Annotated in this window: 163 protein-coding genes, 1 other RNA gene and 1 pseudogene (1 of these 165 cut by a window edge); 96 read left to right on the top strand and 69 right to left on the bottom strand. The window is 54.7% G+C overall.

Annotation, left to right across the window (positions count from 1 at the left end; genetic code table 11):
* The 3 genes from C5Y83_RS02320 to C5Y83_RS02310 form a co-directional block, all read left to right on the top strand.
* A protein-coding gene (locus C5Y83_RS02320; protein ID WP_105328038.1) for a c-type cytochrome crosses the window boundary here: on the top strand, positions 1-3512 show its 3' portion. 712 nt of this gene lie to the left of the window's left edge; only the last 3512 of its 4224 coding nucleotides appear in the window; its start codon lies beyond the left edge, outside the window; the stop codon is at positions 3510-3512.
* A 246-nt stretch (positions 3513-3758) separates the two neighbouring features.
* Positions 3759-4826: a DUF1559 domain-containing protein gene (locus C5Y83_RS02315; protein ID WP_105328037.1), complete on the top strand. Its 1068-nt coding sequence runs from the start codon at positions 3759-3761 to the stop codon at positions 4824-4826.
* Between the two features lie 118 nt (positions 4827-4944).
* Positions 4945-5385 carry a carboxypeptidase-like regulatory domain-containing protein gene (locus C5Y83_RS02310; protein ID WP_105328036.1) on the top strand — a complete coding sequence of 147 codons (441 nt, stop codon included), beginning with the start codon at positions 4945-4947 and terminating at the stop codon, positions 5383-5385.
* Between the two features lie 113 nt (positions 5386-5498).
* On the opposite strand, the gene speA is transcribed toward C5Y83_RS02310, so the two are convergent.
* Complete coding sequence (gene speA, locus C5Y83_RS02305) at positions 5499-7403, bottom strand: biosynthetic arginine decarboxylase (RefSeq protein ID WP_105328035.1); 1905 nt, start codon at positions 7401-7403, stop codon at positions 5499-5501.
* Between the two features lie 152 nt (positions 7404-7555).
* On the opposite strand from speA, the gene C5Y83_RS02300 reads away from it, so the two are divergent.
* Positions 7556-8443 carry a hypothetical protein gene (locus C5Y83_RS02300; protein WP_105328034.1) on the top strand — a complete coding sequence of 296 codons (888 nt, stop codon included), beginning with the start codon at positions 7556-7558 and terminating at the stop codon, positions 8441-8443.
* Between the two features lie 3 nt (positions 8444-8446).
* Here the strand turns inward: C5Y83_RS02300 and C5Y83_RS02295 are convergent, their stop codons facing one another.
* Complete coding sequence (locus C5Y83_RS02295; RefSeq protein ID WP_105328033.1) at positions 8447-8893, bottom strand: DUF6314 family protein; 447 nt, start codon at positions 8891-8893, stop codon at positions 8447-8449.
* 221 nt (positions 8894-9114) lie between these two features.
* Between C5Y83_RS02295 and C5Y83_RS02290 the strand changes: the two genes are divergently transcribed.
* Positions 9115-10056, top strand: coding sequence for a DUF1559 domain-containing protein (locus C5Y83_RS02290; RefSeq protein WP_105328032.1), 942 nt, complete (start codon positions 9115-9117; stop codon positions 10054-10056).
* A 51-nt stretch (positions 10057-10107) separates the two neighbouring features.
* The gene (locus C5Y83_RS02285; protein WP_146117597.1) at positions 10108-10518 is read left to right on the top strand and encodes a hypothetical protein; all 411 of its coding nucleotides are present in this window, start codon (positions 10108-10110) and stop codon (positions 10516-10518) included.
* A gap of 22 nt (positions 10519-10540) precedes the next feature.
* Here C5Y83_RS02285 and C5Y83_RS02280 read toward each other — a convergent pair whose 3' ends face one another.
* Positions 10541-11758: a hypothetical protein gene (locus tag C5Y83_RS02280; RefSeq protein ID WP_105328030.1), complete on the bottom strand. Its 1218-nt coding sequence runs from the start codon at positions 11756-11758 to the stop codon at positions 10541-10543.
* Positions 11759-12225: 467 nt separating this feature from the next.
* Here C5Y83_RS02280 and C5Y83_RS02275 point away from each other — a divergent pair, with 467 nt between their 5' ends.
* The gene (locus C5Y83_RS02275) at positions 12226-13686 is read left to right on the top strand and encodes a TolC family protein (protein ID WP_105328029.1); all 1461 of its coding nucleotides are present in this window, start codon (positions 12226-12228) and stop codon (positions 13684-13686) included.
* 390 nt (positions 13687-14076) lie between these two features.
* Here the strand turns inward: C5Y83_RS02275 and C5Y83_RS29050 are convergent, their stop codons facing one another.
* Complete coding sequence (locus tag C5Y83_RS29050; protein ID WP_146117596.1) at positions 14077-14262, bottom strand: hypothetical protein; 186 nt, start codon at positions 14260-14262, stop codon at positions 14077-14079.
* Between the two features lie 166 nt (positions 14263-14428).
* Between C5Y83_RS29050 and C5Y83_RS02270 the strand changes: the two genes are divergently transcribed.
* From C5Y83_RS02270 to C5Y83_RS02260, 3 genes are all read left to right on the top strand, one after another.
* Complete coding sequence (locus tag C5Y83_RS02270) at positions 14429-14698, top strand: hypothetical protein (protein ID WP_105328028.1); 270 nt, start codon at positions 14429-14431, stop codon at positions 14696-14698.
* Between the two features lie 122 nt (positions 14699-14820).
* Positions 14821-16866, top strand: a complete 2046-nt coding sequence (locus C5Y83_RS02265) for an efflux RND transporter periplasmic adaptor subunit (protein WP_105328027.1) — start codon at positions 14821-14823, stop codon at positions 16864-16866.
* Position 16867: 1 nt separating this feature from the next.
* The gene (locus C5Y83_RS02260) at positions 16868-20332 is read left to right on the top strand and encodes an efflux RND transporter permease subunit (RefSeq protein ID WP_105328026.1); all 3465 of its coding nucleotides are present in this window, start codon (positions 16868-16870) and stop codon (positions 20330-20332) included.
* 17 nt (positions 20333-20349) lie between these two features.
* Here C5Y83_RS02260 and C5Y83_RS02255 read toward each other — a convergent pair whose 3' ends face one another.
* The 9 genes from C5Y83_RS02255 to C5Y83_RS02210 all read right to left on the bottom strand — a co-directional run bounded on the left by C5Y83_RS02255 (position 20350) and on the right by C5Y83_RS02210 (position 32623).
* Positions 20350-21525 carry a hypothetical protein gene (locus tag C5Y83_RS02255; RefSeq protein WP_146117595.1) on the bottom strand — a complete coding sequence of 392 codons (1176 nt, stop codon included), beginning with the start codon at positions 21523-21525 and terminating at the stop codon, positions 20350-20352.
* 569 nt (positions 21526-22094) lie between these two features.
* Positions 22095-23624 (bottom strand): TolC family protein, encoded by a 1530-nt coding sequence (locus C5Y83_RS02250; RefSeq protein WP_105328024.1) that lies wholly within the window; start codon positions 23622-23624, stop codon positions 22095-22097.
* A 205-nt stretch (positions 23625-23829) separates the two neighbouring features.
* A complete protein-coding gene (locus tag C5Y83_RS02245) occupies positions 23830-24537 on the bottom strand; it encodes an ABC transporter ATP-binding protein (protein ID WP_105328023.1) in 708 nt (235 codons plus the stop codon).
* Positions 24538-24540: 3 nt separating this feature from the next.
* Entirely contained in the window at positions 24541-25767 is a 1227-nt protein-coding gene (locus C5Y83_RS02240) for an ABC transporter permease (protein WP_105328022.1), read from the bottom strand.
* A 23-nt stretch (positions 25768-25790) separates the two neighbouring features.
* Complete coding sequence (locus C5Y83_RS02235; protein ID WP_105328021.1) at positions 25791-26564, bottom strand: hypothetical protein; 774 nt, start codon at positions 26562-26564, stop codon at positions 25791-25793.
* Positions 26565-27677: 1113 nt separating this feature from the next.
* Positions 27678-28952 carry an NAD(P)/FAD-dependent oxidoreductase gene (locus tag C5Y83_RS02225; RefSeq protein WP_105328019.1) on the bottom strand — a complete coding sequence of 425 codons (1275 nt, stop codon included), beginning with the start codon at positions 28950-28952 and terminating at the stop codon, positions 27678-27680.
* Positions 28953-28960: 8 nt separating this feature from the next.
* Positions 28961-29515: a DUF427 domain-containing protein gene (locus C5Y83_RS30105; RefSeq protein ID WP_105328018.1), complete on the bottom strand. Its 555-nt coding sequence runs from the start codon at positions 29513-29515 to the stop codon at positions 28961-28963.
* 81 nt (positions 29516-29596) lie between these two features.
* Positions 29597-30958 carry a PQQ-binding-like beta-propeller repeat protein gene (locus C5Y83_RS02215; protein WP_233207047.1) on the bottom strand — a complete coding sequence of 454 codons (1362 nt, stop codon included), beginning with the start codon at positions 30956-30958 and terminating at the stop codon, positions 29597-29599.
* Between the two features lie 180 nt (positions 30959-31138).
* On the bottom strand, positions 31139-32623 hold the full coding sequence (locus C5Y83_RS02210; protein WP_105328017.1) for an aminopeptidase C: 1485 nt from the start codon (positions 32621-32623) through the stop codon (positions 31139-31141).
* Positions 32624-33313: 690 nt separating this feature from the next.
* On the opposite strand from C5Y83_RS02210, the gene C5Y83_RS02205 reads away from it, so the two are divergent.
* On the top strand, positions 33314-33877 hold the full coding sequence (locus C5Y83_RS02205; RefSeq protein WP_105328016.1) for a hypothetical protein: 564 nt from the start codon (positions 33314-33316) through the stop codon (positions 33875-33877).
* Positions 33878-34556: 679 nt separating this feature from the next.
* Here the strand turns inward: C5Y83_RS02205 and ssrA are convergent.
* Positions 34557-34917: a transfer-messenger RNA gene (gene ssrA, locus C5Y83_RS02200) on the bottom strand.
* Between the two features lie 148 nt (positions 34918-35065).
* On the opposite strand from ssrA, the gene C5Y83_RS02195 reads away from it, so the two are divergent.
* Complete coding sequence (locus tag C5Y83_RS02195; RefSeq protein ID WP_105328015.1) at positions 35066-36103, top strand: MBL fold metallo-hydrolase RNA specificity domain-containing protein; 1038 nt, start codon at positions 35066-35068, stop codon at positions 36101-36103.
* A gap of 63 nt (positions 36104-36166) precedes the next feature.
* Here the strand turns inward: C5Y83_RS02195 and C5Y83_RS02190 are convergent, their stop codons facing one another.
* A complete protein-coding gene (locus C5Y83_RS02190) occupies positions 36167-44374 on the bottom strand; it encodes a tetratricopeptide repeat protein (protein ID WP_105328014.1) in 8208 nt (2735 codons plus the stop codon).
* Positions 44375-44676: 302 nt separating this feature from the next.
* Here C5Y83_RS02190 and C5Y83_RS02185 point away from each other — a divergent pair, with 302 nt between their 5' ends.
* The 3 genes and pseudogenes from C5Y83_RS02185 to C5Y83_RS02180 all read left to right on the top strand — a co-directional run bounded on the left by C5Y83_RS02185 (position 44677) and on the right by C5Y83_RS02180 (position 47747).
* Positions 44677-46416: an alpha/beta hydrolase gene (locus tag C5Y83_RS02185; protein ID WP_105328013.1), complete on the top strand. Its 1740-nt coding sequence runs from the start codon at positions 44677-44679 to the stop codon at positions 46414-46416.
* A 113-nt stretch (positions 46417-46529) separates the two neighbouring features.
* Positions 46530-46841, top strand: a pseudogene (locus C5Y83_RS30100) (hypothetical protein); the annotation flags it as partial.
* A gap of 39 nt (positions 46842-46880) precedes the next feature.
* Positions 46881-47747, top strand: coding sequence for a substrate-binding domain-containing protein (locus C5Y83_RS02180; protein ID WP_158262194.1), 867 nt, complete (start codon positions 46881-46883; stop codon positions 47745-47747).
* 25 nt (positions 47748-47772) lie between these two features.
* Here the strand turns inward: C5Y83_RS02180 and C5Y83_RS02175 are convergent, their stop codons facing one another.
* Positions 47773-49458: a hypothetical protein gene (locus C5Y83_RS02175; protein WP_233207045.1), complete on the bottom strand. Its 1686-nt coding sequence runs from the start codon at positions 49456-49458 to the stop codon at positions 47773-47775.
* A 486-nt stretch (positions 49459-49944) separates the two neighbouring features.
* Here C5Y83_RS02175 and ftsH point away from each other — a divergent pair, with 486 nt between their 5' ends.
* Positions 49945-52014, top strand: coding sequence for an ATP-dependent zinc metalloprotease FtsH (gene ftsH / locus C5Y83_RS02170; RefSeq protein WP_105328011.1), 2070 nt, complete (start codon positions 49945-49947; stop codon positions 52012-52014).
* 166 nt (positions 52015-52180) lie between these two features.
* Positions 52181-52660, top strand: coding sequence for a hypothetical protein (locus tag C5Y83_RS02165; protein ID WP_105328010.1), 480 nt, complete (start codon positions 52181-52183; stop codon positions 52658-52660).
* A 10-nt stretch (positions 52661-52670) separates the two neighbouring features.
* On the opposite strand, the gene C5Y83_RS02160 is transcribed toward C5Y83_RS02165, so the two are convergent.
* Positions 52671-53072, bottom strand: coding sequence for a response regulator (locus C5Y83_RS02160; protein WP_105328009.1), 402 nt, complete (start codon positions 53070-53072; stop codon positions 52671-52673).
* A gap of 501 nt (positions 53073-53573) precedes the next feature.
* Between C5Y83_RS02160 and C5Y83_RS02155 the strand changes: the two genes are divergently transcribed.
* The 4 genes from C5Y83_RS02155 to C5Y83_RS02140 all read left to right on the top strand — a co-directional run bounded on the left by C5Y83_RS02155 (position 53574) and on the right by C5Y83_RS02140 (position 58445).
* Positions 53574-54380: a succinate dehydrogenase cytochrome b558 subunit gene (locus C5Y83_RS02155; RefSeq protein WP_233207044.1), complete on the top strand. Its 807-nt coding sequence runs from the start codon at positions 53574-53576 to the stop codon at positions 54378-54380.
* Between the two features lie 79 nt (positions 54381-54459).
* The gene (gene sdhA / locus C5Y83_RS02150) at positions 54460-56442 is read left to right on the top strand and encodes a succinate dehydrogenase flavoprotein subunit (protein WP_105328360.1); all 1983 of its coding nucleotides are present in this window, start codon (positions 54460-54462) and stop codon (positions 56440-56442) included.
* A gap of 106 nt (positions 56443-56548) precedes the next feature.
* Positions 56549-57403 carry a succinate dehydrogenase iron-sulfur subunit gene (sdhB, locus tag C5Y83_RS02145; protein ID WP_105328007.1) on the top strand — a complete coding sequence of 285 codons (855 nt, stop codon included), beginning with the start codon at positions 56549-56551 and terminating at the stop codon, positions 57401-57403.
* A gap of 232 nt (positions 57404-57635) precedes the next feature.
* A complete protein-coding gene (locus tag C5Y83_RS02140; RefSeq protein WP_105328006.1) occupies positions 57636-58445 on the top strand; it encodes an SDR family NAD(P)-dependent oxidoreductase in 810 nt (269 codons plus the stop codon).
* A gap of 38 nt (positions 58446-58483) precedes the next feature.
* Here the strand turns inward: C5Y83_RS02140 and C5Y83_RS02135 are convergent, their stop codons facing one another.
* The 11 genes from C5Y83_RS02135 to ispE form a co-directional block, all read right to left on the bottom strand.
* Complete coding sequence (locus C5Y83_RS02135) at positions 58484-59284, bottom strand: alpha/beta fold hydrolase (protein WP_105328005.1); 801 nt, start codon at positions 59282-59284, stop codon at positions 58484-58486.
* A 72-nt stretch (positions 59285-59356) separates the two neighbouring features.
* On the bottom strand, positions 59357-60514 hold the full coding sequence (locus tag C5Y83_RS02130) for an LLM class flavin-dependent oxidoreductase (RefSeq protein WP_105328004.1): 1158 nt from the start codon (positions 60512-60514) through the stop codon (positions 59357-59359).
* A gap of 243 nt (positions 60515-60757) precedes the next feature.
* Positions 60758-62851, bottom strand: coding sequence for an elongation factor G (fusA, locus tag C5Y83_RS02125; RefSeq protein ID WP_105328003.1), 2094 nt, complete (start codon positions 62849-62851; stop codon positions 60758-60760).
* A 635-nt stretch (positions 62852-63486) separates the two neighbouring features.
* On the bottom strand, positions 63487-64206 hold the full coding sequence (locus tag C5Y83_RS02120) for a TlpA family protein disulfide reductase (RefSeq protein ID WP_233207042.1): 720 nt from the start codon (positions 64204-64206) through the stop codon (positions 63487-63489).
* A 76-nt stretch (positions 64207-64282) separates the two neighbouring features.
* Entirely contained in the window at positions 64283-65341 is a 1059-nt protein-coding gene (locus C5Y83_RS02115) for a tetratricopeptide repeat protein (RefSeq protein WP_105328001.1), read from the bottom strand.
* 135 nt (positions 65342-65476) lie between these two features.
* Positions 65477-66421: a signal peptidase I gene (gene lepB, locus C5Y83_RS02110; protein WP_158262193.1), complete on the bottom strand. Its 945-nt coding sequence runs from the start codon at positions 66419-66421 to the stop codon at positions 65477-65479.
* Positions 66422-66617: 196 nt separating this feature from the next.
* The gene (locus tag C5Y83_RS02105) at positions 66618-67064 is read right to left on the bottom strand and encodes a hypothetical protein (RefSeq protein WP_105327999.1); all 447 of its coding nucleotides are present in this window, start codon (positions 67062-67064) and stop codon (positions 66618-66620) included.
* Positions 67065-67158: 94 nt separating this feature from the next.
* On the bottom strand, positions 67159-67890 hold the full coding sequence (locus tag C5Y83_RS02100) for a hypothetical protein (RefSeq protein ID WP_105327998.1): 732 nt from the start codon (positions 67888-67890) through the stop codon (positions 67159-67161).
* A 97-nt stretch (positions 67891-67987) separates the two neighbouring features.
* Positions 67988-69412: a class II fumarate hydratase gene (locus C5Y83_RS02095; protein ID WP_105327997.1), complete on the bottom strand. Its 1425-nt coding sequence runs from the start codon at positions 69410-69412 to the stop codon at positions 67988-67990.
* Between the two features lie 357 nt (positions 69413-69769).
* The gene (locus C5Y83_RS02090; protein WP_105327996.1) at positions 69770-70393 is read right to left on the bottom strand and encodes a SpoVG family protein; all 624 of its coding nucleotides are present in this window, start codon (positions 70391-70393) and stop codon (positions 69770-69772) included.
* Between the two features lie 32 nt (positions 70394-70425).
* On the bottom strand, positions 70426-71382 hold the full coding sequence (gene ispE / locus C5Y83_RS02085) for a 4-(cytidine 5'-diphospho)-2-C-methyl-D-erythritol kinase (RefSeq protein ID WP_105327995.1): 957 nt from the start codon (positions 71380-71382) through the stop codon (positions 70426-70428).
* 421 nt (positions 71383-71803) lie between these two features.
* Between ispE and C5Y83_RS02080 the strand changes: the two genes are divergently transcribed.
* From C5Y83_RS02080 to C5Y83_RS02070, 3 genes are all read left to right on the top strand, one after another.
* Positions 71804-72742: a DUF368 domain-containing protein gene (locus C5Y83_RS02080; protein WP_105327994.1), complete on the top strand. Its 939-nt coding sequence runs from the start codon at positions 71804-71806 to the stop codon at positions 72740-72742.
* Between the two features lie 199 nt (positions 72743-72941).
* Entirely contained in the window at positions 72942-74300 is a 1359-nt protein-coding gene (locus tag C5Y83_RS02075) for a PQQ-binding-like beta-propeller repeat protein (protein WP_105327993.1), read from the top strand.
* Positions 74301-74342: 42 nt separating this feature from the next.
* Positions 74343-75350 carry an aldo/keto reductase gene (locus C5Y83_RS02070; protein ID WP_105327992.1) on the top strand — a complete coding sequence of 336 codons (1008 nt, stop codon included), beginning with the start codon at positions 74343-74345 and terminating at the stop codon, positions 75348-75350.
* A 32-nt stretch (positions 75351-75382) separates the two neighbouring features.
* Here C5Y83_RS02070 and C5Y83_RS02065 read toward each other — a convergent pair whose 3' ends face one another.
* Positions 75383-76426, bottom strand: coding sequence for an aldo/keto reductase (locus C5Y83_RS02065; protein ID WP_105327991.1), 1044 nt, complete (start codon positions 76424-76426; stop codon positions 75383-75385).
* Between the two features lie 378 nt (positions 76427-76804).
* Between C5Y83_RS02065 and C5Y83_RS02060 the strand changes: the two genes are divergently transcribed.
* The 7 genes from C5Y83_RS02060 to C5Y83_RS02035 all read left to right on the top strand — a co-directional run bounded on the left by C5Y83_RS02060 (position 76805) and on the right by C5Y83_RS02035 (position 85070).
* The gene (locus C5Y83_RS02060) at positions 76805-77005 is read left to right on the top strand and encodes a hypothetical protein (RefSeq protein ID WP_105327990.1); all 201 of its coding nucleotides are present in this window, start codon (positions 76805-76807) and stop codon (positions 77003-77005) included.
* Positions 77006-77586: 581 nt separating this feature from the next.
* The gene (locus tag C5Y83_RS02055) at positions 77587-78561 is read left to right on the top strand and encodes a DUF1559 domain-containing protein (RefSeq protein WP_105327989.1); all 975 of its coding nucleotides are present in this window, start codon (positions 77587-77589) and stop codon (positions 78559-78561) included.
* 21 nt (positions 78562-78582) lie between these two features.
* Entirely contained in the window at positions 78583-78999 is a 417-nt protein-coding gene (locus tag C5Y83_RS02050; protein WP_105327988.1) for a hypothetical protein, read from the top strand.
* Entirely contained in the window at positions 78999-79751 is a 753-nt protein-coding gene (locus tag C5Y83_RS29295; RefSeq protein WP_158262192.1) for a hypothetical protein, read from the top strand. The genes C5Y83_RS02050 and C5Y83_RS29295 overlap by 1 nt, the downstream gene beginning before the upstream one ends.
* Entirely contained in the window at positions 79748-80410 is a 663-nt protein-coding gene (locus C5Y83_RS29290; protein WP_158262191.1) for a MotA/TolQ/ExbB proton channel family protein, read from the top strand. The genes C5Y83_RS29295 and C5Y83_RS29290 overlap by 4 nt, the downstream gene beginning before the upstream one ends.
* Entirely contained in the window at positions 80403-80810 is a 408-nt protein-coding gene (locus tag C5Y83_RS02040; RefSeq protein ID WP_105327986.1) for a DUF2149 domain-containing protein, read from the top strand. The genes C5Y83_RS29290 and C5Y83_RS02040 overlap by 8 nt, the downstream gene beginning before the upstream one ends.
* Before the next feature lie 36 nt (positions 80811-80846).
* On the top strand, positions 80847-85070 hold the full coding sequence (locus C5Y83_RS02035; protein ID WP_105327985.1) for a cobaltochelatase subunit CobN: 4224 nt from the start codon (positions 80847-80849) through the stop codon (positions 85068-85070).
* A 9-nt stretch (positions 85071-85079) separates the two neighbouring features.
* Here C5Y83_RS02035 and C5Y83_RS02030 read toward each other — a convergent pair whose 3' ends face one another.
* Both C5Y83_RS02030 and C5Y83_RS02025 read right to left on the bottom strand, forming a co-directional pair.
* Positions 85080-86516 (bottom strand): DUF1501 domain-containing protein, encoded by a 1437-nt coding sequence (locus C5Y83_RS02030; RefSeq protein WP_105327984.1) that lies wholly within the window; start codon positions 86514-86516, stop codon positions 85080-85082.
* A 38-nt stretch (positions 86517-86554) separates the two neighbouring features.
* The gene (locus C5Y83_RS02025) at positions 86555-89860 is read right to left on the bottom strand and encodes a PSD1 and planctomycete cytochrome C domain-containing protein (protein ID WP_105327983.1); all 3306 of its coding nucleotides are present in this window, start codon (positions 89858-89860) and stop codon (positions 86555-86557) included.
* 460 nt (positions 89861-90320) lie between these two features.
* On the opposite strand from C5Y83_RS02025, the gene C5Y83_RS02020 reads away from it, so the two are divergent.
* The 8 genes from C5Y83_RS02020 (at position 90321) to C5Y83_RS01985 (ending at position 103624) form a co-directional block, all read left to right on the top strand.
* Positions 90321-92093, top strand: a complete 1773-nt coding sequence (locus tag C5Y83_RS02020; protein WP_105327982.1) for an FG-GAP repeat domain-containing protein — start codon at positions 90321-90323, stop codon at positions 92091-92093.
* A 327-nt stretch (positions 92094-92420) separates the two neighbouring features.
* A complete protein-coding gene (locus tag C5Y83_RS02015; protein ID WP_105327981.1) occupies positions 92421-93065 on the top strand; it encodes a hypothetical protein in 645 nt (214 codons plus the stop codon).
* Positions 93062-94240: an AAA family ATPase gene (locus tag C5Y83_RS02010; protein ID WP_233207040.1), complete on the top strand. Its 1179-nt coding sequence runs from the start codon at positions 93062-93064 to the stop codon at positions 94238-94240. The genes C5Y83_RS02015 and C5Y83_RS02010 overlap by 4 nt, the downstream gene beginning before the upstream one ends.
* Positions 94237-94956, top strand: coding sequence for a hypothetical protein (locus C5Y83_RS02005; protein WP_105327979.1), 720 nt, complete (start codon positions 94237-94239; stop codon positions 94954-94956). The genes C5Y83_RS02010 and C5Y83_RS02005 overlap by 4 nt, the downstream gene beginning before the upstream one ends.
* Positions 94946-97699, top strand: coding sequence for a hypothetical protein (locus tag C5Y83_RS02000; protein ID WP_105327978.1), 2754 nt, complete (start codon positions 94946-94948; stop codon positions 97697-97699). Before C5Y83_RS02005 ends, C5Y83_RS02000 begins: the two co-directional genes overlap by 11 nt.
* Positions 97699-100530, top strand: coding sequence for a hypothetical protein (locus C5Y83_RS01995; RefSeq protein ID WP_105327977.1), 2832 nt, complete (start codon positions 97699-97701; stop codon positions 100528-100530). Before C5Y83_RS02000 ends, C5Y83_RS01995 begins: the two co-directional genes overlap by 1 nt.
* 140 nt (positions 100531-100670) lie before the next feature.
* The gene (locus C5Y83_RS01990; protein WP_105327976.1) at positions 100671-102077 is read left to right on the top strand and encodes a DUF1501 domain-containing protein; all 1407 of its coding nucleotides are present in this window, start codon (positions 100671-100673) and stop codon (positions 102075-102077) included.
* 107 nt (positions 102078-102184) lie between these two features.
* Positions 102185-103624, top strand: coding sequence for a DUF1501 domain-containing protein (locus tag C5Y83_RS01985; protein ID WP_199194965.1), 1440 nt, complete (start codon positions 102185-102187; stop codon positions 103622-103624).
* A gap of 27 nt (positions 103625-103651) precedes the next feature.
* On the opposite strand, the gene C5Y83_RS01980 is transcribed toward C5Y83_RS01985, so the two are convergent.
* From C5Y83_RS01980 to C5Y83_RS01940, 9 genes are all read right to left on the bottom strand, one after another.
* On the bottom strand, positions 103652-104998 hold the full coding sequence (locus C5Y83_RS01980) for a c-type cytochrome domain-containing protein (RefSeq protein WP_105327974.1): 1347 nt from the start codon (positions 104996-104998) through the stop codon (positions 103652-103654).
* A gap of 80 nt (positions 104999-105078) precedes the next feature.
* Positions 105079-109683, bottom strand: coding sequence for a DUF1549 domain-containing protein (locus tag C5Y83_RS01975; protein ID WP_158262190.1), 4605 nt, complete (start codon positions 109681-109683; stop codon positions 105079-105081).
* Positions 109684-109754: 71 nt separating this feature from the next.
* On the bottom strand, positions 109755-111176 hold the full coding sequence (locus C5Y83_RS01970) for a DUF1501 domain-containing protein (protein ID WP_105327972.1): 1422 nt from the start codon (positions 111174-111176) through the stop codon (positions 109755-109757).
* Between the two features lie 102 nt (positions 111177-111278).
* Positions 111279-112754 carry a DUF1501 domain-containing protein gene (locus C5Y83_RS01965; RefSeq protein ID WP_105327971.1) on the bottom strand — a complete coding sequence of 492 codons (1476 nt, stop codon included), beginning with the start codon at positions 112752-112754 and terminating at the stop codon, positions 111279-111281.
* Entirely contained in the window at positions 112751-114142 is a 1392-nt protein-coding gene (locus C5Y83_RS01960; protein WP_105327970.1) for a DUF1501 domain-containing protein, read from the bottom strand. The genes C5Y83_RS01965 and C5Y83_RS01960 overlap by 4 nt, the downstream gene beginning before the upstream one ends.
* A 447-nt stretch (positions 114143-114589) precedes the next feature.
* Positions 114590-116338: a TolC family protein gene (locus tag C5Y83_RS01955; protein WP_233207039.1), complete on the bottom strand. Its 1749-nt coding sequence runs from the start codon at positions 116336-116338 to the stop codon at positions 114590-114592.
* Positions 116339-117080: 742 nt separating this feature from the next.
* Positions 117081-120551 (bottom strand): efflux RND transporter permease subunit, encoded by a 3471-nt coding sequence (locus C5Y83_RS01950; protein WP_105327968.1) that lies wholly within the window; start codon positions 120549-120551, stop codon positions 117081-117083.
* Positions 120552-120564: 13 nt separating this feature from the next.
* Positions 120565-121764 (bottom strand): efflux RND transporter periplasmic adaptor subunit, encoded by a 1200-nt coding sequence (locus tag C5Y83_RS01945; RefSeq protein ID WP_105327967.1) that lies wholly within the window; start codon positions 121762-121764, stop codon positions 120565-120567.
* Positions 121765-122044: 280 nt separating this feature from the next.
* The gene (locus C5Y83_RS01940; RefSeq protein ID WP_146117594.1) at positions 122045-122404 is read right to left on the bottom strand and encodes a hypothetical protein; all 360 of its coding nucleotides are present in this window, start codon (positions 122402-122404) and stop codon (positions 122045-122047) included.
* A 675-nt stretch (positions 122405-123079) separates the two neighbouring features.
* On the opposite strand from C5Y83_RS01940, the gene C5Y83_RS01935 reads away from it, so the two are divergent.
* From C5Y83_RS01935 to rdgB, 10 genes are all read left to right on the top strand, one after another.
* A complete protein-coding gene (locus C5Y83_RS01935; RefSeq protein ID WP_105327965.1) occupies positions 123080-124534 on the top strand; it encodes a sensor histidine kinase in 1455 nt (484 codons plus the stop codon).
* Positions 124535-125908, top strand: coding sequence for a sigma-54-dependent transcriptional regulator (locus tag C5Y83_RS01930; protein WP_105327964.1), 1374 nt, complete (start codon positions 124535-124537; stop codon positions 125906-125908).
* A gap of 563 nt (positions 125909-126471) precedes the next feature.
* On the top strand, positions 126472-127422 hold the full coding sequence (locus C5Y83_RS01925) for an AAA family ATPase (protein WP_409994579.1): 951 nt from the start codon (positions 126472-126474) through the stop codon (positions 127420-127422).
* A 109-nt stretch (positions 127423-127531) separates the two neighbouring features.
* Positions 127532-128407 carry a DUF58 domain-containing protein gene (locus C5Y83_RS01920; protein WP_105327963.1) on the top strand — a complete coding sequence of 292 codons (876 nt, stop codon included), beginning with the start codon at positions 127532-127534 and terminating at the stop codon, positions 128405-128407.
* The gene (locus C5Y83_RS01915; protein ID WP_105327962.1) at positions 128404-129462 is read left to right on the top strand and encodes a hypothetical protein; all 1059 of its coding nucleotides are present in this window, start codon (positions 128404-128406) and stop codon (positions 129460-129462) included. Before C5Y83_RS01920 ends, C5Y83_RS01915 begins: the two co-directional genes overlap by 4 nt.
* The gene (locus C5Y83_RS01910) at positions 129462-130541 is read left to right on the top strand and encodes a vWA domain-containing protein (RefSeq protein ID WP_105327961.1); all 1080 of its coding nucleotides are present in this window, start codon (positions 129462-129464) and stop codon (positions 130539-130541) included. Before C5Y83_RS01915 ends, C5Y83_RS01910 begins: the two co-directional genes overlap by 1 nt.
* 7 nt (positions 130542-130548) lie before the next feature.
* Positions 130549-132663, top strand: coding sequence for a VWA domain-containing protein (locus C5Y83_RS01905; protein ID WP_105327960.1), 2115 nt, complete (start codon positions 130549-130551; stop codon positions 132661-132663).
* A gap of 66 nt (positions 132664-132729) precedes the next feature.
* Entirely contained in the window at positions 132730-135483 is a 2754-nt protein-coding gene (locus C5Y83_RS01900; protein ID WP_158262189.1) for a BatD family protein, read from the top strand.
* Between the two features lie 250 nt (positions 135484-135733).
* Entirely contained in the window at positions 135734-138268 is a 2535-nt protein-coding gene (locus C5Y83_RS01895; RefSeq protein ID WP_105327958.1) for a U32 family peptidase, read from the top strand.
* A 13-nt stretch (positions 138269-138281) separates the two neighbouring features.
* On the top strand, positions 138282-138896 hold the full coding sequence (gene rdgB, locus C5Y83_RS01890) for an RdgB/HAM1 family non-canonical purine NTP pyrophosphatase (protein ID WP_105327957.1): 615 nt from the start codon (positions 138282-138284) through the stop codon (positions 138894-138896).
* Between the two features lie 34 nt (positions 138897-138930).
* Here rdgB and C5Y83_RS01885 read toward each other — a convergent pair whose 3' ends face one another.
* The 4 genes from C5Y83_RS01885 to C5Y83_RS01870 all read right to left on the bottom strand — a co-directional run bounded on the left by C5Y83_RS01885 (position 138931) and on the right by C5Y83_RS01870 (position 142173).
* Complete coding sequence (locus C5Y83_RS01885) at positions 138931-139509, bottom strand: hypothetical protein (RefSeq protein ID WP_105327956.1); 579 nt, start codon at positions 139507-139509, stop codon at positions 138931-138933.
* Positions 139510-140002: 493 nt separating this feature from the next.
* Positions 140003-140701: a hypothetical protein gene (locus C5Y83_RS01880; protein ID WP_146117593.1), complete on the bottom strand. Its 699-nt coding sequence runs from the start codon at positions 140699-140701 to the stop codon at positions 140003-140005.
* A 2-nt stretch (positions 140702-140703) separates the two neighbouring features.
* Positions 140704-141405, bottom strand: a complete 702-nt coding sequence (locus C5Y83_RS01875; protein WP_105327954.1) for a hypothetical protein — start codon at positions 141403-141405, stop codon at positions 140704-140706.
* An 18-nt stretch (positions 141406-141423) separates the two neighbouring features.
* Entirely contained in the window at positions 141424-142173 is a 750-nt protein-coding gene (locus C5Y83_RS01870) for a hypothetical protein (RefSeq protein ID WP_105327953.1), read from the bottom strand.
* 95 nt (positions 142174-142268) lie between these two features.
* Here C5Y83_RS01870 and C5Y83_RS01865 point away from each other — a divergent pair, with 95 nt between their 5' ends.
* From C5Y83_RS01865 to C5Y83_RS01835, 7 genes are all read left to right on the top strand, one after another.
* Positions 142269-143531 (top strand): glycosyltransferase family 4 protein, encoded by a 1263-nt coding sequence (locus C5Y83_RS01865; protein WP_158262188.1) that lies wholly within the window; start codon positions 142269-142271, stop codon positions 143529-143531.
* Between the two features lie 122 nt (positions 143532-143653).
* Positions 143654-144958 (top strand): Glu/Leu/Phe/Val family dehydrogenase, encoded by a 1305-nt coding sequence (locus C5Y83_RS01860; protein WP_105327951.1) that lies wholly within the window; start codon positions 143654-143656, stop codon positions 144956-144958.
* A gap of 114 nt (positions 144959-145072) precedes the next feature.
* On the top strand, positions 145073-146860 hold the full coding sequence (locus tag C5Y83_RS01855; RefSeq protein ID WP_105327950.1) for a DUF885 domain-containing protein: 1788 nt from the start codon (positions 145073-145075) through the stop codon (positions 146858-146860).
* Positions 146861-146947: 87 nt separating this feature from the next.
* Positions 146948-147802 carry a DUF1295 domain-containing protein gene (locus C5Y83_RS01850; RefSeq protein ID WP_233207036.1) on the top strand — a complete coding sequence of 285 codons (855 nt, stop codon included), beginning with the start codon at positions 146948-146950 and terminating at the stop codon, positions 147800-147802.
* Positions 147799-149139 (top strand): NAD(P)/FAD-dependent oxidoreductase, encoded by a 1341-nt coding sequence (locus C5Y83_RS01845; protein WP_105327949.1) that lies wholly within the window; start codon positions 147799-147801, stop codon positions 149137-149139. The genes C5Y83_RS01850 and C5Y83_RS01845 overlap by 4 nt, the downstream gene beginning before the upstream one ends.
* Entirely contained in the window at positions 149061-149801 is a 741-nt protein-coding gene (locus C5Y83_RS01840; RefSeq protein ID WP_105327948.1) for a DUF1365 domain-containing protein, read from the top strand. Before C5Y83_RS01845 ends, C5Y83_RS01840 begins: the two co-directional genes overlap by 79 nt.
* On the top strand, positions 149777-151141 hold the full coding sequence (locus tag C5Y83_RS01835) for an SAM-dependent methyltransferase (protein WP_199194964.1): 1365 nt from the start codon (positions 149777-149779) through the stop codon (positions 151139-151141). The genes C5Y83_RS01840 and C5Y83_RS01835 overlap by 25 nt, the downstream gene beginning before the upstream one ends.
* A 17-nt stretch (positions 151142-151158) precedes the next feature.
* Here C5Y83_RS01835 and C5Y83_RS01830 read toward each other — a convergent pair whose 3' ends face one another.
* Positions 151159-152694 (bottom strand): lipopolysaccharide biosynthesis protein, encoded by a 1536-nt coding sequence (locus tag C5Y83_RS01830; RefSeq protein ID WP_105327946.1) that lies wholly within the window; start codon positions 152692-152694, stop codon positions 151159-151161.
* Between the two features lie 39 nt (positions 152695-152733).
* Entirely contained in the window at positions 152734-153573 is an 840-nt protein-coding gene (locus tag C5Y83_RS01825; protein ID WP_105327945.1) for a glycosyltransferase family 2 protein, read from the bottom strand.
* A gap of 123 nt (positions 153574-153696) precedes the next feature.
* On the opposite strand from C5Y83_RS01825, the gene C5Y83_RS01820 reads away from it, so the two are divergent.
* Both C5Y83_RS01820 and folK read left to right on the top strand, forming a co-directional pair.
* Positions 153697-154512, top strand: a complete 816-nt coding sequence (locus C5Y83_RS01820; RefSeq protein ID WP_158262187.1) for a carbon-nitrogen hydrolase family protein — start codon at positions 153697-153699, stop codon at positions 154510-154512.
* A 687-nt stretch (positions 154513-155199) separates the two neighbouring features.
* Complete coding sequence (gene folK, locus C5Y83_RS01815; RefSeq protein ID WP_105327943.1) at positions 155200-156144, top strand: 2-amino-4-hydroxy-6-hydroxymethyldihydropteridine diphosphokinase; 945 nt, start codon at positions 155200-155202, stop codon at positions 156142-156144.
* A gap of 19 nt (positions 156145-156163) precedes the next feature.
* Here the strand turns inward: folK and C5Y83_RS01810 are convergent, their stop codons facing one another.
* Positions 156164-156376 carry a DUF2007 domain-containing protein gene (locus tag C5Y83_RS01810; RefSeq protein WP_105327942.1) on the bottom strand — a complete coding sequence of 71 codons (213 nt, stop codon included), beginning with the start codon at positions 156374-156376 and terminating at the stop codon, positions 156164-156166.
* A gap of 151 nt (positions 156377-156527) precedes the next feature.
* On the opposite strand from C5Y83_RS01810, the gene C5Y83_RS01805 reads away from it, so the two are divergent.
* The 4 genes from C5Y83_RS01805 (at position 156528) to C5Y83_RS01790 (ending at position 164385) form a co-directional block, all read left to right on the top strand.
* A complete protein-coding gene (locus C5Y83_RS01805) occupies positions 156528-156956 on the top strand; it encodes a response regulator (RefSeq protein WP_233207034.1) in 429 nt (142 codons plus the stop codon).
* Positions 156957-157292: 336 nt separating this feature from the next.
* Positions 157293-159494, top strand: a complete 2202-nt coding sequence (locus C5Y83_RS01800; RefSeq protein WP_105327941.1) for an esterase/lipase family protein — start codon at positions 157293-157295, stop codon at positions 159492-159494.
* Between the two features lie 413 nt (positions 159495-159907).
* Entirely contained in the window at positions 159908-162514 is a 2607-nt protein-coding gene (locus C5Y83_RS01795) for a PVC-type heme-binding CxxCH protein (protein WP_105327940.1), read from the top strand.
* A 101-nt stretch (positions 162515-162615) separates the two neighbouring features.
* Entirely contained in the window at positions 162616-164385 is a 1770-nt protein-coding gene (locus C5Y83_RS01790) for a hypothetical protein (RefSeq protein ID WP_105327939.1), read from the top strand.
* 28 nt (positions 164386-164413) lie between these two features.
* On the opposite strand, the gene C5Y83_RS01785 is transcribed toward C5Y83_RS01790, so the two are convergent.
* From C5Y83_RS01785 to C5Y83_RS01775, 3 genes are all read right to left on the bottom strand, one after another.
* Complete coding sequence (locus C5Y83_RS01785; protein ID WP_146117592.1) at positions 164414-164830, bottom strand: hypothetical protein; 417 nt, start codon at positions 164828-164830, stop codon at positions 164414-164416.
* Between the two features lie 238 nt (positions 164831-165068).
* Positions 165069-166727 carry a serine/threonine-protein kinase gene (locus tag C5Y83_RS01780; RefSeq protein ID WP_105327937.1) on the bottom strand — a complete coding sequence of 553 codons (1659 nt, stop codon included), beginning with the start codon at positions 166725-166727 and terminating at the stop codon, positions 165069-165071.
* 10 nt (positions 166728-166737) lie between these two features.
* Positions 166738-167316 (bottom strand): sigma-70 family RNA polymerase sigma factor, encoded by a 579-nt coding sequence (locus C5Y83_RS01775; RefSeq protein ID WP_105327936.1) that lies wholly within the window; start codon positions 167314-167316, stop codon positions 166738-166740.
* A 135-nt stretch (positions 167317-167451) separates the two neighbouring features.
* Between C5Y83_RS01775 and C5Y83_RS01770 the strand changes: the two genes are divergently transcribed.
* The 5 genes from C5Y83_RS01770 to C5Y83_RS01750 all read left to right on the top strand — a co-directional run bounded on the left by C5Y83_RS01770 (position 167452) and on the right by C5Y83_RS01750 (position 174256).
* Positions 167452-169023 carry a hypothetical protein gene (locus C5Y83_RS01770; RefSeq protein ID WP_105327935.1) on the top strand — a complete coding sequence of 524 codons (1572 nt, stop codon included), beginning with the start codon at positions 167452-167454 and terminating at the stop codon, positions 169021-169023.
* Complete coding sequence (locus tag C5Y83_RS01765; RefSeq protein ID WP_105327934.1) at positions 169020-169901, top strand: HAD family hydrolase; 882 nt, start codon at positions 169020-169022, stop codon at positions 169899-169901. Before C5Y83_RS01770 ends, C5Y83_RS01765 begins: the two co-directional genes overlap by 4 nt.
* A gap of 6 nt (positions 169902-169907) precedes the next feature.
* Complete coding sequence (locus C5Y83_RS01760) at positions 169908-171188, top strand: glycosyltransferase family 4 protein (RefSeq protein WP_105327933.1); 1281 nt, start codon at positions 169908-169910, stop codon at positions 171186-171188.
* Between the two features lie 43 nt (positions 171189-171231).
* Positions 171232-172971, top strand: a complete 1740-nt coding sequence (locus C5Y83_RS01755) for an alpha-amylase family glycosyl hydrolase (protein WP_105327932.1) — start codon at positions 171232-171234, stop codon at positions 172969-172971.
* A 64-nt stretch (positions 172972-173035) separates the two neighbouring features.
* Complete coding sequence (locus C5Y83_RS01750; protein ID WP_105327931.1) at positions 173036-174256, top strand: glycosyl transferase; 1221 nt, start codon at positions 173036-173038, stop codon at positions 174254-174256.
* A 104-nt stretch (positions 174257-174360) separates the two neighbouring features.
* Here C5Y83_RS01750 and C5Y83_RS01745 read toward each other — a convergent pair whose 3' ends face one another.
* Entirely contained in the window at positions 174361-174990 is a 630-nt protein-coding gene (locus C5Y83_RS01745; RefSeq protein WP_105327930.1) for a DUF1080 domain-containing protein, read from the bottom strand.
* A 401-nt stretch (positions 174991-175391) separates the two neighbouring features.
* Between C5Y83_RS01745 and C5Y83_RS01740 the strand changes: the two genes are divergently transcribed.
* Entirely contained in the window at positions 175392-176180 is a 789-nt protein-coding gene (locus C5Y83_RS01740) for a hypothetical protein (protein ID WP_105327929.1), read from the top strand.
* Between the two features lie 8 nt (positions 176181-176188).
* On the opposite strand, the gene C5Y83_RS01735 is transcribed toward C5Y83_RS01740, so the two are convergent.
* Complete coding sequence (locus tag C5Y83_RS01735; RefSeq protein ID WP_105327928.1) at positions 176189-177193, bottom strand: ZIP family metal transporter; 1005 nt, start codon at positions 177191-177193, stop codon at positions 176189-176191.
* 187 nt (positions 177194-177380) lie between these two features.
* On the opposite strand from C5Y83_RS01735, the gene C5Y83_RS01730 reads away from it, so the two are divergent.
* The 5 genes from C5Y83_RS01730 to C5Y83_RS01710 all read left to right on the top strand — a co-directional run bounded on the left by C5Y83_RS01730 (position 177381) and on the right by C5Y83_RS01710 (position 183738).
* The gene (locus tag C5Y83_RS01730; protein ID WP_105327927.1) at positions 177381-179573 is read left to right on the top strand and encodes a heavy metal translocating P-type ATPase; all 2193 of its coding nucleotides are present in this window, start codon (positions 177381-177383) and stop codon (positions 179571-179573) included.
* 101 nt (positions 179574-179674) lie between these two features.
* The gene (locus C5Y83_RS01725) at positions 179675-180862 is read left to right on the top strand and encodes a phosphoglycerate kinase (RefSeq protein WP_105327926.1); all 1188 of its coding nucleotides are present in this window, start codon (positions 179675-179677) and stop codon (positions 180860-180862) included.
* Positions 180863-180940: 78 nt separating this feature from the next.
* Positions 180941-181495, top strand: coding sequence for a DinB family protein (locus C5Y83_RS01720; protein WP_199194963.1), 555 nt, complete (start codon positions 180941-180943; stop codon positions 181493-181495).
* 49 nt (positions 181496-181544) lie between these two features.
* Complete coding sequence (locus C5Y83_RS01715) at positions 181545-181958, top strand: fluoride efflux transporter FluC (RefSeq protein WP_146117591.1); 414 nt, start codon at positions 181545-181547, stop codon at positions 181956-181958.
* A gap of 154 nt (positions 181959-182112) precedes the next feature.
* The gene (locus C5Y83_RS01710) at positions 182113-183738 is read left to right on the top strand and encodes a phytoene desaturase family protein (RefSeq protein WP_105327924.1); all 1626 of its coding nucleotides are present in this window, start codon (positions 182113-182115) and stop codon (positions 183736-183738) included.
* A gap of 8 nt (positions 183739-183746) precedes the next feature.
* Here the strand turns inward: C5Y83_RS01710 and C5Y83_RS01705 are convergent, their stop codons facing one another.
* The 9 genes from C5Y83_RS01705 to C5Y83_RS01665 form a co-directional block, all read right to left on the bottom strand.
* Positions 183747-184412 (bottom strand): hypothetical protein, encoded by a 666-nt coding sequence (locus C5Y83_RS01705; RefSeq protein ID WP_233207033.1) that lies wholly within the window; start codon positions 184410-184412, stop codon positions 183747-183749.
* Positions 184413-184480: 68 nt separating this feature from the next.
* Entirely contained in the window at positions 184481-185215 is a 735-nt protein-coding gene (locus C5Y83_RS01700; RefSeq protein ID WP_105327923.1) for a class I SAM-dependent methyltransferase, read from the bottom strand.
* 32 nt (positions 185216-185247) lie between these two features.
* The gene (locus C5Y83_RS01695; RefSeq protein WP_105327922.1) at positions 185248-186447 is read right to left on the bottom strand and encodes a DUF3419 family protein; all 1200 of its coding nucleotides are present in this window, start codon (positions 186445-186447) and stop codon (positions 185248-185250) included.
* A 255-nt stretch (positions 186448-186702) separates the two neighbouring features.
* Positions 186703-187590 carry a DNA-binding domain-containing protein gene (locus C5Y83_RS01690; RefSeq protein WP_105327921.1) on the bottom strand — a complete coding sequence of 296 codons (888 nt, stop codon included), beginning with the start codon at positions 187588-187590 and terminating at the stop codon, positions 186703-186705.
* Between the two features lie 4 nt (positions 187591-187594).
* Positions 187595-188545, bottom strand: coding sequence for a DUF692 domain-containing protein (locus tag C5Y83_RS01685; RefSeq protein WP_105327920.1), 951 nt, complete (start codon positions 188543-188545; stop codon positions 187595-187597).
* Between the two features lie 19 nt (positions 188546-188564).
* Positions 188565-189035 carry a hypothetical protein gene (locus C5Y83_RS01680; protein ID WP_105327919.1) on the bottom strand — a complete coding sequence of 157 codons (471 nt, stop codon included), beginning with the start codon at positions 189033-189035 and terminating at the stop codon, positions 188565-188567.
* A gap of 105 nt (positions 189036-189140) precedes the next feature.
* On the bottom strand, positions 189141-190388 hold the full coding sequence (locus C5Y83_RS01675; RefSeq protein ID WP_105327918.1) for an aminotransferase class V-fold PLP-dependent enzyme: 1248 nt from the start codon (positions 190386-190388) through the stop codon (positions 189141-189143).
* 114 nt (positions 190389-190502) lie between these two features.
* Positions 190503-191471: a hypothetical protein gene (locus C5Y83_RS01670; protein WP_105327917.1), complete on the bottom strand. Its 969-nt coding sequence runs from the start codon at positions 191469-191471 to the stop codon at positions 190503-190505.
* Positions 191472-191527: 56 nt separating this feature from the next.
* Positions 191528-194608 (bottom strand): YCF48-related protein, encoded by a 3081-nt coding sequence (locus C5Y83_RS01665; RefSeq protein WP_105327916.1) that lies wholly within the window; start codon positions 194606-194608, stop codon positions 191528-191530.
* 175 nt (positions 194609-194783) lie between these two features.
* On the opposite strand from C5Y83_RS01665, the gene C5Y83_RS01660 reads away from it, so the two are divergent.
* From C5Y83_RS01660 to C5Y83_RS01650, 3 genes are all read left to right on the top strand, one after another.
* Positions 194784-195560 carry a hypothetical protein gene (locus tag C5Y83_RS01660; protein ID WP_105327915.1) on the top strand — a complete coding sequence of 259 codons (777 nt, stop codon included), beginning with the start codon at positions 194784-194786 and terminating at the stop codon, positions 195558-195560.
* A gap of 79 nt (positions 195561-195639) precedes the next feature.
* The gene (bioF, locus tag C5Y83_RS01655) at positions 195640-196806 is read left to right on the top strand and encodes an 8-amino-7-oxononanoate synthase (RefSeq protein ID WP_105327914.1); all 1167 of its coding nucleotides are present in this window, start codon (positions 195640-195642) and stop codon (positions 196804-196806) included.
* Between the two features lie 100 nt (positions 196807-196906).
* Positions 196907-197368, top strand: coding sequence for an FxsA family protein (locus tag C5Y83_RS01650; protein ID WP_105327913.1), 462 nt, complete (start codon positions 196907-196909; stop codon positions 197366-197368).
* Between the two features lie 11 nt (positions 197369-197379).
* On the opposite strand, the gene C5Y83_RS01645 is transcribed toward C5Y83_RS01650, so the two are convergent.
* Entirely contained in the window at positions 197380-198888 is a 1509-nt protein-coding gene (locus tag C5Y83_RS01645; RefSeq protein WP_105327912.1) for an FHIPEP family type III secretion protein, read from the bottom strand.
* A gap of 506 nt (positions 198889-199394) precedes the next feature.
* Between C5Y83_RS01645 and C5Y83_RS01640 the strand changes: the two genes are divergently transcribed.
* From C5Y83_RS01640 to C5Y83_RS01620, 5 genes are all read left to right on the top strand, one after another.
* Entirely contained in the window at positions 199395-200738 is a 1344-nt protein-coding gene (locus C5Y83_RS01640) for a PhoH family protein (protein WP_105327911.1), read from the top strand.
* A 297-nt stretch (positions 200739-201035) separates the two neighbouring features.
* A complete protein-coding gene (locus C5Y83_RS01635; protein ID WP_233207032.1) occupies positions 201036-202166 on the top strand; it encodes a dienelactone hydrolase family protein in 1131 nt (376 codons plus the stop codon).
* Between the two features lie 138 nt (positions 202167-202304).
* Positions 202305-202940 (top strand): adenylate kinase family protein, encoded by a 636-nt coding sequence (locus C5Y83_RS01630; RefSeq protein WP_105327910.1) that lies wholly within the window; start codon positions 202305-202307, stop codon positions 202938-202940.
* Positions 202941-203203: 263 nt separating this feature from the next.
* Positions 203204-204061 carry a branched-chain-amino-acid transaminase gene (gene ilvE, locus C5Y83_RS01625; RefSeq protein WP_105328353.1) on the top strand — a complete coding sequence of 286 codons (858 nt, stop codon included), beginning with the start codon at positions 203204-203206 and terminating at the stop codon, positions 204059-204061.
* Positions 204062-204148: 87 nt separating this feature from the next.
* The gene (locus C5Y83_RS01620) at positions 204149-204847 is read left to right on the top strand and encodes a DUF1080 domain-containing protein (protein WP_105327909.1); all 699 of its coding nucleotides are present in this window, start codon (positions 204149-204151) and stop codon (positions 204845-204847) included.
* On the opposite strand, the gene C5Y83_RS01615 is transcribed toward C5Y83_RS01620, so the two are convergent.
* Positions 204844-205764 carry a hypothetical protein gene (locus C5Y83_RS01615; protein ID WP_105327908.1) on the bottom strand — a complete coding sequence of 307 codons (921 nt, stop codon included), beginning with the start codon at positions 205762-205764 and terminating at the stop codon, positions 204844-204846. The two genes, C5Y83_RS01620 and C5Y83_RS01615, sit on opposite strands and share 4 nt — an antisense overlap.
* A 175-nt stretch (positions 205765-205939) precedes the next feature.
* Here C5Y83_RS01615 and C5Y83_RS01610 point away from each other — a divergent pair, with 175 nt between their 5' ends.
* Positions 205940-206422 (top strand): EVE domain-containing protein, encoded by a 483-nt coding sequence (locus tag C5Y83_RS01610; protein WP_233207030.1) that lies wholly within the window; start codon positions 205940-205942, stop codon positions 206420-206422.
* 13 nt (positions 206423-206435) lie between these two features.
* Here C5Y83_RS01610 and C5Y83_RS01605 read toward each other — a convergent pair whose 3' ends face one another.
* A complete protein-coding gene (locus tag C5Y83_RS01605; RefSeq protein WP_105327907.1) occupies positions 206436-207401 on the bottom strand; it encodes an SGNH/GDSL hydrolase family protein in 966 nt (321 codons plus the stop codon).
* Between the two features lie 106 nt (positions 207402-207507).
* Positions 207508-208503 (bottom strand): 2-hydroxyacid dehydrogenase, encoded by a 996-nt coding sequence (locus C5Y83_RS01600; protein WP_105327906.1) that lies wholly within the window; start codon positions 208501-208503, stop codon positions 207508-207510.
* 30 nt (positions 208504-208533) lie between these two features.
* Between C5Y83_RS01600 and C5Y83_RS01595 the strand changes: the two genes are divergently transcribed.
* The 8 genes from C5Y83_RS01595 (at position 208534) to C5Y83_RS01560 (ending at position 216656) form a co-directional block, all read left to right on the top strand.
* Entirely contained in the window at positions 208534-209151 is a 618-nt protein-coding gene (locus tag C5Y83_RS01595) for an HAD family hydrolase (RefSeq protein ID WP_105327905.1), read from the top strand.
* Positions 209152-209247: 96 nt separating this feature from the next.
* Positions 209248-210294 (top strand): hypothetical protein, encoded by a 1047-nt coding sequence (locus tag C5Y83_RS01590; RefSeq protein ID WP_105327904.1) that lies wholly within the window; start codon positions 209248-209250, stop codon positions 210292-210294.
* Between the two features lie 172 nt (positions 210295-210466).
* On the top strand, positions 210467-212653 hold the full coding sequence (locus C5Y83_RS01585; protein ID WP_158262186.1) for an NfeD family protein: 2187 nt from the start codon (positions 210467-210469) through the stop codon (positions 212651-212653).
* Positions 212654-212693: 40 nt separating this feature from the next.
* Positions 212694-213275: an NfeD family protein gene (locus C5Y83_RS01580; RefSeq protein WP_105327902.1), complete on the top strand. Its 582-nt coding sequence runs from the start codon at positions 212694-212696 to the stop codon at positions 213273-213275.
* A 71-nt stretch (positions 213276-213346) separates the two neighbouring features.
* Positions 213347-214414: a flotillin-like protein FloA gene (floA, locus tag C5Y83_RS01575; protein WP_105327901.1), complete on the top strand. Its 1068-nt coding sequence runs from the start codon at positions 213347-213349 to the stop codon at positions 214412-214414.
* Positions 214415-214436: 22 nt separating this feature from the next.
* Positions 214437-215030 (top strand): hypothetical protein, encoded by a 594-nt coding sequence (locus C5Y83_RS01570; RefSeq protein WP_105327900.1) that lies wholly within the window; start codon positions 214437-214439, stop codon positions 215028-215030.
* 122 nt (positions 215031-215152) lie between these two features.
* Entirely contained in the window at positions 215153-216070 is a 918-nt protein-coding gene (locus tag C5Y83_RS01565) for an NAD(P)-dependent oxidoreductase (RefSeq protein WP_105327899.1), read from the top strand.
* Positions 216071-216227: 157 nt separating this feature from the next.
* Positions 216228-216656 carry a response regulator gene (locus C5Y83_RS01560; protein ID WP_105327898.1) on the top strand — a complete coding sequence of 143 codons (429 nt, stop codon included), beginning with the start codon at positions 216228-216230 and terminating at the stop codon, positions 216654-216656.
* Between the two features lie 44 nt (positions 216657-216700).
* On the opposite strand, the gene C5Y83_RS01555 is transcribed toward C5Y83_RS01560, so the two are convergent.
* On the bottom strand, positions 216701-217354 hold the full coding sequence (locus C5Y83_RS01555; protein ID WP_105327897.1) for a CerR family C-terminal domain-containing protein: 654 nt from the start codon (positions 217352-217354) through the stop codon (positions 216701-216703).
* 131 nt (positions 217355-217485) lie between these two features.
* On the opposite strand from C5Y83_RS01555, the gene C5Y83_RS01550 reads away from it, so the two are divergent.
* From C5Y83_RS01550 to C5Y83_RS01535, 4 genes are all read left to right on the top strand, one after another.
* Positions 217486-218862, top strand: a complete 1377-nt coding sequence (locus C5Y83_RS01550) for an efflux RND transporter periplasmic adaptor subunit (RefSeq protein ID WP_105327896.1) — start codon at positions 217486-217488, stop codon at positions 218860-218862.
* A 2-nt stretch (positions 218863-218864) separates the two neighbouring features.
* Positions 218865-222179, top strand: a complete 3315-nt coding sequence (locus C5Y83_RS01545) for an efflux RND transporter permease subunit (protein WP_105327895.1) — start codon at positions 218865-218867, stop codon at positions 222177-222179.
* Between the two features lie 70 nt (positions 222180-222249).
* A complete protein-coding gene (locus C5Y83_RS01540; protein WP_105327894.1) occupies positions 222250-223026 on the top strand; it encodes an SDR family NAD(P)-dependent oxidoreductase in 777 nt (258 codons plus the stop codon).
* A 74-nt stretch (positions 223027-223100) separates the two neighbouring features.
* On the top strand, positions 223101-224081 hold the full coding sequence (locus C5Y83_RS01535; protein ID WP_105327893.1) for an alpha/beta hydrolase family esterase: 981 nt from the start codon (positions 223101-223103) through the stop codon (positions 224079-224081).
* Positions 224082-224090: 9 nt separating this feature from the next.
* On the opposite strand, the gene C5Y83_RS01530 is transcribed toward C5Y83_RS01535, so the two are convergent.
* Positions 224091-227438, bottom strand: a complete 3348-nt coding sequence (locus C5Y83_RS01530; protein ID WP_233207028.1) for a PVC-type heme-binding CxxCH protein — start codon at positions 227436-227438, stop codon at positions 224091-224093.
* Positions 227439-227681: 243 nt separating this feature from the next.
* Between C5Y83_RS01530 and C5Y83_RS29285 the strand changes: the two genes are divergently transcribed.
* Both C5Y83_RS29285 and C5Y83_RS01525 read left to right on the top strand, forming a co-directional pair.
* Positions 227682-228239 carry a hypothetical protein gene (locus tag C5Y83_RS29285; protein WP_158262185.1) on the top strand — a complete coding sequence of 186 codons (558 nt, stop codon included), beginning with the start codon at positions 227682-227684 and terminating at the stop codon, positions 228237-228239.
* A complete protein-coding gene (locus C5Y83_RS01525) occupies positions 228236-228832 on the top strand; it encodes a 5-formyltetrahydrofolate cyclo-ligase (RefSeq protein ID WP_158262184.1) in 597 nt (198 codons plus the stop codon). The genes C5Y83_RS29285 and C5Y83_RS01525 overlap by 4 nt, the downstream gene beginning before the upstream one ends.
* A gap of 51 nt (positions 228833-228883) precedes the next feature.
* Here the strand turns inward: C5Y83_RS01525 and aroH are convergent, their stop codons facing one another.
* Both aroH and C5Y83_RS01515 read right to left on the bottom strand, forming a co-directional pair.
* Positions 228884-229309, bottom strand: a complete 426-nt coding sequence (aroH, locus tag C5Y83_RS01520; RefSeq protein ID WP_105327891.1) for a chorismate mutase — start codon at positions 229307-229309, stop codon at positions 228884-228886.
* A gap of 130 nt (positions 229310-229439) precedes the next feature.
* Positions 229440-230282, bottom strand: a complete 843-nt coding sequence (locus C5Y83_RS01515) for a peptidoglycan-binding domain-containing protein (protein ID WP_105327890.1) — start codon at positions 230280-230282, stop codon at positions 229440-229442.
* Positions 230283-230686: the final 404 nt, after the last annotated feature.

Genomic DNA, 230686 nt, shown 5'->3' with positions numbered 1-230686 from the left:
ACTTCGACTTATCGGCCGACGATGTCGAGGCGGTCGTTGAGTATTTGCTTTCGGAATCGAAACCACGCACGAAAGAGAAGTCGCTACCAGCAAAGGGCTCGGCCGCCAGTGGTCGAAACCTGGTGCTTACGCTCGGTTGTACCGCATGCCATAAGATTGGCGAACTCGGTACGGCGAACGTCATGGGTGGCCCAGAGCTGACCAACATCGCCGAGAAACGCCCACAAGGTTACTTTCAAACCTGGCTAAAGGATCCAGCGAAGCTAAATGCGGATCACCGGATGCCAGTCTACGACCTTAATCCCAAAGAACGTGATGATATCGCCCAGTTCTTGGCTTCGCTCAGCCGTGAGAATGGTAAAGCACGAACTCCGATTCGTGATTTCGATCCACGTAAAGTGAAGCGGGGCAGGGAGGTTGTTGCCGCGAACCGTTGTAATGCCTGTCATCAAATGCCGGGTGCCGCGATACTGCCCCCCGGAGAGGAAATTACTCCGCTTGGTCCCGGCAATCTTTGGCGTGAGGCCTGTCTCACCGATCCGGTTGCCGAGACCGGACAGCCAGGATACAAGCTGGCGGAGGAAGACCGCGAAGCAATCAAGACGTACATTCGACAGCGCTCGCGCGCGATCCATCAAGCGAAAGAGCAGGTTGATGCCGCTTGGGTCTTGACGAAGAACAACTGCCTCTCTTGCCATCCACGTGGCGTCGAAGGAGGCTTATCGGACGTCGCCAAACATGTCAGTGATGTCCATGGTAAGTTGGCTTCATTGCTGCCAGCCATGGTGCCTCCTTCCTTAAATAGCGTGGGAGACAAACTTCACAACGATGCGCTGCTTGCGGCAATTCGCCGTAATGAACCGACGCACCGGCCTTGGCTCAAGGTCCGTATGCCGAAGTTCGATTTGACCGAGCAGGAACAAGCAGCCCTAGTTGATTTCTTTGTCGCTCAGGACCGCATCCCGGAGAATGGGCCGGCGATGATCGACGTTCCGCAGAGCGACGGCTTGGCGGCCACGGTCGCTGGGTCTCGTCTTGTGACGACCGATGGCTTCGGTTGTACCAGTTGTCACCAGGTCGGCCAGATGGTGCCTCCCAAAGCACCGCTGAACGCCAAAGGGCCTGACTTGTCGATGCTTGGCAAAAGAATTCGAGAACCATGGTTCTATCGCTGGGTGCACGATCCTGCACGAATCGTTCCGCGCATGGAGATGCCCAGTGTCAAACTGCCTGTACAAGGCATCCTCGATAACGATGTCGACACCCAACTGGCGGCTGTCTGGCATGTACTGAATACGCCAGACTTCACCCCGCCGAAACCTGATCCGGTCCGAATTGTTCGACATGACGGTCGACGAGAAGCCGCCGTTCGACCGATTGTGCTGACCGATGTGATGAAACTGGATGCGAAGCAGGTATTGATCAAACCTCTACTGGTTGGTCTCCCCAATCGAAACAATGTCTTGTACGACCTCGAATCCGCCTCGCTCAAACAGTGGTGGGTTGGAGACATCGCACGACAACGCAGCGAGGGCAAAACGTGGCACTGGGAAGCTGGTGGTCGCGGCCTCTTGCAAGAGACTGCCAATGGACCGGAGATTCTTCTTAAGGATGCCGCTGGGAAGCTGCGGAAACCGATTCGCGATGGTCAGTTCTTCACCCGTTTTAAGGAGATTGACTATGAAGGGGAGCGTGTTTCTTGGACGCACGACTTAAAGTTCGGTGGTTCAGATGCCGTGCCCCTCAGCGTTCGGCAAATGCTCTCGCCCGAATGGACGAGCGAGGATCAACCCATCAATTCGTTCCGCCGCGTACTGACGTTTGCAGACATCCCCGCAGGTAGCAAGGTCGGCTTGCAACTTCCCAAACAGTCGCTCGCTGGACCATTCGAGCGAGATACCTCGATCAGCGAATCATTCCGCTTTACCTCCGGCGATGTGCGTATCGACGTCGACAAGTCACCTGGAGTCAGCGTGGACGACCAAGGTGTGGTTTGGATTTCCTCGGGCGACGACTCGACGATCTCGATGACATTTCATTTGGATCTGCCAGGTGAGATTCTGCAGCCTACGCCGGAGATTCCAGAACGCAAGTCGGCAGCCGTGCAGTTGGATATCATCCCCGGTTGGAATGCGGCCCGGCTTCCGATTACGACCGAAATGATGCCGATTGCGATGGACTGGCAACCCGATGGAAGCCTGATTGCCGCATCGTTAAAGGGACGCATATGGAAACTTACCGACACCGATGGAGACGGGCTGGAAGACACCTACCAGCAGTTCGGGGATGAGTACGCAGCCCCTTACGGCTTGAAGGCGCACGAGAAGTATATCGACGTCGTCAACAAATACGCTTTGCTGCGGCTGTGGGATGAGAATGGTGATGGAAAAATTGAACGCGTGACTACCTTAGCCGACGGCTGGGGACATACCGATGACTATCACGACTGGGCGGTTGGCCTGCCTCAGGATGAAGAAGGGAACTACTACGTCGCAATTCCCTGCCAACAGGACGACCGTAGTGCAGAGGCAGCCAAGTATCGTGGAACCGTCTTAAAGCTGATCCCCGAATCGTCCAATCCAGAAGGGCAATCGTTCCGCATCGAAGAACTGACTGCCGGACATCGTTTTCCGATGGGAATCGCCCGTAACAAGGCAGGCGACTTGTTCGTGACCGACAACCAAGGCAACTGGAATCCATTCAACGAATTGAACCATGTCGTCCCTGGCCTCCGGTATGGATTCATCAACAAGATCGATCGTGTTCCAGGGTTTGCCCCTGAAGAGACTCCTCCGTCAATTGCCATTCCGCATCCTTGGACACGTAGTGTGAACGGCATCTGCTTTCTCGAAACTCCCGCGAACGAGCGGGAGAAACTAGGCTACGACCTCTACGGTCCCTGGGAAGGCGATATGATCGGCTGCGAATACGACACCAGACGTCTTGTCCGGATGAGCTTTGAACATGTGGGAGATGTCATCCAAGGTGCGGTCTACCCGCTGACAGTCGATCCACCCAAGGAGGCGGAAAAAGGTCTTCTAGGACCCATCAGCTGTGCCGTCGCTCCGGACGGAGATGTCTACGTCGGTAACATCCGTGATGCCGGGTGGGGAGGTGGTAACAACGTTGGTGCGTTTACCCGCATGCGGCCGAAGTCAGTTCATCTCCCCATGGGGATCGATGAAGTGACTTTGACACCGACTGGCTTTCAAATTCGCTTTACACAGCAAGTCGATGTGGCGTTAGGTACCCTTCCGTCGAACTATACTGTTGCGTCATATACCCGCGAATCCACACCTGCTTATGGTGGGGACGACAAAAAACGTCAACTAGAAAACGTAACTTCTGTCCAACTGTCCAATGATCGTCTCGTGGCCACCATCACTCTTGAATCCCCACTTCGAGAAGGGTTCGTGTACGAGATATTTCTCGATGATGAGGTCGCAGGCCAGGGTAAAACCCTTTGGCCCAAGGAAGCTCACTACACCATTCGAAGGGCTGCTGTCAACTAAAAGAAAATTGTCGCTACCTTTACAATTTCTTGGTGTTACTATAAAAGTTGGACGCACACTCAATTCATTTCCCCACATCTGAGTTGAGTGCCCACATCCTGCCCCAACGCAGAGGCCAGACACTTCCGACAGAAGTGTTTAATTTTTGCGGAATTATTTCTCAGGAACATGCCAGCAGTCGCGACAACGCTTGTCGCCGATAGCTGTCTTTTTACATCCCATCCATCATCTTCCAGGAACTTTGAAATGCAGTCTCAAGTTCAGCGCAACCGATTTGCGCGCACCGCGAATACACGCGGTTTCACACTCGTCGAATTGCTTGTGGTAATCGCCATCATCGGCGTTCTTATTGCCTTGCTTCTGCCGGCGGTTCAGCAGGCTCGTGAAGCGGCTCGCCGCATGCAGTGCTCGAACAACATGAAGCAACTTGGGTTGTCGTTACACAACTATCACGACACCTACGGTAAGTTCCCAGCTCGTAACATGGGCACCGGTACACCGGGATCTGGCTATCAGCGAACACGTATCAGCGGCATGATGGCCTTGCTACCGTTCTTCGAGCAGGAAGCGCTTTACAATCAGTTGATCCAGCCGGGTCAACTGGCTCCTTGGGACGGTGCTTTCGCTGGATTCAAACTGGACGCCCTGCTTTGTCCATCCGATGGCAGCACGGGCGTTCCAGCTGGCTCAGAGCGAGGGATTTACAACTACGTCTTCTGTGGTGGCGACAGCCTGAACGGCACAGCGACCGGCAGCGAAACCGCCCCCACACCACGCCCATCTCGTGGCCTTTTCGGATCGTATCAATGCTACGGCTTCCGTGATATGACCGACGGTACTTCCAATACGATCGCCCTGTCGGAGCTCGTTCGCCCGCTTGGTACCAGCGACATCGGCATGGTGTCCAGCAGCACCGGAATCACGACTCCTTCGGCTTGTAAAGCGACCTACGACTACACCAATCGTGCATACTACTCTGGTGGTTGGACCAGCGATACATCGCGTGGCTTCCGCTTCGCTGACGGTGCCGAGTACTTCTCCGGCTTTAACACCATCATGCCTCCGAACTCGCCTTCCTGCTTCAGCAGCAGTGGAAGTCACTGGTACCCAGGCATGTACAGTGCTGGCAGCCGCCACCCAGGCGGTGTGCTTTGCACCATGGGGGACGGTTCAACCAAGTTCGTCTCGGAAACGGTCGATACCGGCAACCAATCGGCAACTCCTCCAGCGTACAACGGATCGGGCTATTCCCCGTTCGGTGTCTGGGGTGCGATGGGCACTCGCAACGGTGGCGAAACCTACACTGCCAACTAGTGGTCTAACGCACCATGATTGGCTGACCAACGAACAAAGAGCGGGACAAATCAACGGCCCGCTTACTTGCCGACACGCGCTTGATTTTCTCTTTGAATTTCCGTTGGAGATTTCTCCCATGTTGATACGCACCACGATGCTTTGCTTGCTGGCCGTTGCCCTGGCTGGATGTACGTCAAGCGAAACTCCGCTCCCCGAAGGAGCACCACCGCTTTATAACGTTTCAGGACAGGTGACTTACCACAACAGTCCCGTGGCGGAAGCAATCGTCGTCTTTGCCCCAAAGAACGGCAAAGTCGGCGCGTCCGCACGTACTGACGCCGAAGGTCGATTCACCGCTCAGGCTTTTCCTCCTCACAAAGGCATGCCCGAAGGCGATTTTGCTGTGACCGTCACCAAGACCGAGTCGGTCGATGTGTCGGGTGGCGACCCAGATAACAAACAAACCAAGACCAAGTACATCATTCCCCAGAAGTTCGGCAATGCCAGCAAGTCGGGATTGAGTGTGAAGGTTACTTCTGCTGGTAATGACAACTTGGTACTAGAACTCAAGGATTAGTTCCCAGTTCGTATCTCGCCAACAGAAATGCCCTGCGAACATTGCCGGTAAACCGGGAATGCTCCAGGGCATTTTTCTTCCTTGAATCATGTGGCGAGCGGTCGCGATTTTGGCTATTCCAGATAGGTGTAGCCACGCAGCCCTGACTCGTAAAACTTCATGATCGCGCCTGCTTCCCGCTGCTCAATCACGCCCTTCTTGATCGACTGCTCGACGCTCCGCTGCATCTGTCGCGTGAGCTCTTCTTCGTTGTATTGCATGTAATGCAGCACTTCCTGCACTGTATCCCCCTTGATGATGTGGGTGAACGTGGGCTCACCTTGGTCATCCAGTTCCACGTGCACGGCGTTGGTATCGCCGAACAGGTTGTGCAGGTCGCCGAGTACCTCTTGGTAAGCCCCTACGAGGAACGCAGCCATGTAATAAGGCTTTCCATCATAACGATGCAATTGCAACGTTCGCTTGATGTGACGGCGGTCGATGAACTGGTCGATCTTGCCATCGCTATCGCACGTGATGTCGCCGATCACCGCATGTCTTTGTGGTTCTTCATCCAGGCGATGGATCGGCATGATCGGGAATAGCTGACTAATTGCCCAGTTGTCCGGCAGCGACTGGAAAAGCGAGAAGTTACAGAAGTAGGTGTCGCACAACATGCGATCGAGCCCTTCGAACTCTTCCGGTACATGATCCAGCTCCGAGATCAAACCGCGAATCTTAAAGCAGAGATTCCAGTAAAGCGTCTCCGCCTCACTTCGCTCTTCCAAAGTCAGATTGCCGTTGCCGAACATGGATAACGCCATGTCCAAAGCCATTTGAGCATCGTGAAAACTCTCGAGCACCGTTCGTGGGCTGACTGAAGCGTATGCTTCTTTCAAATCGCGAAGGGGGGTCGGCGTATCCGCATCGATCTCTTTTTTCAGCTCGCCGAGCCCTTGTTCCGCAACCCCCAAGGTGCCAAACACGAGCACGCTATGGAAAGCAACGACCGCACGGCCGCTTTCCGACAACAAGTGCGGATGAGGAACCTCCGCCTCGTTGCAGATCGATTGAACGTGCGATACGACGTCGCGGGCATATTCTTCCAACGTATAATTCATGCTGGAATGGAAGTCCGTTTGCGAGCCATCGTAGTCGACCCCCAAACCACCGCCGACATCCAGATATTTCAGCCCAGCACCACGTTTCGATAAGTCGACGTAGATGCGGGCCGCTTCGATCAGTGCAGCTTTCACGTAACGAATGTTGCTCACTTGGCTGCCCTGATGGTAATGCAGCAACTGGAAACAATCTTCCATCCCCCGCGATTTTAGTTCGTCCAGGGCTCGTAAGACTTCGGTCACGGTCAGGCCAAATTTACTGTGATAGCCGCCACTTGCCGACCAGCGTCCCTTACCACGCGAGGCCAGCTTGACGCGGAACCCAATCTTGGGCCGCACACCAATCTGTTCGGCGGTGCGAAGGATCAAATCGAGCTCGGTGTACTTTTCCACAACCGGAATGATTGTGCGTCCCAGCTTTTGACCATACATCGCAATTTCGATGTATTCGGCGTCTTTAAAGCCGTTGCAGATAATCGGGGTCGTATCGTCCGTCATTGCGATCACGGCAAGTAGCTCAGGCTTGCTACCTGCTTCCAGCCCGAAACCATAGGGACGACCGTAATCGAGCACTTCCTCAACTACGTGACGCTGCTGATTCACCTTGATCGGATAGATACACGAATACTTGTTCTGGTATTCGTAGTCATTGATCGCCGTGGCAAAAGCATCGTGGATTTCCTTCAGACGATTTTGCAGGATCTCGCTGAATCGAAGCAAGATCGGCAAGTCGATTCCTCGATCTTCCATGCGATCGACAACGGCTTTCAGGTCGATGCCATGTTCTGTCGACTTGGAGGGGTGAACAACAACGTTTCCAGATTCGTTAATACTGAAATAGTTCTTTCCCCAACGGTCGATTTCGTACAAATCGGTAGAATCGCCGATCGACCATCGGTTTCCGTTTTCTTTCAGCATGAGTTCCACTCTCCCTGGGCGCGTGTAGAACATAGAGTTGGGGTATCAGGCCGACATCTCGCAGGAAGCAATCTCCCTAATCGTTTGCGGCCAGCCTGGATGAAAGAGATGATTTTAGAACAAACTCCCGCCCCAACGGAAGGAACCTAAGGATGAATCTGGAACTTCGCTGGCAAGAAAATAGCTGGACAAGTTGCTTGCATGCGGCCCAAATTCTGTCCGGGAAAGCCCCAGAAAATGCCTCGGAAAGTCTTGTCACCCATGTTGCACCGGCTGCAAAGCGGCTTATTCAAGAGGTCGAACGAGCTGCGATCGCGCCGAAACTGTTCTGGCGACACGCTTTGCCGCTTTCGGCCCAGATGACCGGAAAGAGCGAACTGGCTGGCGTGGTATTGCGGAAAACGCGTGGCTTGGATGTGAGCGAATCTTCACATCGAGCGACAATCAGCGGTGCACTTGCGGATTTAGCCGTAGCGTACCAATCCGCCGTTCCCAAAGTGAACGAAGAGCTATCTTTGCGCCGCCGGCCGCTACAAGAGGCCTGGGAAGCTCGCGGTCCAGGTTTGATGTACTTTCTTAATCGCGTCCTTCCAGAAGAGTTCATCCCCGACCTTGCCTCGGTGATCCTCGTCCTTCCGGTCAGCGGTGGCCGGGGAACGGCTCACTTAAGCTACAACAGCCTCCGCATGGAAGCGATGCTATATGACCCTCACCCTCAACTGCCCGAAGTGGTACGTTTGGGATGGTTGATTTCACAACTGAATATCGATCTTCCCAAGTACAGTGAATTGATCGAACCCGACCGAATACCGATGGTCGCTCGACTGGCGACTCTGCCCGCAATACTGTACGCGGCAGAAGAGGTAGAACTGGTCAGGCCAGGAACGGTTTCCCTGGCTGAAGCGCTGAAGCTTTGGCAAGTCGCTCATGCTGGCCATGAAGCCCTTGCTGAAATCGTCACTCAGTGGTGGCAAACGCAAGAATCACGCCGAGCCGCTTGGCATGTCGCGCTCGCCGGCCTCGATCGCATGTTAGGTTAGAATTCACTCATAAATGTAGTGAATGGTTTCATCTTTCTTAGGACCAGTGATCCTCCACGTAAGTTCGATCGAACTAGAACCGATGACCAGGTCGGCCTGGTAGCAGTCCTCACGGCAAACGTGTGGACTGCGCGAGATCCACTGGCTCATGCTAATCGGGAGCAAATCAAACAGATAAACCGGCTGGTCTGGGCCAAATCGTAAGTGCTCGAGTCGAATCCCATCGACTACATCGCTCCAGCGGTAGATGTTGCGGAAATCGATCTGCCGCCCCTCTTCCGTTTTCCAGCTTCCTGTTTCGGTAAACAGAACCGAGCTCGAATCAAGTGAGGCGACCGAAACAGCCCCTCGGCCATTCCCTTGCCATCCACTCTTTTGCCCGTTCGTTACCGCACGAAATTCTAGACGAGTGACCTCGGCCAATCGCTTCATTAGTTCGTCGGAATTCATTACTTCTCTGCTCAACAGCTTGCAAACGCCACTCTTAGGAAGGGACGAACCGGCTCCCAGGAACCGCTTTTGATGTTATCCGATGGACAGAAAATGACCTATCTCCGAATCGTCGTTTAAGAACATTAGCTTGCTGTGAAAATGATCATGGTCTGCGCAATCCAGTATGCCTAGGATTGACTTTCAAAATTAATTCTTAGTCATTTCTTAGGACTAACGAAATGAAAACGAAGACACTTCGTGGTTTCACGCTCGTTGAATTGCTGGTCGTGATCGCAATTATTGGGGTGCTGGTTTCTCTCCTACTACCGGCCGTTCAGCAAGCCCGCGAAGCTGCTCGGCGAATGTCTTGCAGCAATAATTTGAAGCAAATCGGTATCGCGATGCATACCTATCACGATTCGATGCGCAGCTTTCCGCCCGGTTACTTTCAAACTTTAGGCTACGACGTTCGCCCTTTTAACACATCGGGACACCAATTCCGTTATTGCTACGCCCGCAGCATTCTTCCTTTTCTAGAGCAAGAAGCATTATGGGAGAAGCTCGATGCGGGTCAAAAGATCAATCAGCCGTCATGGGTCATTCCCGAAGTGACAACGATCGTGCCTGGATACATGTGCCCGTCTGACGGATCGAGTCCAAAGGTTTCCAAAGAAGGCTTTGGCGGCAACTATCTAGGGGTGCATGGGAACACGCGTTACTACGACCAAGCCGGTAACGCCGACGAACGGATGAACGGAATGTTCTTTGCCTTGTCGAAGGTTCGCATCGCCGATGTTCTGGACGGTACCAGCCACACGCTCATGGTGAGTGAAATCAACCTGATCCCAGAAGGTGGCGTGAATGCTTCCGTGACCGATCGACGTGGGATGTACAACATGTGCTACACCGGCAACGCAACGATCTCCGCTTACGTTACGCCCAACTCGGCTACACCGGATGTGCAAGAAGCAGGTCGCTTTGTGAACAACGAACAATTCGCACCAGCGGTGAGTGCAGGTTCGGGCGGAGTCTACGCAACGTACGCACGCAGCCATCATCCAGGCGGTGTGCAAGCGTTGCGCGTCGATGGTTCAGTAAGCTTCGTCGGCGAGACCATCGATAGTGCAACTTGGCAAGCCGCTGGCACGCGTGCCGGTGGCGAAGTCACGCTTGAGTGGTAATCGATCGCTCCCGTGCTTTCCTTCTATCCGAATCCTGATTGAGACATGCTCATGTTCGTCCCACGTTCTTTCCTGACAGGCTCGGTGATTGCCTGTTTTATGCTTACAGGTTGCGGTACGTCGGGTGACGGATTGACGCGTTTTCCTGTTTCGGGAACGGTAACCTACCAAGGTCAACCGATCGAAGAAGGCAAGCTGGTTCTCCTTCCTACTATGAATGAAACAGGGGGCGGACCAACACAGGTCATCATGATTGCGGAGGGACGTTTTGATGGTGAATCGACACCAGGTCACAAGCGAGTCGAGTTTTACGCCAGTTGGCCCAATGGCAAGACAATCACATTGGAAGATGGTCGACACGTGCCAGACACTGACACTTTGCCACCATCATGCAATGTGAACAGTAAGCTCGAACTCGACGTGAAAGCCGAACCCAACGTCAATCTGAACTGGGATCTATAACCGGCGATCAATTCACAAGGCTCTACTGAAACCAGATCGCGAACACGGTGAATCGCCCTCCGAACGTTTGCTGAAGCGTTCGAGCGGTCTCCGGAGAGACTTTGCTGCCTTCTTCGAGGTAGGGAATCGCCGAGACCCCATGTGCCCAGCCGACCAGATCAAACCGGGTTGGCTCAGTAAAGACCCGCTTCAAATTGATTCCTCGTCCATCGGAAACTCGCCAGTGGGGCAACAGCTTCTTCCCTTCTAACACAGTTTCGGCTTCGTCCAAGAAGGTCGCCCATCCTTGGATTCTAGCGTCATTCACGGTCAATGGAGTCAAGCTGGTTTGCTTCGCATTAGGTATCCATTCACGATCATCATCCGTCTCTTTCGTACAATAAGCCCAAACCAAGCGACTATGCGAGATCATCGTCAAAAGATGCTGACGAGCGACTTCCATCCTTCGAGGTTCGGCGACATCGAAGTTGAACATGTGAATCGCAAGGATTCCATCGGCGAATTGATCCATGAACCGGTTTTGTTGATTGGCCTTAAATTGCGCCAGGGGTGAGTCGATTCCATCAAAGAAGATGGCGGCGGTATTATTAAAGAAGCCTTCGGTGTCGTAAGCCAAGTACGCTTCGCCCATCGCTCTCAGCAGATGGGTATACCCAATAAGCCAATGGACATCGGCTTTGTCGAAACCGATATCAAATCGCTGCTGATCTTCATCCAACTTGGCAGCTCGCCAGGCAACCGCCGTAAACACTTTCCAAAAGGTCTCGCCATCTTCGGACTTGCCGTCCCCGTTCAGGTCGAGCCGAACCAGACCGACTGGCAGCTTCAATTTCACATTTGGATCATCTACCTTCGATAGTTCCGCATCGGCAACGGCCAGGTCATCGATGAACTGCTGCATGATCGCCCGCCACTTCAAATACGTCAACGGCTCAGGATTAGGGTTGACAGGAACCGGTAGACGCACAAAAGGAACGCGAGGACTTTGTGGCCTAAGTCCATAGCGGTATAGATTCTGAGAAAGATTCTCGACCGCCTCCAATGTTGAGAAGATCCCTAACGCAAATTGAGCCTCAGCATCGGTCGGGGCCGCTTTCAAACGCTGCTTCATCGCTGCGATGCCGTCATCGATTCGTCCTTCCACCAGAAACGGCTCGACATCCGCCGTAGTCGTTTCCGCAAATACGGGTGAAGCAGCGAAGGTAACGATAAACAGGGAGACGAGCGGGAGGTGACGCACGATAATCTCCTTCGAGATGAGGGGAGGACAATTTAGGTGGAGGAAGCAATCGTGGATTAGTTGACCACAAGTGGTTCGTGGCTAGGGAGCATTCATAAGGCTTACGCGTAGACCGACGGAGATTAGGTCAGAAAACTTGAGAGGAATTTATCGAATTCGAGAACTTCCCTATCCTCAGCCACGAATGCAATGCCTGCGTTCACTGCAACTTGTTTTGGCACAACATGTTACAAAATCAGAAGAGATTCATAGATGTTGACGAGCAGAACTTAATCGCTCTCCAAATCTACCTAACCCGCATAAACCGACCGTTGCACTTAGAAAAATAGATCCAAGCGTCATATTCGGCCGTGCTGTGAGTTACGAGGCTTCCGATCAATTTGCTGGACCGTGCCCTAATTCGACTCTCTTAGCGAACCGATAGTAACCTGCTATTTGGGATCGCGCATGCATGGTGAGACTGCCGAATGTTGGCACTTCGCTCGAAGAAACTGTTCCCGCTTGCGACTCTTTTGGTTATTGGTGGCTGCTCTACCACCGAGCCTTCACGCACAGCCCCGATCGCTGGCCCACTCGATTTTGCAGCGGAACCGACTTACCATCTCCCGAGCGATGAAAAATTATTGGCTCACGGCCGCGAGAATCGCGAGCTTAACTCAATCGATCAACCACCCCCACCTATCGCACTCACGGCATATCAAGAAGCGACCAATACAGCATCGCTGATCATGCTGGAACAGATGGCTCGCGACCGCAACCCGCGGCTGACGCGTCTTTATCACGAATACCAAGCAGCCCTTGCCAAGTCGCAATACGCGGACAAGTTGCCTGATCCTCGGTTTGGGGTCAACGTGTTCGGAAACGCACTCGAAACTGCTGCCGGATCGCAACGAGCCAACATGGCTTTTAGCCAGGCCTTACCATGGTTGGCTCGACTCCAAGCGGATGAGCAGCGAGCAATCTTCGAGGCCTACGCGATTCACGCGGAACTGGAAGCGGAATCACTTCGTGTCGAGGCCGCCGTACGTGCGAATTGGTATCGCTTGTACGTTCTCGACAAGCAAATTGAAATTGCGAAAGCAAATCAAGAGTTGCTTCAATCGCTGATCGATGTCGCCAATGCACGAATCGCAACCGGAGCGGCCTCGCAAGGTGACGTTTTATTGGGCACCTTGGAACTATCTCAATTGGAAGAACGGTTGTTGACCTATCGTCGGCAACGCGAGGGCGTTCAAGCGGAACTGAATCGTTTGGTTGGCCGCCCGGCGGAAACCGTCGTGGCATCTCCCAAAATGTTGACGCCACATCTGCCAGGAATGAGCGCCGAAGAAATCTCGCAAGTGGCGATCAACAATCAACCAGAAATTGAAGCAGCACAAATGCGTACGCACGCTTCGCGTTGGGGCGTCGAAGTTGCCCGACTCATGCGTCGACCTGAGTTCGTGTTATCGGCCAGCTACTATCCAACCGACGACAATCGTCCGCCGAGCACCGTTGTTGATGTCGGGCAAGATCCTTGGGCTTTAGGAGCGCAGGTCAGTATTCCAATTTGGCGTGATAAATACGACGCCATCGAGAATGAGGCCAAATGGAAGCACCAGGCAGCTCATGCGTCCGTCGAAGAATTGACCGATCGTTATGAATCCCTTATTGTTGATCTTTTGGCCGAAGGTCGTCGATCGCAGGAAACGGCGACACTCTATCAGGCAACTATCCTTCCTCAAGCTCGGCAAACCCTAGATGCCGACCAAGCTGCCTATAGCAACGGAACGGTCGAGTTCGATCGTGTAATTCGTGATTACCGCAACTTGCTTACGCTTGAAGTTGGCTACCACCAGGCAATTGGTGACCTCGCTACCGCCATCGCCAAACTTTCGCAAGCTGCGGGGCAAGATGTCGCCCTAAACGCTTCTTCTAACTCGAATTAGCCGATTCTCAACAGATTCCCTTCGTCGGACAACACGCGTCCGACATTGACGCCAGTGGGTTGTCGACCTAGACTTCTAGGATGCTCTACGTTTTAGAAGCAACTTGCTTGCTGCGTAGAGGTTACTGAAGCATTGCAGAGATATTTACGTGTTTCGCTTACTTGGCAAATCAACTGTACTCACAGCAACGATCATGTTGTTGCTACAGACGGTATGCCTTGCCGAAGCATTTTCCTGCTCTTGCTCACAGGCCGATACCTCGATGTCGGCCTGCCAATGCTGTTGCGGGGATCCAACGCAAGCCGCAAATTTAGGCTGTCCCCACTGCCACCAAGACGTGGCACGCAAATCTTGTGACGGAACGGACTCAGTTTCCGCGGATTCGTCCTGTCATTGCCAGCTGAGTGTGCCGCCGTCGGAAGTTTCTCTTTTCAATTTGGAAAGCACCGATGCCGCGACTACGGCATTGCCATTCTTTGACGCATGCACACCTTCTTTCATGGTGGTTTGCCAAGCTTCACCGTCGAGGCCCGCTTCGACGAATCTTCCTTTGCCAGACACTAGCTTTCGGCGCATCGTTCTCTGCGTCTGGTTGACCTAAACAGGGTGCATCCCTCCGTATCCCTTTCTTCAACGAATCGCTCAGCGAAATCTCTACGCCAATTGATCGATTCATGATGCACACTTTCCTGTTGTTTACGTTAGGTTAACGATGCGCTATTTGCTTGCTTCAATTGTCCTTATGAGTCTTGTTGTTGGTTGTGCTCAAACCTCGAGCCAACCGACTACGGAATCGACTGCTGCCGTGAATTCTCACTGCCCCATCATGGGTGGCGACGTCACGGAGGATGGCGGTCGCGCGGAATGGAATGGAAAAACGATCGGCTTCTGCTGCCCTGATTGCGAACCGAAATGGGAAGCATTGTCGGATGAAGAGAAGGCCGAAAAGCTTGCCGCTGCTGACGGCGGCCACGCGGATTCACACGACCATAGCGATCACGATCACTCGTAATTGCCTTATGGTTTGACATGCGAGCGGCTGGCCGAAGCAATTTCCGGCGCGGTCCAAACGTCAGGTAGGCGTCTCGGCTCAGCCGCTCCTTTTCCTGAACTTCCTGTACCAGGAATAACTAAATGGTGATGCAATCCCCCAATCCTTCTGCTCCTTCTCCCGAAGGCCAAACGCTTAGTTGGTGGGTCGGACGACTCATTCCGTTCGGCTTGTTCTTTGCGACTGGTGTCCTGCTGATCGTGCTGCTGGGAATCGCCCAAAGAGTCGGTTGGATTGGAACGGCAGATTCGACCCAGGCGGCTTCCAGCGGGGACGCACAGCAAATCTTTACGTGCCCAATGCATCCACAAATCCGTCAACCAGGACCGGGGCGATGCCCGATCTGTGGTATGGCCTTAGTGCCGGCTTCGTCCGGATCAGCCGATCTCGATGAATTCGCGGTTCAGATCGAACCGGCACAGCGACGGCTAGCACAGATCCAGACTGCGCCAGTCTTGTCGGAGCCCGTTTCTACCACCATCGAATCGATCGGTGTGATTGAGATCGACGAAAGTCGCCAAGCAACGATTGCTTCGTACATCAACGGACGCGTCGAACGGTTGTTTGCCGACTACACAGGCGTGGTCGTGGAGCGGGGCGATCACTTGGCGGTTGTATACAGCCCACAGTTATTTGCGGCGCAGGCCGAATACCTTGAAGCCCGTGCGACGGTCGAGCGAATGTCCAACACTTCGCTGGCGGCCGTCCGCGAGGCCCAACAAAAGCTGCTGCAAAACGCACGTCAGAAACTGGTCGAGTTGGGCATGACCGAACCTCAACTGGACGAACTCGAAACCAGTGGTAAGGCAGAATCGCGGATGACGATTTATGCCCCGATCGGCGGAACGGTCATTCAGAAATTGGCGGAGGAAGGAAAATACATCTCGGCTGGCGAGCCAATATACCGTATTGCGAACCTCTCCACGATCTGGCTAATGCTCGAACTTTACCCCGAAGATGCATCACGAATCCGCTTCGGACAGGAAGTGCAAGCCGAATTGACCGCACGTCCTGGCGAGACACTTACCGGACGTGTCGCGTTTATCGATCCCGAGGTTGATAAGAAGAATCGCACCGTGGGTGTACGCGTCGAACTGAAGAACGACGACGGTCGGCTGCGGCCAGGTGACTATGCCGAGGCAAGAATTGAAATCCCGATTACGCCTCAGGGGCAAGTCTATGACGAAGAACTTGCAGGCAAGTGGATCAGTCCCATGCATCCGCAAATCATTCGTGATGCACCTGGACCATGTCCCATTTGTGGTATGGATCTAGTTCCTACCTCGCGATACGGATTCTCCAACGAACCGATCGGACGTCAAGCTTCGACGGTCATTCCACGCTCCGCTCTCTTAACTGCCGGCAAGAACAGCGTTGCCTACGTCGAGACAGATCCTGGCCGCTTCGAAATTCGCAACCTCAAGCTAGGTCCAATCCTAAAGGACAAAGCGGTTGTTCTGGATGGAGTCAAGCCTGGCGAAATGGTGGCAACCTCTGGCAACTTTCTCATCGACTCGCAAATGCAACTCGCTGGTAAGCCTAGCCTTATTGATCCAACTCGCTATGTGCAACCCAAGGTTCGCAACACGCCCATGAAATTCGACTCGATTGACATCGCTCGTATCGAAGGGCTTGGCGGCGAGGAACTAGAGTCGCTTTATCAAGCTTATTTCGCCATTCAAAACCAGTTGGCTTCCGACAAAAAGCCGACAGGCGAAGCGGCAAGTCAGTTATTCCAGCTATCCCAGAAGTTATCCTCTGATTCGCAGTTTAACGAAACGGTTCACGAGTTGTTAGCAACGATCGCTAAGAACTCCGAACACTTGCATCATCTGTCTTTAGCCGAGGCCCGCAAGAACTTTAAACCAATCAGCCACGCCGTACTTCAACTGGCGACAGAAGTTCGCGGTAGCCGCGCAACTAATTCCTTTCACCAGTTCTTCTGCCCGATGGTCAAGGGTGGGGGAGGGGACTGGGTTCAACCAAACGACCAACTATTGAATCCCTACTACGGCAGCGAGATGCTTCGCTGTGGGGAGCACGTTCAGGAAATTCCATCCGAAATAACGGCAAACACGGCGCCGTTGCCAAGCAGTGATGCTGCAAGTAACCCAGAAGGAGTTCGCTAATATGATGCGCGGAATTATTTCCTTCTGCATACGCGAACCACTGGTCATGTTTGTCGTAACGGCTGTCATGATCATTTCTGGCTGGTATGCCACGCAACATGTTCCGATCGATGCTATTCCCAATATCGGCGAAAACCAAGTCATCATTTTCACGGCCTGGCCTGGCCGATCGCCTAAGGATATCGAAGATCAAATTACGTATCCTTTGTCGGTTGCCATGTTGGCAGTTCCTGATGCGGAGTCGGTCCGAGGAAAAAGCTTGTTCGGCTACAGCTTCGTGCAAGTGACCTTTCATGATAGTACCGATTTTTACTGGGCCCGTTCGCGCGTTGCCGAACAACTCGGGACGGCCGCCTCAATTCTTCCAGAAGGCGTCGTTCCAACTCTAGGGCCCGACGCAACCGGCTTGGGGCAAGTTCTTTATTACACGCTTGACCCGCCTGAAGGAATGAACCTGTCGGAGGTTCGTTCCTTGCAAGACTTCGTGGTGAAATACGAACTGCAGTCCGTGCTCGGCGTTAGCGAGGTGGCCAGCGTTGGTGGCTATGTGCGGCAATACCAGATCGAAATCGATCCCGATCGCCTACGTTTTCATAATGTCCCACTAGATCAACTCGTCGAGGCCGTTCGTAAGTCGAACATAGACGTCGGGGCAAAAACCATCGAGTCCGGCGGCATGGAATTCATCATTCGTGGCCGCGGCTTCATTGGAGAAAATCAGGATAGCGCATCCGCAATTGAAGACATTGAACAAACCGTTGTTCGATCACGTGATGGCATACCACTCCGCATTCGTGATCTCGGTCACGTCCAACTTGGCCCAGAGTTCCGCCGCGGGGCGATTGACTTGAATGGCACGGAAGCTGTTGGCGGCGTGGTTGTGATGCGTTACGGCGAGAACCCACGTGCTGTGATCGATCGTGTGAAAGAAAAGATCGAGCAAATTGAACCAAGCCTGCACGGTGTCAAAGTAAACATCGTTTACGACCGTACTGGCTTAATCAATGAAACGATCGCTACGTTGACGTCTGCGCTCACACAAGAGATCATGATCACCGCCCTGGTAATCCTCTTGTTTCTGTTGCACGTGCGGGCCAGTTTGGTCGTGGCACTGACTTTACCGATCGCCGTGTTAATGGCGTTTGTCGCGATGTATGTTTTCGGCATCGATGCCAACATCATGTCGCTGGCGGGGATCGCCATTGCGATTGGCACAATGGTCGATATGGGAATTATCGTTTCGGAAACGATTTATGACCAACTGGCCGATTGGGAACGCGATGGCCGACCAGGTGGAAATCCGCGACGCCTGGAAATCATTCGGGAGGCAGCTAGCGAAGTTGCTCCAGCGGTCGTGACGGCCGTGATGACTACGGTCGTGAGCTTTCTGCCTGTCTTCATGCTCACAGGACGGGACTATAAACTGTTCGCTCCATTGGCTTGGACGAAAACCTTTTCGCTGATTGCGGCCTTGATTGTGGCGGTTACGTTAGTGCCGCTACTGAGTCGGTTTCTTCTGCGAACCTCCCAAGCAAAACAACGGACTCGCGTGTTCGCTGGTATTGGTCTTGCCGTTCTGGGACTTACGTTGGGTCTATTCATTGGCGACACGCTACAAGCCGCAACAGGACTATCGAAGATCTTGCTTTCAATCGTGATGGCAGCAGTTTTTGGCGGGCTCGGATACTGGATGGCCAGCGAACGCCTGCGGCCGGTCGACGAGAACCCAACGAGCCGTTTAATCCTTTGGATTTACGAACCTCTTCTGAGGCTGTTCTTGGCACGGAAGGGGGCGTTCCTGCTGATTCCCTCGCTAGTCATTTTGCTCGGCATCGGAGCCTGGATCGGTCTCCCCACAGTTCTTAAACCAGCTGAACAAGGCGCGAAGCTCCTCGGTGCAAATCTGGATGAAGTCCCCGGTTACGTCGAGCTGAAACATACCTTTACCGGGCTCGAGTCTGACGACTGGATCGCCTTGGACGAAGGAAGCTGGTTTTACATGCCCTCGCTCTATCCAGCCGCCAGCTTCTCGCAAGCGATGGAAGTCTTACAAACGCAGGATGCATTGATCAAAGAGATCCCTGAAGTGAAGGATGTACTTGGGAAAATCGGGCGTGTTGAATCCGCGCTCGACCCTGCTCCCGCGGCAATGATCGAAACGTACGTGATGCTGAAGCCAACTAGCGAGTGGCGGGAAGGGGTGACCACACAAGACATCTGGGAACAAATCAACGCCGTCGCGACTTTGCCAGGTGTAACCCCTGCTTCTCCACTTCAACCAATCGAAGGGCGCGTGGTGATGCTGCAAAGCGGAATCAAGGCGTCGATGGCGATTCGTATTTATGGAGATAGCCTGGACGGTCTTGCCGATGCTTCCCTGCAAGTTGCCAAGCATTTGAAAACGCTCCCTCAGGTTAATGCCTCTACGGTGAACCCTGATATCGTGCTGGGCAAACCGTACGTCGAGTTTAAGGTGAACCGCGATATCGCGGCCCGCTACGGGATGTCGACGTCGATGGTCAACCAAGTGATCGAAACGGCGCTCGGGGGAGCGAACGTGACCCAAACGGTCGAAGGTCGCGAGCGTTATCCGGTTCGAGTCCGCTACGAACGACAACTACGAGAACAACTCTACGAAATGGACGACCTTCCCGTTGTGAGCCCATCGGGCGAAGTGATCCCGTTGTCGAACCTAGCTACGATGGATACCACCTGGGGCCCTGGTGTAATTAACAGCGAAGACGCAAGACTTGTCGCACACGTCTCGTTTCAACCGTCCGGAGCGATGGGTGACCTGGAAACTGCGGAGTCGGTTGAGCAAAGTTTGCTGGCCGCCCAGCAAGAGAATCAATTGAAGCTTCCCAAAGGGTACTCGATGGAACCTGTGGGATCTTTCCAAAACCAAATCGAGGCGAACCGTCGCCTGATGTGGGTCATACCGCTCGTGATCTTTATCAATTTGTTCATCATCTATCTGCAGTTTCGACACATCCCAATCTCCCTAGCCGTGTTCGCAGGCATCCCGGTTGCCTTCGCAGGAGGCATGCTTTGTCTTGCGTTCAACTCGGTCGAAGTGAACACCGCGGTTTGGGTCGGGTTCATCGCATTATTTGGAATAGCGGTGGATGACGGTGTGGTGATGGCAACCTACTTGGACCAAGTCTTCACGCGAAAACGACTCGAAACGGTAGAGGACATTCGAAACGCGACCGTCGAGGCAGGTATGAAGCGAATTCGTCCCTGTTTGATGACGACATTCACTACCATCATCGCACTGGTGCCAGTTATCGTTTCAACCGGTCGTGGCAGCGATGTCGCCAAGGCCATGGCCTGGCCGGTGGTGGGTGGTATGACTGTAGAACTATTGACCCTATTCGTCGTGCCGGTCGTCTTTGCAGGCTTCAAAGAGTTCAAAATGAATCTAGGTCTTCACGATCGCCACTGGGCAGGTACTGAGGAAGGGTAATTACCTAATCATTAACATCAGGATTTGTCCGCATTCGTCGATATCGCCTGCGCAATCCCAGCTTGCACATCGAGATGGTCGACTTCCCGCAACCACCCCATTTCAGGAAAATAAATCCCGGCTTGGTCGAGGGAGTCCAACAACTGAATATGAAACGCCCAGGTAACCGCAGGCTCGTCGGATAACAATTCAGGCAACCTCGGTATTTGATTTAGAGCTCCGAGATTCCTAAGATGTTGCAATGCAGTACATCGGATCTCTTCACGCTGCGAACAATCGGTAAGTAGCGATTGCAGTCGAGTTACCGCTTCTTCCTGATCAGCATGATGGACGTAGGTCGCCAGCGTCTCACCCGCATGAATTCCTAATGTGCTCGCATCTTGCAAGTGATTCCAAGCGAAATCTGCAATAGCGTAATTCTTTGACACATGACCGAGCTCGTACATTGCACTCTTGCGAACTAGAAAAGTCGTGTCCTCCGTTAGTTCCAAAAGACCTTGCGTATCGCCCCAAACACGAAACGCTTTTGCCGAGGCATCGCGTACGATAACGTCAGCATGGCTAAGAAAGTGACGACGTAGTATCGCGTGTTGTTTGGAGCCATAGTGACTCCAATCAATCGCACTCAAAAGCGTCTGCAAAGATTGTGTCGGGTAATCAGGATTCGACAGGACGTTCACCAAATCATCAAACTTCATGACAGTCTTCTCTTTCGCAAGAGAATAGGCCGAAGCGTCAACATCAACACCCGGAGCAAATTCATCCTTCGTCAAGTCGAGTATCTCCCAAATAGGTCGACACCATTGTTGGAGATATCGCTGGGCATCCGGATTGGCACTACGCAGAACATCAGTAAATTGGAGTCGCAGTTCGCGAAGTGTACTTTCGGCAACTTCTGCGATCCCAGAATCACCATTTGTTCGCAGATCGGCCAGTCTCCGAATCACTCGCTGCGTGGGATAGTATTTGAGCGTCTCGCAAGCGGCAATGACCGAGTCAGAATCGTTATCAAACGTTAATTCCCAAAGGCTCATTTCAGCAAGGATTGGCTCATCCCACAATAGAACTTTAGCGGCAGTTCGACGTATCATCGGTGAACGATGACGAAGTGCCGCGATCTTAATCGCCTGGTACTTGTGTTCGTCAAAGAAGAACTCCATCCGAAGCAAGGCATCTACTTGAAGTGGTTGCACAGGGTCTGATGCAACCTGGACAATTATTTCCCGACCACATAACCCCATGCAGCGTAAAGCATGGCGCCGAGTGATCAGATCTCCCGTCTTCCACCATCGTTCGATATCACTTGGATTCGGATCGTTTCCCCAATCAAGTCTCGTCAAAGCCGATGAAGCTGCTTCTCTGATGCTAGGCGACTGATCTACGTCCAGTATCAATTCACGGAGCGCCAATTCCGAACGCGGGTCAGATAATCTAATTAACGAAACGACCAGATCGGTCAACTCATCGTCTGAACATTGATCACTTGCCAATCTGTCGATAAGCCGAGTAGTCCATGCGAGATTACCATTTTCGATAATTCGCTCATAAGGGATCATCTCTGAAAATCCACGCTCGCTGTAGTGTCGTTGGCAGGTTTACCTGATCGTGCTACTTAAATGGACGGTTGTCTCCGATGGCGGTTCACTTTTCTTGGGGATAATGAACCGCCATGCCATTGCTCCGGGCAGGGATAAGCGTATTTCCAGACTTATCCATGCCGTGCTTCAAGTTTAATATTCACGTCGCTTTATTTTCAGCGACACTATTGTTGACTAAATGTCTGTCCGCGCAGGGAATCTCCGAGGGAATTGGTATTGGCGGCATCCAAGGCACCGGTCAGCAACAGTCCGTCAACTTTCGCTTGCGCCTGGGCTAGATCTCCTAGAGAGGTCAGATAGTTGAGGTTCGTATCGAAGTAAGTTCGCCGGGCGATGAGCGTTTGAATGAAAGAAAACTCGCCCGCCTGATATGCAGTCTCCGCTAAATCCAAAGTCTTTTGAGCGCGGGGCAGGATAGCCTGCTCGTAACGTTGAACGGCGACCTGCGATGAATTGTACTCTTGAGACACCTGTGCCAGGCGAGCCTTCAAGGACATCTCGATCCGTTTGACTTCGTGCGTGGCTCGACTGTATAGGTTGAACGCGGCGGAAGTATTCCCTTGATTGTTATTAAAAACGGGGATTGCACCGCCGACCTGCACCTGAATCATGCCCGATCCAGTTGCGTTATCAACACCACCTTGAAGATTAGCCGTGAGGTTGGGAATGGCCTGGATCTCTTGCCGCGACAAATTAGCTCGGGCCTGACATACGCGACTGTGGGCGGCGTGCAGTTCCGGACTTTGACTAAGAAGCTCGTTGAAGACAACTTCCCAGTCCAGCGACTCTTGAGCAGCATTCAAGTCGCCATGCAACTTCGATAGTTGCATATTTGGAACACCTGCGGCCGCCGCCATTTCCTGCCAAGCAGCATTCCAGCGATACTCGGCCTGTTGCCGCATCACCTCCACTTCGTTGAGCTGAATCTCCGCTTGAAGGAGATCGGCCTGAGGCGATTCTTCCGCCTGAAAACGACGCTGAGCTAGTTCCGCGCCCTTCTGAATCACCCCATGAAAGTTGTCGATTACTTCCATTTGCCGCTGGGCGACCAGCGCCTGAATAAACTTCATCCGTACATCGGTTAGCACACGCATCCGTTGAGATTCCACATCCCAGCGCTGAGCTTCAGCGGAATGCCCTACTACGTCCTGATTAAGTTTCAGTTTCCCAGCTGTCACGAAGGTCTGCTCGACATAGGCGAGATGTTGGTCCGTTTGCTGATCAGCCAATTGATTGCCAGCATAACCGACACTCGGATTCGCCCACCGCCCGACCTGGTACTGATAGTCCGATTCTGCTAGAGCCGATGCCGATAATGCTCGGATCGCCGGGTTGTTTGCGAGCGCGATATTTTGAATCGACTCCAAGGTCAGAGACGTTTGCTCAACGTTTGGGATCGGCACTGGTGCTGTCACGTTGGCAAGTGATGTATCTTGCAGTGGCGAGGAAGCTTGGAACCCCACAAGCTCAATCTTGTTCGTGTTGTCGCTTGCTGCAGCCGTTTCGAGTTGCAGCTGGATCGGTTCAGGCGAAGGCCGTATGGTCGCATCGTTCCTTAGAGCGACATCGGTAGCAATCGGCCCATCGAACGGCGGGACCTCGTTACTGGAGCTTCCCGTGCGACAACCTAGCCAGCTGGTACATCCGATCGCAATCAGCAATAGCGAACGCATCGTGGTGTGTGACATCTTCATTTCAACATCCTTGTTGGATCGGTCATTTTCTTGCTTGGGTCTAGATACGGAGCGTTCGCTATTCTGAAAAAGACTTGAAGCGATGTTTGCGGGTCAAACTTTGAATTCAATGAGGCGCAGTTGATAATCGCTTTAGAAGACTGCTAATGATCAAGGAGAAGCGAGCCAGCGAACGCTCACTTCTCCTTTGGGAACAGTACGACGACTACGCCGCGGAGGCCGTTTGTGATGTCGCCATCACCAGTTGGTCACTCTCTACGAGCGATCCGTCAACTAAGGTGAGACGTCGCGTTGCTCGCTCGGCGACACTTGGATCATGTGTCACAACGACCAAGGTTCGCCCTTGCTGATGACAATCGTCAAACGTTTTCAACACGACCTCACGGCTGGTCGGGTCAAGATTGCCAGTCGGTTCGTCAGCCAAAATAATCCGCGGATCGTTGACCAACGTTCGAGCCAAAGCGACTCGTTGCTGTTGGCCAACACTCAATTCCGACGGCTTGTGCTGCAAACGCTCTGCTAGGCCCAAACGGCCCAGAAGATCAATGGCTCGTTTCTGCTGAATGTCCGCAGGTAAGGCGGAGAAGCTTAGCGGTACTTGTACATTCTGTACCGCTGAGAGGTAAGGAATGAGATTAAAGCTCTGAAAAACGAATCCCATCTTTTCTCCACGCAATGCCGATCTGCGCGCCACGGATGCGTCGTAGAGGGAAACGTCATCAACGACAATCCGACCCGCAGTCGGCGAGAGCATTCCCCCAAGCAGCGAAAGCAAGGTCGTCTTGCCACTTCCACTTGGACCGACAATAGTCACGTATTCGCCTTCCTCGATCCGCATGGCTTCACACTGAAAGGCGGTTAGTGTTTGACCATGTCGTGAGTAGTCCTTACGGACACTTTCAAGTTGAATCATGTGTTACACCTCCCGAAAACAGATGCATGGATCAAGTTGCGCCGCGCGCTGTGCTGGCCACCAAGCCGCCAATAGCGCGACCAAAGTGGCAACAAGAACGGAAAGAACCGACGTCCCGATGAGTGGCGTTATCGCCACGCCCGCCCAGACCGGGCCAGCGATTACCGCACCGACAATTCCGATCACGCAACCAATGGAACCCGCAGCGAGTCCTAGTATCAGGGCTTTGCCGAGAAATAATCGCTGGATATAGCTCGGTGTCGCCCCCATCGCCATCAAAGTGCCGATTTCGCGACGACGTTCTCGCACGTTCGCCGCGATCGCGCCGGCCAAACCAACGCCACCCACCACGATCAACACCGCCAACACAATCCAAGACGTCTTGGCCATCAACGTATTGACGCCAACCTGGGTCTCAACGACCTGAGAGATCGTCACGACCTTGGCGTTCGGCAATAGTTCGCGAAGTTGCGGCACCAAGCTGCCTGCTGCATCTTCGCAGCAGCCGACGATCTCGATCGCGTTGCAAGTGGCTCCTTGCTCCCAGATTCGTTGAACCGAATGCAGGTGAGCAAAGATCCGCCCGTCATCCACCGTGCCAGTTTCAGGCAAGACGCCGATTACTGTGAACGTATCGTTCTTCAGGCTCAATTGATCCGCGACTTGGCAATTCAGTTTTCTCGCAATATCAGCTCCGAGCACGAGAGCATTCTTATCGAGATCTTGAATCGCTCGATGTTTTACCAGGGCATCTGGGGCCTTCAGTTCATCGGTCGTGGCCACGTTTGCCTTTTGACAGCAACCGGTATCGGTTGCGTTCATGAACATTGCCGTGGCCTGCCAACTTGCTAAGGTGTCGACTTCGGACTGAGGAAGTATGCCGGTGACGGCGACCGAGTGTCCCTGAATTTCCGTCGATACATTAAGTCGGGGTGAAACTTGTTCGACACCTGACAAACCAGCGAGAAAGATTTCAGCCACGTACTCTTCCGGTATCGTGCCACCGTTCTGATCAGCAGCATAATAGTCTTGCAGCGTTGCCTCTTCCGGCAGGACGAGGATATTTGCGCCGAGATTTGTCAATTGATTGGCCACGGCCTCTTCCGAGTAAACCGTGACGTGCCGGATGGCCACCAGTGCGGCGACCCCGAGCAATATCGTTAGGCTATTGAACGCAACCGCTGCCGGGCGCGACTTTAACTCATGCCATATCATTAAACGAAGATTCATCGCTTCTCCTCTTTAAGACAGACTTAGCGACGCGAAGTGCTGACAGACGACGCTTGAGTGGACGTGGCGTGCTTGCAGTTTGGATCGTCACAACACTTGCCTGCCTTATGGATTGCAGCAGCAATTTGCTCCGCCGTCGACGTTCCGGTGAAGTGGCCAACCAATACGCCTGGCGGAGCGATCAACGCCGCATATGGTCCTTGAACCTGCTTGGCATCCACCTTCAACTGCTGCATCAGACGAGCTTCCTCGACACTACGAACGTTCAAGGCTATCAACGCCATGCGATCTTTGAACAGCGGATCAAGTTGCAGTGCTCGTACACCCGCTGGGACGGCTGCTTGGTCCGACTCGGTTAGGCAGACGAAGACAAGCTTCTGGTCCTGCAGCTGCTTCATACACTCCATCATCACGGGCGGAACGATTGCTGCATCGATATTGGCCTTCGCGACCTGGCGTGAAAAGAGACCGGTCACAGCTCCGTTCGGGGCGACCGCCACGGTCATTGGCATCGGGGCTCGGCTGACCTTGAACTGCTCGGCCAACGCCTGCCCTTCGGGAGTTGCCATACTGGCCGTAGTCATCGTCGCCCGTTCACCGTGACTTGCCGCGGCTTGCTGGACTACGCTGAGCATCTTTTGAGTGGGCGATGTGTTATCGCGATAGAAAACAACAAACGTAAATTGGCCCGCTTGTTGCGACTTCTCCAGGGCAGCATTCGCCTGCGCAAAGCTCTTACTACAGGCGACACTCATAAGGCAGGCAACTGCCAGACAAAAATGAATCACAATTTTCATCTTGGTTCCCCTAGGATGAAATGGTTTACTTTTCATGCAAATGGATACGCTTCTCCCGATCCCAATTAGGATGGAATGAGCCACAGACTGGTCGCGGTGATCTACGCGAAACGCTCGATCACAATGACCGATTAGCAAATCGATACGAACGAATGGTAAATCAACGACCTTCGACAGAAGGTCAATTCACCTACGCGGCCTTAGAGCGATAGAACCGTCAATGCAAGATGAAGGCGCAGCGCCGCCTTGGGGTAGGGGGATGTTAGCCGCAAGAAACGGTTTGCAGGTCGTTCTGGCTGATACGAATCGGAAATCATCGCCCCACTGTGTGTGGGAAGCCAGACTGGCGAAAGAAGCATCTGCTGCAGGCTATCACAGGACGAGTCGCTTAAGATGAAAGCACACTTGTGCTTCACACATCCAACGCAATCATGCTCGTTATGCTGTTCCGAATCGAAGGCATGCACTACTTCGACGGACGTTCGAGCTGGCTGACAACAAAGTTCGAACTCGAAGTCATGATCGTGCTCAGTACAACAGGTGCAGTATGCGGCAGAACACTCGTGGACATGAACACAATCGCAAGCATTCAGACAACGCACACAACAGCCAATCACACAGTGAACGATCACTGCGACGACTGCTATCAGTGCTGTCGCTCGCCGAGGCATAGCGATGAATTCCGTCAAAAACGTTACGATTGGTTCCAACGGACTTATCGACGCCTGACCAACCGAGTCTGAATGAATTTTTGCTCACGATTTCCTCTGCCATAGTCAGCGAGTCAACTTAAACCGAATCGGGGTACGCACCCCATTACTGTCACTTCCTACCGAACGTCACCAGAGACTTCGCAATCGCCTTGCTGCGATTTCTTGCGATCACCTCAACCCTGACTAAAGATTCGGAGCCGGTCAGGATGCACATTCAGACACTGATCAACAAGGGAATCTGTGCACCTTCCACGTCGTTATGCTCTAAAAAAGGTCGCAGGCGAAGAGAGAATCGACATGCGTTGCCATCATCATCGTAGTAGACACCTACCGGAGCGGCCTCGAACGCGTAGTAAGCAAAGCAGTTCGATCCCGCCTGAGAAGCTAAGATCGATATAACTTACTCATTCAAGACGCTCATCTTTTCGACCGTCTTGCCAAGATCATCCAACATAGCCTCGGCAGCTCGTCTCCCTGAACTCATGGCTCCGTTGATTGAGGCGGTGTCACAATAGTCACCGCAGCGGTAGATGCCGGTTGCGAGGCGAGAGTCCTTTTCGACGGGATCAAGCAGTGGAGGAACCTGTTGGGGTAGGGCGTAATGAATTGGGTAAGTCCTCAAGTGCCGCCAATCGTCAACAACCGAGCCGAACCACTCGCGTAGCTGCTTCAATACGGTATCGACTTGCGGTTCTCGATCGGCCTCAGGTAGAGACGTCACGGAGATCAAAGATTGCCCCTTCGGCGCATAGTTATTGGCGACTTGACTTGGTACACAAACATTGTTCACCGGACCACGCCCTTCACCATTGAGCATGAGGATTGGCTCGTCAATCGGTGGTTTGTCGGCAGCGAAGTACATGCAGACGACGCGATTCGCTTTGTCGCGAGTTGGATTTCCCATGAGCCTATTGGCAGATGGTTCATCAGTTGCCACAACGATCTGTTTGGCGGATAACTGCTCGCCAGAAGAGAGTTCCACAACGCCTTCACGAACTTCTTTTACTGGTGAGTTGAATCGAAGTGCGCCTTCAGGAAGTCGGCTAGCCAATTGATTAGGTATCGCGTTCATTCCATTAGCGGGCAAGGCAGCATCACCATTCGAGAACATGCGAAACACGAATTCACACAGCCTGCGTGACGTCTTCAACTCGTTATCTAGAAATACACCGCCCAGAAATGGACGAAAGAACCTTTCGATAACTATTGGAGAAAAGCCCCGCTGCTGGAGCATCTCAATGGTTGGAATGTCCGGACGCTCGTAGAGCCGTGTCAGGTCGTCTTTGGTAGTTTCGCTACGAAACTTTGCAATGCGCACCTTGTCTAGGGTGGAAGCAACCGGTGATAGGGCCGTCGAAAGTAAGTCGCTAGGTTTACGCCAAGGATCCGTAAAACGATGAAACTTACCGTCAAACCAAACGAGGGCGCCCGGCGTGAAACAACGCAGTTCTAAATCGGTATAATTGAGGACTCTCGTCGCCTCTGGGTACGCAGTCAGAAGAACTTGAAAACCTCGGTCAAGCAGAAAGCCCTGATGCTCATCGGTAGCGATCCTCCCGCCTGGGGCATTGCCAGACTCTAGCACGAGAAATTTGAGCCCCCGAGACCGGAGTTCCTCCGCACAGGTCAACCCCGAAATGCCTGCCCCGACGATAATTACGTCCCATTCTGCCATAACAATTCTCACCACCCTAAGGTACCCGACTCGCCCTTAAACGGCCCCACAATCTCCGGCGTGATCCACCCTCCGTAGAAATCGCCGGGCTGTGACAGAACGGTGTTTCCATCCACCGTACAGTTAAGTCGACCGGGATAGAATGCAAAGAAGCCTTTAATCGGTTCAAATTCCGCAAGAGGCTGCTCATAAGACCAGCCGACGTCAACGTGTACTTCCTGTTCTGATATCTCCAGCGACCAATATGTTGCCTGTCCTTTCCACTCGCAGAATGTGCTGCTCTTGGATCGCCTGAGGAAATTTTGGTCTACGTCTGTAGGTGGCAGGTAAAATGTTGGCGGACTCGCTGTTTCGCAGATTCGCAAGCTCCGTGTGGTGCGTGCAACGATGATCTCGTCAAAGCGAACAATTACCTCGCGGTTGTCCTCCACAATCGCCGGAGGCCTTGGGTAATCCCAAACTGATTCTTGGCCTCCACGAGGATCGATCGCAAACGGCGGACGTTGTTGCCCGTTGTTCTTCCATTGCCCTCTAGCCAGTCTGACCCCGTCGGCATGATCCATAATTCTAAGGCTTCTCGATGATGTTGGTTGATCGCGTACTTCGCCCCACCAACTTCGGCTGCCCGCTCCATAGGAAAACGTTCAGTCTTTATTGGCAATGCAGTACAAGTGTTCAACTGTGCGAAGATAGATTCGCCCATCGGCCAGTGCCGGCGTTCCCCAGGCTTGTTGGTCGAGTACATTCACGGAGACCACCCTAAGTTCGTCGCCTGCGGAGATGACATGCGTGTTCCCGTTGGAATCCATTGCATAGACATGTTCACCATCGGACCATGGTGAAGCCCAGAATGCAGGAGCACGACCAACCCGACGCTTGTATTCCAGACGCCCACTTTCCGCATCTACGCAGCGGACGATTCCAAGACGACGTTCGAAGAAGTACAGATTTCCGTCCAAGTATGTGGGAGATGCCATTTGAATGCCTGACTCATCCATTCTCCACTGGACAAATTCGCTACTCATTTGATCATCGGGCGGGGTTATATCACCGATTCCGCCAGGCTTGATTGCATAAAGCCGTCCTCCTCCATCATCATCGCCACCTCGGTTTCGCAACTCATTACCGATGTAAAGACGATCGCCGACTGCCAATGGCGTTGCGGAAGAACGTCCTTTGTTCATGTCGATCTTCCATAGAAGTCTTCCGGTAGAAGGGTCATATGAGCGATACGTCGTACCGCCGACGATCAATTCATTCCGCAATGAATTCTTCCATATGAAAGGACTACTGTACTGGGAAGACTCATCACGATTGACCCTCCAGATCTCTTCGCCTGTAGTTGCCTCTAGGGCTACGAGAAACGATTGTTGCTGATTGTCGACTTGTACGAACAATCGATTATCAAGAATAGTCGGAGAACTCGCCGTACCCCAACCGGCTCGCATTTCGTAGATGCCTAGATCCTTTTGCCATAAAATGTTGCCATCCATATCAAGACAAAAGACGCCATTCATTCCGAAGTATGCGTAAATCCGTTCTCCATCAGTCACTGGCGTTTCGGTCGCATAAGTGTTCGTGCTATGCCGCGGGAGCGGTGGTTTTCCCGTCTTGACGGTCTTACGCCAGATGACCTCTCCGTTCTCACAATCGATGCAAACGACTTCGTAGTGATAAACCACATTTACCAAGTCATCGCGATCCCGTCCGTAGCCGCCGTTGTTGGACTCGGGTCGAGTTGTTTTTTCCCGGGCAACATCCGAGGGAATCGCGGCCGTGAGGTAAACGCGATCTTCCCAGACGATCGGCTGCGACCATCCTTCACCCTGTAGCGGAACCTTCCAGCGGATGTTCTTTTGAGCGCCGTTCTCGTCAGACCAAGTAACGGGAAGCTGTGAAGGGGAAATCGCGTTCGAGCCCGCACCGCGAAATTGCGGATAATTATCAGCGACACCGACGCTCGCAATGAGAAGAGACAAGAAAAGTGCTGCTATGGAGAGTTTCATTTTCTTGATCCTTTTTCTCATTGATTTGCCGTCCGGAGTGCAGGACCGATAATCAAGTCGGGTGTTAACTAAGAATTCGACAAAAATCGAATTAACGAAGATACGTGGTGGAGAGGAATCGTTTAAAAACCAGGGAACAAGGAAGTTCAATGCCAACCAATTCGTTCAGACGCTCACTCACTAACGAGCACCGGGGGCTCCTGGATACCAGGGAGGCAATTCAGTCGCTTGTTCGTCAAACACCTTGAGTAAATCTTCCTGAACATATCGCTTGTTAACGATGATTGTGTAGACGTGATGATCAAACCAGTCGTCGTAAAGCGTCCAGGTCCCTTTGTCGCCGCGTTTTTCTCCCCAGCTGTTCTCAACAAGCCATTTCAGGGGCTTTCCATCACGAACATCGACACCCATGAACGCCATGGCGTGATTGGATCCTCCATCGCGCATTCTCAAGCTGTCAGCTCGACTGATCTGGGTGTTGATTCCGAACAATGGATCATAATCGAAAAGACGATAACCCATGATTCCCAGCTCTGATGATTGATCTTTGCCTACGTCTGCAGCGAACCAGACGGGCTCATTTTCAACGATCGATTGCATGGCAACTTGCTTGAGATCATTGATCGGCACGTTGACAAAGTTCATGTCGGACTTGCCGTAGATGTTTTTGGCACGTTTGAAACGAAAGTGCTTTTGAAACTCCTGCAGTGGGTCGTTGTACAGGCAGACATAATCTTGCAATGAGACACCGACGAACTCTTTGTAAAACGATTGTGGCGTGTATGTGATCAGCGGCGTCAGATCGTCAACTTTCGCGTCCGCTGAATCCTCAGAGATTTCGGATTCGCTAGATTCTTCGTTCGAGTCTTCTTCCTTGGTTCTCGCGACGTAACGCCACTGAAATTCAGTGGGAGGTTCACCAAGGTTGATGACCAGAAATCGATAGACTTCACTGAGTGCCTGCTTCTTGAATGCACGTAGCTCCTTAAGATTGGAACCATTTTCGTGCATTTTTCTGATCGTTACAGCGTCTGCCCGCAACTTGCGATCAAGAATGGTATTCATCGTGCGTGTGTTTTCACTACTTTGCGTTTCAGGCATGACATCTTTCGGTACGACGCCATATTTCTCGATTAAATCGACAACAAAGTTCCACCACCCGCCATCACTCATTGTCCACTTGTGAACCTGCTCCCATTCGCGGTCGAGATAGTCTGTTTCACGCATCTCAATCATCGCTTCGAGAAACAAGTTTGATTTCTCCATCTTGTCCCAAAACTGAAGGTAGGAGGTCGAGAACTCAAACTCGGGTAGCTTCTTATCGCGAATGACTCTCGGCCTCATTGTGTTGAGCCCGGCAAACATCCAGCAGCGACCGCTCGATTCTTGGTTGGTGATCCCCTTGGATTCAATCTTATGACTAAAGTACCCATCTTTGCCGGCGACAATCCCGCGATTCAACGCGAGGTCATTGATCTTGTTATTCGTGACAGCGTTGTGACGGACTCTCGTCTGATCATCCATCTCAAACGATCCGCGAATGTCATTGAGCAGTTCAGGCGATAGCGCGCCGGGTATCGAGGAAAGGTCTTCGCTGAAGGATAAGTTAGGCATGTTCATGGCGATCAGCAGTAGAGCGAACTTGAGACATTTGTCGAATTGCATGGAAGTAAGTCCTTAACGATGATTCGTGACACCCATCGCGTGATCCGATCTAGTGAGGGAGGGTGATAGCCGAAGGAACGACGATCGATAATCCTGAAATCGCGATGGTCACCGACTTGCTACACAATGGTACCGCAATTCATCGTACACTGTATGTCTGGCTTATCCTTACAGGATCCGATTCTCGTTACCAGCTTCAACCAGAAAACTCATGATCTTCGTGTGACAAGATGTCCCTTTTTGGCATCCGCTTTAGACGGACTGCCAGTAGAACGACAAGATCAGGAGCAGAACCACGATCAGCGTTACGCCATTCAATCGCACGATGGCTGAGGCTCTTACACTGGCTTCACGCCCAGCAACGAGCAGGTGTTGATGGGGCTATTCTGCCCAAACCTTGTCGCATTTCACTTTGATATTGAAGGCGACCTGCTCAGATGCAGCCATTGTGGTGAAGAAATTCTTTTCGTCGGATCACGATATCAGCATCGAAGATTACCCATCACGCTTCCAGGAGATCCTTTCCGATCAGCGATCAGACTTCAGATGATGAGGAAAAAGCCCATGTTCAAGAGACAGGGGAGTTGTGGGATAAGGACGGGCAGTTCGTATTGCATTGGGTCAATGATTACTTGCTTGATGACTCCGGTAACCGAGCCAGCAGTTTAAAATTGAAACTGAGTGAATCGCATGATAATCGAGAAAATGGAAACGGTGATATATGTGACTGGTGTCGTCGATACCCAGAAGCGTCTCAGGTCGGGGGCGTATGAGCCGTCGCTGGGCGACCGTTCGTTTGCTTCAACAAATGCCACCGAGTTTCATTTGAATCGAGGAAGGCCATCTCCAAAACGACAATTTCGGCTGCGCAGCCCTCGAGCACAGGAAGAGTGCTTCAATGCCGTCGAAGCAGCGATCGGAGGTCGCGAGGCTCTGCTGTTTTTGCGAGCAGCCGAAACGGGGGAGGTCTGGCAAATCGATGTCTCGTCCGTAAGGTACGAGATTAGACTTAAAGGACAGAAAGAAGAGGGACTTACCGGCGTACATAACTGCGAACTCTTCGCCGCCGATACGTCATTAGGCCAGTTCAAGGTGAACGTACTGGAATCCATGAGCGAATTGGTGGAGGCAATTGTCCTCGAATCGGAGAACCTGACACCGTCAGACCTCCAAGCTGCACTGGGAAGAAACGAGAAATGCCGTCTTACATTTTCTCCACCATCTCCCTCACCTTCCGAACCCGATAAAAACTAGGAGCATGCAACTTGTCCCCGCCTAGTAAAACAGAAGGGCAAGTCCCCGACACGAAGCAATCCCACACCGCCACCCCTTAACCCACCAACCTTTGCCATGATGATGTTCCCTACATTGGCTCCAAGGCGGCAATCAAGTGGAACGCGAAGTTCGGGTGGTAATGTCTGTCAAAATGCGCACGTTTGATTTAGCCTCCTGGCTCTTAAACATTGTTGCAGCACGCGGCAAAATTCATTTTCATGTTAGAGCATCTCCTGCCTCCCTCGGTTCATCCAGTCGGTCCATATCCAAGTAACGCCGCGTGCCCCATTTCGAGCCAGCGATGTGACGCAGCCTGGCCGCAACCACCATCAGGGCGATTTGGCCGTTGGGGTACGATCGGTTGCCAACGGGAACTTGTGCTGCTGAAGGTTTGCTGAAGCCGTCTGAATCCCGACTAGCATCTGGGAGTAGTACCCACGGGCGTCAGGCTTCCACATACGACGGGTGCGGACATTTGCCATTTGCACGCCAAAATCTGAGCCCTTGTCGGAAAATCCGTGTCGAAAATGGGCTCGAATAAGAACATTTATCGGAAAATCGAGAGGTTTCCCGCAGACAGCCTACTTTGGCGCAAGCCAAAACACGCTTGATTTCTCTGTAAAAATAGCCACTTTGCTCGTTTGAGCAAGTGGCTAATAAGTGGAGGCGGCGGGAATTGAACCCGCGTGCCGCGACATTTCCATGTAAGCATCTACGTGTGTATTCGATTGATTTAAGTTTCGCCAATCAGGACTCCAATCGACAGGATTCCTGGAAGACTAGAGGAGAACGATTTTTAGCCGCAGGCGTGCTCCACGTGACCGTTGGCGAGTCGGAATTGGCGTCCGACTTTCAAGTCTCTCCGACAAAGACCATCAGTCGGGGCTACAACTAATTAGGCAGCCAGTGCAAAGTTATCGTTTGCAATTATTGTTTGGTCTGCTTTTTACGTGGCCTGCTGACCAACCACGACACGCAACTTACACTTCAGACTATCCGGTCGATACCAGTTCGCCCCCGGTGTAAGCTTCCTCATTTGGTGTGACCCATTTCTGGGAAAACGTTCTTTACCCATCGGCAGGAACGCCCGCACGCATGAAGAATTAGGTACAAAGAGGTAGCTGCCCGAATCAGACAACTACCTCATAACAATATTCTAGGTTCTCCTTGTCCGGAAGAAAAGCGACCACCTCGACAGAAAATGCCCACCAGAAGTGGCTTACGCCGGAACTGTCCCCTTCGGAAATCGGCCCAGGACACGTTTCCGGGCTATTTGCGACCGACCGAGGGCTGTTTCTGCTCCCTTCGCGAATTGGCATCGATGTGACACGCCGCCAGGCGATTGGGTTCATTTCGCACGCTCATATGGATCATGCGGCCAGTCACGGGTTGGCTTTATGCACTGAGGCGACCGCTAAGATGGTGAAGCACCGGCTTGGAAACGTCACGACACGCGTCATGCGGTTCGGACAGGCGATAGAAGTCGCCGGACATCCCCTGACAGCACTGCCAGCTGGACACATCTTCGGATCGGCTATGCTGCTAACTGAACATGAAAAAGGCTCGCTGCTATACACCGGCGACTTCCGACTGGGAACGTCCGCCACCGCCGAGCCTGCCGAGCTTTGCCAAGCCGACTACCTGATCATGGAATGCACCTTCGGTCATCCCAAGTACCGCTTACCGTCACGTGAAGTGGTGACCGAAATGCTGTTAGAGAAAGTCACCCAGGCTATTCGTCGCGGAGCCACACCGGTAATCTCCGCTTATGTGTTGGGGAAGTCCCAGGAAGTCACCAAGATCCTTACCTCTAACGGGATCCCCGTGCTGCAGCATCCTGCGGTGTATGAGATCAGCCAGATCTACCAAGCGGCCGGTTGTGACCTGGGCGACTTTCGTCCTTACGAAGGACGCCCCATCGCAGGCTGCGCCGTGATCATCCCCCCCCGGCCGATCACCCCAGGCGGGCTTCCCGGCGCGTTGCACGTGGAAAAGTTCCACGTCACCGGATGGGCCATGGATGAAAAGCGGCGAAACTCAGCTCCCAAGGATCACTGGATTCCATTGTCCGATCACGCTGACTTCGATCAACTACTGAGTGCCGTCGAGCAGGTCTCGCCGAAATCCGTTTTTTGCACTCATGGTCCGAAGAGCTTCGTCGAAGAACTTCGCAAGCGCGGACATGACGCTCGCTGGTTAAAATAAACCGAAGTTACCATCCGGCCTGAACGTCCACTTTCAGGCCTGATGACTTCTCCCAGGCTTCCCTTAGAACTTGAAGTTCTTAATACCTCCCTTGAAATCATTGCGGTAGTATCGATCGAGATTGCGGCGTTGCTCCTCTTGTATTATTCCATTCCCCGATTGGATACCTCGGAGCAGCTCGTCTTTGGCATCGTTCTGCCCCATAGGCTTGCCTGGCGCGAACTCTTTTTTCATTTGCTGTAATTCTACTGCCTGCTGATTCGGGCTTTGTGGTTGGCTCGGTCCCAGGTCGGTCGTACCGCGGAAGAAGGCATATTCGCCTTTATCAGCCTGAGCGATCACCGTGGTACGGCCTTGGATTCCGTCGCCAATGAAGATTCCACGCAGGTCCGTTTCGCCCGAAACAAAGTCAGCATTATTAGTGCCGATCACTTTCACGTGAACGTCGTCGACGTAATGATCTTTCGTTTTGTCTTTAACCGTCACTCGAACACGGCCGGAAACCGGATCTTCGTTTACGTCTAGCTTCAACGGACTGACAAGAACCAAACCGCTTGCATGTAAGTTGTCGGCTCGAGTCACGATTAGGTACGCGCCTTCATCCGAAACCGGCAACGGTATCGCTCGCTGCTTATTCTGGTAATCCTTACCATCGCCCAACTCGATGGTTGTTTCGTGCAGCGGTTGAATACCGGCGAGATTGATCGTGGTGATCTTTTGCAGGTTTCGCTGCATCAATCCGAACTTCATCAAATCGATTCGATAGACCTTCACTTCGCAGTTCTTCACGTTGCGATAGTCGAGCTGCAGTTCGACCTTTTCGGTCGGTAAGTAGCTTGTCACTTCGTCGAGCGAGATATCTTGCCGAGTGAAATACTCGATCGCTTGGGCAGCATCGACAAAACGATCTTTCACTTGCTTGTAGTCGTCGATTGCCTGAGCGGCTTGATTTAGCGAGTGATGGATTTGACCCATGATATAGATCGCACGCCAACGATTCTGCGCGGCAACAGTATCGGCATTCTGAGCAGCGGCAGGAACACTTTCCGCCACCTTTTCCGACATTTGCAAGGCTTCTTGCGGCTGGCTGAGAGCGAAGTGACAGAAGGCGGTGAGATACCAGTAACTACTCAAATGCTCGCTTTTCGGATAGCGACGACTGTATTGTTCACACAGTTTGATCGTCGGCTCATACTGCTCCAGTTCTGTCATTCCGGAAGCTAGGGCGAATGCGGCCTCGTCTGCGGAAGGATCTTCTGGATGGGTCGTTAGGAACTGCTCGAGCATTTGCAGCGACTTCTTCTGGAAGTGAACCTTATTCAGCCGAAGGTTTTTACCTTCCTTCGATGCGGCTGCTGTACTCGCGTTGGTATACACGTCGGTGGCCAACGCGTACTCGGCAATCGCAGCGTATGGTTCCTGCGGTGTATCGCGGAGCAGGTCTTCCATCACCTTAATGCTGCGAATCATCTCACCCTTGTCGACCAGAAATCCAGCAACCTGGCTTTCGACCATGAAGTTCGCTTCGACGGTCGCCCGGAAAACCAAGTAACTCCGTTCGTATTCGCCTAATTCGTTGTAGGCATCCCCGACCTTTAACAGCTTGGCAAATGGGATCTGCTCGTCAGGAAACTTCTCGATCAGAATCTCGAAGAACTTCACCGCATCGGCAGAATGTGATTGCTGTAGATGAATGTCGAACAGCATCTTCACAGTGTCTCGGAATGGGTCGTTGTGTAGCGCCCAGTTGCTGAACAGTTCGGTCAAGTTTTTCTGGGCTTCTTGAATGTCTCCCTTGGCAAACTTCCGCTTCCCAAGTTCATACAGTTCCTGCGGCGTGAGTCGATACTCGTCACCACTTTCTTCACCAGCAGGTAACACCATGATCGACTTCGACTCGCCGACCGCCAATGACTCTGGCTGATAAACATCTTGGGCCAATGTCGGACCAACGTAGAAATCCCCGGGCTGAATACCGACCAAGTCGTAATAGATGCTACGGGATCCGCGACTCGGACCAACGTAGAATACGACGTAACCAGGATGGATCTCGTAACGTTCGTAGTTACCACGCAGCGAGTTTGGATCGATCGTCGTCCCTGCTGGAATCGGCTCGGTAATAACAATGTATTCCATCTGCTGCTCATCATCGTCGTTACGAACATTCGAGCGATACAGATGGAGACGAACCTTGCCTCGCTCGGCAACCGGCAGCTGCGAAAGGTCATTGCGGAACGATTGATAGCTCCCGCTAACGACGCCAAACCCACTCGGAATCTCCTCACCATCGAAACGAACCGGAGCCGGATCGTAATAGCGGCGGAGATACCAGCGTGAAGTGTTTGACTTGAGCTTATCCAACGGTACGTCGGCCGAAAGCTGACAGCGATAGGTGAACTCGCCGCGCCCTGCCAATCGAAATCGAACCGTTTCCTCTTTCTCACGTTTCAGTAAATCAGCCGGAATTTTTACCGACTGCGTGATGCTCTTGGCATCGATCTTAAGCGTTTCGACCTCTTGGTCATTCACCAAAATCGTTAATTGATATTCATCGGCAGCAAGCTGCTGTCCGGCCGCCCAACCACAGATCGCGAGCATCGCAGGTCCTGTTGCTTTATCTGGCTGCCACCGATGCCCTGTTCGCTGCTGCATCACATCCTTGGCAATCCGCGCCATCTCAGGCGATTTCGGCTGAGTCTCTAAGACACACAGTGCGTACAACGCCTTGGCTTCGACTGTCGAACTGTTCCAGCCGGCAACGTCAGTTTGCCCCAGTTTGCTCTTCGCCAAGTCGGCCAATTCGCGGGCGGTATCCGATCGATCCATCGCGGCGAACGTCAGCGCCAAGTACGCGCATCCTGCCGCCGACAGAGAAGGCCGGTTGCGATGAAGCTGGTTGGCAAGCGAGAAGTCGCCACTGCCGGCGATTGTCAAAGCGTGCAGGATGGTCGCCTTGCTATCGTAGTCTCCCACGGCCAGCTTGGGGATCTCGTTCTTAAGGGCATACACACTCTTTTGCAGCAGATCGGCATCGATACGGTATCCAGCCTTCTTGGCAGCGGCCAGAGCCCACACTGCCCGAGCAGTCGAATAGCGGTTGGTTCCGGTTTGAGCACCACTCCAACTGAATCCTCCTTCGCCGTTTTGCATCACAATCAGCGAAGCGATGGAAGAATTGACTGACGACTTCACAGAGTCAAGCGCAGGACCGCCGCCATCCGGACTTTGCGAAAGCAATTTCTCGAGGGCCAGGCCTGCCAGGATATCGCTGGTGGTCGTGTCGATCGGTGTCGACGAAACGGTTCCGCAGCGATAGATCGGCATCACAGGCGGAGACAACACACTAAGCAAGTCCGTACGAACGTTTGGTCCGATGATGATTTCGAGTTGCGGATTCTCCCAGGGCATTCCTTCGGGATAGTTGACGATCGCAGTCATGTCGCTGGCCGCTTTCCCGGCGGCTGAACGCACCACGCGGTACGTCCGCTGTCGGATGGGGACCGTCCGCCGAACAACATCCGCCACGTCACCAGACTTAACGGTGAGCTGAAAAGTTGCCTCGGCGGAAGTTGCATTTTTTACCGAAGCTGGATCGATCTCGAGCGGAATTAAAAGGTCATGCTCGTTGTTCTCTTGGAACTCGATCGTTTTTGATTGGGTAACCCTCTTCTCACCGATCGCGAACTCTAGCTCAAGTTCTACCTTTCCTGGCTTTCCATCCTTCTTGAATACCCGAATCGGGATTTCAAGTGTGTCGCCGCTTTGCAGGGCCATCGGCAGCTTCAAATCGGCGAACAATGGCTTGGCAACCGTCAGTTCCGTTTCCGTCTCACCCGCGAGGGTTTCGACCGTGATTCCTTTTGCCGAAAGCTTCCAAGTGGTCGAGTTTGGAGGTAGCGTGATTTCAACACTAGCTTTACCTTGCTCGTCGGTTGTCAGCTGAGGTTCCCAGAAACCGGTTTCCTGTTGTGGTAAGCCTGCCAGGATCGTATCTCCCCGTTTTCGGGCATCGTTAACGTAAGCCAAGAGCAACTGTTGATTGGCTTCTGCTCCTTGATCAAGGCTGATTGCCCGATTGGAGTAACGACCATTGGCGTCGATTATCTGGAGGCCAAGCTGCGAATTCCCTTGGGTGTTGAAATACCAAGCATTCTGGCTGATTGACTTGGTCTCTTCCCAAGTGACCGCATCTCCCAGAGCTCGTCGACTAAACGACAGCTTTGCTTTTTCAGCCGACTGGAGGAAGTCCATCGAGTAGAGGGAACTATCCATTGCTGATTGCTTACGGATGCCATCGGTATCGATACGTCCAGCGACAGCATTGGGTCGCTGGTTACCAGCCCATCCGCTTTGCATTTGCGGAAGAGCGGGGGCATTGCTGGGATCGACTCCGAAACGGTTAGCATTACCACCATAATAGCCATATTGACCAGCTCCGCTATTGCCGGCACGCGCGGGGGCATCAATCGCGTCGAATCCTTCCATCAATGCTTCTTCGCGAGGCTCGCCAGCGAAATCGTCAAGCTCATCACGCATTTCTCGCTCAGCCATCAACCGCTCTGTTTCCTCCAACAAACGTTGGTTGATTTCTTCGGTCGCGGGTTGATAGTGGAAATCGATGCTGGAAGTGGCTCGCATCGCAAACACTCGCGGATTGCCTTGCCAGAAATCACTTGGTTTCGCCCAGTTCGGAGGGAATTGATCGAGCAAGCTTTTCTCGACAAGCGCCAGGCTTAGCTCGGCAGGTAGAGGATTGCCCAGGGCATCGGTCGTGCGCAACTGTGCGGTAACCTTCTCACCAGGACGAGCATTCTCTGGTAGCGTCAATTCAATCCGTAGATCACGCTGCACCTGAAAGTCACTGCTGGCAGTGTGAAATCGCAGTGGGGTAGGCTTTCCGTCCTTTACCATCTCTTCGTTGGTAACGTCGGTCATCGCTGCGATCGCCAGCTGAAAATTGGGAGCCAGAAACGTATCGATATCGAACTTCAAGTCGTTCTTCCCGTTTTTCAGCTCGACAAGGCGATAATCGAGAATCTTAGAGCCCTCGAAGGTAACCAGCGCCAAAGTCGGCTCACCACGCCAATGCACATTGACCGAAGCCTTGTCACCCGACTTTAGCAAGTGACGATCGGCTAAGATATGAAGCCGGATTCGATCGTTTTCGTCAGAGATATTCACTGCGGTTTGGGCGCTGATGTCATGATCAAAACGATCGACCCCAGTGAATCGCAGGATGTAGCGACCTCCCTTTTCCAGCATGACGGTATGTCGAGCCTCGCCATCTTCGTTCGACTTAAGATCATGCTTGGATACCAAAACCTCTTGCGAGCGGTTCGCCTTATCACTGGCCAGTCGCAGGACGGATAGGGTGAGATCGGTCGCGAGCGGCTCCCCTTCCAGATCCTTGACCGTCGCGGTGACATCAAACGACTCACCAGAAAGGTAGGTGTCACGCACAAGGGAAGCGTTCATCGTGAACCCGACCGAGGAGATGAAGACACTCTTCGCGGTCGCGGCTTCTTCACCAGGCATCCGAGCTTGGATTTGAACGACCTTAGAATCTCGCAAGTCGCGGGTTGGCATCTCAAACGCCACCTCTCCCTTGTTGTCAGTTTTCGCTTCGACCTGCTTGCCGTCCAGGAAGTACTGCACATTGCGATCAATGACAGGATCGCCGTGATAATATTTGGCAACGATCTTCCCTTTGACGACCTCGCCCCGGTAGTAAACGCTCTCTTCCAATTCGATGTCGAGGAAGATCCGGGGAAGTTGGAACTCAGCCACTTGGAAGTTGCCGCGATAAACTTCGCTCTTATCCTTTGCTGACTTCATCACCAACTGATACTGCCCAACGGCCGATTCGCTGGGGAGGATTAGATGTCCGCCAGCCGAACCGAAGTCGTTCAGCTTCACCTCTTGGACGAGCAGTGATCGACCACGCGGATCCACGACTTCCAATTCGAATGCTTCACCCACAGGAACCATGTAGCGGTCCTCTTTCACGTGCCGAATGATGCCACGTAAGTGGACCAGTTGCCCTGGTCGATAGGCGGGACGATCGGTGTAGAGATAACCACGGCGTTCCAAACCACGAGCCATCTCTAAACCGTTCAGATTCACAATATTGGCTGCCGAATGTCCGCCACTGATGCCAAGGACGCGAATGTCACTCGAACCGTGCAACTCATCCCGCTTGGCTCGATACACGCCGTCTTCGCCGGTCGAGGCCTCGGCGAAAACTTCGCTCCCGTTGGAAAGCAGCAGCCGGACGTCACCCCATGGTTTGCTCGTTCGCATGTTCTGAGCGTAGACGAATACTTCGTCACGCGAGCTTTTGACGATCATGTCCAAGTCGCTTTGCAAGACGACCGTGGTTGCTTCTCGCTTTTCCCCCGTGATGGTCACCGCCACCACGCCAGCTTCGGCTTGTTTGTCCGCATCCTTCCCATTGGGCGCATGGATGGGAATCTCGACCGTATTGGTATCGAGTCGATACTTTTCGTACTCAGGCACCTCAAACGTAAAACTCTCGGCTGGATCGATCAGTGCGATATCGAGGCTTTCGATGCCGCCGGTCGTCTGCATCTTGCGGAAGTACGTTTCCAGGTCGATCGGATAAATTTGAACCGTCACCTTCTCCAGATTGCGGGTCTTCAACTGGATCGAAGGTTTTTGGTTGGAACGGAACTTCCGAAGCGTGACGACTTCCAACTGCTCGCCGGTGAGAAGCGTGATCCGCTGCTGGGCGGCGGCTGCATAGGAGGTTTTGTCCAATTGCTTGTAAAGCTCGAGGGCATCGGCCAACTTCCCGAGCTTTTCTTCGGTCGTTAACGCAATTTGAAACTGGGCATTCGCGGCGATTTCGCTGCCTGGGAACTTACTGGCAAGTTGCTTCCAAGTCGCGATCGCTTCCTTCCAATTCTCTTGCTCGAAGTAGCTTTGACCGATCCGAAACTGAATCTGCTGGGCTCGCGAGTCAATCGGGTAACGAAGCAGAAACTCACGCCATAGCTTGCGTGCTGCGTCGTATTCCTTTTCCGCGTAAGCGAACTCGGCCTTTTGATACTGAATGTTGATGATCCGCTGCTGAGCTTCACTCCACTTGGAGTGAGTCGGATGCTTCGACAGGTATTCGCTCCAGGCGGCAACCGCTTCGTCAAACTTGTTTTGCTGTGCGTAAATCGAACCAAGCAAGAATCGAGCATCGGCGTAGGCGTCCGTATCGGCAAACTGTTCGATCTCCAGGAAAGACTTGAGTGCCGCAACGGCGTCGTTTCCTCGGCCACGGTTCGAGTATGCGCGAGCCAGCTGAAAGTGAGCTTCGGGCACGCTTTCATGCTCGGGATATTTGGCCAAGTAATCCTCTAACGCAGCGACACCAAGGTCTAGATCTTGGTCACTCGGCGGATTGGGAAAGTGATAAGTCTCAGCCAGGCGGAACGATGCTTTGGGCAGTAAATCCGAATTCTCACCGTCGTGAAGTGCCAGCAAGTCTTCCCATGTCTTGCGGGCTTCGGCATGTTGCCCAGTTTTCAGATAAAGATCGCCAAGCTCGTATCGGGCGGTTAAGCGGATGCTGTCATCCTCGCTATCGGCGACCAGCTTTCGGTAGACTTCAATCGCTGGACCTTGTTGCCCCATGTGATCATGACTTCGGGCGATCTGCAGATTGATCTTGTCTTGCGTCCTGGGTTTCGGTCCGACTTCCAGTGCCTTTTGATAGAACTGGAGGGCCTTGCCGTATTCGCTTTGGTCTTTCGTTTCTTCGCCACAATCGAATGCTAGACGGGCCAAGCTTAGATAGATATCCGCGACTTCTTCTTTTCGATCGAGCGATAATAAGTAGGTCGCTTGCTCCCGGTAGGCGACCTCAGCATTGCGATAATCCCCCTGACGGGCATAAGCCAACCCAATCGCAAATTTCGCTTTACGTGTCCAGCGAGAGTCTGGGAAGCGTTTCAACTGCTCTTCGAAGGTGCGTACCGCTTCCTCGTACTTGCCGGCAAAATGCAATGCTCGGCCTTTGAGATACAGCAGTTGCTCGTTGTCTCCACCACCTTTTGCCAGTTCGGCATCGATCAATTGAACCGCTTCGTCGTATTTGCGATCCTGCATCGCCTCGCGAATGGAGGTCGGAGCAAGTACGTAAAGCGTTTTATCGTCTTCATTTACATCCGCCACGTCACTTTCCGCAGCAAAGGCAAAAGGGGCCAGCAATAAGACAAGTAACAGCGTCCAGGCCGAGGTCCGAGCAAGAGCCAACATCATACGTTCCCGGGGCAAAAGAAGTGAGGAGTTGGGGTGATTAGCACTAGTCCTAAGATCTAGACGAAGATGACCAGGAATTGGTTTTGCCCAAAGTCAGAATCTTAAGCGGCCAAGCATGACACATGTGTTCTAGGTCATAAGTCTCAATCAGGCAAGAATTTAGCCAGCTCGAAACTACCACGAACGATATGGTTAGGTGGCGAAAATCGATCTTTCTCAGATGCTGCTTCCTCAGTACGATCCACCCCCACTTTTGCCGCAAAGCGGCCTGTTGATTTGGATAGGACAAGAGGTTTGGGGTAATGCAGCGACGCATGCAACCAACTTGGGCTCACAACTCGACCATCAATCTGGCATGGGCGCTGATCCTCAGCGCCACACTTCTGGGGACTCTCATCGGCTGTAGCTCTGGAGAGAAGTCCGCACCAGAAGCAGAAACGCCTGACACCGTCGCTCAATCATCCGATCCACCACCGATTACCCCAAATCCCGATCTTCGTCAGCAGACGGCACCTCTTCAACAACCAGCAACGTCTCCTTTGACGCAACCAGTCCCTCAGGGGCAAGTTCCTCAACCTGAGTCGGCCACTTCCCCCTACCAACCGCCTGCCTTGGCGCCGCAAAGCGTAGAACGTTCCACCCCACGTCAACGAATTGCCGCACCCCGATCGAGCCAGTTTCAACAGCCGCAAGTCGCGCCGCAGATTGCCCAGCCAGAAGCAATGCAGGCCCCAGCCGACATGGCCCAAGTCGAATCGATGGAAGCTGATCCAGTTGTGAGGGATCCCAAGGCCGTTTCCGCTTCAGCTGACCCATTCGATGTCGTCGAAGTTTTTTACGGTACCGACCGCGCCCCGATGGTGTGGCCTAACGGCGTATTGCCGCATAAGTATCACGCTCTCTTACCAGCGGTTACTTGTGTGTTGCTGGGCTTGGCGGTTGCCCTTTTATTGTCACGCTTCAAGCAATACTTGATTGGCGGCCTGACAATCTTGGCTTCGATCACAGGTGCCGTCGTCGTGGGCCAGGAAGGGTGGGTTCAGTACCAGAAATACGATCGCTTCCTAAGCAACGAATCGGTTGTTTACGGCAAACAGCAGGGTGACATGCAACTTGGCCTTTGCCGCGTCAGCATTCCGAAGTCACATCAAACCGGTTCGCTTGAGTCCCCCTCCGTAATCCATTGGGAGTTTGAAGAGAAACCAGAAAACCATGTGATGTTGATGGAAGTCAAAACGCAAGAAGAACAGGCGTTCTTTGAAATGCTGCGGCAGCGCGTTGCCGAGTCGCCCCATGGCGATCTATTGATTTTCATCCATGGTTACAATGTAACCTTTGAAGATGCCGCCCGACGCACGGCGCAAATCGCCCACGACCTGGAGTTTCAAGGCGCACCGGTCTTCTTCAGTTGGCCATCGCAAGGGGAACTGCTGGGCTACGTGACTGATCGCTCGAACTCGTTTTGGACTGCTTCACATCTCAAAGATTTCTTGCTGAAGGTTCATCAGCAAAGTGGTGCGCAATCGATTCACCTGATCGCACACAGCATGGGCAATCGAGCATTCGGAGCGGCGATCGAATCGCTTGCTGCCGACGTCGATCGAACCCAGAAGGTCTTTAACGAAGTTATTTTGGCAGCACCCGACGTTGATGCGCGAGTTTTCACGGATGAGATCGCCCCCAAGCTGACTGGCATGTCACAGCACGTAACCCTCTATGCTTCTCAAAACGACTTGGCCCTGAAAGCCTCGCGGGCGGTCAACGGATATCCTCGCGCTGGCGATGTTGGATCGAACATCTTAATCCTCAATGGGATCGACACAATCGACGTAACCAAGATTGATACGAGCCTTCTGGGACATGCATATTACGGCGATAACAAGTCAGTCATTAGCGACATTTACGCATTGATGCAGAATACTCGTTCGCCGCGAGACCGTAAGTGGCTGCTTGACATGACAAGCCCAGGCGGAATGTATTGGTACTTTGATCCCCAATACAACGTGATCACTCGTTCGCCCGAAGGCGCGCCGCTGCGATAATCGCACCGTCACGAATTCTTCACAATCCGTCACCATCGACTTGGTAAAAAGAGCGTGTATATTGACCCAATGCACGGTCATCACGCACCTCCTGAAAGAAGCCACGCTCGTCGATGGGAAAGCCGGATCCGATTAGCACGTCACTCTTGGGAGTGCCCGCCAGGCGTTCAATCGCATTGATCGTCCAGACGGCGACAGAATGGAGCCGCGAAGTTTTGCGTGGGGTGGCAGACTACGCAGCAGAGCAGGGGGGCTGGGACTGTTTCATCGAGCCGCACGGATTCTGGGATGTTCTACAGTTACCGCCAGATTGGCGCGGCCACGGCGTCATCGGGCGTTTGACCAGTTCCAGCTTGGTCCGAAGCATTTCTCGGCGAAAGATTCCATGCGTTAATGTCTCGTGGATGCGAGAGCACTCGCAAAAGTTTCCTTGCGTCGTTTCCGATCAGCGGGCGTGCGCGAGGATGTCGGCAAGCCATTTCCTCGATCGCGGTTATCGCAACGTGGCGTACATCGGCCCTGCTCCGCACATGCGTTATGGCAACATCATGGAAGAGACGATTCGCGAGACGCTGACCCAAGATGAAGCAAACCTGCACGTGTTCGAATATCGTCCTCGCGATGATACGCTCCGCGAGCATGGCATCCGCTCGAACGAACAGGGCCTAAGACGTTGGCTCATGGATCTTCCCAAACCGGTCGGCGTGATTACCTGGAGTGCGATCGTCGGGAGAACGGTCATGACCCAGTGCGCCAACGCCACGATAGAAGTCCCCGATGACGTTGCCATACTTTGTATCGAGGACGACTCGCTGATGTCTGCCTTGGCACCGGTTGAACTTTCCAGCTTGGATCAGGCGGGACGAACGGTCGGATACCGGGCAGCCGAACTGCTCGATCAAATGATTCAAGGGAAGCCGGCCCCCGAAGAGCCGATCGCAATTCCGCCACGCGGCGTATTCGCCCGGCGATCTTCTGACGCCAGTGGCTTTCAAGATGAGATCGTGGCCGAGGCGATCAAATACATTCGCGACCACGCGGATCAGCCGATCCAGATTCATGATGTGGAACGGGCACTGAATGTATCTCGACGGGTACTCGAAAACCGATTCGAGCGCTCCGTTGGACGCTCCCCAGCAGTGATCCTTCGCCGTGTCCGCTTAGAACGAGCCGCGGTTCTCCTAAGAGATACCGACCTGGCGATTCCCGAGATCGCGTTTAGGTGTGGTTTCAATCACACCGAGTCGTTCATTCGCAGCTTCAAACGTACGATGGGGGACGTCCCGAGCCAGTTCCGCCGCAAGAATCGGCGGAACGATAACGAAGGGTAGCCGATGCGCCGACCAAGCTCAGCTACTACAACGGTTGCGACTCGAGCTGAACGAGCTGTTCCAGTTGCTGTTGAGTCGATTCATCCGCGACCGTCGGCAGGTTGAGCAACAAAGCCCGGCGTTCGAGCCAAAACTTGAGACGCTCCAACTTGACGATATCCAACTGATATTCTTCTTGCTTGGTTTCAACCGAATCAAGCTCTTCGCGAGCCTTGGCCAACTCGTCGTAGGCGTCATGCTCTAAAATCAACGATCGTAATTGGTCTGGTTCCTGGGTCAGTAAAAATGTTACACGCGGGTGCCAAGGATTAGTAATTTCCGGCCAACGCTCCTTAAGGGTCGACTTGATTTCGTTTCGTTTTCGTCCCATTGTTTGCTGATGTTTGCGAACTTCGCCATCAACTTCCCGTTTCTCTTTCTGTTTTGCTTTAATAGCTTCTTCAATGTCCTTGCCGCGATCGCTGCCAGTTAAATCGTAACGCTGACTCAGACCTTCGATCACTGCACGCTCACATGGATCGGCTGTTGCTAACAACACATCAATCGGCGAATGAATCGTCACCAAGTCCTTCTTGCCATCTGTGGTCGAATACTCACGCAGGAAGAAGTCGGACGTTCGTGTCGGAATATCGATCGTGTCCGCATTCAAGGCCGTGTAGGCGTGGGCCTCTAACAACGAGGTACGGCCGTCGTTGTCGAAGTCTGGAGCCAAAGTCACCTCGCCAGTGCGTGTTGTGCCGCTTAATGCTTCCCAGAAGTAGGAAGAATACTCGCGGTATTCCGCTTGATTGATGTTCGGTGTGCAACCGGCAGCCACGCGATCTGGGACCGTGGAGAAGAACCCACAGCGTGGATGATCAGACATGCCGTTCTTCGGATCCCCGCCACGAAAAATCAAATTGCCAAAGCCACCGCTGTAGCATTGCACCATCACTGCGACAACCGGCATGTCTCGAGGTAACTCGTCGAGCTTCTCGGTCCACGACTTGACCGTCATTGTCTTGTGATCCCACAAGTGAATGTGGTTGCCAGTGAAGCTAGGGCGATTCGAGCGACGATCGTTCGATTTCGATTCACTGTCAGACTTATCGTCCTTCTTCTCTAGTTTTTCATCGGAGGCCTCGTCCTCCTCCATATCCTTGTCTGAGCCGTCGTCCTCTTTCGCCTCTAGCGTCTCACCTTCCGACTTTTCATCGTCGTCGGCAATCGCAGCCGTAGGGCGGCGTCCGCGTGGGGATCGTGAAGGTCGTTCACGTCCCCCGTGGCCGGTGAAGTAGAGAACCAATCGGTCGTCCGACTTGAGACGTTGTGAGAGGTCTTTGAGTGTTTGATCGATCGTGCCTGGATCGGCCGCCCCCACAACGCCGGGAACTTCGCTGGTGCGATAGTCAAAGCGAATACCACTGGACGGTCCAACGATCTCGGCCAGCAGTCGATGCAGTTCCTCAGGCCCCCGATCTGGATTTTGGAACTGAAGATCTGCCTCAGGAGCGGTCCCATCGGCGAACAAGATCAGATGCTCTTCCCCATCACGACCGAGCTGCGAAAGTGTTCGCAAAAAGTAGAGAACGTTGTTTTCAAGTGATACCTGATTGCTTTCTGGAGTTGGCCCCCCACCAATGGTCAGAAAGTGATCAGCAGCCCAAAGCTGATGGGGGACTGTTACTGTTAGAATCACGGTAACACAGAAGAGGAAAATGATACGACGCATCGCGGAACCTAACGACAGGAGTTCGTGACGAAACAAGACAGGTCGGCAGTTCCTTCGCCGGGTTGGGGCAATCCTCCTGAAGTTGAACCCCGGTCATTGCGAATTAGACCGGGGGGGACGCATTCGCAGCTCGTGGATGGGGGCTCGTTCAATATAACCGTGTTATCCGACGAGAGCACGTAACAAAAAGTTTCCTGTTCGGCGATTCCGCCCCCTGAGAGTCCTGTTTGACGATTGGGCAGCGTTGATCACCGTAGAACACTAGCCGAATTGGGGATTCACGCCGAGAATTCTTGCAATATGACCGCATAATCGGCTCAGACGGCATCCCCCGGCGTTATCGCTAGCAGGTTGCCTGGAATTGGGGGATCGCAAAGATAGTCGTAGCGCGATCGCCGGTATACGATGAGATTTCGTTGGGCAGCGAAGTACTCGCTGGCGAGAAACTTCTCTCCAATTCATTTGCCAGAATCATAACGGAAGAACATGGATAACAACGACGAAACGCCCAAACGACGAAACGACAAGAGCGGCAGCGGCGGCAACTTGTGGTACGTCGTTCTCGCCGGCATTGCCATTTTCCTGGCCGTACTCTATCTCATTCGTCCCACTTCGGATGAACTCTCTCAGCCAGAGCTGGAAAATCTGATTTCCGCAATGGAGAAAGATGTCAAAGGAGACTTCACCGGCGGCACCACCGTCCGACGCAAGGATAGCGAAGGCAAAGTCTCCAATATCGAGTATTCCAACCTCCACGATGTAGAAATCGGCCCAACCTCGGTCACTGGCAAGGTCGATCGCTATAACGCCGACTCTAAAGACCCAACCACCGCGACTACGAAAGATCAAAAGATCGTCACGTATCTCGTTCGCAGCGAGAACGCGGCTGGCAAGATCCAATCGATGCTCGATGAGAAAGGTTTCACCGATTACAAAGCCATCGGCCCGCCTAACTTCTTCGAGATCTACGGTGGCATGCTGTTGGTCATTGCTCTAGGCATTGCGTTCTGTTACTTCATGATTCGTCGCATCGGTGGCACAGGCAGTGCAATCGCTTTTGGTCGCAGCCGTGGCAAATTGCACATGCAGGATGATCTGAATATCACCTTCGACGATGTCGCTGGGATCGAAGAAGCGATCGACGAAGTAAAAGAGATCGTCGACTTCCTCCGTTCTCCAGAGAAATACCAGGAATTAGGCGGACGCATTCCAAAAGGTGTCCTGCTCGTAGGACCTCCAGGAACGGGTAAAACGCTGCTCGCCAAGGCAATTGCTGGCGAGGCTGGCGTCTCGTTCTTCAGCATGAGCGGCTCCGACTTTGTGGAAATGTTTGTCGGTGTAGGTGCGGCGCGTGTGCGTGACTTGTTCCAGCAAGCCGCCGCCAAGAGTCCCTGCATCATCTTCATCGACGAATTGGATGCACTCGGTAAAACACGAGGTGCCGGTCTCGTTGGCGGACATGATGAACGGGAACAAACGCTTAACGCGTTACTCGTGGAAATGGACGGTTTCGAAGCCAATAACGGCATTATCTTGATTGCCGCGACCAACCGCCCAGAGATGCTCGATCCAGCCCTGCTTCGCCCAGGCCGATTCGATCGCCAAGTACTCGTCGATCGTCCAGACGCTGGTGGACGCGAAGACATTTTACGTGTCCACGTACGGAGCGTTAAGCTGGACGATACCGTCAACCTGAAGGGCGTTGCCGCAATCACCACCGGCTTCTCAGGTGCCGACCTGGCAAACTTGGTGAATGAAGCCGCGTTGCTCGCAGCAAGAAAGGGCAAACCTGCCGTCGGCATGGAAGAGTTTGACGAAGGGGTCGAGCGTGTTACTGCTGGGCTCGAAAAGAAACAGCGTGTGATGCATCAGGATGAAAAGCTGCGTGTCGCCTATCACGAAAGTGGCCACGCATTGGTAGCCTACTGCCTGCCGAATACGGATCCGGTACACAAGGTATCGATTATTCCCCGCGGGATGGCTGCCCTGGGTTACACAATGCAACGTCCCACGGAAGATCGCTTCCTGATGACGCAAAGCGAGCTGGAAAGCCGCATCCAGGTTTTGCTCGCGGGAACGCTCGCGGAAGAAATGATCTACGAAGAGATTTCGACCGGAGCTCAAAACGACCTAGAACGAGCAACTGAGATTGCACGAAGCATGGTCACCGATTTTGGAATGAGCCGCCTTGGCCGCGTGAATTACCGAGCCAGCGGACGGTCGGCCTTCATTCCTGAGCAGTCGGAAGAAAGAGCTCGCTCGCACAGTGAAGAAACCTACCGCGAGATCGACCTGGAAATCAAACGCATCATCGACGAACTGCTCCTTCGAACGAAGCGGATGATGGAAGATCGACGTGCCGCGTTGGTCACCCTATCCGAACGATTGATGGAATTGGAAGTGGTCGATGCCGACGAATTGAAACGTGTGATCGAAGAAACTTCTGACGGCCCTCGGATCGTGCCAGGCACGGAAACCAAACGCTCGGGCACACCGATGGAAATCAACGCCGACGATATTCCACCTTCCTCCGGAACGATGGATCAAGGAACGTAACCAACGGCTCGACTCAAGATCAAAAAAGTTACCTAAGCCCTTGCTGGGCGACCCAGTCATCTTTCTATGCCTGGCTCGTCTGGCGAGGGCTTTTTTCTAGATCGAAACCCATCCCTGCGTTACGATGCGTTGACTCGAATATCGATGCTTTGGCGAGGAATCACGCATGTGGAAGATCATCGGAACATTACTCTCAATTGGCTTGGGTGTTGCCATCACCTACTGGGAAATGGTCCCACAAACGCACGTTCCTTACGATACGTGGACGATGTCGGAAGAGGAAGCGTATGACGTGGCGGAAGCGACGCTGCGATACCAATTTGAACAGGCCGAAAAAATCCCCCAGACCAAACAAAAGCGTTGGATGGTCATGACTTATGGGGATTTGGCCAGCGCTGAGTTTATGACTCGATTCTCGGATCGGAAGAATTTGGCAATCGACTATCCTGAAAACCCGAAACAAGCTGAGCAGATTGCGCTGTTCGTGATCGAACGTACGAAGCGAATCGATGACGAAACAATGGTAGTCACTGCATCGACAGTGGGCGCAGATCCGAAGGCTGTCGGACCAACGTTGGATGATTTCGTGGTCGTCCTAACCAATGGTAAATGGGAAGTTGATCCCACTCGAGCAGTCGAGCCTTAGACGAAAATGCCTATCGAGTCGATTCGAACCATGGGTAATGGCTCGCCATCGCATCTTTCACGACGCCCGTCACAATCTGAATGCTGACAGGCTTCTCAAGCAAAGAGAACACTTCGACATGCTCGGCCTGATTCGCGATCGCAGGATCGAGTGCCCCAGTCAGCAGGATGTACGGAATGTCGATTCCCAAGCTTCGACATGCTGAGATCGATTCGAGACCAGTCCGCTGAGGCATGTGGAAATCGAAAAGCGCCACATGGACGGTCGCCTCTTGAGCGACGTGAATTGCTTCTTCCCCGTCGGCGGCCAAAAGCGGCGCGAACCCACGACGGCTAAACACCTCGGCCATCGTCTCGCGAAACGAGCGATCGTCGTCGGTGATCAACATGACTGGTTGGGTAGAATTTCGCATGGCAAGGCCGATACGGACGCATAAAGTGTTGGCAGGGCAACAAGTTCGATGCTCTTACATGCAAATGTAGTTCCCTTTTTTTGCAATAAATGCTTCCGCCAGCAATACCAATCAATCGGAACCGATAAAAACAGAATAAAACTTCTGAAACCCCTATTTCCCGTCGTGTGAGGGAAACGTAATGAGGCCTATTAACTGCCAATTTGACAGGCCTATCAAAATAAACCGCCCACTTTATCAGCATTGTTGATATTGAACGCGTTTTTCGGTTGAAATCACAAGGGGTACTTATAACTAAGTCGTGATTTCGTTATAACTTGCAACATGCGAGCGGCCCCCTTCGATGGTTGGTCGGAGTAGCGGCCGAGAGGCGATTTCGTCGCCCTTAAGCTATCTAGAGACAACACTTGCAAACGAGATTCTGCCAACATGGAGTCTCGATTTCGGAAAGGGTCTGTGGTGAGCTCGGCACCCAATTTTTTTCAGCGCAACGAGTTCCTGTTGCGACGCCTGCACTCCTTGTTTGGACTGGTTCCGGTGGGCGCCTATGTCACTGTGCATTTGCTGGTGAACGCGAGCGTTTTCGCCTCGCCTGAGCTGTTTCAGCGACTGGTCTTTCATATTCACTCGCTGGGTCCGATTTTGCCCTTGGTCGAGTGGACGTTCATCTTCCTGCCGATCATTTTCCACGGCGTTTATGGTTTGATCATCACCAAAGATGGTCATCCCAATACCCAAGCCTACCCCTATAACAGCAACTTTCGCTACACGATGCAGCGAGCGACCGGTTTGATCGCTTTCCTGTTTATCGCCTGGCACGTGTTCCAGATGCACGGATGGATTCATTCCGAGTTTTGGGTGAAGTACGTTGCCGAGCCGTTGGGTGGGGCGGAATTCTCGCCGTACAACGCTGCCAGCAGTGGTGCCGAAGCGATGCAGGGCTCGATCATCTTCCCCATCCTTTACGCCATCGGCGTGCTCGCCGTAGCTTTCCACTTGGCGAACGGGATCTTCACTTTCGGGATCACCTGGGGGCTGTGGGTCAGCCCGAAAGCACAGAATGGAGCCAAGCTCGCCGCCAACTGCATTTTCGTTGTCTTGGCGGTCGCTGGCATGGCTTCCATCGTCGGACTCTACACGATGAGCAGCGAAACGATCGCCGAAGTCCGTGTTGAGGAAGACGAAGCGTACAAGATCCTGTCCGAGACGGGCGATATCTTGCCAAACGCACACAAGCACTCCAAACAGTCTGAATTCTACGAAAACAACGACGAAGAAGAGGCCCCTGAGGCTGAATCGGAGCGTTAAAGCTACGTGACTTCTTTCGGTTCTCATCGAAGGAAGAAACGCCGCCAATTGAAAACCCAAGAGCCAAAGGTGGATGGGAATGGCAGAGAAGCGAGTCCTGGTTGTCGGTGGTGGTTTGGCCGGTTTGGCCGCTACCATGAAGTTGGCCGAATTAGGCATCAAGGTCGACTTGATGAGCCTTACGCCGGTCAAACGCTCGCACAGTGTGTGTGCTCAAGGGGGCATCAATAGCGTCAACGACGCAACACGCCAACTGGGAGACGACGAATACAAGCACTTCGACGACACCGTCTACGGCGGTGACTTCCTGAACCATCAGCCGCCAGTCTACGAGATGGCGATGTGGGCTCCGAAGGTTATCGACCTGATGGATCGCCTCGGCGTGACGTTCAACCGCACGCAAGAAGGTTTTCTCGATCGACGTCGCTTTGGTGGTACGCTCTACAAGCGAACTGCCTTCGCAGGTGCCACTACGGGCCAGCAACTTCTGTACGCCCTCGACGAACAAGTTCGTCGCTGGGAAGTTGAAGGCATGGTCAAGAAGTACGAGATGTGGGACTTCCTTGGTCCTGTGTTGAACGAGAACGGCGTTTGCGTTGGTGCCACGGCTCAAGACCTTTACAGCATGGAAATCCGCTCGTTCCCGGCGGATGCGGTCGTTGTTGCCAGTGGTGGCTGCGGGCTGATCTACGGTCGTTCGACGATGTCGATGACCTGCAACGGAAGTGCAGCCAGTCGCTGTGTTCAAGCCGGTGCGAAGTATGGCAACGGTGAGTTCATTCAGGTCCATCCAACCGCAATCCCAGGTGCCGATAAACTTCGCTTGATGAGCGAAAGTGCTCGTGGTGAAGGGGGACGTGTTTGGGTTCCTAAAACGCCTCACGACACACGTAGCCCGAAAGACATTCCCGAAGGCGAACGTTACTACTTCCTGGAAGAACGCTACCCGGAATACGGAAATCTGGTTCCGCGCGACATCGCTACGCGTGAAATCTTCGACGTGTGTGTGAATGATGGCCTGAGCGTCGAAAAAGATCGACAATGCGTCTACCTCGACCTGACGCATATCGAAGCAAGCGAGCTGAACCGAAAGTTGGGCGGTATCCTCGATATCTACCGCAAGTTCCAAGGTGTTGATCCTTGCTACACGCCAATGCGTATTTTCCCAGCCGTTCACTATTCAATGGGTGGCTTGTGGACCAATTACGCAAAGAAGGAAAGTGGTGGCTTGGTGGCTGGGTCCCCGACCAACCAGGCAACCAACATCCCCAACCTGTACGCAATTGGTGAAGTGGATTACCACTACCATGGCGCGAATCGCCTCGGAGCCAACTCGCTACTCAGCTGCATCTTCTCTGGCCTGTTCGTCGCACCAGGCCTGGAAACCCTGTTAAGCAACATGAAGCCAGGTTCCACAGCCGCCGATCAGCCGAAATCACTGTACGAAGACTCGGTCAAACAACATCAAGGGCGGCACGATGCGTTGCTCAAACAAAGCGGTGACGAAAATCCGTACCTGATCCATCAGGAACTCGGCAATGTGATGACCGCCGCCGCAACCGTAGTGCGTGTCAATTCCCAGCTGGAAGAGGCAATCGGTAAACTGGCCGACCTCAAACAGCGTGCTTGGAAGTGTGCCCTGTCCGACACGGGAAATTGGTCGAATCAGAACGTGCTGTTCACCAAGGCCCTACAGGACATGTTCCCCATCGCCGAAGCGATCCTCAAGGGCGCATTAGCTCGTGACGAATGCCGCGGTGCCCACTACAAGCCTGAGTTCGAATTGCCAGGCCTCACTTCGACCGATCCGGCCGAACATCGTCGCCAAGCGGAAGAATGGTGCGACAAGTTCGAGGCGAACATCGACAAGTTCCTTAAGAGCTCGATCGCAACCTACGACGGAAACGACGTGAACATAACGTACGAAGAAGTCGATACCAGCATCGAACCTCCACGCCCACGTTTGTACGGCTTAGTGGGCGCAGAGGAAATCAGCATCGTTTGGAAAGAACGTAAAGCCAAGAAGAAAGCTGCCGCTCAAGAGGCTGCGGCGACGAATTAGAGAGCATTGCCGCTTGGCGGACCGAGTTGCCGCTTGGCGGACCAACAAATCAACATCGTGAGCTGACTAGAAGTCAACGATTAAACTAGCCAATAGGGCCTAACCGATGATTGCCCACGCAAATAAGCCAAAGACCTTCTACGTGAAAATTCTCCGCCAAGATGGCCCGGGGAAACCGAGCTATTGGCAGCGGTTCGAGCTCGATTATGAGCCAGAGCTGAACGTGATCAGCGTACTGCAGAAAATCGCAGCCAAGGCCAAGACTTCCAGCGGTCAAAAGACCACGCCCGTTTGCTGGGACTGTGGCTGCCTGGAAGAAGTTTGCGGGGCATGTACCATGATCATCAATGGCCGGGTGCGTCAATCGTGCTCAGCCCTGGTCGACAAATTGCTGGAAGACGGCCTGGAAATCGAACTTCGTCCGATGACGAAGTTTCCCGTCGTTCGCGATTTGTTCGTCGATCGTAGCCGCATGTTCACCGCTCTGAAAAAGATCAAAGGCTGGATCCCAGCCGACGGTTATTATGACCTAGGACCTGGGCCGAAGCAGTCGCGTTACGACCAAGAAGTCGCCTACCCGCTCAGCGAATGCATGACCTGCGGATGCTGCGTGGAAGCCTGTCCCCAATATGGCAAGATCGAACTTACGCAGCGATCCGGCGAATCGGACGAAGCGTTTGAAGATCGCAAGACCGACGCTTATACCAGCGGCTTCGTCGGCCCAGCTGCGATCAGCCAAGTAGTTCTGTTCAACCTGCATCCAACCGGCAAGATGATCGCTCGAGATCGCTTAGACGTGATGGCTCAAGAAGGTGGCATTCAGATTTGCGGCAACGCTCAGAACTGTGTGGCAGTTTGTCCGAAAAAGATCCCCCTGACCATGAGTATCGGTAAGATCGGTCGCCAAACGACTTTCAATACACTACGACGCTGGTTCGACCGCGGAGCGAAAGCCCACTAACAGGTTGACGTCGCGAGTGATCTCGCCTCCGCATTTAACAACCCAGCCCCAACGGCGTGGTAGAGGCCCATCGATTCAAGAAACTTCTACCTTGCCCTTGGGGCTCGATTCATTCTTGAATCCCACCGCTGGCTAAAGCCATGGTTGCCGTCGATCGCCCTCCCAGGTCCGACAAATCGACTCTTATCGACGATACGCCCCATTTGATACCAAATCAATCGGTTTGCAAACAATGGCCAACTCAACAGCCTCCCCTACCGGACGTTTCAGCGACAAAGTTGCCTTAGTAACCGGAGCGAGCGATCGAGGAATTGGGGGAGCGATTGTCGAGCGACTCTCGAAAGAAGGGGCCTCAATCGTCATCGCCAATCGTCACGAACCGAAGCGAGTCCTTAAACGCCTCGAACGCCTCGGCACGCCCCATCTCTTTCATACATGTGATGTCACCAGTGCCGAACAAATTGCTGAACTCAAGACACTCGTAGAACAACATTTTGGCAAAGTTGATTTCCTGATTAACAATGCTGGTATCGAGTTGTGCCACAATCTGGAAGACTACGGCGAGACAGAGTGGCAGCAACTACTCGATATTAATCTGACAGGCGCGATTCGGATGACGCGAACCTTCTTGCCGTTGCTGCCGTCGCCAGGAGGAGTGATCTTGAATGTCGCGTCCGCGCTAGGACTCGGTGGATGTGTCGGCTTCTCCGTCTACAGTGCCAGCAAGGCTGGCCTCACTGGTTTCACACAATCGCTGGCCTGGGAGCTAGGGCCAAAGAAGATCCGTGTCGTCGCCGTCGCGCCAGGAATCGTAACCACGCCTATGGCGATGCGATTTGCCGACGAATGTGAAACCCGCGAAGAGGTGGAGAAACTTCGCCAAGACATTGAATCGGTTCACCCGCTCGGCGTCGGTGCCACGCACGATGTCGCCAATGCAGTTGCCTTTCTCGTTTCGGACGAAGCCAGCTGGATTACTGGCGTCACCCTACCACTCGGCTGGGCACCGCATTATGATTTGCCGATGCATCGGTACGTGTAATACGACCGAGCACCTTACCTGAGCAGACCCCGAAATCTCTACGCGTTTTCCGTTAGCAAGAAATCCAACGCAATCTCTGCCGCTTCTTCGGTTTTCTCGTACGGCACCATGTGCCCGCACTCTTCTAATTCGATAAGCTTCGCATTTGGCAGATGCGCAGCATAATACTCACCGTGGGCAGCGGGGATCAATTTGTCCTGCTTGCCCCAAATCAGTTGCACCGGGCTATCAAGCCGATGCAAATGCTGCAACAGCTTGGGATTGTGCAGGTAAGGGTTCCATCCCACTCGGGCCGTTGCCTCGCGGGCTCGTAGCCACATTAAGATGCGAGGGTCATTCACGTCACTTGGGAAGTAGTCCTTCGCCTCTTGGCTTTCCGGATTGAAGAACAGAAGCTTTCGCAGATCGTCGAATTCGTCGATGAATAGCTCAGCCATTGGGGCACCGTCGACATGAAGACCAGCTGCGGCAATCATCACCGTGGGACCAATCAACCGCGGACGAAGGAGCTTCACTTCCGAGGCGATCCAAGCACCAAGCGAGTAACTAACCACCGGTACGTCTTCCAACCCCAGCTCTTGGATCAAATCGACATAGTGCCATGCCATGTCGTTAATATCATCGATCCGGTCAAGTCCTTCGCTCAGAGCAAACCCAGGATGCGCAGGCAAGTAAACGGTGTGCTTCTCGGCAAGCTTTTTATGAAACGCGATGGGCTCAGTCTCGCCCCCTGCCGAGTGCAAGTAAAGCAAGGGCGGGCCTTCTCCCAAAATCGTAAGCTGGGTTTTCTTGCCGGCGATGTTGAGCGTTTTGTTTTCAGATTTGATAGTGCTAGGCATGGATTTATTTGCGAGTCAGACGGGACCTGACCTCCTCAAGGTGAAGCGGGTTGATGTCGGATACAGTCCAACCTAAGACAAGGCTGACTCGACGTTCAACTCTTCGCGAAGACCAGGCATGACCTTCTCGGCGAACAGTTTCATGCTCTTGCAGGTCAAATCGTGCGGCAAGGTACCAAGCTGGAACAAGCCCAGCAAGTTGCCAACACCCAGCTTCTGAATTCGCTCGGAAAGCTTCTGGCGAACGGTCTCGGGGCTACCCACGATCGCATAGCCACCTTTCTCGATGTCTTCGCGCGTTTCACACGTGCTCATGAACTGCTGGAGCCCTTTTTGAATCCCGGCAATGGATCGAGCCGACGTGTAGCCGGGCGGGAAGACAACCAAACCCTTGAGCAACTTCTTAACGAAGTACCACAGGTGTGGCTCGTACTCGGCCCAAGCTTGCTCGTCCGTCTCCGCCGTGTAGATCGGCAACAGCCAACCAAGCTGCTCGGGGTCGGCCGTGTAATCACACTTCTCGCAAGCATCGCGGAACATGTCGAAATTCCGCTGGAAGAAGTCCATGTGGAAGTAAGGAATACCCATATAGGCAAAACGACGTTCAGCAACGAACTGAATTGTCTCGCGGCTGCCGGCCCCCGGAATCCAAATTGGTGGGTGCGGTTGCTGGATTGGACGTGGCCATGGGTTTACGTACTTTAGCTTCCAATGCTTGCCGTAATGCTCGAAAGGACCAGGCTCGGTCCAAGCTCGCATGATCAGGTCGAACGCCTCGCGGTACATCTCCCGCGCGAATGTGGGATTCTTTGAGAAGCTATAGTACTCTGGTCCGCCTCCGACCACCAAGCCGGCGATCAGTCGCCCGCCACTGATGCAGTCAATCATCGCGAACTCTTCCGCGCAGCGCGTCGGCGGATCGTAAAACGGAATCGCATTCCCCACGACCGCGATCTTGCAGTTCTTGGTCTGCCGAGCCAAGATCGATGCCATCAAGTTGGGGCTGGGCATGGTGCCGTAAGCATTTTGATGATGCTCGTTGACACACACCCCATCAAAGCCCAATTCATCGGCCAGCACCAGCTGATCGAGATAGTTGTTGTAGAGCTCGCCGCCGTGCTGCGGATCAAAGATCTCGTTCGGCAACCACGTCCAAGCGGTCTTGTGGTTTTTCTCGAAATCGTCCGGGAGTCGATCCCACGGCATCAGGTGGAAGGCGAAGAATTTCATGTGCGTTTGCTCGTCAGAAAACTTCTCGTGCTCTCGCTACCGTGTTTCGGCGAGAGAGTGCTGAGAGTCAGGGAAACATGCGTTCGCTTCCACTTCTCTCGAATCCCTAATAAAGTCGCCAAAATACCCATTCGTGGCAACCCGAGAAGTTGAATTCTGCATGCAGTAGGCGCAAAAAAACACCTCGGAAAGGTGCGAGACCAATCCGAGGTGTTGTTTATGGCAAAATGGCGTAAGTGAATCTTACTTCGCCAATTCCAATTCTTTCTTGCGTTCGGCGACGACTTCTTCCTGAATGTGGGACGGGGTTGGCTTGTAGCTACCCAGTTCCATGCTGAAGGTACCCTGACCTTGCGTCATGCTTCGCAGTTCCGTGGCGTAACCGAACATCGCGGCGAGTGGAATTTCAGCCCGAATGACGGTGGTATCACCATTCATGTCGGTCTGATTGACCATACCGCGGCGAACGATGATGTCGCCAGTAACAGGACCTTGGAAGGCTTCTGGAATTTCAACTTCCACGTTCATGATCGGCTCGAGCAAAGTCGGCTTCATCTTCATGAAGTTCTCGCGGAAGCAGCCTTGGGCGGCAATCTTGAACGCCATTTCCGAGGAGTCCACATCGTGGTACGAACCATCGGAAAGGGTAACCTTCATGCCGACCACGGGGAATTCGGCCAATGGGCCCTTTGCCATGCAGTCTTCAAAGCCACGCATAACGGCGGGGATGTATTCCTTAGGAATACGCCCCTGGCTGATCTTATCCTCGAACACGAAGTTTTCGGCGTCTTCGGTGTCCTGCGGAAGCGGTTCCATGCTGCCCACGATATGAGCGAACTGACCGGAACCACCCGTCTGCTTCTTATGCTTGTAGTTGTACTCGACCATTTGCGTCGGGCTTTCGCGGTACGAAACCTTCGGTGGGCCGGTGACGACTTCCACCTTGTATTCGCGTTTGATTCGCTCGACGTAAACGTCTAAGTGCAACTCACCCATGCCTGCGATGATCGTCTCGTTCGTCTCAGGATCGGTGAACACGTGGAAGGTTGGGTCTTCCTTACGGAAACGTTGCAACGCCTTGCTCAGTTTGTCGCTGTCGTCTCGGCTTTTCGGGGCGACCGAAATCTTGATCACCGGGATAGGCACAAAGATGTTTTCCAGCGAGCAGAACTCACGTTCCTTGGCGTAGGTATCACCAGACGCACAATCGATACCGGTCACGGCGATAATATCGCCAGCACCAGCAGTGTCGATTTCTTCACGCTTGTTCGAGTGCATACGCACAATACGAGCGAAACGCTCCGTCTTACCAGTACGCTGATTGACGTAAGGTTGCCCCTTTTCAATCTTACCCTGGTAAATACGCATGAACGTCAACTGACCGTAGGGATCTTCCACGATCTTGAATGCCATACCAACAAACGGTTTGTCGTTATCGCAAGCCAGCGGAATCTTGTCTTCCGATTCGTGGAAGGTGTTCGCAGCGTACTTCACTTCCAGTGGCGAAGGCAGGTAACGCACGATCGCGTCCAACAGCGTTTGCACGCCCTTGTTCTTGAACGCGGTACCCATGAAGACCGGCGTGATCTGCAGGCCAACCACGGCGTCGTGGGTGGTCTTGTAGATCAATTCTTTCGGCACATCTTCTTCGGCCAGAAGCAACTCCATGATCTCGTCGCTGTAGTTCGACAATGCTTCCAGCATGTCGTGACGAGCCAATTGTGCTGTTTCGACCAGGTCTTCAGGAACTGCTTCCTTGCGGACCGTTTCGCCTTGTTGGCCATCGTAGTAAATGGCTTCCATTTCGATCAGGTCGACAACACCCTTGAAGTTCTCTTCCTTACCGATCGGAATCTGGTAGGCAATCGCGTCGACGCCCAGTTTGGCGCGCATCTGCTTGATCACGCTATCGGGGTTGGCACCCGTTCGGTCCATCTTGTTGATGAATGCCAGGCGCGGAACCTTGTAACGCTTCATCTGACGGTCAACGGTGAGGGACTGAGCCTGAACACCACCCACCGAGCACAACACGAGGATCGCACCATCGAGAACGCGAAGCGAGCGTTCCACTTCAACGGTAAAGTCAACGTGGCCTGGGGTATCAATCAGATTGATCGGGTGACCATTCCAAGCAACGCTGGTTGCGGCCGAGGTAATCGTGATACCTCGTTCCTTTTCCAGTTCCATGTGGTCCATGGTCGCACCGTCGCCACCACCGCGGACTTCTTCGATCTTGTGAATACGGCCGCTATAGAACAGGATGCGTTCGCTCAGAGTCGTCTTACCGGAGTCGATGTGAGCCGAAATACCGATGTTTCGTAGTTTCTTCAGGTCCATAATGTCACGATTAAAATGAAAAACAGGTGTAAGGGAGCAAAGGGTTCGGCCCTCGCTTGGGAAGGGGGAAAGCGCGAACCATTAATCGGAAACAGATCCGGTAAACCGCTACTGACTCGTCTCGGACACTGGGCCCAGTTTGCCCTAGTTAGGACTCGTGGAGCCTGCGTATAGTGATCCAGCATCTTACTGGTTTTGGCACTTCCCGCTAGATCACTTGGGATTGCCCGCGCACATGTCGAGAGGGGAACGTCAGCTTAAGCGGCTGCTGAAATTCCTGGTCCCACCACAATGGGACGTCGCGTCGGAAGAATGAGAAGATGGATCGTCTTCATACAATTGCGGGAACAAAATCCCTGTAAAGGCTTAACTGGTCAATAGTTAACACCGGCCAGTGGCTCCCAAAAGTTACTCCCCGACCCTTAGAAGGGACCATGAAGTGTTAAGGGATGGCTAAGTGCCCTAACCACTCTGCTCTCATACTGTATACCAAGGCCCTCAGATGGGGAAGGCGAAAATTTCACCGTTTTTTTATCATTGCGGACAACCCCCTCGATGAATCCAGGCGGCTTTTGATCTTGAGACGTCCTAGGCAGCCAGAGGGTTCGCGCGGGAAGTCAATCTCTGGAACCGAATCATTTGGCAGCAGAAAGCTGTTCGTCGAGTACTTCTTCTAATGAGTCCAGATCAGACTCTGTGAATCCCATTTTCGCGTAGACGACTTTGCCGTCAGGGGCAACAACAATTGTCCTTGGAATTGCTTCCTTCGCAAAGCGTGAATAAGCGCTTCGCTGCGGGTCGGCGGCCATGGGAAAGGTGAAACCATGCTCTTCGCGAAACGCTCGCACGCTTTCGTCCGTCTCTTCCCGACCGATGACGATCAGGCAGAAACGATCGTCTGCTTTGTGTTTTTTCCAAAGTTGTTCAACATGCGGAAGTTCCGTTATGCAGGGACCGCACCATGTGGCGAAAAAGTTGATCAGTACGACCTTACCCTTGGCTTCAGTCATGCTGAACGATTCTCCGTCGATGTCTGTCAACGCAAACTCTGGGGAAACGTCTCCCAAAAAGACGTAGGTCGACTCGCGGAATCGCTCTTCCCTAGCCGCATTGGCTAGGGCCATTTGCTCTCTTCCCAAGGCAGGCAGATAAACTCCAAACAGCATGAAAAAATGGAAGGCGAACGCAAACCCGATTCCCCCTAGCGAGAGTAGTAGCCGAATCACGTGACCACGACGCTTAGGAGTCTTCCAGCGAAGAATCATGAAGACGAACGAGAACATCGCTCCCGCCAAGCCGAGAAGTAGGAGGGCAGCGTTGAATAGAGCGATGCTGTTGTATAGATCTTGGCTCACGGCAAACTCCGACAAAACCATAGGCTGTATCAACTTCCTATTCGGTCAGAGCTTCGCGATATTGCTCAATAATCGCCTATCGTTTCGGTTCGAGATACGGCTGACGTTTCTCGTACAGCGCCAAGCGATGTTGCAGAAACGGCTTCTCCGAGCGGGGCGCCGCCTTGATCGCTTCACCCACACGCTGCTGGGCCGTATCGAACTGCCCCATCGCGGCTTCTGCGGCGGCCAACGTATCGTAGAAGCGGAAGTCAACAAATTCAGTTTGGGCGATGGCTGCTTTTGCAAATCGCAGCGCTAATTCCGGGTTGCGGAACGTATCGTCAGGACAGGTTGCCAGGATCCACGCCAGCCCTTGCTGAGCTCGTGGAAGATCTTTTGCAAGCGTCAGGGCTTTCTTGTAATCGAGAATGGCCTCTTTCCAGTAGCCAAGGTCGCTGTAGGCGTCGGCTCGATTGGAAAGCACCAAGGCATTTTCCGGGGCTAACTTAATCGCCTGACCGTAAGCGATCATGGCTGACTCGTAGTTCTCCAGCCGGTAGAAGCAATGCGCCTGGCCCGTCATCGCCCCAACATCCTTTGGATTGGACTTCAGCACTTGCTGATAGGCCTGGAGGGCGGCCGAGAACTTTCCAACTTCGTACAACATTTCTGCCTTGTTGTACAAAGCGGTGTCGTATTTCGGATTCAGTTTGAAGGTCGTATCAAAGTCACTAAGTGCTTTTTCCGTTTCTCCCAAGACCGCGTAACTGAGCCCGCGATTATGCACGGCTTGCCAGTGCTTGGGGTTCTTTTGCACGGCCAGAGTGTAGTCGGTCAAGGCAGCTGCTTCCAACTTACGGATTTCTGCCGGATCGTCCGTTTCTAGAGAAGCCGCTGAGAAAAGCTCACCTCGCTTGTTCCGCGCCCAAGCTTCCAGGTTATTGAAGTATTCGACCTGCGCGGGAGCAAGGTCCAGGTGACTAGACGTCCCACAAAGTTCGACAATCTGGGTAAGTTCATCTTGGGTTTTCGCAGTATCGCTCAGCTTGGCAGCTTCGGTGATCAAAGCCTTGACGTCCTGGGCAAAACCAAGCGAAACGCTTGCCAATACGATGCAACCGACCAAAGCTGTTTGGAGATACGTCTTCTGCATGACCAGAAATCTCGTCGCGAAAATGTAGAATCCCCAGCAGGGATACCAAACGGGAACCGGCGGCGAATGTAGCGAGTTCGCCGAGAGAGGGATAGAGCGATTCGGACGAGTGATAGCATCCGTAGCCGGTGTTCGCTAGAAGGAACGCCACCGGGAGATTGGCCAGTAGATTTCCGAAACAACGCCGATAATGTTTTCCTTGGGCAAACCATACGGATGATGCACATCATCGTATTGCTCTTGCCAGACGCGGGAATCAGCGGAATTGTACGTATTGTCTCCTAAAACGAAATACTCGTCCTCGCCCAACTTGGCCGGCTTGTCCACATTTCCCCACAAACGAACATGTCCTGGCCAATCCGTCTCGAAACTATCAGCGTAAGAGAGTCCGTTCAACGCTGGCGGGAGAACTAGTTCCTTACCGTTGGCATAAACCGCGCCATCTTGAATCGTGATCGTTTCGCCGGGAAGTCCGACCAGGCGCTTAACAAATAACACGTCCGGTTCAAAGGGAATTTTAAAGACAACAAGGTCCCATCGCTTAGGCTTCCGAAACTTCGACACCAACACCCGATCGCCCGAGTAGACTTGCTTGTCAGGGGTTGGCGAAGCTGTGACGTGAAAGTTCTCGCAGATCATATCGAACTCGGTATTCTCGTCAGGCATGGGGCTATTTGGAGAAATACCGCCGTAACGTGGGGCTCCGCATTCTTCACAAACCGAGCTCAAGTGCCGACCAAGGATTGTTGGTGCCATCGAAGACGCCGGAACAACAAACGCATCGAACACGAACGGTTTGAAGAGATAGACCGTCAACATCAACGTAGCGGCCGGCCCTAAAAAGGTCGGCAAAGCAACCTTGATCGAGCGCGCGACCGGGATGCGAATGATGCTTGAAATCGCCAGTACGGAAACCGAACCCCAAAGGCCTGCTTGAACAAACCAAGCGACAAGCGAGGCAACGTTTGGTGGCATATTCGCTTTGGCCATCTGCATCACGAAGAGTGCGTTTAATATCTGCGCACCAAACACGGCGACAATTGCTGCTAATGGAATTCGATAACTCTTGAAATCGGTCACATCGGCCAGGGAAATTCCGAGGCGACATAGCAGACTCCAAAAAATCAATGTGAGCAGATGAAGGGCAAGAAAGAGTGCTATGGCCATAAATACATGATGGGGAACTAGGGGCGGGGCGGAGTAAATCTCGAGGGCATAGCCTGTCGTTCGATTGGTCTGGGGGAGCCAAATCGAACTTCGAGATTAACAGGGCGTTTCAATTCTTCGTGTCGCGGAGCATATCGATCTCGGCTTGTAGTCGGGCCGCCTTCGCTTGATAAAGCTGACTTACCTCGCCTGTGCCAGATTCAACGCGTTTCGCTACGCTTTTCTCGAGTTGTCGCAATGCTTTTATGCGTCGTTCATGAATCACCTGGCGAGCGGTGATGTTCGAGACAAGTTCCAACTCGGCGTTGGCTAATTCGGCCTCCGCTTCCAACACTTCGTGCACCAGACAAAGTCCGGCTTGATAACGCTGCATGGTCGCTTGGTGAGCCAACGACAAGGTTTCGCGACGTTCTTGAAGCAACGCGTCGAGTTTGCTCAGCACTTCGGCTGAGGGAACGTCCTGCGCCTTAGCATCCTGTTTTTCTTGAGCGAAGGCATAGAAACTCACAGCAAAAACAATCATCAAAGCAACCAACGTGCGGTTCTTCGCGTGCATTACCTACAAGCCCCACCTCAAGCCAAGAACGAAAATAGCCCCGTCATTCAACGGGGCTATTCTACCACCAAAGGGGTGTTTTTCCCAGTATTCGTTACTGATAGCGACGGAGGATCTCGCGATAGTTCTCTTCCGTTCCCTTGAGGTACTCGATATAGGTCTTCAGAAATCGTACTTTGACCTTCATCAAGTCCTCTTCCAAAGTACCGTCGCTTTTCATCGACGATTCCAGGCTTTCTTGCCATTCTCGAAGTCGAATCATGCGGGTCTTCAGCGATTCGCGTCCTTGAAGATCGAACTCAGCATCGGCTAGTTCAGACTCAGCATTTAATGCGACGTCGATTCCGACGGTGCCGTTGTCGTATTTCGCCCGAGTGACGTGATAAAACTTGTCGAGAATTCCGAAACGTTCCCGCTTCATCTCATCAAGCCGAGTGGTAACTTCGGAAAGGTGGCCCATCCACTTGTCACGTTCCGCTTGGCGAATCTCAGCACCCTTTTTTCGGAGGGCTGTGTTTGCCTTGAAGAGCTTTTCACGTAACTCGTTCGCGTGTTGCTGTTCGCGCACGCGATCTTCTGTGATGGCGCCTCCGCTTCCCAGGCTCGATTGATCCTTCAACTCGTCTTCGAGCTTCGCGATCAGCGACTGAAGTTCCTCGAAGCCCATTTCGTCATACGATTTAGGCTCGGCGACCTTCGGTTCCGTTTCGACCTTCGAGACCATCTCGGTCTTCGATTCCGATACGGCTTCCTGTTCCGCTGCGAAGGCCGACGGTGTGGCGACGACCAAAAGTAAAATAAACGGTGAGATGATTGGGGGTTTCATCCATCTGACTCCCATGGCTACGCATTAAAAATCTGCTGGCCATCTATCAGCGTAGCAAATAGCGTTTGTAACCACCAAGATGAAATACTCTTTCTGCCTATTCGTGAGGATAGGTCATCTTCCAGGGGTCGAGTGCATCTTCTAGGGCTGCTGGGTCAATTTCTCCCTGTTCTTCGGCAAGTTCGCGAATAGTTTTTCCGCTAGCAAATGCTTCTTTGGCCATTTTCGCCGCTTTATCGTAGCCAATCAGCGGGTTAAGGCTGGTGCACATTGACAAGCTTTGCTCGACCGCCGCGTTGCACTTGTCTTCATTGGCTTCCATTTCAGCGACACAGAATTCGACGAACGCATCGCACGAATTGGCCAGCAGGTGGATGCTTTCGAGAACGGTGTGTCCCATGATCGGCATCATGATGTTGAGTTGGAAGTTGCCCCCTGCGGCACCGGAAAGTGCGATACAGCCATCGTTGCCGATGACTTTGGCGGTGGCTTGCATCATGCTTTCGCTCATCACGGGATTGACCTTGCCCGGCATGATACTGCTACCTGGCTGACGCGTTGGCAATGCCACTTCGTAGAAGCCACAACGTGGGCCGCTACCCAACCAACGGATATTGTTGGAAAGGTTGAAAAGGGTCGTCGCAATCGACTTCAGTTCGCTATGGCACTGCACCAGACCATCACGATTTGCGGCCGCTTCAAAGTGATTCACGGCTTCGATGAACGGAATGTCCAAACCCTCAGCGAGCGCGGCACAAACCTTTTCTGAGAATTGCGGGTGCGTATTGATGCCGGTGCCGACCGCGGTACCACCAACGGGAAGTTCCAAGACGGCATCCAGAGCAATCTTGGCTCGCTTGACCGAGAGCTCAATCTGGCGAGCAAACCCGCTGAATTCCTGACCAAGCCGCAGCGGCGTAGCGTCCATCAGGTGAGTGCGACCGATCTTAATGATCTTGTCCCAAGCCTTGGCTTTCTCGTCGAGCGAGTCGTGCAACTTCTCCAGCGCAGGAATCAAATTCGATTTGATCTGCATCGCCACAGCCACGTGGATCGACGTGGGGAACGTGTCGTTAGTACTTTGTCCCATGTTGACGTGATCGTTCGGATGGATCGGTTTGGCAACGGCCAATCGATCGCCTCCCATAATCTCGATCGCTCGATTGCTGATCACTTCGTTGACGTTCATGTTGCTCGAAGTGCCGCTACCAGTCTGAAAGATGTCGATGGGGAACTCGCCATCGAGCTTTCCTTCGCGCACTTCCACGCAAGCCGCCAACAGCGCTTCGACCTGCTCGTCTTTCAGCGGATTCTTACCAGTGCCGGTCAATTTACCGAGATCCCGATTGGCGATCGCACAGGCATATTTCACCCACCCCATCGCATGAATCAGGGCCGGCGGCAATGTCCAACCACTAATTGGAAAGTTCTCGACCGCCCGCTGCGTTTGGGCGCTGTAGTAGGCGTTAGCAGGGACCTTAACTTCCCCCATCGAGTCTTTTTCAATTCGGAATTCGGACATCTCATTCAGCCTTGTTGGACGGTGATATGTGGGTGCTAGCGTTGCGGGTTATCGGCGAGATTTGCCACAGAGAACAGTGGGATAACCGAGGGTAGCTCGAAGAAAGAAAACGCAATCCCGGATTAATCGAATTGCGCCGATTAGATGGATAAAGAAGTGGTTTGATTCCCCATCTGGAAATCAATTTCCGTCCATGAAATCAGCCAATTCCGAGTATTTCGAGTCCTTCGTCAGCTCTCCATGTTGCCAAGTCACTCTGGGGCAATTTTGTCGACTAGCAAAAATGTTCTAGCAGTGAGAGTTAACCGACATTCTAAGACGGTTTGAGTGAGGGCGAAAGAATACCTTTGCGAGGGGTCAGTCGTCGAAGATCCCTTCCCCGAACTTTCGAGGGCGAGACGCATCGGAATGAATGGATGCATCCGCCGAACGGCTATGCGGTCCCTTGAGTTTTGACGAGTCCTCGCTGCGTTCGATCGATTCCGACGTCGTCTCCTGTCGCATGGAATCCTTGTTGGACGAGTTAGAATCGTGGTCGTCGTCGTGCTCGTAGTCTTCACCTGCATCGGTGAAGTAGTCGTCATATTTCGAGCGATACCCGGGACGTTTCGCTTCCTCGATCTCGTTGTGGTACTCGTCGATCACACGCGTTTGAATCTGTTCGCGACACTCCGAATTGATCGGATGAGCAATATCGGCGTACAACTTCGCTCGTTGATCGCTGCCCCGTTCGACGTGAGGCTGCTTTAGCTTCATTCCGCACTGGTTACAATATCCGGCGCGTAAGTGGTTCTTACAGCCGCAGTTCGGACAATGGCCGGTCAACTTCCGACTTGGCATGGCCACGAACGGCCCGTTCGCGCCCTCGATGATCTTCAGGTCGCGTATGACGAATGCATCGTCGAAGGTGATGGAGCAGAACCCCCGCAACCGATCGCTGGAATCTTCCATCAGTTTGATGCGGACTTCGGTGATTTTCACGGTTGCTAACTCCAGGTCGTTATGGCGCGGCGTTAATTTCTGAGGGCCCGGATTCCACAGGTAGTCACAGCGAATACCATGCCGACGTTCGCGGCACGCAGGCGAGCAGCAACTTGCAATGCGTGAGGTCGATTACGGCAAATCGCGAAGTATCCAGAACCGCTGCCTGACATTTGATGGGCAACGACATCTAATTGTTCGCACAAAGTGGCCAGTCGGTCGATTCTCGGCGAAAGTTCTCTTGCTGGCGAACTGAGTCGATTCGTCAGTTTTCGAGGGATCGATGTCTGTCGATCGGACCGCAGCGCGGACATTAGACCTTCCGCCGACTCCGGCGAATGCGGAATCTGACATCGCCGGAAAACCTCTGGCGTCGAAAGCCCACCTGCGGGTCGAATCAGCACCAGGTCGAGTCGCTTTCCTTCAAAAGCTTCGATCTTCTCACCTCTTCCTGTCGCAATGGCCTGCCCACTTCCGAGCTGCCCGGCATGCAGAAAGAAAGGGATATCGCTTCCCAACGCGGCCGCTAGATCGCTAAGCCGCTCGATCGAGCATCCCAAACCCCAAGCTTGATTGGCCGCCACCAAGGCCGCGGCTGCATCGCTGGACGCTCCGCCGAAACCAGAAGCGGATGGAATGCGTTTACGTAAAACGATCTTCGCACCGCGCGGGACACTTTCTTCGGATTGGAGTAGCTTCACAGCTCGATACACGAGGTTGCTTTCCATCGGTGGAAGGTCGCCCAGGAATTGGGCAGGGTCGTCCCATTGGTTAGCTTGAGCCATCTGGCCAATTTCCCAAGCGCAATCTAGCTCGATCGTTGGCTCATCTTGCGGAGTGACTTCAAGTCGATCAAATAACGAAACCGCAATCATCACGGTTTCCAACTCATGAAAACCGTCCGGCCGTTTCCCGAGCAGTTCCAGAAAGAGATTGATCTTCGCCGGAGCTAGAACGGACACCTTAGAGGCCAATCGTTGCAACAACATCCGTGCCACCCTGCCGATAATCAGTGCGGCCTCATCCCATTACAACGCTACGTGCGAACGTGTTTCAAGCAATTTGTGGGAGAGAAAGCCGCGTGAAGCCAATTCGCTGTTCAATATGATCTGCACACAACCTATCGCGATTATCGCGTGTTAACGCAATTTATCCCCCCCTCCAGGCTCGGTCAAGGTAAATCGCCGGCGTTTCACAACCAAGGCAAACTCAGCTCGGCATGCCCCAATTTTGTGGGCATCAATCGATATTTCTGACTCGCGATTTCACCCCCCAATTTGATAACGCCTGCGAAGTGTTTCTTCGGAGCGTTGCCTCACAACTTTCGAGAACTGCCCAGTTTGCCCTGCACGCGATTCGCTTTGTCCACTAAAATCTTCCCTTTCCCCTTGGCGTAACCGGACTTGCAGCATGTCAGACCCTCGAATCAACGCGATACGACACTTCTTTTGTGGCTTGGCGATGGGTGCAGCCGACGCCGTTCCTGGAATCAGTGGTGGAACGGTTGCCCTCGTATTGGGTATCTACCGCCGCTTGGTCGATGCAATCAGCCAAGTCAACGTCGAGGCCTTCACGCTGCTGCGAAAACGGCAATGGAAAACCTTGGCCGAGCGTTTCGACCTGTGGTTTCTGTTGGCTTTGGGCGGAGGTATCGTTTGCGGGCTGCTGACCTTCGTCGTTTTATTGCATGAACTAATCGGGGAACCCGATCACCCTGCTCGAACGCAGCCGTTAGTTTACGCGACCTTCTTTGGGGCGATCGCGGCATCGGGCTATTTGGTCACACGGATGATCCACCCGAAGAGCACACAACACGCAATCTTGTGTATTGTCTTGGCGGTGGCAGGCGGCGCATTCGCTTACTGGCTGACTGGTCTTCCGGCATTCGACGAATTCACCACCGCGCCCAATCCAATCATTTCATTCCTGCTTGGAGCGATCGCGATTTGCGCGATGATCTTGCCGGGAATTAGCGGTTCGTACTTGTTGTTGGTGTTTGGTGCCTATCATTACTTTAGCGGCGTCCCTAAGGCGCTTGCCAAGGGGCAATTGGTAATGGGGGATCTCTTCGCGTTCGCCTGTTTTGCGATAGGTTGCCTCGTCGGGCTTCTCTCCTTCAGCAAGCTGCTGAAGTGGCTACTGCATCAGCACGAAGCGATCACACTCTCGCTAATGGGTGGCTTCATGATCGGGGCACTACGAAAGCTGTGGCCCTGGCAGCCGGATGCTCCTATCGAGAATCCAATTTCCAACGAAACGGCCATTTGTTTCACGCTGATGATCGTGGCCGCAATCGTCGTCGTCGCGGTCGACTTCATCGCCCGCCCCAAAGCGGAAGATCCGCTCTAAATTCGAAATCTCCAGCGGCGAGGCATCTCCACGGCTTAACCCGTTGCCGAGAAGCTCGCTCACGAAAAACAAGGGGCATTTGTAGAATCGTTCAACGATTTCAGAGGATCTGCCTATCGATCAGAGAAGGTAGCCACGTAAAATGAGGGGCAATGCGCGGCTAGGCTCCTTGTCCCTGCTTACCACGAGAATAATTGTCATGCGAATACTTATCGGCTTGTTCCTCGTCACTCTCTGCGTTTCGCCAGCGATCGCAGATTCGTCCAAGTCATCTGATTGGCCGCAATGGAATGGAGTGAATCGTGATGCGGTCTCTTCCGAAACGGGTCTTCTGCAAGAGTGGCCTGAAGGTGGCCCGGCTTTGGCCTGGAAGGCAACCAACCTAGGTGGAGGTGATAGCGCTCCAGCGATCGCCGATGGTCGTATCTATGGTATGAGTAATCGCGGGGACGACGAAGTCGTGTGGGCTTTGTCTGAGGCCGACGGCAAAGAGTTGTGGGTCACCAAGATCGATAAGGCATACGAACAACGGATGCCACAATCGAAAGAGGGTCCTGGTGGCACGCCGACGATCGATGGCGACCACATGTACGTGATGGGCATGGAAGGGGATGTCACTTGCTTGAAGGTTGCCGACGGTGAGATCGTCTGGCAACGTGACTTGCAAAAGGACTTCGGCGGTATTGTGCCCATGTGGAGCTTCCGAGAATCACCGCTGATCGACGGCAGCAAGGTCATCGTCACGCCAGGCGGTAAAGATGCGACCATGGCGGCTCTGAACAAAAAGACCGGCGAGACGATTTGGGCAACCAAACCTCCAGCAGAAGAAGCTCAACCAGCCCCCGAACCAGACGAAGAGAGCCGACCGCAAGGTCGAGGCCGTCGCGGACGAGGTGGCTTTGGAGGCGGACCACGTGCTGGTGCGGGTTACTCGTCAGCGATCATCGTTGAAGAAGCTGGCAAGAAGCAGTACGTTCAGCTGACCGCCAAAGCATTGATCGGTGTCGACGCTGAAACAGGCGAGCTTATCTGGCAATACGATCGCCCGGCCAACCGCATGGGCATTAACTGTACGACTCCCGTTTTCAAAGATGGCCTGATCTTCGCGGCTTCGGCCTACGGTAACGGCGGTGGCGCTGTGAAGTTGAAGAAGACCGACAATGGCAAGATTGAAGCGGAAGAAGTTTACTTCACGTCGAACATGCAAAATCATCATGGTGGCTTGATCGTCGTTGATGGTTGCCTGTACGGTGCCAACGGTGGCAATGGAGGCGGCTTCCTTTCGTGCCTCGATTTCCAGACTGGGGAAGTCTTGTGGCGTGATCGCAAAGCTCCGAAGGGATCGCTGGCGATGGCCGATGGTCGTCTTTATCTCCGTTCGGAAGAAGGCCCGATCTTGCTGATTGAACCGAACAAAGAAGAGTTCGTTGAAAAAGGTCGCTTCGACCAACCAGATCGAACTAGCAAACCAGCGTGGGCACATCCTGTGATCGCCAACGGAAAGCTGTACATTCGCGACCAAGGCACATTGTACTGTTACGACGTCAAAGCGAATTAGCCATCGCTTTGCCCACGCAAACCTTTCTTGCGGTATCGTTCTATGCATCAACGGCAACTTGGCCCAAATAACCTTGAAGTCTCGGCACTTGGTTTAGGTTGCATGGGTATGAGTTTCTCGTACGGATTGCCGAAAGACAAACAAGAGATGATCTCCTTGCTCCATTTCGCCGTGGAGCAAGGAATCACTTTTTTCGATACGGCTGAAGTCTACGGTCCGTTTACCAACGAAGAACTTGTCGGCGAAGGACTCGCACCCTATCGCGATCAAGTTGCCATCGCCACCAAGTTTGGCTTCGACATCGAATCTCGCAAGGTCGCCAAGGAAAACAAGATATCTCCGAAGCTCGACAGTCGTCCGGAACATATCCGGGCGGTCGCCGAGGCCTCTTTGATGCGTTTACAAATCGAATCGATCGATTTGTTCTATCAGCACCGAGTTGATCCAGCCGTGCCGATTGAAGACGTGGCTGGCACCATCAAAGAACTGATTGCCGAAGGTAAAGTCAAACACTTCGGTTTGTCAGAAGCGGGAGCGGCAACGATTCGCCGCGCTCATGCTATTCAACCAGTTACGGCGCTGCAAAGCGAGTATTCCCTTTGGTGGCGAGAACCAGAGGCGGAAATCTTTTCAACATTGGAAGAGTTAGGTATTGGTTTTGTCCCTTTCAGCCCACTGGGACGCGGCTTCCTCGCCGGGGCAATCGACGCCCACACAACTTTCGAAAGCACGGATCTTCGCAGTGCATTGCCGCGATACTCGCCCGAGAATCTGAAAGCAAACCAAGCGTTCCTCGAACTTCTTAAGGACCTAGCGGCCACGAAGAAGGCGACACCTGCTCAGATTGCATTGGCGTGGATTCTCGTCCAAAAGCCGTGGATCGTTCCCATTCCTGGTACCACAAAGCGTCACCGCCTGGAAGAAAACATCGCGGCTGCCTCGTTGAATTTAACCAAAGAAGATCTCAGCGCGATCGATGCCGGCCTATCGGCGATTACCGTGCACGGAAATCGCTATCCCGCAGCCATGGCGGAAATGACCGGACGATAGCGAGATTGCGGCAACAAGGACGAGCAAGTTTTTTAAATCGGTCGACTCAGCTTCGCAGCAGCCACTTTGCCGACCTGAACCGCAGCGCCCATGTTGGCAATTCCCGGCCCGGTATACGACTTGCCAAGTGGCAAGATCATTGGCTCTTCAAATGGGCGGTACGGAACCATCTCGGCAATCTCATCCAGACGCGCGCGAATATCCTCAGGAAGCGGCCCCTGGTTCACCGCCGCCACACAGGCCTCAAGCTGATCGATCGTCTTACAGCCAATCGGAATGGTATGGATGCGAGAATCAGAAACCGCAAATCGCAAACATAACTCGACCGCCGACATGCCAGCTTCGTCGAGCAACTTGACGTACGCCGCAAGCTGCTGCCTTCGTGCCTCCGCCAGCCAAACCTTGTCCGACTCGGTCAAACCTTGCGGGCAACGCGTTAAGAATCCCTGACCAAAAACCGATCCCAGCACGACTCCCATGTTCAGCGACGTCGCCGCAGGAATCACCGTGGAGGCAGCTTCCCGGAAAAGAGCGTTGTAGTTAAATGCTGTGAGGACGACGTCAAATTTGTCCTGATTCACCAGGTAGGTCATTTCGCTTACCGTGGTACCGGCGAGCCCAGTGTAACGAACCTTACCTTCACGCTTGAGCGATTCCATCAACTCAAGCACCGGACCTTCCAATGGATCGTAACTGGTCCACCAAGCGTATTGCTGAGGACGATCTGGCTCGTGGATCATCAAAATGTCAACGCTCTCACGTCCTAACAGTTGCAGGCTCTCTTCTAGTGACTGACGAAGCCCGGCCACGCTTTGTGGATCGAATGGTGTTGGACGTCCACCCAGCTTGGTGGTGATTATCAGGGGAGCGGAAAGCCCATCGATCGCCTTTCCAAGCGTTGCTTCGCTATCCGCGTAAGCAGGTGCCGTATCGACCGCGTTGATCCCTAACTCGGTTGCACGGTGCATGATCCGCTTCGTTTCCGATACACCATACGCGAGCGAGGAAGTATACAGTCCGCCAATCGAGAGCAAACTAATATCGAGACCGGTTCGGCCCAGGGTTCTTGTTTCCATAATGTTGTCCGAGGAGAGAGAAGGACATGGGAAGGAGGGGAGGTGAATCGCGACATGCCCATGGATGTTCGCACTTTGGTTGCGTCGACCTACGAGATTAACGGATCACGCTGGCGTTTTAAACAAGTGCCGATCGTTGGTGAAGTAAGCAACCGACGAATCACATAAAAACTTGGGCGACTTGACGAACTCTTCCCAATCGATCATCGTATCGATTAACAAGTGTCTTTGGTCGGACCCTGTTTTTCCATTTGTTTCCCCCCGAGTGACGAACGTCTCCCGTGGTATTGTTGTTCCGACCACTTTTAGTTCTTGTTCTTTGCGGCATGCTCGCCGCGGGACATGCGCCGGCTTGGTTTCACCTGGCGACGTGTACGGATGTGTGCTCCTCGCACGGTCCTACTTCGGCTTCGTATTCCCATGCCGAATCATTGGCCTCCAGCGGATGCGGCCATCATCATTGTTGCCATCACGCTGGCGATCGCTCGGAATTGGCTGCGAATTCTCAAGAAGAATCGCCACACGATGCGCCATCTCGCGAACATCATCCCGATGGCTGCGTGGTTTGCCAGTCTTTAGCTTTGGTCGCAGCGATCACTTGGCTTAATCCGGTGGCAATAAGCCTTGAACCGGCCCTGGAACAGATCGTTCAGCGAACCGATTCTCCTAGTTGCGACCAGCCGGTCGCGATCTCTCAGCCCCGAGCACCACCAGCGACCATCTAGTCAGCTTGCGGCTCATTTTGAACAAGGCCTCGTCGTTTCTCACGGCGCATGTCCGGCACCGTCGGTCAACGCGTAAGGGGAGACATGTCGAGCGCGTTCGAAGACAAGTCGTCGCTGCTATCTAACAACGAAACTCGCTGTGCATGCGGGCAATTGCCCCTCCTTCGAGCTGACTGCCTCGGTCAGTCAGCGTCGTCAAGCGAATGGTTCCGCCGCCTACTCCATGGCCGTGTACCCGGTCCGACCAAATCCGATCGGCTGTGGCATGGCGGCGGAATCTCTTTCACTTCACGACGTCCTGACGCCCGCTCCAGCAGCGTGTCGCACATAAGCTCCCAATTCAAAGTCGCTGAGGTCGGGCGAAACCAAATACGGTGCGCGCCGACCGATCGTTCCGTATTCGATCTTTCCATTAGCCAAAACAAACGACGAATCATGAAAACATACCGAACCGCCTTCACCCTAGTCGAACTTCTGGTGGTCATCGCGATCATCGGGATTTTGATCTCACTTCTGTTACCGGCCGTGCAACAAGCACGCGAAGCAGCACGACGCATGCAGTGCACTAACAACATGAAACAGTTGACGCTGGCAATGCACAATTACGAATCGACCTTTAAACAGTTCCCCCAACCTGCCGAGGACTCGCTATATGGCTACTCGGCTCAGGCCAAGCTCCTTCCTTACATCGAGCAAGGCAATCTCGAAGACCTGATCGACTATACACAGCCGCTGCTCTCCGGGGTCGCCTACGATCCAGACCTAAACCCGAATCTGGTGAATGTGGTTCGCCAGCCTTTGAGTGTGTTGCAATGCCCTAGCGACCCAGGCGATCCCTTCTCGATTGAAGATGGCAACGTCTGGGCGGGAACCAACTACATGATGAATGCTGGCCCCGGCAGCGGGATGTCTTACTGCAGTCGCTCAGACACCGACGGTCTATTTTGGCGTGGTTCTAACACGCGATTCCGTGACATCACCGATGGAACGAGCAACACAATCGCAATCGCGGAAACGCTTTACGGCCTCCGCGGAGACGACACTGCGGATCTCATCGATGCAAGCAAACAAATCAAACGAGTAAGCGGTGGAGGACCGTGCTCGGCAACGGCCGAATCATTGGTAACCCGCTCGGCAACACGATACGAAGGGCGTCGCGCCGGCCAATGGATTCGGAACATCACGTACCAAACGTTGATCAATGCCTTCTTCCCACCTAACGCCCGAGAGCCTGATGTTTCGCATCACGGCGAGGCCATCTCTGGGGCCCGCAGCCACCATCCTGGCGGCGTAAATGTTTCACTTTGCGATGGCAGTGTCCGCTTCGTAACTGAAACGATCGATCTGGCTACGTGGCGGAATTTACACAACCGCCACGATGGCCAGGTACTCACCGGCTTCTCGCAGTGACGAATGCTAAGGAGAATTTTGATGATGCGATCTAGCTCGAAACAAGATTGGCTCTTGCGATTTACCTGGCTAGTCGCCGCATTCCTTGCCAGTGAAGGTTGTGGCCCTAGCCCGGTGACGCAAACCCAGGAAGTCGCTTTACCTGATTCATTTGAGATTGAAGGAACGACTTGGACGCGACAATCCTGGTCGGACAAGCATGATCACTCGCTTGGCACGTACTTTAAAAAGCACGTACACCTGGCCGAGAACCCAGCATTTCAGGGCACGCGTGTCTGCTACACGAACGACCTCGGTACGCATCGCTGCTACTGGGTAGCGGCCGTGGGAGATTCCAGCCGCTGGATCGCCTTAGAGTTTAACGGATCTAAGTTCAAGCCGGTCATGGAAGGGCAGGGGGTGCCGTTCGATAAGCTTCAACCGAAAGGTAAGCAGTAATGTCCGTCGCCTATGAACTCTTACATACACTTTCATCCAACGGCGAGGCGGCGATGCTGGCAGTCGTTTGTCTGGCCACGATGCTGTCGCTGGTCTCAGGCATGTTGTGGGCTCGACAGTGGTACTTGCTCGTGGTTTCACTAGGCCTAAACGCGCTGACTGGATTTCTCGTAAATCCGTTAGCCGACTCTCGATCCGCGCTCGACCTGCGGATGATGCTGATGGGACCTGACGTACTGCTTGCGGCGTGCGTACTACAGATCTTGCTGGCCGCGGCAAGCTTCACAATCGGCTTGCATCTCGTCGCCGAGCCAAATCGAGAACGCACGAAATTAGCGATGTCGATCCTTTACTGCGTTCCACAACCGGTCTTCGTTTTATCGATGTTACTGGTGGAACAACATTGGTTATCGCAGCAACTTGGCGCGCGTCCGGAATGGATCGGGATGCTGGTGCCTGGCATCATGCTTTCGGTCATCCTTTCACTGATCGTAGTCGGCCTCTTCTTCCGCCAATTAACCTTGGCTCTACTTCACTTTGCTTCGGCAGCGACCGTAGGCGTAGCGAGCACCTTGTTCGCGACCACCGCGAGCTCACTTCCGACCGGCGATCAGGCAGAACTAATCACACACGCGCTGACCGGCCTGGGACCGGCGCTGCTGCTGGGCATGGTATGCCTGGCAGTTGGCATGGCCTGGGAACGCCAGGCCATCGCCCGAAGTCTCGATCAAATCCCCACAGGAAAATCATGAATACGGTAACGAATCTTTTTTACGTTCTTTCCAACGCATTGCTCATTCCAGTGATGATCCTGCTGCTGATCTCGCTGGTTCGTGTGCTGATTCAATGTGGCCGAACTTTGCAAGAGTTCGTCGCACGAAATCGTGAACAGCCCCATCGACGTCAACTGGAACAAGTCGCCGTGAAGGATCATCCCCTTGAAAAGTCCCTTTCCACAACGGGCCCGCTCGGCCGATCACTTGGCCGTCTCACCGCGGCCAATGACACGATCCCGGGCCTGGCTTACGCCCTTTCGCAAATCGAACTGGAATGGCAGAAGTCTCTCGATCGCATTCGTGGCCTGATCAAACTTGGCCCCAGCTTGGGACTAATGGGAACGCTCATTCCGCTCGGTCCAGCACTGGTTGGTTTAGCCGTTGGAGATATCCAAACGATGAGCAACAACCTGGTGATCGCCTTTTCGACGACCGTGCTCGGGCTATTTATCGGTATGGTCGCAGGCTGGCTCGCCACGGTCAAAAAGCATTGGTACCAAGCTGACTCGGCCCTGCTTAACCTCCTAGCCGAGCGAATGAGCAGCAGTGATGAAGATCGTCTGCGAACCATGATCGAGCAAGAAACCGCTTCCGTGGGTGAAGACCTTTTGGCAAAGGAGTCGGTCCATGCCTAAGCATTCAACACGCCCGACATCCACACCATCAACTTGGAGTCAGTATCGTCTTCGAAACAAGGCCTTGCCGACCTTCGCCACCGAAGAGGAAGACGATCCCTTAGCAGGCATGGCCAACTTGTTTGACGTCGCCATGGTCTTTGCCGTGGCATTGATGGTCGCGTTGGTTTCGTACCTGCAGGTGCCGGCGCTGCTGCAAGAGAACGACTACACCGTGATCACCAACCCCGGTACGCCTGAGATGGAAATCGTCGTCAAGCAGGGTGAGGAGATCAAGCACTACGAGGCGTCCCAGTCGCAAGGCGCCGGTCAAGGAGAACTACTGGGGCAAGCCTATCGTCTGCCCGATGGCCGCGTGATCTACGTCCCCAGTGATGAAACCTCTCCACCGCAAGAGTAACAGCCACTTATTCAGGAAGTTCGAGCGATCAACACAATGAAGAAACTAGCGATCTCCGCGATGCTTTTGCTGCTGGCCTTCGGCGGTGGACTCTGGGCTTACTACGAATACCTACGTCCATTTCGATTGGCGATGGTTGGGTTCTCTGATAGTGAATTCGCCAATTGGGAATCCGCCTTACGTGAGACCCCTTACGCCCTGCATCGTTATGATGACGCAGGAATCGATACAGCGCCACTTGAAAACTACAATCTGGTATTCGTTCGTGGTCAAGGACTGAACCTATCGACAGAACAAGTCACGCGGATCCAGCGAGCCAAGAAACGCGGCACACACTTTTATATCCGAACGGCAACCAACGCCCTCTCCGAGCAACAAACGTCGGTACCGGTGCCGCACCGCGAACAGATCGCTGAATATCTTCAACATGGCGGTGACGATAATCTTCTGGGCATGGCGCATTACGCGGCGCACCATCTTGGTGGACGTGAAGTTGCGGTTCCTGATGTCGTTCCCAAGCCTCAGTTCGGTCTCTTTCATTTGGGTGACGAGGTCTTTGCCACAAAGGATGCATTCGAGAAGCATTTGGCTTCTCTTCCCATGAAGAGATCTACTGAGCAACCCAAGGTTGTTTTGATGGGCAACTTCATGGACCCACAAGATCGATTAAATCGTGGTCCGCTTGATGCAATGATTGAGGCATTGGAAGCTGGCGGTGCCAAGGTCTATCCAATCTTTGGTCGCGCGGAATCGTTTGATCTGGTGCGAGAGGTCAAACCAGATCTGGTGCTGACGTTTCCGCACGGTCGACTCTCGTATGGAGACGAAGGAATCCACTTCCTATCGGACCTCAATTGTCCCGTCGTCAGCGCGCTTCCGCTGCTTACCAGTCGCGAAACATGGCTGGCCGACGAACGGGGAATGGAAGGAGGCTTCATGGGGCAATCGATCACCGCTCCCGAACTGGACGGTATCATCGAACCGCTTGTGGTTTCTTCGATGGAAGCAAACGAACGTGGTCTCACAGTTCGCACGCCATTGGCAGATCAACTCGACGCACGCGTTCGTTTAGTACTCAATTGGCTGAAACTGCGTCAGAAGGAAAACGCTCAAAAACGACTTGTCATCGTCTATTACAAGTCCCCTGGCAACTCGGCTTTATCGGCTGGCGGCTTGGAGGTTGCTCCCGCATTGTGGAATACCCTGAAACGTCTAGAGCAAGAGGGTTACGACCTCGGCGGTTCTTTGCCCGAAACGCCTGAGATGTTGTTTGATCTGATTCAACAGCGGGGCAAAACGCTCGGACAATGGGCGCTCGGTTCCTTCGAGACCTTCTTAAGTGAATCCGAGCCAGAACTTGTCCCGGCCAAGCAATACGCGAAATGGTTTCGACAAGTACTTTCTCCCAAACGCCAACAAGAGACGATCGACCGCTGGGGCAATCTGCCTGGTGATCGCATGGTGACGAGTGTGAAGGGCAAGCCTCACCTGGTGATAAGCCGCATCCAACTTGGCAACGTCGTAATCATGCCGCAGCCAACCGTTGGTGGAGGCGAGGAAAACGAAGACGAAATCAGTTCGATCCATGGCACCGATCAGGCCGCGCCTCACTTCTACCTGGGAGCTTACCTGTGGGCACGCTATGGCTTTCAGGCCGATGCGATCATGCACTTTGGCACGCATGGATCGCTTGAGTTCACGTACGGCAAGTCGAACAGCCTCAGCCAAGATTGTTGGCCACACATTCTTATCGGGGATCTTCCCCATATTTATCCTTACGTAATCAACAACGTCGGGGAAGCGCTCGTCGCCAAACGTCGGTCGAATGCGGTAATCGTGTCGCACCTAACGCCTCCCTTTATGGAAGCGGGTCTCTATGGAGACTTGTCTTTACTACACGATAAGATTCACGATTGGGAACAGATTGAAGATCCGCTTTTACGGGAAGAAACACTTCGATCGGTGACACAATTGGTCAACGAACTAAATCTAGCTGATGACCTTGGTTTTCCCAAGGATGCCTTAATCGATCGACTTTTAACCGAAGAGGAACTAACGGCAGTTCACAACTATGTCCATAAACTGAAGGATCAAAGCGTCACCGACGGTCTACATGTCATTGGCCGCGAATTATCGGACTCGCAGGTTCATCAAACGGTAACGGCCATGCTCGGCGAACAAGGTGTCGATCAACTACTCGCATGTCTCGGCGTTAACAACTCAATTGATGCGATGGAATATCGTCAACAACTCGCGATGCAGTTCGTCTCAGACGTTCTCGCGGGTGAACTAAGCAGGGACAAGCTTTTCACCGCAGAACAAATTGCCGCCATGCGGCCTCAAGATCCCCCAGACTCGCAAAAACAACCAACCGATGGAAAGTCTGGGGCAACCAATACGAAACCAGCATCCAATCATCCGCAACAGGACGATCCAAGAGAAAAACCGACGAAAAAACCCGCGGCTGGCGAAAACCTGGCTCCCAGTTCACAAACATCCAGCGAGAAAAACACCAAACCTCCGGTCTGGAAAACAGCCGAGGAGTTTAAGAAGCTGGTCAGTGACGACCAAGAGCTTCGCCGAAATCTTATTGATCTGGTCGATTCCATCGAACAAAACTCGGCCAATCTAAGACAGTCTCCTCAGGTTGAACTTGAATCGATCATTCGCGCCCTTGGCGCTCAATACATCGCGCCTTCGAGCGGCGGGGATCCCTTGGTCAATCCATCGTCGGTACCCACCGGCCGAAACCTTTATTCGATTAACGCCGAGCAAACTCCCACGCCAGAGGCATGGCGAGTCGGCGTGAAGCTGACCGACGAGTTGCTGACTGCGCACCGGGTCCGGCACCACGGGGATTACCCGCGCCAGGTGGCAATATCGTTATGGGGTGGCGAGTTTATTCGAGGCAAAGGGACGGCGATTGCCCAGATCCTGTACTTGATGGGAATGCGACCAGTCTGGAACTCGCGTGGCGTTGTGTACGACATCGAAGTCATCCCAGACACGGAGTTGGCACGCCCACGTGTCGATGTCCTTGTCCAAACGTCAGGTCAGTTTCGCGACGCTGCTGCGTCGCGCATTGCATTGATTGATAAAGCCGTACAAATCGCGAGTGGCCTCGAAGCAGGGGAGTATCCGAACTTCGTTCGCCAAGGAACAGAAGATGCCGAGCGAACGCTCAAGTCTCAAGGCATCTCACCGAAAGACGCTCGCGATTTCGCGACCGCGCGAATCTTCGGTTCCGCCGCCAACAGCAGCTACGGGACGCAGATCATGGGCATGGTCGAGAAAGGGGACTCATGGGGAAATCCGAAGGAAGTTGCCAACCGATACATCAAGAACATGAGTGGCGTCTACCGCGATGGGGGTCGCTGGGGTACTGTCCTGCCCGGCCTGTTGGAAGCCCAGATGAAAGATGTTGACGCCGTCGTTCATCCCCGCTCTTCAAACACTTGGGGACCGCTATCGCTGGATCACGTTTACGAATTCATGGGTGGAATCACGCTGGCCGTTCGCGAAACTACCGGCAACGATCCGGACGGCTACTTCAGCGATCTTCGTCAGCCAGGCCGTGCCAAGGTAACAACCTCGGTCGGTGCGATTCGGGAAGAGGCACGGACATCGCTCTGGAATCCTAAGTTCATTCAAAGCATGCAGCGCGAGGGCCCTTCGGCAGCGGCCTCTTTCACCGAAACTGTCCGTAACATGTATGGTTGGAACGTGATGCAGCCCTCGGCAATCAGCCAGGACATGTGGAACGAAACCTACCAGGTTTACATTGACGACAAACATGATTTGAACATGCGCGAGTACTTTGAAGATAAGAATCCGTATGCTCTGCAAGACTTAACCGCTGTGATGCTGGAAACAGCCCGCAAGGGTTACTGGTCGGCCGATTCCCAGCAACTGGAAACACTGGCCAAACTTCATACGGAACTCGTGGCCGAATTCGGGGCGGCATGCTCCTACGAAACCTGCGGCAACGGTAAGTTTCACGAATTCCTCCAGCAGCAACTCCCCTCGTCCGAAGATCCCAATCGCGTGAAAGCGTTGGGCGACTATCAACTAGCGTTGGCTTCCGCGCTGCAGCCAAGTCAGACGGCACCGGAGGTGAAGGGCATTGAAATGAACGAAGTCGACCAGGAGATTGCGGAGACGGAACAACCATCTCCACAAAATCCAATACACGTGGTCTGGTTGAGTCTGATACTCGTCTCGCTGTCTGTTTTCGGCGGTCTTTGGAAGCAAGCTCGCTAGACACACGATTCACGAATGCAAGATATCGTGGAGCACGCGACCATGTACGTCGGTCAGGCGAAAGTCTCGCCCGGCGTATCGATAAGTTAGTTTCTCGTGGTCGAAGCCAAGTAGATGCAAAATCGTAGCGTGCAAATCGTGCACGCTGACGCGGTTGTCAACCGCCTGAAAACCGAATTCATCGGTTGCTCCGTAGGTCGTCCCACCTCGCACGCCTCCTCCCGCCATACACATGCTGAATCCATACGGATTATGATCGCGCCCTAGCTGAGCCTTGCCATCGCCCGACAGTTCGACGGTAGGAGTGCGACCAAATTCGCCTCCCCAGATCACCAGCGTATCCTCAAGCATCCCACGCTGCTTCAAATCGGCAATTAACGCGGCAATCGGCTGATCGACCTCGCCGGCCTGTTTGCGATGACTTGGCTCGATCTGAGCATGATGATCCCAAGGTTGACCGGCACCATGCCACAGTTGAACGTAACGGACACCCCGCTCTAACAATCGGCGGGCAATCAAAGTCTGTCGACCATGGACACCTTCGCCATACATCCGTCGAATGCTGGCTGGCTCGCGATGGATGTCAAATGCCTCCGCAGCTTCCATCTGCATCCGAAACGCCAGCTCGTAAGATTGGATGCGTGCTTCCAACCGGTCGTCATGCCGCGTGGCGTGATGCTGGGCGTTGAGCTTCTGAAGGAAATCGAGCTGATGCCGCTGGATCTTGGAGGTCGCGTGCTTACTGCGAATATTTTCGATCAATCGCTCAATCGTTTGATGCTGCGGATCGATGTAGGTTCCTTGATAAGCTCCTGGCAGGAAACCGGACTGCCAGTTCTCTGAGTCCTTAATCGGCAGGCCATTGGGGCACATCGCGATGAAGCCAGGCAGGTTCTCGTTCTCGGAACCAAGTCCGTACAACACCCAGGATCCGACGCTTGGACGCGACAAAACAGAATCGCCACAGTTCATCATCATTAAGGAGGGTTCGTGATTGGGAACCTGCGTATGCATCGAGCGAATCACCGCGATCTCGTCCGCATGAACCGCCGTCTTCGCGAATAGCTCGCTGATCTCTAAGCCGCTTTCCCCATACTTGGCAAATTTGAACGGCGAAGGGAACGCCGCCCCCGTTTTTCTTTCTGTGGTTAACGTATTCGGTAACGGCTTTCCCTCGTATTTTTTCAGCAGAGGCTTCGGATCAAACGTGTCGACGTGCGAGGCTCCGCCGTTGAAAAAGAAATGAACCACACGTTTGGCTTTGCCAGGAAAGTGGGGCAACTTTGACTCGCGCAAACTTGGTTCCGATGAAATCGTCTCGGCCGCTACGGCATCCCCGGACTGTGACAGCAAGTTGCTGAGCCCCAGTGTAGCGAACCCTAACCCAGACTGCTTCAGCATCGAGCGGCGGGTCCAACGATCGAACGGATCGGAATTGCCAAACATAGTTCGTCTCGATTCTACGGTTTGTTTCGCGGCATGGGTTAATCTACAAACATGAACTCGTTCGACAACAGCAAGGTCTGAGCAAGTTGCTGTAGCGGCGTCAGGGGAGTCATGGTTTCTTTCGGAAAGTCATCCAGCGCGTTCCAGTGCGAGATTCGACTCTTATCGTTCGGTGTGCGGGCGATGTCGATCGACCAACGAAAATCATCGCTATTGAGATTGCCGTTGATATCGACAACGAAGTCAAGCTTGTCGCCTAATTCCACTTCAATCCCTTCCAGAAAGTCCTCCTGACTCGCGTTGTGCAAAGCAAACTCCTTCAAAATGCCTTGCCGACTGGAGATGATCCAACAGCGAATTCCATTTCCCACTTCGTGCGTGTGAGCGACCTTCGACTGAACCGAGAACGTTCCACTAACCTCCGGTGACCAGCGCCGAACCACAGCAAATTCTTCCGTGTTGCCCGGATGACCACCTACCGCAGTAAGTTGTGCCCAACCGAGATTCGAATCAGGCCACTGCTCGCCACCTTGCCAAGCTGTTCCGTTGAAATATGGCAGCGGCTTAAAAGTATCGGCGACTAATCCATTCTCCGTGACGGTCGCGTATCCATACGCCCATTGATCGGATGCTTTGGGTTCATCAGATTCGGGCTCAGACGGTAACGCTGAGTCCAAAAACTGTCGAGATAATTGCAATTCGCCGGCAGATGGGTCTCGCTTTAAGATCGCATGAAAGAGGCGAGCAATTGCCTGCGAATCGCCGGACGATTTCTCCTCAGCAGAACGTGCTAAATCGATCGCACGTTGAGCAACGAACGAATGATTCAACCCAAATAGTGCCTGCTGCGGAACGGTCGTCTCTGATCGACTCGGGATATGCAGATCTGGATTCGCGAAGTCGAACACTCGAAATAAGCTGGGCAAAAACTGACGATCGACATAGCCGTAGAGTGTCCGGCGTTTGTGCGAGTCATTGCCGTTAAACAGTGGCGAGCCCGGCCCTCCCATTTTCCGATCGAGCTGTGACGATACCGCCAACATCGTGTCTCGCAGTTCTTCAAACGTCAGACGATGAGGATTCATTCGCCATAACAGTCGATTCTCGGGGTCAGTCAATTGAGCATGGTCGTAAGCGGCTTGATCCTTCGGACCTTGGGATGACTGCCGGTAGGTGTGTGAGAGGACAATCAGCTGGTGGATCTTTCGCGTATTCCAGCCTGACTCGATTAGCTGCGTCGCCAACCAATCAAGCAGCTCCAGGTGAGAAGGCACAGGGGCGCGGGTTCCGAAATCGCTGCTCGTCGCTACAAGTCCTACTCCGAAGTGATGTTGCCAGATTCGGTTAACCCACACACGAGCCGTCAACGGATTCTCTTCCGCGACGATCCCAAAAGCGAGTTCCATCCGCCCACTTCCTTGCTTGAAAGGAGGCGAACTGTCCCCTGCGATTAAGGTCGGAAAATGCCGCGTCACTTCCTTGCCTCGATTCGCTGGGTTGCCACGCCGGAAGACATGCGGTTCGGTCAGATTGGTTCGATCGACAAGTCGAACCGTGTGCGGTAGTTCCTTCGCATGATCGATTAGCCACTGATCGACAGCCGCTTGAAGCTTCCAGATTTCCACGGTGGTCCCGTTGTCGTAGAAGAACTCAGTCCCCGTGATCCCTTTGTCTGGCATTCGACAAGGAGAGCTCGGGGCGAACAAGACGTCCCACACGGCCTTGCTTTGTGGATCGACATTAGGAGGCAACTCCGATTCGAGCGAAATGAATAACGCCCCATACCGGTCGGCGACGTCTCGCATCGATGCAGGTGTCGTCTTAAATCGCTCAAGCACGAGTCGATTGACCTTCCCTGCATCCAATTGTCGCAAGTGAACCAATACCTTCGGAGCTTCGACCTGGAATTGATCACCAGGTATTTCGGCCATTGCATTCCAAACCGCAAACACCGGATCGTCCACTTTCACCGTTCGTTGCAGGTAAGCTCGAAACTGGTGCACAAACGCAGGCACCAAGTCTTGTTTACTGATAATCTGACTGAAGCTGACCTCGGGATACTTTTCAAGCTCGGTCTGAGCGAATAGGTAATCGGCAATTCGTGAGCGAACTCGGTCAGAAGCCTCTTTCTGCCTTGCTTCAATCGCATCGTTCAACGCGTTACGGCGTTTAAGAAACTCCTGCACTACCTCGGAATCCGTTGAAGCAAGCGGCTGACTTTCCAGTGAGGTCAACGTCTCGGAGCAGTTTTGAAACACTCCGTAAAGCGAGTAATAATCGGCGGTCGGGATTGGATCGTACTTATGATCGTGGCATCGAGCGCATCCGAGTGTCAGCCCCATCGTCGTCCGTCCGACAACATCGATACGGTCGTCAATAATATCGTGCGTGTTTCCCAGGAAGCGTCGTCCGAGGGTGATAAACCCCATCGCGGCTTGGGCGGTTGGATCATCGGGACGATACTGATCGGCGGCAAGCTGGTTCAGCAGAAACTCGTCGTACGGCATGTTGCTATTGAATGCGTCGACAACCCAGTCGCGATAATTCCAGGCATGCACAAATCGGCGTTCCTCCCGAGCGTAGACGTAGCCCTTGGTATCGGAATAGCGAGCCAGGTCTAACCAGTATCGCGCCCGATGCTCGCCGTAAGCAGGCGAGTTTAAGAGTCGGTCGACTAACCGTTGGTAGGCATCTGATGAAGTATCATTGACGAACGCTTGAACCTGCTCGTAGGTCGGCGGCAGCCCGGTTAAGTCGTAGGTCACGCGACGAATCAGTGTTGCTCGGTCCGCAACCGGTGCGATTGCAATTCGTTTTTGCTGAAGCTTGGCCTGAACGAACTGATCGACAGGATTTTTGATTAATGTGTCTACATCAACCGACGGTGGTTCACGGCTTTGTATGGGTAGAAAGGCCCAGTGCGTTTTGCGGGCATCGGGTCGATGCACACGCGGCTTGTCTTTTCTCGGCCACGGGGCTCCCATCTCAACCCAACGCTCCAGAATCGCAACTTGGTCAGGCTTTAATGGTGTTTCCGGCGGCATCTGATAGTCGCCTGTTCGACGAACGGCTTCGATCAATAAACTTGCGTCTACCTCCCCGGGCTTAATCGCCGCTCCTGAGTCCCCACCCTTCATCAGATCGGCTAGAGAATCGGTTCGAAGACCGCCATGCTGCGTCTTCGAACCGTGGCACTTTCCGCACTCCGAGACCAACAGCGGGCGGACCGACGTTTCAAAGAAGTCGTATTGGGCAGTCGAAAATGTCGCTTCCGCGCCTTCGGCGACCGACTGGAAAAGCAGCGACCCACCAAACAGCAACGCAAGAAGCAATCCGAAACGCATGAATCGACTTTCCGTCGCAGAGAGGGGAAGGGAGCGGTGGAGGGATAAATCGCCGAAGAACGATCTGGCAGGACCATCAATATACCGAACGCCCCATCAAAACGCGAAGCTTTTCAATTCCGCCGGCGTGGGATCAAAGTCCACCGCCTCACATGAGATTCTTTGCAAGCACCTAAGAATCTTGCCAACGCTAAGCATGCTTTTTCGCGCACGCCTGCCACCCCGGCACTCCGATTAAGGTCGATACCAATGCACAAACCGACCAAAAGCAGCATTTAATGGATAAGGCAACTACACATCGACGCCTCGACGGTTTGGCCAATTTTATTCCTCACCAGTTTCGCAAGTTGCTGACTTCTATGTGATAATGCGCAGCCCCCTGTTGGGAATCAACAACCCACCAAAATCGGGAATTCACGTGACATCAAACGCGACTCCCCGATTCACTTAAGGCCCACCTATGAACCTCAATCGAATCCTCCTCTCGCTTTGTCTCGTCCTCCCTTTCACCTTGCAAGCCGAAGAACGAAAACTCCATACGTTTGATCGCCAGCAACTAACCGGCGTCTACTTTTCGGAAGGTGCGAACGCCGCCGACATCAATGGCGATGGAATCTCCGACGTGGTGTACGGACCGTACTGGTTTGCTGGACCGGAGTACACCACGAAGCACGAGATCTACAAACCGGTTCCGCAAAATCGCGAACGATACGCCGATAACTTCTTCAGCTGGTTGTACGACTTCAACGGTGATGGCCGGAACGATGTCTTTGTCGTCGGCTTCCCTGGAACGCCTGCCTACGTCTACGAGAACCCAGGCCAGGAAGGCTTTGACAAGCATTGGCCCAAGCATCAGGTATTCGACTGGGTATCGAACGAATCGCCGCAGCTGCTTGATATCGTAGGGGACGATCGTCCAGAACTTATTTGTACCCGCGATGGCTTCTTTGGGTTTACCACCTTTGATACGGAGAAACCGTTTGGACCTTGGGAGTTTCATCGCATCTCCGACCAAATTGCCTCGAAGAAGTTCGGCCACGGACTGGGTGTCGGTGATGTTAACGGTGACGGCCGGCAAGATGTCATCTTCGCCAATGGTTGGTTCGAGCAGCCAGCCGAAAACGCTTTAACGTCTCGCTGGCAACTTCATTCAGCCTCCTTCACAGAAGGTTACGGCGGCGCCGAAATGTATGCTTACGACGTCGATGGAGATGGCGACAACGACATCATCACCAGCCACCGCGCACACGACTTCGGCTTGGCATGGTACGAACAGATCACCGAAGGCGATCAAACTCGCTTCAAGCACCATCTGATCATGGGCGAGCATCCTTCTGAAAACAAATATGGCGTCGTCTTCAGTGAATTGCATTCGGTAGCTCTTGCCGACATTGATGGAGATGGCCTCAAGGATATCATCACCGGTAAGACTTACTGGTCGCATCATCGCCAAAGCCCACAATGGGATTCCGGGGCAGTCACGTATTGGTTCAAGCTGGAACGGGGCGAGAAGGGCGTCGATTGGATTCCGTACCAGGCCGATGGTGAAGCGGGTATTGGTCGTCAGATCTCGATCGTTGATATCAACAACGACCAACTCCCTGATATCGTCGTTGGCGGGATGCTTGGCTCTCATGTCCTGACGCACAAGGTAGAAACGGTCGACGAAGCGAAGTTCAAAGCGGCTCAGCCAAAGATTTACACCGGGCCGAAACTTCCGACCGTCGAAGGTGCGGAAGCATTGCGTGGTCCGAAAGCGAAAATCAATGCGGAGACTGGCCGCGTTGAAGGAGCGATCGAAGGGGAGAAGCTGACCAGCAAAGCCACCGCCGGGGCAGCCCGCACACAAGACATGCAAGGATTTCAAGGAGACAAGTGGAGTGGTGGCTCGCAGTTGTTTTGGACAGGGGCGAAACCTGCCGACTCACTGGCACTCGACTTGCCAGAATTCACCGGCACAGTCGATCTGGAAGTGGTTCTTACAACGGCTGGTGATTACGGGGTAGTTCAGTTGTCGCTCGACGACCAACCGCTCGGACCGCCGATTGATCTTTATAGCGGCGGTGTCCTGACCACCGGTGTCCTCACCTTTCCACAGGTCGCTGTGAAGGGTGACCAACACAAGCTCAACGTTCAGATCGTGGGTGCGAATCACAAGGCGAAGAAGTCCTACATGTTTGCCATCGACTATGTGAGAATCAAACAAGCGGATGGCAGCTTTGTGACGGAATAGCCGCCGACAACCAATGCCAATTCCAACTTAATGCAACCGAATGACGCAGTACGAATCGCTTGCTGCCACGTCATTTGTCATTCGTCGGGCCCCAAAAGACTCGCTTCTTCCCGAGACTTTTCCAACCGACAAACGCTGTTGCTATCGCCTTCCAAGAAAACAATTGACCCGGCAACAAGCCCGACATACGATCTGGCGACGCGGCCAATGTGCACAAAAGTGATGCCAGATCGCATGCCACGTTGTAGAACTAGATGAACAAGGTCTGCTTGGCGGTGTCTACTAAGTTAAGTAGCACCCCGTTTGAGTCGTCGCACGAGGAAGGAAATGGATTACAGCCAGTTCCTGGAGATATTGTTAACACAAGGGAGAGCGGTCGTTCCTGAAATCGGTTCGATCAGCCCGGAGTCGCGACGTGATGCTAAGGAAGTGTTGGCCAAGTATGAACGGATCTGGCGCGAGAATCTTCCCAGACCGCTGGCGACTTTCAATCAGGAGTCCGCAAGTTGGGCCGCTGAGAATATCTTCCGAGCTTGTCAGTTCTCGGTCTACCGAGACGCCGATAAGTCCGTAATGCGTGCGGCGCTGCAAGAGGCTTGTCCAGTAAAGGTTACATCTGATGTTCATTACTCGGTCGACTTCACCTTTCGGTTTTTACCCGACATCGAGAAGTCCGTTCGCGTAGCCTCAGCCAAAGATCCGTTACTCGATATTCTTCGAGAATGGGCCATGGCTTGGCCCCTTTCCTCGGTCGGTATTCCTGACCTGGACGCGATAAGTATCGACGGATTCGCATCCCATCCCGGCCTGATGCAGCTATACGTCGACCGTGTCCTGACCGCGAAAGATAAGTCGCGTTCGACGAACCCAATGATCCAACAACAAATACTCGCCTCGGTCGGAGTAAACCGCAGTTTAGCGACAGGCTTTGACCTGGGCGAAGTCCAACAAGACAGTGGAGTAAGCGAGTGAATGCCCCCTCCTCCTCTGAGGAAATGGCCGACGTATTGCGACTAGGGCGGAAGCTGACCGAATCGGTTCTCGAGCCGATGAAGAAGTCGTTTGTCGGTAAAGATGAAATCATCGACCTTCTGGGCATTTGCCTGGTCGCCCGCGAGAACCTTTTTATCCTGGGGCCTCCAGGTACCGCCAAGAGCGCACTCGTTCAGCAATTGGCCCGCCGGATTGAAGGAAAGGTCTTTGATTATCTGTTAACGCGATTTTCAGAACCAAACGAGATCTTCGGCCCGTTTGATATCCGCCGTTTACGCGAAGGCGAACTGATCACCAATACCGAGGGAATGCTACCGGAAGCGACGTTCGTCTTCTTGGATGAGTTGCTGAATGCGAACAGTGCGATCCTCAATAGCCTTCTTTTGGTACTCAACGAACGCATCTTCCGGCGCGGCCGTGAGACACGCCACTTGCCAACGCTGATTGTGGTCGGAGCCAGCAATCACCTTCCGCAAGACGATGCCTTAGGCGCCTTGTTCGATCGTTTTCTCCTACGTGTGCGAAGCGATAACGTTCACCAGGAACAACTCTCGAGCGTTCTTTCTGCCGGTTGGCAGCTTGACATGCAGCGTGAAGAGAACGAAGCCGAAGTGACCATCGAGGATGTGCAGCGATTGAACTCGCTACTGCGGAGCGTCGATTTGTCACAGGTTCAAGCCACCTACGTCGAATTGGTTCACCGGCTTCGTCACGTGGGGGTCGCCATTTCCGATCGCCGCGCGGTTAAACTGCAACGGATCTTAGCGGCCAGCGCACTTTTATGTGGTCGCTTGGTCGTGAATCGAACCGATCTGTGGGTCTTGCGTCACATTTGGGATACGGAAGAACAACAAGACGTCCTCGCCGCGGTGATTGACGACGTCCTGCAAGATGCATCCGAAGAGGAAAAAGCAGTCAGTCATCCTCGCAGCCATGATAATAATGCCCCAGATCCCGAACGACTCGCCGCAGAGATCCAACGGATCGACACCCGCATTACCCAAGGCAACTTGCCAGCAACCGATCAGTCCTACGTGCGAGATCAACTCGGCTTGCTCGCCGCCCGCTGCCAATGGGTCAACGACGAACAGCAGCGTACGTTCCTGGAAACCCAGGTTAACAAGCTTCTCGATCGGCTAGGAGAAGCAGTGTGACTTGGCACGTCTGGCGTCTATCCCGTTCCAACTCAGCGCGACTTGCACTAGTACGGCACTTGCCTGGATTGGAGGTATGCGAATCGGACGACGCTGTTTGGCTTCGTGCCAACGAACCTTCTGACGCCTTCCGGATCACGTTAGCCGCTGTCCCTGCGACCCAAAGCATAGTCCAATCAGATGGCCAACTGATCGAAGTTGGCAAGAACGTTCCCCGCGGTCACCTACCGGACAGCAACTGGACTTCGCTGAAGGAATGGATTGATGTCGTGCCACCGACAGCCGGTTTCAGCGGCCAGGCTCCCGAACCAATCACGCTACAAATGAAGCGAGGGGAACGCGAGGAACAGGCGACTCTCCTGTTGACCACATTTCACGTATGGGAGTCGTACGCGAAATCGGCGCCGCAAGTCCGCCTAGATCGCTTAACATTTGCGGTTCATGATGACCAGCACGCGGTGATTCGGGGAACGCCCCTTCCTCCGATCAAAGGGCAGCTTTTTGTCCTCCGGAATCAAATCGCCGTCGAGGCAGGCTGGACGTGGGAACCGGAGGTTTCACCCGAGGTTCTCTCCGCCGTATTGCAGCTTCGTCAACCCGAACTTTCACTCTTGGCTTCTGATGGAACGTGGAGCCACTTGTGCGAAGACGATTTCGTCCGTGCAACTCGCGCAGCAGTTCATGCGACAGCAGCGAGGCTGACACATGAACACTGACATCGAGGTCGCCAAGAACTACCTGCTCCCTCCAGAACGATCGTTCTGGAAATGGGACGATGATGGCGAAGTCATCACCTTGAAGTCAGGCGCGACGGTCGTTTTTCGGGAAGAGCTCGCTCAAATATTGCAACGCCTCGGTTCCCAAGGATTACCCCCATTGGCCAGCGTCTTGTTGGTTCTGGCATCGACACGCGATCGCTGCTACATCTCGGTCGGCGATGTTCTCGCCACAATCGGTTGGCCACGTCCGACGGAAAAGATGAATCGCTTGGTCGAGTCTCTCTTCGTCGATCCTGACGGAATTGGCAAACTCCGCAAATTAAGTCCAGATTTGAAAAACTCGATCGAAGCGAAGGTCAATCTCTGTCAAATCATCTTCGAGAACACCACGTCGGTTGTTGACGGCGAGCAAATCAAATGCATTGTGCAATACCTGCGCGATGGCCTCCACGAAGTCTTGGCCGATTCGCGTACCAGCAATTCGCCGATGAATCGAATTGTACTCGATGATTTGCGTCAGCTTCGCAGCAGCATGGACGCGGTCGATCCCCAGACGCTGGCACTCCGCCAGGAAACCTCGCTCGACACTCTCCCTGAAGCCGCAGAGATCGAACTACCGCTCGGGCAGCGTGCCCGCACACTGATCGACGAAATCCAAAGCGACGATGAACTGCAAGGCCTGGCCCGCCTCGCCCGGCAACTGATGGCCGCCGTCACGCTTCCTCGCCGCCTGGCCGATCCTGAAGAAATCGCGATGGGGGGCGTTTCTGATATTTCCAATCGTGGACCACTCGATCGCTTGCTGCTGACGGAATTAGTCCACGACGACCTGACGTTGGCCGTACGCGTAAGTTCCAACGAAGCACTCTATTTGCGTCGCGAATCTCCACCACGCGATGCTTGGCGCGAGTTCTCGATCTTGCTGGATAGCGGCATCCGCATGTGGGGCGTCCCCCGGGTGTTCGCTACCGCCGTTAGCTTGGCGTTGCTGACCAGCGCCGATCAACATACCAGTGTGAATGCCTTCCGAGCCAAAGGGACGCTGCTGGACGATGTCGATCTTCTCTCTCGGGAAGGACTCTTGAATCACATGCAAGTCCTTGATCCCAGCATTCACCCTGGCGATTCTTTAGTGGCATTTGCGGAGGCGATGGGCGAAGGTGAGAACGCCAGCCCGATTCTCGTTACGACCGAGGACGTCCTTGAAGACGAATCGTTCCAACGCGAGTTAGCCAAAGCTGCATTTCCGGCAATGTACCTTGCCGTGGTACAGCGTGACGGAACGTTTCGCCTGATTGAGCGGAACGAGCGGGGACGAAGAATCATTTGCAGCGTGAAGTTGGATCTTGATCGGGTTCTTCAACCGACAAAGCAAAAAAGAGCACCGCTCGTTCAACCCGAACGCCGAAAAGATCTGCCAGCGATCTTCTCGATTCGACCATTTCCACTCTTCGTTTCCGTAAACACGCAGTACAGTCAACTCATGGACCTCGGCGTCCAAGGGTTTCTAGGCATCGGCAAAGATGGCCATCTCCATCATTGGCGAAGCCTGAGCAACTTTGGGGCGTACGTTTGGCCTGTCGACATTCCGGCCGGGCAACTAGTCTGGCACGACTACGATAAATCGGAACAACTCGTTTACGCGGTTGTCCTGGAGCATAAGAGTCGGAAGCGTCATCTCTTGAAGATTGACCTCGACCGAGAAACATGCGATGTGGTTCTGCTGAAGATCGAACAGGCTCACTTCACTCCGATGGCCGTGCATGGTGGTGTGTTGCTCGCGCAATTGCATCCCGACTTTGTAGCAATCGACACGACAACCGGAGACGTTCGCCATCAATTGTCCGTTCCCGAATTGTATCCTCCCGGTCTGGGCCGCTTCTGTCGCTTTAATAAGAACACGTGGCATGCAGTCGCCTTCAACGGAACAACGACCTGCCTGGAACAAGTTAGCCCCGCCCGCACCGATGTGAATCAACCGTTCATCCATGTATTCGAGTATGACGGGGGCAACGGACCGCTAGGAATTACATCGGATGGCAGCTTCCATTGCACCATGACCGGAGAAACATGGGAATACTTCCCCCGCGCGACCTGGGCAGCAGAACCGCCACGCGTCACCAGCTTTGAACATCGTGTGCTGTTGGAAAACTCGCGAGGCACCGCCTTCGTGGTCGATGTTCGCGAACGAACCAAGCAGCAGTGCACAGGGAATCATGCCTACTCCGCACTGCACCCGCAAGTGAGTCGCTTTGTCACCCCATCCAACACGCGGCATCGCTTTACCCACATTTCCGTGGAACGCGCTGGGGCAGACTTCCGGCTCGTGCTGACAACGCACAAAGGAACCCGACACGCCCTGGAGATGCGTCCCACTCGTGTTCATCGACTGCGGCAGATGAAACTGGAGCTTGCCAAGTCGCTTACCGATTCCGAACGGCAAACCTTACGAACGTTCAAACCTGTCGATGCACCAAATCTGGGCTGCAAACTATCCCAAGCCGAATGGACCGACGGTAGCAAGGCCTTTCTCGATCAACGGGGGATGCTCCATCTCAAGCCTGCTGATCCCAGCGTGCCAGAAGTTACGATCGTGCTGAAAGATGGTGCGCTTGCCGGATGGCTCTCCGATGGCCGACTATGGGGAGATTCCTACTTCACGGGAACCTCCGTCGAGGCCACGGTAGAACAAGAGGCCTTCGACGTGGCAGTCCTCGGATTCATCAGGGGGATCATCTGATGGAAGTTACGCTCCGCCTGAAGTACGCTCCGCATGAACCTCGGCCAACGACCAGTTGGTTCGTCAATTCGCCTTTTCCCAAACATTGGTTGAAAACGGCAATCGATGGTTTCGTCGGGGCGGACGGTGATCGGACGCACGAATTAAAGATCCGCATCCTTCCGGTGCCACGCTCGCTGAACGATCGCTCGCCGATCGGTGCGCTCGTTGTGGCTGGCAGCGAAGCCAAGGTCACACTTCAGCGGCCGTCATCCAATTGTCTTCCTTACGGTAGCCTCACCGATCGCGTATTTCTGCCGGTAGATTCTCGTCTGGAACCTGAAGTCACTCCGAGCGAGTTGGAAGAGTTACTATCTCGTGAGTTGACTTACCTCTGGCATCCGCGTGTTGGCCTAGTTGCTTACGAACGCGGTGACATACTGTCCCTCGTCGACCTACTTTGTTCACCCCCAAAGAATCTAGCTCGCTACGAGCAAGCGCACCCAGGCATATTGCTTCCGAATCGGCTTACGTCCATTGGTCCGGCCGAGTTTCCCAGTACGGAAACCATCCTCGAATCGGGCCGTGATGATATTGGCACCCAAGGCAGTAATCTCTCGGCATTGCCCCCTCAGGCTGGCGAACCTCAGCCCGGGGTTGGTACGGGTATGACCTTCACCGGGCTGAAGTTCCTGGAAGCAAGCATGAAGGGCCTCAACAACATAGGCGCGTACATCAAGAACGCATTGCAGAGCGGTACGTCGCCTGGAAGTTCTTCAAAGGTCTCGCAAAGAGGCCACGGCAGCAATTGGCTCGAACAAATGCAACAGTGGGCCCAACAGCGGATGGACCACCTGAACCAGGCATTCACTTCGCAGCGCGAGAAAGAAATCAACCGCCTGATGAATCTCCTTGCAACGAATCCCGACGAAGGGCTCAAGTACGCGTTGCCCATCGGAGGTGACGCGCATCGTGGTGCCGCTCGTCCAACCGGTCAGCTCAGTCAGCGCAATACCAACTTCAATCTTGGCAACCTTGGTGGTGGCGGTCCGGCCGACCATTGGGATCTCTCGTGGCAGCATCAGCAGGAACTGTTAACTCGCTATCGTGAACTTGCCAATCGTGAAATTACCCTGGGACGACATCGACGTGCGGCCTACATTTATGCGGAACTACTGAGTGATTACGCCAGTGCAGCCAGCGCACTTAAGCAGGGGAAACATTGGCGTGAAGCCGCCGTCTTATACAAGGAACGTCTCAGTCAGCCACTCACGGCCGCCGCGTGCCTTAAGGAAGGAGGCTACTGGACGGAAGCGATTGAACTGTATATCGAGCTCGAAGAATATGAGGAAGCAGGCGACATCTATAAGTCGCTCGACCAGCACGAGGAAGCCGCCACCCAGTACCAGCGAGCTGTTGAAGCTTGTCTGCTGCGTAAAGATCATCTTACCGCCGCGCAGATTTTAGAATCCAAACAAAATGATGTTGATGGGGCGATTGCTACGCTTGCCGACGCCTGGCCCCACACCAAGCAGGCCGTTCCGGCGTTGTCGAGATTGTTCGAGACCTACGGCCGCCACGCCCAACATGCGGCCGCTTCTCAGAAGATTCGCCAGCTTGGCCAAGCAACCACTTACGATCGTTTAGCCGTACCGCTGGTCGAAAACCTGGCCTCCAACGCGAATAACTATCCGGATCGCGAAGTCCAGAATCTCGCTGCCGATACCACGCGTGTGGTTGCCTCGCGTATTTTGACGCAAAAGATCGTTACCGAAACCGACCGCGTTCTGAAAGCCATCAAAAAGCTCGCCCCCGAAGACCGATTGCTGGCCCGCGACTGCTTGCGTTATGAGAACAATCGTGGCGAATTCTTCGCGTCGGCCCGCATTCCATCAATGCCGAAGCAATGCCCATTACGGGTACGCACGATTCATTTGAACGGTTTCGCAGAAGGCTGGAGCGTCGAAGCAGCGGCGACATCCGGCTCAGCAGTCTTCGCCGCGGTTAAGAGTCGACGCACTAAATTCTTGGCGCTTTACCGATTTTCGTGGCGAGGAGAGGAACAACTGCGACTCGACTGGAACGTTGATGCCGCCAACACGCTGTTGTTGACCACCAACCCAATTCGCGCCGATGTTGCTTGGCTGAACGTGATGGGTGGGCAACCGTTTAAGTCACCCATTCAATCGTTTGGGGAAACCAACGAACTGCCGGTCGTCACACGTGTTGAATCGCAAATGGCACGTGCCCTCGGTTCCACTATGAACGGACATGGTACCTCTTGGCTAGCCGACATTCGCGGTGGCTCCCCCACCCTCACTGCGATCGGACCGGATCGGAAACTCTTGCATTCAGTTTCGCTCAGCGAATTCCAAACTTCCGTTGACAACTACCTGACGTATGGCCAACCGCTGCCGATCTTTGCCTCCGGTGAAAGCGTCTACATGGGCTTCGACAACAAGTTTGTTGCCTATCAGCGTGGCATGAGCACGACCACGCTACTTGAAGACTCCATTATCCGCATCACTGGCTCACTCCCCAATACGCGACGACGAACGGCCGTAGCTCTCAATACCGGAGCAGTCCTCTTTTGGGATGATTTCCATGAGTCCGGCGTCACCCCTTTTGCGACTGAGATGCCAGCACCCATGTTGACCTTCAACCGTGGTGGTTTCGTGATCGCGGCTTGGAATCAACGATGCGAAGTTTATTCCACCAAAGGGAACGCCGTTAATTTGATCGCTGAAATGGACTTAGCAAAACCGGCCATCGAAGTCTTGTCTGGCGATACGCTCAGCCAGTTCGGTGTGGTGTACGAAGATGGCACCATCGATCTCTTCACGCTTCCTTAAATCGTTGTGCGTAAAGCAAGTTGTTCGTACCTCATTTCGCCCCTCTTTACCGAGCGATTTGCATGTACTTGCCTCTCGGATACGGCTAAGATAACGAAGACTTCCAATTGGAATCTCACGTGTCTTCAGGGATGCTTTGCATGCTCTCGTTTCAAGCAAATAGCACCACACTTTGCGATCGCATTACGCGACGTGAATGGCTTCGCGTGGGAGGTCTCGGTGCGTTTGGCCTGTCGGCAGGCTCGCTTCGTTCGGCCAGTGCGGCGCAACCAGCAGCGACCGGGGAACTTGCTGCATCATTTGGCAAGGCAAAACGCTGCATTGTTTTGTTCATGCTGGGTGGTCCGCCGCAACATGAGACCTGGGATCCCAAACCGCAAGCTCCAACCGAGATTCGCGGCGACTTCGGCACCATCGCAACCGCAACGCCTGGTTACCATGTTGGCGAACTCATGCCGCAAACGGCAAAGCTCACCGAACAGATCGCGGTACTTCGGGCGATGGCAACCGACGACAACGCCCACTCATCAAGTGGCTATTGGATGTTAACCGGCCGTCCTCATTCGCCGAAAGGGCAAGAGAACGCCTTGCCTGGCGCGCCCAATAATTGGCCTTCCCTTCCTGCCGTGGTACGTCATCTGAAAGGGGACCACACCAGCTTGCCAGGTGCAATCCGTTTACCGGAAGAGATCTGGAACACGGGGCGCATTGTCTGGCCAGGGCAAGATGCCGGGTGGCTGGGCGATCATGCAGATCCTTGGCTTGTGACGTGCGACCCCAACAAGGCCGACTTCCATGTGCCAGATATCGGGCTGCCGGTCGAGATTTCGCCGGAACGGTTCTCCCGACGAAACGCGCTGCGTAACTTCATGAACGAACACGTGCCATCGATTGCCAATACGCCAGTGAAACGGTGGGCAAGCTGGCAGCACAAAGCGGTCGAACTACTCGGATCGACTGGAGCTCAATCCGCGTTCGCACTCGATCAAGAAAACGCAGCGATACGTGACCGATATGGCCGCAACCGTTTTGGCCAGAGCGTGTTACTTGCACGTCGACTCATCGAACAAGGTGTGTCTCTGGTGCAAGTCAATTGGACTCGCTGGAAGGATGACGAAAACGTTGCTCCAGCCTGGGATACGCACGCTAAGAATGCCGAGCGACTTAAGAACGCATTGATGCCGCCGATGGACCAGGCTTACTCCGCTCTCCTGGAAGACCTTAGTGAGCGTGGCATGCTCGAAGATACGCTCGTCGTTTGGATGGGAGAATTCGGCCGGTCGCCGAAGATCAACGCCAGTGGTGGTCGTGATCATTGGGGTCACTGTTTCTCGGTCGCACTAGCCGGTGGAGGAGTCCGAGGCGGCGTTGTTCACGGACAATCGGATCGTCAGGGAGGTTATCCGTTGGATGGTCGCGTCGAACCTCAAGACTTATCTGCTACTGTTTACCACTGCTTGGGAATCGATCCAGAAACTACGATCCGCGATCCTTTTGGACGTCCACTCACGATCACAACTGGCCAACCGATTCGCGCTGTCCTGTAGCATCCTTTCCTATTACGAATCCCTCCCAAACTTACCTGCCTGTTATTCCTACCTCGCGATTGCTTCGCACCCATCGAAAACACCATCCCTCCAACATGGTGAACCCAATGACACGATCAACCAACTCCGCTAGTCGCCGTGCCTTTTTGGTTGCTTCCGCTTCCGGATTTGCCGGACTCCACTTCGGAATGCCTCAGCTGACATCGGCTGCCGAGCCACCGTACACCCAAGCCGCGGCCATGAAAGAGCAGGGGGGCGGTAAAGCGAAATCGGTGATCCTCTTCTTCCTATGCGGCGGCGCTTCGCACGTTGATACCTGGGACATGAAGCCGCAAGCTCCTGCCGAGTATCGCGGGCCGTTTCGGCCTGCATCAACTGCCGCGCCGGGACTTCAGCTGTGCGAACACTTACCTCAGCTGGCCAAGCAAGCCCAGCACTTAGCCGTGATTCGCTCGGTTTGCGGAACAGTAAACACCAACGACCATCATGCCGGTTACTATTACAACTTAACAGGGCATGTGCCAGATACCACGTTCAAGACCGAGGGCAACGATCGCCGTCCTTACGCGGACGACTGGCCGTTCATGGGATCGGTGGTTGCCTCGCGACGAGGCGACCGTGGCGGTCTGCCCAACGCGATGACTTTACCACACAAGCCAAGCAAAGCTCCCTACACGAGGCCTGGCCAATTCGCGGCGCGACTCGGTGTTGAGTTCGATCCGCTGTACGTTCAAGGAAGTCTCGAAGAACCATTGAAGTTCCAGGTTCCTTCCCTGGTACTCGCCGGAGACGTTTCAGCCGATCAGCTCCGTTCGCGGCAACAATTGCTTGAGAAGCTCGATGTCGCGCGCGGCCAGTTTGAGAACTCGCCCATCGAGCGAACTTGGAAACAGCATCAAGAACGAACCTTGAACCTGCTGCTCTCGTCACAAACCTCGCAAGTATTCGACGTCGCAAGCGAACCAGAATCCATTCGTACGCGCTACGGCACTGGCATCAACGCAATGAGCTTGCTGCTTGCTCGCCGCATGGTCGAAGCGGAAGTCCCGTTCATAACCGTCTTCTGGAAAGAGAACGAAGCTCTCAAGAGCAAATGCAAGAGTGCTGGCGGCTGGGACACGCATGGCAACAACTTCAACTGCTTGCAAAATTACTTGCTGCCTGAGTTTGACCAGGCGTTCTCTGCCTTAATCGAAGACCTGTCGCAGCGGAACTTGTTAGATCAAACGCTGTTGGTCGTGAACAGCGAGATGGGACGCACGCCGAAGATTGGTGATCCCCGTTCTGGTGGCGTGGGTGGTGCTGGCCGCGATCACTGGACGCATTGCCAAAGCGTGCTCATGGCCGGAGGCGGGATCCAAGGTGGTCACGCTTTCGGTTCGAGTGATCGCCTCGGGGAACACCCGGCCGAACATCCCCTAACGCCAGCGGATATTGCGAAGACCGTTTACTACGCAGCAGGTGTCGATAACTTGCAAGCTCACGACGGACAAGGACGCCCCTACAACTTGCTTGAAGAAGGACACGCGATCAAAGAATTGTTCTGATCGCGTCAGCCTACCGAAGTAAAACGGTTACGGTTTTGCGATCCAATTACGAACGAGCGTGGCATCGCCTGACTTCCAGATCCGCAGTTCGCCGTCGAACGAACCGCTAACCAAAAGCCGAGCTCCCACATCACTGACCTCGCCCGGTTGCTCGGCAATCGTTAGCACCCAATCGCCGTGCCCTTTGTAGTCTTGCGTAATCTTGTTATCGGCCAGATTAATCCGCACCAATCGCTGACCTGCACACGGAACGTACAACTCGCCGCCAACGCGAGTCACGTCTTCCCCTTCGCTACCCAGCGGTACCTCGGCCACCTTCTTCGCGTCGGCAACCTGCCAGCGATGCAGTTTGTTGTCGGCCCCCACGGAGACAACTTGTGCGTTGTCCGCTAAGACGCTGACTCCTTTAACGGCTGCTCCGTGACCCAGATAACTGGCCACCAGTTCGCCGGTATCGGCCTTGTATACCTTGGCGGATTCATCGCGACTTCCCGACACCAAGATCGACCCATCGTCGCTCCATGCGACCGTGTTCACCCAGTCCGCATGACTGGCGATTGTACGAACTTCCTCTAAGGTCGCAGTATTGATAATCCGAAGTGAACTATCCGCCGCCGCAACGGCGATTTCCGGGGTGCCAGGGCGAAACGCAACATCCAGGACAACATCACTAGTGCGTGCGATCACCCCTTTGACGTCGCCCGACGCGAAATCGACCAAGCGAACTTCGCCACTCTTGCCAGGCTCGCCGCAACCGACGGCGAGACTTTTACCGTCTGCGGAAAAGCGGAGCGCGAACACACGTTGACCAAGGTTACCAATCCGCCGAGCTAATGTTCCGTCTTCAACATTCCAGATCGTGACTTCGTGATACCCTCCAGCGACTAGCTGTTTCCCATCGGGCGAGAACGTGACAGCCATGATCGGCACGGCATGGGCATACTTCTCTGGTGGTGCGGCGTACGTTGGTGGCGGGATCGCTAAGGCAAGGGCCAATTCAGGGTTGTCACCATCGTACTTAGCTCCCTCCGCAATCCACTTCTCAACCACAGCAATTTGCTCTTGGGAAACTGGATCACCCTCGGGCGGCATTCGTTCGAATTCGTCTTCGCAAGCAATCCGCCGAAGTAGTTCGCTAGGGTCATCGGGATTCTCAGCCACCGGTACTTCGCCGGAATCGCCTGCTTTACGTAGCTCGGCGTAACTGTCGACACGATAGCCCCCCTCCGCCTTCTTGGCTCCATGGCAGGCCAGGCAGTTTTCCAGCAAGATCGGGGCGACATCTTTACGAAAGCTGACTGTTGCCTCGTCGGCCAATGCCGGGGAAGCAATCAGACATCCGAAAACGACAACAGCGGACAAATAGTAGTTCATTGTGCAGTTACAAACTCTTAAATTCGCGATTCAAGTCGAGACATTCAGTAGCTGCGAAAGGCAATCGCTCGGTCCGATTACTAATGCTGAAACAGAAACTCGTCCGTGTTAAACAAGGCCCAACAAACGTCCTCGACCCCGGAAGCAGGGTCGGGGCTGTTAGCACAGTGGGCCAGCGCCGCTTTCAATTCAATCTCGGCCGGAGGTCGACACACCGCGGCCAGGTAGATCTCGCGGATCACTTCTTCGGTGCTCTTGCCTTCCTTTAGGCTCTTGCGGAAGCGATTATTTTCGCTTCGCAGCTTCTCGTGAATCAGTGGCCCGTTGAATAGTTCAATCGCCATTCCCAGGTTCGAATCGTCCGCCCGCTCGCAAGCACACACCGTGCTACGCTCTGGTTGGCCGAACACCTTCAGGAAATCAACCTTCACCAAATCTGGGGCAGGAAGCTGCGTCGCCTTGGTCCCATCAGGCAGCGCGCCGAACTTCTGCTTGAGATCCAAGGTATGATTGATCGCATCGAGGAGTTGCTCGGCACTCAACATGCGAGGCTCTTGGTGCGAGAAATAAAGCGTATCGTCCTGATTCAATTTGCCGGTCACGTGGCTGGCCTGATAGGTCCGGCTTGAAAGAATCGAACGCAGCAGCTGCTTGCGATCGTAGCCACTTTCTACAAACTCTTTCGCCAACGCGTCCAAAAGTGGCCCGTTAGTCGGTGGATTCGAGTCACGGAAGTCGTCGATCGGGTCGACAATACCACGGGCGAACAGCTGGCTCCAAATTCGGTTCGCTTCAATCCGCGCGAAGTATGGATTGTCTGGTTTCACCAACCACTCGGCGAAAGCAATCCGCTGATCGATTTCCTCGGGACGTTCGATGCTGCCGACTTGCGGCAACCAAGGTGTCATCACCTGACCGGTCCGTGGCTGAGTCACTTCGCCAGCGGCAGAAGTGTAAACGAACATCTCGCCAGGACGACCCGTCTTCTTCTTTTGCACGCGATTGAAAAACGCCCCCAACCCGTAATAGTTGTCCTGAGTCCAGCGTTCAAAGGGATGATTATGGCACTTCGCACATTGCAGCCGAGCACCAAGGAATACCTGGCTGATCGTTTCCACGCAGTCGTTCATATCCGCCGAAGTTCGATAGAAGTTCGCCGGAGGATTGGCCAGTGTGCTTCCAGAACCAGTAAGCAACTGCATCGCGAATTCATCGTACGGCATGTTGTTATCGAGGGCATCTTCGACCCAACGATGATATTTGTAAACGCCTTCGTCACCGACCTGCTTACTGGTCATCTTCAGCAGATCGCCCCATTTCAAAGCCCAGAACTTGGCATACTCTTCCCGTTCGAGCAGAGAATCGATCAAGCGATTACGTTTGTCCACCGAAGTGTCTGCCAGAAACGCATTGGACTCTTCCACGGTCGGCAGCACGCCTAAGAGATCTAAGTAAACGCGACGAATAAACTCGGCGTCGCTGCATGTCTTGGCCGGCACGAATTGCAGTTGTTCTAGCTTCGCGTTAACCAACTGATCGATGTAGTTGTTTACCGGCGGCGCTGCCCACTGGAAACCTTCCTGATCTTCAACAAACATCAGCGAAACCGACTCGATATGCTCGAGCACGCGAACTAACACCACGGTTTCGCCTCGCTCGCGGGGTGTTACCAGACCGTAAGCATCGACGGTGGCGACCGACGTATTTGAGGTTTCGTAAGCCGCAAGATGCGTCACATCACGCGTTCGCCCATCGGAGAAGTGTGCGGTGACGGCAAACTGCTGCGATCCTTCCGCCAACTTGCGAATCTGCTTCTCTGCTGGAAAGACCTCAAGCTTCGTAATCCGAGGGGCATTAGCGGGATCAGCGGTCGCTCCGCGGGCAATCCAATCTTTCAAAATGGCAAACGCTTCATCTTCTTTGTGCAACAGCAACCCACCGCCATGGGAGACCTTCATCATTGGCTTGAGCAGCAGTAAGCTCTTCTCGGGTTCGATCGTGTTGATGCGGCGACCGAAGTCTTCGCGAATGAGCGTCAACTCGTCGAGCTTCATATCGAATGCCCGCAGTGAGAGCCGAAAGCCCCCTTTGCCACTTGGCGAACCGTGACAGGCCCCTGAATTACAACCTTGCTTGGAAAGCGCGACCAAGACTTCCGATTCAAATTCAATCGGTCGAGTCGTCGTCATCTGCGATACGTGAACCGGAATCGTCTTACGAACCGATCCGACCTCCACCATGATCTCTGCGTCTCCGTCGGCTACCGGGTAAACGACGCCGTCGCGGATTTCGGCAACTTCCGGCTTGCTTGAAGTAAACCGGGCCAGGCGAGACCAATCGCGGGACGGCCGACTACTGTTCACTCCGTTGACCACCAATTGCTGGCGTCCCAGTGGATCGCTCAGATCAATCTTTGCGGGATACACCGCCAAGTCTTGTGGGCTGTCGATCGGTAGCGGTAACTCGTGCGAACTGGCCGCGGTAAAGTCTTGGCCACCAAACTTACTGACCGCGTTGATCGTAAGCGTCGAAACCGTATCGAGTGGTACTTCGCTACCAATTTGCAATTCGAACTCGACCATCGTTTGATCGGCCGCCACGGCAAGCGTCTCTGGTGCGGTCACGCCACTTGGTAGATTGGCGAATGTTAACGTAATCGGCTGCGCATCGCCTCCTTCGCGCTTCACGTTGGCTTTCGCCAGCACGCGTCCGCCACGGATCAGCGGCTTCGGAAATTCTAGGCTAACCGTAACCGGATCAAACCAATGGAGCGGAATATCGAAGGTTTCCAAACGACCGGCCCCTTGATGCTCGCCGAAGACTAACAGCGAGACATGATCGGGCTCTCCCTTTGCCTGATCGGTGCGGCCAAGAGTAAGGTTGTAGGTGTCTTTGTCCGGCTTCGATGCCAACGTCCAACCTTCAGGCAGCTTGCTGGAGAGAACCTCGACGCCTGCTTTGAATTCGGCTTGAATTCGCTTGAGCGTTAATGCAGCCGCATGGGAGCGCACTGGTCGAGCCAGAGCGATCGGCGAGGCAGCCTCCAGCGCAAAGGGGGCGTCCGATTCTCCGATGGCAGCCAGGGCAAGCGCGCCATCAAGTCGCGGGCTTGGCGAAAGGACAAAAGGCTCTTTGGCCCGTCGAATCCCGTAGCTATCGACCACGCAGGAATTATTCGGATCGCCTGCTGCTGTAGCGACGATTTTCATGACCGCCAGTTGGCCAACATTCCATCCTTCGTCCGCGGTCAGATAGATGCGTGCCGCATTTGCCTTGGCAGGAATGCGTGGATTCAGAATGCGAATGCCGTCGGCATTGGCCAGCGACAAGTCGATCTCGCCGTCGAAACCAAAGCGAGCCACGGTCAAGTCGAGTGCACATGCACCTTGGTTAGGTGCCATGCCATAGTGTTCGCGTGTGTTGGCATCTCCCTTCAGCGAAACTGTGAAGGTCCCGGCCGGGGCAACTTCAACCCAATAGCCGTAGTCGACGCCGCCTCGCTGTAAAAGGTCGCGAACTTCCAGGCGGTATTCACCATCTTCCGGGAAGGTAACGTCCATGTTCCACTCGTCATTGTCGTTGACCGCCGTCTCGGCAATCTTGGCACCTGTCGCATTGAACAATTGCATCTGTAGCATCGTCGGGCTATTCAAACTTCGCGTGCGAGAAGTGAAGCGAACGGTCTGCCCTTTGGTGCCATTCAGCTTGAATTGATCAACTTCCTTCGTTTCTTTCAGGCAACCGCTAATACCAACCGGTAGCGTCAGCGGCTCCATTGAAGCGACTTCCGTCACTTGCGGATGCTTGCTGGTAAGCAGCGGTACCCAGGCCGAAGACTTTCCTTCCTTCAAGCGGGCATTGAGGTTCGTCTTCTCGGTTAACGTGTCTGCGAACTGGACTTCGCTAGGCTGAATCAAGTCAGCATCCGCTCCCAAAAACGCAACGTTCACTTTTTGATTCGCTTGAACCGCTAGGGGAAAGCTTTGACTGACGATCGGAAAGTCGCCGACACGAAGCTGATAGGACGCCCCTGCCGAGGCGTTACGATTGTCGTGAACTTCAATCCAGTAATCTCCTTCGACCGGAAACTGGAAGCTGAAGCGACTGTCAGGTCCAACATTCGTATCGTCTGCTTGAATCAACGTTTCGCCATCGGAATCTAACACACGGCAAACCGGGTCCATGACTGAGTGCAGGGCCTGCGTATGCACTTCGAAGGCAACACGCTGACCTGCTGCGACATGAATGCGGTAGAAATCGCTCGTCGAGGCGTCGCACACTCCTTCGACCGATGCAAGCGTCGGGATCTCTTGGGCCGTTTCACGCGAGTGATTTGCGCCGTTATCCGCCACCGCTTCCAAGTCGTCGATTAGTAGCGTCCGCGTTTGGATCGCGACACCATGCGTCACGACCCACAGTGGCAACGGTCCCAGCGGTTGCTCGGCCGGAACCGTGATCGCGACGGTAGCTTGCGTCGGTTCGATTTTTTCGATCTCGCACTTCACGCCAGAAGCATTGGTTGCGACCCGCAACGCTTCTGAAAGATCCTTTCCTTGCAGAACCACATGCGTTGTTTGCCCAGGCAAACACGTCCTCGGACGAATTGATTCGACTGTCTGCGCATTCAACGGAATCTGTGACATGGCAAGCAACATGCCGACGACAAGACTCGAGATCGTTTTCATTTGCATAGCAAAGTTATGGGCAGGAGTTCAGGAAAGGGTTGAGAGGAGGCAATCGCAGGCGTTTGGCCGATCTATCCGATCAGCAAGTCCTGCAACACTTTTCCGGAGCAAATATGGTGCGGGCGGTTCTCGCGATCAGGCAGCGTTCCGGTCGTTGGAACACCCATCGCATGCAAAATGGTAGTGGCGTAGTCTTGGGGCGAAACAGGGTCGGCAACGGGGTAGGCAGCATGCTTGTCGCTTTCGCCGTAAACCATTCCGGGCTTGATCCCACCCCCGGCCAAGAGACCGCTGTAACAGAACGGCCAATGCTCGCGGCCGGCATTGTTCTTCGTGATTTGCGGCTTCCTTCCGAACTCGCCGACCCAGGCCACGATCGTTTCGTCCAGCATGCCCCGTTCTTCCAGATCTTGCAGCAGTGCGGCCAAGGCCATGTCGGCCGGCGGGATCAGGTCGTTCTTCATGCGATTGAAGTTGTCACCATGCGTGTCCCAAAAGTTTTTTCCGTCGTTATGCCAATTGACGGACACCAACGGCACGCCATGTTCCACCAAGCGACGGGCCATCAGAACGCATTGACCATGTATATTGCGACCGTAACGCTCGCGCGTGGCATCTGACTCTTGCGTCAGATCGAACGCATTACGAACATGCGACGAACCAATCATCTCCAGCGCGCGGGTCTGATGACTGCCAAACGAAGAACCAGCGAGTGACTCATGAAGACTGGCCCGCTGAGCGTCCATCATCTTAAGCAGGGCAACGCGTGATTCCAGCCGATCGAGCCCCAGATCGGCCGGTAGGCCGAGACCTTGAGGACGCCATTTCGGATCGTTCAAGTCGCCTCCCAGCAGCATGCCGTCGTAGGCCGAACCTAACCAACCACCATGCTGTCCTGGGGCTTCCCCACCCGGAGCTGCCGGATGCAAGGCTTTCCACGGCATAGCCACGAACGAGGGAAGACCTTCCTGATTCGGTCGAAACTTGCTGATCAGCGAACCGAGATGCGGTGAATCCTTCGCACTTGGCGGATCGGCGTCGCTCTTCACGACCGGGGCCAAGTGACCAGTCAACGTGGCATGCCCACTCGATAGGTGCGCGGGATCGTCGTGGGTGAGCGATCGAATGATCGATAGTTTGTCGGTCCACTGCGCGACGCGACTGAAGTGTTCGCATATCTGCGTGCCAGGCACCTTGGTCGCAATCGGCTTGAAATCGCCTCTTACTTCCGCAGGCGCATCTGGCTTTAAGTCGAAGGTTTCAAGCTGGCTGGGACCACCCCACATGAACAGAAAGATACACGCCTTGGCTGGTTTACGTGGGGTAAGCACCTGACTGGCATCCGCCGCAGCAAGTTGCGACTGCAAGTCCCCCAAGCCCAATCCGAGTGCCCCCAGCGCGCCGACTTGGAGGATCTGACGGCGGTTGAATTTCGCCGCAGCTCGAAATTCTTGGCATCCAGTGGATCGATTTAATTCACGCCGAGACATCATTCACTTGGTGGGGTAGGGAATCGGGAGGCAGGAACACTGGCGGCAAGTTGCCGTTCGTCTTCACAGCATTCATCAACAGGGAGGAAGCTGAAAGGTAGGAAACTAAAATAACTCGGCGATTGGTTCGCCATGGTAAATCTGGTGAGGACGATCCGCGACATCGTACCAGGCCGCCGTCGCTGGAATGCCGAGCGCACTATATAGGGTCGCCGCGAAGTTTTCTGGCTTCACGGGGCGTTCTATTGGGTAAGCACCGATGGCGTCGGACTTGCCTACAACGTTGCCACCTTGGATACCGCCACCAGCGAAGAACACCGATTGCAAAGGCCCCCAATGATCGCGTCCAGGTAGCTTATAGTGCTTTTCCAGTAAAGTGATTCGTGGCGTACGACCGAATTCGCCTGCCATCACGATCATCGTTTCATCGAGCTCGCCACTCGCTTGCAAGTCGTCCAGCAATGCGGAAACAGCTTTATCGGTCGGAGGGAGCAAGTTGTTTTTCAAATGCGGGAAAGCGTTTCCATGGGTATCCCAGGTTTCGTCGTTTCCTAAATTGACTTGCACCAACGTCACGCCGGCACCAACGAGCTTGCGGGCCATCAACAGCGACCAGCCGAACGAATTGCGTCCGTAGCGATCGAGGTCTTTCTCATCCGCGTGGGTGACATCCAACGCATCGTGCACGGTCGATTCCGTCAATAGCGAAACGGCTCCCTGTCGAAGACGATCGAAGTTCTCGACTTGAGCGTGATGTCCCAGTGCCCGGCGCTGGCGATTCATCGACTTCAGCAAATCCAATCGCCCACGCACCGATCGCATTCCGAGACCTTCCGGCAACGAAAGCTGTGGGGCCTGAAACACGCGATTATCTTTCTTGCCACGCTCCTGATGGTCGAACGCATACTCTGGGAACGCACCGTATGATGTGTTGTGAAACGGCGAAGCTTCGATCATCCATGGATCGTGCTGAGGCCCCATCTCACCGGCATGCTGGCCAGGGATCACGCGTCCGCTGTTATGAACCAATCGTTCGGGCAGGACTACCGCGGTCGGCAAATTGTTCTTCTGACGCTGCCGCATCGCGTAGCCGGTAATCGCGGCGATCGAAGCTCGATCTCGGCGGCTGGGGCTATTTGGGCTGAAGCCGGTCGGCAACTCCGAGTGGCCGGTCAACATAATGTGATGCCCGGCGGAATGTTCGTTCGAGCCATGCGTCAAGGAACGGCACAGCGACCACATTTCGCTTCGCTGGGCCAACTGCGGCAGGTGTTCGCAAATCTGCAGCCCTGGTGTCTTCGTCGCGATCGGCTTGAACTCTCCACGCACATCTTCCGGTGCCTCGGGCTTCATATCGAAGCTCTCGTGCTGCGCCAGCCCACCTGACAAGAAGATGAAAATCAGCTTCTTTGCTTTGCCGTTGGGAACGGCATCCGCAGCCCCCTGCGCTTCGCGCAGACCAGCCAGGTGGTTCATTCCCAGTCCAAGAATCCCTACCGCGCCAGCTTGCAATGCTTCGCGGCGCGAGAGCCGGGAGTGATTCCAAACGGGTGCCGAGTTTTGATGGCTCGGACCACTCATGCACTTGCTCCGGTATAGAGATTCGAGATCACCTTGCCGTTCAGCAATGGATGGGGACGCTGCAACGGATCGGAAATGGTCGTTTCCTCATCAACGCCTAACGCATTAAAGACGGTGCTGCAGATATCAGCGGGAGACCATGAATTGGTGATCGGATAGGCGGCCTGAGCGTCGGTTTGCCCTAAGACCTGGCCGCCTTGAATGCCTGCTCCGGCGAACAAACCAGAATAGGCATGCGCCCAGTGGTCGCGTCCGGGGATCGTCTGGCCGGGAAGCGTGGAAACTCTCGGCGTGCGGCCAAACTCGCCCATCACGATCAGTAAGGTCTCGTCGAGCAAGCCAGAGCTTTGTAGATCATCGGTTAACGCTTCTAAGCCTTGATCAAGCTGCGGCAATAACGTGTTCTTGAGCTTGCCCCAGTTATCGACATGCGTATCCCACGTTTGCACGATTCCCATGGTGGCTTGAACCACCGGCACGCCTGCTTCGACCATCCGCTTTGATAGCAAGAGCGATTGGCCGAACTTGTTGCGTCCGTAGCGGTCACGCGTTTCGTCCGATTCGCGATTGATATCGAACGCCTGAGTCAGCTTGCCGGATGTCAACAAGTTGTAGGCGAGCGACTGTTGATCTCGCAGCGAATTGGTTTCGGTACCGGTAAGCGTCGTGTGGCCACGATTTAAGCTCTCGAGCAATTCGCGACGCGATTGTAGTCGCCCGGTCGACATTCCTTCCCGCATCGCCAAGGCTTGCATTTGGAAGTCTTTGTTATTGGGATCGCCGTTGATTTGCCAAGGATCGTGTTTGGCTCCCAGGAATCCAGCGTGCTGGCCAGGCCAAGTCAGTGGGCCCTCGATCAGATAATTCGGCAACGAGACACCACTCGGGATGCCATCGGTGCGTGGTTGAACGAAGTCGAGTGCCGCGGCAAAGTTTGGAAAGTCGTTTCGGCTTTCAACGCGATCCAGGTCTGATCCTCCTCGCGGAATCGGTGTGGGGCGGCCGGTCAGGGCAACGTGAGTCGCGAGAAGGTGATTGTGTTCGCGATGGGCCAAGGTTCGCACGATGGCCCAACGATCGGTTTGCTTGGCCAGCTTTGGCAAGTGTTCGCACACCTGAACGCCAGGAATGGTCGTGCCGATCGGCTTGAATTCGCCCCGCACTTCGGCCGGAGCTTCTGGCTTAGGATCGAGCATATCGAGCTGACTCGGGCCGCCACTCAGCAGCACAATCAGCACGGACTTTGCTTTGCCAAAACCTTCAGGACGTCGTTTGCCAGATTCATTTGCCGAGACCGAAAGCGTCGGCCAGGTTGCGCCGACAACGCCAGCACTGGCAACTCGCAAAAAATTCCGGCGATCCAATCCGAATAGCGGAGTGTGTGACATGGCAGGTCTTTTGCTTGGGCAAGCGGGAAGGAGGGAGCCGCGTCGAAAACGGGCTTAAGGTGGGCTAACTCAATATCAACCATCCCCCCGCCAATTGCAACAGGAATATTGAGGAAGCCGCAAGCCTGATATCACCTTCTATTTGCGGAGATAATGCAGGAAAACAACAGCCCATCGCATGTCTGCTAAAACGCAACTCCCCCAAGTTGCCCCAAGACTCAAAATACTCTGGCAAGCCGTAACCGTTGTCCAGATTGCTGCGAATCTTTGCAAATCGAGTAAGCGTCCCCGCCATCAGGTGGACCGCATCAGCTGCGTTTAAGTTGTATGCCCAAAGGTATGTTCACGAACGCATAACCGACGCTGATACCGCTTCGAAATGAAAAAAAGGCCGCCGAAACTCGTGGGAGTTCGACGGCCTTTGTTAATCGCTATACCGGAAACCGATTAGCCTGGTGCTCGCAGCGAATTCTCAAACGCCTGCGGAGGATTCGTGGTTTCGGGCGGCGTTTGCAACCGGATCAACGGTTGCCGCTGCTGGTTAAACGAAGTCGGCATGACTGGGCCCGTTGCCGGTGGCAGTAAGCTCATGTCGACCGAAGGAGTCGCTGGCGTTGGCGGAGCAACCGGTGCCGGAGCGGTTGCTGGATCCAGAGGAGCTGGCATTAATGCATCGTCGCCTGGCGGAACCGGCAGACTTTCATCCGCTGGAACTGGGACTGGGGTTTCTTCCCCAATCGGCAACATCATGGGCAGCATTTCTGGCGGTAGGCAGCGAATGTCGGCGTAGGTCGTTCCACCGCTGGTCAGCAAGTAACCACCACCCAATGCCTGGTAAGCATTGACGATCGCGGACAGTTGTTGCTGCTTGGTCTCGATCAACGCGGTTCGTGCTTCTAGCAGGTCACGCTGCGACAGCAACACGTCGACGTACTCCGCACGAGCATTTTGGAACAGGTTGGTCGCAACATTGACCGATTCTTCCAACGCTGTGACTTGACCCTGCTTGATCTGCACGCTCTGACGGTAGTTCTCGACCTTTGCCATGCGGTTGACCACTTCGGTGAACGCATTGATAACCGTTCGTTGATAGTCGTAAGCCGCTTGCAACTGACGAGCGTTCGCACTTTGGTACTGAGCTCGAATCGCCTTCTTGTTGATCAGCGGAGCCACCAGGTCGCCGGCAGCGTTGGCAATGAATGCCCCTGGATCGAACAAGTAGCGAGGGTTGAACGCCTCGAAACCAACGCCAGCAGTGATATCCAACCGTGGATAGAAGTCGGCACGAGCGACTAGCACATCGAGCCCCGACGCGGCCAGTTCGCGTTCCGCCGCACGGATGTCGCGACGATTCTGCAACAATTGAGCAGGCACACCGACATGCAAGATTTGGGAATCGAGCGTGATGAAATCCCAGTTGGCACGTTGAACCGGTTGAGGATAACGACCAGCGAGGAAGTTGATGCGGTTCTCGACTTCGATGATCCGCTGTTTGACGATCAAACGTTGGCTCTGGTTCTTGCGAACTTCAGCCAGGAATCGTTGAACGCCCAATTCCGTTCCGCGAGCCGCTTCCTTCTGAGCCTTGGCAACTTCCAAGCTCTGCTCTTGAATTCCGATGGTTTGATCCAGGAATACCAGTCGCTTATCGAGGGCAGCAAGTTCGTAATAGTTCTCGGCAATCTCAGCAACCAAACGGGTCACGAAGTAATCCCGAGCTTCGACTGCTTCGATGTAACGATTGGTCGCCGAATCGCGAGCGTTTCGCAATTGACGCCAGATGTCGACCTGCCAGAAGAGATTGGCCGTGAGCCCAACGTTGCCCAAAGGATCTGGGAAGCGTCCACCACCTGGATAGGTCAGCTGATCTTCCGCAGCACCCAGCGGGGTGTAACGGCTGGTACGATCGAAACCGCCGCGAGCTCCGACACTGACGAACGGAAGGTAAGCACCGCGTCGCGCCAAGATTTCGTTCCGGGCAACCTGGACTTCCTGGTTCCGGATCTTCAGTTCCTGATTCGAGGCGAGCCCCTCGTAGATCAATTGCGTTAAGACCGGATCGTTGAAGAAATTATCGATCCCGACTTGTGCTGAATTTTCCGCATCGGACTTCCCATTGAAGTCACCCGGCATGGCTGGTCCAGGTTGCGGGCAGCAAAGTTGAGGAATTGCACAGCCGGACAGAACCATCAGCATGGCGCTGGCGATTGCGCTCGCAATCAGATGCTGCTTCGGCTTTACCCTTGAGCAGCATGAGGAGGCATTGCTCTGTCTATTCATTGTTCACCCTACACAGTCATCAAATCTGCACAAGCTTTTTTACGAATACGAATTTGTGGGGTTTAGCAATTGAATTGGTGAAGCCATAGCTTCGTCTCGACACGGCTATCCTGCTGAAATAATCGATTGCCCATGCGTTTACAGATCAATCGCCAAAACCTGTGAAACCATGGGCGCAGTAACAGCCGTCATTGTTCTTATCGGAAGCAATTTGGACAAAGAACAGAGAATCGATACGTTCATCACCTTATCGTCCATATTTTTCCCAGATTAACATTTGACTAATCTGAGAGTTGTGCCACATCATGCGCCTAAGACAGGCCTGTGAGCGCGCACTCGGTGCGTCAATACTTGGCCAATAACACGTGGTAAGGCCGGCGAGAGGGCAGACGGCAGTCGTTGCGAGCCGGGAAGAAAACGCTCCAAGCGTTGACGTCTTAACAAGATAACGCACTCACCACTTCTCACTCATTCAGAAGCAGTTTGCCGTTAGCAAGCAACGATCACGACATCCTTGTCGCGCGGCCCTTTGACCCACTCAGCCGCCGCCTGAGGCCGCGGCTGAGTGCGATATCAAAGTTCCGTGAATCAATATCAACGAAAGGGAAAAGTCTGGTTATTACGATTGCCCAGACTTTTCGGTGTTTAGCGAACTATCCTATTCCGGATGTGGCTCCGGATGCGGATGGGTTGCTTCACGCTCGAACATCTCGCTTAGCGGGTCGTCATGTTCGTCGCGAATGAGTTTCTTACCGTCCGATATCTTGGCGAAGAGGTAATACAAACCAGGAATCACCAGGACCCCGATGAGCGTACCCATGAGCATACCACCCACCGCCGTCGTACCGATCGTTCGGTTACCAATCGCACCCGGACCAGTCGCTCGAACGAGCGGAATCAGACCTGCGATAAACGCGAACGAAGTCATCACAATCGGGCGGAAACGCAAGTTACCACCTTCGATGGCCGCGTCCTTGATGCTCAATCCTTCGTGTCGCCGTTGAACAGCGAACTCGATAATCAGAATCGCGTTCTTACCCAACAGCCCCACGAGCATCACGAGACCGATCTGACAGTACACGTCGTTTGACAAGCCCATTGCTTTGAGCATCAGGAACGAGCCAAACAAACCAACCGGCAGCGAGATAAGCACCGCCAAAGGAAGCAGGAAGCTTTCGTACTGACCGACCAACACCAAGTAAACGAACAACACCACAATTGCGAAAATGTAGATTGCCGTGTTCCCCTTGTTGGCTTCGTCGTACGAAAGACCTTGCCAACCGATATCGTAACCGTGGGGAAGCGTCTGTGCGGCGACTTCCTTAATTGCGTCAATCGCTTGACCACTACTGTAACCTTCCGCAGGAGCACCCTGGATGATGGCTGTGGTGTAAAGGTTGTAACGATTGATTTCGTTCATACCTTGGCGTTTCTCGAGCCTCATGAACGACGAGTAGGGAACCATTTCCCCTTCATCGTTCTTCACGAACATGTTCTTAAGATCCTCCGGATAGCGGCGGAACTCAGGTGCCGATTGGACGTACACCTTGTAGAACTGATTAAAGCGAATGAAGCCCTGTTCCCAGGTACTACCCACGACGATCGATAGGTTTTCCATCGCATCTTCGATGGAAACACCCTTCTGCATGGCCACATCGTTGTCGATGATGATCTCGTACTGGGGATAGTTATTCGCGAAGAACGTGAAGATACCCTTCAATTCCTTGCGTTTACCCAGGTCATCCAGGAACTTCTCGGTGATTTCACCGAACGCCTCATAATCACCACTGTTCGTCTTATCGAGCAAACAAAGCGAGAAACCACCAGCCGCACCGAAACCAGGCACCGCCGGAGGCTCGAAGAACTCGAGCTTGACGTTCGCGATGTCGCGCCCTTTTTCTTCCAATTCGGCGATGAGTTGCTTCGAGGTAAGTTCCCGTTCAGCCCATGGTTTCAAGTTGATCAAACAGGTACCAGCATTCGAACCACGACCTTCGGTCAGAATTTCGTAACCGGCCAATGAAGTCACCGAAGTGATTTCGTCGAACTCCTCACAGATCTTCTGCAGTTCGTGCGATTTCGCATTGGTGTACTCAAGCGTCGAACCAGGCGGCGTTTGAATAATCCCATAGATAACACCCTGATCTTCCAACGGGATAAACCCAGAAGGAAGAACCTGGTTCACCATCAGAATTCCGTAGCCAAACGCGCCAATCACAGCCATCGTCAAGATACGCCTCGTCACGACCAGGCCCACCAGTCCGGTGTACCCTGCAGTCACTCCTTCCACAGCACGATCAAAGACGTGCAGGAACGATCCGATCGGCCCACGTTTCTTTTTCTCGCCTGGTTCGCTGCCGGAAAGAGCAGCACGGTACGAGAAAGTGAACAAGACCGCCATCACACTGCCGATCACAATCATGCGTGTTGGGGTGAGCGTGAACTGCTCGGAGATCACTTCATGAACGATCTCGATATGAAGCAGTTCATACACGCCGTACCCGGTTGCAGCACCGAGCACAATGGCCAGCATGCCCCGCAGGACGAATGCGTATCTACCGCCGATTGCCTTGAGGCAACGGTTGGTGAAACCAATCAATCCGGTTGGCTTCTCATTCTTGGAATGCGGTTTCAGAATCATCGCACACAGCACCGGCGTCAGTGTCAAAGCCACCACACCGGAAAGCACGATCGACATGGCCATCGTTAACGCAAACTGTCGATAGAAAACACCCACAGCACCCGGCATGAACGTCACAGGAATGAACACCGACGTCATCACCAAGGTAATCGCGATAATAGCACCGGCGATTTCCCCGATCACCTCTTTGGTGGCCGCATAGGGTGAGAGATGTTTCTCATGCATCTTCGCATGCACCGCCTCCACCACCACGATCGCGTCGTCGACCACCACACCAATGGCAAGCACCAGCGCGAAGAGCGTAATCAGGTTGATCGACATCCCGAACATGCTCATGAAGAAGAAGGTACCGATCAACGAAACCGGCACCGCCAACGTCGGAATGAGCGTGCTGCGGAAGTCTCCCAGGAAGAGGAACACCACCAACGAAACGAGAACGAACGCCTCGAACAACGTGTGCAACACTTTTTCAATCGACGCGTCGAGGAAGTTTGAAACGTCGTAGCTAACGGCGTAGTCCATCCCCGGCGGGAATGACTCGGTCTTAAATTCCTTGAGCTTTTCCTTCACCTGATCAATCACGTCGGAAGCATTCGATCCTGGGATCTGTTTCAACACGATCGAAGCAGACGGATAGCCATCGATATCGGAATATAAGTCATAGAACGAGGAGCCCAGTGAGACCTTGGCCACGTCCTTGATCCGCAAGATTTCGCCGTTCGGGTTGGCTCGCAAAATCAGTTCGCCATATTGCTCCGGTTTGTTGTATCGGCCAACCCACGTCAACACGTATTCAATCGTCTGGGAAGTCGTACCTGTTGCCTGACCAAGACGGCCAGGCGAACCGATCATACTTTGCTCTTTGATCGTCTCCATGATGTCGGCCGCAGAAACGCGGTAGGCACGCATCCGATCCAAGTCGAGCTCGACACGCATCGCATAGGCTCGGTTACCCAAAATCTTCGCTCGACCGACACCACGAATACGCTGGATCTCTGGCAGCAAGTTCGCACTGACGTAGTTGTAAAGGAAGTTCTGGTCGTGATTGGGATCCTTACTGTAGACGTTCACGTACATCAACATACTCGTCATGTTCTGCATGACGATGATACCCTCACGCTCCACGATAGGTGGCAGACGGTTTTTCACCATCTGGATGCGGTTGTTCACGTTCAAGACCGCCACATTCGGGTCGGTGCCCGGCTCGAAGGTGATCATGATCGAGGCTTCACCGGCACTCGTCGCCGCCGAAGTCATGTACCGCATGTTCGGAACGCCGTTGATCGCACGTTCCAAAATAACCAGCGTCGAATTGACAAGAATATTCGCACTCGCACCTGGGTACGAAACCGCAACCACAACACTTGGTGGTGCGACGGAAGGAAACTGCGAAATCGGTAACGAGACGATCGACAGCCCACCCATAAACAGGATGAGCAACGAGATCACAATGGCCAAGGCAGGCCTGTGTAAGAATTTTGCAAACATCGATCAGGTCCCCCTATTCCGCGTGATACTTTAAGTTGGAAAGAACTTCTTCCGGATCACGGTACTCGTATTCGATCTTGTCGCCATCGCGAACCTGTCGAATACCTTCGAGGATGATCTTTTCGCCTTCTTTCAAACCATCTTTCAGAACAAAGATGTCGGGCTGTTCACTCTGAATCGTGATGTCCCGCTGATGAACGACGTTGTCTTTATCCACGACGTAGGCATATCGCTGAGCGAGGATTTCGTACGTAGCACGCTGCGGAATAACGAGCACGTCTTTCAACGTGCGGTGAATCAAGATCGTCCCGGTCTGACCGTTTCGCAGCAGGCTGTTCGGGTTCGGGAAGTCCGCTCGGAAAGCGATGTTACCGGTTGTGTTATTGAAGTCCGCTTCGATCGCACCGATCTCGCCCGGCTGTGGGAAGATCTTGCCGTTGGCCAGCTTCAGTTCAATCTGCAAATGGTGTTCGCCGGTACCTTCCGCCTTGTCCTTATCGAGTTCCTCTTTGTACTCGAGGTAACGGGCTTCCGGAACATTGAAGTAAACCCACATCACGCTGTTGTCCGAGAAGGTCGTCAGAACGTCTCCTTCTTCGATCAAGCTACCTTGCTGGTTGCGTTGACGATCGACGATTCCGTCGAACGGAGCTTTCACGTCGGTGAAGTTCAATTCGGCTTGAGCCAAGGCAACTTTCGCGTTTGCCTTGTTCAACTCAGCTCGTTTGATGGCGAGTTCCTGTGGGGAAACGATTCCCTTTTTGTTCAGGTTCTCGGCGTTTTGAAGTTCGATTTCAATCCGTTTGGCTTCTGCGATTTCAGCATCGAGCTTGGCCATGTACAGGGGCGGGAAGATCTTGAACATCAGTTCGCCCTTCTGCACCGACTGGCCTTCTTTCACGCGGATCTCTTCTAGATACCCACCCTCAAGAGCGCGAACCTCGATGTGCTGGCACGAGTGAATCTGACACACATACTGCTGAGTGCTAATCACGTCCTTCTTGACCGGACTGGTGACAATCACCTTGTGTTTTGGGTGGCCTTCAGCGTGGCCTTCTTCACCGTGACCTTCTTCACTATGAGATTCTTCGCCGTGAGCATCAGCGTGGGGTGAGGCATGAGCTTCCTCGTGCGACTCGGCTGTCTTTTCGCAACCGGCCAACGTGAGGCAAGCCAACGCCAACATGATGGTCATAATGGCTGGGGTTTTCATTGTGTTATTGCAAACCTCTTAATTGAGAAAATGTCCCGCATCCAGTTAGGAGCGGGCATTGAAAACAAAAGATGAAACATCTGGGATGCATCGTCTGGCGAGAACGCAAGTGGAGGGACATCGCAAACATAGGTCGAGCAGTTCCGTCCGACATCGAATGCGGCAAACCACCTGCGTTGAGACAGGGATGGCTAGGGGAGGCATGAGAGGAGAGCGCTAACCGCGCAGTAGCATCGTTTTCACGATGTAATTGCCACTTCGTGGATAGGGACTCGGCGTACTAGGCGACCGGGGGCCCGCGTAATAGGAGAGACTTCTGCGTCTGAAAGACACTATCGGCAACTGGCTGGCAATACACGCGTTCGGAGACCACCTGCATCACAGGTGTCACCAGATCGGGCAATGTCGCCAGGTAGACGATTTCAGCTTCGACTTCGTCATTCTCGAATTCAGAAGTCTCAGCACAAAGCGAGTCGTCTGAATGAGGGTGGGAAGGCTTGCCAGTCGGTAAGTGATGGGTTTGCGTCAAGCCACCCATCAACCAGGCGGTGTAAAGAAGTACGAGAACTGTTCGCCACGTACAAAAACCGCCAGAAATCCCTCGCTGACCAAGACGCCCAAAGAGCGTAGTTTCCCTCAAATCCGCGTCCGCGGACCGCTTGGGAAAGCCAGAATGTGAGGGGTAACCGAACACGATCGTCTCAAGAAAAAGGTTCTTCTGTCGATCCGTCGAACAGGTAATCTGTGTGAATATTAAATTGCGTTCATCCTTTAGACAAGTCGAAAACGTGCTTTGCCCGAGCCAAATCGCCTTGCTGTAGGCTTCCTAGGCGTGTTCAACAGGTCTATTTGATAGAACGCAACTCTTCTTTCATCATCGGTGAATGGCCTCTTGCCCTCCATCAATTTAGATCGCTGGCATCATTCCCGTCGATGCCCGTCAAGAGGGCTTGCCCCGAATTCAATCGAGATGACATCCCTTCTATACGAAACAAATCGCAAAAAAAGTGTCTTACACATAAAATTATTTTCATTCGCTCTTTCGTGCAACCAGCCACTTTGGCGACAACTTGCCCACCTGTTACAGCGGTATCCCGCAGTTATCTAGGCAGACCGCTCTATTCGCTAAATCCTGAACAACTTGCTCAGCGGCACCAACAACCTGATCGATAACCACTGGAAATCGCGGCATGATCGTTGCGTAAGTTCCGAGTGATTTACAATTCCAGGTACTTTGGCATCGGTTTTCACCAAGGTTTCGCGGCGGTCGCATCTTCCCGCAAACCGCCGATCGACCTTCCCACCTACTGGACTCATGAAACTCACCGCGAAAATCGTTGGCATCTTCTTGCTGGGCATCGTCTTTCTGACAGCCTTGTTCGGGTATCTGACCGTCCAAAGCGAATACCAACAATTCAAACGGATCAAAGAACAAAACGCCGCCTCTCTCGGTAACGAAGTCCGCGAAACTCTGGTCGTCGCCTGGAAAGACCAAGGGCACCAGGGGGCAATTCGGCTGGTGCGTGATTTCGCCAATCGTCACCAGCAAATGATTATTCGCTGGGTCACGACCGACGAAGGACATGCCACCTCGAAGGCCGACATCTCTAAAAAAGAGCTCGACCTGGCGACTCCCGATGCCATGGCCACCGTCACCAAGCAAGATCCTGAGGGGAACGAGCAATACTTGATCTACTACCCCATCGATGTCGAAAGCAACCGAGCTGGCTACGTCGAGTTTAAGGTCCCCCTGAACGACGTCGCGGAATACACGCGGCTCACGACCTACCGCACCACTTCGATCATTGTCGGCATGCTCCTTTGCGGAGCGGTCATCATCACGCTCGGGATTCGCATGGTCGGTCGGCGGCTTGATAAGCTGGTCGAAAAGACCCAGCGAATCAGTCAGGGGGACTTCTCGCAGCCCGTCGAGATCCAAGGAGACGACGAGATCTCGGAACTTGGCCTGGCCCTCAACCAAATGAGCGACACTCTTTACCAGCAACAACAAGAACTCGCAGCGGCTTCGTCGGCCCGCATTTCTGCTATGGAACAGCTGCGTCATGTCGACCGCTTGAAAACGGTCGGTCGCTTAGCTTCTGGAATGGCGCACGAGCTTGGCACACCGCTCAACGTCGTTTCGGGTCGTGCTGGCTTGATAGCATCAAATCGCCTGAGCCAAGACGAAGTTCGCGATAGTGCCCTGGTCATTAAATCGGAAGCCGACCGGATGGCAACCATTATCCGACAACTGCTCGACTTCGCCCGCCGCCGACCACCACAGCAATCGCAAATCGACATCCGCGATGTCGTCAACACCGCAATCAACCTCCTGCAGCCCATGGCCCACCAGCGTGACGTCGAATTGATCGCCTCCGATAGCGCACCGTTGATTGCCTCGGTCGATCCAGCACAGCTGCAACAAGTGATCACGAATCTGATCGTCAATGCGATCCACGCCAGTTCCCCTGGTAAACAGATTCACGTTTCCCAGTTCCAGCAAGAAGCCACGCCGCCTACCGAAACGGCAACACCGAAGCATCTTTACTGCTGCATTTGCGTCGCAGATCAAGGAACCGGGATCGCCGACGACGTAATGCCACACCTGTTCGATCCCTTCTTCACCACGAAAGAAGTCGGGGAAGGAACCGGGCTAGGGCTATCGGTTTCGTACGGCATCATCGAAGATCACAATGGCTGGATCGACGTGCAAAGCCAGCTCGGCGAAGGAAGCCGCTTCACCATCTATTTGCCCGCACAGGTTGACTAAATGGAATCCAACAACAACGGCCGCGTCCTGATCGTCGACGACGAAGCCAACATGTGCCAGTTACTGGAGACCGATCTTCGTTTCCGTGGCTTTCAACCAACCTGGCGAACATCGGCCGACGAGGCCATCGAACTGGTCAAGACCGAAGACTTCGACGTCTTGCTGACCGATCTTCGGATGAAAGGAATGAGCGGCACCGAGCTTTGTGAACGCGTTTGTGCCAACCGTCCCGACATTCCCGTCATTGTCATGACCGCCTTTGGCAGCCTGGAAACAGCGGTCGCTGCCATCCGAGCTGGGGCGTACGACTTCGTCACCAAGCCGATCGAAATGGAACTGCTGGCCATCACGCTCTCCCGGGCCGTGAAACATCGGCAACTTCAAGAGAAAGTGAAACTGCTCAGCGAAGGGACGGAGCAAAGCGATCACTTCGAGGAAATGATCGGCGGCAGCCCCGTGATGACCAAGCTGTACGATCAAATCTCGCGCATTGCAACCACCGAGACTGCTGTGTTGGTATGCGGTGAGAGTGGTACCGGTAAGGAACTGGTCGCCCGTTCGATTCATCGTCGCAGCCAACGCAGCAGTGGTCCTTTCATTCCGGTCAATTGTGCCGCACTCCCGGAAGCATTGCTCGAAAGTGAATTGTTCGGGCATGCGAAAGGAGCGTTTACCGATGCGAAAGCCGAACGTCGCGGGCTATTCTTTCAAGCCGAGAAGGGGACGCTCTTCCTCGACGAAATCGGCGAGCTCCCTTTGGCCGTGCAGCCCAAACTGCTGCGTGCGTTGGAAGAAAGCCGCGTTCGCCCGGTGGGTGGCGACAAAGAGATGCCATTCGATGTTCGCGTAATCACGGCTACCAACCGCGACCTTCTCACCGAAGTGGAAGAAGGACGATTTCGCGAAGACCTCTTCTATCGTATCAACGTCATCCAACTCGACCTCCCCCCGCTACGTGCTCGCGGTACCGATACGCTCCTCCTCGCTCAGCGATTCGTGCAACTCGCTTCGCAGCGATCGCAACGGAACGTCGTCGGCATCTCGGAACCAGCCGCCGAACGTCTGCTCAACTACGCGTGGCCAGGCAACGTTCGTGAGCTGCGAAATGTGATGGAACGCGCCGTCGCGCTCACCCCGTTCGACAAGATCGCGGTGGACGATCTCCCGGAAAAGATTCGCGACTATCGTAGTTCGCAGGTTTTCATCGGCGGCGACGACCCCAGCGAACTCGTCCCCGTCCAAGAGGTCGAACGCCGCTACATCCTGCACGTCCTCCAAGCGGTCGACAACAACAAGTCGGTCGCCGCCCAAATCCTCGGCCTCGATCGCAAAACCCTCTATCGCAAGCTCAAACAATACGGCGTCAGTGATTAGCAGATGATTGACGACAGACGTCATCGAGCCCACCGAGAGAAGATAAATTTGCCCGCGGATTCCTCGGATAAGAAAACGGGATGACGTCGTGTGCCCCGGGCATCTTGCCCGTGCGAAGCTGGTATCAGGGCTCCACGGGCAAGATGCCCGGGGCACACAGAATTCGTCGATAGACAAGTTTCTATCTTCAACGCACTTTGTGACTTCTGTGGCAACTCGTCTTATCCGGTCACGATCTTCCCGCGCTGAACAGCTTTCGACGACTTAAGCAAGCTTTGTCTTCTGGGGCACTTTGACACCGTGGGGCAAAATGCCCCATCGACTCTTACCCCAATCGCACGAAATGCCGTGTTTTCTAGGCTCAAATGCCTCTGGCACACAAGTTGCCTTATTACTTGGCGGCTTGGTGCAGACTCGTTCGCTGCACCTCCACTGAGCCGCGTATGGCAAACCAACGTCAGGCAAATTTATCCTGCTTTCTTTATCGAGGAACATTCATCGTGGTGACAAATACCCAAGACTCGGCTCACGGTCGAATCAACGAACTAACCGAAGAGATCAAAATCCGCAGCACCCCATTTCGCCGCTTGCTGGACGAAATCGGTCGAGTGATTGTCGGGCAGCGGCAATTGATCCACCGCATGCAGGTCGGCTTGCTAACCAACGGTCACTTGTTGATCGAAGGGGTACCTGGCCTCGCGAAGACGACCGCCGTGGCTTGCTTGGCAAAAGGAATCAGCACTGGCTTTCAGCGTATTCAGTTCACGCCTGATCTTTTGCCAGCGGACTTGATCGGTACCCAAATCTACCGACCGCAAGATCAGCAGTTTGCGATCCAAAAGGGTCCGATCTTCTCGAACCTGATTCTCGCCGACGAAATTAACCGTGCCCCGGCCAAAGTGCAAAGTGCCTTGCTGGAAGCGATGCAAGAACGGCAAGTCACCATTGGTCATACGACCTACAAACTAGACGATCCCTTCCTTGTCATGGCAACCCAAAACCCAATCGAGCAGGAAGGAACCTACCCACTCCCGGAAGCTCAGATGGACCGGTTCATGCTCAAGGTTCTCGTCGGTCATCCGACCCGTGATGAGGAAATCCAGATCCTCGAACGAATGTCCCGGACGAAGACTTCGCTCGAAGTTTCGCCAACCTTGTCGCCAGAAGAAATCATCCGTGCACGCGACCTGGTCGACGAGATCTATGTCGACAACAAGGTGCGTGATTACGTGGTCGATTTGGTCATGGCAACCCGCGATCCAGGTGCCTACAACCTGCCGCTGGCCGACCTGATTCAGTACGGCGTTTCGCCTCGTGCGACGATCAGCCTAACCTTGGCTGCTAAGGCGAACGCGTTCCTCAGCGGCCGCGGCTACGTGGTGCCAGGGGACGTTAAAGAGATTGCCCCAGATGTGCTTCGCCATCGTTTGATTGTCACCTACGAAGCAGAAGCAGAGGAAAAGACATCCGATGACGTGGTCCGTTCGATCCTCGACCACGTGGCTGTCCCGTAAGCGCGAAGACGTCGTGCGAGGATTGGCCAGTTGGTGTGACTTGGCCAATTCCTCCGCGGCGCAATCGATAGGAGTTCTCTTTGCCACACATCGTTTAACGAGAAACCACATGATCCCCCGCGAAGTCTTACAGAAAATTCGCCGCATCCAGATACGCACCTCGCATCTGGCCGACAACATGCTCGCCGGTCAGTACCACTCGGCCTTTAAGGGACGAGGTGTCGAATTCGAGGAAGTTCGGCCTTACCGCATCGGCGACGACATCCGTGCGATCGACTGGAACGTCACCGCCCGAACCGGCGAACCTTTCGTGAAACTGTTTCGCGAGGAACGCCAACTCACCGCCACGCTACTCGTCGACCTCAGTGCCTCGCAAGGCCTGGGAACGCATTGGCAGTCGAAGCGAGAACTTGTCGCCGAACTGGGTGCGTCGCTGGCATTCTCTGCGATCAGCAACAACGACAAGGTCGCCCTTACTTTGTTCACCGACGACATCGAGAAAGCCATTCCTCCACGCAGTGGATCGCGACACGTGTTACGCGTCATTCGCGAACTGCTGTACTGCCAACCGATGGGGCATGGCACCAACATTACCCGCGTGCTCGAACATTTAAACCACACGGCCAAACGCCGCTCGATTGTGTTCCTGATCAGCGACTTCCAAGACGCCGGCTACGAGCAGGCATTGAAGGTCGCACGCAGGAAGCACGACATCATCCCGATCATCGTTTCCGATCGCCGGGAGTTTGAACTTCCCAATGTTGGTTTGCTCGAACTCGTCGATTCGGAAACCGGCCAGGTCGTCATGATCGATACTTCAAGCCACTACCAACGTCAACTTTACGCGCAGCAAGCCCAACAGTTGGCCGAGCAGCGAGACCAACTTTTCAAACGGCTCCGCATGGATCCGATTCACGTTCAAACCGGGGAAGATTTCGTCGACCCACTACGCAAGTTTTTTCACCAAAGGGAGTGCCGCCGATGATTTCACGTACCCTGCCTCGCACCACTCGACCGAACGTCGGGTCGGCGATTCGTCTGGCAGCACTTAGCTTGCTGCTGGTTGCGACCGCCACGGCCACACTTCCTGCGGCCGACAACACACCAGTAGCAATGACCCGCACCGAGTCGCAAGGTCCGGTCGAAGTGAAAGTCACCCTCGACAAGGACACCGCCCAGGTCGCCGAACCATTGACATTGACCTTAACGGTCGATGCCCCACAAGACGTGCTGGTCACCTTGCCGCAGCAACCGAAAACGCTCGGCACATTCAACGTGCTCAGCATGGTCGAAACGGCCGATATTCCGACGGCCAATGGTCGCCAGTGGATTCGCCGCTATCAAGTCGAAAGCCTTGTGCCTGGAGAGCAAACGCTTCCGTCGATCGCGATCGCCTATTCCGATCGGCGTGAAGCGGCTCCCTCCAGCAGCACGACTTCCCACGATGTTGTCGAGACGCCAGCACTTAATGTGGCGATCACCAGCGTCCTGGAAGGAACGCCTGACCCAATGAAATTTCGTGACATCAAGGATGTCGTCGACATGCCGATCACCGAAGAGCCAAGCCACACTTGGCTGGTCTGGTCGATCGGAAGTGGCGCCGCGTTGGCCTTGGCCGGCGTCGCCTTGTTGGTCTGGCCTGGCCGCAGTTCGCGACGCAGTGCGAAGGATCGTGCCTTGGCAGAATTGGCTGACCTTCAGCAGAGCAATTTGTTGGAACAAGGCCTGACCGAGCAGTACTACGTTCGCCTGACTACGATCGTGCGGCAATACATCGAGAACCAGTTCGGCATCGCAGCTCCCAAGCTGACGACCGAAGAATTCCTCGATCAAACCGCCTCCAGTTCGCGGCTTGACGACGGTCAACGAGGCACGTTGCGTGTCTTCCTGTCGCTGGCCGACCTGGTCAAGTTCGCTCAGTTCCAACCGGGACAGGACGATGCCCATCAAGCAATTCAGCGGGCGACTCAGTTCATCGAGCAGTCTGCAATCGAAAAGAAAACAAATCCTTCGTCCGAAGCAGCTAAGGAGAACGCCTAATGTTTCATGGACCTTCGGCCTGGTTTCTTTTGCTGCTTTTCCTGGTCCCTCCACTCGTTTGGTGGATGGTCAAAGGACGGCGAAAGACGGCCATTCCATTCAGTTCAACCGGTCTCCTGGCAGGCCTATCGCCTACCTGGAAACAACGTCTGCAGTGGGTTCCTTCCGCATTGCGAGTTGCCGCGATCATCTTGTTGGTGGTGGCCTTGGCTCGACCCCAGGAGGGACGTAAACACACGGTCGTCGACAGCGAAGGGATCGCCATTGAAATGGTGGTTGATCGCTCGGGCAGCATGCAAGCGATGGACTTCCAAGTCGACGGCCAACCGGTCGATCGCTTAACTGCCGTGAAGGACGTTGCCTCGAAGTTCATCGCCGGCGACGACCAGCTTTCCGGTCGCACCAGCGACCTGGTCGGCCTGGTGACATTCGCCCGTCATGCCGACGGCCTCGCACCACCGACGCTCGATCATCCTTACATGATCAAGCAATTGGACAACACGCAAATCGCGATGGATCGCAGCGAAGACGGGACCGCCATCGGGGATGCCTTGGGCTTAGCCGTCGAGAAACTTTCCGCCTTGGGCGAGGGTGACAAGCAGAAGCTGAAAAGCAAAGTCGTCATCCTGCTGACCGACGGCGAGAACAACGCGGGCGACGTTGATCCGATCGTCGCCGCGGAACTGGCCGCCACCATGGATGTGAAGGTGTACACCATCGGCGTCGGCACCAAGGGGCAAGCTCCGGTGCCGGTGATTGATCCGTTCACCGGGCGAAAGACTTTCCAGATGGCGCAAGTCAACATTGACGAAGCCACCCTCAAGAAAGTCGCTGAAGCCACAGGTGGTCAGTACTACCGTGCGACCGACACCGAATCGCTGGAAAAGATCTACAGCGAGATCGATCAGATGGAAAAGAGCCGTGTCGAAGCCAAGCACTTCGTCGACTATCGCGAATTGGCCATCGAACCGATCCATGCTGGAATGTGGAACCTGCCTCCGTTGGTGTTGGCCGCCTTCTGGATCTTGGCCACTCAAATCGTCCTTAGCAATACCGTCTTCCGCAAGATAACCGAGTGAGGGAACCGTGGATATTCAATTTGGCAACTTGACGAGCCTGTACTGGCTTTGGATGGTCGCGGCCGTGGTGGTTGTCCTCGGCGTGGCGATCGTCGCCCGGCACCGTGCTTTAGCACGCTTCGCCACGGCGAACCTCCTACACCGGTTTGCCGCCAAGAACGGCTCGAAACGATACTTCGTGAAAAGCCTGTTAGTCGTCGCCGCAATGATCGCCCTGATCGCGGCCTTGGTCGACGTCCGCTGGGGCAAAGTTTGGCGAGAAGTCCCGCAGCGAGGAATCGAAGTGATGTTCGTCTTGGACGTCTCTCGATCGATGCTGGCCGAGGACGCCACGCCCAACCGGCTGCAGCGAGCCAAGCAGCAGATCGAAGACATGACCGATGCCATGGCAGGCGATCGCGTTGGGCTAGTCGTCTTCTCTGGGGATTCGCGGCAAATGGTTCCCCTGACCAGTCATCACCATGACTTCAAGAAGACACTCGCCGAAGTCGGACCGCACGACATCGCGGTCGGCGGTTCCCGGCTGGGCGACGCGTTGAAAATGGCCGCCGAAGGCTTCCTGGATGAAACCGGAAACCATCAGGCAATCGTTGTCTTCACGGACGGCGAAGATCAAGAGAGCCAACCGGTCAAGGTGGCCCAGCAATTGCATGATGAAAGAGACATCCGCATCTTCACCGTCGGCCTCGGCGACATGGATCAAGGAGCACGGATTCCCGATACCCATTCGCGTCGTTCGTTCGTTGAATATCAAGGCGAACAGGTCTGGTCGAAGATGGACGGTTCCACCCTCAAACAAGTCGCCCTGGAAGGGGGCGGTGCTTACATCCCCGCGGGAACGAAACAGGTTGCTATGGATCAGGTTTACCACAACTATGTCGAACAAGTCGAAGAGCAAGACTTCGAAACCGCACGCATCAACAGCTATATCCCCCGCTTTCAATGGTTCGTGGGTGCCGGCTTGTTGCTGCTGGTGATCGATACCTTGCTGCCAGCCACGGCTCGGGCACCCAAGCCATCGCTGCTGAGCACGAGATGGTTTGGCAAGTCGACCACAGCCGCTGCGATTGCGTTCTGCCTGTTGGCCACCAACATCGCAGCTGCCGCACCGACGGAAAGCCTGGTTAAGCAAGGGAACGAGGCCTTGCACGCTGGCGACGTTGAAACCGCGCTCAGTTCGTACCAAGAAGCCGCCGCCGACGATCCCAACTCGCCGCAGCTTCTCTACAACCAAGCGGTCGCCCAATATCGCGGTGGACAGTTAGAAGCTGCCCGCCACCTTTTCACCCAGACCTTAGCCACCGGCAACAAAGCCCTCGACGCGAAGGCCCGGTACAACCTCGGCAACTGCGACTATGCAGAAGCGGTTCAACTGGCCGAGAAGGACAAGCCAGCCGCGATCGAGCGACTGAACTCCGCCTTGGGGCACTATCGAAACGCCCTTGCAGCGAATGGCAACGACACCGATGCCCGAGCCAACGCTCAACTGGCCCAAATGCTGATCGACCAGCTTCAGAAAGAAGAACAACAAGACCAACAACAACAAGACCAACAACAACAAGACCAACAACAACAAGATCAACAACAAGATCAACAGCAAGATCAACAGCAGGATCAACAGCAGGATCAACAACAGGATCAACAACAGGATCAACAACAGGATCAACAACAGGACCAACAGCAACAAGACCAACAACAACAGGATCAACAACAACAGGATCAACAGCAGCAGGACCAACAACAACAGGATCAACAGCAGCAGGACCAACAACAACAGGATCAACAACAACAGGACCAACAGCAGCAGGATCAGCAGCAGCAGGATCAGCAGCAGCAGGATCAGCAGCAGCAGGATCAGCAGCAGCAGGATCAGCAGCAACAGTCCGCTGGTGGTGCTCAGCAGAATCCCGAGCAAGAGCAGCCTCAGGACCAAGAAGCTCAGCCCAATGCGGCACCCCAGCTTGGTCAGGAAGATGCTCAAGCGACGGAAGAAGCCCGTCCTATGACCAAGGAGGAAGCTCAGAAGATGCTCCAGGCCGTCCGCGACCGCGAGCTGATGCGTCGATTGCAGAATCAACAAGAAAACCAGCGCCGTTACGTTCCTGTCGAGCGTGACTGGTAAAGCAACACGGTAACCGCCATGGAAAGACTTGGAATCATCCGCAACCCACTTATCCCGAGTTCAAAGATGAAATCTCGAAACCTATTTACCGCCTTGCTGACCCTCGTTGCCGTCGCCTTTGGTTCGGCGGCAACGTCGGTCCAGGCCGCGGACCTGCAAGCCACCTTGTCGTCGCGTGAAGCCTATGTAGGCGCACCGATCACACTTCACCTGGAAGTCGCCAACGCTTCGTCGCACGACGAGCCAACGATTCCTGAGGTGCGTGGTCTCGACATTCAATCGGCCGGCGCTCCGAGCCGCAGCACGCAAACGACCATCATCAATGGTCGCCGCACCGATCGGACTTCTGCGACCTACACGTGGCGAATCACACCGCGAAAGGAAGGGACCTTCGAGATTCCATCGATCGACCTCAAAGTAGATGGCCAAATCGAATCGACCCGCCCCTTGCGGTTCGTCGCCACCAAAAGTGAAACGGGCGACCTTCTGTTCGCCGAGATCACCGGTCAACAGAAAGAGATCTACGTCGGCCAGCCGCTGAAGCTAACGCTGAACTTGTGGATCAAGCCATACCATAACAACGAGTTCGACCTCACCCTCTCCGAAGAGAACATGTGGCAAATGATCTCTGAGGGAACCAACTGGGGCGCATTCAGCGAACGGATGACCGAGCTGGCCGAAAACCGTCAACGGCCTGGCGGCGAAGAAGTGTTGCGAATGGATTCTAACGGCAACGAACGTTCCTACTACCAATATCAGATCGAGGCGACCGTTTACCCGAAGAAGCCAGGTCAGATTGAAGTGGGTGATCTGCAGATCGTGGTCGACTATCCGACTCGCTTGGCCAAGTCGCGCGATCCGTTCGCTTCGATGTTCAACGACGACTTCTTCGGTGGTCGGTCCCCGTTCGGCGATCGTGACTTCTCTCCCTTCCGCCGTAACACCTTGTCGGTGGTGGCCAGTCGTCCGGTGGTCGCCGAGGCCAAGGTCGCACCGATTGACGTGAAACCTGTTCCAACCGCCGGTCGACCTTCCGACTATCGCGGAACGGTGGGCCAATACCAAATCGTGACCCAAGCCACACCAACCGATGTCAAAGCAGGCGATCCCATCACCTTGCATATCGGTGTGCGTGGTGACGGTCCGATGGAGCTGGTTCAAGCACCGCCACTCGCCGCCTTGCCGCACTTGACGGCCGACTTCAAAGTGGCGAACGAACCGTTGGCCGGTTTGGTCGAAGGGGACACCAAGCTGTTCACCACAACCATTCGTCCCCGCCGTGAAGGCATCACCGAGATCCCCGCGATCCCCCTGACCTTCTTCGACCCGGTCAAGGAAGAGTTCGTTACCGTCAAAAGTGATCCAATCGCCATCCATGTGAGCAAGGCCGAGCGTCTGGCACTCGACTCGATTATCGGCACGGCCAGTTCGTCCGACCGATCGGAAGGACCAGAAGCGCCCGCTGCCGCGAAGCTCGACTTGCAAAACTACGCCGGCAGCGACGCGTTACAGTCGGCTAGTTCGCAAACCAATTGGCCTTGGATGCTCGGAATGATGTTGCCCGCCCTGGCTGTCGCCTTGGCTTGGGGTGTGAAGCATCGCGAACGCTTTGTCTCGACAAACGGCAGCCCAGAGCAACAGCGAATTCACGCGGCCCGTCATGCGATTCAAACCGCCGATTCGCCTGCCGAGGTGGCTTCAATCGCGAACGGATTGGTTGCCGAAATTGGCTCGACCACCGATCGTACGCAGCTGAGCGAACTCCTCGCTTTATGCGACCAAGCTGCCTACGGTGGTTCCAGTAATCAGCAACTTCCCCATTTGAAAAAGGAGGCCCTTGAATTGCTCGATCAGGTGTCCAGTTCGGTCCCCCAGCATCGCCCCGCATCGCCTGGTCCGATGTTCGGTGGACGCCAGTGGGTGGCTACGGCTTGTCTCGTACTGGCAGCCCTCGCCGTTACCGTTCCGGCAGCCAATCACTTCGCAGGTTCGACTCAGAAAGAGAACGAAAACGAGGTCGCCCAAACGGCTTCGTCGACGGCGTCTTCGCTCGCAACCTCGACACTCACCGACGAACAGAAGAACATCATCCTGGCCGAAGCCAATGGCGCCTACGAAAACGGTCGGAAAGCTTCGTCCGAAGATGCCGCAGCCGCTAAGGAAGACTTTGCCACAGCGGTCACCAAGTATAACCAACTGGTGGAAAGCGGCGTGCGGAACAGCAACCTGTACATCAACTTGGCCAATGCTCAGTTGCAGCTAGGTTCGACCGGCAAAGCGATTGCCAACTACGAGCGTGCGTTGGATCACGACGCCTCGAACTGGCAAGCTCGCAACAACTTGACGATTGCTCGCGCGGCATTGCACGATTCAGGCAACCAGCCGCAAAATGCTAGTTCGCTTGGTGGACTTCTGAGTGCCTCTGCCGAACAATTGCAAACGGTTCTACCTTCCCGCGTGATGGTCGCTTTGTGTTCGTCACTTTGGCTGGCCTTGTGCGGAGTCGCGTTAGGATCACTGGTCTATCCCGGCCGTTACTGGAGCATGGCTTCGATCTCCTTAAGCTGCTTACTGTTGGTGGCGATCGGTTTAACAAGCGTCGAACGGTTCACTACGGCTGACGAACCAGGAGCGATTGTCGCCACGCAAACTGCCGTCCTCCGCGAAGCCCCTGGCGACCAATTCCCAGCGGTCTCAAGCGAGACGCTGAAGGAAGGAGAGTCGCTGGACGTGCTCCAGGTAGATGGGAACTGGGTTCAAATTCAAACCGCCGACGGAGCGACCGGCTGGGTGGCCAACCCGGATGTCGAGCTTCTGTAACGCGGCTCGCGATTAGAAGATAGAAAGCCGTAGCCCTAACGGCTACGGTACTCAAGACGGTGAAAGGGGAGTTCTCCTAACCCCTTTCACCGTTCCCTTTTCTTGCTGCGGCAACAGCCTGATGAATTTCTCAGATCGACTGCGAATTGCCGCTTTCCCCGTTTATTCCCTATTCGATTTGCCCTATTCCCAGTAGAATCAACCGATTCCAAGACACTCTTTCTTCCTTACTGGGTGAAATGCGAATTCGATGGGCGATTCTTCTGCTGCGATAGCGACACGGCCGGAACTTTTAGCACCGGCTGGCGACTGGGATTGTGCCCGGGCCGCGATTGCCAACGGGGCAGACGCTATCTACTTCGGTCTCGAAACCGGCTTCAATGCGCGGGCTCGGGCGAAGAACTTCTCGCTCGACGATCTTCCGCAGTTAATGGAGATGCTGCACTGGCATGGCGTCCGCGGCTACACAACGGTCAACACCCTGACCTTCTCCGACGAACTGGCCACGATCGAACCGATCATCCGCCGCATCGCCGAGGCCGGAACGGACGCCGTCCTGGTGCAAGACCTCGGTTTGGTCGGCCTCATTCGCCGCACCGCCCCCGACCTGCCGATCCATGCCTCGACACAAATGACGATGACCAGCGCCGAGTGCATCGCTGAGATCGAAGACCTCGCTATCGAACGGGTCGTTCTGGCACGCGAGCTTTCAGTCAACGAGATCAGCAAGATTCGCCAAAACACCACCATGCCGCTGGAAGCGTTCGTGCATGGTGCTCTGTGCGTCGCGTACAGTGGGCAATGTCTCACCAGTGAGTCGCTCGGCGGACGAAGTGCCAACCGCGGACAATGCGCTCAGGCATGCCGCTTGCCCTACGAACTGATCTGTGACGGAGCCGATATCGATCTGGGAGATCAAAAGTATCTCCTCAGCCCGCAAGACCTGGCCGCCTATGCATTGGTGCCCGAGCTTTTAGCTGCCGGAGTCGTATCGCTGAAGATCGAAGGTCGTCTGAAAACTCCCGAGTACGTCGCCAACATCACGCGGCATTACCGCCAGGCAATCGACTCCGCCTTGGCTGGCAAACCGGTGACCTTCACGCCGCGTCAGGTCGAAGAGATGGAACTCTCTTTTTCCCGCGGCTTCTCCCCGGGCTGGTTGCAGGGATGCGACCACAAGATGCTCGTCCCTGCGACCAGTAGCGCCAAGCGCGGTGTGATGGTGGGCGAAATCGTGGCGATCGACGATCGTCGCAAACGCGTGAAGCTGGAACTGTTCGGCCGGTTGAAAGCTGGCGATGGGATTGTCTTCCAAGGGGATCGCGCCGCCGGGAAAGAGCAGGGGGGGCGCGTCTTCACGATCAGTCAGAAAGGACGACGCGTCACGGGCGAAGTCGCCAGCGGCATGGTCGAAGTTGACTTCCCCCGCGGCTCGGTCGATTTCCAATATCTGCAACCTGGACTGCAAGTTTGGAAGAGCGACGATCCGGCCCTTACTCGCGAGTTGCGTAAGTCGTTCAGCGGCGATCTACAGGGTCGTGATCTTCCCCTCACGATCGAAGCCTCGGCACGCATCGGTCAGCCTCTTCGCATCTCGGTGAATAGCGATGCCTTGGGAACGTTCGCACTGCAAACCGAACAGCCGCTCGAAGAAGCCCGCAAGCATCCGTTGACCGAAGCTTCGCTACAGGAACAGTTCGCTCGGCTGGGCGGCAGCGGCTATGTACTGGAAAGACTAACTGCGAAGATCGCCGGCAACCCGATGGTTCCGCTAAGTTTGCTTGGCAAGCTACGCAAGGAACTGGTCACGCAGCTTGACGAAGCTCGTCAGGCAATGGCCCGTCGCGGACGCACGATCGAAGGAGAGCTGGTTCTGGAATCGCTCCGCGCCGAAGTCGCACCAAGCCGTATTGAACCGACCGACCCGCAGTTGATCGTGCTTACCCGTTCGCTACATCAACTCGAAGCGGTCCTCGAAACCGGAATCAAAACGGTTTACGCCGATTTTCAAGATATTCGCGAGTACAAGCAAGCCGTTCCCTTGGCCCAGGAAGCAGGGGCGAAGATCTGGCTGGTCACGCCCCGCATTCAAAAGCCGGGTGAGATGGGGATCTTCAAGGCGATGGCCAAGCATTCTCCTGATGGGATCGTCGCGCGAAACCTTTCTGGTCTCAAGTTCTTCACTGAGCAAGGGCTTTCCTGCGTCGCTGACTTTTCGTTCAATGCTGCCAACGAGCTGACCGTCGACGCGCTTCGTCAGCGTGGGGCCATTCGTGTAACCCCTTCGTACGATTTAAATCGCGATCAACTCTTGGTCATGGCCGAAAACTGCGCGGCACATTTGCTCGAGCCAGTCATTCACCAGCACATGCCGATGTTTCACATGGAGCACTGCGTCTTCTGTAGTGTCCTCTCCCCCGGTACCAACAAGACAAACTGCGGACGCCCCTGCGACGAGCATGAAGTCAAACTGCGCGATCGTGTCGGGGCCGAGCATCCCTTGAAGGCCGACGTCGGTTGTCGCAACACGTTGTTCAACAAAACGCCGCAAAGTGGTGCCGAAATCGTCCAGCCGCTGATTGAACTGGGTGTGCGTAACTTCCGGATCGAACTGCTCAACGACGATCCCCCGGCGGAGATCGCTCGCGTGATCGATCTTTATCGCGAACTCCTCGCCGGCCGCGTGACCGGTGAGGAAGTTTGGACCCAGCTTAAGGCGCTCAACCGTGTCGGTGTGACGCGCGGCACCTTAGAGCACGACCGCGATCCGTTGGCGATCATCTAGCGAGGAACCTGCGATGTCGCGTCCCTTGTCCAACTGTCAGGAACTGGTCGTCGCCACGTCAAACCCGCACAAGGTACGCGAACTAAGCTTGCTGCTAATCCCTCTGCGAATACCGGTCTTGGCCTTACCAAACGTAGTCGACTTCACGCCTGTGGTTGAAGACGGCATCACGCTGGCCGAGAACGCTCGCAAGAAAGCGATCGGCTACGCCAGGCAAGTGAAGCGATGGGTTTTGGCCGACGACACCGGACTGGAAGTCGACGTATTGGAAGGAGCCCCCGGCGTACACTCAGCCCGCTATGCCGGTGAAGGTGCCACCGCGGCCATGAACCTGGCCAAGCTGATGGAACAGTTGAACGACGTTCCTGCGGAAGAGCGATCGGCCCGCTTCATCTGTCATCTCTGCCTGGCCGATCCGGAAGGGAACGTCGTGCGAGAAGTCCACGGCATCTGCCCCGGGATCATTCTCACCAAACCGATCGGCACCGCCGGATTCGGTTACGACAGCCTGTTTCAAGTCGCCGGCATGAAGCAAACCCTCGCTCAACTGAGCGAAGATCAAACGGCCATGGTCGGCCATCGCGGGCACGCAGCCCGAGCGTTGTTAGAAGCCTGGCACGCCACCTAGCATTCGGTGCGTATTCAGGTCAGACCAAGTCATTCTAAGGTAAGAGATGATTGAGTGCGTTGACAAGGAATCGGCGACGGCGACGCGAGAGAAAAATGCCGAGACGAATATCGCCTGCGTCGCGGCGTAAGACGATCGCTCGCTTGCTGAAACGATTGCCTTCAATGCTTTCCTTACAGGTCTCAATCGCGATGACTTCTGCGCCATGAAATGGTCTCTTCCGTTTCAGCCAACCAACGCCCGTGTAAACGAAACCGGAATCGGTCGACTTATCGAACACGACGCCAACACGCCCGAAAATCGAAATGAAGGTCCAAGCCGCGATCGGGATTGTGGCTAGCCAAAACAGAACAATCAGCCAAGTTTGGACGTGATCGGTCGTATCGTCATCGAACAGAGCGTTCCAGGTAATCTTCGTGGCGACCGCCAACCAAGCCGCGAGAAACAAGACGAGAACCGACGCCAGCGGACTTCGCGTTGCCGCTTCGACTTGCCACCGGGGGCCGTTCCGTTGGTACCAAATGCCGTCCGGCGCATCGTCGATGCGAAACGACCTTGCTACCTTTCGCCAGCGTCCCGATATTCGCTTCGGCCTGTCGCCGTCATCTTGCATATCCGGAAGTTCTCCCGTCGAGAAACGATTCACCGAAGGGTAAGCAGTCGATCAAAGAGATGATTCGTCCGACTGTTAGCAGCAGTTTTCATGCCTTCTTGATCGTGACACCGTCATTCTCAAATTGACCAAAGTGCGTGCTTGCGACCTGAAGAAGTGAGAAACTTCGGGAATCACCCTCTGATGGGAAAGGATCAACCTGCTCGTTTCTACTCCTCTTTCGACGCGACGAAGCAACCGCTTCCCCCATCCCTTGAACCTAACCGCAACTAGCACCTGCCCCCTCACAAGTCGGACTAATTGGCATAACTAGCAAATCCAGTCGGTTCACTCTCAACATGGCAAGAGCGAGCGGAATCCCAAAGAGACATTGCCGCAAGAGACGCCGACTTGCATGGTTCACGCAAGAAACAATCGTTACGATCCCTACCATTGGGCCGGCGTTTGCGCCGATCGATCAGCACGCACAGATAGGTCGACGCGGATTCCGCATTCAGCGGTCGACAGGCGAAAGCGTGACCAACTGGGTCAGGGCATACATCACGTAATGAAGTCGCGGCTTGGAAAGAAGTGCCCCGAAGTGGATGTCTCCTTGGTCGCGATGCAAGGTGATTTGCATGATTGGGCGATCGTTGACCGTTCCACCGGAGTCGGTTTCTTCAATCTGAGTGACTTCCGACCAGCGAACATTCCGTGACCACCCCAGCGACCCGAGGCCAACAAAGATTCGACCCACGTCCGGATCGCGCTGGTCCGCTTCAACCTTCGTCTCCCCGAACAGCAAGAATAGGGAAATCGTTCCCATCAATAGCGAGGCTCCCACGAAAGGAATCCCAAACAGCGACTCCATCAAGTCGAACTTCCCTGCATTGATCTGTGGCACGAATACGATCAAAACGGCAGCGATGCCGAAGATTATCGCGAAGAGGAACAAAAAGTAGCCAATCCCACTGCGAATGGTGGCCGTGATCCGCCAGCCGAGGCCCTCGTTTTCAAACGAGACGCCAGAGGGAGTTTGGCGAAGGTCGAACGAATCAGGCACCATCATCGCCTTTCGAACCGGCGCTTCATGCCCGAGCTGTTCCGAGATTGAACTTCGCTCACCACACTTCGAACAGACCGCTTCGTCGGCGTCGATGTCCATCTTATGGAAGCGTAAGCGGGTATCACATGATGGGCAGGTTAACTTCATGATCAATACGACCGACTAGTGGTCAGCTGTCGCAAGGCGTGCAGCACATAGCGTCGCCGAGCCTCCGAAAGCATCGAACCGAAGTGGATATCCCCTTTGTCTCGGACCAGCGTCAACTGCTTCGATTGGTTGCCTCGCTTGCCGGAGGCATAACTTTCTTCAATCCGCACGACGTCGGACCAGCGGAAGCGAGTCGTCCAACCGATCGGGCCGACGCCAAGAAAGATGCTGCCCGCGTCGTGGTCCATTTCGTCGCTCCGAATCACGGTCCGACCGGCAACGCTCAGCAGGGCAAGCGAACCGAACAGCAGGGTTCCCAACACAAAGGGTATGCCGAACAACGACTGTATCAACTCGAACTCCCCTTTGGCGATCTGCGTTCCGTAGATTCCCCCCAGCGAAAAGCCTGACCAAACGCACATGAATGGAACCAGGAAGAACGCCATCGCATTGCGTGTGGTCGAGGCAATCCGCCAGCCCATGCCATGGTTGTCGTAACTGATTCCAGAAGGAGGCTGGTTGATATCGAACGAATCAGGAACGTTGCTTACCCAGCCGGCGTTACGAATCGTGACCGGCTCGGTGCCGAGCAGCGTCGAGATCCGAAACGCTTCGTCGCATTCGCGGCAGACGGCGATATCGGCCTGAACGTTCATTTGCCGGGCCGGTAAATCGATCTCGCAGTTGGGGCATTTCAGCTTCACGCAGCTAGTTCCTTACGCTCAGCCAACCGGCATCGCCAGTTCCGACGATTCTGGCTCGGTGACAGCTTCTGGCGGAGCGGTCGACAACACGACGACGAACTCTGGGTAAAGTTGGGTAAATTCGTCAATTGCCACGATCGCTTCTCGGCACGCCTCGGACCGGGCCAGCAGTACGGCCGCCACGAAGCTGGCCGCCACGACCCCGACCATCATCAACCAAATCGGAAGCTGTAAAAAGAAGAACGCAAACAAGCTGGCCACAATTCCCAGGAATGACGCCTTCGAGAGAAGCTGTTGCCAGTGCAGGATACGATAGCGCCCCGCACCAAGCCGCTCGATGAGCCAGCTGCGGCTGAACGTCGGGGGAACGAACGTGCGATAGACGTTGCCCTGATAAATTCCTTCGGGAATGGCTAACTGGGTAAACATGCCCTGATACTCGTCGGTCAGCTTCGGTTCTTCCTCGCCGACACACTCTAAACCGGCGAAAAAGGTCTTTCCCTTCACGCGGACATCCGGGTAATGCTCTTCTTCCCCGAGAAACCCCTTCAGCGGGGCTGGGGGGTCTTCGTCTAGATAAACCGAAATCGAAAACTGGCCGTCTGCTTCATTGGGCAACCAAATGAGTTTCCCCTCTTCACACATCGAATCAAGAAAGGAGACCGGGTCCTCGTCGAGCAGTTTGTCCGCATTCTCAGGGAGGTTCTCTGGCCAATACATGACCATATTGCCCCCTTCGGTTCCGCCGTTGCCAGAAAAATGCGCCATCGATGCTATCTTCGCCGTAAATCAGTCTAGGGTGTGAACTCCACGTAATTTAACACAACCGGTTCCCGATGTTGGGCCCCCCGGGCAGGTTCATCTTGCCTCAATTTGGTGATTTCGTTAAGAAGGCCCTCCGGAACTCGCCGCTGGCATGCAACGTGGCCAGCCAACGCCTACTTAAGATTCGCTACTTGTTCATGAAGATTCTCCAAATCATCTCCGGCTTCGGTGTCAACGGAGCGATCATCCAGTGCCTTCGACTGGCCGTCGCCCTGGCACAACGCGGGCACGATGTAACGCTTGTCGGGCGAGAAGATTCATGGATTCAAGAGCAAGTGGAAGGGACCGGCGTTCGCTTCAAGCCATCACGATTGAAACGCTGGCCGCTCCATGACTTGCGAGAAATGGCCCGGTTCATCGATGCCGAACAAATCGATATCGTCCACACGCACAACACCAGCGCCCAGATTTTTGGTTTGATGCTGAAAACTCTCACCAAAATCCCCGTGGTCGCCACCGCGCATCATACGAAGATGCACGCTTATTGGGCACTCAAAGACTACGTAATCGCCAATTCGGATCACACCCGCCACATGGAACTGACCTGGAACCGGGTTCGTAAACGCAACGTCGAAACGGTCCGGGCTCTGATCGATCATGCTCCGATCCCAGCTAACAGCCAGCAGCTCCGTGATGCGTGGCGTCAGGAGAACGGGTTCACCTCCGACGACAAACTCATCGGTATCGTCGGTGATGTTTGCCCACGGAAGAATCATCTGCTTCTGCTGAAGGCGCTGCCGGAAGTGCTACGTAAGGTTCCCGATGCCAAAGTAGCCGTCGTGGGGAATCGCTGTCCGATATACATCAAGCAAGTTCGCTCGCAGGTCATTCGCATGGGCCTTCGAGCAGAATTCCGCTTCCTCAACTTCCAAGACGATATCCCATCGGTGATGCGGGCAATCGATCTATTGGTCGCCTGTCCCACGCAGGAAGCCTTCGGCCTGACTCCTCCGGAAGCGATGGCAGCCGGCAAGCCGGTCGTCGCCACCAAGGTTGGTGGGCTGGTCGAAAGCGTTGCTCACGATGTGAATGGGCTGCTTGTCCCCAGCAACAACGCCCCGGCTTTGTCGCAGGCAATCATCGAGGTCTTGTCCGATGATCATCTCGCCACGCAGTATGGCCAAGCGGGTCAGGCTCGCTTCCGCGAGATGTTCGACAACACCCGCAATGTGATTCGCCACGAAGAGATTTACTCGGAGGTAATCCGCCGCGTCATGAAGCGGGAAGTCGCCACCGCCAAGGTTGGCTCGGTCTTGCCAACTTCCCCAATTCTCTCGCGCAAGATCACGACGGTGACGTAAACTTTCCTTAGTTCCACACTTATTGCTTCCTTGCACCGCACGGGGAACAATAACCGTAGCGGCCAAATGCTTTCCGCTGCGTGGCGGGCCTCTTCTCCTTTTTGCCCCGAAGGATCCTCCGCATGAATGCCCCAACTCCATCGTCTGTCTTCGCTGGCGCCATCTCTCGCCTCGACAAAGCTTTCCAGTATGCCGACATCGATGCCGAAGCGCTCGAACGGTTGAAGCATCCTAAACAAATCCTCCAAGTCAGCGTCCCGGTCCGGATGGACGATGGCTCGTTGCGTGTGTTCACCGGTTATCGCGTTCGCCACGACGATACGCGGGGACCAACCAAGGGTGGTCTCCGCTACTCGCCCCACGTTGATATCGAAGAAGTCAAAGCGCTGGCGTTCTGGATGACCTTTAAATGCGCCGTGATGAACATTCCGTACGGCGGCGCGAAAGGGGGCATCTGTGTGAACGCGAAAGAGCTGTCTCGATTAGAGCTCGAGCGTCTCTCGCGCGGATTCGTCGAACAGATCGCCGATTTCATTGGCCCTGAAACCGACATTCCAGCCCCCGACATGTACACCAACGCCATGATCATGGGTTGGATGATGGACGAGTATTCGAAGATCCATCGCCAACGCACGCCAGCCGTGATTACAGGCAAACCGATCCCACTCGGCGGAAGCCAAGGTCGCGATGAAGCAACTGGGCGCGGGGCGTATTACTGCATTAAAGAACTGGCCAAGAAGCGTGACTGGGAGCCTTCACAAATCCGCGTTGCGGTGCAAGGATTTGGCAACGCCGGACAAAGCATCGCCCGACTCTTACACGCTGAAGGTTACCAGGTGGTGGCCGTAAGTGATTCGCGTGGGGGGATCTACAAAGCGGAAGGATTTGATGTTCCCAGCTTGATTCAAATCAAAAATCAATCTCGCCGCCTGCAAGCCGTCTACTGTAGCGGATCGGTCTGTGAAACGGTCCAAGCCAAGGCGATTACCAATGAACAACTGCTCGAGCTTGATGTCGATGTGCTCATTCCTGCCGCCTTGGAAGAAGTGATCACCGCGGAAAATGCCCATGCCATCAAGGCCAACGTGATTGTCGAAGTGGCCAATGGACCAATCACCTGCGAAGCGGACGAAATCTTGCACGAAAAGGAGATCTTGATCGTCCCCGATATCTTGGCAAATGCTGGGGGTGTGACAGTCAGCTACTTTGAGTGGGTCCAGAATCTGCAAGGCTTCTACTGGAGCTTGGACGAAGTGCAGCATCGCTTAAGTGAGATGATGTGTCGCGAGTTCGACCATATTTATAACTGGATGGTCGAGAAGAAGATCGACATGCGAACCGCCGCTTATGCAGTCGCACTATCCCGAATCGGTGAGGCCATCGCCTCGCTGGGAACGGCTCGGTATTTTTCCGACAACGATTCGTAAAATTATACATTTCAGTAGTTGGCATGCCTCGCGGCTTGCATCAGAATGGAAAGTCACGGATCAGCCCGGTGAGGCTTGGGCTGACCTGACCGACCTTAACCGCGAGGATTTTCGATGCCTAGTTCCGCCGCTCGACTTGTCATGCTGACCATGACAACAGTTGCTCTGACTTCGTCTCTGCTAATGGGCCACGAGCCGGCCTCCGAGAATCCAGCCGCCACCAAATTGCACGCTCTGTTCGCCGAAGACTGGGAATGGCGGATGGACAACTTCCCGACGTGGGCCACGGCATTGGGAGATCGCCGCGGCAACGATCGCTGGACCGATATGTCTCGCGAAGCCATCGACCTTCGCAAGAAGCACCCGCACGAACTGCTGGAAAAACTGAAGGAGATCGATCCTAGCCAACTCACCGGGCAGGACCTGCTTTCGTACGAGCTATTCGAGTACGAACTGAATAATGAAATCGAAGGAGAGAAGTTTCCTTCGGAGCTATTTGCCCTCGACCAACTCGATGGACCGCAATTCAGCCTCGCGCAGACGGCTGAGCAAATGCCGTTCGATAGCGTGGAAGATTACGAGAACTATGTGGCTCGCCTGAAAAGCTTCCCAACGTTCCTCGATCAGATTACCGACTTGCTGAAGGAAGGGATCAAGACCCGCTGGGTGCAGCCGCCTGGTCCGTTGGCCAGTATCCCGAAGCAAATCAGCGGCCAGCTAAAAGCGGATGCGACCGATAGCCCGCTGTTCAAACCGTTCGACGACTTCCCAGAATCGATTCCCCAAGCCGATCAAGACCGTCTGCGAGAAGCAGGCAAGCAAGCGATCGCCCAAGCAGTCTTTCCGGCGATGCTGAAGCTGAAATCGTTTGTCGAAGACGAATATCTGCCCAACGGAGCCGACGTGATCGGGGCCGCAGCGCTGCCCAACGGCCGCGAGTATTATGCCTACAAGGCTCGCAGCTCGACGACGACCGACCTGACCCCGCAAGAGATTCACGAGATCGGCCTAAGCGAAGTGAAGCGGATTCGGGGCGAGATGGAGAAGGTGATTCGTGAGTCTGGCTTCGAGGGCAACTTCGACGACTTCATCAAGTTCCTCAAGTCCGATCCGCAGTTCTACTATACCGAAGCGGATGACTTGTTGATGGGTTACCGTGATATTGCCAAGCAAGTCGATGCGAAGCTTCCGAAATTGTTCGTTACCTTACCGCGACTTCCATACGGCGTGCGGGCCTTTCCCGATTACGAGGCCCCCAACCAAACCTCGGCTCGTTACTACCCCGGTTCGATCGATGCGGCTCGGGCCGGTTTCTTCATGGCCAACACGTACGCTCTTGATAGCCGTCCCAAATACGAGATGCAAGCGTTGACCCTGCACGAAGCGGTTCCGGGACATCATCTTCAGATTGCTCGAGCTCAGGAACTTTCCGATCTGCCACGCTTCCGCCGCAATGGTCACTACACCGCGTTTGTGGAAGGTTGGGCCTTGTATGCGGAATCGTTGGGAGAAGAAATGGACTTCTACCAAACTCCGTACGACAAATTTGGTCAGCTGACCTTCGAGATGTGGCGAGCTTGCCGCCTGGTGGTCGACACCGGAATGCACAACATGGGCTGGAGCCGCCAACAAGCGATCACCTTCTTCCAAGAGAACAGTGGCAAAAGCCCCTTGGAAGTCGCCGTCGAGATCGATCGCTATATTGTGTGGCCTGGCCAGGCTTTGGCCTACAAGATCGGCGAATTACAGATCAAAAAGCTGCGGGCCCGAGCCGAACAGGAACTCGGAGACGATTTTGATATCCGCCAGTTCCACAATGCGGTCCTCGACAACGGTGCCTTGCCGCTCCCAATCCTCGAACGAGTGATCGACCGCTGGATTGCGGAGCAAAAATCGAAGTAAAAATTTTCGATAGCACCTGTTAACTCGAACGAAACGCTGCGGTTACGCGTGAATAGCTTTGTTTTATTCACTCTCCCCCAGCGTTTCATGGATTTCCCAGCCCTACTTCTGATCAACGCCGCAACCATTGCCGGGTGCATGTTCACCCTGTGGCTGCTCAGCTTGTGGCTCAAAGATGCCAGTATTGTGGACATCTTCTGGGGCTTGGGCTTCGTTGTGGTAGCGTGGGTTTCGCTTCTTTGTGCCGCCTCACCCGGTCCCGTCGCATGGCTGACTACGATTCTGGTCACCGTTTGGGGCTGCCGGCTTGGTGGTTACTTAGCGTGGCGAAATCTGGGCCACGGCGAAGACAAACGTTACGCCGAGATGCGGAACAAACCAGGACGGAACTTCGCGTTGTTCAGCTTGGTAGTCGTGTTTGGGCTACAGGGGACAATCATGTGGATTGTCTCGCTGCCGCTGCAAATCTTGCCAACCCTCGATGGGCAATTCACGGCGATCACTGCGATCGGCTTGGCCTGTTGGGCGACCGGTTTGGCCTTTGAAGCGATTGGCGACTACCAACTCTCGCGTTTCAAAGCAAACGGAGCCAATCAGGGGAAAGTGCTCGACGAAGGGCTGTGGCATTACACCCGGCACCCCAACTACTTCGGCGACTTCCTAGTTTGGTGGGGCTATTTTCTGCTGACCCTTTCCGCCGATAGCAGTGCTTGGTGGACGGCGATCGGTCCGGCCTTGATGACATTTTGCCTGCTCTACTTCTCGGGCGTGGCGCACTTGGAACAGCGCATTAAGAATCGCCGCCCCGAGTATGCGGACTACATCCGCCGTACGAGTGCTTTCGTCCCTTGGCCCCCTGCCGCGCCGCAGCAATCGACGAGCGAATCCGTTTCATCCTCTCACCCTGCTGCTTCCAGGAAGCAGGAGCCACGACCTTTATGAACCGTCTCCGAATTGCCGTGATTGGTGGAGGCATCAGCGGAAACCTTGTCGCTCGACTGCTGCACGACGATCATGATGTCACCTTGTTTGAAGCGGCGAATTATCCTGGCGGCCACAGCAATACCGTCACGTGTGAAGTCGAGGGACAGCCTTACGACGTCGATACCGGCTTCATGGTGTTCAACGATCGCACCTATCCCAACTTCATCCGCCTGCTCGATATCCTGGGGGTCGAAGCTCAAGACAGCGACATGAGTTTTAGTGTTCGCTGCGAAGCTTCCAAGTTGGAATATCAAGGGAGTAGTCTTCGCGGACTCTTTCCGTCATGGAAGAACGTTGTTTCCCCTGCCTACCTCAAAATGCTCCGCGACATCCTACGGTTCAACCAAGCAGGAACCGATGCGGTGGCCAAGGACAACCTGGCAGACACAGAAACGGTTGGTGATTTCCTCCAGCGCTGCGGCGTCGGAAAAATGTTCCGCGAGAAGTACCTGTTGCCGATGGCTGCCGCGATTTGGTCTGCCTCTCCGCAGCAAATACTGAACTTCCCAGCACAGTTCTTCCTGGGCTTCTGCGATAACCACGGCCTGATGGCGATTCGCAATCGGCCCCAATGGAGAACGATCGTTGGCGGTTCAAAGACTTACGTACGAAAGCTGCTCGAACCGCTCGCCCATCGTGTCCGCCTCAACTGCCCAATCCAGCAAGTTCGCCGAGAGGAAGAACAGATCAAAGTGCTGACCAAGGCAGGCGAATTGTATGACTTCGACCGGGTGATCTTCGCTTCGCATGCCGATCAAACGCTCAAGATGCTGGAATACGCCACGCCGCTGGAACGCGAGCTTCTGGGACGTTTTCCGTACCAAGCCAACGACGCGGTCTTGCACACCGACACCAGCTTGTTGCCCACCCACAGGCATGCCTGGGCGAGTTGGAACTACTTTATCCCCGCCAACAACCAATCTACCGCCAACGTCACCTACGACTTGTCGCGTCTCCAAAAAGTACCTTCCCCCAAGCCAATTCTATTGAGCCTGAACGCCACCGATCGCATCGATCCGGCGAAGATCCTCGATCGCTTCAACTACGAGCATCCAGCCTACAACCAACATTCGTTTGCCGCTCAAAAATGTTTGTCAGAGATCCAAGGAAACCATCTCACTTACTTCTGTGGTGCCTGGTGCGGCTACGGTTTTCACGAGGACGGCGTGAAAAGTGCCTTAGCCGTCGCCCAGCACTTTGATAAGAACCTCGACACATGCGCAGCTGCCTCTACGAAGGACGCGTCCACCACGCACGACATACGCCCATCGAGCACCACTTTGAATACCGCCTGACCATGGCGTCGCTCGATCTGGCGGAACTCGATGCGCTGGTCGGTCCGCGACGGTTGCTTTCTGAGCACCGTAGCGCAGCGATTTCGTTTCCTCGCAACGTTCACCTTCGTAGTGAGCAAGGCACCTTAGAAAGCCGTGTGCGGGATTTTGTAGAGCACCACTCTGGCAAGCGTCCAACCGGCCACATTCGACTTTTAACACAACTGCGTTACTTCGGCGTCTATTTCAGCCCGCTGAACTTGTATTTGATCGAAGACGATCAGCAACCCTTTCCTAAGCAGATTGTGGCCGAGGTAAACAATATTCCTTGGGGAGAACAGCACGCCTACTTGCTGACCCCGACGTGGGACGACGCGCAGCAGGCATGGACTTACGAGCATGCCAAGCAGATGCATGTTTCTCCCTTCATGCCAATGGACCAAAACTATCGCTGGAGCTTCAAAGCCCCGGGCGATCGACTGGTGGTGGGGCTTGAGAACTGGCAAGCGGGCAACCGGATCTTCCAAGCGGGGATGTCCTTAGAAAAAAAGCCGTTAACACCCTCGATGCTGCGACGGTTCGCATGGCATATGCCCGCAATGAGCCTGAAGGTAATCGCGGCGATCTACTTAGAAGCCTGCAAACTTTGGTGGAAGCGATGTCCCATATTCCCTCATCCATGAAACTTTCCCGTGTCCCCTCGGCTTGCTCCAGTAGTCGCTCTCAGGCCACAGAACTGGCCCTGGAAGGTCCTATCTCACATCGTCCCAGTGCCGCGGGGCGCTACTCCCAAGGTCTTTACTGCTGGGTATCGCGGCAGTGTCGAAAGATTTTGCATCGAACGCTTTCGAACATCACGGCGGGGCACGTTCTAATCGTCGACCCGCTCGGGCAAAACCAATTCGGTCCCAGCCACGACACGGCACTGCGTGTGGTCGTACGAATCGACGACCTTCGTGTTTACCGTCAAATGATGTTTGGGGGAACCCTGGCCGCCGCTGAAGCTTACCTGCAAGGGAAATGGGTTTGCAGCGACCTGACCGCTCTACTGCGAATCATGGCCCACAATCTTCAATCGCTGCAATCGATCGAACGCCAATCCGCCTTCTGGCTGGCACCCGTTCGTCGCTTCCAGCAATGGCGAACCCGCAATTCGCGCGATGGTAGCCGCAAGAACATCGCCGCTCACTACGATTTGAGCAACCAATTTTTTGGGCTGATGCTTGATCGGACAATGATGTATTCATCTGGCGTCTTCGAACATCCGAATGCCACGCTCGAAGAAGCTTCGATCGCCAAGCTCGAACGCATTTGTCGTAAGCTGAATCTGACCCCAAAAAGCCACGTCTTGGAAATCGGAACCGGCTGGGGTGGTTTCGCCGAGTATGCGGCCAAGAATTACGGCTGCCGCGTGACCACCACAACGATCTCGCAGCAGCAGTACGAATTCTCCAAGCAACGCATCGAGCAAGCAGGGCTTACCGATCGCGTGACGCTGTTGAAGCAAGACTACCGCGATTTGACGGGGCAGTACGATCACCTGGTCAGTATCGAGATGATTGAAGCGGTCGGGCGAGAGTACCTCGACACGTACTTCCAGAAGTGCTGCCAACTGCTGAAGCCGAATGGAACCATGGTTCTGCAGGCGATCACCATCCCGGACGAACGGGTCAACCGCTACGCTCGCGGCGTCGACTTTATCCAGCGTTACATCTTCCCCGGCGGTTTCCTCCCTTCGTACGGCCTCATTGCCAGCTCGCTGGCGCGCACCACCGACATGCGACTGGTGCACGCCGAAGATTTCGGTCCGCACTATGCTCGAACCTTGAAAGAGTGGCGAGGCAACTTCATCGATAACCTGCCCCGAATTCGTGCCCTGGGCATGGACGACTACTTCCTCCGCATGTGGGAGTATTATCTCGCTTACTGCGAAGCGGGCTTTGCCGAACGACAAATTGGGGTGAGCCAGTTGGTTATGTCACGCCCTACCTTCCGCGGCGATTCGATCCTCGGCCAGCTGTAGCCGAGCGTTCGCGAAGGCTACTCCACAACGGTGTGGCCAACTTCTTCGATCCCTTGCCCGCGAAGTTGTCGCCACAGCCACAATACTTCCTTGCGGGCAAACACGAGATATGCGATTACGCCCACCCCAACTTGTTGCACCAAGACCATAAACTGCGGCAGCACGCCGAAATTGGTCTCGAGCATCCAGACAAGCACCCCCATGAGCAGCGAGGCGACAATCGCCGGCACCATGGGTAAGAAGAGGTGCCGCAGTTTGAGCCTGGCAAAGTGGAAACAGAACGCCAAGTAAGGTCCACACATGCAAACGGTGGCAATGGTCACCATGAACGCTAATTCGAGCGTTAAGTCGGTCGGATCGCTTCCCACCCGCCAATAGGCAATGCCGCATGCCGCGGCGAGGGTCAGCAACGTTCCAAATGCTCCGGCGGCCAACATGTCGGTTCGCCCAGCAGCACTCATCAGCGTACCGGAGATATTGATCCAACTCTGAGCGAGGATCATTGGCCCCATTACCGCTAACAATTCCCCTGCCTCCATCCATTCGTCACCACCGAGCACCATCATTAAACGCTCACCGACCAGGAACATCCCCACCGATGCGGGTGCTAACATGATGCCGACCATGCGATAGAAACCAGACGTCAATCGCGTGAATGCTTCGCTGTTTTTCCTGGCGTGCGAAAGGGCAGGGAGCATGGCCGAAGTGACTGGCGAGGTCAGCAAGTACACCGGACGGATCATCTGGTTATACGCTTGCGTGTAATAGCCAATCCATTCTTGCCCATGGAAATTGCTGCCCACCAACACGCCCAACATGATCTTGTCGAAGTTCTGTCCGACAGCAAAGAACAATCCACTAAGGGTATAAAACCCACTGAAGTGCAACAGCGATTTCACTTCTGAGAAGGGAGCCATCTTACCTGGCCGCCACGGTTCGATGAACCAGAAACCAACGTTCAGCACAATCAACTCGGCATACTGCTGGATCACCAGCGCCCACACGCCAAATTCGTACCAGGCGGCGGCAATCGCCAACACACCACTGATCACCAGTGACAATAGGCGGACGATTGTCAGTCGACCGAAATAAAGCTTCTTCTCGGCAAGCGACTTATGTTGCGAGTAGCTGTTGTAGAGCAGGGCGGTGCCTGACATCACAATACCCAGCGGCAACAGACGTTCGGCATTGAAGAATAAGGCCAGCACCGGGGCCATGCCGGCCAGGATGACCGTCAGGATCACGCCTGTAATGATTTGATACCAAAAGAGCGAAGTCGCCTGTTCGTCGGTCAGACCACGTCGCTGCACGGTAGCAATATCCATCCCCAGCGAGCCGAACGAACGCACCAGCAGCGTGATCGGCATAAACATCCCGAGAAGTCCGAACTCACCCGGATCGACCATGCGGTACAATTCGGCGAGTACGACCAACGAGATAATCTGCCCCGCGATCTGCCCCAGCATGGTAAGCCGGGTAGCGCGTTGTGTTTTCTGATAGAGATTCGGATCGATAGGCGAAGATCCGCTCTCTAGAGATGGGGCATCATTCATTAAGACCGAGTCTGGCGGGGACGATGAAGCAGGTTAGGTCTAATACCTTATCGCACACCACAGGGCTCGGATACCATCCCGCCAGCCAATCTTCTTCCCTTCTTCATACGAACGTGGGAAGTAACGGATGGGGACTTCACGAATTCGCAGGCCCTTGCGACGCGCAAGTTTGGCGGTAATCTCTGGTTCGACACCAAACCGCTTTTCACGTAGTGTGGGAGCGATCTCTTGAATGACTTCGCGACGGAACACCTTGTAGCAGGTTTCCATATCGGTCAGCAGCAGATTGGTAAACAAATTCGACCACATCGTCACAATCTTGTTGGCGATGTAATGACGCAAGCGTGGTACGTTTCGCTGACCCGTGATAAAGCGGCTACCGTAAACCGCATCGACACCTTCACAGATGATCGGCTGGAGCAAGGCGCGATAGTCATTCGGGGTGTATTCCAAGTCGGCATCCTGGATGATCACCGCATCGCCGGTTGCCAGACGGAAACCAGTCGAAAGGGCGCCACCTTTGCCTTGGTTCTTCTCATGGAAGATAATCTTTAAGTCAGGTTCACCACGCATGCCGTCCAACAGGTCACGTGTGCCGTCGGTACTGCCGTCGTCGACCAGGATGATTTCGCATTGGAAACCACAGCGGCGTACGGCGGCAATCACTTGCGGAAGTGACTTCACCTCGTTGTATACCGGAATCACGACCGACAAGACGAAGTCGGCAGGAATCTGGTAGATCGCCAAGCGGTAACAAGCTGCTTCACCCAGGAGGGTCGCCAAAATTTCGACTCGCCGCGCATCATCTTCCACGGCCAACATCAATTGCTGCTGAAGATGGTTTAGCTCGGTCAACTCGTTCTCAGTATGGATACTCATGAATTTAGTGAATCCGTAACAATGGCGCACCGTCCGAGGAAGGGGGGGCTTGCTACGGTCGCAAACACCCTGTGTCAGTATAGAACATAGCTCACGATAAATGAAACGCTGGAGATGTTCCCAATGATCGCTCCGTATCTTGCTGCGGCCATACAATTGGACTCTGGAACGGAAAAAATTGCCAACCTGGCCCAAGCCGAAGACCTGATCGTTCAGGCGGCCACCGAAGGGGCCAAATTGGTGGTTTTGCCAGAGCTGTTCCCCTACCTGGGAAATCTGGTCAACCTAAAGCAGCATGCAGAGGCAATGGATGGGCCGGTCTTTACGAAGATGCGGGCTTTGGCCAGCGAACACCAACTGGTCCTTTGCGCCGGTAGTGTGGCGGTTGCTTCGACGGAAGAACCAAACAAGGTTCTCAATCGGAGTGTCATCTTTGGTCCCAGTGGCCAAGTCTTATCGAGCTACGACAAAATTCACTGCTTTGATATCAACCTAGCGGAAGTCAAAACCATTGAATCGAACTACGTCAAAGCAGGTAGTCAACTTGCGGAAGCCTCGACGCCGCTCGGGCACGTTGGACAAGCCATTTGTTACGATCTACGGTTCCCCGAAGTCTTTCGCCGTCTAACCGAAAACGGGATGCAAATCTGCCTCCTTCCCGCAGCGTTCACCGACAAAACAGGCCAAGCACACTGGGAAGTCTTACTGCGAGCGCGCGCCATTGAAAATCAAGTCTATGTGATCGCGGCAAATCAGTGCGGAATGTACGGCGATTCGATCCGTTGCCATGGCAACTCGATGATTGTTGATCCGTGGGGAACTATTTTAGCGCGCGGTGCGCACGAAACACCCGGAATTATTTTTGCTGAGATCGATTTGGCGAAGCAGCGCCAACTGCGAAAAGAACTTCCGGCACTTAAACATCGTCGCATGGCGTAACGCGATCGATCGCGCGGGAATCATCTTGCGAAAGAATACGTACGAACCGAACTCATCTCATCATCTATTTCACACAACTAAAATATGACTTATTCAATAAGTCCTTATCAACAAATTTCGTTTTGCGAGATTCGATTTCGATTTTTGTCTTTTTTCTACAACGAAACTCTCGTGGAACTTCGATTGTGAAAAAAAGATTACTCAGGTTGCTTGACAACTCGACTCCGCTTCGCAAAATTAGTCCCTATGTTGATTGGAACCACCAGACGCTAGTCGCGTCGAAAACGCCTCTCTCCTCCTCCTAAACCTGTTGTTGATTGTCGCAAATTGGTCGTTCTGACCGATGGTTCCCAGCTCGCATGCAAGGCCTTCCCGCGGTCGCGTTGCGCGCTCGGATAATGCACCAACAACAAGTTAGTTTGGTAGACGAACGACTCGCCATACCAACGGAGTGAGCGAGGCAGATAAGAGCCATGCGGGAGAATTGCTTTCCGGCAAAAGGATTTGTCGCACAAGGTTAGTAACCTCTCCGCTAAAAAGCACGAAGGGCGACGACGGACGGAACGACTGCGACAGACCTGCGGGTCTTGTTTAAGGATATCCCTTCACGCTTTTTGGCGTATTTGTGCCTGGTAGCCGCAGGCCTCGCTTCCAACACTTCCGTTGCGGCCAGTGAAGAATTCGATTGTGGCCACTATCCTGATCGCCTTAGGCGCCAATTTGGGTGATCGCGGCGAAACCGTTTCGCAGGCCATCGACGAGCTTGCCGCCGATCCAGCTTTCTCTCTACTTGGTCGAAGCAGTCTGTTAGCGACCAAACCTGTCGGCGGACCTGCCGAGCAACCTGACTTCATCAACGCGGCAGCCAAGTACGAAACCAACTTGTCTCCGGACGAAGTCCACCAGAAGCTGATCGAAATCGAGCATCAGCATGGACGTGTCCGAGCACTACGCTGGGGAGCACGCAGCCTCGACTTGGACTTGCTGCTGTACGACGATGTCGTGCTGGAAACACCCAAGTTGACACTTCCTCACCCTCGAATGAGTTTCCGCAAATTCGTAATGCAACCAGCCGCGGAAGTGGCTGCGGAAATGATCCATCCGCAACTCGGTGCGACGATGGGTCAGTTGTGGGAGCAACTCGTTAACTCGCCCCCCGTAATCGAACTGGCAACTCCCCCAGGTCCAACGGCCTGGCGATTGTGTGAAGAGGTCCAAAAGAAGCTGGGAAAAGACGTGGTCAGCATCCCGCTTACTGCTCCGCATTGGCCTGACTCGGCCCGAGAACTTGTCGACCTGCTCGAACCATCGCCCAGCTCAATCAAAGAAGACGCGGGAGCCGTTCGCTTGCTTCCCTACTGGTCGGAAATCTCGGCCGTGATACGCGACACTTCTGCGACGACCATAGCGTCCGACGCGCCATCGCGACTGGTGATTCTTTGGATTCCTGCCGCCGAATCGATCGCCCCGCAAGAAAATACCTGGTGGTCGCCGAAAGCCAGGGAAGATCTTCAGCGGCGTCTTATCGAAGCGGTTCAAGAAAAGGTGCACGGCCCACGTCTTTGCCTGATAGGGCACGACATGACCACCGCGATTACCGAAGTCACCGCGGCGGTCGAGGCCGTTCAGTAGTCAATCAACTACGGGCAAATTAGTCGGCGTGATGCTCGTCGAGAAAGGCCTTCGCCTTTTCTAGCTGATCGGCAGGAACCAACAGGCGAATCGCCAACACACCGGTCAGTCCGCCTTGATGGTCGTTATCCAAGGCGCAATTGATGCCTTCTTCCTGCAGCGCATTTTGGATGATCGTGGCTTCTTCATGACTCTGACAGGTCCGCACAGGCACAAATTCGGTATTTTCCATAATATCGTTACTCCGCCAACAATGGGTTTGATCTAACAGTTGCGGGCTCCCGTCATCGGGGCCATCTACAAGCTAATTGTAACGTAACTTTACCTCACACACTTGCCGTCGGACGACGGTGCTTCCTCAATCGTTTAGGGTCGAGATCTCCATGCCAAACCGAAAGCTCACCACCGTAATTCTTGACGACGACCCGGGGATTGTCCGTTTAGTGAAAACCATCCTGCGCGGAACGTTCGGGGAAGAACTCGTGCTGCACGACTTCACCGACGTGCATGAAGCCCAGGAATGGATCTCGAACAACTGCTGCGATCTCCTGATCAGCGACATCGAAATGCCGGATATCAACGGCATGGACATGTTGGTTTATGCCAAGCATCGAAATGCCTGGACACAGGTGGTGTTTCTCACAGGGCATTCGAATTGGATGCTGGTGACCGAGGCAGTCGAGAAAGGGGCGTCCGACTTCTTGCTGAAACCGATTAAGCGAGAAGAGTTGTGCTCGATCGTGCAGCAGCACATCGACCGCGCCGCACGCTGGCAGGCAGCTCTGTTCACCAAACATCACAGCATGTCGTAACAACGGCCAGCCGCCAATTTCCGTACGACCACTACGGCGATCACGACCGCGCTAACCTACGTTCCGCCGGCGAACTTTTTCCGGCTGCGCGAAGGGAATCGACTGCGCGGACCTTGTTTGTGGGGTAACCTTGTGCGGTTCATTTCGCCCGCAGTCTCGCTGCTTCGGCGAAGGGCCGCGCTACGTTATTGAAGTCTGCGCCATTAATCTGATAGGGGCGACCAACGGAAACCCCGGATTCATGGCAAATCGGCCTGTTACCAGGTTGGATTTCGGCACAGACATCAATAAGCATTCGTGCTCAACTCCCCACCTTACTTTGCAGGAAGCATCTCTGTGGTCCGCTGGAAGCCGACAATCGCCATGCTGGGCGTCACGATTCTGATTCTTCAGGTCGCCTCAGGCTGCGCTCTTTGCCGGAAAGGTCGCTGGGGTGATCCGAAGATGGTGGCTCCTTGCCCGGAAGCGAATCCGAAGGCGCAATATCCGTTTGGGATCTGGTGCAACCCATGCGACGTCACCTCACTTGAAGCACCTGCGACGGAAGCCGCTTCGATTTCACTGGCTACTTACGAACCGCCAGCCAACCCGCCCAGTCCATTCCAATTGTGCGCCTTCGAAGAAGAAATCGAGCCACGCGCTGCCTATCAAGAAACGTCAACCAACCTGGGCGAAGAAGTCATTGGCAAGCCGGTCGGCCGGGCCTCGTCGATGCCCAACCTGCTGCGACCAGACGGGGAACAAATCGACACCCCAGCGCCGCAGACGGTGCAGAAGTTCAGCGATCCGATGTTCGAGCCTGGCCCCGAGTTCTTCCAACAAGATCTGGCGGAAGGGGAAACGCTGTACATGCCGAGTATCCGCGAACAACCGATTCCGCAAACCGAATCGGCCGACGTGCAGCTTCGCCAGGCGGAAACCTACTACGCCATGGCGGTCGATGCCGACAAGCAGCTCGACGAGTCGGCAATGAACATGTTCCTCGATGCAGCGATCGCGGCGTATCGCTATCTGCAACTCGTTCCGCCGCAACCTAAGACCACGAAAGCCACCGGCCGGGCCTGGGAAGTGTACCATTCGTCGATCGCTCGCTTGATCTTCATCGCCGATAAAACAGGACACATCGATCAACAAGTTGGCATCAAGCTGCCGGTCAACGGCAGCTATCGAATTGTTGAATTTGAATACATCAACTTCCAGCGCACAGCGGCAGACTTCGATCGCTGGCATGTCGTTGGCAACTATAAATCGCACTATGTGTTGACTCAGCACAAGTCGCCTGGCCTTGGCGTGCCGCTGGTGGTTGAACGCATTCGCGATAAGAACGATCGCTGGTATCCCGATCGCCTTCCGTTCGCCGCCACGGCCATCCTGCGCCCCGAATGCGAAGTCGAAGCGTTCGATGCCACCACGGAAGCGGCCATTCCCGACGGAACACACGTCGAGCAGGTCGTGGCTCGGCTTGAACTGTACGATCCGAAACAATCAGGCGACGTCGAACTCAATTGCCGCCAGGTGCCGCTGGCCAAAGACACTACCGCGCCGTATGCGTTTCTCTTGAGCAACACGCGTGGCGAGTGTTCGCTGGAAGCGCTGCATCCGATGGACAACGTCGAAGATCGCGGGCTATTCATCATGGAGCCGCATCGTAAAGGAAAGATCCCGGTTGTCTTTGTGCATGGATTGCTCTCCGCACCGTATACCTGGGCAGGCATCGCCAACGAGATCGACAGCAACCCTGACTTAGCTGCGCGGTACGAGATCTGGGCGTTTCATTATCCGACCGGGGCACCGTTCATGGAAACGGCGGCCATCATGCGTGAACAACTGCACGACCTGATTCAGGAAATGGATCCCAGCGGATTTGATCGCGACTTAAGAAACGTCGTGCTCGTCGGGCATAGCATGGGCGGGCTCCTCTCGAAACTGCAAGTGACCGACAGCGCGAACACGCTGTGGGAACATGTGGCCTTCCAACCGGTCAACACGTTAGATGCCGACCCGAAGATGAGTGCCTACCTGCGGCGGATGTTCTACTTCAATCATTCGCCGAGTGTGGGCCGCGTGATCTTTATCGGAACGCCTCACCAAGGTTCGTCGTATGCGTGCGGCAAGCTGAGTCATGTCTCGGCGTCACTGGTTCATCAATCGCCCTATCTGGTCGAAGCTCACAAGCGGTTGATCGAAGACAATCCGGCCGCGTTCCGAAAGGAATTACGAACGCGTATCCCGACCAGCTTCGACCTGGTGAACCCCCATAGTTTGTTGCTGGAAGGTATCCATCGCTTACCACTCACCCCTGGCGTTCCGGCGCATACGATTGTCGGTAGTGGCTGGTGGACGATTCATGATGGCCAAAGCGACGGTGTGGTGCCCGTTTCCAGCGCGCGAATTCCGGGCGTACAAACCGAGATTATGGTCAACTCGAAACATACGCATCTCAACCGCGACGCCGGGACAGTGTGCGAGGTGCTACGTATCCTCCGAGTGCATGGGACGCGACCCGCATTCGCGGGGATTGAGAGCGAGAAACGTTAGCGTGATCTGCTATCAGCTTTTTTCATAATTCATTCTCGAAACAATTCGGTTCGAGCGAGCTCTCCTCTATCACGTGGCATCACGCGATTAACGCTGATTTTTCTCGCACTGCAAGCCATTTCCGGCCACAACCACGCTTTCGACAAGATTCTCAAATCGACCGCTGAATCTTTCAAGCCGGGCATTCTCAGGGCTATAATTGGGAGGTTCGTGTCGGGATGCGAATCTCCTCCAAAAAGAGGAGTTCATGCCACGACAGGCATCTCGCTTTACGCCTTCGTGCCAACCTTCTCGCCGCGAACGAACCTGCCTCCCTGCGATGGGGTGCCAACGACGAATGAATCGCGTTGTGAACATGCCTCCCATCCGCCTCCATGCTTGCATTTCAACCCATTGGAATTCACAGGAACATCATGACCCGACCAACGTCTTTCGCGGCCTTGATTCTAGGCCTCAGCGTGTCGCTGCTCGCTTCTTCGGTCGCCACCGCGGCCCCGCAATTGGAATTGAAGAAGGGAGACAAGATCGTCTATATCGGCAACACGCTGGCCGAACGGATGCAGTACTTCCCCCACTTCGAGACACGCCTGCAAGCACGCTTCCCGGAGTTGAACCTGACGGTGCGTGACTTGGGTTGGTCGGCCGATGAACTGACGCTTCGCCCGCGCAGCAAAGACTTTGAAGACCACGCCACGCGTCTGGCCGATCATGCTCCCGACGTGATCTTTGCCTTCTTCGGTTTCAACGAGTCGTTCGCCGGCAAAGATGGTTTGCCGCAGTTCGAGAAAGATCTCGAGCAGTTCATCAAGGACACCAAAGAAACCAAGTATCGCGGCAAGACACCGCAATTGATCCTCGTCTCGCCGATCCCGCACGAAGACATGCACTCCCGTTTTCTGCCAGATGGAAAGCAGAACAACGAGAACCTCGCCGCCTACACCAAGCTAATGGCCGCCGTCGCCGAGCGGAACGAAGTCCCGTTTGCCGACATGTTCACGGCCATGCAACCGGCCATGGATCAAGACACCGACCTGACAATCAACGGCGTTCACCTGAACGACGCTGGTTACCAAGAGTTCGGTAAGCAACTGGACGAAAGCCTGTTCGGCCCAGCCCCTGAGTACAAGACCGATCTGGCCAAGCTCTATCCAGAAGTGAAAGAGAAGGACCTGCAGTTCTTCTACGATCATCGCGCGGTCAACGGTTACTACATTTACGGTGGTCGTAAGAACCCCTTTGGTGTCGTTAACTTCCCGGCCGAGTTCGACAAGCTGCGCAAGATGATCGTTAACCGCGATCATCGCATCTGGAAAGTCGCCAACGGCGAAACGGTTCCGGCTGAGGTCGACGACAGCAACACAGGCGATTTCACCCGTATCGAAACTAACGTGAATCGCCCCGTCGATATCTTCTCGCCAGAAGCCGAACAAAAGACCTTCTCGCTACCGGAAGGTTACGAGATCAACTTGTTTGCTTCGGAAGTCGAGTTCCCGGAACTGGAGAATCCGGTTCAAATGGCATTCGATGCCAAGGGGCGTCTGTGGGTCACCACGATGGAAAGCTACCCGATGTACCTGCCGGGCACGCCTCCGGATGACAAGATTTTGATTCTGGAAGATACCGACAACGACGGCGCCGCCGACAAAAGCATCACGTTCGCGGACGGTTTGCACGTGCCCACCGGTGTCGAAATCGGTGACGGCGGAGCCTACGTGGCCCAACAGCCGAATCTGATGTTCCTGAAGGACACCGATGGCGACGACAAGGCAGACGAACGAACGCTGATCTTGCACGGCTTCGATTCAGCCGACTCCCACCACTCGATCAGTGCGTTCACGTGGGGTCCTGGCGGTGCACTTTACTTCCAGGAAGGCACCTTCCATCACTCCCAGGTCGAAACGCCTTACGGTCCGGAACGGGTCAAAAACGCCGGCATCTTCCGCTTCGAGCCGAAGACCGACAAGCTCGACATTTTCGTCTCTTACGGCTTTGCCAACCCTTGGGGTCACACCTTTGACGACTGGGGACAAAACTTCGTTGCCGATGCCTCCGGCGGTGCCAACTACTACGGAACCGCTTTCAGTGGCGATGTCGTTTACCCACAGAAGCATGGCAGCATGCAACAGTTCCTCAAGAAGCAGTGGCGACCGACCGCTGGCTGCGAACTGGTTTCCAGCCGCAACTTCCCCGAGTCGGCTCAAGGCAACTACCTGCTGAACAACTGCATCGGCTTCCAAGGCATTCTTCAGTACAAGATGAAGGACGAAGGCAGCGGTTTCCATGCCGATCCGGTCGATCCGCTGTTGGTCTCGAAGGATACCAGCTTCCGCCCGGTCGATATTCAGTTCGGTCCCGATGGGGCGCTTTACATTGTCGACTGGTACAACCCACTAGTCGGTCACATGCAGCACTCGCTGCGTGATCCGAAGCGTGACAAGCATCACGGTCGCATCTGGCGCATTCGCTACACCGGTAACGACCTGGTCAAGGCACCCGAGATCGCCGACCAACCGGTTGAAGCACTGCTCGATTTGTTGAAGGAGCCCGAATACCGCACCCGTTATCGAGTGCGTCGGGAACTGCGAAAGCACGACAATCCCGAAGTTGCCTCGGCAATCGACAAGTGGCTCAGCGAGCTCGACAAGAACGATCCGAACTACGCTCACCACATGCTCGAAGCTTTGTGGGTCAAGCAAAACCTGGATCTGGTCGACGGTGATCTGCTGAAGCGAATGCTGACCGATAGCGACTATCGAGCCCGTGCTGCCGCGACCCGCGTGTTGTGCTACTGGCGAGATCGCGTTGATGGCGCACTGGATATGTTGCAAGAGCAGGTCAACGACGAGCATCCGCGCGTTCGCCTGGAAGCAATCCGAGCCCTGAGCTTCTTCGACGGTGACGATGTCAACCGAGCTCAGGAAATCGCACTCGAATCGCTGATCCACGATCAGGACTACTATCTCGAGTACACCTTGAAAGAAACCTTGGCCACGCTCGAAAAGAAGGCCAAGCAAAACTAGATCGCGCCCGCCGTGCGTGACGCAAACGAGAGTCATCCTCCTTCGTCGAGGATGGCTCTTTTTTTCGATCGATCCCCCGCCTCCCCTTGGAACTGACCACCATGTTGAATCGATTCTTTCTTCCTGGCTGTTTGATCGCGTTAGCGCTACTGACAGCCGCCCCTCAGCACGTTGCCGCTCAAGGTGCGACCGACGGCATGGTCCGTCTTTTGAAAAGCGGCAAGCTGCCAGAGTCGCGTGTGGGCACCGTGGTTGGCATGATCGCCGAACGGGGCAATGCCGAGAACCTGGGTGTCCTCTTTCAGGAAGCCACTAAGCCGGATGGATTCAGCGAACCACTTAAACTGGAAACCCTTCAGCAGTTGAAGAAAGCGAGCGAGAGCCGCAACCTGGTCCCGACCGGCGACCTGGCAGCCGTGAGCGAACTGATCGCCAGCGATAATGCCCAGCTTAAGAAGCTCGGGATCGAACTGGCCGGGCTTTGGAAGGTGACCGCCACGGCCGATACCCTCTCACAAATCGCTCTCGATCAAGATCAGCCCCGCACACTGCGCCGCTTGGCGATCGATTCGCTCATCGAAACGGGAAGCGACAATACGTCTGCCACCGTGGCGAAGCTGACCGATGCCAGCCAACCGCTGTCGATTCGCTACTTGGGCGTTTCGGCCCTGGCCAACATCGACATCAACCAAGCCGCGAAGGCCGCAGCCGACGTGCTGACCACCGCCGATACCTCGACCGACCCGGCCGACATGATTGATGCGTTTCTCGCCGACACCAAAGGGCCTGATGCCTTGGCCAAGGCGCTCGAAGGAAAGAAGCTGGACGGCGATATCGCCAAGATGTGCCTCCGCCAAATGTACTCGGTGGGACGTTCCGATGCAGCCCTGGTGAATGTGCTCAGCACAGCTGCAGGCATCGATAACAATCCAGAACCCCTCACCGACGAACAGCTGCAATCGCTGGTGGCGAAGGTTTTAGAGAAGGGAAATCCCCAGCGTGGCGAAGACATCTTCCGCCGCAAAGATCTCAGCTGCTTGAAGTGCCACGCCATCAGTGGCGCTGGCGGACAGATTGGTCCGGATCTAAGTCCAGTCGGTGCGACTAGTCCCGTCGATTACGTGATTAACTCGATTCTCTTTCCCGAAATGGCCGTCAAAGAAGCGTATCTGATGAAGACGATCATCGACTTCGACGGCAAGATCCATCAAGGGGTTGTGGTCGACGCGAACGACGATCGTGTCGTGCTAAAGGACGCCAACGGCAAGGAAGATATCATCCCAGCCGACGATATCGACTTGGAAAAGGAAGGCGGATCGCTGATGCCTAAGGGCCTCGCTAATTTTCTGACCGAAGACGAATTTCTGGATCTCGTCTGTTATGTGTCGGAGCTTGGCAAACCAGGTCCGTACGGGATTCGCAGCGAGCCAACCATCCAACGGTGGCGCGTGATGAAGGAAGTGCCCACGGTCCTGCAAGGAGAAGCCGCACCTTCGACGGGTGAATTCGAATCGCAGATTGCCGACCTCGACGCCGACGCCTGGTTGCCGATCTACGGCAAGGTGAACGGCGAATTGCCGCTGACCGAGCTGAGCGAAATCGAAAGCCCGGTGCTCTTCCTGCAAGCGGAAATCGAAGTCGTCGATGGTGGCAAAATCGGTGTCGAGATGAACCAAACCACAGGCGTGACCGTGTGGATCATCGACGACGAATTCAAGGGGGATGAATCGATCTCGGCCAACGTCTTACCTGGCCGTCACACGATCACGTTCCGCTTGGACACCCGCAAATTGAAGGAGAAGACCTTCCGCGCTGTGGTGACCAAGCCGAGCGATTCCACCGCCCAGTACACCGTGGTGGGTGGGCCTTAGTGATCAACAAAGGGGCAGGGGTGGCAGGTCACCTCCGTTTCCCACGCAGCTTCCTGGGACCGACGCGGCCAATGTATCGTGGCCGCGTCTGGTCAACATCTTCAGGCATCGCTTGGCTGGGCGTTGCCAAGGCATTCTTGGGCTGCGCAGTGTCAGCCAAGGTCACGCAGCTCTCTTCGTGGCCACTTGGATGGCCGGCTGAAGGATCCTTCTCTTCCGAGGTGGCAACGTTCGGTTGCTTCGCTTGCTGCGGAACAAAGGCTTCAACCGTCTCGCGCATTTCGTCCTTGTCTTTCGCTTCCTTCAGCAGGATCTTCAGCATTGCCTGTACCATCCTGGCGGCTTGTAACCGGACGGCGGTCGTTTCCGTTTGGCTCAATGCGATCTGGGTTGGGAATTGAAGAGCGGCTTGCCAGTGTTCTGGGGTGATGGCGAAACGAACCATGATCTTGATGCCTCGACGAAGAAGAAAAACTACAGGCAAATGGCAATTTCGAGTGTGCTGAATCCACACCCGACAACATGGACACATGTATACCATGCTTAAGTTTACAATCCGCTTTTTTGACTCGTTGGCGTGGACCAATTGTTCGTCCTAAGCTCAGCGCAGATTTCGGCTTGCACGATTTAGAAACTTTTTTCAGCAGCCGTTTTCTGCGCCCCGAAAAGTAGCCCAGAGGAAACTATTCCGTTTCCATCGACCGACGAATGCGGCGAACGACGAAGTACTGGATCATGCCCAGAATGATGATGGTCAGCATCATGCAGGTTGCCTGATAGAAGTCGACCGCCGCGTCAGGTCGGATCGTCGCTCCGACAAGCACATGGGTCATGTAACCAATCGCGGCGAGGCTCATCGTGTAGCCGACCAGCCCTTTCTCGTACAGCGTTGCGCTAGCAGCGGTCAGCAATAGATAGACGAGCGACAGAGGACTCGCCGCCCCCTTCACCAAGAACAACAGACTGGTCAGCAGCAGGAAGTTCCACGTCATCCAGCCGTAAATCGCTACCTGGCGAGTACTTGGCTTTTCGTACATCCGCTGGAAAAACCAAGCGCCGGTGGCAGCCGCCAGGGCACATCCCACCGACGTGACGCGAAACCACGGCTGCGCCGAAACCTCCTCGTGAATGATGTACGAACTGATCGCGTGATAGATGAAAAACAAGATCACGCAGGCCAACTGACTGGCCAAGCCTGGCTTGCGACGGGCCCAGTAAACAATTCGCTCACCGATTCCCAGCGGCTTGGCACGGATCGGCTCGTGACGCAGGAACGATTCCAGATCAGCCGCCAGGTCCTTCATGCTGCGGTAGCGAGCCGAGGGCGTTTTGTGCATGCACTTCAAACAGATCGTTTCCAACGCTCGTGGCACATGCCAGTTGAGCTTACGAGGCGAAATCGGATTCATCGTGCAAATTTGATCGAGCGCGTCGATCATGTTGCTGGCCGCAAACGGTGGCTTGCCGGTCAGCAAAGCGTAAAGGATCGCGCCAAGTCCGTAGATATCGGTCGCTTCACCGACCAAGTCATTGCGACCAGAGGCTTGCTCAGGGGCCATGTAGCCAGGTGAACCAAGGATCTGACCAGAGTAGGTCATGTCGGAGTTGCCATCCATCCGCTTGGCCAACCCGAAGTCGGTGACCCGGGGATGGTTATCGGCATCGAGCAAGATGTTCGATGGCTTCAGATCGCGATGGATAATGCCAACGGAATGCGCGTGGGACATCGCTTGGGCGATCTCGAGCACCAATTCGGCGATTCGCTCGAAACTGAGTCCCCCTTCCTGAATCACATCGGCCAGGCTCCGTCCTTCGACGTACCCCATCGAAAAGAAGTGCCGCCCCTCGAAGTGGCCGACTTCGTAAATCGGCACGATCCCCGCATGCGAAAGGTTCGCGGCCGCCTCGGCTTCGGCACGAAAGCGCTGAATTTCCTGGGCAGAAGCGAATTGCCCGGAGAGAATCATCTTGACCGCCACAATCCGCTCAGGCGAAAGCTGCCGAGCTTTGAAGACGACCCCCATCCCACCGCGACCAAGCTCGTCCATCAGGTGATAGCCGGGCAACGTTTCGATGGCTTCCCCGTTACGGTACGTGATGGCCGTTTTATCGGGATCGAGCGCGACCGTGGCTGGCGTCAGGTCAGGACTGGCAAGATGTTGATGCACCGGAGAGACATCGAGGGCAGAGTTGTCGTCGGCCGAAAGCATTTCTGTCAGCTGCTGCGCCAAGTCAGGCCGATCGGTGAAGCGTGTGGTGACGAATCGGGGGTGATCTTCCGGCGGCAATTGAATTGCCTCGTCAAAGGCCTCGCAAAGCAGTTGATAGTCATCCGGTGTCATGGGATGCTGCCTAGTCCTCGGAAGTCTCGGTGTCGCTTTCCATCCGCGAAGTAAGCCACGCTTTGGCCATTCGCCAATCTCCTTTCACCGTCGAAACGGACACGTCGAGCGCGGCAGCCGTTTCTTCGACGGTCATCCCGGCGAAATAGCGCATCTCAATAATCTTGGCATGTCTCGGATTGAGCGTGGCCAATTCGGTTAGCAGCTCGTCCAACTCGACCAAGTCGACGTTGCTTTGGGGATCGCCAGCGACGAGCCCTTCTTCCAACGTGATTCGCTGGGCCCCTTTGCCCCGCTTGGCGGCGTTCTTGGTGCGCGCATGATCCACCAGGATGCGCCGCATGATGTTGGAAGCAACGGCACAGAAGTGGGCTTTGCCTTGCCACTGGACACGATTCTGATCGACGAGCTTCAGGAATGCTTCATGCACCAAGGCGGTCGCTTGCAACGTATGATCGGCACGTTCGTTCCGCATATGCTGATTGGCGATGCCTTTCAGCTCTTGGTACAGCACCGGCAGAAGTTTGTCCGCCGCGGCCTGGTTCCCTTCGGAAAGAGAAGCGAGCAAGCTTTCGACGTCATCACTCATGAAAATCAGAATCCTGAGAGGAGGCAGAGTAGGGGGGCCGACTTGATTCTCCGGCCTACCAAGTCTAGCTTAACAGTCCACAAGGCGGCAGAGAATGCACTGCCCGAAAATGGCTCGCAAAGACGGAATCTCGCGATGAATCTGGCAATCGTGCATCATCACCTTAACCGCGGAGGCGTCACCCAGGTGATCTTGAATCACCTGCGGTCGCTGCATGAGGCAGGCGCAAACGAGAATTTCGAGCGAATTGTCGTCTTCTATGGAGGTCGCGCGACGGGTTGGCCGACTGCGAAAGAACCAGCGCTAGCACGTGTTGAACTGGAAGTCGTTTCCAGCATCGACTACGACACGGTTGTCCAGTCCAGCCCAGAAGCACCCTATCAGGACATGGTTGCGGCGCTGACTCGGTTAGATCTTTCGCCCGACGACACCTTACTGCATGTGCACAACCATACGCTCGGCAAGAACGTTTCCTGGCCCGATGCGCTCAGCAAGCTGGCCGCTGATGGATATCGCTTGCTGCTTCAGTTGCACGACTTCGCCGAAGACTTCCGACCCGACAATTATCGCCGTCAGATCGCTTATTACGCCGAGCGTGGCTGTGGCATGCAAGAGGTCTACTTCCAAGCCCCACACGTCCACTACGCGGTGCTCAATTCGCGCGATCGAAAGATCTTGCAAAGCGCCGGCTTCGAAGAAAGCCACCTCGTCTGGCTTCCCAACCCTGTCCAGCCCTATTCGCAGCTTCCACATCATGCCGCTGCGCGGAAGAAACTTCGCGAGAAGTTTGCCGTTCCGGAGCTGCAACCGTTCATCCTTTATCCCGTGCGAGGCATTCGCCGTAAGAACGTGGGCGAACTGGTACTTTGGTCGGCGCTAGCGCCCAGGCCGGCGACGTTCGGTTTAACCTTGGCGCCGGTTAACCCGGACGAATTGACTTCGTATGAGGTGTGGAAGAAGTTTGCGGAAGAGCGAGACCTGCCTTGCAAGTTTGATGTAGGTGGTGAGGATGGTTTGACGTTTCACGAAAACCTGGCGGCTGCCGACGCGATTATCAACACCAGCGTGGCGGAAGGTTTCGGGATGGTGTTTCTGGAAGCGTGGCTAACCAATAACTTGCTGATCGGGCGAGATCTGCCGGAGATCTCGGATGACTTTAAGCAGGCAGGCCTCCGACTCGATAGCTTGACCGCGGCGATGTGGATCCCGGTTCGTTCGCCGATCGACGGGCACGAAGTCTTTTCCGTGAGCAGCTATCGTCAAAGAATGCTGGAACTGTTTGGTAACGTGCTGAACGACTTCGAGCTCGACGCCACTGCACTCGCACATGCCGAAGAACAACTCGATCAACGGCTAAACGAAGAATGGATCGACTTCGCCCTGCTAACCACCGAGACGCAGCGGGAGGTCATCGATGCCGTTACCAAGGACAAAGACCTGGCGGAGTCGATTGTCGATGCCAACGAACAAGTGATGCGTCCATTGGTTCAACCCAATGCCAACTTCGAGGCGACCATCACCGCCAACGCCAAAGTCGTGTTGGCCCGGTTCGGCTTACGTGACACGGGCGAGCGACTGCGGGAACAATACACGAAGTTGATGCAGCAAACGCCTGGTCCGGTTCGCCCGTTCGAGGGCGCCGGCGACATCTTAAATCAGTTTGTCGATCTGGCTCGATTTCATCCCGTGCGATTGGAAAGCTCATGAACCGCCTGACGGAAATCCTCGACCGCAACCGCCACCCGCTCGAGCCAATTCCGACCGAGCTTCAGCCGCAATTGAAAGAGATACCTGGCATACGCGCGGTAGTCTTCGATATCTACGGCACGTTGTTGGTGAGCGGCAGTGGCGATGTCGGCACGGCGATGGAAATGTCCAAGGGAGATTGCCTGGAGGCGGCTTGGGAAGCATGCGGTGTGACCAGCAAGATGCCGGCCGACGACATGGTGGGGCAGTTTTACTCGGTGATCAAAGGTGATCACAAAACTGCCACTAAAAGAGGCACTTCTTATCCAGAGATCGTCGTGGAAGAGATTTGGCAAAAAGTTTTTGCCTCGGCGATTCGGAAGAAGCAGGTGACCGTTCCGGACGATTTTGATCCAGCGGTCTTTGCCCTGGAATTTGAATCGCGGGTGAATCCGGTCTGGCCCATGCCAGGCCTGGCGGAGGTGATTGGGGCCCTCCGAGAACGCGGATTAACGCTCGGAATTATCAGCAATGCCCAGTTCTTTACGCCGAAAATCGTGGAATACTTCCTCGGAGGCACGCTTGAGGAAAATGGCTTTCAGCCGGAGAACTGCTTTTTTTCCTACCAGCATCGCTTGGCCAAGCCCGGAAAAGCCCTTTATTCGGCTGCGGCCCAATCGCTGGCCGGCGCCGGAATTGATGTGTGTCATATTCTGTATGTTGGCAACGATATGCTGAACGACGTCCAACCCGCTTCGCAAGTTGGCATGAAAACTGCTCTCTTCGCGGGAGATCAACGCAGTCTTCGACTGCGGAAGGATGATGCTCGAATGTTGCCAATTCAACCTGATGTAACGCTCACAAGACTTTCAGACATTTTGGCCTGCCTTCCGAGATAAACCACTATGAACGTACCTGAAATCACAGGGCACAATATTGGCTTTGTGGGGACTCGTTTTGCCGGAACCGATGGTGTTTCGCTGGAATCGGCAAAATGGGCGAAGGTCCTGTGGGACAACAAACATGTCAGCTACTGGTATGGCGGGAAGATGGATACCAATCCCGACATCACCAGCCTGGTTCCGCATGCCTATTTCGGCCATCCCGATATCCAGTGGATTAATCGCCGGATCTTCGGAACCACCACCCGCGATCCCGAGGTTTCACGGCGTATCTTTGCGCTGGCCGAATACCTGAAGCACACCTTGTACGAGTTCACGCGTCGCTTCAACATCGAAGTGATGATTGTGCAGAATGCGCTTTGTATTCCGATGAACGTTCCACTGGGCGTGGCGATCACGATGTTCATCGCGGAAACCGGTTTCCCCACGATCGCGCACCATCACGATTTCTACTGGGAGCGTGATCGTTTTAGCGTGAACGCGGTAAGTGACATTCTTTCGATGGCATTTCCACCGACGTTGCCTTCGATTCAACATGTGACGATTAACTTGCCTGGGCAAATGGACCTTTCCCACCGTAAGGGGCAGTCGTCGATCCTGGTTCCCAACGTTCTCGACTTCGAGGACCCGCCGGTCCACGACGATTACCCTCAATCGTTTAAAGAAGACATCGGATTATCGTATGATGATATTGTGATCCTGCAGCCAACACGCGTTGTGCCGCGAAAAGGGATCGAGCATGCGATTGCCTTGGTCAATTCGCTGAACAACCCCAAGTACAAACTGGTCGTCACGCACGAATCAGGCGACGAAGGGGACGAATACAAGAACGCCCTGCAAGAGATGGCCGATCGACAAAATGTCGACATCCGTTTCGTCGCCGAACGCGTGGGTGAAGAACGGGGCATCGCCGAGGATGGCAAGAAGCTGTATACGCTGGGCGACTGTTACGCCGCCGCCGACTTCATCAGCTATCCAAGCTTGTACGAAGGTTTCGGCAACGCATTGATCGAAGCGTTTTACTTCAAGAAGCCAATTCTCGTGAATCGGTATTCCATCTTCGTCACCGACATCGAACCAAAGGGGTTCAAAGTGGTGACCATGGATGGTTATCTCACACGAGACGTCATCACCCAGGTTCGGAACCTGATGGAGGACGAAGCGTATCGCCAGGAAGTCGTGGAGCACAACTTCGAACTGGGCAAGCGATTTTTCAGCTACTCGGTGCTCAAACGGAAATTGCGAGCATTGGTGACCAACTTCACTGGTATGGACGACCTGTAAGTCATCAAACAGCTCGACAAGGATACCGAATAGGAGAGGTTCCATGGTCGGCTCATCAGGACAACAAAATCAACTCAAGCAGCACTTGGTTCGCATGTATGGCGAGCCGGTCGCCACGGATGTTCTGCCGCGGCTGCTGGACTTGTTGGAAAGCTACTCCACGAAGATCCCCGAGCCCAAACGTACCGGCTGGGACGAAACCGACGTCGTGCTGATCACCTACGCAGATCAAATCCACGGCTCGGATCACAGCGAAAAGCATCCCCTGGCGATCCTCCGCGAGTTCCTCGTCCATCACGGGTATCAGGACTGCATCAACACGGTCCACCTGCTGCCGTTCTATCCTTACACCTCGGACGATGGTTTCTCGGTCGTCGACTACAAAGATGTCGATCCAAACTCGGGCGACTGGCAGGACGTGCTCGGCTTGGCGGAAGACTTCAATCTGGCATTCGACCTCGTGGCGAATCACTGCTCGCAAAAGAGCGAATGGTTCCAGAAGTACCTGGCCGGTGAAAAACCGTACGACGAGTTTTTCATCGACGTCGATCCGGCAACCGACCTCAGCATGGTCGTCCGCCCGCGGGCCTTGCCGCTTCTAACTCCATTCCCTTCGGCCGACGGCGAAAAGCATGTCTGGACCACGTTCAGCCCTGATCAAGTCGACCTCAACTACGGCAGTCCGGAAGTCTTGCTGGCGATGACCGATGTGCTGCTGTTCTATGTGCAGAACGGTGCTCGTATTATCCGGCTCGACGCGATTGCGTTTCTCTGGAAGACGATCGGCACATCTTGCCTCCACCTCGACGAAACGCATGAGGCTGTCAAACTGCTCCGAACAGTAACGGAGATCGTCGCACCGCACGTGTTGCTGCTCACGGAGACCAACGTTCCGCATCCTGAGAACATCAGCTACTTCGGACTGGCGGACGAAGCGCATATGGTCTATCAGTTCAGCTTGCCACCGCTTCTATACGATGCCTATCTGAACGAAGACGCCATGGTGCTTTCCAAGTGGATGGCGTCGCTGTACGACATTCCCAATGGCACCACTTACTTCAACTTCACGGCCTCGCACGACGGGATTGGCGTGCGACCGCTGGAAGGGCTTGTTCCGCAAGAGCATCTCGACAAATTAGTAACCGCCACCAACGATCGCGGCGGCCTGGTCGGTATGCGGACGATGCCCGACGGTTCGCAGAAACCGTATGAACTGAACATTACCTACGTCGATGCCATGGGTCAGCCGGGGGATGTCAGTCCAGAACATCACGCCACACGGTTCCTCGCATCACAGGCCATCATGTTGGCGATGAAAGGTATCCCCGGGATTTATTTCCACAGCCTGGTCGGCACGAGAAATTATGAAGCGGGGGTCGAAGAGAGTGGCATTCCTCGACGAATCAATCGTCGCAAGTTCGAGCGACTGGAACTTGAGAATCAAATCACAGCGCACGAATCGCTGCAGCATAAAATCTTCACCGGCTACCAGAACCTACTGCGTACCCGGGTCGAGCAATCGGCGTTTCACCCAGACGGGCCAAGCGAAGTTTTCCCCACAGGGCATGCTTCGATCTTCGGCTTCAAACGAACGTCACCTGATGGGGACCAGACGATTCTGGTGTTAGCCAACCTGACCGATCGTTTGCAAGCGTTACCGCTGGGTGATCCCAAGATCCATGCCCTGACGTATGATCTGATCAGCGACGAGTATGTTGTTGAAGGGCAGGGGATCACGCTCGATCCTTATCAAATCGTCTGGCTTACCGAGCCTGACCAGTAGCAACGTTCCCTTGATTTGCTGCGGCACCCTCTCCTAACCCCACATCTCCGCAGGAGCGAACAGCTTGTCCGATTTTATCCAACATGGTCCGATCTCGACGCTGCACGACTTTGGTACGGTCGATTCCGAGCAGCTAGAGCAAACCTTGGTCGACGCGACCAGTGAATACCCGATGGGCTTGATCCTGCCGGTGACCAGCGGCGATATGCGTGCTCCGGCTTTCGCCCAGATCATGGACGAACTGGAAGGCACGAAATTCCTCAAGAACATCGTCGTCGTGCTGAACCGCGCACCCAATGTTGAAGATTATCAAGAGTGTCGTCAGTTAACGGCGAAGCTTGGCAACATGTGCCGCGTGTTGTGGACCGATGGCCCCCGCGGCGTCGCCGCATTACAACAGTTGACCGATGCCGGATTCAACGTTTCGGTTCCTGGCAAGGGACGCGCCGTTTGGGCTGCATTCGGTTACCTGCTGGCCGACCCTGAAATTAAAGCGATGGCGCTGCACGATTGCGACATCGTCAATTACCACCGTGATATGCTAATGCGGCTTTGCTTGCCGATGGCACACCGGGCGTTCGACTTCGATTTCTGCAAAGCGTACTATGCCCGCGTCACCGATAAGATGCACGGGCGTGTCGTCCGGCTGTTAATGACGCCCCTGTTGCGTTCTCTGATTCAAGTGATCGGGAACGATGACTTCCTGGTCTTTCTGAACAGCTTCCGTTATCCCCTGTCAGGCGAGTTCGCCGTCACGTCGACCTTGGTCCGGGCGAATCGAATTCCTAGCGATTGGGGTCTGGAAGTCGGCACATTGGCCGAAGTGTTTCGCAATACGTCCCCTAAGCGAATTTGCCAGATCGACTTGGGACATCCGTACGAACATAAACACCAGCCAATCTCGCTGGAAGATTCCAAGCGTGGCTTGATGAAGATGACCGCGGACATCCTGCACAGCATCTTCCGTACGCTTTCCAGCCGTGGCATCGTGTTCAGCATGGGGATGTTCAACACGCTGGAGTCGGCCTACCTGCGGGCCGCCCAAGACGCGATTCGCCAGTACCACGCCGACGCCGTGATCAACGGGCTTGGCTTCGATCGACACAGCGAAGAGCAATCGGTGGAAGGGTTCGCTCAATTGATCACGCAGTGCGGGCAAGAGTTCTTCGAGAACCCAGTGGTCGCCCACGAGATGCCCACCTGGACACGCGTTCGCAGTGCGATCCCAGACTTTCCGCATACCCTTCGCCGCATGGTCGAAGGAGACGCCGCCGAGTATAGCTAAGCGAGAAACAACTGCGCCCATGACGGCAGGTTGGTGGGAACAAGAAAAAGAAAAGGCCGCGATCGGCAATCGCGGCCTTTTTTCATTCGTTTACGTACTCGAAGTTATTCAGGCAGACGCTTGACTTCGATGTCTTTGAACCAGACGGTGCTGCCTGGATCATGGGCTTGCAGGGCGAAGGTTCCCTTGTCGAGGACGCGGGTAAAATCCTTGCCTGGCTTGGTGCCTTCCGGTTCGGTGTAGTCTGCGGTGACTTCGCCGTTGATCTTGATCACGACGTGATCGCCGTCGACTTTGATGTAGTAGTCGAACCACTCGCCATCCTTGGCAGGCGAATTATTCATGACGTCTTTCACCGAGTAGATACCGCCCGTCTTCTTCGGATCGCCATGCGTGTTGTTAACTTGGGCTTCGAAGCCATACTTGGGCCAACCGGTCTCTTGGAACCTGGTGTGGAAGTAAATCCCACCGTTGCTGGTCTTGTCGGTTTTGACTTTGGCCTTGAACTCGAAGTTCTTGAACGGCTTGTCTTCACCCACATAGAACAGGTGGCTGCGTTCTCCCTTGGCGACGAACGCGCCATCTTCAATCGACCACGACTCGGGGTTTTCGCTGATCTTCCAGCCGTCGAACGACTTGCCGTCCATCAACGACTTCCATTCACCTTCCGCAGCCGAGACCACGCCAGCCAACATCAAACAAACAACGGCACCAGCCGCCAAACGTTTCAACATGGAGTGTTCCTTTTTGAAATCTAGTTTGTATTCATGAACCAAAAAAACGATTCGCGTTTACGGGGGATCCAACCTGGCGGAAACCGCCACAGCAGTCGGGAAAACGCAAGGCTCTGCCAGAAAACTCGCTCGTCCGCTAAGAGGATGGGATGATCGCGATACCGTCCAGCGGCTCGCTTCCGGCCCTCCGAAGCGCGATGGCATTTTCTGGCAGTGCCTAAAGTAACCACCGATTTTGGTTCAATCCTACCTCGCCGACAAGATTCCTCGGGATTCGAGAGCTGTTTTTATGGATTCGTGGCGAAATTCGGCTATTTTTTGAAGTCTGCAACGAATCGCCTCTGAGAAGCATTCTCAATTTACCCCCTACTTTTCGCCTTAATCGGCGGGAGCCCCAGGTCATGAGTAACGCCTCTGTTTTGCCGCTAAGCTGGGAAGTGCCGGAAGTCTTTCGCCTACGCTTAGGAGACGGCCCTGGCCGTCAGCGTGTGATGCAGGCCGATGGCCATGTGCTGCTAGTCACCCATCGTCCTCCTCGCCTAGGCGAACGAGTCCGCAGTGGACGCTACTTTTGGCGAAACCCGGAAGGGAAGTGGATCAGTAGCGATCTGGGCCAAGGTCCGACCGCCATGCTAAAGCATTTGGAGGAGTACAACACCGAGATCAACAAGCTGGAAAAGGCGGAAGCAGACGCGCAATCAAGCGAAGACTACTTTCGAGTGATCAGCGAGCTCTCGCCTCTGTTGCGTGCGACGCGAAACTTGCACAACACGCTGCAGAAAGCACGCGAGTTGATCGGCCACGATCGGGCCGCGATCAACTTTCGCGATCGCTCTTACGAACTGGAACGCTCGGCCGAGCTATTGCACAGCGAGGCGAAGAATGAACTCGACTTCCTTATTGCTCAACGAACCGAACAGCAAGCGGCAAGCAGTCACCGTATGGCGATTTCTGCCTATCGCTTGAACATATTAGTCGCGTTCTTTTTCCCGGTCGTCACGCTGGCGACCATCTTCGGCACCTCGATGCGGCACGGCTTTGAAACTTTGAGTCCGCCGGTTCCGTTCCTGACGATGGTCCTTGTCGGAATCATCCTCGGTGTTGTGCTAATCGTCTTCGTCAATACGCCGGTCGAACCGAAACCACGCAAACGACGCGGCGCCGACGAAAAGATTCGGCGGACACCTTAGACGCACGCTTACTGCTGCTTTGCTTCGATCATTTCGACTGGTACGCTGTCTTCATGCTTGTGCATGCCAGGCTCGGTGAAACCAATCAGATAAGCGAGCAAGACGCCCAACAGCAGCACGACCGTCAGCTTTCCCTTGTCGTGCGAGTGAAACTGAACTTCCGGCAAGATATCGGCCAGCGAGATACACAGAAAGACACCAGCCGAGAAGCAGAGGGCCATCCCAATCATAAACTGCTTGGAGGTCTCCAAGCCGTTGTAGCCCATGAAGAACAACATTACCCCCAGCGGGCACATGAGGGCATAGCCCAGGTTCACGATCGTAATCGTACTGACCGGCCAGTTGCTTCGACGCATGATCACCGTGATCGAAAGGGCATCCAGCGGTTTGTGCAGGAAGATTCCCAGGAACACCCCCAAACCAACCACGACCGAAGTCGACTCGTGATGTCCGGCCGCCGAAACGCCAGCCGCCAGGGCGATTCCATCCAGAAACGTATGGAGTGACAACCCGAGAAACACGCCCAGCCATCGCATTTCCGAGTTAGGAGCGGCGTGCGAATGAGCATGCCCGTGCGCGGTGTGTGCGACCGGTTGGTGTGAATGGCCACCATCGTGATCGTGGCCATCGTGGTCGTGGCCCCCATGATCATGATCGCCGTGATCATGATCGCAGTGCTGGTGGCCGCCATGCTGATGATCGCCGGCGACCTTGCTGGGGTAGTCGACCTCGACCGGGGCATGTTCATGAAAATGAAACAGCCGCATCAATAGGAAGGTGGTCATCAGCCCCAGCAGCAACGCGCCCATTCCCCACTCGACCGATCCGCCGTCGATGATCCCGTGCGGCAGCATATGCAGTATCGCAACACCCAGCATCAGCCCGCCCACGAAGCTCATCAACAGTTGCATTCGCGTGTGCGTCAGGCGCACGATCATCGGCAGCCATCCCCCCAGTAGGGAAGCGGCGATGATTAGCACGCAATAGATGACAATCAACGCGATCGAAACCATGTGGACGATTACACCCAAAACAAAGGTTATTCCCCTAATCGCATCTGTACGGCTTGGGGAAACGATTCAGCTTAGATGCACTTGGTTCCGCTGCCAAGTGCTAACCGCCCTTTGACCGGCACGTTTTGGGCGTTACGATTCGGTAACGCTCTGTTTTTGTAAGCCTTGTCACGGAAAGCACTTCCGAATGTATGAGTCTTCACCTAGTGACTCGCCCGCCACCAGCACCCAGGTATGCCTACAGGTGGCCGAACTTGATTGCGCTGAGGAAGCCCGTATCCTGACCGAGGGTCTGTCCAGCAAGCCAGGGATCGATCGGCTTGATTTCGATGTCATGCGGGGGCGGATGGATGTTTACTACGACCAGGCGAAATGGAACGTCCCTAGCCTGATCGACGCCGTGAAGTCGCTAGGCATGACCGCGCAACCGGTTGCCGAAGACGCCCCCCAAGAGGCCACGCCCCCCGCGGCCAAGACTGGCAAGCAACGCGAACGCGCCCTCGTTCGAAGTGGCGCTTTCCTGCTGGTGGCGGTGATCGCACAGGCTTGGGAAGCGGGAACGCCAGCTGCGATCTTTGGCTACGGCGACGACGCCCATACGATCTCGTTCCTCCCGATGTTTCTCTACCTGATCTCGATCGGGCTGGGAATTCGCTGGATCTTGCCGAAGGCCTGGAAATCGGTGCTGCGACTGACAGCCGATATGAACGTACTGATGACGGTCGCCGTCGCCGGTGCGATCTTCCTCGGCGAAACCTTCGAAGCCGCGATGGTGACGTTTCTGTTCACGTTGTCGGAAGTTCTCGAGCAGCGAAGTGTCGCCCGCGCACGAAATTCCATTCAATCTTTAATGTCGCTGGCCCCAGATACCGCGCGGCGGAAAAGCGAATCTGGCGAATTTGAAGAAGTCGCCACGGACGAGATCGTCGACGGGGATATTTGCAGTGTCCGCCCTGGCGAACGGGTTCCGCTGGATGGCGAGGTGGTTTCTGGTGTATCAGCGGTCGATCAGGCTCCGATTACCGGCGAGTCCGTTCCCGTTGAAAAGGAACCCGGCGATCCGGTTTACGCCGGGACGATTAACGGAAGTGGTAGCCTCGAATTCCGCGTGCAAGGAACGGCCGGGTCGACCTTGCTGGATCGCATTGTCCGCTTGATCGATCAGGCCTATCAGCGCCGCGCTCCGAGCGAGCAATGGGTCGATCAGTTTGCCCGCTATTACACGCCAACTATGATGCTGCTGGCGGTCGCCGTGATGATCGTTCCCCCGACTATCCAGGGCTGGTCGGTCGAGACGGCAGGCCAATGGTTTTACAACGGCTTGGTGCTGCTGGTGATCGCTTGCCCGTGTGCCCTGGTGATTTCCACGCCGGTCAGCATTGTCTCGGCTTTGACCGCGGCCGCACGAAATGGCGTGCTGGTGAAAGGTGGTCTTTCGCTGGAAACCTTGGCGAAGGTGAACGCCATCGTGCTCGACAAAACGGGCACCCTTACCACGGGAACGCCTTCCGTTACCAAGGTCACCAGTTTCAACGGCATGTCGGAAGACGAGGCCTTGGCGATCGCTGCCAGCTTGCAGCAACACAGCACCCACCCGATTGCGCGCGCGATTTTGCGTTATGCAAAGGAAGCAAACGTCCAGCATGTCGATTCGTCTGAGGTGAACGAAATCCCTGGTCGCGGCATCACTGGCCAAGTCAATGGGGAAGAGATCTGGCTCGGTAGTGCTCGCCTAGCGCAAGAGCGAGGCATCAGCGATCAGCAATTGAGCGAAGCCGCCGCGAACGTCGTTATTCTTGGTCGAGGCGATACCTTGCTGGCGACGTTGCGTCTGGAAGATCAACTTCGCGACACGGCCGTCCATGCCGTTGAGCGGCTGCATGAGCTGGACGTGCGTCCGGTCGAGCTGATCTCAGGCGATCGAACCGAAGTGGTGCAGCAGGTCGCGGAAGAAGTGGGAGTCGATGCCTGGAAAGCGGAACAGCTTCCCGAAGACAAGATCGACGCCGTTACTCGGCTGCGTGATAAGCATCAGTTGGTTGCCATGGTTGGCGACGGCATCAACGATGGTCCCGCGTTGGCCGCGGCAGATGTGGGGGTGGCCATGGGAGCCGTGGGAAGTGACACGGCGATCGAAACGGCCGACGTAGCGCTAATGTCGGACGAAATCGAAAAGCTGCCATGGTTGATCGCGCATGGGCGACGCACGTTATGGCTCATCAAGCAAAACATTGCCGCCGCCCTGGCGATCAAGGTGGTTTTCGTATTGCTGGCGATGTTCGGCTGGTCGAACTTGTGGCTGGCCATTCTGGCCGATACTGGCGTCTCACTTGCGGTAATTGCCAATAGTCTTCGATTACTGCGGACAAAGTCCCCCTAGTCTGTCCGGGGGCGTCATCTTTTGCGATGTCCTGGCAGACGGTACATTGGCGGTTTACCAGCAAATAAGAAAAACGTACTAACCGGGAGCTTAGATCCAAAATGGCAAAGCTATCGATCGCCGACGTCGATGTCAGTGGCAAGAAAGTCCTGATGCGAGTCGACTTCAATGTCCCCCTCGACGACAACGGCAAAATTACCGACGATCGCCGCATCGAAATGGCGATTCCTTCGATCAAATCGGTCGTTGATCGTGGCGGCCAGTTGATTCTGATGAGCCACCTGGGTCGTCCCGAGCCCGGTGCCGACAACTCGAAATACAGCCTCGCTCCGGCTGCCAAGCGACTGGGCGAGATCCTAAGCAAAGAGGTCGCTTTCGCCAGCGACACCGTAGGTGACGACGCCGCCGCAAAGGTAGCTGCTTTGTCCGATGGTGGCGTGGTTGTGCTCGAGAATCTTCGCTTTGAAAAGGGCGAAAAGAAGGGGGACGCCGAGTTCGCTGGCAAGCTGGCCGCATTCGCCGACATCTACTGCAACGACGCGTTTGGTACCTGCCACCGTACCGATGCCTCGATGGTTGCCGTGCCGGAAGCGATGGGCGATAAGCCGAAGGTCGTCGGCTTCCTGGTCGAAAAGGAAATCACTTACCTCTCCGACGCAATCGGCAACCCAAAGCGTCCGTTCGTCGCGATCCTGGGCGGTGCCAAGGTCTCCGATAAGATCATGGTCATCAAGAATCTGCTGGGCATCTGCGACAAGGTGCTGATCGGCGGGGCCATGGCTTACACCTTCTCGCTGGCCCAAGGTGGTAAGGTCGGTAAGAGCCTGGTCGAAAAAGACAAAGTCGAGCTTGCTAAGGAATTGATCGAAGCAGGCGGTGACAAGCTGGTCCTCCCCGTCGATACCCACTGCGGCGACGACTTCAGTGGCGACTGCAATAAAGTTACCGTTAAGTCTGGTGAAATTCCGGACGAGTACGAAGGCCTCGACATCGGTCCTGAAACCGCCAAGCTGTACGCTCAATTGGTTACCGACGCCAAGACGGTCGTCTGGAACGGACCTATGGGTGTGTTCGAGATGCCTCCATTCGACGCTGGTACCCGCGCAGTAGCCGATGCGATCGCTGCTTCCGACGCGATCAGCATCATTGGTGGTGGTGACAGTGCCGCGGCGATTGGTCAGTTCGGTCTGGCCGACAAGGTCACGCACGTTTCGACTGGTGGCGGTGCCAGCCTCTCGATGCTGGAAGGCCAAGCTTTCAAGGCGGTTGATATCTTGGACGACAAGTAATCGCCCCAGGACCGCTATGGATAAATCAGAACGGCCCTGGAATCCCCGGGGCCGTTTTTTTTATGAACATCAGGGGACATGATGAACGCCGTCACTCCGATTCTCCGCTTGCACGAACATCGCCGCTGGACCAATGGTCACTTGATGGACGCGTGTCGCTCGCTGAGTGACGAGCAGCTTCACCAGCCGCACAAGATTGGGCAAGGCACCCTGTGGAAAACGCTGTGTCACTTGTTCGCCGCCGAGTACGTTTGGCTGGAAGCATTGTGCGGCGTGGTTGAAACCCTGGCCCCTGGCGATGTGGTCGGCAAACTGCCGGGTAACCAGGAAGGGGAAGGGGCCGCTCAGGACACGGCGGAACTGTTTGCTCGCTGGAAGGAACTCGACGCTCGGTGGGGCGACTATCTGGCAAAGCTAACACCAGAACAGCTAAACGAAACGATCTACAAGAAGAGTTCCAGCAGTTTCCAAGGACAAGTCATCGGTGCCTCAGCCATGGATGTGCTGCTGCATGTTTGCACGCATGCCCAGTACACGACCGCCCAAGCCGTGAACATGCTGCGGCACGCTGGCGTGGAGAAGATGCCCCCCTCGATGTTGATTACGCTCGCCAGAGAGCAGGCAATCGGCTAGGCTGAGAGCCTGACCGGGAAGTGACACCGAAAGAGATGTGGCCAGCAGCATGCCGAAGATTCAACTGATTTTAAGCATCGCCGCGTTCGGAGCGATGGGCGCTTTGGCTCGCGTTTATCTAGGCGGTTTCGTACAAGGATTCCTGCCGGACGAAACATCAGTCAAGTTTCCGATGGGCACGCTAACGGTCAACGTGCTAGGCTGTTTGATCTTTGGCTGCCTGGGCTATCTTGGCCATCATCACGAGCTGATCACGCAGGAATGGCGAACGATTCTATTGTCCGGACTGCTCGGCTCGTTCACGACCTTCTCAACGTTTGGCTTTGAAACGGTGCTGCTGTACGAGAATGCACCCCACGGCAAAATCTACTTCGCCGCTGCCAATGTGTTGCTGAATGTGTTCTTGGGAGTCGCGGCCATTCTACTCGGGATGCAAATCGGTCGACTGTTTGTCAGCAGCTAGGCAGACTACCTTCTGGGGGCTGCACTTGTTCGGATTGTTCCGATCACGCCGATCGACGCTATCGCGGTAAACTTTTCCAGTCGCAAAGGGCGAACTGTTAGTTGATAGCAGATCAACTCACGGCTTCTCACCTTGAACAAGGAATCGTTCGCCCATGGCATCCAGCGGCGGCAACTACGATTGCGTCGTCATCGGCGCCGGTCATAACGGCCTGATCACGGCTGCCTACCTGGCCAAGGCGGGCAAGAAAGTGGCGGTCCTCGAACGGCGTCATGTACTAGGAGGCTGTTCGACGACGGAAGAACTGTGGCCTGGCTTCAAGGTATCGACCGCATCGTACGTGGTAAGCTTGCTGCTGCCAGAGATCATTCACGATTTGAAGCTAAAACAAAACGGCCTCAAAATCTTGCCGCGGGATCCTTGTTCCTTCACGCCGACCCCAGAGGGACAGTACTTGCTGCTGGGGCACGATGTCGATTCGAACACGAAAGAGATCTCGAAGTTCAGCAAGCGAGATGCCGAGCAGTATCCGCTGTACAACGAGCTGCTCGAAAGAATCGCAGCAGTCGTTGAACCGATCTTGATGAAGACGGCACCTGACCCGCTGCCGATGCCCAAAGATTGGCGCAGCATCCCATTGACCAAGAAATTCCGCGATATGTCGCGGCTGTGGGGCTTCTATCAAGACTTTGGCAAGCTAGGAAGCGAGATTCCAGAGGCCCTTGAACTGCTCGCAGGGGCGGCCCGACCGATCTTGGAACGATGGTTCGAGAGCGAACCACTGCGAGCCACCTTGGCGACCGACGCGATCATTGGCGCGTTCGCCTCGATCTCGGCCCCTGGTACTGCGTACGTCCTGCTGCATCACGTGATGGGGGAAGCAGGCGGCAAGCGAGGTGTGTGGGGCTTTGTTGAAGGGGGCATGGGTGGTATTGCAGCTTCCTTGGCGAAGACCTGCGAAGAGATGGGCGTGACGATTGTCCGCGAAGCCCCAGTGCAGAAGATTCATACCAACGAACGTGGCGCGCAAGGAGTGGAACTAGTCGACGGGACAACGTACGAAGCGAAAGTGGTCGCTTCGAGCGTCGATGCCAATCTCACCTTCCGCAAATTCCTCTCGCCCGATCAGTTGCCGGCTGAATTCCTGCGCGCGATCTCGAACCTCGACTACGCTTCGGCGTCCGCCAAGATCAACCTCGCGCTTGCCGAACCGCCCCAGTTCACCGCTTACCCCGGTCAAGGATTGAGTCCGATTCACCGCGGGACGATGCATATCTCGCCGACGATGGACTACATCGAGCGAGCTTATGACGACGCCAAGTATGGCAAGCCGAGCGAAGAGCCGATCCTGGAAATGACTATGCCGACTTCGGTCGACAAGACGATCGCGCCCGATGGGAAGCATATTCTGTCGATCTTCGTGCAGTATGCTCCTTACCAATTGCGGGACGCGAATTGGGACGACATCAAGGAATCGTTTGCCGACCGCTGCGTGGCTAAGATTGGGGAGTACGCTCCCAACGTGCCTGGGGCGATCATGCATCGCCAGGTCCTTTCGCCGCTCGACCTGGAACGGGTGTACGGACTGACCGGCGGCAATATCATGCAAGGGGCGATGAACTTCCACCAACTGTTTGCCACGCGGCCTATCGCTGGCTGGGCCGACCACCGAACGCCGGTGAAGGGACTGTACCTTTGCGGTGCGGCCAGCCATCCAGGTGGCGGCGTGATGGGCGCTTGCGGAAAGAATGCGGCGGTTGAGATCTTGCGTGACTTTTAGTCGACGCGTTACTTCTTAGCGGGCCGCGTGAGTTCGAGCGTTGTCCAGATGCTGGGGTCTTCGTCGATGGGAAACTGCGTGCTGACGCTTTGCGTTTGCCAGCCTAACTCGCGATCCATCACCGCGTAGAAGAAGCCCAGTCGGTCGTACTCGCTGGGATCGTAACCAGTCAGGCTGGTTGCCGGCACACAGCATTCCAGCAGATAGCCATCTTTGGTCAGCGTTCCGCGGACGCGCAAATCGCCAGGACGCACGGGGTTGGCATTCTCTCGCGCGCGGTTGATCAGCATTTGGTCGCCGACCGGATCGCGATAGCTCGGTCCGGCGCCAATCGGCAGGAAGACAAATCGATGGCAGAAGCGGGTCGCACGGTGGACATTGTGCGTGGCGCGCGTATCAATCCAGATTTGAAATCCGTCACTTTCATCAACGCGGCTTTCCCGGCACCAGACAGGCTGGCGTTTCCCCGTGACAAGCACCGAGAACGAGACGCCACGTTCGTTCCATCCGCCACGTACGTCGGCGAATTGCTTGCGGCCGTCGAGTTCACCAAAGCCGCGCAGCTTGTAATCGTCGGTGTAACCGAGCGGACGTTCGTGCCAGATCTTTTCGCGATAGTTGAGCGGAACGGCATATTGAAACAGGAAGGATGGTGAGAGAACCGATTTCGCCATGACTTTGCTGTTTCGTTTCTAAAATGCGTTGCGGGGAGATCGAGCGGACACGGACTAAATCGCGCCGCTTAGCTTTCCTTCTTCGTACCGGTGAAGATATAGTACGGCGTCTTGAACCATAGCAGGTAAGGAACCTTGGCTCGGTTCTCTTCTAGTTTGGTCGTTTCGAAGTGACGTCGCAAATAGGGAACATGGTCACGCGACGGAAAAACATTGTCCGAGGCAAACCAAACCGGCCAGAAGCTGCGTGTCGACCAGGAATGACGCTTCATCATCTCGTCGGGAAACTTACGGGAAACGTAGAAATCGACCACGCCGATCGTCCCGCCTGGCTTGAGGATTCGCAGGGCGTTGTCGATCGCCGCGAACCAGTCTGGAATCATCGTCAGCGAGTAGGAGAACGTCACCACGTCGGCGGTCCCTTCCTCTGGCGTCCAGGTCGTGGCGTCTGCTTCGACGGTCTGCACGTTGTCCCAGCCACGTTCTTTGATCCGATCGTCGCATACTTTCAGCAATGACGAAGCCAGATCGACGACGTACGCTTTCTTCAAATTCGGAATTCGATCGGCAATGAATTCCAGATTCGATCCGGTACCGCCCCCCATATCGACCCAGACCGCGTCTTGCGGCGGTTGAATCGACTGGTACATCTCTTCGCGTCCCTTGAGCAGACGCTTGCGGAAATCGTCGTAAGCGCCGGCTTGGCCGCTGTAGAAGCTGTCTAACCGCTCGGCGTGGCTTTTGCCACGCACCGGTTTGACTGCCAGGTGATAAAGTACTTTCAGATCCGAGGCCAGGCTCATCAGGGGCTTCTCCAGGTGATTGCGAGTCAGAACTAGGCCGCGATGTCCGCGATCCGAAACGCCCCGTAGGTATGCACCCGATCTTTGACGTGTAGCTCGTCTGCCAGTGGCTGATTGTATGTCAGCAGTTCGCCGACCTGCTTCTTCTGACCGTTGTGCGTGATCTCGACTTCGTCGACGAAGTCAGTGTTCAAGCCGCCCGTTCGCCAGATGATGCGAGCATCTTCTTCCCCTTGCAGACGATCAGCAATCGCTTGCCATTCGTTGACCAAGGCAAAGTACAGCTTGTCTGTCAGCCAGTCTTGGTGATCCAGCAGCACCAGCCGGTGCAGCGGGTGATCGGTGTGTTTCTCAAGGAAGTGCTGCACCGAGTCGGTATGCGTGCTGACTTTGTGGACCAGACCATCTTTCAGCGTCTGGAAGTTTTCTGGCTTTAAGTACTCGGGACAGCAGGTCTCGGTGTACTGACCGGTCACGTAGACGCGCCAGAAGTAGTTGTCCTGAATCGGCAATTCGGCGAACACGGCTCGCATGTTGTCTTGGACGAACTCGGCGATCCCGTTAGCGTATTGCTTCTCGAGGTGTTCCCGCTGGGCACGTGGCACACCAACCAGGCTCCACGTGGTATCGCGGCTCATCGCAAACTTCAGGGGACCAGTCCACAGCTTGCGATCGATGATATCGAAGATCTCGCGCTGCTCTTGCAAGTCTTTCGCGTTCAGCAAATCGAGCACCATCGGACGCATCCGCAGTACGTTATCGACGTACATGTTCACCACTTTGGCAAACGATCCAGAGGTGCCGCGGAAGTAGAAGCTCTTCCGTTTGCGAGGCTTGAAGTACTTGATCTTGCGATCCCAGTAGCCACGCGACCATTCTGGCAAGGAACTGCGAAGGTGATCCTTGTAGATGTCTTTGAAGTTCAGCAGTTGCCCTTTGCCGAACATGGAGAAGAAGTCTTCATACTCCAGGTTCTGGATGGCGGCTTTCTTCAGGTCGAGCAGCGCGTTTTGCCGCGGATTCATATCCACCGCGTAAACGTGGTTTGCACCGGCCAGGACATAGTCCAGGGCGTTGCAGCCTGCCGACGTGATGACCATCACGTTGTGGTGGGGCTTGATATCCAGGGCGACCCGATCCAAACGGGGGTCTTCCCAGCATGTATTGTAAACTAAGTTATTACGGTGAACGAAGTTAAAGACGCGACCTCGAACCCAGCTAACCAATGCCATTGCGGCCCTCAAAGAACTAGATCGGGCAAGGGGAGGGGAATGCCCTTCTGGGAATCCTACCGAGCACCGGTGCTGACGAATCGGCACCGAAATGTAACTCATTGATTGTAGGGGGTTGGCCGCGGTTCACAAGCAGCAGGGCCCCCATTCCCCCTCCATTTCCTTGCTTCTTACATAAGATTTACCCATTCTCAGGATCCCATCTTCGGCGATGAAATCGTCCGTCGGAACCGCGAGATCCTTATTCGTCATTCGTTACGAAGCTGTCTTTATCGCGAGAATCAGCTGTTCGGCGGCCAACTTTTGAAATGTGGCTGCTAGCACTTCGGGAAGGTTTTCCGTTTCTTCCGTTTCCGTAAGGGCAGCTTCGATTGATTCCCCGATCGGTAATCCGCGGACCATTTGCGCGAGCAGGGCATGCTCAAACGACGTCAACGGAATCCGTCGCACGATGAAATCACGCCGCGAGAGGGCCAGCCAAGTTGGCTGGGGGGAGGGAACCTGGGCGTCGCCAGACCTCTTGGTGGCGGTGAAGTAGTCGTTGATCGGGAAGGGAAAAGCGAACAACTGGAGGCAGGGGACCAGTTCGGCCTGGGCATTCCAAAACGCTTCTGGCGACAGTTGTTGAAGCTGATCGGGAGCAATGACCGGTTTCCCCTCGTAGCCTGCCCCATCAAAGACCTGATCGATGCCCCACTCGAGGCGTGCCAGGCAGATGATAAAGTCGATCCAGTCAGGTGCGTCACTCGTTTCGGCAGGTCGGGTTTCGTTTAGAAACTCGACAAAGTGGTCCCCTAAGCGGTTCAGCGTGTACGACCGCGATGGGTACAGCTGCAAATACCTTAGAGCAAACTGGGCGAACAGTTCCTCACCGACCGTCTGGGCGAAGATCGGATAGATGGCCTGCAGACATTCGGTCAGGCGAGCGAAATAGGCGTTGGCGTAAACTTCCAACCGCTGGAGACTGCTTCGCTTCTGACTCGGAAGAATCACCCCTTCAATCTCTGCCGCGGAGATATCGATGCAGCCTTTCGCCGCAGAGGAATCGACACCGCGAGAGACACCTTCCGCACTGGTGATGACGGCCTGAAACCACTGCTGGATCGTCGGCAGATCACGCGAATTGAGCGGAGGTTGCGGCATCGGGTTAGCCAACCTCGTGATCGATGTGATGCGCCGGGTGGGGAACGACTACGCCAGATCGGTCCGCCGGGGCATCGCCGCTTTCGCTGGCGATCGATTCCCCTTGGATCAGCTTCCGAGCCTTAAGGACTTCGGCATGCATTGTGGGGAAATCAGGGATGTTGGCGTCCCACTCCAACAGCGTCGAAACGCCGCCGGTCCGCTGATGAGCCAGCTTGTACAACTGCCATACCGGATCGATCACATGGCCATCGTGCGTATCGATGCAGTAATCCCCCATGTTCGTGTGGCCGGCCAGGTGGAACTGAACGACGTTTTGCCAAGGGATATTTTCGATGTACTCGACCGGGTCGAAATCGTGATTCACCGACGAGACGTAGACATTATTCACATCGAGTAACAGGCCGCAGCCCGTTTCCTGCGTCAGCGCGGTGAGAAACTCCCACTCGGTCATGTTCGAGTCGGCGAAGGTCACGTAACTGCTGGGATCTTCCAGTACCAGCGGTTGCCCCAGGAAGTCTTGCACGGCACGCACCCGCGTGGCGACATGCTGGACAGTTTCTTCGTTGTAAGGAATCGGCAACAGATCGTGCGTGTTCTTGCCGTTTACGCCGGTCCAGCAGACATGATCGGAAATCCAACAGGCCCCGATTTCGCCAGACAGCTTCTTCAGTTTGCCAAGATAGTCGTAATCGAGCGGATCGGTACTTCCAATCGAAAGCGAAACCCCATGCATGACTACCGGGTAACGCTCAGCGATTTGGTCGAGCACATAGCGCGGTCGACCTTGGGAGTCGATATAGTTCTCTGAGATGATCTCGAACCAATCGACGGTCGGCCAGTGCTCTAACAGATAACCAAAGTGCGGGGCCCGCAGTCCCACGCCCAGACCAAGGTTGTCGAATCCGAGTCTGGGCTGAGTTGGCTCTTGGGATGTTTGTCTCGAGGGAGACATACGCTACATCTCGATCGACTTACGCGGCGGCTTCCGGAGCAGGCTTCAGTTCGACGCCTTTCTCCTTCATCTTTTCCTCGAACATTTCGCGGGCCTTGTCCCACATGCCGCCAGTCATCGGGATATGACATCCACCTTTGCCGGCACATTCGTTGGCGCCGGGCGTTTTGCCACAACCACCTTGCCCTTTGCACTCATTCTGCCCGCCGCACGCGTGATGTTCGATCGTGGCGCACTTGCTCGTCCCGGCACAATCGTTCTCGCCACCTAAGCCTTGCCCTTTGCATTCGTTCATGCCGCGACAGGCATGCTTGGCTACCGTCGAGGTGCCCTCACCGGCGCCAGCCGAGTCGGCCGGAGGTGCTTCGCCTCCGTCATCGGCAGGCTTCTTTTCGCCACCGCAACCAATGGCCCCAGCGGCGATCATTCCACCGAGTGCGGCAGCCGAAAGCTTGTGAAAATCACGACGGTTGTAGTCTTTGCTTGCCATAGAAGTTCTCTCTCCTACCGAGAATTCATGATGCATTTTGGGTTGTGAGGGTAGGTCCAGTCTATCCGATTTCGATCGAGACGTCTGGTAAGTCTTCCTACAAATCTACCCAAAAAACGCGACGGTGGTTTTCACCGAATCGGCCAGCTTTTCGACTTCTTCCCGCGTGTTGTACAGATAGAAGCTCGCTCGGACGCTGGCACTGATGCCTAGTTTCTTGTGCAGCGGCAACGTGCAATGATGCCCTTCTCGCACGGCGATTCCGTGTCCGTCGAGGAACGCCGCAATGTCGCTGGCGGCCAGCCCATCGATCGTGAAGCTGACGATGCCTGCCTTCTCGGAAATGCCTGGTCCGAGGAAACGCAGCCCGGGAACGTTGATCAGCAAGTCATGGGCGTAAGCGGCCAAGGCTTGTTCGTGCTGCAGAATCTGCGACAAGCCAACACTTTCGAGGTATTCGATTGCTGGCTTCATCGCAATCGCGTCGGCAATCGGCGGTGTGCCTGCCTCAAACTTCGCGGGGAGCATCGCGGGCGTGAAATGATCGAGAGCGACATCGTCGATCATGCTGCCACCCCCAAGGAATGGTGGCATCGCGTCGAGCAGGGCTTCTTTGCCATAGAGAATGCCAACGCCTGAGGGGCCCAGCATTTTGTGCGAACTGAACGCAACAAAATCGGCATCCCATTTGGTGACATCGATCGCTTCGTGTGGCACCGCTTGGGCGGCGTCGACCAGCACCTTGGCCCCTACTTGATGGGCAGCCTCGACAATCTGCGGCACGGGATTGATCGTCCCCAGCACGTTGGAAACCGCACACAGGCCGACGATCTTTGTCTTCTCGGTGAGAACTTGCGGGAGGGCGTCAAGATCGAGCAAACCTTCCGCCGTGACCGGAATCGCTTTGATCGTGGCGCCCGTCCGTTGAGCTAACTGATGCCATGGAACGAGGTTCGAGTGATGCTCCATCTCGGTCAGCAAGATCTCGTCGCCCGCTGAGATGTTGGTATCGCCCCAGCTGCGGGCCACCAGATTGATGCCCATGGTCGTGCCGGACGTGAAGATCACCTCGTTGTCCGATTTGGCCCCGATGAACCGCCGCGCGGCTTGGCGGGCCGCTTCGTAAAGATCGGTCGATTCCGCACTCAAGCGGTGGCCGCCGCGATGAACATTCGCGTAATGTTTTTCATAGACGTCACTTAGGCAATCAATCACCGATTGCGGACGCTGGCTGCTGGCGGCGTTATCCAAGTAAACGAGCGGATTACCTTCGTCGTCGACCTGGTGAAGAATCGGAAAATCGGTCCGGATGCGAGCGACATCCAACTGCGATTCCATCTGGGTTGTGGCCATGAATCGGTGGTGAGCTTAAGGAACAAACCGCCCAGAGCAGGTCTGGGCATTTTTCACATACTTTAATTAGTTTATTACCCAGGACCCAATCCGACAACGAGCGGTTCGCCTCCTTTATTTCAGTCGCCAGAACATTTCCCAAGGGATTTGCAACTTTTCGCGGGCCGACTCGGTCTCGACCGCAAACCGTTTGGCATCGACCGGGTAGCCGGCCGTTTCTGCAATTCCAGGGACATGCGTCCCCCAATAGCGGTTAAAGGCCAACATGGCGACTTCACGATGAAATTTGGCGTAGATCGAAGCCAATGCGGTGGGCAAAAAGCCTTCTCCCTTCGAGCGAAACTCGATGGTCACCTGGTGCGAGTTCAAGCCGGCCGTGTATCGGCTGACCGCTTTCGATTCTTCCAGGGGCTGCCACCACGCATCCGGGAAGAAGTGTTGTAATAGCCCCAAGTAGTAATCCCGCCCTCCATGCTTGTCGCACACAATGCGGATTACGTGGGACTCGCCCGTGGGAATGCTTTGTAGCAATCGGAGAACCAATCCCATCGTGGCCTGAGATAAAACGGTGCTCTTATTGTCACAGTTCGCCAAGCGGGCGTTGAATCGCTGGGCGGTGAGAAACATGCACTGCACATCGGCGAGCGAAACCGCTTCTTCCTCACAAGCCGTGGCAAACGCATCGCGGCGTCCCGCCACGATCTCGTCCGTTGTGTGCACCGGAAACGGCCTATCCCATCCTGCGTACCATGGGGCATGCTGGCCGACGCGTTCATCCTCGATATCGACTTCACACCGACCGTGCCAGATCGGCAGTGCGTGTTTGCTGACGTCGCAGGTCGCCAGAACGGCTTCTTCCAGTAGCGACAAATCTTTTCGCTTGGCGTAAATCACCTTGGAATCGGCAATCGCGAGATGCTTCGGCCCTGGCTTATTCGCGATCGCCTTGGCAAGTCGTTGGTACAGATCGAGTGATGCCAGATCGTCGCCAGGTTCTTCGATCCGCCACAACGTGCCACCAATGACCAGCGGCCCTAGGTTGGGTCCGTAGCCAGCTTCATCGACACCAATCAGATACGCCACAACGATCCCTTGCGAGTTTGTCTATGAAAGTCGAACTCGCTTGGTTCTAGGCCTCTTTAACGAAATTGCAAGAGGCCGAACTCGCTGGGGCCCATTTCGTAAACCGCACTTTTCGGCCAAGATTCGGTCCCTTCCCCCACGATGACGCGCTGAGCGGACATGGCCCAGGACGTCCCGGGACGAATGATTTCGCCGGTCAATTCGCCGAGCGGAATTGCTGCTTCGATCGTCCAGGTCGCTTGATCCTGCTTGGAGGCAACAAACCACTGCGGGTCCCACGTCTGATTTCCGGCCAAGGCATCGGACGTCATTCCGCGATAGTCGATGGTCAGCTCGTAAGCGGTGGCATAGTCGCGATCGAGATCGAGAGAAATCTTTACGCGATCGCTCTCTTCGAGGTCCGCGTCACGTGGACGGGCCTCTTTTGACGGCGCTTCGTATTGAAACTTCTTCGACTTCATGCAGCGAATCGCCAGATACAAGTAATCGTCGTCGAAAGCGACCATCATCGCCGCTGGCGGGGCTCCTTCTTCGACTGAAACCGTTCCGGCCTGGAAGTCGACCGGTTTGCCGGCTTGCCAGATCGGATCGTTCAGATTGCCGTCGAGGATCGGCTTCACTTCCCCATAAGTGGCTTGGACATTCGGAGCATCGATACGGCCATTGCCCCTTCCCAAGGCCAACTCCCATTGTGCCTTCTGCGACCAGGGATTGTCCTGGCTCAAGTTCAAGAGTCGACGAACGTACGATTCTCCTTGTCGCGAGTGCCCTTCCGCCGCCAGCAAGCGTTCCAACGAAAACGCCACAGCCGGATCGGACAGCATTTGCGGCATCAGCTGATTCAGCTCGGCAATCAGTTGATTCCCTTGCTGCGACGATTCGATAGGACGTTGGTAGTTTTCGGGCTTGTTGAAGCTAACCTGGGCGACTTCGCTTTCCGGTTCTTCATCCTCTTCCTCACTCGACTCCAAGCGTGTGGTCGGAGCGGCGAATTCGACCGCGGATCGCTCGTGAAAGCGAATCTCGTTACTGGCGTAAAAGCCAATTAGCCAAGCCGCCGAGCGTGGTGCCAGCGAGCTTTGTGGGAACTTGCGAACAATCTGATGATGCATGTCGGCCGCAAGGCTCAAGTTGCCACTTTGATTCGCTTGCTGGGCAAGGTGAAACAACACCTCAACGCTTCGTTCCGGGGCAAGTTCTTCACTTAACCGCAGCATTTGGCCAAGGACCAAAGCGCCTCGTTGTTCGTCTTTCACGGCGAGATTGATCATCTCAATCATGTTGCGTCGCTTTTGAGCGGCCCGCTGTAGCGTTGCCAGATCGACCACGGGCATTTGCTGTGGAGGACGTCGCGCTTCTTTTCCCGCCGGGATCGAGATACCACTGAAGATATCGGTCAGACGCCCTTCAGAAATGGTCGAAGAGCGAAGCACTTTCAGTTCAACGGTCGGTGGACCAACGAGCAACTCGCTGAAAGCAATTCCGCGTGAAACTCCCGCATGTTCGGAAACCGACATGGCGAGTTGCGGTGAGATTTGCGTCGCATTGAGGGTAATCGAGCCGTTCGCATCTTCTGGCATCACGCTGCAAACGCGGGCAACCGACCACGGCGCAAGCCCCAATTCCTCTTGGTGTTCTGGGAACGCTTGAATATCAGCGGCTTTCTCGACCGCGTTTAAGACGATTTGATTGGTGAGATAAGCCATCGGCTGCTTACCGGTGGGATCAGCGTAATCGGTCAGCACAACCGAAGGACGCCACTGCCGGATGAGCCGCACCAGGTACGCTTCGGCAGCCAACAAACCTTGACCATCGTTCGCCATATCCCAGCCGGCAATCATCGACTTGCCGCTGAGATTCAGCTTGGTGTCTTCTGCTGGAAACTGCCAGGCCGTAGTTCCGACGTCGCCGCCGCTGCTGGCAATTGCGTCTTGTAGCGGTAGACGGGTGATTCCACTTTTGGAAGTCGGACGGTTAAGAACTTCCATCCCGGTCAGAAAGCCTTGCGTGCCGGCATGATAACTAATCAGTTCAAACGGAACGATCGATGGATCGTGCACGATGCCAAGCAAAGCAAGACGCGAGCCACCTTCGCGCTGCACGTTCCAAGTCTGTCCACCGTTGGTCGTGTTCATGATGGTGCCGAACGAGCCAATCGCCCACCCGGTGGTTTCGTTGCGAAAGTAGATCGCCTTAATGGTCGCCGTGCGGGGAAGCTTCTGAATCTCGAACGATTGACCAGCATCGTTGGAATGAAGGATCACACTACCAGGAGCACCACCGATCCAAATCTGCTTACCGAGCCGCTCGACCGCGTAGAAGTTGGTTTGGCGGATCGTCCGTCCGAGACAATCGGGCGTGAGGATTTCCCATGATGAACCGGCGTTGGTCGAGCTGAGGATCAGGCCTCCTTCACCGACGGCGGTTGCCCCTTGCGAGCCTGCCACGACAATCGCCTGCATGTCACGCAGCGGATCGGCCTGGATGCTGGGCTGACGAATTCCACCACGATCGGCCAGCGAAAGATTGCCACCATGACCCGCCAACAGCAACTCGCCGTTGGGGAGCACGGCTAGTTTGCGGAAACAAGCTTCCTGCGTTCCAGGCAAGCTTCGCCAGGTGCGGCCTCCATCGGTGGTCTCGAATAGGCCGCTCGGAAAAATATTCGAACCGTGCCCGACTGCCCAGCCATGGCGTGTGTCTTGAAAGTGAACGCTGGTCAGCTTCGGCAACATTTGATCTGGCATGACATGCCACGAGTTGCCGCCGTCCGACGATTGCAGCACCACGCCGCGTGTTTGTTTGGAATAGGGCAACGGGACACCACCGACCACCCAGCCATGCTTGGGATCGGAGAAATGAACCGCGTGCAAATGGGCCTCGGTTCCGGACGGAATCTGTTGCCAGTTCGCGCCGGCGTCGGAAGTGTGCCAGATAGTACCATGATCACCAACCGCCACCCCGTGACGATCGTCGACAAAATGCACATCGTTCAGCGTCGCGTCGCCGTACCAAGTGTTGGGCACTTCGGCCCATACGCGACTGGCGGGCGAAAGCAGTGCTAGCAGCACCAGCACCACGTACCCGTTGGCACAAGAAACGAAACGACCGAAACGATACCGAATGCATCCATTCATTCGTGAAACCACCACAAACCGGGGGCGATAAGAATCCAATTGGGGACGGAATCTTAGAAGAATTCGTGTAATCGTGCCAATCCGGTTCGTCGAACTTTAGAGAATTCTTACGAACCGAAACCAAAAAAACGCGATAAACAGATAGGAACCGCCACCTCTTTCAAGGGAAGAGCCGATGCTGTCGACAATCTGGAGAATCTACGCAGTTGCCATCTTGTGCTTGCTGCTATTCACTCCGCGGATCAGCGATGCTGGTTTCAACGACGACGTGGCCAAGGTTCTCTCTCCGATTCTGGAAGAAGCGGTGCGCCGATCGGTGCCAACCACCTTTAAGGACGAGTCGGACTGGAATCGTACGCACGAGTTCACCAAACGCTTGAAAGTTCGTGGCAAGTGGAACAGCTTGAAGTTAGAGCGGGTTCGCGACGCCCAGAACCACGGTGATTGGGTTCGCTATATGGGGCAAATCGAAGATCCCCATCGCGATGTGCAGATTTGGGTCGAAAATTTGAAAGTCGATCCAACCAAGTCGACTTGCCAGATCTATGCCCGAGTGAAGTTCCAGGGCGAGGCCGAATACCAGCAGTGGGTAAGGGATGTTCGCTTGTTGGGAATCAGCGTTGTGGCGGAAGCGACCGCCAAGATTCGCCTCGACGTCCAGCTTGACACCAAGTGGAACGCGGCCGGTCTGGTCAGTTCGGCGGAGTTCACCCCTCAGGTGGTCGGCGGGGCGATCGATCTGGAACACTTCTATGTCCACCGCATCGGCAAAGCGCACGGCGAAGTGGCCGAGCAGATTGGCGAGCAGCTTGAAGGGACATTGGCCAAGAAGCTGGCCTCAAAACAAGAGAAGCTGGTCCGCGAAGCAAACAAAGCAATCGGCAAAGAACTGGAGAACGGCACGCTGAAACTCGACCTCGTTTCGTTCCTTCGACAGCAGCTGAAGAAGTAGCCCGCGACGTCCACCCCGGTTTATATAGCGTGGCAACTGCGTGATAATTGGCGTGTCCCCCAATCTTGAAAGCACGCCCATGGCCGACCCACTCGCTTGGATCCCGGAACAACTCGAACTGCTCGAATCGCTCGAACGCCGACGATCGATCCACATCCGCGCTACGCAGCAAGGGCCAAGTGTCGACTGGAAGGAGCGGGAGCTGCTTAACTTCAGCAGCAACGATTACCTGAATTTGGCCGCCGACCCACGACTAGAAGCGGCTGCTTGCGAGGCGATCCAGCGTGAAGGGTGGGGGAGTGGTGCCAGCCCGTTGATCACCGGCCGCGGCCAAAATCAGGCATCCCTCGAAGTAGCGCTGGCACAATTCGAAGCAACCGAAGCGGCCCTCACCTTCGCCAGCGGCTTCGCCGCGAATGCGGGCGTGATCGATGCCTTAGCCGACCGAGGCGACGTGATCTTAAGCGACGAAAAGAATCACGCGAGCATCATCGACGGAACGCGCCTATCCAAGGCAACCGTTCGTGTTTACCCGCACCGCGATCTGCAATATCTCGAAAACCTGTTGAAGCAGTGCAGCACGTTTCGTCGGCGGCTGATTGTGACCGACACACTGTTTAGCATGGATGGCGACATCGCCCCGTTGCCCGAACTAGCCGACTTAGCCGAAGCGTACGACGCCATGCTGATGGTGGACGAAGCGCACGCGACGGGTGTTTTCGGCGAGAACGGTCGAGGTCTGTGCGAACAGTTTGATGTGGAAGATCGCGTATCGATTCGCGTTGGCACGTTCAGCAAAGCACTCGGTGGGCATGGCGGCTTTGTGGTGGGAAGCGAGCCACTGATTCATTGGCTGGTCAATCGCTGTCGGCCCTACATTTTTTCCACCGCCCCGCCGGCAGCGAACGCTGGTGCCATGCTCGCAGCACTAAAGATCGTTCATGACGAGCCGCAGCGGCGGACCGACTTACTTGCGAAAGCAAAGTGGCTGCGTGGCAAGCTCCGCGAGATTGGCTGGAGTTTGGGCGATAGCGAAAGCCAGATCATTCCGGTGATCGTCGGAACCGAGAACCTGGCGATGACTCTCTCGGCCCAGCTGCACGAGATGGGAATGATGGTTCCCGGAATACGTCCTCCATCGGTTCCCGACGGCGAGTGTCTGCTGCGAATCAGCCTTTCTTGTGGACACACCCAGCAGCACTTGGACACGTTGGTTGAGGCTCTGACCGAGTTGCGATTGGGCTAATTCAACGTTGGCAGCCGCGTTCCGCGTGTTATGATTCCTTCAGATTGCCACACATCACCTATCACGGATCAGAACCATTCAAGTCCTCGCTATCCTGTTCATGCTGTTCATCACGGTTCCGCTGCTGGAACTGTTTCTTCTGCTGTGGCTTTCTCAGGTCACCAGCATTTGGGTGACGTTTGGCACGGTGCTGTTCACCGGTATTCTGGGAACGTTGCTGGCACGCAGCCAGGGATTTTCGACCTGGCAGAAGATTCGTGGCCAGATGAGCGGCGGTCAAGTCCCAGGCAGTGCCTTGGCTGACGCGGCGATGATTTTCATGGCGGGGGCTTTGCTGATGACCCCCGGGCTGCTGACCGATTCGGTCGGCTTCATGCTGTTGATCCCGCCGTGTCGCGATTGGATGAAACGGCGGGCCCTGGACTGGGCGAAGAAGAACGTTCAGTTCACCACGACGACAACGGTCAACGGCGAAACTCGGACGTACACCAACGGTCCGTCCGAGGTGGTTGACTCGTACGTGGTTCCTCACGAAGAAGAACGCAAGTCGATCGAGGAATAACGCGGATCACGTTACCGAGGTCTTCGCGGAGGAAGCTCTTCGGCTAAATGCTCGCTGATCTTGCCTTTCGCCCGATACGTTCCGTCGGATGCAATCGCAGGATGCTGCCCTCGTTTGACGGGCGGCTCGAGCGCACCGACTTCTTCGGCAGATAGGATCGCCTGCCAATAGATTTCGGATGTCCGTGGAACTTCGGCCAAGCTGAGGACCGATATCTGCGGGAAGTGATGCGCGAGGATTTGCCACATGCGGGTGCGAAGCGTGGACGAAACCACCATTGCGACCGGGCGCTGCTGATCCTCCAAACGTTGGAACGATTCCCGCAACATATCGACCATACGCTCGATCCAGTTGCGTGTCTGGCGAGTTGCTTCTTCCTCGGTCAACTGCAGCAGCAAACCTTCCAGATCGCGCTCGAGCCCGATCGCGTGGACCTTGCCTTCCGCGTCTAGGTATCGCTGTACCAATTGACGACCTAGACGCTGCCGGACAAGCGCCACCAGCGTTTCGATCTCTTGGTTACGATGCCCGTGCAAGGCCAAGATCTCGACGATCCGCGAGAAGTTCTTAATCGACACCCCTTCTTCCAACAAACGACGTAGGACCGCGTGTAATAGCGAACCGGTCATCGGACTGGAACGGATCTCTTCAAACTCGCTGGGCGAACTCTCCCGTAAACGTTCGAGCATGTCGCGCACGTCGGAGAGAGTCAGTATCTCATGGGCGTGCCGACGGAGCGTCTCTTGCAAGTGCGTGACGACTAGCATGCTAGGATCGATCACCAAGTAGCCAAGCTGTTCTGCTTCCTGCTGGCGATCTCCCGAGATCCAAATCCCAGGGCCACCAAAAGTTGGATCGACGCCCCGGACACCTTGCAGGGTTCCACTGGAGGTCCCCATATCCAACGCGATGTATTGGCCAGGCCCGAGCCGACCTCGTGCGACCTCGCACTGATCGATCAGGACGCGGTATTCCTGCTCGTGCAGATCGAGCGCATCACGGAGGCGTATGCGGGGGATCACCAACCCCAACGCATCGGCCAAGTGGCAACGAATTGCCGATACGCGCTGCATCATCTCGCTGGAATCGGGATGAACCAGATCGACCAGTCCAGAACCCATTTCGAGCGTTAACCGATCGACATCGAGAAACGGTTCCCATGGTTCTTCTTCGGGAACTTGTGCTTGTGGTGGAGGCTCGATGCTTTCGGGTACCGATTGCGGAATCGGCTCCGACAAGATCGGAACGTCCAACAGTTCGTCGTCGGCGCAGCGAATCGCCACGATGTGATGAAAATGGACCAATGCTTCGGAACCATCGGCGTAATTCACGCCATCCTCGTCATCTCGCCAGGAATTGGACCATGGTGTGTCCTCCGTCTCCTGCGAAGTCGAAGCATTCACTAGACGCACACAATCTTCGTAGATTGCGGCTAACTCGCCACGTAAACGAACGTGGCCAAACGTCGATACATAAACTTCCCTGCCGATGTAACGAGCCAGAATCGACGCATAATCCATTGAGAACCTCTACTGTCCCAAAGTTGCACGACTTGGATCTCGCACCCATCCGCGAAACCGCTTCCTTGTATGGTCGATTGTAGGCATGCCAGCTTGAACGCGGCAACTCGAAGGAGGGAACTTTTTGATCTTTGGGTGTCCACCTGGGGGGAGTTTCCCGAGAGGCAAAGATCTGGCGAAGATTCTACAAAGGTTCGCGGAAGAAGACATTACGCGATTTGAGCAACCGCATCTGGCAGCAGATCCGCGCGAACCCGCAAAGCCCTAGAAGGGACTGTGCTTATAATTGAACAAAGCACGGAAACGCTCCGAGACCGCCAATCGCTGCAAGCCGCCTATTTCCCCGAAAATTGCATCGGCGTGAAAAAGCGGGGTTTATTCCGCTTGGCGCCTCGGTCACAATCCAAGCAAGCAATGGACTGTGACCAAAAACGGGTACGCATTGTTGCCCTTCGACTCGGCATTTCATTTCTGGTGTGCCCATGGTCCCGTGCAACGGAGAACGCATGATTAGTCAGTCGGCGCAAACGCAGTTGAAGCTTTTCGTTCTCGACACCAACGTTATCTTGCACGACGCAAGATCGTTCCAAAACTTTGAGGAGCACGATGTGGCGTTGCCCATCACCGTTCTCGAAGAGTTGGATCGCTTCAAAAAGGGTAACGAGGACATCAATTTCCAGGCCCGCGAGTTTCTTCGCCAAATCGATCAGATGACGGGCGATGTTCTTTCTGAAGAGGGGGCCCAACTTGGTGAAAACCAAGGGCATTTACGGGTCGTCATCACCAACGAAATCGACCATCGTCTGCATCAAGTTTTTCTTCACGACTCTCCCGACAATCGCATTCTGAACACCGCGTTGCACTTGCAACATTACGTGAAAGAACGTCGGGTCATTCTCATTACCAAAGACACGAACCTCCGCATGAAGGCCAAAAGTCTGGGCCTGCAAGCGCAAGATTACATTAGCGACAAGATCGAAAGCTTCGACAGCCTGTACACTGGACGTCGAACGCTGGAGAACATCACGACCGATCAGATCGATCGTTTCTACCAAGATTCCGGCCATGTCCAACTGGACGACTTTCCGGAAGTGGCCGAGCCGATCGCCAATGAGAACTTTGTCCTTAAAAACGGTTCGAAGTCGGTTCTAGCGACGTTTAATCGCGAAGACCAGATCTTGCGACGGATCGAGAAGTTTTCTCCCTACGGCATCAAGCCGCGGAACGCCGAGCAAGTGTTCGCGATCCGGGCCTTGATGGACGACAACATCAAGCTGGTCACCTTGGCCGGCAAAGCAGGAACCGGCAAAACGCTCTTGGCGCTCAGCTCGGCACTCGCATGCTCGTCCGCTTATCGGCAGATTCTTCTGGCCCGGCCCGTAGTGCCCCTCTCGAACCGTGACTTGGGATATTTACCGGGGGACATCTCGGCCAAGATGGATCCCTACATGCAGCCGCTGTTCGACAACCTTTCGGTGATCCGACATCAGTTCAACGATACCGACAAGGAAGCGCAGCGGATTAACCGCATGCTGGAGCAGGAAAAGCTGGTCATCACACCGCTGGCCTACATTCGTGGCCGCAGTTTGCAGCGGATGTACATGATTGTGGACGAAGCCCAGAACCTAACACCGCACGAGGTGAAGACGATCATCACCCGAGCTGGCGAAGGAACCAAGATCGTCTTCACCGGCGACATCTACCAAATCGATCATCCGTACCTCGATAGCCTTTCCAACGGCTTGTCGTACATGATCAACCGCATGAAAGGGCAAGACCTTTACGCCCACATTTCGCTGGAGAAAGGGGAACGCTCGGAACTGGCCGATATCGCCAGCGAATTGCTGTAACGCTCCGCGAACCGAACTCATTCATCCAACTCTTTACCGATGGCCACCGAGCGATTCCGCCCGGTGGCCATCGTTTTTTGGGAGTCACCAACGAATGGGTACGGGAATCAACCTCGTGATTTCGGACAAGCAAACCCAATGTCGTGGTACGTGCCGATCCCGTCTGTCCCTCGCTGCAATAGGTTTTGCGCAACACGTCGACGCGAAAAATCTGAGGAAGAAGCTTCCATTTCGGCCCGAAAAATGGCAAGTTGGTAGCGACCACCCGCCGCTTTCCCCTGCCTGAGATGTCTTCCCATGCGTTATTCCTCGCTGCGTTTCGATCTGCGCCTACTTCTTTGTTTTGCGATGCTGGTCCTGCCGTTTGTGTCCCTGGCGGTGGCAGATGAAATGGACGACGTCCCGACGAAGCATGATGCCAATCAGGCATTTGATGGGATGGCCCAGCGTCTGCAACCGGCTCAAGCTTGGTCGGCGAAAACTCCGGAGGAACATGAAGCATGGCGTGAGAAAATGCAGGCTACCGTCGTCAAACTTCTGGGCAAGATGCCGGAGAAAGTCCCGTTGGAAGTGAAGTGGACCGAGAAAGAGGAGTTCGACAAGTTCACGCGGCACAAGATTTACGTTCGCACGACGGCCGACTATTGGTCGCCAGTCTATTACTTTGTCCCCAAGAACATCACCGGCAAACGCCCGGCGATTGTTTGTCTGCATGGGCACAGTGGAATCGATCCTTACATTCGCCTGAACGAAACACCGGCCCAAAAAGAGAAGACCGAGCATTCGCAGCTCGACTATGCGTTGTACATGGCCGAACATGGCTACGTGACGGCCGCGATTGTTGTGCGTGGCTGGAACGAAACACAAGGGCGCCAAGATTGGTACGTAAAATCACCCCCGCGCAGCTGCCATCAGGTGACGATGAACTCGTTGCTGCTAGGCATGACACCGCAAGGGCTTCGTTGCTGGGATGCGATGCGGGTGATTGACTTCCTGCAAACGCAAGAGGAAGTTGATCGGGACAAGATTGGTGTTGGCGGGCTCTCCGGTGGTGGCACCCTTTCGATGTACCTTCCGATCCTTGATCAACGCGTCAAACTGGCGATGATCGCCGGAGCATTCTCGGAGTACCGGCTTTCGATTTACGATATCAATCACTGCATCTGCAACTGCTTGCCTGGCATCATGGCCGAAGGAGAAATGGCCGACGTCGTGGCGTTGTTCGCTCCGCGACCGGTCCTTTTGATCAATGGGATCGACGACCAGATCTTCCCGATCGACGGAGCGCGACGCGGATTCGATAAGCTGCAACAGGTCTACAGCGTGCTGGATGTGGCGGACAATGTCGACGCCGACTTCTTCGACGGTGGCCATGGCTGGTCGAACAACAAGACGCTTTCGTTTTTGCAAAAGCACTTTGGCGAGTAGCTTGAATTTGGCAAAAACCCGCCGCTCGACAAGGCTTACCCTGGTTTGCTGATTCCGCAAATGCCCGTAAACCACTACAATCGAGCGAAGTCGTAGAGCAGACCCCCACTATTGATTCGATTCGTCAAGGAAGTCGCCATGCACAAGTATGTGTTCATGGGCGTACAGGGTTCCGGGAAAGGAACTCAAGCGAAACTCCTCGAACATCACCTCGATCTTGCCCACATCGGGGTCGGGGACATTCTGCGGTGGAATATCAAAAACCACACCAAACTGGCTGCTCGGATCAAACGTATTCTGAACGCTGGTAAGTTGGTCGATGACGAAATCGTGGAAGAGATCGTCCAGCGTCGTCTGCAGGAGCATGACTGGAACTTTGGTTTCATCCTCGATGGGTTCCCACGGAACGCCAATCAGGCTGCGTTCTTCCTGGAAAGCTACGACATCGACGCTGTGGTTCATATCGTCGTTCCCGACGAAGTCATCAAGAAGCGTGTCCTCGCGCGGCGTTTGTGCGAAGACTGCGGGGTCGACTTCAATGTCATTGACCACCGTCCGAAAATTGAAGGACGCTGCGATATCTGTGGCGGCAAACTGATCCGCCGAGCAGACGACACCGAAGAAGCCTTGGCGACCCGCTTGGCGGAATATCACGAGAAAACCAAGCCCGTGCTGGAAATCTTCCGCCGCAAAGAATTGGTTGTCGAAGTCGACGGGACGCAAGCGGTCGATGTGGTGCAAAGCCAGATCCGCAAGTCAATTAACGTTGTCTAGCTCTCGCCAATCCGCCAACTGTTGAGCGATGCCGTGAATCTCGGAATTCAGATCACACCCCTTCTCCAGGGGGTCACGCCAGTCGCCTGAAATCGGCCAATCTTCCTTCGAACCTGGGCGAATCTGGCCTGTCTGCTAGGACAGCGTCAAATTTAACTATCTCGGTCCCGATTCCGCGGTCTGAGGGCACTAGGGCACTTTCCCAGGATTACGTTATAATGCTCGTTTCCACCCAACACCCCCATCCCGCTAGTAAGTTACCGATGACCGCGAAAGTCTATATCAACGGGAAGTTTTTCGCCCCTGAAGAAGCCATGGTCAGTGTTTTCGATCATGGTCTGCTTTATGGAGACGGGGTGTTCGAGGGCTTGCGCATTTACAACGGCAAGATCTTTCGCCTTGAGCAACACGTTCGTCGCCTTTACGACTCGGCAAAAGCAATCTGTCTGGCGATCCCAATGTCGCCAGTCGAAATGACCGCTGCCCTGGAAGAAACGGTCGAAAAGAGTGGTCTGACCGACGGTTACATCCGGGCCGTGGTCACCCGTGGGGCTGGCACGCTGGGACTCGGCCCTGAACGGACCGAGAACCCGCAAACGATCATCATCGTCGATAAGATCAAGCTCTATCCGCAAGAGTTCTACGACAACGGCCTGGAGATCATCACGGCCAGCACCATCCGTAATCATCCTGGCGCCCTCTCGCCGCGGATCAAGTCACTGAACTACCTGAACAACATCATGGCCAAGATCGAGGCCACCAAAGCTGGCTGCCTGGAAGCTTTGATGTTGAATCACAAGGGGGAAGTCTCGGAATGTACCGCGGATAACATCTTCATCGTTCGCGATGGCAAGCTACTGACGCCACCGACGGACGCCGGCATCCTGGAAGGGGTGACCCGCGATGTGGTTCTGGAACTGGCCACCAAAGCCGGCATCCCCAACTTCGAGAAGACACTGACCCGGCACGATGTGTACGTGGCAGACGAATGCTTCATGACCGGAACCGCCGCCGAAGTGATTGGCGTGGTGAAGGTTGACGATCGTGTGATTGGCGACGGCAAACCAGGCCCGATCACGCAGAAGTTGAAAGAGCTGTTCGTCCGACATACCATGGGCTAAACGGCTCAGGCCTTCGCGACATGTGCGAGGTAGGCTTGAGCACGTTCTCACCTACCTCTCTCGTCCTCTGCAAATGAAGGCCCCTCCATGCTGATCTCACGATTGTCTCTCGCCGCGCTGCTGACGCTTCTGTCGACTGCGGCTCTTTCGGCGGAATCTCCCAACTCGCTTTCTGCCGACGAACAGAAGCAAGGCTTCGAACTGCTATTCGACGGCAGTGATCTGGAAGGCTGGCAGCATAATGGTAATTGGAAAGTCGCTGACGGCGTGATCGAACGCACCGGCAAAGGGGGCGACTTGGTATACGACGTGAAGCCAGTGCCGGACGACTTCGAGCTTCGCTTCGAGTGGAAAGTCGCCGAGGGCAGCAACAGTGGTGTTTACTATCGACCAGGCCAGTACGAGTACCAGATTCTCGACAACGAACGGCATCCCAACGGCAAGGTAGCCGACACAACTGCGGCTTCGCTTTACTACTGCATCGCCCCATCGCGTGATGTCACCAAGGAACCAGGCCAGTGGAACACTGGGCGGATCGTTTGCCAAGGGACCGTCATTCAGCACTGGCTCAACGGCGAGAAAGTGGTCGACATCGATTACAGTAAACCCGATGCGAAGCTGACGGCTGCGATCGAGAAGCTGAAGAAGCGTGGTGCCACGCTCGATTCACGCGGAGCAAAGCTGAAACTGCAAGACCACGGCGACCCGGTCTGGTACCGCAGCATTCGCATGCGTGAACTGAGTGGTGAGGAAGAACTCGATCAGACACCACTTAAGGGAAACTAAGCCGCTTCCCCTTCGCGAACGGCCGTCGAATCAACTTCCGATTTCGGCGGCTTGGCCGTGGCGAGCGTCGTTTCGATCTCGGTGATTTCTTCTTCCAAACGCTCGATCTCACGCTGCTTCTCTTCGATCAACGCTCGTAGCGTTTTGATTCGCGTCTCTGGCGAAAGTCGCGCCAGCCGACTAATGACGTCCATCGCCAACAGGCCGCGCCATACCCGTAAAGCCAAACCTCGCATCCGGTAAACGCGACTGGCCTTGGTAACTTGCTGCAAGCGAAGAATCTGCGTCATCTTGAAAACCCGCAGGAACGCAACCAGCGGCAAGCAGATAATCAGCAGATCGACCCAGTGCTGCTTGATGTAGTCGATCTTTTTATTAACGATCGAGAACATCACGATGAATTCCATCGTGAAGGCAAGCCACGTAACGCTGAAGCCGGTCTCGACGAAGATCTGCAGGGCTGGGTAATTCGCTTTCTGTTCCGTCCACACAAAATCAATCGCGAGCAGTGGTAAGATCATTACGGCCACAATGATCATCGGCACGCTCAGATCACGTTCGACTTCTTCGTGCAGATCGTCATCGATATGCCGCCATCCGAGCACCGGAAGCCAAAGCCGCGTGCCCGATTGCATGTCACGACGTGCCAACCTGAGTGGCGGCAAGATACAAGCCGATAGGGCCGTCCATTTGCGGGGGCTATCGATCCAAAAGAACCACGCCGCTTCCAGCCAAAATACCGGGTACATCCCCAGTGTAAGCCACATGAATACCTGCAGCAGGGTTTCCGAGTGTGGATGGTGATACTCGGTAAGATAAATCTGAACCGTCGCTGCGAAGAACGTTAAGATGGCCAGCGTCGCCACAAACATGGGGACCGCGAGCAGTTCGTCGCTTTGTCGCGTGATGCTTTTCACTTCCTAGGGCTCAAAATACGAGAGGTGGGGTAAGCGACGGTTTTCGACCATTCTCTCCGACAAGTCAAGTTCAGCTTACGGCCCCATGACAATCTGCGGCCGTGTCGTTTATTCTATCTTCTTCGGACAAAACAATAAAATCTTACGCGAAAACCGCGATAGCACCGACCGTTAGATGGCAAGCACCATGAAGTATTGGCTGATGAAAACGGAGCCAGAATCGTATTCGATCGACGATTTGGCCAAAGAAAAGAACAAAACCACCTTCTGGTCAGGCGTACGTAACTACCAGGCCCGTAACTTCATGCGCGACGACATGAAGAAGGGGGATCTGGTTTTGTTCTACCACTCCAACGCGAATCCACCATCGATTGTCGGTGTTGCCGAAGTGGTCAAGGAATCGTATCCCGACTTCACTTCGTGGGACGAGAACGATCACCACTACGATCCGAAGAGCACTGAAGACAACCCACGTTGGTTCATGGTCGACATCAAGCTGAAAAAGAAATTTCCGGAAGCCCTCGGCCGGAACGAGCTGACCGATGTCAAAGCCCTCTCCGGTATGGAACTAATGCGAAAAGGCTCGCGATTGTCCGTTCAGCCGGTCACTAAGAAGGAGTTTGACGCGATTCTCAAGTTGGCCAGCGTCACACCTTGAATGGGCGCTCGAGTTATTGCTGGCCGCGGCGAATTTGATTGATCGCATCTTGCATTTTCGTGGCCACTTCTTGGGTATCACCCAGCGGCTGCGGAGTCACGGTCTTCTCGCGGGTGTAGCCAACGTGCTGCATCCAACGAGACGAGCGGTGCTTACGCAGCTGATCAATTTGTTTGTACAAGGAATCGGCGTGAATCGCTTCTAAAGTGAAGTGCGGATCGGTGGTGATCGCTTCGAGGGTTAACCCAGGAGTAATCGCCGCGACAATCGATTCCGCCATCAACAGATGGCCTTCTGATCCCGGATGGACATGATCCTTCGAAAACGGAACCGAACGAGCATCGCGTGCCTTTCGCATCGCCGAATGTAGATCGATCACAGCGACACCTTCCAAGTCTAAGGTCATCTCCCACTTTGCGTACTCGGTCATCACCGCGTCGTAATTGAACTCGCCTGGCTTCGTGGTCGTATCGTAAATCGGTGGTGTCACCAGATAGATCTGCTCGACGCCAGCCTCCTTGCAATCAGCAATTAACTTCTTCACTCCCTGCTGGAACGCAGCGAAACGTTCGTCATCAAGGGGTTGATAGATTCCGTCGTTAATGCCGTAGCAGGCGAAAACAACATCTGGCTTGGCCCGCTCTAACAAGCGGCCTAGGCGTTCGAATAAGCAAGGTCGAGGGAAAGCTCCCCCTGCGTGCCCTTCTTCGCTAAGCCCCGAAAGCGTCTCACTGGCCAAACCAAGGCCATAGATTTCAAAGTCTTGCTCCGGATAAAGCTTTTCTAGGAAGTAGTCAACGAACGTCACGTAGCCACCAGCCTGCGTGATGCTGTCTCCTAAGAACACCACTCGTTTGCCGGCAAGCGGATGCTGATCGGTCGCTGCTGCTTGGCTCGGCATAGGTTCGGGCTCAGCCGCAGATAGTGGAGTTAGCAGAGTTAGTGTCGCGAAACTGACAATGAGGAGGTGGGTTTTCATCGTGAGACATGGCCTTGGCAGGATTGATGTTCTGCGACCAACCTAGCTATTCACCACTGCCAAGGCAACTTTTTCTTCGAGCGTCAGCGATTTTGTACCTATCACGCTAGTCGACCTTCACTTCCCGTGTGAGAGCTTTTCCAGCGAAGAACTCTTCCAGGTTTTCGACGGTAACTTCGGCAATTGCTTGTAGCGCGTTCTCAGTGAAGAAAGCTTGATGCCCGGTAACCAGCACGTTGGGAAAGGTCATCAAGCGCGCGAAGACATCGTCCTGGATGACGGTTTCCGATTTGTTTTCGAAAAAGAGGTCGGCTTCTTCTTCGTAGACATCAATCCCGAGGTAGCCGATCTGGCCGGATTTGAGCCCGCCGATTGCGGCCTTGGTATCGATCAAAGCGCCGCGACTGGTGTTAATGATCATAGCTCCTGGCTTCAGCTTTCCGATCGCCTCGGCGTCGATCAGATGCTTCGTTGCCGGCAACAGAGGACAATGGAGCGAAATAATATCGGAATTGCCCAGTAACTCATCCAGCGAAACGTACTTGGCTCCCAGCTTAGTGCACTCTTCCGCCGGATGCAGGTCGTAGGCGAGAAGCTCGCAGCCGAAGCCGTGCATGATCTTGGCGAACAGCTGGCCAATCTTACCGGTGCCGATCACCCCCACGGTTCTGCCATGCAAATCGAAGCCGAGCAGCCCTTCGATCGAAAAATTGCCTTCCCGCACTCGGTTGTACGCCTTGTGGTATTTGCGGTTGAGCGTCAGGATTAAACCGACCGCATGTTCTGCGACCGCGTAAGGGCTGTATGCAGGCACCCGGGCCACACGAATGCCGAGCTCCTTGGCGATGTTCAAGTCGACATTGTTGTAGCCCGCACAACGCATCGCGATCATACGTGTTTTTCCTGCGGCCACGATTCGCAGCACTTCGTCGTTGATCGTATCGTTCACAAAGCAGCAGATCGCCTCGAACGGGTGCGCCAGTGGAGCCGTCGTTTCGGTCAAGCGGGGCTCGAAGAAGTGCCACCGTAGCTCAGTTCCTTGCGAGGCAGTTTCCAGGAACTGGCGGTCATACGATTTCGTTCCGAAGACGGCAACTTTCATGATTTAAATTTCCTCGAGCAGCAAATCTCTATGACGGCATTGTCTCATTTGCGTGGAATCATCTTCGACATGGACGGCACGATTGTCGACTCTGGGCTCGACTTCGCTGCCATGCGGAAAGAGATGGGCCTACGCTCTGGCGTCCCTATCCTAGAGCAGTTGAACGAACTGTCCCCTGGCGAACGCGCGGAGATGGAAACCATTCTGCATCGCCACGAGATGGCCGGAGCCGACCGAGCCACCATCATCGACGGCGCCGACCGCTTACTGGCTGCGCTTTCCGACGAAGGACGTCCGATGGCTATTGTGACGCGAAACAGCACCGAGACCACCGCCCATACATTGAGTCGGCTAAAGATTGATCACTTCTTCGATATTGTCATCTGCCGGGAGGATGGACCGCACAAACCAGATCCGTGGGCAATCCTCGAAATCTGCCGGCGGTGGCGGTTCGCGGTTGATGAAGTCGTGATGGTCGGCGACTTCGAACTCGACATTCAGTCGGCCGTTAACGCCGGTTGTCCGAGTGTGCTGTACACCGAAGGGAAGCCTCCCGAGCAAGTCCCTGGGGCCGATCTCGCGACACATGTCGCGGTTCACCTGAACGATCTTTATCACCTGCTAGCACCAGGACAAGATTCGATCTAGGTCGCTCGCTGGTCATGTGATACGATCCACGCTCGTTTCCCCCAGGCTGGGTCACTCCAGTCGGTTTGGTTCCCCCTCACAAAGCGGAAAACCTCGATGAAGAATGGAATCTTCCTCGCGGCGTGCACGGTCCTGACGGGCCTGATCACCAGCGTTACCTTGGCTCAGGCACCCAACAACAATGGGCAACCACTGGGCTTAGCTCAAGAAAATCCGCAGCAGCAGCCCCAACAGCAGTTTGCGCGTCAGGGCTTGCCGCAACAGCAACAGCCGGCTGGGATCATGCCGCCCCCGTTCCAAATCACGGCGGCCGAGGCCCAATACATCGACAAGATCCTGGCGTACTGGGAATTCCGCAGCAAGAAAGTTCACCACTACGAAGCCAACTTCCAGCGTTGGGAGTACGACTCTGTGTTCGGTCCGCCGAGCCCGCAGGTCTACAAGACCTACAGCGAAGGGATGATCAAGTACGAGCAGCCTGATAAAGGTTTGTTCCAGGTCAACGTCATCAAGCATTACGTTCCGCCGAAGGATGATAAACCGGCTGGATACGAACCACGTCCAGCAGAAGTCAACGATCACTGGGTTTGCGATGGCGAATCGATCTTCGAGTTCGATGTGCCTGCGAAGCAGTTGAAAGTTTGGCCTTTGCCACCAGAGCAAAAGGGCCAAGCGATTACCAATGGTCCGCTGCCGTTTTTGTTTGGTGCCAACAAAGAAGAAATCAAATCGCGATTCTATCTGCGAGTCGCTCCCAACCAGGGCAACGCACAAGACGAGTACTGGCTGGAAGCTTGGCCGAAGCGTCCGACCGATGCCGCCGAGTACCGCTTCATTTCGATCTTGATCGACCAGAAGGAGTTTCTGCCGTTCGCCATCGAAGTGTACGACCGGAACTTCAATCCTGAGCCGAAGCAGGGAGAAAAACCCAACTTCTCGCGTACAGTTTACAAGTTCAACGACCGCAAGACGTACGAAGAAGGTGGCCTGACGGCGAACCTGCAGCAGATGTTCAAACGTTCGTTCTACCAACCGCAGCTTCCTGCCGGCTGGCAACGTGTCGTCCAACAAGGCCCAGGCAACGCCATGGGTGGGAATGTCCCGGCCAACGCGGGTCGTCCGCAGCAACAAATGCCGCGTTAGGACTCATTCCACCTAAACCGCCTCGATTCGCACAACATCCACCTTCGCGATTCTTTCACGGATCGTGAAGGTGGATTTTCTTTTGCCCCTTTGCCCCGGGCGCTATAATTCAGTTACTCGAGAATATCGGCTCGAGGACAGGCGTTCGTTTCCCCGGTGGATGAGTTTCCGCATGTTGAGAATTCGCGACACCTGGATCTGGCTGGCAAAGTTTTGCCTGTTCCTGGTTCTGGTCACATTGGCTCCGTTGGTCTCCCGCGCGCAGGAGGAAGGACCGCCAGCGAAACAGCAGGGGGAACCGCCGGCCGCTAAGCTAACCGGAGCCCGCCTCCGAATCCCACTGCCGATCAAGGGTTCGATCGATACGAATGTGAAGCAGTCGCTACAGCGGCTTCTCTCACGGCTCGCCGACGGAGATCCACGCCCAGTTGTCATCCTGGAAATGGATGCCACCAAGGCCGAGCAGACTAACGGAAGCGAATTCGAACGAAGCTTGTCCCTAGCTCGTTTCCTGACCTCGAAAGAAGCGGCCCGCCTCAAGACCGTGGCCTATTTGAAAGGGAAGATCGAAGGACACGCGGTATTGATTCCGTTGGCCTGCGAGCAAATCGTGATGCATCCCGATGCCGAACTTGGCAACGCCGGCATCGATGAATCTTCGATCTCGATGACCATGCGTCACGCTTACGAGGAGATCGCCGGCTACCGAAACACACTTCCGCCGGAACTCGCTTTAGGGATGCTCGATCCCAATCTGGAAATCTACCGCGTGAATAATCGCCGCTTCGTCGATGGCACGCAGTACGAGAAACTGAAAGCGGAAGGGGAGGTCGCTACCTCTGAAAAGCTAGTCGAGCGTGGGAAGATGGCTCTCTTGACTGCCACCGAACTGCGACAAGATTTGCAGTTGATTAGCCACGTTAGCGAAAACTACCGCCAGTTGGCAACGCAATTGGAGATTCCAGAGAACCAAATCACACAAGACCTCGGTCTTGATCGCGATTGGAAAGCGGCTCGCTTCATCATGGACGGGACCATCTCCAACCGAATGGTCCAGCGAACTTCCCTATCGATGCAAGACGCTATCCAGGGTGGCGTGAACTTCGTACTCATCGATCTCCGTTCTGTGGGTGGCGATCCAATTGCCTGCGAAAATATGGTGAACTTTTTGCTGGGCCTGCCTGACTCGGTCCACACGGTCGCCTTGATCACAGATGAGGCCTTAGCGAACTCCGCGTTGATTGCGATGGCCTGCGATGAGATCGCGATTGCCCCGAACGCCAAGCTAGGAGGAACGGGCGAATACGTTTACTCGCGCGAAGGACGTCGTGATCTAGAGAACTATCTGGTGCGAATCTCGCCGGAAGCAAATCGCTCTTGGTCGGTCTGGGGGGCGATGAACGACCCCGACCTGGAAGTCTTCCGATACGAACGACCTGGTACCGCGCTGACCAAGTACCTGTGTGAACGGGAAGCGGCCGAACTTCCCGATGCGAAGGAGTGGAAGCAAGGTCAGGAAATTACCACGGCCAAGGAACCACTGCAACTTTCTGGCAGCAAAGCGTTAGATTGGGGCATCGCCGATTCCCAGGCCGCCAGTGTCGCCGAAGTCGCCCAGCACTACGGATTGCCGGAAGAACTGGAAGTTCCCAAACAAAATTGGGCCCACCGCTTTGTGGAAGTGTTGGCCAGCCCCAGCCTGGCATTCTTCTGCTTGTTTGTCGGCGTGATGGCGATGATCAGCGAGTTCAAAGCGCCCGGGATCGGTGTGCCTGGCTTCATTGCGGCAATTTGCTTTGGGCTCTTCTTTTGGAGTCGTTTTCTAAACGGTACGGCAGGTTGGTTGGAAGCAATGCTGTTTGTCGGCGGCGTCTTCTTCATCTTGATGGAGTTGTTCGTTTTGCCAGGCTTTGGCATCTTCGGACTCGGCGGCGGTTTGATGGTGATCACAGCAATCGTGCTTGCCATGCAAACGTTTGTCTGGCCGCAGACCGATTACGAACTCGAACAGGTTCCCTATTCGCTAGGCACCGTCGTGGTGGTCTTCTTCGGGATGATTGCGGCAGCGATCTTCGCCAAACATATTTTGCCGAAGACGCCGTATTTAAATCAGACGATGCTCGATGCCCCGGATGAAGAAACGATGGAAGAGATTCGCCGCCGCGAGACCATCGTCGATTTGACGCACCTGGTTGGAAATACCGGCAAGGCCCTTACGCCCTTGCGGCCAAGCGGCAAAGCAAAAATCGGGCACGAAATCGTGAGCGTTACGTCCGATGGCGATATGATAGAACAAGGGGAGAAAGTGGTCGTGGTGGAAGTCCGCGGCAATTACGCGATTGTTCGTTCCACAACCTAAAGGAACGTTCTCGACTCGAAGCAACCACAAGGGATCGATCATGTCACCAATCATGCTAGCCTTAGTTCTGCTTGCCGCAGGCTTGGCACTCGCGATCCTGGAGGTGTTTGTCCCCTCTGCCGGTGTGCTCGGATTTCTTTCGATTGTTTCACTGATTAGCTCGGTCATTTACGCCTATTGGAAGTGCGATATGGCAACCGGCACCGCGTTCCTGGCTGCGACGGTCATACTCGTTCCGATCCTCATCAGCATGGCGGTACGCGTCTGGCCGCATACACCGATCGGACGGATGATCTTGCTTGACTCGGCAATCGATCCGCATGCCGATGACGAGGAACGCGCTGCCCGAAATTCCTTAGTTGGCCAACGAGGCATCGCCCGTAGCCGTTTACTGCCAGGTGGCGTGGCGGAAATTAACGGCAAACAGGTCGACGTCGTCATCGTCGGTTCCCCCGCTGAGAAAGGGGATTTGGTCGAAGTCGTCGAAGTCGAAGGGAATCACGTCCTAGTAACCCGGGTCGACGAGAGCGAAATGGAACCGGAACCAGCTGCCGAACCAAGTACCACCAAGTCGCTTACTTCCTTGAATGACGAAATCTTTGAAGATGACCCCTTTGCTTGACTTTCGTCGTCAGAATGGCATAACAAGTGGCTGATATTGAACACCCATCTCGCGGAAATTGATAAACACCCATGCTAAACCTCATCGCATCAAGTTCCCTGTTGGCCGCAGGTTGGGGAACAAACCTCATGATCATCGGGCTGCTGATCTTAGCCCTGTTGATGATGGTGCTGCTGGGCATCATTGCGTTCTTCTTCCGGCTGTGGATTCAGTCGATTTGGACCGGGGCCGGCATTACGTTGTTCGATCTGATGGCGATGACCATCCGTAATGTCAACGCCAAGATGATCGTGCGGGGCAAGATCATGGCCGTGCAAGCTGGCCTGGGAGACGCATCCGGTATTACCTCGAAAGCTTTAGAAGCCCACTACTTAGCTGGTGGCAACGTTCCGCAGGTCATCAAGTCGATGATCGCCGCCAACAAGGCGAAGACCATTCAGCTGACCTTCCGCGAGGCCACGGCTATCGACCTGGCAGGTCGCGACGTGTTGGAAGCTGTGCAAACGAGTGTTTACCCCAAGGTTATCGACTGTCCACCGCGCAACGCCAAACGAACGTCTTTGGATGCGATGGCCAAAAACGGTATTCAATTGAAGGTCAAAGCGCGGGTTACCGTGCGAGCCAACTTACAGCGATTAATTGGTGGTGCCACGGAAGAAACGATTATTGGTCGCGTTGGGGAAGGCATCGTCAGCGCGATCGGTTCAGCCGACACCCACTCGCAGGTGCTTGAGAATCCTGACCTGATCTCCAAAGCGGTGTTGTCGCGACGATTGGACGCCAACACGGCCTTCGAGATCGTTTCCATCGATATCGCAGATATCGACGTCGGCGAGAACATCGGTGCCCGCTTGCAAGCCGACCAGGCCGAAGCCGACACCCAAGTTGCTCGGGCCCGTGCCGAGGGGCGCCGGGCGATGGCCGTTGCCGAAGAACGCGAGAACCTGGCCGAAATCGAAAACGCCCGGGCCATGGTCGTTGACGCCGAAGCGGACGTTCCGAAAGCGATCGCTGAAGCGTTCCGTTCCGGTCAGCTGAGTATCATGGACTACTACTCGCTGCGAAACGTCCAGGCCGATACCGATATGCGAAAGTCGATTGCTCAGACCAGCAATTCACCGACCCCCGCCCAGAAATAGTCCCAATCTCCTAGGATTGAATGTGGGAATTTGGAATCTAATAGCCGCGGACGCCAATGGCCTGGAAGCCCTGATCAAAATCGGGCTGGTCATCCTGTTCATGGTCGGTCCGTATCTATTGCAACTACTGGGAGGCAAAGCCGTGCAAAACGACCGCGGAAACGCTGGAGGGAATCGCCGGCGAGAACCTCAATCCGAACTTGAAAAAGAAATCGCCGACTTCTTGGAACAAAGTCGTCGGGGTGGCAGTTCTCCTTCTCGAACTCCGGCTGAATCGGTCGAGTCACACACTTCCGATGATTTCGTTGTTGCTGAGACCGCTCCGGAAACGTTGCGTGACCATCACTTGGCACCATCTCCGATCGAGTCCCAATCGTTTACTCACCTGGAAGGAATCTCGCAGGACCAGGAAGAGGTGTTTACGCATACTTCCGCCACTGGCGAAGAATTCCGCTATGAAGAGCCAGAGAAATACAACTACGATTCGGATCAGAAGACCGAATCCAGTAGCCCGGCCGCTTCCATTGCCGCGATGTTCCGCGAGCCAGAAAAGGTTCGCAATGCGTTCATTCTGGGCGAGATCATGAACCGCCCCAAACTTCCGCGCCGCAGCTAATCGCTCGCCGACGTTTCCTCTACGATTGCTTCGTATGCCAAGTCGGGAATCTGGGTTTTGTCGTCCCGTGAACCAATTGGTCTGCTTGCTGATTTGCCTCAACTTGCTGGAAAGATATTCGAATGGCCTCGCTTAAGATTGTCCCTCGTACCACGAAAATTGGCTGGATCGGCACCGGTGTCATGGGTTCCAGTATGTGTGGACATCTCATCGAAAAAGGCTTTTCAGCCACGGTTTACAACCGCACCAAGTCGAAAGCAGACGACCTGATCGGCAAAGGTGCCCAGTGGGCCAACACTCCGAAAGAAGTCGCTGAGGCCAGTGACGTGATCTTTACGATCGTTGGGTTTCCGCAAGACGTGCGGGAAGTAATCTTGGGGGAAGACGGCGTTCTGGCTGGCTGCAAGGAAGGAAACGTGATCGTCGACATGACGACCAGCGAACCAACCTTGGCCGTCGAGATCGCCGATACCGCCCAGGGCAAAGGAGTGTACGGGATTGACGCTCCCGTCTCTGGCGGCGATATCGGGGCGAAAGAGGCGCGGCTTTCGATCATGATTGGTGGCGACGAAGCGATTGTCTCCGCGCTTCAGCCCTGCTGGGAATCGATGGGAAAAACGATCGTCCATCAAGGTGGACCAGGCGCCGGGCAACATACCAAGATGGTCAATCAAACATTGATTGCGACCGGCATGATCGGTGTTTGCGAAGCGTTGTTGTACGGCTACAAGGCAGGCCTGAATCTGGAGACGGTCATGCAAAGCGTCAGCTCTGGCGCGGCCGGTAGTTGGAACCTCTCGAATCTCGGCCCAAGGATCATCAACAACAATTTCGATCCGGGCTTCTTCGTCGAGCACTTCATCAAAGACATGGGCATCGCCCTGGCCGAAGCCCGCAAAATGGGGATCGCCATGCCTGGCTTGGCCCTGGCCGAGCAGCTTTACCAAGCCGTCAAAGCTCAAGGACATGGTCGCCTGGGAACGCACGCGTTAGAGCTGGCGTTATGCCAATTGAATAACATCGATTGGAAGAATCGCTGATTCCGCATTGCGTAACTTCTAACGATTTTAACGCTGCAACTCGCACCACACGTTGACTTTTCGCAACCGTTTTCTTTTGACAACATCCGTCCGGATGGCAAGCTTAATTGCGCCGAGTAACCCACAGCATTAAGCGACTAGAAAGCGGAGGCCAGAAATGATTGCCGATGCCATCCCGGAACTGGAATCCGACCCAACTCTCGACTTCCGAGGCGAAGTGCTCATCTGCGACGACGAGCCCGATATCTGCGAGTCGCTGGCGCTGTTTGTTCGCAAACGCGGCTATGACCCGGTCGTCACCCATATGGGTAGCGAATGTGTCAGCCTGGCCATGAAACAGCGTCCCGCCGCCATTCTCCTGGACGTCAATCTGCCAGATCTTTCGGGGCTGGACGTTTGTGCTCAGCTTTCCGATGCGATGCAAACTCGCGAGATCCCGATCATCATTCTCAGTGCCAGCGGCGAAGCGAACATGGTGCAGCAGGTTCGTCGTTGCGGTGCCCGCTTCTACGTTCGCAAACCGTACGATCCCAACACGGTAGTCGCCATCCTGGAGCAAGCCATCCAAGATTCGCAGTCTTGGTAGGCGTTCACGCCCGTTGAATGGTGCCTTAGCAAACGTGCCAGTCGCTAGGCAGTGCCGCTTCGCGACTTCTGCTGGATCGAGGCCAAGATCACGCTGTAAATGTGATCGGCGACCCGCTCTACACTGAGTTGCTGATACTCTTCTTCGGAAATTAACATCCCGATAATGGGCCCGGCCATCTTGTAGTGCATGCACTGTCCGACCGTGCTGAATGCCAACAGTTGACGGTCGACTTTGGGCGTCTCAAGCGGAAGAAGTTGTTCCAGAATCTGGTTAATCCGCTCGAAGTGTGGACGGATAAACTCCTGCACGATGTGCTGCGTGGCTTCAGAGGGGTTGGCCAGCTCCCGAAAGATGAGCAGATGCCGGAAGTCGGAGCGATCTTGAGCGTCCATCGCCATCTTAACCATTTGGTAGATAAACGCTTTCAGCCGAACCTCGGGATCGAGTCCTGGCTCATCCCCGGGGGGAATAAAGCTAGTGGAGACCAGCTTTTGATGCCGCGACCGATGGGCCTCCTTCACCGCCTCGACGTACAAGCCCCGTTTATCCGTGAAGTAGTACTTCACCGCGTTGACGTTCACATCGGCCCGGCCACAAATGCGGCGGACCGTTCCATGGTCGTACCCATGCAGGGCAAATTCCTGGATCGCAGCCATTAGCAACCGCTGCTTTGCCTCTAATGGGGGAGCACTCATGGAAAAATCCGGTAATCGCGATTGTTTTTTAGGAAACTTAGGATACTATCGAATTAAACACGTGTTTAATTGTAGCATCGACTAAGCCGCATTCCACCCTATCGGTTCCTTACGTATCACGAGATCAACCTATGGCGAAGACCACCCAGTTTACTGAGCTGGTTCTCAAGTCCCTCTTTTCGCTCGCCCTGGTCGGTGCCGGTGTGGCGGCGGTTGTCATCTTGGGAAAAGGAAAATCGAAGCCGGATCAGCCACCCCCAGACGACACCCGCGTGGTCAACGTCGAGTCGGCTGCCCTGGAAGAGTCGGAAATCCAATTCGAGGTTGACGGCGTGGTGGTCCCTTACCGCGAGATCAAGCTCGCCGCCGAAGTTGCTGGTCGAGTCACGGACAAGCCTACCGAGTTTCGCGTGGGTCATATCGTCAACAAGGGAAACATGATCGCCCTGATCGATCGTCGCGACTACGACCTCGAACTCGAACGCCTGCAGGAAGAGTTACAACAGGCCAACAACAACATCACCGAGACCGACGTTCAAATCACTTCGACCAATAATCAGATCGCCCTCGCCCAGGAAAATCTCACGATCCAGGAGAAAGCTCGCGAACGGTTTGAAAAACTTTTCAAAAACAAGGCAACTACGGAAGCCAGCCTTGACGACGCCAAACAAGCCGAGATCACTGCCCGAACGACCTTGCAAACGCACCAGGATCAGTTGAATCTACTTCGCGCCACGAAGACTCGCCTGGAAAGCGTCTGTGCTCGCATCAAGTCGGAAATTGCCGCGGCGAAGCTCGAGATCGAACGAACTTCAGTTAAGTCGCCGATCGACGGTATCATCGTGGAAGACAATTTCGAGCAGGACAGTTACCTGCAAAAGGGAACCGCCCTGTGCACGATTCGTGATACCTCGAAGCTCGAAATCAAGTGCAGCCTGCAGCCTTATCAGATGAAGTGGTTGTGGGAATCGTCCACAGGATCGACCGATTCGCCTCGGCTGGGCGCGTACGAACTTCCGGAAACACCCGTTTCAGTTCGGTATCGCTTGGGCAAGGATGTTTTCGTCTGGGCGGGTCGACTCACGCGTTACGATGGGGGCCAGATCGATCAGCAAACCCGCATGATTCCTTGCCGTGTTCAAGTCGACAATCCCATGTCGGTCGGAAGACTAGTCGTTAACGAACAAGATGGCACCGAGAGCGTCGAGCCGGTTACCAATGTGCCGACGTTGATGGTTGGAATGTATGTTCAAGTAATGGTCAGTGTGAAATTAAACACGCCACTGGTTCGCGTTCCTGTCTCCGCGTTGTTCCCAGGCAACCGGCTATGGGTTGTCGAAGAGGACAAGTTACAGCGTCGCCAGGTTTCGGTGCTCGTTACCGAAGGAAAGTCGGCGATTATCTACGCCGACGAGCAGTCCGTTATGCCGGGGGAAAGCATCGTGGTCTCTTCTCTCACGTCGCCATTCAATGGCGCCAAAGTCAAAGTTGTTGAGGCGAAGGAGTAATCATGCAAGGACTCGTTCGCTGGGCGATCTCGAACACGCCCGCCATGAACATCTTGATGATCACGTCGATCGTGGTCGGCTTCCTTTGCCTGAAAGGAATGCAGCGGGAAACGTTCCCCGACTTCGATCTGGACATGATCCTGGTTCAAGTTCCCTACCCGGGAGCTGCCCCGCAAGAAGTTGAAGAAGGCATTTGCCAGAAGATCGAAGAGGCCGTGCGTTCGCTAGATGGCATCAAAAAGGTGACGTCCGTCGCGGCCGAAGGTGCCGGCAGCGTTGTTATCGAACTGGAATCCTCCGTGCTGAATCCAGACCGGGTGTTGGACGAAGTGCGCTCGGAAATCGACCGAATCCCTAGCTTCCCTGCCGAAGCTGAAGATGCGGAAGTGCGCCGGGTCACCACCCGCCGCCCAGTGCTGCGAGTCGGTATTATTGGTCCTGAAAGCGATTCGGAAGACGCGCAGCTTGAACTCCGTCAGGTCGCCGAAGACGTCCGTGACGATCTTCTGCAGTTAGAAGGCGTTTCACAAGTCGACTTCATCAACAACCGCGACTATCAGATTGATGTCGAAATCGACGAGGCCACTCTCCGTTCGCACGGATTGACCCTGGGCAGTGTCGCCGAGATCATCCGCCGAGAAAACCGCGAACTGCCTGCCGGTACGATCCGAGGGCAGTCGCAGGAAGTTTTGTTGCGGGGTAACAACCGTCGCACGACCGGTGTTGAGATCGGCGAGTTGCCACTGATTACGCAGATCGACGGGGCCGTTCTGACGGTCAACGACTTGGGCATGGTCCGCGACGAATTAGCCGACACGACCAATCGGGCCTACATCCTAGGCAAACCGGCGATGGCCCTGACCATCGCTCGTAGCTCAGACGAAGACTTACTGCAGATGGTCGATGCGGTCAAAGAATACGTGAAGAATGCCGAGCTTCCTACTGGCTACGAGATCATGACTTGGAGTGATCAGTCCGTCGAAGTTCGTGGCCGACTGAACTTGCTGATCGAAAATGCGGTTTATGGTTTGGCAATCGTTTTCCTGCTGCTGATCCTGTTCCTCGATCTGGAACTGGCGATGTGGGTTTCGATGGGGATTCCGTTCTCGATCTTCGCCGCTGGCGTCTATCTCTACTTCGCCGGCGAGACCATGAACATGATCTCGATGTTTGGGTTTCTGATGGCGTTGGGTATCGTCGTGGACGACGCGATTGTGGTGGGCGAGAACATTTACGCTCACCGGCAGATGGGCAAACCGCTGATGGACTCGGCGATCGACGGTACCACAGAAGTGATGAACTCGGTCGCCTCGTCAACGGCCACCACCGTGATGGCGTTCACTCCCCTACTGTTTGTCAGTGGGGTGATGGGCAAGTTCATGGCCGTGATGCCGATGGCAATCATCGCGATCTTGATTGCTTCGCTATTCGAGTGTTTGACGATTCTGCCGTGTCACTTGGCGCACAAGAACGGCATGCTGATGACGATCATGAGTTGGGTTTTATTCCCTCTCACTTGGACGTTGCCGATCATCCATTGGGCCAGCCGCACGACATCGAGGTTCCTCGATTGGTTCGTACGCACGATTTACGAACCTAGTCTGCATTGGGCCCTACATAATCGCTTGATCGTCTGCGGTGGCGGTATCGGAGTCATCTTGGTGACCGTCGGCTTGGTTCGCTCGGGCATGGCACCTTTTGAATTCATGCCTGAGATCGACGGCAACACGGTACAAGCAAAGATCACCTTCCCTGACGGAACCCCGGAGCGGGTCACTCAGCAGTGGACCAAGTACATCGAAGATGCTTACTGGCGTGTCAACGAGCGGATGTCACCGGAAGGAGAAAGTCTGGGACAGGTTTCATTCCGCACGGTCGGCTCGCAAGTTTCTGGTGGTGGCCCTCCTGGTGCCAACGCCAACGAAGCGAACGGCAGTCATGTCGGCAGTGTGGAAATTGAGCTGCAAGATACCGAAGAACGCGAAGTCAGCAGTGAAGCGATCGTCGTCCAGTGGCGTAACGAAGTCGGCCTAATACCAGGGGCGGAAACGTTGACCATCGGCGCCATGGCAATGGGTCCCGGGGCGACGCCGATCGAATTCCGTCTACTTGCCGATAGCGAACACATGGACCAACTGGAAGCGGCTGTCGACAAGACAAAAGCGGAGATGGAAACCTACAGCGGCTTAAAGGACATCACTGACGATTCGATTCCTGGCAAATGGGAATATCGATTCCGCATCAAGCCCGATGCTCAGTCGCTCGGCGTTAGCACGGCCGATCTCGCGGAAACTGTCCGCAATGCATTTTATGGCCAGGAGGTCATGCGGGTTCAGCGTGGCCGGCACGAAGTGAAGATCATGGTTCGCTATCCGCAGAAGGATCGCCATCGATTGACTTCGTTCGATGAACTTCGCATTCGCCTGAACGACGGCATCGAACGTCCAATCACGGAACTCGCCGAAGTCGATATCGTTCGCAGCTATTCCGAAATCAACCGCGTGAAGCAGCAGCGTTCGATCAAAATCTCTGCTGACCTGGACCGTAAAACCGGCAACGAAGGAGAGATCGTCGCCAGCTTAAAACAAGACTTTATGCCAAAACTGCTGAAAGAATTCCCCAACGTCAGCGTAACCTGGGAAGGGCAAAACGAACAACGTCAGGAATCGCTGGGCAGTCTCTTCGTTGGATTTGGCATCGCCTTGCTGGGAATGTTCGTGCTGCTCGCCTTTGAATTCAAATCATATTTTCAGCCACTTTTGATCTTGGCGATCATTCCTTTTGGTGCGATTGGGGCCGTGTTTGGCCACGCGATCATGGGGATTCCGCTCACGCTGTTCAGCATGTTCGGTCTGGTCGCTTTGACCGGGATCGTGGTGAACGACTCGATCGTGCTGGTCGACTTCATCAATCAACGTGTCCATCAAGGACTTCCGATAAAACAGGCATTGCTCGAAGCTGGCACCCGTCGCTTCCGTCCCGTGCTTTTAACCACTATCACCACAGTGGGTGGTCTTTCGCCACTGCTAACCGAAACTTCGTTGCAAGCTCAATTGTTGATCCCGATGGCAACGAGCATTGCCTTCGGAGAAATCTTTGCCACGGTCCTGGTCTTGTTCCTGGTGCCAGTCGGATATTCGATGAAAGTAAGCTTCATCGAGTTCTTCGCTCCCGGCACATTCCATGACAATATCCACGGTGAAGGCACCTTCGATGAGGATACGGTCATTGAACACCCGGAGGTTCAAGTCGCGGCGATGAGTAACGGTTCGGCGAAATCGCCGCCAGCCCAACAGCCCTCGCACGCGGCGACCTAGTTGCCTTGGGCCTGTTTGCGGAGAATAACTTCTTGTTCGTTCTCTGCTCAGTTTGCCTAAGGAACCGTTCATGGATCTGCAACTCAACAACAAGAACGCCCTGGTCACCGGCTCGACCAAGGGCATCGGTTACGCGATCGCTCAAGTGTTAGCTCAAGAGGGGGCTAACGTCATCGTCAATGGACGTAGCCAAGAATCATCCGACAAAGCGGCCAGCAGCATCGGCCATGGCGCGCGTGGCATTGCCGCTGATGTTTCCACCGCGGAAGGTTGTAACAAGCTGCTGAAAGACGCAGGCCAAATCGACATCCTGGTGAACAACGCCGGCATCTTCGAACCAAAGCCGTTTGTCGAAATCCCCGACGCCGATTGGGAGAGATTCTACGAAGTCAACGTCATGTCAGGCGTTCGTCTTACCCGCGCGGTACTGCCAGGGATGCTCGAACGCAATTGGGGACGCGTGCTGTTTGTTTCGAGTGAAAGTGGCGTTCAGATTCCGGCCGAGATGATCCATTACGGCATGACCAAAGCCGCGAACATCGCACTGGTAAATGGTATCGCTCGTCTGACCAAAGGAACGCATGTTACTGTGAACGCGATTTTGCCAGGCCCGACCGCCTCGGAAGGTGTTTCCAATTTCGTGGGCGAAATGGCCAAAGATGCCAATCTGTCGAAAGACGAATTTGAAAAAGAGTTCTTTGAATCGGCCCGCCCCACATCGCTAATCCAACGCTTTGCCGAAGTTGAAGAAGTCGCCAATACGACGGCGTATTACTGCTCGCCCTTATCGAGCGCGACCAACGGCGCTGCGATTCGCGTTGACGGTGGGGTTGTGCTAGGAACTTAAGCGAGGCGAAACCAATCGTATGGCAGCCGGGTACTTCCAGTAGTTCACCAATTGACATGACTGCGAGGTAATTCATGTTCCGGCGCCGCTCGATTTGGATTTTGTTGCTTGCGTTTGGCTTAGGCTGGATTGCCTCGGATCAAGGAGATTTCCAAGCGGCCGAACTGCCGGAAAAACCGCAGCCCGGCCAGTTCGAGATCACCACGAAGTCGGATGGTTACAGCCGAACCGCTTTGATCCATATACCCAAGGGCTATCAAGCCAGCAGCCCACCACCGCTGGTGATCGCCCTGCACGGCGCCGGTGGTGGCGGCGAGTCGATCCTGACGCATGATCGCTGGGCGAAGCTGGCCGATCAGAAGGGGTTCATTGTCGTCGCACCCGATGGCCTTCCAGCCCGGCCGCGGCTGCCTGGTAACTTTCTAGCCAATCCCCAGCTTTGGAACTCAGGGCAACTGCGTGAAGGCGCCCCGCGGGCGAAAATCGATGATGTCGCTTACATCCGCACACTTCTTGATGAACTAAAGACTAAGGTCCCCTACGATACGACCAAAGTCTTTGCCACCGGACATAGTAACGGCGGCGGCATGACATTCCGCTTGGGGGCAGAAATGGCCGATCGTTTAGCGGCCATTGGTACCGTGGCTGGGATGGTGGCGATCGAGAAGCCGCAGCCCGCCAAGCCGTTGCCTACCCTCTTCATCTTCGGTACCGAAGACCCACTGCTTCCTCTCAAAGGAGGTGAATCGAGTTTGCCTTGGGGCTCGCGGACCACGCCTCCGGTTAAGGATCTGTTAGCCAAGTGGGCGTCGGCAATCAACTGCCAAACCGAAGTCGCTATTGTCAAAGAAGATGACGCTTCGCAATTGGTTCGTTATCCCTCGAAGAACGCTGGCCCTGAGTTGTTTGTGCTTTACCTCAAAGGGCACGGCCACGCCTGGCCTGGCGGCACACGAGAAGTCCCCGCCCGTGTTCAGGAAATGACTGGTCCAAACACCAGCAAGCTCGACGCGGCCGCCGAGCTTTGGAAGTTCTTCGAGCAAAGCACGAAGTAGCCAAGTCGGCTATTCGTGCCCGCCGGTCTGCGGTCCCTTTTTCAGATTCGAGAGAAACTCGACCAGATCGCGCAGTTCTGTCTTGTTCAGATGCTTGTAGATATCATCCGGCATCGGACTCTTGGCACTCTTGCGACCTTCGATATCGTCCTGTGGAATCGTGATCAGCTTGCCATCGGAGTCGACCAGGCTGATCGCGTCGTCCGTTTCCTCTTTGATCACGCCGGAGTAAGTCTGTCCATCAACGGTCAGCACCAAGATCGACTCGAATCCTTCGGCGATCTTCGCGTTGGGCAGCACGACCGCTTCCAACAAGTATTCGCGCGGCTTCGTTTCGCTCAATGCATCGAGTTCAGGACCAACGCGACCACCAGTTCCCATCGCACGGTGACAACGCACGCAGGAGACTTCGGTTTTCTCGAAGAAGATCTTACGACCACGCTCGAAATCGCCACCCTCCAAGGCCACACGGTACTCGGCCAACGGATCGGCTGGATCGAGCGACAGGCGATACTTTTCCAGCAGTGAAGCAATCTCTGGCGAATCCTTGAAGGCTGAAGCGGCTTCGATCGCATCGAGTCGCGAATCGACCGCCAGCTTGTCGTTGAGCAATTTCTCCATCGCCTTGACGACGATCGCCTGACCACCTTCGGGCTTCACGCTGGCCAACGCCGCCAAAGCTCGCTGACGTTCGATCGTCGATTCGGAATCGACTCCTTTGGCGAGGGCCTCCGCCGCTTCACTGGGAGCCAGCTTGGCAAGTTGCTCACGAGCGATCGCCCGCAGCAGGGGTGCGTCAGACTTCAACGCTTCCTTCACAATCGGCATTACCTGCTCCGCATCGACGCTCGCTAAGGCGGCGATCGCATCGGCACGCGTTTCCACTGGCTGCTTAGGATCGTTCGCCAAGCCGATCAGCACCGGCGCAACTTCCTTAATTCCTAACGAAGCCGCCAGTTGGGCCGCCCGGTTTCGCACCTTTTCGTCGGTGGTCAACAGCTTGGACAGCGATTGGGCCAAGGCTTCCTTAGCAACCGCTTGGTCACGGTTTTCCAGCGGACGATAGAAGTTGAGGACGCGGTCGAGCTGACCTGGCTCTTTCCAACTGGCCAGCATCTCTAAAGCCTCGAGCCGCATATCTTCCGGCATGTCGCTACGTGTCGCATAGCGAGCCAACGCTTCCGCATTTTCCGGTTCACCTAAACGGAAGTTGGCGTTCAGCACACGGCGAAGTAGGGCGTCGTTCTTCCAGCCCGAATCGATCAGCCGGGCAGCTTGCCCCATGGCGTTCTCCATCGGTAGATCATGAATGGCACGCACCGCTTCCAGCACGACCAGTTCGTTGCCGTCAGAGAGGAAACGCACCACGGAAGGACTTTCCAACCGACGCAAAGCGACAACGGCTGCGATTCGCACGCTGGCCGAAGGATGGTTAGCCAAGTCCGAAAGGGACTGAATATTTCGCATGCCGGTCAAGGCCATAATGCCACCGTGACGTAGCGCAGGATCTTGATCAGCATTCTTCGCCAAGATTGTAGCGACACGGTCGATCACCTGATTCGGATCCCCATGCGGTCCAGCGTTGCCCAAGCCCAACATGGCAAAATAGAGGACGCGGGCGTTGTCGTCTTCCAACAATTTGGGCAGCCCATAAATGACACGCAACTCACCAAGCACACGACCGACTTGGGCACGGATTTCTGGATCTTCATCAGTGACTAACACGTTTGAGAGAACGTCGACGGTTTCAACACGCTGCGCAATCTTTGACTTGTTCTCTGCGATCTGCCCAATGCCCCAGATGGCATGAATACGTGCGAGCTGCGGTAGGTTGGTATCCTTGGCCACTTCTTCCAATACGTTCAACTTGTCAGCCGCTGCGAGGGCGAACTGAGCTTTCATGCGTACTCGCCGATCGGCATGTTGAAGTAGTTTGGCCAGTTCATCATCCGACTTCTTCGAGAAGTCGCGGGGTAACAGCTCTTTAACCTCCGCGATCAGCTCAGCGTCTTCTGGGTTCTCTTTCGCCACGCGATACAAACGGCCTTTGTTCAGCCCCGTCCAACCATCGACCCAGTCACTGATGTACATCGCACCATCTGGCCCGAAGTCGACGTCGGTGCACAAGATCTGCCAGACAAACTGTTCGGAATCAACCAGATCGAAAGTCGCTCCATTCGGCTTCATTTTGAAGGTACGAATCCCACTGTTCGCCGGAGCACCACGGAAGTCGCAGAGAAAGAACGTTCCGTTGAACTCTTTTCCGAAACCGGTCCCCGGGTAGTAGACCAAACCGCTCGGTCCGTCTGAGATGTTGATGATCGGCGGAACAATGTAAGCGGCCTGACCTTCATGATGCGGATGCCACAGTTTCTCACGATTCCACGGACCTCGGTCACTCAGGTATTGGTAGGCCATGTTCCAACCGGTGTGGCCTCCCTTTAGCAAGTAGTTCCAACGCGCCTGATCGCCACTGTCGGAGTTGTTGTCGCAAGTAAACAGATTGCCGTAATCATCGAAGGCCAGCTCTTGCGGGTTGCGTAGTCCCGTGCAGAAGACCTCCAGATTGGAACCATCGGGGTTACAGCGAAACACCGCGCCGGAACCAGGATCTTTCAGCTTTGTACCGTCGGCATCGATGTTGTAACCGCGGTCGCCGATGCTGTAGTAGATCTTGCCATCTGGGCCCAAGGTTAGCCCGTGAAGGTCGTGTCCGCGAAATGCGAATCGAACGCCATAACCTTCACTAAGCGCAGTCTTCTCGTCCGCTACGCCGTCGCCGTCTTCGTCACGCAGTTTCCAGACGTAAGGGATGTTGGTGTAGAAGACGTCGCCGTTGAGAGCCAACACGCCTGCTCCCGTTCCCTCGACAATATCGTTGTAGCCGGCCGAGAAGACAGTGTCCTTATCGGCCTTGCCATCTCCATCGGTATCGATCAATAGGCGAATTCGGTCGTCGTGTTGGGTATACTTTTCTGCAGCTTCCGGATGATGCTTTAAGATATATGCACGACGGTCTTCCACCGAATGGGCGGCCAAATCGTCGACCAGCCAGTAGTTGTGACCACGATTGTCCTCGACCCCTTGTCCCTGACGATACGTTTCGGCGATGTAGACGCGGCCAAGATCATCGATACAAAAAGCTACCGGGTTCGCCATCATCGGTTCGGCAGCGAACAACGTCATGTCGTAGCCGTCGGGGACCTTGAATCCCGTGATTGCTTGCTCCCCTTCATCCGAAGCTGGGGCCAACTGAGGAACTTCTGGTTCGGGCACTTGGGCGTGTACCAACGAACCGGTTCCTACGAGTGCTCCCAATACGAGGCAGAGATAAATCAAGCGTTTCTCGGTCTTCAAGATGAGATTCCTTCGCACAGATCAGTTCGGTCGAGCCCTGAGATACATTCCGCAAAGTGATGGATTTCGCGGCGTTTTTCAGGGTGGAGGGATGAGATAAGGAAAAAGCTATCGGTTCACGGTAAACTTTTAAGAGTAGTCCGTTTCCAAGCGTCTCACAAGATTCTACAAATTTCCTGACATACGTTTTTTTACATCCTCGCGTCCTGGCATCAGGGCCACTTACTCGGTTTTTCACGACTCATGAGCGTCACCTGCGACAAGTGCGGCGAAGAACTAATGGGGGCGGTGAATCGCTGCTGGAAGTGCGGTACGCAGTTTAAGCGGGTTGAAAGTGCTCCGATTCCGCCCATTCGGCGTTCTCCGGTGTTGGCAGCTTATGTTCAGCCTATTGCGGACGCGCCGCCAATAACCATCGAGAACGAGGTCTACGAAGCGGTCCTCGAAGAAGAGCCCAGCCCGGCGTCCCCTTCGCAAGCTGAGCCAGAGGAACATTCCAGAAATAGCCCACCAACGGCCTTTGATCCTGCGAAGCTCGATTATCCCAGCCTTAGCAACTCGGCCCTGGCGGTCATGGCCAGCTTCATGGCAATGTATTCGAGCTTTGCGATTCCGCTGGGGCTTGTCGCCTCGGTCTTGAGTATTCACCTGCTAAATCACCGTCGTTCAATCACCCGGTGGATCGGATTTGCCCTCGGCGTAATCGCGTTGATCATGACCTTGGCCTGCCTCATTTCCTCGGTCTACGCTTGGTGGACGGGAGGAAATCTCTACCGAGCTTTGATGGGGACGCCGTTTTGATCGATCCTCATTCGAGTGCTGCGTCGAAAGAGACCATTCGCCGGGGCGTCCTTGCCGCGCGTCGGGCTTTGGCCGATCGAGACCAACGCAGCCAAGTCATTGGTGACCGGTTTCTGCAAGTGTTCCCGCTGGAGGATCTTCGCCATCCCCTTGTCTATGTAAGCGTTCGTGACGAAGTCACGACGATTCGACTGCTCGAAAGTTGCCTCATTCAGTTTCGGGAAGTGGTCGTTCCCTACTGCTTGCCTGATTACCAATTGGCTTTGTTTCCATTACGCGAGATGACGGAACTTCGTAGTGGGAAGTACGGAATTCTAGAGCCCGATGAGCAACTGCGTGCCGAGCGAACCGTCGATCCCCAATCGATTGATCTGGCGGTCGTGCCTGGTGTTGCCTTCGATCGGAAGGGGAATCGGCTGGGATATGGCAAAGGCTATTTCGATCGGCTTCTAGCTCGCCTCCGCCCCGATTGCCCGAGAGTTGCGTTGGCGTTCGATTGCCAATTGGTCGATACCATCCCGGCCGAGGCGCATGATATCCCTCTGCAAACGATCGTCACCGAGACGCGCACAATTGACTGCCAGTCCCTTTAGACCGACCTAAGTTGGGAGAATCCCATTCCAAAGAAGCTGGGAGCCGGTCTTCTATTTCATTCCAGCCATCTGCTGCTCGATCCAGTGCTCGAGCTCTTTCCAGTCAATTTCTGGCACCGGGCACAAGTCGGGGCGTAAACGTACGGCATCGCGGACGTAAACGTGATGAATCGCGTCTTGTGCTTTGTCGGTATTCCAGTGCATCAGAATCCGCACGCACATCGGCAGCGAGCCAGGCACACTGATCTCGTGCGTGCAAATCAGCGGAACATCCATCCAACCTAACTGACGAGCCGCCAACGCCGGGAACTCGGCGTTCAAGTCGCTTGTCACCGTAAAGATAACGCTGGCAACATCTTTCGAGTCGATTTCATTGCTGCGAATGATGAGCGCCATCAACTGCCGAGTCGCTTCCAGGATCTCATCTCGATCGTTATGAGTAACCGTGGTGGCCCCGCGAACGCCTCGACAGATCATGACAGTTGCTTTCTTTGGTTGGACGAAACGAATACAGACTTATCTAAGCTCGCAATGATTTAAGCCGGGCATTTTAGCAAAAACGAGCGATGAAATCTGGCACGAAACGACTAGATCCGTGGGAACAACGCTAGATTCCGTCGTAATAGAAGCCTGCGTTTGGGATAACGGAAGGCAAATTGACGACGTTTCTATTCAAATCCCAGGCCTCGCCGATTGTTACGTCGTGATTCTTTTCGACTTTCATACGTGCTGCGATATCGACACAAACCTTGAGAATGGCAAAAGTGACGCCGTGGACTTTGGTGCAGTAAAGACCGGTAAGCTCGTAATAGTAGATCCCCTGGGCCAAATGCGCGAGTACTTCGGCATCTTGGCCGAGCATCGGATGCCCCCAACCATCGCAGACGGCGTGCGTCGCCTCGTGGACGATGATCGACTTCTCTAGTGGATCGGCGGGTTCCTGGAATCCGACAGACATCATCCCGGTCTGCGTACCGACATTCGCATGGGTATAGCGAGCATCTTTCTTCAAGGCGCTCATGTGAACCACGGCAATACGTCCCGCTTCAATGACATCCGCTACCCTTCGGAAAAACCTCGGTTCAATGGAATAGACGCCCAAGCGAAAACGGATTGAATTGATCGCAGAGCTTCTCAGAACCCTCAAAACCCCCTCGACTTCTGGGGCGAGGGTTGGCTTTAATTTGGGTGCCGTGGTGGGTCCATTTAACTTTGCGAGTGTCTGACCGTTGGGATCTACGCGTCGATCGGGGTTATTGAAACCGAGATAAACCCGCTGAAACGAACCAATCGCATTCTTCGTAAGACTGCCCGCAATTCCGTCCGGCTCTAACGGATCCCCCAGCAACCGCCCAGGCCCAATAAATCGATTGAGCAGATTCTGTACTGCGACCACATCGGAAGCTCGATTCAAACCATTCCGCCCCACGCTGTTCTTAATAGCAACCATCGCTGCTCTTCCCTTCAAACCGTCCGTATCCACTCTTTCAGCGAGGCACACTGCACTCGCCGCCCAGAATGAATGTCGCGAGAAGAGAAAACCTGTTGCGGACAAAGAGGTCCGATTTAGCAAATATCCAGCTCCAAGGCCTTCACAGCGAGAAACCCACACGATCCATGGAAATTCTATTCCCTTACGCTACCAGTACTTACGCGTTCTCTTCGCAAATTCTACTCAAAAAGCACCCGTGCCCCTTTGACGCCGATCCAAGAACCGGTACTATATACCTTCTCGCCTGACACGACTGACGTCGACAGGGGAGAAAGCGAAAGCTAATTGATCTTTGACAATTTGGTAGTGACCTCTGTTTGAGAACGAAGGTGGTTGTGTTTTCGGAGGCTACTTCGGTGGCT

This window comes from Blastopirellula marina (genome assembly GCF_002967765.1).
GTDB classification, from domain to species: domain Bacteria; phylum Planctomycetota; class Planctomycetia; order Pirellulales; family Pirellulaceae; genus Bremerella; species Bremerella marina_A.
The sequence above is the reverse complement of the archived record's forward strand: the minus strand, read 5'-3'. Positions and strand labels throughout refer to the sequence as shown.

What these genes read in the sequence shown, in the direction of transcription:
- C5Y83_RS02315 (WP_105328037.1), top strand. Translation starts at nt 3,759, where the DNA reads ATGCAGTCTCAAGTTCAGCGCAACCGATTTGCGCGCACCGCGAATACA.
- C5Y83_RS02310 (WP_105328036.1), top strand. Translation starts at nt 4,945, where the DNA reads ATGTTGATACGCACCACGATGCTTTGCTTGCTGGCCGTTGCCCTGGCT.
- speA (WP_105328035.1), bottom strand. Translation starts at nt 7,403, where the DNA reads ATGCTGAAAGAAAACGGAAACCGATGGTCGATCGGCGATTCTACCGAT.
- C5Y83_RS02300 (WP_105328034.1), top strand. Translation starts at nt 7,556, where the DNA reads ATGAATCTGGAACTTCGCTGGCAAGAAAATAGCTGGACAAGTTGCTTG.
- C5Y83_RS02295 (WP_105328033.1), bottom strand. Translation starts at nt 8,893, where the DNA reads ATGAATTCCGACGAACTAATGAAGCGATTGGCCGAGGTCACTCGTCTA.
- C5Y83_RS02290 (WP_105328032.1), top strand. Translation starts at nt 9,115, where the DNA reads ATGAAAACGAAGACACTTCGTGGTTTCACGCTCGTTGAATTGCTGGTC.
- C5Y83_RS02285 (WP_146117597.1), top strand. Translation starts at nt 10,108, where the DNA reads ATGTTCGTCCCACGTTCTTTCCTGACAGGCTCGGTGATTGCCTGTTTT.
- C5Y83_RS02275 (WP_105328029.1), top strand. Translation starts at nt 12,226, where the DNA reads ATGTTGGCACTTCGCTCGAAGAAACTGTTCCCGCTTGCGACTCTTTTG.
- C5Y83_RS29050 (WP_146117596.1), bottom strand. Translation starts at nt 14,262, where the DNA reads ATGCGCCGAAAGCTAGTGTCTGGCAAAGGAAGATTCGTCGAAGCGGGC.
- C5Y83_RS02270 (WP_105328028.1), top strand. Translation starts at nt 14,429, where the DNA reads ATGAGTCTTGTTGTTGGTTGTGCTCAAACCTCGAGCCAACCGACTACG.
- C5Y83_RS02265 (WP_105328027.1), top strand. Translation starts at nt 14,821, where the DNA reads ATGGTGATGCAATCCCCCAATCCTTCTGCTCCTTCTCCCGAAGGCCAA.
- C5Y83_RS02260 (WP_105328026.1), top strand. Translation starts at nt 16,868, where the DNA reads ATGATGCGCGGAATTATTTCCTTCTGCATACGCGAACCACTGGTCATG.
- C5Y83_RS02250 (WP_105328024.1), bottom strand. Translation starts at nt 23,624, where the DNA reads ATGAAGATGTCACACACCACGATGCGTTCGCTATTGCTGATTGCGATC.
- C5Y83_RS02245 (WP_105328023.1), bottom strand. Translation starts at nt 24,537, where the DNA reads ATGATTCAACTTGAAAGTGTCCGTAAGGACTACTCACGACATGGTCAA.
- C5Y83_RS02240 (WP_105328022.1), bottom strand. Translation starts at nt 25,767, where the DNA reads ATGAATCTTCGTTTAATGATATGGCATGAGTTAAAGTCGCGCCCGGCA.
- C5Y83_RS02235 (WP_105328021.1), bottom strand. Translation starts at nt 26,564, where the DNA reads ATGAAAATTGTGATTCATTTTTGTCTGGCAGTTGCCTGCCTTATGAGT.
- C5Y83_RS02225 (WP_105328019.1), bottom strand. Translation starts at nt 28,952, where the DNA reads ATGGCAGAATGGGACGTAATTATCGTCGGGGCAGGCATTTCGGGGTTG.
- C5Y83_RS30105 (WP_105328018.1), bottom strand. Translation starts at nt 29,515, where the DNA reads ATGGATCATGCCGACGGGGTCAGACTGGCTAGAGGGCAATGGAAGAAC.
- C5Y83_RS02215 (WP_233207047.1), bottom strand. Translation starts at nt 30,958, where the DNA reads ATGAAACTCTCCATAGCAGCACTTTTCTTGTCTCTTCTCATTGCGAGC.
- C5Y83_RS02210 (WP_105328017.1), bottom strand. Translation starts at nt 32,623, where the DNA reads ATGCAATTCGACAAATGTCTCAAGTTCGCTCTACTGCTGATCGCCATG.
- C5Y83_RS02205 (WP_105328016.1), top strand. Translation starts at nt 33,314, where the DNA reads ATGATAATCGAGAAAATGGAAACGGTGATATATGTGACTGGTGTCGTC.
- C5Y83_RS02190 (WP_105328014.1), bottom strand. Translation starts at nt 44,374, where the DNA reads ATGATGTTGGCTCTTGCTCGGACCTCGGCCTGGACGCTGTTACTTGTC.
- C5Y83_RS02185 (WP_105328013.1), top strand. Translation starts at nt 44,677, where the DNA reads ATGCAGCGACGCATGCAACCAACTTGGGCTCACAACTCGACCATCAAT.
- C5Y83_RS02180 (WP_158262194.1), top strand. Translation starts at nt 46,881, where the DNA reads ATGTCGGCAAGCCATTTCCTCGATCGCGGTTATCGCAACGTGGCGTAC.
- C5Y83_RS02175 (WP_233207045.1), bottom strand. Translation starts at nt 49,458, where the DNA reads ATGCGTCGTATCATTTTCCTCTTCTGTGTTACCGTGATTCTAACAGTA.
- ftsH (WP_105328011.1), top strand. Translation starts at nt 49,945, where the DNA reads ATGGATAACAACGACGAAACGCCCAAACGACGAAACGACAAGAGCGGC.
- C5Y83_RS02165 (WP_105328010.1), top strand. Translation starts at nt 52,181, where the DNA reads ATGTGGAAGATCATCGGAACATTACTCTCAATTGGCTTGGGTGTTGCC.
- C5Y83_RS02160 (WP_105328009.1), bottom strand. Translation starts at nt 53,072, where the DNA reads ATGCGAAATTCTACCCAACCAGTCATGTTGATCACCGACGACGATCGC.
- sdhA (WP_105328360.1), top strand. Translation starts at nt 54,460, where the DNA reads ATGGCAGAGAAGCGAGTCCTGGTTGTCGGTGGTGGTTTGGCCGGTTTG.
- sdhB (WP_105328007.1), top strand. Translation starts at nt 56,549, where the DNA reads ATGATTGCCCACGCAAATAAGCCAAAGACCTTCTACGTGAAAATTCTC.
- C5Y83_RS02140 (WP_105328006.1), top strand. Translation starts at nt 57,636, where the DNA reads ATGGCCAACTCAACAGCCTCCCCTACCGGACGTTTCAGCGACAAAGTT.
- C5Y83_RS02135 (WP_105328005.1), bottom strand. Translation starts at nt 59,284, where the DNA reads ATGCCTAGCACTATCAAATCTGAAAACAAAACGCTCAACATCGCCGGC.
- C5Y83_RS02130 (WP_105328004.1), bottom strand. Translation starts at nt 60,514, where the DNA reads ATGAAATTCTTCGCCTTCCACCTGATGCCGTGGGATCGACTCCCGGAC.
- fusA (WP_105328003.1), bottom strand. Translation starts at nt 62,851, where the DNA reads ATGGACCTGAAGAAACTACGAAACATCGGTATTTCGGCTCACATCGAC.
- C5Y83_RS02115 (WP_105328001.1), bottom strand. Translation starts at nt 65,341, where the DNA reads ATGCAGAAGACGTATCTCCAAACAGCTTTGGTCGGTTGCATCGTATTG.
- C5Y83_RS02105 (WP_105327999.1), bottom strand. Translation starts at nt 67,064, where the DNA reads ATGCACGCGAAGAACCGCACGTTGGTTGCTTTGATGATTGTTTTTGCT.
- C5Y83_RS02100 (WP_105327998.1), bottom strand. Translation starts at nt 67,890, where the DNA reads ATGAAACCCCCAATCATCTCACCGTTTATTTTACTTTTGGTCGTCGCC.
- C5Y83_RS02095 (WP_105327997.1), bottom strand. Translation starts at nt 69,412, where the DNA reads ATGTCCGAATTCCGAATTGAAAAAGACTCGATGGGGGAAGTTAAGGTC.
- ispE (WP_105327995.1), bottom strand. Translation starts at nt 71,382, where the DNA reads ATGTTGTTGCAACGATTGGCCTCTAAGGTGTCCGTTCTAGCTCCGGCG.
- C5Y83_RS02080 (WP_105327994.1), top strand. Translation starts at nt 71,804, where the DNA reads ATGTCAGACCCTCGAATCAACGCGATACGACACTTCTTTTGTGGCTTG.
- C5Y83_RS02075 (WP_105327993.1), top strand. Translation starts at nt 72,942, where the DNA reads ATGCGAATACTTATCGGCTTGTTCCTCGTCACTCTCTGCGTTTCGCCA.
- C5Y83_RS02070 (WP_105327992.1), top strand. Translation starts at nt 74,343, where the DNA reads ATGCATCAACGGCAACTTGGCCCAAATAACCTTGAAGTCTCGGCACTT.
- C5Y83_RS02065 (WP_105327991.1), bottom strand. Translation starts at nt 76,426, where the DNA reads ATGGAAACAAGAACCCTGGGCCGAACCGGTCTCGATATTAGTTTGCTC.
- C5Y83_RS02060 (WP_105327990.1), top strand. Translation starts at nt 76,805, where the DNA reads ATGTGTGCTCCTCGCACGGTCCTACTTCGGCTTCGTATTCCCATGCCG.
- C5Y83_RS02055 (WP_105327989.1), top strand. Translation starts at nt 77,587, where the DNA reads ATGAAAACATACCGAACCGCCTTCACCCTAGTCGAACTTCTGGTGGTC.
- C5Y83_RS02050 (WP_105327988.1), top strand. Translation starts at nt 78,583, where the DNA reads ATGATGCGATCTAGCTCGAAACAAGATTGGCTCTTGCGATTTACCTGG.
- C5Y83_RS29295 (WP_158262192.1), top strand. Translation starts at nt 78,999, where the DNA reads ATGTCCGTCGCCTATGAACTCTTACATACACTTTCATCCAACGGCGAG.
- C5Y83_RS29290 (WP_158262191.1), top strand. Translation starts at nt 79,748, where the DNA reads ATGAATACGGTAACGAATCTTTTTTACGTTCTTTCCAACGCATTGCTC.
- C5Y83_RS02040 (WP_105327986.1), top strand. Translation starts at nt 80,403, where the DNA reads ATGCCTAAGCATTCAACACGCCCGACATCCACACCATCAACTTGGAGT.
- C5Y83_RS02035 (WP_105327985.1), top strand. Translation starts at nt 80,847, where the DNA reads ATGAAGAAACTAGCGATCTCCGCGATGCTTTTGCTGCTGGCCTTCGGC.
- C5Y83_RS02030 (WP_105327984.1), bottom strand. Translation starts at nt 86,516, where the DNA reads ATGTTTGGCAATTCCGATCCGTTCGATCGTTGGACCCGCCGCTCGATG.
- C5Y83_RS02025 (WP_105327983.1), bottom strand. Translation starts at nt 89,860, where the DNA reads ATGCGTTTCGGATTGCTTCTTGCGTTGCTGTTTGGTGGGTCGCTGCTT.
- C5Y83_RS02020 (WP_105327982.1), top strand. Translation starts at nt 90,321, where the DNA reads ATGAACCTCAATCGAATCCTCCTCTCGCTTTGTCTCGTCCTCCCTTTC.
- C5Y83_RS02015 (WP_105327981.1), top strand. Translation starts at nt 92,421, where the DNA reads ATGGATTACAGCCAGTTCCTGGAGATATTGTTAACACAAGGGAGAGCG.
- C5Y83_RS02000 (WP_105327978.1), top strand. Translation starts at nt 94,946, where the DNA reads ATGAACACTGACATCGAGGTCGCCAAGAACTACCTGCTCCCTCCAGAA.
- C5Y83_RS01995 (WP_105327977.1), top strand. Translation starts at nt 97,699, where the DNA reads ATGGAAGTTACGCTCCGCCTGAAGTACGCTCCGCATGAACCTCGGCCA.
- C5Y83_RS01990 (WP_105327976.1), top strand. Translation starts at nt 100,671, where the DNA reads ATGCTCTCGTTTCAAGCAAATAGCACCACACTTTGCGATCGCATTACG.
- C5Y83_RS01985 (WP_199194965.1), top strand. Translation starts at nt 102,185, where the DNA reads ATGACACGATCAACCAACTCCGCTAGTCGCCGTGCCTTTTTGGTTGCT.
- C5Y83_RS01980 (WP_105327974.1), bottom strand. Translation starts at nt 104,998, where the DNA reads ATGAACTACTATTTGTCCGCTGTTGTCGTTTTCGGATGTCTGATTGCT.
- C5Y83_RS01975 (WP_158262190.1), bottom strand. Translation starts at nt 109,683, where the DNA reads ATGAAAACGATCTCGAGTCTTGTCGTCGGCATGTTGCTTGCCATGTCA.
- C5Y83_RS01970 (WP_105327972.1), bottom strand. Translation starts at nt 111,176, where the DNA reads ATGATGTCTCGGCGTGAATTAAATCGATCCACTGGATGCCAAGAATTT.
- C5Y83_RS01965 (WP_105327971.1), bottom strand. Translation starts at nt 112,754, where the DNA reads ATGAGTGGTCCGAGCCATCAAAACTCGGCACCCGTTTGGAATCACTCC.
- C5Y83_RS01960 (WP_105327970.1), bottom strand. Translation starts at nt 114,142, where the DNA reads ATGTCACACACTCCGCTATTCGGATTGGATCGCCGGAATTTTTTGCGA.
- C5Y83_RS01955 (WP_233207039.1), bottom strand. Translation starts at nt 116,338, where the DNA reads ATGCTGATGGTTCTGTCCGGCTGTGCAATTCCTCAACTTTGCTGCCCG.
- C5Y83_RS01950 (WP_105327968.1), bottom strand. Translation starts at nt 120,551, where the DNA reads ATGTTTGCAAAATTCTTACACAGGCCTGCCTTGGCCATTGTGATCTCG.
- C5Y83_RS01945 (WP_105327967.1), bottom strand. Translation starts at nt 121,764, where the DNA reads ATGAAAACCCCAGCCATTATGACCATCATGTTGGCGTTGGCTTGCCTC.
- C5Y83_RS01935 (WP_105327965.1), top strand. Translation starts at nt 123,080, where the DNA reads ATGAAACTCACCGCGAAAATCGTTGGCATCTTCTTGCTGGGCATCGTC.
- C5Y83_RS01930 (WP_105327964.1), top strand. Translation starts at nt 124,535, where the DNA reads ATGGAATCCAACAACAACGGCCGCGTCCTGATCGTCGACGACGAAGCC.
- C5Y83_RS01920 (WP_105327963.1), top strand. Translation starts at nt 127,532, where the DNA reads ATGATCCCCCGCGAAGTCTTACAGAAAATTCGCCGCATCCAGATACGC.
- C5Y83_RS01915 (WP_105327962.1), top strand. Translation starts at nt 128,404, where the DNA reads ATGATTTCACGTACCCTGCCTCGCACCACTCGACCGAACGTCGGGTCG.
- C5Y83_RS01910 (WP_105327961.1), top strand. Translation starts at nt 129,462, where the DNA reads ATGTTTCATGGACCTTCGGCCTGGTTTCTTTTGCTGCTTTTCCTGGTC.
- C5Y83_RS01900 (WP_158262189.1), top strand. Translation starts at nt 132,730, where the DNA reads ATGAAATCTCGAAACCTATTTACCGCCTTGCTGACCCTCGTTGCCGTC.
- C5Y83_RS01895 (WP_105327958.1), top strand. Translation starts at nt 135,734, where the DNA reads ATGGGCGATTCTTCTGCTGCGATAGCGACACGGCCGGAACTTTTAGCA.
- rdgB (WP_105327957.1), top strand. Translation starts at nt 138,282, where the DNA reads ATGTCGCGTCCCTTGTCCAACTGTCAGGAACTGGTCGTCGCCACGTCA.
- C5Y83_RS01885 (WP_105327956.1), bottom strand. Translation starts at nt 139,509, where the DNA reads ATGCAAGATGACGGCGACAGGCCGAAGCGAATATCGGGACGCTGGCGA.
- C5Y83_RS01880 (WP_146117593.1), bottom strand. Translation starts at nt 140,701, where the DNA reads ATGAAGTTAACCTGCCCATCATGTGATACCCGCTTACGCTTCCATAAG.
- C5Y83_RS01870 (WP_105327953.1), bottom strand. Translation starts at nt 142,173, where the DNA reads ATGGCGCATTTTTCTGGCAACGGCGGAACCGAAGGGGGCAATATGGTC.
- C5Y83_RS01860 (WP_105327951.1), top strand. Translation starts at nt 143,654, where the DNA reads ATGAATGCCCCAACTCCATCGTCTGTCTTCGCTGGCGCCATCTCTCGC.
- C5Y83_RS01855 (WP_105327950.1), top strand. Translation starts at nt 145,073, where the DNA reads ATGCCTAGTTCCGCCGCTCGACTTGTCATGCTGACCATGACAACAGTT.
- C5Y83_RS01850 (WP_233207036.1), top strand. Translation starts at nt 146,948, where the DNA reads ATGGATTTCCCAGCCCTACTTCTGATCAACGCCGCAACCATTGCCGGG.
- C5Y83_RS01845 (WP_105327949.1), top strand. Translation starts at nt 147,799, where the DNA reads ATGAACCGTCTCCGAATTGCCGTGATTGGTGGAGGCATCAGCGGAAAC.
- C5Y83_RS01840 (WP_105327948.1), top strand. Translation starts at nt 149,061, where the DNA reads ATGCGCAGCTGCCTCTACGAAGGACGCGTCCACCACGCACGACATACG.
- C5Y83_RS01835 (WP_199194964.1), top strand. Translation starts at nt 149,777, where the DNA reads ATGTCCCATATTCCCTCATCCATGAAACTTTCCCGTGTCCCCTCGGCT.
- C5Y83_RS01830 (WP_105327946.1), bottom strand. Translation starts at nt 152,694, where the DNA reads ATGAATGATGCCCCATCTCTAGAGAGCGGATCTTCGCCTATCGATCCG.
- C5Y83_RS01825 (WP_105327945.1), bottom strand. Translation starts at nt 153,573, where the DNA reads ATGAGTATCCATACTGAGAACGAGTTGACCGAGCTAAACCATCTTCAG.
- C5Y83_RS01820 (WP_158262187.1), top strand. Translation starts at nt 153,697, where the DNA reads ATGATCGCTCCGTATCTTGCTGCGGCCATACAATTGGACTCTGGAACG.
- C5Y83_RS01810 (WP_105327942.1), bottom strand. Translation starts at nt 156,376, where the DNA reads ATGGAAAATACCGAATTTGTGCCTGTGCGGACCTGTCAGAGTCATGAA.
- C5Y83_RS01805 (WP_233207034.1), top strand. Translation starts at nt 156,528, where the DNA reads ATGCCAAACCGAAAGCTCACCACCGTAATTCTTGACGACGACCCGGGG.
- C5Y83_RS01795 (WP_105327940.1), top strand. Translation starts at nt 159,908, where the DNA reads ATGACCCGACCAACGTCTTTCGCGGCCTTGATTCTAGGCCTCAGCGTG.
- C5Y83_RS01790 (WP_105327939.1), top strand. Translation starts at nt 162,616, where the DNA reads ATGTTGAATCGATTCTTTCTTCCTGGCTGTTTGATCGCGTTAGCGCTA.
- C5Y83_RS01785 (WP_146117592.1), bottom strand. Translation starts at nt 164,830, where the DNA reads ATGGTTCGTTTCGCCATCACCCCAGAACACTGGCAAGCCGCTCTTCAA.
- C5Y83_RS01780 (WP_105327937.1), bottom strand. Translation starts at nt 166,727, where the DNA reads ATGACACCGGATGACTATCAACTGCTTTGCGAGGCCTTTGACGAGGCA.
- C5Y83_RS01775 (WP_105327936.1), bottom strand. Translation starts at nt 167,316, where the DNA reads ATGAGTGATGACGTCGAAAGCTTGCTCGCTTCTCTTTCCGAAGGGAAC.
- C5Y83_RS01770 (WP_105327935.1), top strand. Translation starts at nt 167,452, where the DNA reads ATGAATCTGGCAATCGTGCATCATCACCTTAACCGCGGAGGCGTCACC.
- C5Y83_RS01765 (WP_105327934.1), top strand. Translation starts at nt 169,020, where the DNA reads ATGAACCGCCTGACGGAAATCCTCGACCGCAACCGCCACCCGCTCGAG.
- C5Y83_RS01760 (WP_105327933.1), top strand. Translation starts at nt 169,908, where the DNA reads ATGAACGTACCTGAAATCACAGGGCACAATATTGGCTTTGTGGGGACT.
- C5Y83_RS01755 (WP_105327932.1), top strand. Translation starts at nt 171,232, where the DNA reads ATGGTCGGCTCATCAGGACAACAAAATCAACTCAAGCAGCACTTGGTT.
- C5Y83_RS01745 (WP_105327930.1), bottom strand. Translation starts at nt 174,990, where the DNA reads ATGTTGAAACGTTTGGCGGCTGGTGCCGTTGTTTGTTTGATGTTGGCT.
- C5Y83_RS01740 (WP_105327929.1), top strand. Translation starts at nt 175,392, where the DNA reads ATGAGTAACGCCTCTGTTTTGCCGCTAAGCTGGGAAGTGCCGGAAGTC.
- C5Y83_RS01735 (WP_105327928.1), bottom strand. Translation starts at nt 177,193, where the DNA reads ATGGTTTCGATCGCGTTGATTGTCATCTATTGCGTGCTAATCATCGCC.
- C5Y83_RS01730 (WP_105327927.1), top strand. Translation starts at nt 177,381, where the DNA reads ATGTATGAGTCTTCACCTAGTGACTCGCCCGCCACCAGCACCCAGGTA.
- C5Y83_RS01725 (WP_105327926.1), top strand. Translation starts at nt 179,675, where the DNA reads ATGGCAAAGCTATCGATCGCCGACGTCGATGTCAGTGGCAAGAAAGTC.
- C5Y83_RS01720 (WP_199194963.1), top strand. Translation starts at nt 180,941, where the DNA reads ATGATGAACGCCGTCACTCCGATTCTCCGCTTGCACGAACATCGCCGC.
- C5Y83_RS01715 (WP_146117591.1), top strand. Translation starts at nt 181,545, where the DNA reads ATGCCGAAGATTCAACTGATTTTAAGCATCGCCGCGTTCGGAGCGATG.
- C5Y83_RS01710 (WP_105327924.1), top strand. Translation starts at nt 182,113, where the DNA reads ATGGCATCCAGCGGCGGCAACTACGATTGCGTCGTCATCGGCGCCGGT.
- C5Y83_RS01705 (WP_233207033.1), bottom strand. Translation starts at nt 184,412, where the DNA reads ATGGCGAAATCGGTTCTCTCACCATCCTTCCTGTTTCAATATGCCGTT.
- C5Y83_RS01700 (WP_105327923.1), bottom strand. Translation starts at nt 185,215, where the DNA reads ATGAGCCTGGCCTCGGATCTGAAAGTACTTTATCACCTGGCAGTCAAA.
- C5Y83_RS01695 (WP_105327922.1), bottom strand. Translation starts at nt 186,447, where the DNA reads ATGGCATTGGTTAGCTGGGTTCGAGGTCGCGTCTTTAACTTCGTTCAC.
- C5Y83_RS01690 (WP_105327921.1), bottom strand. Translation starts at nt 187,590, where the DNA reads ATGCCGCAACCTCCGCTCAATTCGCGTGATCTGCCGACGATCCAGCAG.
- C5Y83_RS01685 (WP_105327920.1), bottom strand. Translation starts at nt 188,545, where the DNA reads ATGTCTCCCTCGAGACAAACATCCCAAGAGCCAACTCAGCCCAGACTC.
- C5Y83_RS01680 (WP_105327919.1), bottom strand. Translation starts at nt 189,035, where the DNA reads ATGGCAAGCAAAGACTACAACCGTCGTGATTTTCACAAGCTTTCGGCT.
- C5Y83_RS01675 (WP_105327918.1), bottom strand. Translation starts at nt 190,388, where the DNA reads ATGGCCACAACCCAGATGGAATCGCAGTTGGATGTCGCTCGCATCCGG.
- C5Y83_RS01665 (WP_105327916.1), bottom strand. Translation starts at nt 194,608, where the DNA reads ATGAATGGATGCATTCGGTATCGTTTCGGTCGTTTCGTTTCTTGTGCC.
- C5Y83_RS01660 (WP_105327915.1), top strand. Translation starts at nt 194,784, where the DNA reads ATGCTGTCGACAATCTGGAGAATCTACGCAGTTGCCATCTTGTGCTTG.
- bioF (WP_105327914.1), top strand. Translation starts at nt 195,640, where the DNA reads ATGGCCGACCCACTCGCTTGGATCCCGGAACAACTCGAACTGCTCGAA.
- C5Y83_RS01650 (WP_105327913.1), top strand. Translation starts at nt 196,907, where the DNA reads ATGCTGTTCATCACGGTTCCGCTGCTGGAACTGTTTCTTCTGCTGTGG.
- C5Y83_RS01645 (WP_105327912.1), bottom strand. Translation starts at nt 198,888, where the DNA reads ATGGATTATGCGTCGATTCTGGCTCGTTACATCGGCAGGGAAGTTTAT.
- C5Y83_RS01640 (WP_105327911.1), top strand. Translation starts at nt 199,395, where the DNA reads ATGATTAGTCAGTCGGCGCAAACGCAGTTGAAGCTTTTCGTTCTCGAC.
- C5Y83_RS01635 (WP_233207032.1), top strand. Translation starts at nt 201,036, where the DNA reads ATGCGTTATTCCTCGCTGCGTTTCGATCTGCGCCTACTTCTTTGTTTT.
- C5Y83_RS01630 (WP_105327910.1), top strand. Translation starts at nt 202,305, where the DNA reads ATGCACAAGTATGTGTTCATGGGCGTACAGGGTTCCGGGAAAGGAACT.
- ilvE (WP_105328353.1), top strand. Translation starts at nt 203,204, where the DNA reads ATGACCGCGAAAGTCTATATCAACGGGAAGTTTTTCGCCCCTGAAGAA.
- C5Y83_RS01620 (WP_105327909.1), top strand. Translation starts at nt 204,149, where the DNA reads ATGCTGATCTCACGATTGTCTCTCGCCGCGCTGCTGACGCTTCTGTCG.
- C5Y83_RS01610 (WP_233207030.1), top strand. Translation starts at nt 205,940, where the DNA reads ATGGCAAGCACCATGAAGTATTGGCTGATGAAAACGGAGCCAGAATCG.
- C5Y83_RS01605 (WP_105327907.1), bottom strand. Translation starts at nt 207,401, where the DNA reads ATGAAAACCCACCTCCTCATTGTCAGTTTCGCGACACTAACTCTGCTA.
- C5Y83_RS01600 (WP_105327906.1), bottom strand. Translation starts at nt 208,503, where the DNA reads ATGAAAGTTGCCGTCTTCGGAACGAAATCGTATGACCGCCAGTTCCTG.
- C5Y83_RS01595 (WP_105327905.1), top strand. Translation starts at nt 208,534, where the DNA reads ATGACGGCATTGTCTCATTTGCGTGGAATCATCTTCGACATGGACGGC.
- C5Y83_RS01590 (WP_105327904.1), top strand. Translation starts at nt 209,248, where the DNA reads ATGAAGAATGGAATCTTCCTCGCGGCGTGCACGGTCCTGACGGGCCTG.
- C5Y83_RS01585 (WP_158262186.1), top strand. Translation starts at nt 210,467, where the DNA reads ATGTTGAGAATTCGCGACACCTGGATCTGGCTGGCAAAGTTTTGCCTG.
- C5Y83_RS01580 (WP_105327902.1), top strand. Translation starts at nt 212,694, where the DNA reads ATGTCACCAATCATGCTAGCCTTAGTTCTGCTTGCCGCAGGCTTGGCA.
- floA (WP_105327901.1), top strand. Translation starts at nt 213,347, where the DNA reads ATGCTAAACCTCATCGCATCAAGTTCCCTGTTGGCCGCAGGTTGGGGA.
- C5Y83_RS01565 (WP_105327899.1), top strand. Translation starts at nt 215,153, where the DNA reads ATGGCCTCGCTTAAGATTGTCCCTCGTACCACGAAAATTGGCTGGATC.
- C5Y83_RS01560 (WP_105327898.1), top strand. Translation starts at nt 216,228, where the DNA reads ATGATTGCCGATGCCATCCCGGAACTGGAATCCGACCCAACTCTCGAC.
- C5Y83_RS01555 (WP_105327897.1), bottom strand. Translation starts at nt 217,354, where the DNA reads ATGAGTGCTCCCCCATTAGAGGCAAAGCAGCGGTTGCTAATGGCTGCG.
- C5Y83_RS01550 (WP_105327896.1), top strand. Translation starts at nt 217,486, where the DNA reads ATGGCGAAGACCACCCAGTTTACTGAGCTGGTTCTCAAGTCCCTCTTT.
- C5Y83_RS01545 (WP_105327895.1), top strand. Translation starts at nt 218,865, where the DNA reads ATGCAAGGACTCGTTCGCTGGGCGATCTCGAACACGCCCGCCATGAAC.
- C5Y83_RS01540 (WP_105327894.1), top strand. Translation starts at nt 222,250, where the DNA reads ATGGATCTGCAACTCAACAACAAGAACGCCCTGGTCACCGGCTCGACC.
- C5Y83_RS01535 (WP_105327893.1), top strand. Translation starts at nt 223,101, where the DNA reads ATGTTCCGGCGCCGCTCGATTTGGATTTTGTTGCTTGCGTTTGGCTTA.
- C5Y83_RS29285 (WP_158262185.1), top strand. Translation starts at nt 227,682, where the DNA reads ATGAGCGTCACCTGCGACAAGTGCGGCGAAGAACTAATGGGGGCGGTG.
- aroH (WP_105327891.1), bottom strand. Translation starts at nt 229,309, where the DNA reads ATGATCTGTCGAGGCGTTCGCGGGGCCACCACGGTTACTCATAACGAT.
- C5Y83_RS01515 (WP_105327890.1), bottom strand. Translation starts at nt 230,282, where the DNA reads ATGGTTGCTATTAAGAACAGCGTGGGGCGGAATGGTTTGAATCGAGCT.